The organism is Prochlorococcus sp. G4PB17 (assembly GCF_059772445.1).
The window spans coordinates 57,672-284,388 of record NZ_CM186288.1; the positions used below are offsets into that span (position 1 = coordinate 57,672).

Below are 226,717 nucleotides of genomic sequence, written 5' to 3' on the forward strand. Positions count from 1 at the left end.
AAATGCCTAGCCTTAAACATCGAAAAACAGAGCTTTTTATTTGATGTTTAAGGTTCAAACTTTAAAATCAAAGTTGGCATTATTTGCCGGATTATGTTTTTGTTCTAATCTCTTTATTTCTTTACCTATAAAATCAGCCAGTGCACTTGCGGCTTGGGCCTTAACTAGTAACGGAAGTATAAAATTACGCACTTCTTCTGGAGCTAAATTAAATGCATTTTATCAATCATCAACTGCTGATAAAGGTGAAAGGGTTTGGATTGATTTCCCTGGAGAATTAAGCCGACCCAGAACTATTAAAGGTAATGGTTTAGTAAAGGAAATTAGATTAGGTAAACCTTCAATAGGTAAAACAAGACTTGTTATTGAGTTTTTACCTTCAGTTGAGTTAGAATCTTCAAAATTAAAATTAATTGGTGTTTCTCCTAACACATGGGAGTTAAAATTTATTGGTTTAGAAAGTAATTCTTTTCGTTCATTTGGAGAAGGTAATATATTAAGAAATTCAGTAAAAAGAACTTTTGAAAAAATAAGTGTTCAAGATTTAGATATTACTTCTTTACCAAATTTACCTTTTGGAAAGTATAAAGTTGTGATAGATCCAGGCCATGGTGGTTCAGACCCCGGAGCTGTTGGAATAAGTGGATTAAGAGAGACTGATATCGTATTGGAGGTGTCTAAGAGTGTTGCAGAATTTCTAACAAAGAAAGGAGTAAAAACTATACTTACTCGGAAGTATGAGAGAACATTAGACTTACAACCAAGAGTTACTAAAGCTAATAATTCAAAGGCACATGCTTTTGTAAGTATTCATGCAAATGCAACAAGAGGCAAGAGAAAAGATGTGAATGGATTAGAGACTTATTATTACTCTGGTTACAAAGGCTATTCTTTAGCGAAAAATATTCAAAAACAAATTTTAATTACTTCTCCTCAAAGCCCTGATAGGGGTGTTCGTAGATCTCGATTTTATGTAATTAGAAAAACTTCCATGCCTGCAGCTTTAGTGGAAATTGGATTTGTAACTGGAATGTATGATGCAGCTTTATTACGTCAAAAAGCATACAGAGATAAAATGTCTTTTGCCATTGCAAAGGGAATAATTAATTATCTCAAAATTTCTAATTAAATATGCGCCTTGGATTGTTTGATAGTGGTATTGGTGGTTTTACGGTTTTTAAAAAGGTCGTTGAATTATTTCCCCATGCTTCATTTGTCTATTTGGCTGATACTGCAAGACTTCCTTATGGGGTAAAGACAGCCAATGAGATCATGGAAATTGCTGAAGAAATATCATATTGGTTTAGTTTTCAGAATATTGATGGTTTTTTGGTTGCATGTAATACAACAAATGCTATCGCCTTGGATGTAATTAAAAAAAAATTAGATGTTCCTGTTTTTGACTTAATTGAGTCTGCTTCTTCAACTATTAAAGAATCAAGGGTTGGTGTGCTTGCTACTCCCTCTACGGTTAAAACAAAAGCATATACAAATGCGATTTTAAATTTTAAACCAAAAACTTTTGTTATTGAACAACCATGTCCTGAATTTGTTCCAATGATTGAAATGGATAATTTTAATTTAGATTTGATTCATGATATTGCGATAGATTATTTACAGCCCCTTTTAAAGCAAAATATTGAGTCCTTAATTCTTGGCTGCAGTCACTATCCTCTTATAACTACTTTGTTTAATCAAATATTACCCTCCAGTATCAAATTAATTGACCCTGCTGAAGCTCTTTCTTTGAAGTTAAAGGTATTCATGGATTCAAATGCAATTAATCTTGCAAAGAAAAAATATTTACTTGATTCAAAGTTTTGTGTAACATCTGATCCTAAAAACTTTTCTTTAAAGGCTAAGCATTGGTTAAACGTTTTTCCTGAAGTTAATCTCGTTTCACTGCAGAAGAAGGGTTGCGTCTCTTAATATCAAAAAGTAGAGCGGTTTTATGACCACAGCCACTGAAATCCTTCAACCTGTAGAACTTGATCTAGAAGCATTGCTTTCAGATCTTCGCAGCCTTATTGGTGCAGGACACCCTATTTTGCAGGCGGCTGCAGAACACCTATTTAGTGCAGGGGGGAAAAGTTTAAGACCTGGAATTGTTCTATTAATCTCAAGGGCATTAACAAATGAGAAGTGTCTTCCTTTAAAGCATCGAAAGCTTGCCCAAATTACTGAAATGATTCACACTGCATCTCTTGTTCATGATGATGTTGTTGATGAAGCAGATACTAGAAGAGGTGTTGAAACTGTTCACAGTCGCTTTGATCCCAGAATCGCAGTCCTGGCAGGTGACTTTCTATTTGCACAAGCGAGTTGGCATTTAGCAAATCTTGAGAATTTAGATGTTGTTAAATTGTTAAGTAGAGTAATTATGGACTTGGCTGAAGGTGAAATAAAGCAGGGCCTTAATAGATTTGATTCGAGTCAATCTTTTGAGAGCTATTTAGAAAAAAGTTACTGTAAAACAGCTTCTCTTATTGCTAATAGTTCAAAGGCTATCGGAGTTTTATCTGATGTGGATCCACAGAGCTTAAATTCACTTTATTTTTTTGGCAGACAATTAGGATTGGCCTTCCAAGTTGTTGATGATATTCTCGATTTTACTGGTAATGATGAACAATTAGGTAAACCAGCTGCTAGTGATCTTCAAAGTGGGTATCTTACGGCTCCTGTTTTCTACGCTTTGGAAGAGAATCCAACCTTAGCTGAACTTATAAATTGTAAATTCTCAAACAAAGATGATCTTGAAAAAGCTTTATCTCTTGTGAGAGATTCAAATGCGATAAAGAAATCAAGAGAATTAGCTGAAAAATTTGCATCTGAGTCAAAAGATTCAATTTCTTGGTTGCCAGATTCACCATCGAAAAAAGCATTACTTGAATTGCCTGAATTCGTTATCAGTAGGCTTTATTAATTTGAAATTCATTTAACATTTGTTCAATTTCTTTTAAATGGTTGATTTTTTTTAAATTTTTATTTTTTTCAATAAATTCTTTTTCTATTTGTTCATTATTGTTCTCTTTAAAAAATAAAACAAAACATCCTGCCTTTAGAGCTGAAGAAACTCCAGAAATTGAATCTTCAACAGCCCAGCAAGCTTGGGGGGCAATATTTAATTTTTCAGCAGCTAAAAGATATGGATCTGGAGCAGGCTTACCTTTTGTTAGTAATTTGTCATCTCCTAAAATCCTTATAGAAAATAAATGCATCCATTTATGATGTGCAATTTTTATTTGGATTGATTCAGAACTGCTACTGGTTACTAATGCCATTGGAATATTCTTTTCATGACATCTTTTAACCAAACGCTCACTACCAGGCATTGCTTCTGCTTTCGAAATTAGTCGTCTTGAAATTGGTTTGTGTACGGTTAGCAAGTCTTCAGGCTTAACTTTTTTGGGAATCAATTCAACAAGTTTATTTGCACAATCAATTCTTCTTCTGCCTCTTAAGAGTTTTAATTGGTTATCAGTTAGATTTAGATCAAAAAGCGCAGCTGTTTCTTTCCATGCTTGTCCATGTAATGGTTCTGAATCAATTAAAACCCCATCAAGATCGAATAATAATGCGTCAGGAAAATTCCAATTTTTTTTCATTATGTATTTGTTTTAAATAAGAGTTTCACTATTGAAGCCTTTTGGTCAGAAATAGCTTGAATGCAGTAAATGAAAAGTTGTTTTTATCTTTCATGAATTCAGACAATTCTAACTCTATTGAGTCTGTTCTTCAGGAACAGAGAGTTTTCCCTCCCTCAGATGACTTCTCTAGTAAAAGTAGAATCTCATCTTTTTCAAAATATTTAGAAATGTTTGAGATGGCTAAATCTGATCCCAATAAGTTTTGGGGTGATGCCGCTAGAGAAGAATTATATTGGTTTAAGTCTTTTGAAAAAGTACTTGATTGGTCTAACCCTCCATTCGCTAAGTGGTTTGATGGTGGTAAAACCAATATTTCATTTAACTGTTTAGATCGTCATTTAAATAGTCCAACAGCTGAAAAAATCGCATTAATATGGGAAGGCGAACCAGGTGATCAAAAGAAATATACCTATAAACAATTACATAAAGAGGTCTGCAAAGCAGCTAATGCACTTAAATCCATGGGTATTGGTAGAGGTGATCTAGTCGCTTTGTATATGCCTATGATACCTGAGGCGGCAATTGCAATGCTTGCTTGTGCAAGGATTGGTGCACCTCATTCAGTTGTCTTTGGAGGATTTTCCTCTGAGGCTCTCAGAGATAGATTGATTAATGGAGAAGCAAAAGCAATAATTACTGCTGATGGTGGTTTTAGAAAAGATAAAGTAATTCCTCTTAAAGATGCTGTCGACTCAGCATTAGAAGGTGGTGCTTGTTCAAAGGTCGAATCAGTTTTAGTTGTTCAAAGGACTAGAAAATCTATTGCTATGAATGTTGGTAGAGATTTTTGGTGGCATGAAATTGTAGATAGCCAACCAGAGGAATGTCCCGCAGAACAAATGGATAGTGAGGATTGTCTATTCGTTTTGTATACCTCTGGTTCTACAGGTAAACCTAAAGGAGTAGTACATACAACTGCTGGTTACAATCTTTGGTCTCATTTAACTTTTAAATGGATCTTTGACATTCGAGAAGATGATGTTTATTGGTGCACTGCTGATGTGGGTTGGATAACTGGACATAGTTATATCGTTTATGGTCCTCTTTCTAACGGAGCAACCACTGTTATGTATGAAGGAGTTCCTAGACCATCAAATCCAGGGGCTTTTTGGGATGTGATTCAGAAGCATAAAATTTCAATTTTTTACACTGCTCCAACTGCTATAAGAGCTTTTATGAAAGCGGGGAAAAATATTCCTAATCAATACGATTTATCTAGTTTGAGACTTTTGGGAACTGTTGGAGAACCAATTAATCCAGAAGCTTGGATATGGTATAGAGATGTCATAGGGAAAGGGAAATGTCCGATTGTGGATACTTGGTGGCAAACAGAAACTGGGGGAGTAATGATTAGTCCACTTCCTGGTGCCACTCCAACTAAGCCAGGATCGGCAACTTTTCCTTTGCCCGGTATTGATGCAGATGTGGTTGATTCAATGGGAGAGTCTGTCGCTAGTAACGAAGGTGGCTATTTGGTAGTTAAAAGACCATGGCCAGGAATGATGAGAAATGTTTATGGTGATGAAAAAAGGTTTAGAGAAAGTTACTGGGAGTATTTAAAACCTTCAGATAATAATTATTTATATTTTGCTGGAGATGGCGCGCGACGAGATGAAGAAGGTTATTTTTGGGTTATGGGTAGAGTTGATGATGTAATAAATGTCTCAGGTCATAGGCTTGGAACAATGGAAGTAGAGTCAGCTTTAGTTAGTCATGAATTTGTATCGGAGGCCGCAGTTGTGGGTAAACCTGATGAGTTAAAAGGGGAATCAATAGTTGCCTTTGTTACATTGAAAACTGGAGCAGAAGTAAATGAAAATATTGACGCTCAATTAAAAAAACATGTTGTTAATGAAATAGGCCCCATTGCTAAACCGGATGAAATTAAATTTACTGATGCTCTTCCCAAAACAAGAAGTGGAAAAATAATGAGAAGAATTTTGAGGGCATTGGCTTCAGGAGATGAAATAAGCGGAGATACCAGCACTCTGGAGGATAGATCAGTTTTAGATAAATTAAGAAGTTGATATTAAATCTCCCAATTACTTATTTGATCGACTATTGAATCAATTTTTTTGTACTTTAAAGGACTTTGAAGCTCCGAATTTAGTAACTTTTCTCTCAGGCCAAGGCTTACTGGTGTTAGATGATTACCATCAAGTTGAAGAATTTTAGATTTATCAAAATCTCTTTCTTTTAATGATTTGAGTAATAAATTATTTTGATCCAGACTATCATTTTTAAATCTTATTAATAGATTATTGATTTGCTCATAATGCTCTTTTATAAGATTTAACGTTTCGACAGGACCAGGACTAAACTCAGATTGAAAGTTTAGCCTCTTAGAAATCTTCTTTAACATAGGTATAGATTTATCTGCCTTGAAATTATTAAAACTAATAGCTACAAGGCCGTTGCAATTTCTGCCTCCATCAGGGGCTAGTAAATGTAATTTACATCCAAGGCTATGACCCAATCTAATTGACTTTGGGATTAATCCAACTCTTTTTTCAAGAATTTTCCTAGTTGTACGAAATTGTTTCCACGATTGATTTGCTTGAATTTGATGATCAAAGTTAGGAACATAGCTCCAGGAATGTACTGCAAAATTTCTTTGCAAAAGACCAGAAATGAGTCTTTTGTACGAAATTTCTGGTCTTATTGAAATATAGCTACCTCCAATTATCTCTATAAGACCAATTGGTCTTGAAGGCCATTGGCAAAAAATATCATTTATCCGTCTAGCCGTGTTCATTGCTGAATAATTACTCTTAAAGAGAAATAGAAAATGATTTTTAATATAAGTGTCTTTAGTTTTAATGTTTTAATATGTTTTTATTCAACTCTCTTTCTTTGATGATAATAGACTAATGATTGATGTATTTTGATGTGAAAGAAGACCAAAATTATCAGGAAGGAAGTGAGCAACTTAACTTTCTAAATGGAACAATTAAAGAGATTGCCAATGTGAAAGAGAGTCATCTAGGAGTAAAAGGTTCTTCCGAAACAAATGACGAATCTCTTGAATCTTTAAAAATGCAGAATGCACCGATGAATGTCCTGATTTTGGATACTGAAACTACAGGTCTTGATAATAATATTGATGAATGCCTTGAAGTCGGTTCGATACTTTTTAATGTCAAATGTAGATCGGTTTTAGCGCAGCAATCTTTTCTTTTACCAGTTGAAAGTAATCATGCAGAAAAGATAAACAATATCCCTGCTGAAATAACTAGGTTGCCTCAACCTCTATTTGAGGCAATTAAATACTTTGAATCTTTGGTTCAAGTATCAGATGTAATTGTCGCTCACAATGCTGAATTTGATAGGAAATGGTTCGGTTTAAATAAATTGCCTCAGATTGAAAAACAATGGATTTGTTCTATGGACGATATGTCTTGGCCGTCTGAAAAACAATTGAAGCCTCGTCCCTCAGTAAGAGACCTTGCCTTGGCTTATGGGGTTCCAGTCTGGAACGCGCATAGAGCTTTAACTGATTGCATATACTTGGCAGAGGTTTTTAAAAGATGTGGTGAACTGGAGCAGATTTTAATTAGAGCGCAAGAACCAAAAGTTTTAGTGCGTGCTGAGATCTCCTATGAAAAAAGGCACTTAGCTAAAAACGCAGGGTTTCGGTGGAATGATGCAATTAAGGGGGCTTGGTCTAGAAAAATGAGTCGTCGTGATATGGATAATTTAGAGTTTCCTGTACATGAAATTGATTTTCATGAATGAGGTGGATTATTCATAAAGTACTCATTTCAAATCTTGGCTATATGTTTAAAGTATTAGGTAATGAGTTTCTCTAAAGCTTCCTACATGAAAAATTTATGAGAAAATTTTTCCCTAAGAAAAATATAGTCGTTCAGGATGCTCTCTTTAAAAGCAAGACGGATGGTAATGAATTGAAAAAACGTCTCAGACAATGGCAGCACTCTAGAAGTTGGGCTCGTTTGATTTGTGAAGCTGAAAAAATGTGGAGTCTCGAATCCAGAGAACTAAAAAGGCTTGGAGCCATGGAGTTAATTCAACTCCAAAATGAAATGCCTTTTAATGTTAGAAGAAGAGTGAATTTTTGGCTGGTTAGATATTCAGGTGCTACTCGATTAGAAGATTGAGCTTAAATCCTTTTCTAGATTTAACTTCACCAATGTATTTTGCTAAAACTCATAGTTAAATATCGATTTGCCCGTTTGCGTAAGCAATTACTATTAAATAAACAAAAATAATTTTGCTTAAGCTACTTTGACCAATCTCAAGAATTTAAGAGGAATGGTGGATCTTTTACCAGCTCAGAGTGAAGGCTGGCAGAAGGTTGAAGCAATTGCGCTTGACCACTTTGGTCGAGCTGGACTTCAAGAAATTAGAACCCCAATAATTGAAAAAACTGAATTATTTTTAAGAGGCATTGGCGAAAATACCGATGTTGTGGGCAAGGAAATGTATAGTTTTGAAGATAGAGGGGGGCGTTCTTGCACTTTGAGACCTGAGGGTACAGCCTCTGTTGCAAGATCAATTGTCCAACATGGATTATTAAATAAAGGTCCTCAAAGACTTTGGTACAGAGGACCAATGTTTCGCTACGAGCGACCCCAAGCAGGAAGGCAAAGGCAGTTTCATCAGATTGGAGTTGAATTCGTTGGATTAGCTTCTGTTATTAGTGACGCTGAGGTTATTTCTATCGCTTGGGATTTCCTCAAGGATGTTGGACTTAGGGATTTGACTTTAGAAATTAATAGTCTTGGAAGTAATGAAGACAGAAATGTATTCAAGGAAGAGTTGAAAGTTTGGCTTAATCAGAGGTTTGAGTTGTTAGATCAAGATTCTCAGAAAAGAATTGATATTAATCCATTGAGAATTTTAGATACTAAGAATAAAACGACAAAAGAACTTTTATGTGAAGCCCCCACTTTAACTGATTTTTTATCTAAGGAGAGTAAAACTAGATTTGATTATTTACTTGAGTTACTCGATAATATAAATATTCCATACAAAATAAATAATAATTTGGTACGTGGACTTGATTATTACTCTCATACAGCTTTTGAGATAACAAGTGATCATCTTGGATCTCAAGCAACAGTTTGCGGAGGAGGACGTTACGACGGTTTGATAAGTGAATTGGGAGGACCTGAAACACCTTCAATTGGATGGGGTATTGGAATGGAAAGATTAATAATTCTTGCTGGAGATGAAATTTTAAATTCAAAATATCCAGATGTTTATGTAATTCATAGAGGTGAAAAAGCAGAACAACTTGCTTTGAACATCACTTGTCAGTTACGATCAGCGAACTTAACTATTGAATTAGACTATTCGGGCTCGTCGTTTTCTAAACAATTTAAACGGGCAGATAAAAGTAATGCTAGATGGGCAATAGTTATAGGAGAGGAAGAAGTTTTAAAAGATCAATTATTAATTAAGAAATTAAGAGATAATGAAAATGATGATAGTAATGAAGAATATTTTTTTCTAAAAGAAGATCTAACTCAGTTAATTAAAAAGTTAGTTGATTAATAAAATGAACTCTATTAAAATCAAAAAAATTTGTTGCATTGGTGCTGGGTATGTTGGTGGCCCAACCATGACTGTTATTGCCGATAAATGTCCTAATATAGAAGTTAATGTTGTTGATATAAATAAAGAAAGAATTGCTGCATGGAATGAAGCCGATCTAAATAAATTGCCAATATTTGAACCTGGATTAGATAACGTAGTTTTAAGAACAAGAGGTCGAAATCTTTTCTTTAGTACAGAAATGGAAAAGTCAATAGCTGAAGCAGATATGATTTTTATATCAGTTAATACTCCAACAAAAACAAAAGGTCTTGGAGCAGGCCAAGCAAGTGATCTTAGTTGGGTAGAGGCTAGTGCAAGGCAAGTGGCTAAATATGCAATAGGGCACACTATTGTAGTAGAAAAAAGCACTCTTCCAGTTCGAACTGCTCAAGCGATAAAAGAAATACTCAATGCTACAAATAAAGAAAGTCAAAAAAATGAATTTTCTAAAACTTTTTCTGTTTTATCTAATCCTGAATTCCTGGCAGAAGGTACTGCAATAAATGATTTGGAAAACCCCGACAGAGTTTTAATTGGTGGAGAAGATTCAGAAGCTATAAAATCTTTGGTAAATATTTATTTGAATTGGGTCCCTATTGAACAGATAATTTGTACGAATTTATGGAGTAGCGAACTTTCAAAATTAGCTGCCAATGCTTTTTTGGCCCAACGGATTAGTTCCATAAATTCTATTTCAGCCTTTTGTGAAGCAACTGGCGCTGATATCAAAGAGGTTGCTAAGGCGATCGGAACAGATAAAAGGATAGGGAATCAATTTCTTAGTGCTGGTCCTGGCTTTGGAGGTAGTTGCTTTAAGAAGGATATTTTGAATTTAGTTTATTTAAGTGGTTATTTTGGTTTGCCTGAGGTTGCCAATTACTGGAATCAAGTAGTGGCAATGAATACTTGGCAACAAGATAGAATTTATAAAATAGTTCTTGAGAAGCTTTTTGGTACAGTTAATGGAAAAAATATAGCAATACTTGGGTTTTCCTTTAAGGCAAATACAAACGATACTCGTGAATCTCCTGCTATTAGAATCGCTAGCGACTTGCTTGAAGAGGGAGCTTTACTCTCCATTTATGACCCTAAAGTTTCAATTAAGAGAATAGAGGAGGATTTTGAAAAATTTTCATTTAATAATCAAGGTATATGGAAAATGGCCAATTCAATACCAGATGCCTTGAAAAATGTTGATGCAGTATTAATTCTTACTGCATGGGATGAATTCTTCGGACTTGATTGGAATTATTTAGCTTCTTTAATGAGATCACCCGCTTGGGTTTTCGATACAAGATCAGTTGTCAATCGTAATGAAATAGAAAATACTGGCCTGAATTTGTGGAAGTTAGGGGAAGGAAGCTAAAGTATCTTCATGAAAACTATACGGTTATGATTAAAATGTTAAAGTGAAAAAATTATTTTTTATTTTTACTTATATTTTTCAAAAAGGTAATGCTCTTTCAATCTATTTTCAAAAGAAAGAAAAAAAACTTACATAAAGAATTTAAGTTTAATATGAATAATTGGATGAACTTAACAAAGGAAGAGAGACTTAAAATTGATTCACAGGAAAAGGATAAGGCAATGAAAAAGAAAAAAGCATTATTAAAATCGATTAGAGATGAATATATAAAAATAAAAAAGAAAAAGTAGTTCGTTTTGTGTGATTAGACTCTAAATAAAAAATGATTTATCTAATTATTAAATTCAATAAATTACTTTCTTAATTTCTATGATTTGGCCTCCATTAAAAGCATGGACTAGTACTTTAAATATTTCTGGGCAAGTCCATTTTGTTGCAATAAATTATGGTGGCGATCTAATTGATAGATGGGTTATGTTAATGTCCGTGGTTGATTCAAGTGTTGTAGTAAAAGTTTCTTGGTCAGAATTAATAGATGTATCTAATTGGAAACCTGGATGGGATGATAAAAATTCTTCGAAGTTATCTGAATCAATAAATAAAAAATTAAAAATAATAACTACTAATATCGTTTATCCTTCTATTGACTCTGGCTTGACTATTCCCATAACTAAAAACATCATTAGACCTTGGTTCAAGAATAGTTAATTACCTTATATATAAGAAAGTTAAGTTAGTATAATAATAAATTTGAACTTGAAATTATATTACGTTAAAAAATTTCACTCACTCACTTTCTTTCTTTCTTTATTAGGCTTTATACGTTAAAAAAAAGATACAGACTTGTATAAGTATGAAAGAACATTCTTTATGGTTGTCAGAGAGGGAAGCTAGCGAACTATTAAGCGTTGATATACAAACTTTAGTTTTATTGAGAGAAGGGGGACTTTTAAAGCCAGGATCTCATTGGAGAAGCTCAACTGATCCAGAACAATTACCCTGGAAGCCAAAAGTTTTTTATCATCTAATAGAATGTAAAGAAGTTATTGAATATTGGCAGGATACTGATGTCTCATTTGGTCAAATACCAGCTTGAAAAACTAAAAGACCTTATGTAATAAGATTTTTTTAGAACAAATTTCTATGCTACAAGATTTTCATTTTTACAGTCTTTGATTGACGTCTCAAGTATTGGATAAAGAGAAATCATTTTCCCGTATTCAGGAGATGTTCTGTAGAAATTAGCTTTCTTTCTATAGTGGTCTTCCGTCTCCATTTCTAGACTATTAAGTCGTTGGAAGTCCATTTTTTTTTCCAAAAGCATTTAATTATTTAATAGTTGTAAATAAGGAGTCCAAATTAATCTTTTATATTAATTACATATTTGGATGTATTTATATTGATTTTGAGACTTGAATCGTTTCGAATGCCTGATATAAATTCTTTTTATGTATCGATTAATTCTTTAATTAGAAAGTCTTAGATAGGGAATGTGCTTTATTTTATTGTTATTTCTCCTTTCTTTCTGTTTTATTTTGTTTAAAACCTGTTCTTTTTGATATTTTTTTATTTGCATTGGATTTAAATAATAAAAAAAATTTACAGATTCTTTCTCTTGCATGAGTATTCGATGAAATTGAAGTATTCTCTGTTCGGTTTTGAAAAATAGCACTTCTAATGCAGACCTATGGAAATTCAGCCGTCACCTATGGGTGGTGGGCTGGTAACTCAGGGGTCACCAACCGTTCAGGCAAATTTATTGCTGCTCATGCCGCTCATACCGGCTTGATTGCTTTCTGGGCTGGTGCCTTCACGTTATTTGAATTGGCTCGTTTTGACCCCTCCGTACCAATGGGGCATCAGCCTTTAATTGCGCTTCCTCATTTAGCAGCTTTGGGTATAGGTTTCGATGAAACTGGTGCCTTTATTGGTGGAAGTGCGGTTGTTGCGGTTGCGGTGTGTCATCTAGTTGGATCCATGGCTTATGGGGCAGGTGGATTAATGCACTCTCTTCTTTTTTCTAGCGACATGCAGGAATCTTCTGTGCCACAGGCCAGAAAATTCAAGCTTGAATGGGACAACCCAGATAACCAGACTTTCATCCTTGGACATCATTTGATTTTCTTTGGTGTTGCATGTATTTGGTTTGTTGAATGGGCGCGAATTCATGGAATCTACGATCCTGCAATTGGTGCTATTCGTCAGGTTGAATACGACCTAAACTTGAGTCATATCTGGGATCATCAGTTTGACTTCCTAACTATTGATAGTTTGGAAGATGTTATGGGAGGTCATGCTTTCTTGGCTTTCTTAGAAATTACTGGTGGTGCTTTCCATATCGCTACTAAGCAAGTTGGAGAATACACGAAGTTCAAAGGAGCTGGGCTTCTTTCTGCAGAAGCTATTCTTTCTTGGTCACTAGCGGGTATTGGCTGGATGGCAGTTGTCGCAGCATTCTGGAGTGCAACTAATACCACTGTTTACCCTGTTGAATGGTTTGGAGAACCATTAGCACTTAAATTTGGAATTTCTCCTTATTGGGTAGATACTGTGGATCTTCCAAATGGTGCTCATACTTCTCGCGCTTGGCTAGCTAATGTTCATTACTACTTTGGATTCTTCTTTATTCAAGGTCACCTATGGCATGCTCTTAGGGCAATGGGATTCGATTTCAAACGAGTAACTAGTGCATTGAGTAATCTTGATACTGCTTCTGTATCATTAAAATAGTTAAATAAATTTAACTAAATAAAAAAGCCCCAAATTTTTGGGGCTTTTTTATTGGGTCCATTTTTCAATAATTAAGTCATACTAATGAGAATTAATAAAACTTCTTATTAGTTTAATATTTGAAAATTTTTTTTTAATCGATTCCTATTTTTAAATTGATCTCATGTTTACTAATAATTAGAGCTAAATAAATGATTTGATTGAGATATGATAAGAATCAAAATTACTTTTGATGTTAAATATTCATATGAGATATTATTTTTTATGAGTTTTCATTTACTTCCGCAAGCTTGTTAATAGATGAGTCTGTTGTTTTTAGGTTTGGAAGACCTATATAAAATTAATGCAATCCCAACGTTAGTCCTTTCCTTGGGTTTGCTTGGAATTATAGGAATTCTTCTAACACTTGGTAGAAGATTGGATTCTGCAATGAAGTTGGAAAGATTTGGTATCCCCATAGCCCTTTTAGTGGGAGCATTGGGTTTTTTAATTGGTCCTTATGGGCCTTTTTCTTTATTACCAGAAAGGGTTCTGAATACTTGGATGAAATTACCAACTCCATTGCTTACTTTGGTATTTGCGACCTTAATGCTTGGAAGACCTATTCCAAGTATAAATACTTTATGGAAACCAGTTGCTTCGCAGGCATTGCTAGGACTTTTACTGGGTTTTGGTCAGTATGTTGTTGGTGGGATAATTGTGTTGTCATTTCTGCTTCCCTATTTAGGAGTAGATCCATTGATGGGATGCATTATTGAAGTTGGTTTTGAAGGAGGACATGGAGCTGCGGCAATAATGGGAGATAGTTTTATGAAGTTAGGCTTCCCTGAAGGATTAGATCTGGGATTTGCAATGGCAACTGTAGGTTTACTTGCTTCTACTTTGCTAGGGAGCGGTTTAGTTGTTCTGGGGAGGTTCTTTGGATGGCTTGTACCTGTTGAACAAGAGCTCACAAATGATTTAAATGATATTGAATTGGAATTTAATCCAATTGAACAATTTAAGTTGCTTTTATATAATTTTGCTTTAGTAGGATTAGCGGTATTGATTGGAATCTTTTTACTCTATTGTTTAAAGCTTTCTTCTACTTATTTGAGTGATATAAGTAAGCAGGTGATATTAGCTTTCCCAGTATTTCCATTGGCTTTGATGGGTTCCTTTTTAGTAAGATTTTCATTAGAAAAAACTGGAAAGACCAAATTAGTCTCATCACTTTTCCAACGTGAGATTGGCATACTTTCAACAGATTTACTAATAATTACAGCTATGGCCGGATTGAATTTACCTTTATTAGTTAACTATTGGGTTCCCATAACTATTTTAGCTATTGGTGGATTGATTTGGAATCTTGTAGGGATGTTGATTTTTTCTAGATTATTTTTTAGAGAAGAATGGTTTGAAAGAGCAATAGCAGAGTTTGGAAATTCAACGGGAGTTGCAGCTAGTGGACTATTACTTTTGAGATTGGCTGATCCTAGAAATTCTACTAATACGTTACCTGTGTTTTCTATTAAGCAATTATTTTTACAGCCACTTCTTTCTGGAGGGCTAATTACTGTAATAGCTCCTTTGTTTATTAGTAATTTTGGGCTTAAAGGATGGACAGAATTTTGTGGATTAATTTCATTGTCTTTGTGCGTTGTAGCTATATCTTTACAGTCAAAATATACAAAAGCCTCAGCATGACAATTGATATACTTAATTAAAGTTATAATTTACAGGAATATTAGTTTTAATAAACCATTCCCCTTCTTTATATGAACCGACAAATTTACAAAGATATTCCTCCTCAAGAACTGAAAGAAAAATGGTTTAAAAGTCACTTACTTGGAAAAGAGGTTGAATTAAGAGAACTCTATGAGTTGCCTCAGGATCAGTTGGATTTAGTCATGGCAGAGACTGCAGAGTTTAGGAGCGATATAGGAAATAGAGATAGAAATCTAGGTAAATTTTGTACAGCTGGTTATTTTTTAGAGTTATCAAGAATCATTGACAAAAGGAGGGCTTCAGAATAATTTTCTACTTTATTGTCCAAAAAATATAGGTTCATTTTGCTTACTCCATGGCTCATTCTTTTTCATAACTATTGGATATTTTTCATGAGTAAAAAAATAATTTAACCAACTTCGTAAATATTTGATTTGATTGTCTTGATCAAACTTTTTTAAATCCGCTATTCTAAATTGCCTTACAAATGGCCAGATAGCCCAATCAGCTAAGGTTTCTTTTGCATCAACAAGAAACAACGGTTTTCCTTCTATACAAAATTTTTTTAATCTGTTATTTAAAGATAAAAGGATTTTCATAGCGGCAGCACGATGAGTTTCTGATTCTTCAAAATTAAATCTAGATGCATATTTAAACCGATCCAAATGATATTTAAATTCTTTATCATTTGTTTCTATAAGGCTAAATATTTCTTTTGACTTTTCATTATTATTACAAAATAATTCAAGCATATTTGATCTTTTAATACTCCAGATCATTATTTCCAGACTCTCATCAATTACTTTATTCAAATTAGTCTTTAATACAGGTACAGTTGCTTTTTTAGAAATTTGTATTAATTCAATAGGCTTGTTTTTTAGTTCGATCTCTCTTAACTCCACTACCTGATTTGTATTTAACAAAGCCCATCTAGCTCTAATTGCGTAGGGACATCGTCTAAAGCTATAAAGAATATTGTGCTTCATAATTTTCCTGTTAAAATCATCTTGTTACCTATGACTAGATATGATTAGTCATTCCAATAAATCTTAATTAGAATATGCTTTACAAGTATATCCTTTATGATTTTTTTTTGGAATTATATTTTACTATAAAAATATAACCCAATATTTTTATATTCCAAACGCTTCATTTCTCAAGAAAGTAAAATTATGTCAGGATTTGTTTATTTAATGAAGAATGGTGATTTATATAAACTCGGAAGTACTACTAATTTGAAAAGTGAGGCTAGTAAAATGAATCCAGGCGAAATAATTTCTTCTTTCAAAACTAATGATCCCAAATCTTTTGAAGTAAGATTGTTAAAGCTTTATAAGAAAAAAAGAATTCCGGATACGAACTATTTCCGTTTATCTGAAGCAGAAGTTAATAATTGTATAAAACATTTAGAAGGAAAAAGTAATTTTCCAAAAAGCTTAAATGATGAGTTAAGAATCGGATTGAATGGATCGTTTTTGTTCGCAGTTATAACTTTTCTTATTTCATTCCTTATTAATAAGATGTTTATATTTAGTTTTTTTATTTCAATATTATTTGCCTCTCTCCCTATGTGGTCACTTGTGATCCTTGGTAGTTTTGGAGGCTATGATACTGATGACCTTACACTTTTTTCGACGGTTTCTAACAGATTAAAAGGTTTTCTGATAGCTATCTCTATGGTTTCAGTTGCATATGTTTTATATACTTTTTCTAGTTTTTCAATTGCCTTTTAATCTAGACAACTCTTTTTTATTTTCATACATATATTTTATAACTTCTTGCTTAATTATCAACTTATAGCTATAAATATATTTAATAGGTCATGACCTTTAGAGAGTATGAACATTTCTGATTATCTTCAATTCTTAGAACCAATACAAGAACAGCTTAATAAGGTTTACTCAATTGCTTCTTTGGCGCTTACAATTTTAATTTGTTTATGGCTATTTAACTTTATAGTTGGTCTCATACAAAGGACGTATTCAGTGGGTAAAGCTATAGGAAGTTTTTATAGAAATTATTTTCATAAGTATCTCCGTAAGGCAATTTTGGGAGTGTTGAATTCATTTAAGAAAACTATTAACCCTATTTAAAAAATAAGAATTTTCTTCTAAATATTTGTTTCAAGTTGACAATTTAGTGCGATTTCAAAAGGAATAGAACTGTTTGGTAAATCCAGTAAATTGGAACAAATACTTGCAATATCATTTGTCTGTATCATATCTTTTTTGGGAAAATGATTTACTTCTTTTGCCATTTCTGTATTTACCCATCCTGGGCAAATAGCTGTAACTCTAATACCTTTTTCCCATCCTTCGTTTCTCATGGTTTGGCATAAGCTCATTAAAGCGAATTTACTCATTGAATAGCTAGCCAAGTTACCCTTTGATCGTTTTCCACTCATAGATACCAATACAATAATCCTTGCTGAATTACTTAGGGATAAATACTTCCAAGCATTTTTTGTTAATATCCATGGTCCCATTACATTTACTTTCCACAGATCATCAATATCTTTCATCTCATCATCATTAAATAATAAATTTGTTTTTTTGAATATCCCAGCGCAATGAATAATAGTATCAATATTTTTAAAAGTTTTGACTGTTTTTTCTACCCATTCCTTCGATGATTTTTGATCAGTTGCATCATATTTATGTACCAAAACTTTATCTTGAGGGTTTAATTTTGGATCTAAGGGTGTCTTATTTAATTTTTCTTTTTGTCTCACTCCTAAGCTTAATGAATGCCCCTCTTTACGTAATTTTAATGCTATCGCTTTACCAATACCTCTACTTGCTCCGCTTATAAGAATTTTTCTCATTTATTATTAACTATTAATGCTTTTAATAATAAATTTAATTCTCTACCATGCATATTCATCAAGCCTTGTTTTATAGTCCAGGGTGATTTCCTAAACATTTTCCACATTGCGGATATTAGTTCGTTAAGGCTAAGCGTATTTGTGAGGAATCCATACCATTGTTTATTAGGTAAACTAAAAAATTCCACAAAAAATCCTCTTAGTAACTTCTCTTCGAATCGCATTAATTTTTCTAATCCAAATTTATAAATAGCTTGCTTTCTTCTAAGTTCAGAGGGCCATAAGACTTGCCAACCCTTCTTTGCTAATGAGGCTGAGGATGCTTTATCGTCTTTCATTGCTAATGAAAGGGCTTTGGCAACTTTAGGAGCTCTTCTTAAAAGGCTGCCAACCATATATCCCGAAGCGGGATGTACCATTCCAGCAGAACCACCGAAACCAAGTACCGGTTGTGTTAAGTCAGGAATAGGCATATTCATTGGTAGATATGAACCATGCTCTTCATGTACAAGACTTTTTATTACCAACCCCCGAGTTTCTAATCTTTTTTCCAATCTTCTTTTTAATTCATCAAGTGAGACTGGAGGAAATAGACCCAAGGATGTTTCTTCTAGGAAAAATTTTCCATCTCCCATATCCATAGCGTATAAAAATGTTGGAGCTTCTTTTCTCTCCTCAGGATTCAAGTGGTCGCAGCGATAATCCATGAGAACAAATTGATCTTTATCGACAGGTGGTGCGTTGAACTCTCCTACGATTCCATAACAAGTTTGAACAGCTACTGGACCTTGGTTAGGAGATTTAATAAAAACGGGTTTGTAACCAGTTGCGTCAATTACTAGCCGAGCATGAAGTTCTTTACCATTAGAAGTTTTAACTGTGCTTGTTAAGTTATTAGTTTCTAAGTTGATTGCTGAACCTTTATGCCATTCTATTTCAGCCTTATTGCATTGCTCTAACCAATAAGCTTGTAATTTGTTTTTATCAAAAAGACCATAATCTCTATTATGTTTCGTTACTTCATTTTTCTTGGAATTTGGATCCTTGTCTCCCTCGCCAAAATAACTAATGGTGTTTATCCATCTATGTTCAAGTAAGTGACTCAGTCCAAGCTCATCAACCTCCTCACCCCATATGCCATAAGTGAAGGGCCAAGGTTCTTCTGGGGATTGCTCCGATAAGAGTTCAACATTTAAGCTTTCATTTGCTAATGCTGCCGCTATTGATAAAGCTCCTGGTCCGGAACCAAGTACTAGAGCATCTGATAATGCACTAGTACTCATGGCTCCTCTTGAGGAAAATGGCTATATCCTTTTACTAGCCGGCCTAAAATAGGATTTAATTTCTTAGAATAAAAAATAGTTATTTGATTGTCTCCCTGGATTGCCACTTTAAACACCTATGCCTATAGAATCAACAATAGCTCGTGATGGCATTAACAATGAATTGTATTAATGTTTTTTATCAACTTAATGGTTTTATTTTGTTTTTAAGTATGTATGAAGAGTTTTTGATTAAAAATTGAAATAATAAACAATTTAATTTAATTCCATAATCATTTAGCATTGAAAATAAAAATTTATGAAAGAAAAATCAAATATTTCAAAAAAGGATAAACCTTTAACTATTTTTATAACAGGTGGTTCATCAGGTATTGGTTATCAAGCAGTTTTAAAATTAATTTCCCTTGGTCATAACATAATTTTACCATGTAAAAATATATCTAGAGCGAATGAAGTATCTACTAATATATTTAATCAATATCCAGTTGAATTATCTAAGAAAGGTAAGATTTATACTCCCATAATGGATCTTTCTGATTTAAAAAGTATTGATTCTTTGTGTTCTGAACTTAAAATTAAACGTGTGAAAATTGATGTTTTAATTTTGAATGCTGGTCTTCAATATACAGGATCAAAAACACCTAGGATGTCAACTCAAGGAGTTGAATTAACTTTTGCAGTCAATCATCTATCACATTTTTATCTTACACAAAAGATTTTACCTTTAATAGATAAGAACAATAATCCGAAAATAATTATTACCTCTTCAGAAGTTCATAACCCTAATAGTGGTGGAGGCAAAGTAGGATCTAAAGCAAGCTTAGGAAACTTAAAAGGATTAGAATCTGGACCAGGTTTTGAGATGATTGATGGAAATAAATTTAATGCTGATAAAGCTTATAAAGATAGTAAATTATGTAATATTCTTTTTGCAAGAAAGTTAAGTAATAATTTGATGAGAAAGAAATTGTTAATTCCTGTTATTGCATGGGCTCCAGGCTTGGTTATCTCTAGAGATAACCAAGGATTTTTTAGGTATAGCAGAAAATATAATCAATTAGGACAAATAATATTTGCTTTTTTAGCTAGAGATATTTTAAGAATAACTACATCCAATAAAAATGCAGGTTTAATTTTAAGCAATCTAACTTGTTTATGTAAATATAGAAAACCTGGTTTTAATTATTATAGTAATAAAATTATTTCATCAGGTAAATTTATTTTTGAAGATGCTGATATCAGTAATGATGCCCAAAGAGGAGACTTGTCAGATAATTTGTGGGAGTTATCGCAATCTCTAATAGATAAGATAAATAGATAAATATCTCTTATTTATTTACATGAATTGTTTGAGTTGGATATGCGAAGTTAATATTTTCATTTTGGAACTTCTTCATTATTTCTAGATTAATCTCTTGCTGAGCTGACATTGCTTGAAGATAATCACTTGTAGGAATGTAATAGACAAGTTCAAAATCAAGACTGCTATTTGCAAATTCGATAAAATGACATCGGTCGAAGATTGCATTTTCCGTTTTATCAACGATATTTTTTATCATCATAGGTATGTTCTTTGTTTGTTCATATGTAGTTTCGTAGACCACGCCTAATTTATGAACCAGTCTTCTTTTCTTCATCTCAGCATAATTTGATATTACTCCATTTGTGAGTCTGCTATTGCTCATTACTATGGCTTCTCCGTTGATACTTCTTAATCGTGTGGATCTGACACCTACGCTCTCAACTTTTGCCCAGATCCCATCAATATGAATAAATTGGCCACTTTGAAATGGTTTATCTAGGAGAATCGTTATATATTCAAAGAATTCTTGAACTGGTTCCTTTAAGGCGAGTCCAGCTCCTATACCTCCTGCACTTAAAAGAGCCCAAATGGCTGCCATTTGAACACCCATATTTTGAAGATAAAAAATAACCCCTAGACTCCAAACAGATGCCCCGACCATTGGACTAAGTGAACGAATCATTTCGCTGATAGATTGATCGTTAATCTTGCTTGCCCATCTTTGTATTATTTTCAAAAATACTCTATTAACAAATCTGACAATATAAATAAGACATAGAAACTTACTAATACCAATTAAGGTCTTATCTACTATTCCACCAATTAGTAAGACTTTCCATGCAACTATGAAACTTAAGATAAATCCTAAAGGTTTAATAGTCTCAATTAAAAGAGTAGCTATGTAGTCATCTGTTTTGCTTTGTGTTGCAGAGGTTATTCTCCTTAAAATCTTCTTTAGGATCTTTGGACTAACCAGGGAAATAATGCAACCTATACTAAAAGTAAGTAATGAAATAATAATGTTTTTATAAAAATCATCCATGATGTCAGATTACTTTTCTTCAGACTGCCTGAAAAAAATGATTTGTCTAGATTTTTTCTAATTATTTAATTTGAAAATGATTTTTTCATAATTTTACTAACCTCCCTAAATTCTTTTCTATCAGAGGTTTTACATAATTCACATATTAGACTTTCAGTCGTGGAAGCAACTGCACCAGATAATATAACCCTTAAAAATGCAGTATCATTATCTATTTTATTTCTACTTCCAATAGCATCTCGTGGGATTAGTATGTTTAACCCTTTTTGTAAAAGATCAATTGATGTCTGAAGAATACATATATGACTCTCAATTCCACAAACTATTATATTTTTAAAATTATATTCATTTATATAATTTATAAAGTTCTTATTCTTACTACAACTAAATTCCATTTTTTCAAATTTAGGATATTTATTATTGTTTGAAATTGACTCTATAGTCTGCCCAAGCTTCAATGGATTTTGTTCCGTAATAGCTATGCGAACATTAAGCAAATTGCAGGTATCGATAAGCTTTTTAATATTAAAAATTAATAGTTGATTATCTTTAATATTGTTTATAAGCTTTTGTTGCATATCTATTATAAGTAATAATGTTTCATCCTCTACTATTATTTTGTTATTATTATTATTATTTACATTGATTGTGGATAAATCTTTTTTTAAAGATTGATTCATTTTAGAGTTTTTCTGTTTATTTAAATATAAATGATCTGATAAACATATACATCATTTCTTTCAAAACCACTCTGAGTAAGTCTTCACTTGGTTGCACGCTGTTCTCATTACGCTAGACTATTGAGAAAATAAAGCTGATATTGATTTCTCCTCCTTCCTTTCGAACCCATCCTTCTCCTCTTGAATCTGGTCTTCGATCAGATGGCAAAAGAATGACCCCTCAAAGGAAAAAGGTTCTTTCTTTATTTGAAGAGATTGGCTCTGGAATTCATCTCAGTGCGGAGGAAGTACATTCCAAATTGACTATATCTGGGGAGAAGATTTCTCTTGCGACTATTTACAGAACCTTAAGACTCTTGGTCAAGATGACTTTCCTTAATGAACTTGATTTAAGTGAGGGAGGCAATAGGTTCGAATTGCTTAGTCATGATCATCCAGATCATCATCATTTGATTTGTATTCGTTGTGGTAGAACAGAAGAGTTTGAAAATAATGATGTTATTAATGCTGGTAAAGCAGCAGCTGAAAAATTCGGATTTAAATTATTGGAGTCATCGTTAAACGTAAGGGCATTATGTCCAATTTGTCTTAATAAATAAACTTTTTTTAACTTAATTCTCCACCACAACTCGAACCAGCTCCAGCGGTGCAGCCATAACAATGATTCCCTACTGAAATAGGATTATTCTTTAAAGAGACAAGTGGAATCAATAGATCATTCAAGTGATTAATCCTACCATTTTTCTTTATTCCTAATTGTTGGTTAAAATCACAATCATATAGATAACCTTTCCAGTCAACACTCAGAGTTGTTCTACACATTACTGAGTTAAGATTTCCTGGATTATGACTATCTTTAAGTAATTTATTATATTCTTCTAGTTTTCCAATTATATTTAAATAGTTTTCATATCTATTAATTGGCATATTAGCTAAAACAAATAAATTCGAGAAAAAAATACCATACCTTTCTTTTAGTTCTAGTCTATAATTATCTTCTAATTCTTTTTGAGATGGTGGAAGTTGTGGACCACTTGGATTATAAACTAGATTCAAAAGTAGACCTTGATCTTTTATGCCGTAACCAAAATTGTTAAGCTGTTTAAGAGCTAATATACTTTTTTCAAAAACACCTTTTCCTCGTTGTTTGTCTACATTATCCTCGAGATAACAGGGCAGTGACGCAGTTATTTGTACCTTATTTGATGCTAAAAAACTTGCTAAATTTTCATAACCTGGCTCTGTAAGTATTGTTAAATTACACCTGTCCATTACTTCAACATCAAGACTACGTACTTCTCTTACTAAATGTTTAAATTTAGGGTGAAGTTCAGGCGCTCCTCCTGTAATATCTAATAGCTTAATATTATTAACCTTTATAACTTTAGGTATAAGATTTATAATATCGTCGCTCATCATTTCTGTTCTGCTTGGACTAGAATTAACGTGACAATGACTACAGGCTTGATTACATTTATAACCAATATTTATTTGCAAAGTATTAAGATAGTCTCTCTTGATTTTTGGAAATTTTGCTTTAGTCATCTCCATAGAGATCTATATGTATCTAGCATTAAAACTCATTATAATTAAAATATTTATTAAAACGGGAATATTTTATAATTTTTTTTACTAATAAGTTAAAAGTTACTAGCTAATTGTTTAAACCATTCTATATATTCTTTTGGACCATCATTGATAATCATATTGAATTTTAAATCATCATTAGGATCGCTAATGCCTGTCATATCAGTTCCATTAATTCTTGGCCTTAATACCTGATTGTTGCAGCTGTTAACAAATACAACTTGATTATCTTTCTTATATGACTCTCCCAACCTTTGGATCAATGTTAAAAAACCTCTATCGCTCCCACCTCTTAACCAAGAATTATCTTTATTACTTTTGACAGAGGTTACTGTATCGCCAATACCTATTAGTAGTGGCATTTGATCATTAGGAATTTTATCTCTGCAAAGTTCTATTAATTTATTATGTGTCTTTGGGGCATTCCTGACGTTAAAGTTTTCACCGAAAGGATAAATGCCGGTTTTATTTTCTATGTATTTATTTAATAGTAATAAAAGACCTGCTTCTTTTATTGCACCTTTTATAATGAACTGAATGTCTGTTGTTCCGAATTCTTTTTGAGTTGAATATTTCATTATCTCTTTGCCATCTCTTATCCCTAGATTTGGCATCAAATGCAGATAAAAAGAGTTATCTAAACCATTATTTTTAGACTCTTCTAGTAAATTATTCATTATTTTCTCCATAATCAATTGCAAATCTTTAACTTTTTCAAAATCATTTTTAACATTGTTAAAAATTTCATTAAAGTTTAGAGTGGGAGTAAATCGTGTATCACATACAGCTACATCAATTAATTTATTTCTAAAATCATTTGAAAGATTTGGTAAGAATTTTTTTAATTCATAAGTTAACATTGATCGCATCATTTTTGGAACTTCTGATAAAAAGTTAATTTCATTATCTTTGAGCCCTGGATGAGATAAGTTACTAAATCTATCTTGCAATTCAACTCCACACGCCGCAAGGCCAGGTAAGTAAAAGCCATTTTCTTTTGCTAAAGTTTTTGAATTAAGTGCCTTCTCTACTAAACGATTAACGCCTCTTCTGCCTTCATGCTCCCCGCAGGTTAGGACTGCAAACTTCTCTTTTAATCTGGAAACGTCCTTCACATATTCTTTATTGATCTCTCTTTTGAGTGGGTCTTGAACTAGTGGGATACAAACGCCGTCAAGATCCTGAACTATTAGGATGTTTTGTTCATTTATTATAATGTCAATAACTTCTTCTTTTGTCTTGAACATTTTCATAAAAGAAGCCTTTAAATATTATCTTACTCAGGCTTTAATTAATATACACTTTCTTGTCAGTTCTTATTCTTAAATAAGTATATAGATATATATTCAGTCTAATAAAAACTATTTTATAATTTCCTTATTATTGTATATAATGTAATTGAATGCAAATAAACAGTGTTTGATAAGAATTTAAGTAATAGCTTCTTTGCCGAGCCTTATTCAAGTGAGTCTGTAACTATAAGAATCAGAGAGGTTTTGAATGGAAAAGTAGGATTTTATAGTGTCGGTCTTTACCCTGCCTCTCTTGCCTATAACTGTGCCTTGCAAAATGAAGGATATAATATTCTTTTAGCCCCTAGGGACGGGAGAGAAATTTTAGGAGCTTTTTCTCATATTGATCTCTCTGAAATGGATGACAGTGTTAAAAATAAAATTGAATCAATGGCCATTTCAAATGATAATAAATCAGTAAGATATAATACTCTTAAGGATTTAATAGTTAACTGTGAATTAGTTGTTTTAAGTTCAAATAGTAAACATATAATAAATGATGTTAATTTAGCATTTAAACTTAAAAAAGAGCTTAATCGAGATAATGTTGTACTTGCATGCTTGGTTGGTTCATTTTGCCATGATTATAACTTGAATGAATCTTTTGTTTTGTGCGAGAAATTAAACAACCTGGCTTTCTTTTCAGGGTTTCATCGACATGGAGCTCTTCGAAATCCATTAGATAGTTTTACTGCTAATTTTTGCCATCCAGATGCGATGAATGCAATATTAGGTGCAAAACTATTAAATAAAATTTCACCAAATATTCAGGTTTCTGCAGGCATACATAACGTTGAGGGGCAATATATAAAAGCTGCCAAAAATATATCTTCTATTTTAGCGGGTTTTGGTCATACTTTTCATAAGAATAATCCTGGATTACTTCCAACTTTATTGACCCTATTATTAGATCAATGTTTAGATCAGGCAGCCTATGTTTCTATGAGTCGATCAGACAGGGAGAACTTATATACAAAACAACCCTTTCCTATTACTGAACTTGGATATAGTGTCCAACGTATAGAGGCGTCCCTCCTTAAGGATGGTGATTTTACTCAGGTAAGAGATCATACTTTTACTCAATTGACAGCCATGGTCGCCGACGTGAGAGGGAGTATGATGCTTCCTGTAAGTGGTAAACCAACTAGGAATTTTCAAGCTGGTGAAGTCCTCGCAGAGAAGATGATTCAGTATAAAAGATGCCCAAAAGGGATAGAGGAGTTTATAGAATGGTGCGAAGACGCTGGTCTTAAAAGGGGAGCTTTAGAAGGAATAAATTCTTTAAATTATTGGCCATATATCTTGAGAAAATATTCAATACCTATTAATAATGCATCAATGATAAATCTTCTATTCATGTGCATAATGGCTCCTGAAGAGATTAAACCTGATATTTATAATGTTTTAATTAGTAGTCGTGAATTAGCTAATTATTGTCAAGAATCTGTTAAATCATGTCAGAGCAAAAAAATATCTAATTCTCTAAATAATTTTCATTTACAATCTTCCATTGATTTTGTAGTAAAGTTATTAACCGATAAAGATCGATCAGTTTTTGAATTAACTGAGATTGATTTTGATAATCCTCTAGAATCTTCAGATAAGAAAACTTATAAAAAGGTTATTGATTATATAGAAACTTATTTAATGGAATATAATTTATAAAATAAATTATATGGATTTTAAAAAAATAAATTTCATTTCAAAGAAATTTTTTAATAATAGTACAGTTTTAAAGATAGATTTGCTAGATTCTGGTCTTATAAATAAAACGTATATTGTTGAACATTTAAGTTATGGTAAAAAGTCTAAATATATTTTACAGTGTCTTAGTAATATATTTGAATCACCTGAAATAGTTAATATTAATCATAAATTAATAACAGATCATATTAAGAAAAAAATAAATAAAAATGATCTTAACTTTTACTCTCAAAGGTGGGAGGTCCCAAGTTTAATAAGGTGTACTTCTAATAACCTTTTTCTATATCCTTTTGATGGTGACTTTTGGCGAGCAATGGTTTATATAGAAGATACTTTTAGTTTTGACATATTAGATGATAAATTAATGGCTTATCAAACTGGTCTTGGCCTTGCTAAGTTTCATTTATCATGTTCCGACTTTGATTTTAAAAATTTAAAAAGTAGTATTAATTATTTCCACAATACGAAGTACTTTATTGATCAGTTTTATATAAGCCTAAATGATTATGAATTTTTTAAACTAGATGAGCATGTTAATAAAAGGCTTCAAGAATTAATACTTAGTTTATCTAAGCACATTGTATATGTTGAATATATATTAGGACTTTTAAAGAAAAAATCAATAGATTATAATGTCATACATGGTGATCCTAAGCTAAGTAACTTTCTGTTTGACATTCAATATAAATATGTTGCTTCTTTGATTGATCTAGATACTGTCTCCTCTGGCTATTTACTTACGGATCTGGCTGATTGTATTCGTTCAATTTGTAATAAGGCTGGTGAGGATCCAGATAGTATTGATAATGTCTGCTTTGATATTAATTGTTGTATGTATTTTCTTAAAGGTTATTTCTCACTACCAATTAAAAGTGGTAATTATTGTTTTGAACTCCTTCCTGAATTCATTTATTTGATAATGATTGAATTAACTATTAGATTTCTGACTGACTTTTTACGATCAAATATATATTTTAAAATTAAATATCCAACACAGAATCTATATAGAGCAGAAGTTCAACATCGATTGCTTGCCAGTTTCGTTACTCAAATTCCTATTTTGTCAAATTCACTTTACGAAATAGGGATTTCTTCAAAATCAACTTTTTACTCAGATGTACAAAAAATTGTTTAGGGTTTCAGATATGCCAACTTGTCACTAAAGTGAATTTGTTATTTATTTTTTCTTGTGGCAAAGGAATTAACCCATAGGGCCGATGAGCTTAAACAATTAGGTTGGAATCAGGAAGATTTGTACAAATATATTGAATTATGGGATTACAGACAAAGATGGGGTTCCATAAATTTAGAGAGAGAAGATAGGTTGTTTCTTCGAAAAGCAGAATCTTTATTACCTGAAATTTCCAAAAATAAAGTATCAGTAAAAAAACCGCTCAAAGAAAAATCATATTATTGCTGGATTCAGTTCTTCCTAAATGAGATGAATAGTTTTGAGTCAAATGAAAATTTAGAAGAGGGTATGCGAGGGGTTTGGCCTATTTTCCTAGAGGAAGAACTTAGAGTAATTGATTATTTTGAGCCAGTCTTAGGCTTGCCGGATACTATTAAAGCTAAATTAATTGGTCCTATTAGGGAGGATTTGGTCAAAATAGCTTTAGAAATCTATAAAGAATCAATTATTACAAAGCAATTTGATTTCCAAGGGGCGCTGGATAATGCCAAATCGAGTGGCGAAAACTCTAGTTGGAGATCTCTTAGAGATAATGATTATGAAAGTAATCAAGACTATCAAATTATTAATAAATCATCCGTTTTGGAATTTCGTAAAAAAGTAAATGAAAAGCTTTTATCTTTTATAAAAGATAATTTGCCATCATTAGCAGAGTCAGATAAATCTTTACCTCCTAATGATTGGATAAGTTAAGTAGCCATTTCACAACTTATGTGGCTAAAAAGAAATAAGAGATAATTAATTCTTTGACTTCCCAACGTTTTGAAACTCTTCAGTTGCACGCAGGCCAAGTACCAGATCCTGTTACCAATTCTAGAGCGGTTCCTATTTATCAGACAAGTTCATATGTTTTTAACGATGTAGATCATGGAGCGAACTTATTTGGATTGAAGGAATTTGGAAATATCTATACTCGCTTGATGAATCCTACAACGGATGTTTTTGAAAAAAGAATTGCAGCGCTTGAAGGAGGGGTAGCAGCTTTAGCTACAGCATCAGGACAGTCTGCACAATTCATTGCGATTTCCAATTTCCTTACCGCAGGAGATAGCTTTGTTTCAACATCGTTTTTGTATGGAGGAAGCTACAACCAATTTAAAGTTCAATTTCCGCGTTTAGGGATTAATGTCAAGTTTGCTGATGGCGATGATGCAGAAAGCTTTGAAAAACAAATTGACTCATCTACAAAAGCAATTTATGTAGAGTCTATGGGGAATCCTAGGTTTAATATTCCTGATTTTGACGGTCTATCGCAATTAGCTAAATCGAAAAATATTCCTTTAATTGTTGATAACACTTTAGGTGCTGCTGGAGCTTTAATTCGCCCTATTGAACATGGGGCAGATGTAGTTGTTCAAAGTGCTACAAAATGGATAGGAGGTCATGGTACTAGTCTTGGAGGAGTAATTGTTGATGCAGGAACTTTTGACTGGGGAAATGGAAAATATCCTTTAATGAGTCAACCAAGTGCGGCTTATCATGGTTTAGTTCATTGGGATGCTTTTGGATTTGGGAGTGATATTTGTGGAATGCTTGGAGTTCCTTCAGATCGAAATATTGCGTTTGCTCTAAGAGCTAGGTTAGAGGGGTTGCGAGATTGGGGCCCTGCAATTAGTCCGTTTAATTCATTTTTATTACTTCAAGGATTAGAAACATTAAGTTTAAGAATAGAAAGACATTGCTCTAATGCTCTTTCATTGGCTAAGTGGTTAGATGATCATTCAAAAGTTGATAACGTTAGTTATCCAGGCTTGCCAACGGATAAATATCATTCAAGAGCCTCTTCTTATATGACTAATAGAGGAAAAGGTTCGATGTTGATTTTCTCTCTGAAAGGGGGCTTTGATGATGCTGTAACTTTTATAAACTCTTTGAAACTTTCTAGTCATCTAGCAAACGTAGGAGATGCAAAAACATTAGTAATTCATCCTGCTTCAACAACTCATCAACAATTATCACCCGAAGAACAGTTGTCCGCTGGTGTTACTCCGACTATGGTAAGAGTGTCTGTTGGCATAGAACATATTGATGATATTTTAGAGGATTTTGAGCAGGCTCTAAATTTAATTTGATTTTCCCAGGAGGTATATAGATATGGCTTTAATACTTCCTCGTAGTTATCATAAAATTTCTTCAATTGAAAAAAATCATATTTCATGGATTGAGCCTGAATTAGCAGAAAGACAAGATATTAGACCTCTTAGGATTGGGATATTGAATATTATGCCTTTGGGAAAGCAATATGAATTTAATTTATTGCACCCGTTAGGCCTTTCTCCTCTTCAAATAGAACCTATTTGGATAAGATTAAAATCTCACTCATATAGAACTTGGGATTTAGAACATCTAAAAAATTTATATGTTCATTGGGAGGAGGCAATGACTCCAACACCTTTAGATGGGTTGATTATTACTGGAGCACCTGTGGAACACCTGCCTTTTGAAGAAGTCAATTACTGGAAAGAATTAGTAAATCTAATTGAAGAAGCGAAATTGAAATGTGCAAGTACTTTAGGTTTGTGTTGGGCTGGTTTTGCAATGGCCTATTTAGCTGGAGTAGAGAAAAAGAATTTTAATAAAAAACTTTTTGGTGTATATCCTTTGAGGAGCCTTGTCCCTGGTCATTCTTTAATGGGAACGCAAGATGACGAATTTTTCTGTCCCCAGAGTAGGCATGCTGGCTTATTAGACTTTGAAATGGAGAAAGCAGAAAAAGAAGGTAGGTTAAGACTATTGGCTCATGGAGAGAAAGTAGGATATACAATTTTTGAAACTCCAGATCAAAAGCAATTGATTCACTTAGGACATCCTGAATATAACGTTGACCGATTAAAATCTGAGATGGAAAGAGATAGAAAAAGAGGTGACGTGCCTCCGCCAGAAAATTTTGATTTGGACAAATCAAAAACTTCGTGGCGATCCCATCGTAACTTATTATTCCAACAATGGTTGTGGTTCTGTTACCAACATGTGAGCTTAAGTGTCTAATTTTTTTTGCTTTATTGGTGTATAGATTATTGGGTTACTGATTAATATAAAGATAACTATTTCAAAGGTGGCATTACATTATTTGGATCATAAATAGCTTTGATTTCTTGTAATTTAGGGAGCCAATCTTTGAATGCTGATGACAGTTCTCTTTGATGCCATTGCAAATGAGGGTGTATCTGTGCAAGGTGTACTCCTGGACATATAAATTCTAGATTATCCCAAGACTCTTCCATCCATTTCAGTGTCCTATTTCTCTCTGATTCATCATAGGATTTCCAAGCACCATTAATCCAAGGTTTCCAGATTGCATCACGATGAATAAACGAGGTATCTATGTCTTTTAAATGTGTTAAACCTCCTAATTGTTGAGAGGCAATATAACAACTTTTGTTAGGCCTTTTATCTATTAAATCCTTAATTATTTTTAGTACCCTGGTATTTTTTTCTTCCCAAGCAGGACCAAGTAAACCAATTACCTCAGAATGGTTTGAGCTATTATTTATATTATTTCCTGCGCTTAAAGTTGGTAAAGAATTCAAGCTTGTAAATTTACTAATAATTCGATTACACATGAACGGCAATCTTTCTAACAAGTTAGTTAATTGAGCTTCATGATCTGTATTTTTCACCTCACCAATTGCATGTGCAAAAATATTTTCTCCATAAACCCATTGGAAGCTTAGTGAGTTAGGCCAGTTCTCTGCTTGATTAAGACATTCTGATAACTGTGATAATGAAAGATTTGCTGTCCAACTTAATACTGGTCTTAATGGTTGAGTTTTTAATTTTACTTTTGTGATAATGCCAAGAAATATAGCGGCTCCGCAAAGGGCTTTCCATTCAAGATTTATTTCTTTGGATTCCATTGGTCTAAATAAATGAAACTCTTCTCCATTACCCCAAAAACCTTTAATTTCTATAATTTGATCAATTGCTAATCCTCTACTTCTACTAAGGGGACTTATTCCACCAGTTAAGATATACCCCATTCCCGTTTTCCCAGATAAACCAATTGGAAAACTTCTTTTATGATTAATTAAAAAATCAGATAAAGCTCCCATTTTTACTCCAGCTTCAATTTCTACAAACTTTTGATCAAAATCAAAAAATATGTTTTGGTAGTTTTTTCTTAGGTCTACAATCCAGTGTTTATCTGCTGCTGCTCTACTTGTGGTTCCCCCACTGGATACTAAAAAGGGAACTGAAGTTTTTTGGGATGATTGCAGTGATTGGAACAATTCCGAATTGACTTTCTCCACAACTCCAAGGACATCACTATCCCTAGAATTTTGATTTTGCAGTGATATTAAATTTTTAATAATTTGCTCCTTTTTCTATAATGAATTTCTTAAGTTGATATTTTATAAAATTATATTCAACTAAAGTAAATTATTGTCTAAAAAGCGTTTTGATTTATTCGGCTTCAATCACTTATAAATATCCAACGAATATTGGTATAGTTTTATGCGGTCATGGGAGTAGAGACCCTAAAGCCATAGAAGAGTTTATTAATGTAGTCGAAAAAATAAAATTGAGAATACCTAATATTCCAGTTGTATTTGGATTCCTAGAATTTAATCGACCAATAATCAGCGAGGCCTTAGATCAACTTAGAAATATTGGAGTTGAGAGAGTCATTGCTTTACCAGCGATGCTATTCGCAGCGGGACATACTAAAAATGATATTCCTGCAGTTTTGAATAAGTACTCTGCTGAAAAAGGACTTACTATTCAATATGGCAGGGAGCTTGGACTGAATTCTTTGATGATTGGGGCGGCTGGAGCAAGAGTCAAGGAAATAATTGACAGTAATCCAATATTCCCTTTATCAGAAACATTACTTGTTGTAGCTGGGAGGGGTTCCTCAGATCCTGATGCAAATTCAAATGTTTGTAAAATCACAAGGATGCTTGTTGAAGGATTTGGCTTTGGATGGGGAGAAACCGTTTTTTCAGGAGTAACTTTTCCACTAGTTGAACCTGGTTTGAGACATGCCATAAAACTAGGGTTTAAAAGAGTAATTCTTTTACCTTATTTTCTTTTTTCTGGAGTTTTGGTAAGTCGTGTAAAAGATCATTCTTTGAGAGTCTCAAGAGAAAACCCTGATATTAATTTCTTAAATGCAAGATATTTGTCTGATCAAGATTTAGTTATTGATACTTTTTTAGAGAGATTTCATGAGGTGTTAAATGGAGAGAATTTTATGAATTGTGCTTTATGTAAATATCGCTCTAATTTATTAGGTTTTGAAAGTGAGGTTGGACATGAGCAGGTCAGTCACCATGATCATGTTGAGGGGTGTCTAGATATCTCCCCAGAAAATAAAGAACATACACACTCGCATGAACATTTTCCTTATCCGCATGCTCAGCATCCTTTTGGACCTGTCACGCTTCGCTCTTTAAATAAAGGCCAAATCTAAAAAAAATAGGTTTAAATTAAAGAATCATTTGTCTCTTTCTTGCATGCGACGCAAGGGACTCGTTAATTATACATTTTTTTAATGTTTAGTTCCGGCTCTTTTCCCCAAGTGATTTCCACAACAAGTGAAGAGTTTTCCACTATGAAAAACTAAAAACCCTGTTTTCGTGAAGAGCTTGTGGGATTCAATGGATATTTTAATAGTAATTTACACTTAGCAATCTTAGGCGAATAAACCTAGTTCATTTGAGATGCTTCCTCGAGAACCCCTGACATGAGATGAGTCTATTGCTGTCTTGGATTTTTGGTAAAGCTTTTCTTTATCGTTGACGTTTTATTCAAAATTTAAGATCCTTATCTCATGAATTTCGAACTTTTAAAAAAGGAAATGGAGTTTAATCAAATTGAAACTAGTATTGACTCGATAAAAAGTGATGAGCTCTGTTGTTGTGAAAATGACTTGGACCTTATGTCCATAAGTCTTGAAGCTGAGGTACCTGAAGCTCTATATGTAGGCATGAAGGATTTTATAAGTGGAAACCAGAATTGGGATCAATCCAAACTTATTAGCTCAGCTATCGCAAATTTTCTTTTTCAAAATGGTTCTGATGACAGGGCTGTTACTGAGAAGTATTTGAATGATATTTTTAATCTTTAAAGTCGATAATTGCCTTTTCGCAAGCTCTTTTAGTTATTGCCATCATTGTTAAGGTTGGGCTTTGCCAAGATGAAGTTGGCCAGCAAGCTCCATCAACTACCAATACATTGCTGCATTCCCATAGCCGATTCCAATTGTCTAAAACGCTCTTTTCTTTGTCATTTCCCATTGGTGCTCCTCCTACTTCATGTATGTAATAACCAGGGGGTGGAGCTTCTTTTTTAGTAGCAACAGATTTACTTAGAATTTGTTTGGTAAATGGAATATTTAGGATTTCATTCGCAGGAATAATTTTACCTTTTCCAGCATTGATAATAAGTTCAATCATTTTGTTCATTTCTTGGACCATTCTTTTCTCATTTTCACGCCAAACTATTGATATATGTGGGATGGAAATATCATATCTATCTTTGCTCTTTGAGAGAGAAACAGTGTTTTTAAGATTAGGGAGTACTTCTCCATGACCAATAAGGAATCCTGTTTTTGTATTTTTATATTTTTTTAAAATATCTGGAGGCTCAAATCTATCGATTCCTCCCCATATTCCATATCCTCCGACAAAGTTGTTTTGAGTTGATCTGTCTCTCCCGATGGGGATAAAGAAGCTACCTGCGCCTGTTAAAAGATGATTATTATTTTTGTCTGAATAGTTAGTCAAATTCTTTTCAATTGGGACATTAAAAAACCTGCAGGTTGATATATGATCCATTAAGTTCTTACCCAATGAATTGGAGGGGTCAATTAGACCATTTGAATTATTACTTTCTTCGGAACTTAATAGAATTCTAATTGTTTGTATTGTTGATGAACATAAGATGATTAATTTACTTTCTAACTCACTTCTCTCTCCATTTTTTTGATTTACTATAATAAGACTTTTCGCAGCTTTTCTATTCTTATTTAAGACTATTTTTTCTACAATATGATTTGTAAGTAGTTCAACCTTCCCTAACCTAGCCGCTTCTTTTAAAGTGCTACCTAAACTGCTAAATCTGGGCCATTTTGTTTTATCTGTATTCGCCCCAAATCCTCTGGAATGAATGAAGGGAAGATTTAATTTTTCTTTTATGTTGGAGGCGAATCTTGCTTCGCTTTCTGTGAATGGAAGTTTGCCAATATATTCACCATTAGGTAGTTGCTTGAGGTCATCTTTGTTGCCATATACTTTTAAAAACCTCTCTATTTCTGAATAATGTGACTCAAGATCTTCATAATTAATAGGCCATTCAAGGTTGTATTCTTTATCTTTTGAGGCTTTAAAATCTTCGTCGGCTAATCTTAAGGTTATTCCTCCCCAAGTAAGGCTTCTTCCACCAACTTGATTTCCTTGCGTCCACATGAATGGAGATTTTGCTGGGTGAGTGTAAGGATTTGTTTTTTTGTTTGCATATAGTAAGGGATTTGATTTCCAGAAACCTGGATGTTGAGGTTGATTTTGATAAATTCCAGTTGATACTCCTATCAGTCTCCTAATGAGATTGCAAGGCTCAGTTCCATTTGCCTGCTTGATTTCTAGTTCAGGACCTCTTTCAATTACTAATACTCTTACGCCTGCCTTCGCCATTGTTAACGCAGCCATCCCTCCCGTTGCGCCGGAGCCGACAATTATAACTTCATACGGCTTGTCAATCATTTCTAGGAACTTGTATATTTAAAATTTGGTAGATTTTAAATTATTTTTTGATACATAAAATATATATTAAATCATAGGGTTAGTTTTTAGGTAGTTAGAAAATTTGATTAACTTATATCGTTTTTATTTTTTTTAATAAAACTTTAGCATGCAATATTTTCTATTTGATGGCTGTTAAATTATTAAGATCATTATATTGATCTTAATAATTTTCAGGTAAATAAATAATTTATTTACTTTGGTTTAGTTTTTATGATTTAGGAGAGATTATAGTAGTAGTTTTTTAGCTTTAATATATATTAAATTCAATATTTAACTGTTAGCCCCTTTTGAATTAAAATATAATCATTGTTAGGAATTAGAGAATTATGTTTAAAGGTCTTCTTTTTTTTGTAGGCTCGGTTCTATTTTTTATGTTTACTCTGCCAGCTTATGCATCGCTGGACTATGGAAAGCAAACCTTGATAGGCGCTGATTTCTCTAACACCGATTTGAAAGGCGCGACTTTCTACTTAAGTGACCTCCAAAATGCTGATTTTTCAGGTAGTGATCTTCAAGGAGCTAGCTTTTTTGATGCAAAACTTGAAAACGCTAATCTAAGTAATACAAATATGAGAGATGTAACAATGGATGCCGCCATCCTTAACGGCGCAAACCTCTCAAATAGCATATTAGAAGGTGCTTTTGCTTATAATGCTAAATTTGAAAATGTTATTATTAAAGGAGCCGATTTTACTGATGTATTAATTGCAAATGATGTTAAAAACAAGCTATGTATTATCGCAGATGGGATAAATAGTGTCACTAATAAAAAGACTAGTGAGACATTAGATTGTTAATAAATAGGATGCTTTTGAAGAAAAATACTAATCACTCTAAATATATTTTTTGGGTTTCAGTTTTACTTATATGGACTATATCCACCCTGGCTGATCGGATTTGGTGGAATTTTTATAGCAATACTCCTTCATGGGATCAGGCTGATTATCTCAATAGTGCCCTAGACCATGCGCGTGCACTCTCTTTTTTGGATGGAGATAGGGCGTCAGACTTTAGTTCTTTTCTCGATAAGTCTCCAAAGATTCCTCCTTTGGCCTCAATAATCAATGGAGCCATAATTGCCTTTGCTGGTGATGCCCCTCATAAAGCTGCCTGGTCCTTAAGTCTTTGGAATGGATTTTTTATCTTTAATATTGCTTCGTGGGGACTTTATTTGAGAGGAAAAAAATTTGCACTTTTTTGTGTACTAATTAGCGCATTCTCTCCTTTCTTATTTGAACTAAGGACTGATTATGTTTTGGAGTTGCCTTTAATCTCTGCTATTACATTTTATTTGTTTCATCTAGGAAGGTGGAGTGATAAATCTATCGGAGGCAAATGGATTCAATTGATAATCTCCTCTTTTGCATGCGCTTCCTCTTTATTGATTAAGCAGAGTTCATTATTAATTATAATACCTTCTCTATTATTTATTTTTATTCTTTCTTTTAAAAGAGATAAAAAATTTAAATTACAATTTTTATGCTTTTTTCTTATCAATCTTTTAGCAATATTACCTTGGTTTTATCACAATTGGATAATGATATTAAGTGGAACTTACAGAGCTGTATTTGAGTCGGCATCGATAGAAGGTGATCCATCTATTTTGGGTTTAAAAAGTATTTTCTGGTATTTCCCATATTTAGATAATCAATTTGGAAGTATGGTTTTTTTTACTGGATTTTCGGGTATACTATTTATCTTTTTAAGCTACATAAGATCTTTAAGAGTATCAGAAAAATCAGTTGACTGTTTTGATTGTAATTTTTATAAATGGACATGGATCTTATATAATTTAGTTACATGTTGGACTTTTACAACTTTTATTCCTAACAAGGATGAAAGATATATTGCATGTACTATCCCGTTAATTATTTTACTGTTAGCCCTTGGATTCGCTAAGTGGAATGATTGGCTAGGTACTTATTTTAAATTCAAATATTATGGCTTATTACTGATTCCTCCAATAAGCTTTCTCTTTTCCAATTCTGTTAATAAGTTTAATACTTTAGAAACTATTTCAAATAAATATTATCCTGTTAAAAATATTATCTCGATCGTTAAATCAGATCAAGCTTTCGATACCAAAGAAACAGTTATTGTTGTTCCTAGTACTCCAGATATTAATCAGCACAATGTAAGTTATTTTGGGAGAATGAAAGGTGGAAATATCTTAGGCAGACAACTTGGTCAATCTCTTTTGCATATAGAACCTGTTCTTAAACATTCTAATTGGATTATTTTGGCTGAGGGAGATCAAGGCTCAGTTTCAAGTAATTCAATAGTTTTAGATAAAGCGATTAGAGATAGTTCTCTTTTTATTAAAGTTCGAGAATTTCCTAGAGAAAAAGAAGGAAGCTATTCTTTATGGAAGCGAAGTTCAAGTTCACTTAGGAAAACTGAATTTCATAATAGATTTATTGAACTAGCAAATGGAATGGGAAAAGGTCCATTAGGCATTAAATTGATTTTTGATGAAATAGAAATAGAACATATGCTTGATGGGCATTTTAAATATCAAAATATAGTTAGAGATAAGGCGTTATCCAAAATAAGTTCAGACCCCGAAAATGTTGAATATTTGTGGTCTTTATCTCTTCTTAAGATATTATCTAATAGGCCGTCTGAAGCTGATATTTATCTAAGAAATTTAGAGATTGTGTTGCCGAATAATCCCTGGCCAAGTGCTTACAGAACTATTGTTAATCTAGCCTCTTGGAATCCTTGGAAGGCTTCTTCAATAGCAGATAAAGCTCATAAGAGAAATCCTAATTACTTCCTAAAAAGTTTGGGTGATGTTAGTGCAGTCTTTCGAGGAGCCTTTTGGCGCTTAAAATCTGCTTCAAAAAGTGTACCGAATGCAGTAACAAGTATTGATCAAGCTTTAAAACCAATGGAAAAATAGAAGTTTGAGATAAATTCTCAATTTCTAGCTGGAGGATTCAGAGTTGGTCTCTTTCAAATGTTTTTGTTATTTCTTTTAGAAAATCAACTATTTGGGGATTTGTATAACCAAGTTCAGTTCTAAGCCCTTTGCATGAAGATGTAATCTCTTTCCAAATGTCAGCCCTTACAATTGCTTCTCTGTCTTTTAAGTAACGCTCTTCTTTCATTTTTGGATTAATTATGTAAGGTATGGGTTCCTCAGCTTTTTAAGGTGAGCAATCTAATAAATCTTTGAGATTTACTGGGTTGCTTCGATAGATATCTGATCAGTAACTTAAAAATCTAAAAAACCAATTTTTCAAAATTACCTTAACGAAAAAATAAAAGAATCATGAGAATTATGGCGTTCTTGTAGGCATTAAATATTTGTTTTGCTTATATTAGTAGCAACTAAAATAAATCATTTTTAAGTTTCGTTGATTAATTTACCTAATGTTTAGACTTATGTATCAAATTAAAGGGACAAGCATTTAATTAAATACTTCCAAACTCTCCAATAAGGAACGGAGAGTGGGGGATTCGAACCCCCGATGGAGTTGCCCCCATGCTAGTTTTCAAGACTAGAGCCATAAACCACTCGACCAACTCTCCACTTAAAATTTTACCTTATTAGCATCTTAAATCTTAAAAAAAATTGCTCAAACAAGAATTTCATTCCTCTTTGCTACTAACTCAGTTTCAAAGAAGATTATTTTAGACCTTTAAAAATTTCAGAACCTATAGATTCTCAGTATGCATAAATGTCAATGAGGTTATTTGTGCAATAATTTCAGACATTGGTAAATCACATTCATGGCCAGCAACAAGAGCCCACAATCTCGTTTCCTTGGAGACCTTCCTATGGAGGGTGGTATTAGTCAAAAAGAGAAATATCGTTATGTAGCTCATTTGATGTTTTTTATTGGATGTGCACTTTTTTCCTTTGGGATTTGGGCTCTTTCGGGCTTTACTGCTTCAAGCGGGGCATCAGGACCTTTTCCTTTCTAAATTGAGAGGAACATACAGTTGATTTTGGACTGTTAGACCTAAATAAGAACTTATTTTACCGACAACTTATTTATAGTTTTTTCTCTATCTTCAATAAGTGTTAGGAGCCATTTTGACCCTAATGCTCTAGAAATACTTCTATTTTTCAGTAGTTGACAAATTCTTTTGTAAAGTTTGTCAGATTCAATATTCGAATTGAACCACTTTTCGAACTTCAGTATTTCATCAGGGCTTTTACAAGCCCTGAGTTGATCGATAAGTGCATCATTAGTACTTGTGCCATTTATATTTAATGGTTTATCAGTCGTAGTCATTTAAATTTAAGGAGCACAATACCTATTTAATAGTTAGCTAATTTTTCTCATTTGGACAATTATCTTTAAAACTTTTTTGAAAATTAAACTTGTTTTATTAGATCAGTAACTTTTTTAGGTTAATAAAAAATGTACCATTAAAGATTTAATGACTGATCTTAAGATGGTTTAGCAAGTGGAAGTAAGCATTTATCAGAATCGCATCCCGCTGGCCCGGCTTCCGTAAGTTCCCCTTGATCATATCGACTAAGAGCAACAAAGAAATCGCAATTGTCTCGTCTTTTTATGACCTCCGCTTGCAGTTTTGTGTAACATTGTTCGTCAATAGGTTCAAAAGGAAGTCTTGGGAAGGTTGCATTTGCATCAAACCTTGCCAGCAATGCAGCTGAAATATAACCTTTATTTTCGTTTATTGAGCTATGAAGGGCTTTCGCTAAACCCTCTATCTCATTTTCTCTGAATTCAATTGTGGCAGAGGTGTTGTGGTCTGTGTAGTTTTTTTGAACTTGCATATAAAAATCAAATTGAGCAAGAGCTGAGAAGTTATTAATATCAATTTCATCAGCGCCAGGTATGTTTGCCCAACTTACCTCAGTCGGTATTTCAACTAGCCACTCAGTACACTTTGGATCAAATGGATTGTCTAGTAACTTGCCATTTTCATCCTTATCTGATTGAGAAGGAACGATTGTGTATCCATAATCCATGCATGCTAATGCAACTGGATCGTTCTTCCTAAAAGTAATTCTTCTAATAAAACGCTGAGCTTTTGGAGGATGCCAACCTGGTGAAGCCCCTGTCAGAAGACTTTTTGTACCCGCAGGTTGAACTGTTGTACAACGACTGGGACGGCGGATATTATGTCTATCACAATAATCAAATACTGTATCGTTGACAATTTTTCTCCATCGACTCAGAAAAGTAGCTTCTTTAAGTTTAAAATCCTTTCCTTCTTTTGTTTCAGGTCGTCCAGATTCCCACCATTTCAACCATGGAGTCCCAAAGGCATGAACAAAAAAGTCAAAAAGTCCTGTGAAACTGACCCCAACAATGGGATCCCATTCACGACTTTGTCTGTAGCGCTCTACTTCGAATCGATGATTAAGGAGGCAGGCAACTGATAAAGCTGCTGCTTTGAAAGCATCTTCTTGTTGATTTATGTCTAATGGATCAATTTGATTAAGATGGATTTCTGCAAGATTGCAGTGAAAATCAGAACCTAGAATTTCTCCGCAAGGATTAAGACCATATCTACTGAGTCTGTGAAAAAGTTCTTTGTCATCAAATGGACCGTAATTTGATTGAATCCATTTGGAGGCTTCTTCTTTCCCTTGGTCACAATAGATATCTATAAATTCATTCCTGAGTTCTACTGTTGAAAGTATGTCTGCATTTGATCGAGCAATTGCTTCTGGTGCAAATTGAATGGCTCCCTCACCTGAATGGAATTGCTTAATAACGGCATCGACAATAACTTCTAATTCAGGTTTGGTGTGGTAAACACGAGTATGGTTAGCCATCCTTAAGGCATCCTTCTCTGGGTCAATACTCCAATTGCCATCAGAGTCTTGCTTCCATAAATTTTCTTTAGCACCAGCCGCTTCTAAATCTTGAGATGAAAATTGGCGCATGCCCGCACTTCTTCTGATATTACCAGCAACGATTGTCACAGCTGCTTCGTCGATTAGTAGACAACATTCAATTGAAGTTAGTTTTCTTCCTACTGCTTTGTTTAAAAGATTTGCTACGCGAGGGTATAAATCTTTGAGTTTTACAGGATTCGCCATGCCTCCGAAACCTTTGAGTGATTCACCCGCCGGCCTTACATCTTTTAAATCAATAGATACATTAATAACTTTAGAATTGAAACTACAGTCACTGCTTAGTTCAAGGATTTTTTGATAGCTATCAACCCAACCACGTCTACTATCACCAACTTTTATTAATACATTATTATCTTGAATAGAGAATGTAGTTTTTTCATTTCTTTCTTCAGAAGGGGTTAACCCAATATCTGAAACATTTTTAATATTAATTGTATTTGTAACCTCAGGCAGTTGATCAATTAAGTGAGGTTCTATTATTGCACCCGTTCCACAACCCATCATGGCTAAATCCATCATTAGTCCGAAGGCTTGCCAATCAATAAGATTTGTTGAGGTGCAATTGTAGGCTCCAGAAAAATTCTTCTCTTTCTCAATCCATTCTGTTCCCCCTATCCAAAGCCATCTACCGGAGGGAAGAGCTTTTTTCTCCTGTTGCATTCTTTGCATTAAATTTATTTCTGCTTCGTTTAATCCTCCAAGCTTCTTTAGGCCATCGAGGTTTCGTGTGTTTACTTGCTCCCAGCTTTCACGACCTGCTGGAAGTTTCCTGCTATAAGTTCTGTAAAAGACTGGATTAGCTGCAGGTGCAGTTATTGGAAAATCAGTTGTAACATTTTTTTTACCCGATGCTGAATTATTTGTTTCGGGCTGGCTTGTTGCGATTGTCAAAATCTTTGTATCCCTTTGGTAAGTACTACAGTAACGCCATGTATAGCGTTAGCAAGTTTTTTTAACACCATCTACAGGGCTCCAAAGGAAAAACAAATTTTTTCTTTTAGTAATGAATAGAACACCGGAACCAGAACTTATGCAAATCCCTTCGCAGGTAAGGGCTTATGCGGATGCAGATTTTTCCAGGAGTGAATCTATGGTTGTTAAATCTCTTGATAAATTTTTAAAAAAAGCAGGTAGAACTCTTAATAAAAATGATTTAATTCTTGATATTGCATGTGGACCAGGAAATATTGCAGAGAGAATTGCCAAGAATTGGCCTTTTGTAAAAGTTGTAGGAATTGATGGCTCAGAGGAAATGTTGAATGAAGCAGAAAACAGACTTTCGGAAAATCTTACGAAGAATATCTCTTATGAATTGATTGACATTAATTCGATAGCGTCAGATGACATACATTTTCCTTTTAAAGCTGATGTCCTGGTCAGTAATAGTGCCTTGCATCATCTGCATGATCCTTATTGTTTTTGGGGTGCATTAAAAAAACTTGGTAAAACAAATTCTATCCATATTCATCGAGATTTAATAAGACCTGATTCTATTGAAAAAGCATTTGAGTTAGAAGAAAAACATCTTTCAAATTCTCCAGAAATTCTAAAAAAGGATTTTCATGCATCTCTCAAGGCATCATTTACAGTTGAGGAAGTATCTCAACAGCTAGTTGATGCAGGGTTATCTCAATTAGAGGTTTTTCAAGTTGATGAGCTTTATTTTGAGATTATTGGGTGTATTTAATCTTTTCCCTGAACAATTGAACAACCAAAAAAAATAATGAAATCAACTCCCAAAGACAAAACTAATTTAGAACCAAATTTAGAAGAAGAACTAACTATATCTTTAAGTAAGGAAGTTGGTAAAAGAAGAAATTTTGCGATTATTTCCCACCCTGATGCAGGGAAAACCACTTTGACAGAAAAACTTTTACTTTATGGCGGAGCTATTCAACAAGCAGGAGCAGTAAAAGCAAGAGGAGAGCAGAGAAAAGTTACTTCTGACTGGATGGAGCTTGAGAAACAAAGAGGCATATCAATCACATCAACTGTGTTGCAATTTGCTTATAAAGATAAGACCATTAATTTATTAGATACCCCTGGTCACCAGGATTTTTCGGAAGATACCTATAGGACACTTGCCGCTGCTGATAATGCTGTGATGCTTGAGGATGCAGCGAAAGGACTTGAACCGCAAACAAGAAAGCTTTTTGAGGTTTGCAGAATGCGTCAAATACCAATTTTTACGTTCATCAATAAGATGGATAGGCCAGGTCAAGAACCTCTGGAATTATTAGATGAGATTGAGTCTGAATTAGGATTATCAACCTTTGCAGTCAATTGGCCAATAGGAAGTGGTGAGCTTTTTAGAGGTGTTGTTGAGCGTGCCACTAAAGAAGTTGTTTTATTTTCTCGAGCGGAAAGAGGAAAGCAATCTAGTGAAATAAGGCTGAAAATTAATGATCCGGAAGTTAAAAATTTAGTAGAAGAAGAACTATTAAAAAAAGCACTTGAAGAGATTGAGATCCTTGATGAAGCTGGTTGTGATTTAAATCAAGAATTAATACTATCCGGTGAATTAACTCCTGTGTTTTTTGGGTCTGCAATGACCAACTTCGGGGTTAGACCATTTTTAGATAATTTTCTTGAGCTATCTCAGGGACCTGTTGCTCGAAATAGCTTTGATGGACCAATAGCTCCTACAAGAAAATCATTTAGTGGATTTGTATTTAAATTACAAGCAAATATGGATCCAAAACATAGAGATAGAGTGGCTTTCGTGCGTGTATGTAGTGGGAGGTTTAAAAAAGATATGACAGTTCAACATGCTAGGACGGGTAAACAAATCAGGCTTTCAAGGCCTCAAAAGATTTTTGGTCAAGATAGGGCCGTTGTAGATGATGCTTACCCTGGGGATGTTATTGGTTTGAATAATCCAGGGATGTTTTCGATTGGAGATACATTATTTATTGGACAAAGAGTTGAATTTGAGGGGATTCCATGTTTTAGCCCTGAGATATTTAGCTGGTTAAGAAATCCAAATCCTTCAGCTTTTAAGAATTTTAGAAAAGGTGTCAATGAATTAAGAGAGGAGGGAGCTGTCCAAATTCTTTACGATAAAGATCCAAGCAAAAGAGATCCAATTTTGGCCGCAGTTGGTCAGCTTCAGCTTGAGGTAGTACAACATCGACTTGCTAGTGAATATGGAGTGGAAACTAGGCTTGAACCAATGGGTTTTCAAGTAGCTAGATGGGTAAATGGGGGATGGCCGGCTTTGGAGAAGGTTGGGAGGATTTTTAATTGCAAAACTGTCCAGGATGCTTGGCTTAGACCAGTGCTGCTTTTTAAAAATGAATGGAATCTAAATCAGTTAAAGGAAGAACATCCTGAAATGGAATTAAACTCAGTTGCTCCGGTTGTCAGCGGTGTTGATCCTGTTTCCCTTTAAAGTAGATTAATATTTAATTGATAAACAGAGTTCATAAATCTTTTTTTGAAAATCTATGGATCCTGGAACTAATTCACAATCAAATTCAAACTCACAAGATCCATATTTGATACTGGGAATAAATTCGGGTGCAAGTTTTGATGCTATTCAACAAGCAAGAGACAAAAAGTTAATTGAGGCAGGAGAAGACCAAATCACTAAAGCAAAAATAGAAGCTGCTTATGACTCGCTGCTAATGGTAAGTCTTAAGTCAAGACAACTTGGGAATGCAAGTAACGAGGCAATAAACGCATCAAAGAAAGAAAATGAAGCAAAGAAAGTTGGTGACATAGGACCTGGTTCTCTTCTCACTAGGTTGAAAAATTTAAATCTTTCTAAATACGAGGCATCAAAATCTAACTTTTTACCAAGCTTAGAGTTGCCCTCTGGACAAGAACTAAATATAAGAATTTCTCTTGGAATATTGGCTTTTTTACTTGTTTTAATTGTGCCTTCTGAAAGTGTTGAATTAATACTTTCATTCTCAACAATAGGCTTATTCATTAGTCAGTCTCGTAGAGGCAGGCCTTTCTTTTCCTCTATACTCTGGTGCATCCTTCTCCTTAGTATTGGACTTTTATCCGGTGCATTACTTTTAGGCGGTGCTCAATCATTTATTGATAACGCTGGATCATTGTCTTCAGACAAATTTGAGGCGATACCCGCAGTATTTTTACTTTGGTTAGGAGTGATTTTCCTTGATTAATCCTTTAATCGATTAAAGATATCAATTCGTCCTCGTTAACAAGATAAACATTTTTGCAGAATTGACATGTGAGTTCTGCTTTCCCATCCTCCTTTATCATTTCCTGAAGCTCTTTTTTCCCCAATATCTTCAATGCTGATAGGCTTCTTTCTCTTGAACATCTACATTTGAAACGAACTTCTTGAGATGTTCTAATAATATCTGAATGCGATTGATCAAGATCAGGAAAAATTTCTTCAATTAGAGAAATAAGGTTAGTCCCTTTTTTGCTTAGTAATTCACTAAAAGATTTAATTTCTTTACATCGATCTTCAAGTAGGGCTATCAATGAATAATCTCGTTCTGCTTTGGGTAGTATTTGTGCTAACAGTCCTCCGCTACAAACTATTCCATTCTGATTAATTCTTTCTCCAACAAATACAGCTGATGGTGTTTGTTCAGAATGTAATAAATAGGAAGCTATGTCTTCACCTATACCTCCACTAATTAATTCAACTGTGCTGTTGTGGGGCTCACCCCTACCATCGTCTCTAATAACATGAAGATAGCCAATACCTGTAGCTTTTCTAAAATCAAATGTATAGTGATTGCTTTTATTTTTAATTAGGTCTAATTCAAGACTTGGATCGCCAACATAACCTCTCACACTTCCATCTCTACCCGCATCAATAGTTAATCCTTTTAGTGGTCCATTTGAGCTTACCCTTAAAGTCACCCTTCCATGATTTACCTTCATTGAGCTTGCAAGCAAGAGGCTTGCACTCATGGCCCTACCTACAATTGCAGAAGTTAAATATGAAAGAGAATGTCTTTCTTTTGCTTCTTTTGTTGATTCAGTTGTTGATACGGCGACTAGCCTGATCCCTCCTTTCGCAGCCGTAGCTCTTACTAGTGAATCTGTCATTGATTAGTTGAATTGTTTCTCAGGGATAAGTTGACCATTGTGCAACTCATAATTGTCGGTATTCAAATTTTTAAAAAGTTCCGGTTCATGTGTAACTATTAAAATGGTTTGCTTGTCTTTAAGCTTTACAAGTAATTCTATAATTCCGTTTCTCACTGACCAATCTAAACCCGCTGTTGGCTCGTCCAATAAAAGTACTTTTGGACTCCTTAATAGTTGAACAGCAATGGCTAGTCGTCGTTGTTGTCCTCCACTAAGAGATTCTGGCGGCTTCTTTAAATCTAAGTTGATCAACCCCACCTTTGTGAGAGCTGAAATTTGTTCTTCAGTCGTTAACCTCTTATGTCCAAGACGTAATTCTTGAGCTACCGATAATCCAAGGAAATATCTTTCTGGAAATTGAAAAACTAATCCACATAACCACCTGCGCTGACGTGCATTTAGAGTTTTGTTGAACCATGTTATCTCTCCTTTTTGATATCCTGATAGACCGCTAATGATTTCTACCAATGTAGTTTTTCCACTTCCACTGGGTCCACTTACTATTGTGATTTTTCCATTATTTGATTTTAAACACAAATCTCTAAGGATTGGTTTCTCTGCTGTTGAGGGATGGTAATAAATATTTTGTAAACTAAGCATTCTTTTTATTGAGGCTTTGATCAATCAAATAAAGATTTTTCAATTTTCTTTAATCAACTTACATTAGATTATGTTTGATATCTTTTAGTTTTTCTTTTTTAAGATCTATTGTTTATGGAAGTTCGATTTCGTGAAGTTGATCCTTTCAATTGTTGGATATGGCTTAGATATTCTGAGGTCCCAAGTAAGGGAGAAAAAGAATACATCGATGGTATTTTTGATTCTTGGTATGTGCTAGGCAGACTTGGGGGGTTTAATTCTGAAAATTTGCAAACGCATGAAATGGGTTCTGATGTCAGTTGGATGAGCTATGAAAATGACGATACCTCTTCTAATAATCTTCCATCATTAATGCATAATCTTGGAGAATTTGAATTTAATGAGTGTTGGGCTAGATGTTGGGTCGATTTAGGTACTTCTGACCTCATCGCAATTGACGTTTTGATAAATGTACTTAAACAAATGGATGTTGATGTTGTAAAAATAGAGGAACTAATTATCGGAGGAGTCAATCAAGATTGGCCAGTAGAAGAACATCCTGATGCAATTTTTTCTTCAACAGATTAATTTTCTATGGCTGAGAAAAGAAGATTATTTATTAATCCAAATCGATTAAGTGATGAAATCGATTCAAATGGAGAGTTGATGTTGACCTCTAATGAATCTCATTATTTATCTAGGGTTATGAGGATGAGATCTGAAGACCTTTTTGAGGTTGTTGATGGAAAAGGTCATCTTTGGAACGCAAAAATTGTTGAAAAAAAAACTATAAAATTAACCAATGGTTTTGATAAACCTCTTCAAGTCGTTTTAAGACAGAGACCATTAATAGGAATTGCTGTTGTTATTCCTAAAAAGGGGTTTGAAAACTTTTTGCAAATGAGTTGTGAGATAGGAGTTGACATTATTCAACCATTAATTTCAAAACGATCAGTAGTTAAAGAATGCAATAACGAAAAAATTATTAGATTTCAAAAAATTATTCAGGAAGCCGTTGAGCAATCTGAAAGACTCTGGAGTCCAGAACTAATGCAGGCATTGACATTTTCTAATTGGATAAATGATTTGCCTTCCGAAGCTCAAATCGGATTTGCTACAACACGTATTCAAAACTTGCAAGATTGTGTGAATTGGTTAAAAGAAACACCAAATAAAGTCAATCAAGTTTGGGTGGTAGTTGGTCCAGAGGGAGGCTGGAATAAAGACGAAGAGGTATTAGCTTTTGACTCTGGCTTGTCTGGGGTATCTATGGGAGAAACTATTTTGAGAACATCAACTGCTGCCGTATGTGCCTGTCAGTTAATGACTTCCTGGAGAAGACTTAAATTATCCCTTTAAGATTGAATATTTTTGATCATAAAACCGTCTATTGTTTAGAACAGGAATGCCGATTAGGAACGATGTCTAACTTTTCTTTAATTAGCGGTATTTGGATCAATGCTTTTTTGATTAACTTCTTGTTTATATTTTTAGGACATAGGCTTCCATTTTTAACTAAGGAAGGTTGGATTCATGCTGGAATACTTGGAACACTTTTATTAGGATCTATTGGTTGGAATGGTTGGATATCAGTTTGTGTATATCTCTTGTTGGGAACTTTAGTTACAAAAATTGGATACAAAAACAAGGCTTCCCGAGGGATTGCTGAAGCAAGAGGTGGTCAACGTGGCCCTGAAAATGTGTGGGGGTCTGCAGCAACAGGTTGTTCCCTCGCTTTATTAAGTTGTCTTTGGCCAACTTTTTTAAATTTATTCATGGTTGGCTTTGCTTCTAGTTTCAGTGCAAAGCTTTCCGATACTTTTTCAAGTGAAATTGGCAAAAGATTTGGTAAAGGAACTTTTCTAATTACGACTTTTAAGCCAGTACCACCAGGAACAGAGGGGGCAATAAGCATCGAAGGTTCGATAGCTGGTTTGTTAGGAAGTTTTATCATGACTGTGTTTATGCTTAATTTATCGATCATTTCTGGACTATCTGTTGCTTTTATAGTCTTCTTATCTGGCTATTTAGCAACTTTTCTAGAAAGTTTTATTGGAGCAGTGGTGCAGAATAAGATTGATTGGATGACTAATGAATTAGTTAACTCTATCCAGACATCTATAGCCGCTATAATTTCTATCTTTTTATATTTGAATTTTGTTTGAAATATTTATTTTAAATCAGCCCAATTCTTGAGTGCTGGCCATTCACTAATTTGTTCATAAATCCATTTATGACCCTTAGTATTCAGATGTATTCCATCTGATGAGAGTAATTCTTTAAATGATAATAAGTTGATCATTTTTTCATGGATAGATAAAAATGGAACATTTAATTCTAAGCAAGTTTCTTCAATCTTATTTTCATACTTAGAACAAGCTTGATTTGAATACCAAAGACATTTTGCAAAAGGCATTGAGTCTTCATTAACAGGTGTTAATCCAAGAACCATTATATGTACTTCATTCTTAATTTCTTTTACTAATTGTTTTAAGCCAAATTTAAAAGCATCTTCGGTCAGTTGGGGCCGGCCATCTTTTCTTCCAATTCTAGCGGTATCATTTAATCCAATTGATAGCAAAATGCCTTCAGGAACTTTTCTTCTTAACTCTCCCCTTGTTGCCCACTCATTCTTATATCTTATAGCAACTTTCTCTAATCCATCTCCTCTTACTCCAAGGGAATAAATGATAGGGGCGTCCTGTAAATTTAACCAGCTTTGTCTTAATCTTTCTGACCATCCACCTCCCTCTAGATCTCCCCATCCGTAAACCCCACTATCTCCAATTATGATTAATTTTTTTTGATATTTATTCATAAGTAGATATGTTGAATAAAATAACTAACTAATGAAATTTCTGGTTGAATTCTTTAACCAATAATTTTGAGTAGTGTTAAATAAAAATTCTCCTGATATTGTTAATAAAGAGAAAGTAGCAGTTATTATCATGACTTGAGCCCAATCGAATGAGCTTAGTGATTCCTGTAATTGCCACCCTAATCCTACTCCTCCGACTGCACCTATAAGTGCTGTTTCCTTTAGGATAACGTCACTTCTGTATGCTCCATAAGCTAAGTAACTATTACTTTGGGGGGCTAATATTCCATAAAGTGTTGCTGATTGTTTGCTTGAACCATTGCTTTTAATTACTCGATAAATACTTTTTTCTTGATTTAGTATGTTATCTGTAAGTAATCTTCCCATAACACCCATATGTGTAATTCCTAGTGATAATGCGGCTACAGATATATTAGGATTAGTAAAAAAAAGAATAAGTATAGTGGTCAATGGAGGAGGTATCAATCTAAAGAAGATCCAAATAAGATTTTGAACTTTTAGAAGGAATTTACCTGGGAATAAAACTAGTAAAAGTGGAGGTGTCCCTATTGCAATCCCAGACGCGAAAAAAGTTATTAAAATTGTTGTAATGATTAGTTTAAATAGAGGTAAGGTATTAAATCCATTTCTTATCTCTACGAGTGAAGGTAAATTTAAATATGAAAAGCTTAAGGGAGTAAATATCTCAAAATTTAAATTATTAAGCCAACTAATACCTAACGATAGCGATAGTGAAAATATTGAGACTGAAATTAAGAAAGAATTTTTCAAACTAATCTTTTCAGATAAATAATTTCTTAAAAATCTTATAAATTTCTCTAATAAAATCATTACCAACCAAAGCATCCACAAACAAGTCCACATTTCATTGAACTCAAAGGATTTTAAAGTTAAATATAGTTCTGTTCCTATCCCTCCTAATCCAAATATTCCAAGTAATGTTACACCTCTAATAGCACATTCAAATCTGTAACTTCCATATGTAGATACGATAGGTATCAACTTTGGTAGTAAAATAGTTATAAATGAGCTCATAATATTAGATCCAGTTTGCTTAATTGCGATTAGAGGTTGTGTGTCAAAACTATCTAGTTGTGCTGAAATTACTCTTGCTGTTAAGGCTGAATAGGGAATGACTATAGATATAATTGCCACCCAAATATTCAAACCTAAAATTTGTATAAATAGCAAGCCCCAAACTACTTCATGTATTGATCTTGGAATTGCTAATGAGTATTTTATGAATTTACCTAAATAATAAAATTTAGGAATATTTTTCCAAAATAAATCTGTAGATAGTACACCTAAAAGAATTCCAATAAGCATACTTATAGCCCAGCTAGTTAAAGCAGTCGCAATTGTTATTTGAAGCCCTTCCCATGCGCTTTTAACTACTTCTTGATTGAACGATGGTTTTATTGCTGAACTTATGAATAGAAATATAATATTTAGACCCCCAATATGAATCCCTTTGATGATTTCTATTAGAATGGGAATGAAGGCTATTGATGGGATTAATGTTAATAAAGTTGATACTGGTTTTATTAATTTCATTATCAATTAAATAGCCAATCAAACTCCGATTGAGTAATATTATGAATTTCTTTATCTATTATAATCTCTCCATCTTTTAACCCAATAACTCTATTAAAATTATTTATTAAATTTATTTGGTGAAGACTTACTAGTATGGTCTCAGGTATTTTAATTCTAAGATAATTTTTTTGATTAATAAATAAATTTAAGATATTTTCTGATAATAGAGGGTCTAAATTTGAGAAAGGTTCGTCTCCAAGAACAATCTCTGGTTCTTGTCTTAAAAGACGTGCAATTGCTACTCTTTTTTTTTGCCCACCAGAAAGTTTATTTATATGGGAATAAATAGTTTTTTTTGGGAGAAAGACTGCTGCTAGGCATTCTTGGCATAAACCTTTATCTAAGACTCCAAGGAGATTTTTTAAAGCCCATATGAAATTGTGTTTACCTAATGCTCCGCAGTTTATATTCTGAGCGACATTTAGCTCTTCTATCAAAGATAAATCCTGCCATATAGTTCCTATTTTTGATGACTCAATATTTGAGATATTGTTAATGTGAGAACCTTTCCATATTACATCCCCTTCGTTTGGGATTAGTGATCCATTCGCGATCGAGATTAATGTACTTTTGCCAGAGCCACTTTTGCCAATAAGCGCTATCTTTTCACCTTGATGTATTGATAAATTAATATCTTTTACTCTGATATTCTCCTGACTATAAAGGCTTACATTCTTTAATTCTAGTAACTTAGTCACTTAATCTTTCCAATTTCTCTACCTATCTTTTCTATTTTATTGTAATTATCGTTTTTTGATATTATAAATTTCTTTGCGCTAAATAATTCGAGAATTTTTTTTTGTTTTTTTGACTCTTCATTGAAACTTAAAAATACATTTGTGAGGTCTTTCGTAAAACCATTTTTGAACTTTTTATCTAGGTCTCCTTGAGCAAGCCAATGATAATTATGATAAAAAGGAGTATTCCAAATCACAAAGACTTTTGAGGGGTCCACGCGTCCTCTCTCAAGATTTCTCTCCCATACTTCTTTGCTAAGAGCACCTGCCTCATATGAACCACTTTGCACAAGCATTAATGTTGCATCGTGGCTACCACTAAAGCCTGGGCTTGCACCTTTGAAATCTTTAAGTTGTATACCTGATTTGCTTAAAAAATATTGTGGCATTAATCTTCCTGATGTTGAACTTTCAGAGCCAAAAGTAAAACGCTTGTCTTTTAGTGTTTTCATGTCATTTAGGTTATTTATTTTTTGGATTGAACTTTTCTTGTTTGCAATAAAAACACTTTGGAATTTCTCATCAATATCTCTTTGGGCTATTACCTTGGATCCTTTGGTTTGAAGTCTTGCTTGTACTCCCGTGAGAGCACCGAACCATACTAAATCTAAATTCCCGGTCCTAAAAGCTGTTACAGCTGCAGCATAATTATTAACTGGTAAATAACGGACTTGAACATTGAGCTGCTCGCTTAATTCAGAGGATAAAACCTTATATAAACGATTCAGGTGCTCTGGGTTTTGATCTGGTATTGCCCCAATACGAAGGATTTCTTCTGCTTTTAATGAGCCAATAGTAGATAAATTAAATATTGATAGAAGAGCAATAGTTATTTTTCTGAGCTTTAGCATGGATATTTTTTGAATAATTATTTTATAAAAGATTTAATAAGTTTTCTAGTCGATCAATTCCATCATTGATCATTTCATTTGAAGCTGCGTAGGAGATTCGTATGCATTTATCATCTCCGAAGGCAATTCCTGGAACTATTGCTAGACCAACCTTTTCGAGCGCCAACTTGCAGAAACTTATTGAATCAATCTCCTCCAATTTTATTTCGGGGAAAACATAGAAAGCTCCATTAGGAGGGACAAAAGAAATATTTTTTATTTTTTTTAGTCTTTCTATGATTAGTAACCTCCTCTTGTTATAAATTTCCGCCATTTCATGAACACAATCTTTTGATCCTTGAAGTGCTGCAATAGCTCCTTTTTGAGCAAAACTACATACATTGCTTGTGCTTTGACTTTGTAAAGCGATAGCTTTTTTTATTACCTCGGTATTTCCTGTTAGGTATCCAATCCTCCAGCCAGTCATTGCCCAAGCCTTTGCGAATCCGTTGACTGTGAAAATTCTATTTTTTAAATCTGGTGCTATTTTTGCAAAACTGTGATGAACATGATTTGGAGAAATAAGAAATTCATAAATTTCATCACTCATTAAAAAAATTCTTGGATGTCTTCTTAAAAACTCAGAAATATTATGCATTTCTTGCTCGGTTAAAACGCAGCCTGTTGGATTACTTGGAGAGTTAATAATTAATAACCTTGTTTTTTCAGTTACGCTTTCTTCCAGAGAATTGATATCTATTTTGAAATTATCTTTAGTTGAAGATTTTATTTTAATTGGCTTTGCACCAGCCAAAAGAGTTATTTCAGGATAACTAAGCCAATAAGGTGAAGGTATGAGAACTTCATCTCCTGGATTTAAAACTACTTGAAATAAATTGTATATAGCTTGTTTGCCTCCATTGGTTACCAAAACATTGTCTGTGTTTGTAGGAACTTTATTAATAGTTGATTGTTTTTGCGCAATAGCCTCTCTTAATTCAGGATCTCCTGCGGCTGGCCCATAACGAGTTTTTCCATCTTTTAATGCTTTTAAAGTTGCATCGATAATAAATTCAGGGGTATCGAAATCAGGTTCCCCTGCGCTTAAACTACAAATATTTTTCCCTTCAGCTTTCAAAGCCTTAGCTTTTGCGCTGATCTCAAGAGTTAGAGAAGGTTTTATTGAGAGAGCTCTTATCGATATCTGTGATTTTTCAGTCATCTTCGAAGCATAACTTCAAAATGTATTTCTTAGATTCACTTTTAAAGTGAATTCATCTAATTACAAACTTACTACTTAATCAGATACTTGCATGCCTTTGATGAACATAAACTTTGTAATTGCTTCTAAAAACCCTAAAGAATTGTCAGGATTTTATGCCAAGATCAACTCTGACAAGGTGATTAAAGGTTTTGATGCAACTCATTATTTTATTTCATTAAGTAATCGATCCAAAATACATTTTTATAGACCTAATAAAAATCACGAATGGCAAAGGAAAGGAAACTCAACCTCATTGTGTTTTCAAAGGGAACCTTGTGCGGATCCATCAAAAATCTTAAAGGACTGGACATCTGAGATATTGAAAATAGGAGGTAGTGTAATGGGAATTCCAAAGTTGGCAAACTTCGGGTCTGAGCAATGGATGCTTGACCCAGAAGGTAATCAATTTTTAATTTTGGTGCCCTATCTTTTAAAAGGATCAGATAAGGAAGCTTTGATTTGACCAAAAACAATCCCTCTAATAAAGATGATTCTAAAGTTTCTTATTTAAGCAACACTATTAACAAAATTGTTGTATCAAGGGGTAACCCTTTTGCAAAGTTAATGATTATTGGAGAAGCTCCAGGTGCAAAGGAAGAGGAGTTAGGAAAGCCATTTGTTGGAAGATCTGGAAAATTACTTGATCAATTGCTTCAAAATGCGGGGATTGATATCAGCCTAGATGTTTATTTTTGCAACGTGGTCAAATGTAGACCTCCAAAAAATAGACGCCCAACAAAGACTGAAATAGAGGAAAATCTTCCGTGGTTGTATCAACAAATCAAACTTGTAAATCCAAAAATTATAGTTCTTGTTGGTGCTACAGCATTAGAAGCAATTTTAAAAAATAAGTCCCCCATAAGCATTCTCAGGGGTAAATGGATTGATTGGGATGGAAGGCTCGTCATGCCTATTTTTCATCCTGCTTATTTACTTAGAAATCAATCAAAAGAGGAAGGAACTCCAATGAGTTTAACTAAATCTGATTTTTTAAAAATGAAAGAAAAAATTGATGCTTTAAAATAGCCCTCAAATATGTCATTCTTGATTATTAAAGAGGCTCAATTGTTAACTCATGATTGCGACCCTGGAAAAAGATAAGAATGAAAATAATGTTTCACAGCGTTATAGCACCAGAATTATTCGTAGAGATACTAGACCTGTAATGGTTGGAGATATTGGCATCGGAGGGGATAATCCAGTTCGTGTTCAGTCAATGATTAATGAAGATACGATGGATATTGAGGGTTCAACCGCTGCAATAAGAAGACTGCATGAAATAGGATGTGAGATTGTTAGATTAACGGTTCCCACTCTTGCAAGCGCAAAAGCAGTTGGGGAGATAAAGAAACTTTTAGCTACGACTTATCAACCAGTTCCATTAGTAGCGGATGTTCACCACAATGGAATGAAAATAGCTCTAGAGGTTGCAAAGCATGTAGACAAAGTTCGGATCAACCCTGGATTATTTGTTTTTGAAAGACCTGATCCTAATAGAACTGAATTTACTGACGATGAAATAAAAGCAATTAAAGAGAAGATTATCCAAAAATTTGAACCAATTGTTAATACTTTAAAAGAGCAAAATAAGGCACTTAGAATAGGAGTTAATCATGGATCTTTAGCAGAAAGAATGTTATTTGCATATGGAGATACACCTTTTGGAATGGTTGAATCAGCTATGGAATTTATTCGAATTTGTGATTCATTAGACTTTCACAATATTGTAGTTTCAATGAAGGCTTCTCGACCTCCTGTGATGCTCGCTGCTTATAGAATGATGGCTGACACAATGGATAAAGAGGGATTTAATTATCCTTTGCATTTGGGTGTAACTGAAGCTGGTGATGGAGATTATGGAAGAATAAAAAGTACTGCTGGTATTGGAACATTATTATCAGAGGGCATTGGTGACACAATAAGAGTTTCTCTTACTGAGGCGCCTGAAAAGGAAATACCGGTTGCATATTCAATTTTGCAAGCAGTCGGCCTGAGAAAAACTATGGTCGAATATATTAGCTGTCCTAGCTGCGGTAGAACATTATTTAACTTAGAAGAAGTTGTGGCAAAAGTTAGAGCAGCTACCGTTCATTTGACTGGACTAGATATAGCAGTTATGGGTTGTATCGTTAATGGACCTGGAGAGATGGCAGATGCTGACTATGGTTATGTAGGGAAAGGTGTTGGAACCATTGCTCTTTATAGAAATAGAGATGAAATTAAAAGGGTACCTGAGGATGAGGGTGTTCAGGCCTTAGTTGATTTAATTAAAGAAGACGGTAAATGGGTAGACCCTTAAAAAAGAATATATATTTTAATTGTTTTAATATTTAGAAAAATTATTTGATAATTATGTTTAAGAGATTTTTAAAAATATTTTTATTAATAGCTTTTTTCCCCTCGCCATCTTCTTCTTTTCAGGCAAATTCTTCTACTTTAATTACTAATAATCCAAAGGAGATAATTGATCAAGTATGGCAAATAATATATCGGGATTTTTTGGATTATTCAGGAAAATATAAAGTAGATGATTGGATTAAATTAAGAAAGGAAATATTATCAACTAAATATCTTTCTAATGATGATGCATACATTGTTATAAAAGATATGCTAACAAAACTAGATGATCCATATACGAGGTTTTTAAATCCTAAAGAATTCAATGAAATGAGAATAGATACAACAGGAGAATTAATGGGGGTAGGTATTCAAATTTCCCTAGATGAAGTTACTAAGGAAATTGTCGTTGTTTCTCCAATAGAGGGTACTCCAGCCTTTTTTGCGGGGATTAAACCCGAGGATGTCATAATCTCTATTGATGGTAAGCCCATAGAGGGATTGAGTATAGATAGTACAGTTAAACTTATTCGTGGTAAGAAAGGAACAAAAGTTGAACTAGGTATAATGAGAAAAGATGAGTTCTTAAAGGTCTCATTAATAAGAGATAGAATAGAAATCAATGTAGTTGATAGTCGAATAAATAATACAATTATAGGAGCAAAAATTGGTTATCTAAGATTAAAACAATTCAATGCAAAATCTCCAAAAGAAATGAGTTTATCTATTAAAAAATTAGAAAAGCAAAAACCTTTTGGTTATGTATTAGATCTTAGAAGTAATCCTGGAGGCTTGCTAGAGGCAAGCATTGAAATTGCTAGACAATGGATAAATACTGGAATTATTGTTAGTACAAAAACAAAAGATGGAATTACTGATGTTAGGAAAGCAAAAAGCAGGGCATTAACTAATAAACCAGTTGTTGTTTTAATCGATGAAGGATCTGCTAGTGCTAGTGAGATACTCTCAGGAGCTATTAAAGATAATAATAGAGGAATATTGGTTGGTAAAAAGACTTTTGGAAAAGGACTTGTTCAGTCTGTAAGATCTCTTTCTGATGGCTCAGGACTAACAGTTACTGTTGCTAAATATTTAACACCTAGTGGAAAAGATATTAATAAAAATGGAATAGAGCCAGATATTAAAGCAGATTTTTTGTTGAATAAAAAAGATAAATTCACCAATTCAGATCTTGGAACTTTAAAAGATAGTCAGTACATAGTAGCTGAGAATATATTACTTAAAAAGTACAGAAGCGAAAATAATAAAAACTCTTATAATCCCACTAAATCAAATTTAAGATATGCACTAAGGAAATAGTTAGAATTTATCAATTCTCATATATCCGTACCAATCAGGAATAAGTTTCTGGCTCCTTCCTTCAGAGTCTTTGATTAAGTTTATTTCCCAGCTTTTTATTTTCTTAATAGAATGTAAATCATCAACTTGCTCAAAGTTCTTAATGCCTGAATAGTCATCATTATGTTTGTTCTTTAGATTTGATTCCCATTCTTTTTTTGCTTTTTTCTTTGCATCTACTGCTTTTTTTGCAACAATTAAAGTGAATTCATGACCTTCATACATTTTCTTTGGATCGTAGCCCCCTAAATTAACAAACCAAAGAGATAAATCTTCTTTTTTACAATTAATTAAATTATCTTCATTAGAATTAGATATTACTATTTCGTATCCATCAATATATTTTATACACTTATAACTATCAATATGAAGTCCGCTTTTCTTCCCTAACCATTGTTCTCTAAGTTCAGGAAAAGTGTCCTCAATTGACTCGCCTAATACCCATCTTACATCGTGTATTTCTATATTACTTTTTAAACTTCTACCCCCTAATACAACAATAAATAGGGATAAAGTCATTTTTTTTTAATTAATTAATTACTCATATCAAGCATCTTTTTAATTGGTATATAGGCCATTGACCTAATTTGTTCATCCATTTTTAATTCTGGATTCATTTCTTTTAGACACTTATATACTTTCTCTAAGGTATTCATTCTCATATATGGGCATTCATTGCAGCTGCACCCATCTATTCCAGGAACTTCAAGATATATCTTTAAAGGGTCTTTTAATCGCATTTGATGAATTATTCCTGGTTCAGTGAGGACAATGAATCTATCATTTTTACTTTTCTGAGAGTAATTGAGTAATTTGCTCGTTGAACCTATGAAATCAGCTAAATCTAATAGGCTCTCTTGACACTCTGGGTGCGCAAGCACTTCAGCAGTTGGGTTCTGGATTTTTAACTTTATTAGAGATTCTTCATTAAAAGTCTCATGTACGAGACATCTCCCAGGCCACAAGGTTAATTTTCTACCACTTTGACGTTCAACCCATCTACCAAGATTTCTATCTGGGGAAAATAAAATTGGTAGATCTTTTGGCAATTTTTTTACAAGATCAACAGCATTACTACTTGTACAAATTAGATCACTTTTGGCCTTCACAGCTGCGCTGCAATTTATATAACTGATGGCAAAATGACCGGGATGTTTATCCAAGAATGCCTGGAATTCATCGGGTTGGCAGTCGTCTGCGAGTGTGCATCCAGCATCAAAATCAGGAAGAAGAACAGTTTTATTTGGGCATAAGATCTTTGCTGTCTCAGCCATAAAATGAACGCCACAAAAAACAATTACGTCGGCATTTGTTTCAGAGGCTTTTCTAGATAATTCGAGTGAGTCCCCAATAAAATCTGCAATATCTTGTATTGCAGGCTCTTGGTAGTAATGAGCAAGAATTATTGCATTTCTTTTTTTCCGCAAAAAATTGATCTCATCAGTGAGATTTTTACCTTTATATGAGACTGATGTATCAGTCTTGTAATAGGAAACAGTGGTAATTAGTTTCCAAGTGAACTTGTTGGGGCAGTATAGAGGTTAATTTACTAAAAAAAAAACTGTCAGATATCCGAATTGCTATTGCTGGTGATTTACATGGGTCCTGGAGTCAGGATGATCTGGATTTGCTGTTGGAATTGAAACCTGATGGAGTTCTATTTGTTGGTGATTTATCAGATGGGGATTTAAGAATCGCAAGGGCAATAAGTAAAATCTCTATTCCAACTTCAGTAATACTTGGAAATCACGATAGGGGGCAGGATAGATCTGGAGATATTTTAAGAGCTCAACTCGATTTACTTGGTGAAAAGAATTGTTCTTGGAATTTATCTAAATGGAAGTTAAATGAACTCTCTGTAGTGGGAGCCAGACCTTGCAGTGCCGGTGGCGGATTTTACTTGGCTCCAGAAGTTAAGGAGGTATTTGGGGAGGTTACCCTTGATGAATCTGTATTCAGGATCGTATCAGCAGCAAAGTCAGCACCTTTAGATTTTCCGATGTTAATTCTTGCTCATTCAGGACCAGTTGGTCTTGGATCAGAGTCTTCTAGCCCTTGTGGCAGGGATTGGAAATTGCCATCAATGGATTGGGGGGATAAGGATCTTGGTATAGCAGTTGATCAAATTCGTAAATTTAGGATTCCAGAATTAGTTGTTTTTGGTCATACTCATCATCAATTAAGAATTGGAGGGAATCGAACTAGAAAAACTTTTGCTCAAGATCTTTGGGGCACTTCATATTTAAATGCAGCTTGTGTTCCTAGAAGAGGTATTGATTCTGCAGGAGAGAATTTGTGCCATTTCTCTTGGGTAGAGTTTTCAAAGGGTAAACTGATTCATGCGTCGCATAGGTGGTTTCGAGATGATGCATCAATTGCTTATAAGGAAAATTTATTAAATATATAATTCATCTTTTAAGAATGTTTAATCATCTTAAATTAGTAAATCTAATTTTGTTTATCTAAATCAGGGGCCTTGAATTTTTTTTCTGCAATTAAATAAGCACCAATTGCAGAGCCTATAAATCCCAAAATATTCCTCATTAGAGGCAATATATCAGTAGTTCTTGTTACTACAGGAGCAATGCCAAAAATCCCAAAGAGCATTATCCATAAAGGTGAGAGTAGTAATAGCCATCCTATTGAAAATGATTCATTAGCTTTTCTCGGTGAGGCGGCAAAACCTGCAATGATTCCTCCCAGCAATGAGGTTAATAATGTCCATTGCCATTGTTCCTGGGGTAATCCAGGAACTACTTCGCAACCTCCACGATCTAGACAAGTTTCTACAGCATTTATTGAAGCTAAAATTGCTCCATCTTCTCCGTTGTCTCTTACATAAAATTGATTCCCAAATCTTGTTTGCAACTCCACCCAAAATATTCTTGGCATTAATGCAAAATATGCATCTCCAACATTGAAACTTAGTAAATTCCCTCCCCTTGGGTCTGCGATGATGAGTAAGCTAGTTTCATCAAGTTTCCAATAATCTTTTACTGCTAGACCAGGAGTTTTTTCGTATTGAGATAACACCCTTATTTTCCAACCTGTTTCTTCTTCATAAGAATTTAGTGAGGTTTCCAATTCTAATCTTTGCTTCTCACTTAGAGCTTTTGCAAGATCAATTATGGGTGTTTGTTCTTTTGGTAATAGTTCAGGATTATCGTAAGCAAAAGTGGCTCCTTCCATTGAGAGCATTATTGCTAGTCCAAGAAAAAAAATTATGGCTTTCTTAAATGATTTCTTGAGCATGGACTTGTTTTTTTCTTAACTTATTCTCCATGATGATTGACCCGACTGCGAGATGTCCGAAATGGCTTATTGATCGAATCAGAATTGCTGGCGGTTCAATTAGCTTTTATGAATATATGGATCTAGTTTTAAACGATCATGAAAATGGATTTTATTCAACAGGAAGGTTGAGAATTGGAACTGATGGTGATTTTTGCACTTCTCCATCTTTAGGTAATGATTTTGCACGTTTATTGGCTATTCAAATTGTTGATTGGCTTCTTGATATGGAAAAAGCAGGAGTTGATTCAGATTTATTTTCTATTGTTGAGATTGGTCCAGGCGAAGGAACTCTATCAAGAGATTTGATTGAGGCTATTTATGAAATCGCACCTACTTTAACTAGCAAAATTGAATTCGTCTTAGTTGAACTTAATATTGGGATGAGAAGACGACAAGAAAAAGTAGTTAATAAGCTTGATAAGGTTACTTGCCGCTGGAGTGATTTTGACGAACTCGTCTTAAATCCAGTAACAGGAGTAGTCATAGCGAATGAGGTTTTGGATGCTTTCCCTGTAGAGAGATTAGTTTTTAGAGATAATAATACTTTTAGGCAAGGAGTCTCTATGAGAAAAATAGATGATGAATATTTTTTGGAGTTTGTTGATCTAGAGCTTACGTCAGAGATAAAGGAATTTTTAAATGACTCTAGAAGTCTTTTGAATATTGAGTTTCCACCAAAGGATATTTGCAATGGATGGGTTACAGAATGGCATTGTGATTTACCAATTTGGTTTAGAAGATTATCTAAGATTTTAATAAACGGCTCTTTATTGGTTGTCGACTATGCTTTGGAGTCAAAGCGTTATTATAATGCGATGAGGAATGACGGAACTCTCATATCTTATAGAAATCAAGAAGCAAATCCCAATATTTTAAAAGATGCTGGCTTTTGTGATTTGACCGCACATTTATGTATTGAAACAACCGTTAACTATGCTTTAAGTAATGGATGGAAGTTTATGGGTGAGACCAGGCAGGGACAAGCTTTATTGGCATTAGGACTTTCGAAACTTCTTTATTCTCTTCAAAATGCAACAAGTAATGATATTACTAGTTTATTAGCTCGAAGAGAGTCATTATTGAGACTTGTAGATCCTATGGGACTAGGAGACTTTAGGTGGTTGGCTTTTTTGAAGTGTGATAATAAAGATCTGATTTTAAGAAACCGTTTTCTTGAGGAGCCTATTAACTAAGTTTTTGTAAGCATTCATTTATTTCTTTGTTCGAAATATCATTGAAAATCTTTACAGCGCCAATTTTCATAGGCATGACGAAACTTACTTTTCCGTCTTTGACTTTTTTATCACCTTGAAGCGAGCTTAAAACATTTTCTAGATCAAGTCCTGGCCACTTGGTGGGTAAATCTGCTTTTTTTATTAGTTGTTTCTGCCTTTTTGCATCAATTTCATTCCACAAGCCCCTTTGAATAGCTAGTTGACCGACTGCAATCATACCCATTGCGACAGCCTCGCCATGTAGCCATTTCCCGTATCCACAAAGATTCTCTATTACATGGCCAAATGTATGTCCATAATTTAAAAATGCTCTTACTCCGCTTTCCTTTTCATCTTTTACAACAATTTCTGCTTTGGATTTAGCAGAACGCTCAATTATTTTCAATAGCAGGTTCTCTTCTAAACTTGATAAATCAGAAATTTTTTCTTGTTTCTCAAGAAGTTCGAATAGATCCAGATCTGATATGACACCATATTTTATTATTTCAGCCATTCCAGCTTTGAACTCTCTTCCAGGGAGAGTACCTAATGTTTTAGGATCTATTAAAACTAATTTGGGTTGATGAAATGCACCTATTAGATTTTTACCTTTTGAATGATTTATACCTGTTTTACCCCCGATAGAAGCATCAACCATGGCGAGTAAGGTCGTTGGAATTTGAACCACATGAATGCCACGTAGCCACGTAGCAGCGGCAAAACCAGTCATGTCTCCTATTACGCCACCTCCAAGGGCAATCATTAAAGATCCTCTTTCTAACCTGGAGTTATAGGCCTCATCGTGAATTAAATCTATAGATGATTGATTTTTTTGTTCTTCTCCGGCCTTTAAAATCAAAAGGTTTGGATTGAATTTACTTTTTATTAGACTTTTAATTACACAATCACCATAATGATCCGCGACTTCCTGGTTTGAGACGACTAATATTTTTAGTCCTTCCTTAAAACCAATTTTAATTAGTTCAGTTCCTATACATTCAAGGCTATTTCCTCCAATAACTATTTCGTACGGATTGCTTGTTAATGAAACTTTGATATGGAGGTTGTCTTTATTCACAGGTGTGTGGGTATAAGATTTTTGTTGATGTACAAGATTAAATTATCAAAATAGGAATGTGATTACGTAGGAGAATAAAATATTTCATAATTCAATGTTATATGTTCGGATACTTTCTGAATTTATTCTCGGATCAAAATAATCACATAGTGGCATATTTTTTTTGTTGTGAATGAAGAATGTTTTTATTAAAATTACATTTCATACATTCTTTGAAAATTGTTTGTACGATTTTTTTTATTATTTACCTGCTAGTGAGAAAAGCTCTAAAAATGAGGTCTTGAACAAATGATTGGGGTTGTAGGAGGAGGACAGCTTGCAATGCTACTTGTTGAGGCTGGAAAGAAAAGAGATATTGAGGTCGTTGTTCAGACGGCAGTCAAGACTGATCCTGCTGCTAAAAAGACTAAACAGGTCGTTCTGCATGACCCTACAAATGCTGAGGGTACAAAACTACTTGCGGAACGATCGAGCTCAATAACTTTTGAAAATGAGTGGGTTGATATACCAACTTTGCTTCCTCTACAAAATAATGGAGTTTCGTTTTTGCCTAGACTTCAATCCTTGAGTCCTTTAATTAATAAGATAAATCAAAGAGAGTTGTTAAATAGTCTTGATATCCCCTGCCCTGATTGGCTGCCTATACCTTTAGAAAAATCATTAAAAATACAGCTTCCAATTGATTGGACATTCCCCTTGATGGCAAAAGCTTCCAAAGGTGGATATGACGGCAAAGGAACAAAAATTATAAGAAATTTAAAACAACTTCAAGATTTGATTGAAGTTGAGCCAAAGGAACAGTGGATGTTAGAGAAATGGGTCTCGTTCGATAAAGAATTATCTATTGTTTCAAGCAGGGATTCAAAAGGGGTAATTCGTAGTTTGCCAATTGTAGAAACTCACCAATCCAAGCAAGTATGTGACTGGGTTTTTGCTCCCGCCGACATTAATCATGATGTAGAACTTATGGTGAAAAACATCGTATCTTCTTTGTTGGTTGAATTGGATTATGTTGGAGTTATTGCGATTGAATTTTTTTATGGATCTGAAGGCTTACTTGTTAATGAAATAGCTCCAAGAACTCATAATTCAGGTCATTTTTCTATAGATGCATGTAATAGTAGTCAGTTTGATCAACAAATTTGTATTACTTCAGGTATTGATGCCCCCATGCCTGAAATGATTGCTGAAGGGGCTTTAATGGCAAACTTGCTTGGCCTTCAAAGTGATTACCCAATTTCACTTTCGAAGAGGTTAGATGATTTAAGAGCTATAACAGGATTGAATGTTCATTGGTATGAAAAAGAAGAAGAAAAAAAAGGTAGGAAACTTGGCCACGTTACTTATCTTTTGAATAACAAAGATGTTTTATCTAGAAAAAAAGAAGCATTAGATGTCTTAAAGAATATAAGGTCAATTTGGCCGACCTCTTAATGATATTTTGTTTAGATTGTGTTAGTACTGCTTTGTTGGTATTGGCCTTCTCAAGTGCTCTGATCTGACTCTCTTTCGATATGGGGAAGCTGTCGTGAAAGTAACGTATACCAGCATGTTCTGGAAACGAAGCTTCACTTTGAATCCCCTTCTGGTTATTCCAGGTCGATGCTTCTTGGGTCTTACGGCAAAGCGGTACTACCTCCTTAACTCATTGCTATAACTGGGTTATTTGATAAATAATAATCTCTTGTTTACCGGTGGTGGTGCCAATAGGCCTTTTTAAATTTTTATCAATTAGTTTAGACCTTTAGCTCTGCGGACCTTCCTTAATAGTTCATGATCTTCTCTTGCTCTTTTATCAAGAATTGCTATATCTTTTCTGGCCTTTTTATCGACTTTTTGTAAATCCTCTCTTGCTCTTTGATCTATGAGCGCAACATCTTTCCGGGCCCTTTGATCAAGGTTCTCAAGATCAGCTCTAGCGCGTTGATCAACGTTTTCAATATCTGTTTTAGCTCTCTCTATCATGCTCGTCATTGAGTCGATCATTAATGATAATGCTGCGGGAACTTGGTCCCCTGAAGTAGAAAGCGAGGCCTGCTTATTCAGATTAATACTAGGGTTTGCTTGATTCGAAGCCATAGGTTTAATTAAAACAGGCTTGCCTTAATTACAAGCCATTTTTTTTCTATCTTCTATTATCTCTTTTTATTGACCCAAAAAATAAAAACCATCCGAAGGAAAACGAGATGTAATAGTAAGTCTTCTTCGTTGCCTTGAAAACTCATTCCCCGATATTTTAGTGGTTCAAATCATATTTGATAGACTCCTAATACAATTTTAAAAATATCTATTTCAAATCCCCGTAAAATAGGATAGATCAATAAATATTGCTTGATATTTATCGATATAATTTTTTTGATATAAACCGTTTTATAAACATTTATAAAATAAAAAATCAGTAATTAATAAATTTCAAGAATTAAGTTTAATTTTCTTTGGGATATAGTCTTGCTATTCTCTCCTTCTGCTTCTTTTCTTCTAGTCTTTTTCTTTGTCTATCTTTATATGAATCATCCTCCTCATTGAGTCTGAAAAAGACAAAATAAAACATAAAGCCTGTAAAAAGCAATCCAATAAAAAGTACCCAAAAACCTATCAAACCAGTTGGAGATAGGTATTGAAGCTTAAAAAAAACATCACTCATATTTTATATAGGTAAAATTTGTTCTATTATATTATCTATATATAATAAAAAATGTAAGAAAATATATGGTTTAAAAATTTACGTTTGAAGATGTTTTAGTATATGTCTTTTGGAATAAGAATTTTTACGCATTAACACATAATATAAATTAATTAGAATAAAAAAGTCTTTTTGATTTGATATGGAAGAAACGCATAACTATGCCATGAATCTTGTTGTCCCATTGATGGGGATAGCACCTTTGCTAATGGTTTTTATCTTGAAAGGCGAGAAAAAGGGAAAACGTGCCAAAACTTGGACTAGATCAGCTAATTAGAACTATATCTAAATCCATATATATATTATTTATTAATTTAATATAGAAAAAATTTTTGATTGGCTTTATGGTTATCTTTAATTATCAATTTCTTTCTTATCGTTATTACTGAAATTACATCCCTTTTAAAAAAAGAAAAATTAAATTGCTTTTTTATAAAGATAGCTTGTTCGGTTTTCACTCACGTTATTCGTATGCATTAGCTATAGTAATTAATATTTGTTCTAAAAATAGAGCGAATAAAAATTCTTTAGTTGATAGATCAGTTCACTATGCAAAATAACAAAACACAGCAATTTGCTAAATTCTTCATAAAAGACATTAAAAATAAGCCATCAAAGAACCAAGACAACAAATCAACTTTTGATAGCCTAAATTTTTCATCTGCGAGTTAGTTGCCTTTTACAAATTTAGTCACAAATTTCTAATAGATTAATATAGTTTCTTGTTTATAGGTGAAAATTTAAAAATTAATTACTTTATAAGAATATACTCAATCTAACTATAAATTGACTTAATCAATTTAGTATTCTTTATATAGAATTTTTAAGTATTTGATTAATCAAATGATTTTTATATAAGTATACGAAATAGCTAGATAGTTAAAGAAGAAAATCAATAGGTAATATTCCTCATTATATTTTTAAGGTTATTTGTAATTTATACCTAAGAATTTCATAGAAAATAAAAAAAATCTAAATAATAAATAAGTAATAACTAAATCTATGCTAATTGTACACAAGTTTTATGGGAGGGACATGAACAAACCCATTCAAAGAAAAACTACTTTAAAATGGAGTTCTGATGGAGAGCTGTCTTCCGTTGATATGGCAAGGATACTAGATCTTCTTGCTAATAAGGAATTAACACAGTGTGTATTAGCTTGTGATGCAAATAAAAAATCTTCAGAGATACTATTCCATTTAAAAGACCGTTAATAAGTGCATTTACCTAAAAAAGTTTTGTTAATTTATCAAGAAAAACAAACGTTAAATAGTATGTTTAGTTACTACTAATTCTACAAAATATGAAAACAGCTCAGGACAGATATTTCGAATGTTTAGAAGTTTGTATAGAAGATGAGCAGGGAATGTCTTGTCGTCAAGTATGTGCTCCTATTCTAAATGATGATCCGTCTGACCATCCTACGGTACCAATTCTGAAAAATAATTAGATATATGATTTTGAGAAATAGAATTGTTTTTTTATAAGTTTGATATTGTGCTAAATAAGTATTATTAATTGTTGAACCTTTGTTCTCCCCTATTAATATGATTAATTAGGTCACTTTTTCTACTGGATGTTTTGTAATTAAATTTAATTAGCTATAATACATTAATTAAATTAAAAATTATGGATACTCCTCTTTCACATGTAAACCTATTTAATGCTGCTTTAGCTGTTTATGTAATTGGCTATCAAATCGCAATTTGTGCAGATTGGAGTTGGATCCCAATGAACAAAGAAGACTATCAGCTTCCATACCAAGACAAATGGAGTAAAATTAATTAATTTTACGAAATGTTTTTCGCACAGGCCTCATGTAAATTGGTTGATTAAGACAATTCAAATCAATTTATTATATGGAACTTTTAATATTGATTAAGGAGTATTTTTTACTTAAATTATATTTTTTATTTTCTTCAGATACTTTGAACTACATGAAATAAACCAAAGGAATATCCTCCGATAAGTATCCATCCTAGTATTGCAGAGATGATTGTGGATCTTCTGTTGTGTCTTCTTATAGCGTTCTCAATCATTTCGTTGACCACCTCTCTATCTATCAAGTTTTTTGATTTTGGATTGGTAGAAGTCATTGGATGTATGTAAATTTGATGTTTTGAGATACTTGGAGGCTTTCCTCGTTGAGTTGAGTGAGGAGTGAGAGACTTACTTTCTCGAGACAATTTTGATGTCATTAAGAGAGGAAGGAAGAAAACAAACAGGTTCGTTTGTTAACATTTGTTAAACTATAATAGATTTTTCTCTTTTTTGTGTAGGTAAAATCACTTTATTCTTATTTGATCTGGTCGGAAGTGGCCACTATCAACTTTTGCGGTCGTTTTAACTAGGTCTTTTGTTTTTTACTCGATAACGTAAGTTCAATCTTCGACTTTCAGTATGAAACTAAGATTTTTGGAAATATTGATTTTATTTATTCCCTAGCTTCATATCTATAATTAAGTCATTAATCAATTAATTTTCTAAATCTCATGCTAATAAGGAAAGATCCCACAGTTACCTAATATTAATGTAATAATAATATAAAATTTACAGTGATGCATTCGACATTAGACAATGATCATCAGCTTGAGAAATTAGAGTTTGCTTTAGCCGTTTCCCAGGCAGTTGGAGATAACATTAGATCTACCGAGATAAAAAATAAAATAGAAGAAATTGGGATCAAATTATTAGAACCTGGAACCTGAATATATTTTTTATCCCTTAACGCTTCTTATTTCTTTAACAAAGATTTGAATATATATAATTTCTATTTAAAAGTTTTCGTTGCTATCTGTTTCATTCTTTTCTAGTTGCTTTTTTGTTAAAAAGGAATAAGAGGCCTGATGTTTTTCTTTCCATTCTTTATGCTCTTTTATCTGTTTTTTTAATTTTTTAAGACTTTCCTTTTCATCTGGATAAACTCTTTCTAAGTATTCAGGACTTAAATTTATGTTACCTTCAAATTCATATACCATTTCTTCGAAGGATTCGCATATTCCAAGTATGTCAGCCATGAAATCCTCGAATTCATCAATATTTAGTTCTTGAAGAACTTTCCTTAATTTACTTTGACTTGATTCTTCAGGTTCCCACTCTTTTTTTAATACATGAAGTAGATTTAATTGCCCAATTCTATCTAAAAGGTCCCACTTAGAAGCATCATCGGCTGTATAAAAATAGGAGCCATCTCCTGATTGATAAAATTTAGCTCTTTCCATATCCATTTATAATAAAAGTAGTATGTATCAAGGTTTTTATATTGGGTTTATTAGTGCAAATAGTTGATATGCTTTATTTATCACTAGATTGTTTTCTAGTACTTCATAGAAACATTCTACTTAAGCTAAATTAGAATAGCATTTTTCTATTATATTAGCATTCTTTATGATTTTTAGATTATGCATGAGGTTATTGAAAGTAACGAATGACATTATGAATAGTGAATAATATTTTTAATTAAAAAAATCTAATGGAAAAGGTCCAATCGTTTTTGATAATAATGAATTATCAAAATTATGCATAGTAATTAGTATACCTTCTCCTAATCCATATTCTAATCTGGCATGTATTTCACCTGTTTTTTGATTGCCCTTTAAAAAAATCGGCCCCTTTGAGGATGGTAACGTCATACATTTCATCTTATTATATTTAAACTTTTCTTCTATTTTTCTAATTGCATTGAGTCCTTTATCCAATGTGGGAGACATTACTCCTATGGTTAACCAATCTGCTTTATAAATCATATTTTTAAATTGTGTTAATAGTAATTTATATTGTTTTTCGTTTAGATATGGAGCAGATCTTAATCGATCAAGTTCCTCTATCTTTGATATATCAATATCGTTGTGAGACATATAGGTAAATTCTTTTCATTAATTCTATCATTCTACATCTTCTTATGATATGAGTTATATAATATTTTATATGCTAGTTTGCTTTAAAGATATCTATTTTACCAATATTTATATCTTAAGTAAGTAAAGCATCAACTCATGAATTATTTATTAAAAACAAAAAGTATTTGATTAGAGGGCTTTCTTACTTATCGTTCAATAAAAGAATAAAGTAAAAATTATAGGCTAATTAATATCATTTGATTCTTTTATTCTTCTAGATTCATGCAGTTTTTCTAATTCATTATATACGTCGCGCAATGTTTGTTGAATATGATCCAGATTTTTTATGGATCCTAGTGAGTTCATTGCCTTGATGAGGCTTTCTTTTGCCTCGATCAAGCCTCTACATTCCGTACTGCCAGCTTCATAGGACATTTTATGTTGTTGTTGGTGGTATTAAAATATTATAACTATTATTTTGAAATAGTTATCTTCTTTCTGCTTTTTTAAATAATTATTTTTTTAAAGTTCTTATTTTTACAATAGTTTAATCTATTATTTACTAAATATTTATATAAATATGTTTATTTAAAGGTAGTTAATTATTTTTGTTAATTAATATGTAAACTAAAATATTTTTAGTTGTTATGTAAGCAACTTATTTAAGTAGCCTTTGAGTTTTTAAATAATATTTTAGTAAGCTGTACAGTCTTTTATTTTTCAGTATTTCTATATGGACTCACCTTTGTCATCTGATATAACTATTTCTTTAACTTCGCTTTAGATTCTTGGACTTGACGAATGGTGTTTTTTTAATTAAAAACAAAATTAAGACTTTATATTTTGATGACAAAAGTAGACAGCATAGATGCCCCTACTGGTTGGCTTATAGATCCTCATAATAAATGGGCTATTCATTTTGACTATAAGCAGTTATCTCAAGATCAAATCGCCTCAGATTTTACTATTGATATGTGGGCTGTTAAAGCCAACGGCAAACCGATGGAGTTCAAAAGCAGAAGAAAAGCCACAAGGAAAGACTCACTAAAGTCCTGGAAGCAATTGATTGAGTCGAATTGGGTAGAATTTAAGTTAGAACAAATCCAGACTGCTTAAACACCGTCTTTTACTTTATAAGTTTATTGATTCCGCTTTTATGATCTTTTTAATGTGCATTATCGGCTGAATAAGTTAATATAAGTCTGTTATTTATTATTTTATAAATTGTTCACTACTTTTCATAAATTCTTTAAATTGATTGTGATATTTTCATCATTAGTAGGTGGTTGGACTATAACTATCTTGATTTTTAATACACCTTTTAAAATTGAGATTAAAGAAGTGATTAATAAAATGTATTTAAATCAAAAAAATTTTATTGTTAATGTAAAAGATTTATCTCTTTTATTAGTGAAAGATGCTCATGAACGTTTTTCTGAAGATCAACAAGATATTATAAATTTAAATAGTATAAAAAATTAGTTTCAAACCGAATTAAGTCTATATTAATAAAAATTGTTTAGCTTATTATCATAAGCTTTTATATATCTATATTCGATCAATTACAATGTTAAAAAGAACTATTTATCTGGCCTCTCCTTATGGTTTTTCTAAACAGTGGAGAGACAAGCTTCTTCCTGAATTTATTGCCAAGCTTGAGAGTATGGGCACGAGAGTTATTGAACCTTTCGCCCGCAATAGCGATATAAATTTTTCCTTGCCTGGTTGGGCTAATAAGATTGCAATATCGAACTTTAATGATTTGCGTAATTGTGATGCTTTGTTTGCAATAGTTAATGGCACTCCTCCTGACGAGGGTGTGATGGTTGAACTTGGAGCAGCTATTGCTTTAGGTAAGCCTACATTTTTGTTTAGAGATGATTTTCGAAAATGTTCAGACTCTGATGAATATCCCCTAAACTTAATGATTTTTACTGGCGTACCATATGATTCATGGAATGATTATTATTATCGTTCTCTAGATGAGATAGAGAGTGAAAGTAAAGCGATATGCAAGTGGTTGAGAAATTCAATTTAATCTATTTCTATATAATTATTCCTTTATTAATGTTTTATTCATTCTACTTAATATGTTAGTATATTATTTTAATTAAAAATATTTTAAATGTGAAAATGAATAATAGCCTATTTGATTTATCTACAATTAGATTTGAGATATCGTTTAAAACTTATCAAGAACTTCGAAATATTCTTTACTTTTATCAGAGAAATAATATTACTAAAATCAATATTCCTTGCAAAAATAGTTTAAAAAAGGATTTCTTGTTAAACGCAATTAAGCTATCAAGAGATGAATTTAGAAATATTGATATTATTCCTCATTTTAGTATTCTTCACGAATTTAGAAGGAATTGGCTTGATACTCAGAATGCATTTTATGAGTTTCTTCTGCTTATAAAGAAGTATGGATGCACAGAGGTTCTACTTATTTCTGGTTCTCAAAAAAGAACAACACTAGATTCAGTAAAGGCTTTATTTTTGGCAAGGAATAATGCTTTATTTTCTTATAGTGATTTTTCGTTAGGAGTAGCCTTTAATCCATATCTTCCAAGTCATTTATTTAAAGAGGAAAGAATCAGATTAGATCAAAAACTTAAGTCCGGCCTTGTTAGCTCTGTTTGGATTCAATTTGGCACTGACCTTAGTCTTTTAAAAAGGAGAATGGAAGTCTTGAACAATTTAATAGAATCAGCGCTAAAAAGTAATTCTAAATTACACAAAATCAATTTGTATGGAAGCATTCTTCTCCCATCAAAACAATTTCTTGCTAGATTTAAGTTTAGGCCATGGAAAGGGGTCTATTGCTCTATGGAATTTTTAGAATCAGAAGACTATGCTAATAAGATCGTTAATGAATTATTTAAAACATATAATGACTACAATATTTGCCCAATAATTGAAAATAATATAGCAACAGACCATCAGTTGGAGCAAATAAAAAATTTATTTAAAATCTAAAATCTTATATATTTTTAGAAATGTGTCTGGTTTTATTTATTGAATTAATTTATTCGTAGAAGTTCAAATTCAAGTATTTAAATTACAGCATATTTTATAATTAAAAATATTTTTAAATTTTTATGTTGTAGCTTTAACTGAGAGTACTTTCAAATAGAGTTTGCTTAATGAAGTCTGTCTCGCATACAACCCATTATAAAATTGAATTAAGGGCTTAAAAGGGTTAATTTCCATAGTGTTATTTGCAAAAATTTTGGTTTTATTTGAAAATTTTGCTGAGATGTATTCTTTGCATTATGGAAAGAACTCAATCGTATCCATATTAAGTATTGTAACGCTACTGTAAACTATTGTAAAGCGCTTCCTCTCTCGTCCTTTCTGGTGATCGATGAGCTGCTGATGTTTGTGTTTTCTGTAAGATTTTCGTCCTTTTATTTGCTGATTACTGATTATTTACTTCTTCTTTTCTCCTTCCGGATCTCCCCTCACTGTACTCCTTATTCCAATACCTTTAATTAATTCGGTGTTACTCCTTTACTGAAGTTGTGTTTTTCTAGAAAAATCTAATGCTTTTGAATTTTTCGCGGTCGATGAGAATTTCGTTTAATTTAAAGTCATTTGATCATTAAAGATGTTTTCCTCAAGAAAAAAAAATCTTCAAAAAGTCATCCCCCAAACAAATTCTTTTGCCGCTGAAACTTTTTTGTTGAGAAGAGGATCTGAGGCTACGAGATATAAGCTTGCAGCTCTGATGATGTTTGTTGCTGGTTTTGGTCTACTTACTTTGGGAACCTGGGTTCTAAATGATTTTAATTTTCTTACCTTTACCAACTAAAAAAGACTTTATAAATTTCTAGTTAATTTCTCTATAGATGTTACAACTAAGAGCATTCCAATTTGTATAATGTTTTTACTATTGTATGACATTTTTTTAATTTAGCTTTTTTTTAAATTAAATTTAAATTGTTGCATATAACGTATGTCTAATTCTTGGGATAAATACTTCTCTCACTATTCAGATTGGGATGATGCACATTGTTTTAATGTAAGATTGGAACTTAAATTTGAAGAGAAAATCAAAAGATTAGGATACGTAGAAAATGTTACTAAAGATGATATGTTTCAACCTGATAATAATTTACTTACTAAAACCTTCCCCAATAAAAAAACTTACCACAAGAGTAAAAATGAAATCTTATTGACTTTTGAAGTTCCTTATGATTGGTCTATTGATACAGATTGGGAGGACAAAGCTCTTGTTCTTCTTGGATTAAGTGATGAGTGGGTAATAGATTCATCGGTAGAAGACAGTTAATAGCTTTTTAAATATTTTTATCTGAATTAAATTTTATTGATTTTTAATTCTTAATTTATATTTAAGAGTAAAAAATTAAAGCTAAACCTTTTTGAGTTAGATAAAACTCCTTTTCTTCTCGACTTAAATCCATTGATAATTCCTCTCCCTCTTTAATTGCTTGCTCATAAGGTGGTTTTGAGGGAGAAATTCCTTTGTAAATTGCGGCAATACCAAGCGGAGTTGCGTTCCAGGCGAAATTAGCTGTTTCACCAATCGGTGGTTGATTTAAAGCTTCTTCAAGTAGGCTCGATGAGTTTGTTTTTGGGCGTGTTGTTGTTGATGTCATGTTTTATATTTAAAATTTCTTATAAAAAAAACTTGTTGGGTAATCCTTAGAAGAACGAATATGAATACTTTCTAGTGCAAATACTTGATTGATGCGTGGTTTTTGTTGATCTCTACATTCTTTTCGAATGACTAACTCATTTATTCTTATCAAACGGTTAAAGATTCTGTTAAATCTATTTAAACAAAATATTTATTACTTTTCTTCTTCTTTTTCTTCTTCTTTCATCTTTTGGAAAAGGATAAATTGTTTGAATTCCTCAAATAATTCTCGATTGTAAGCTATATGATGTTCTGAAAAAAAAATATCTGATTTGTGTTTGTATTTTTCTTTGTTGTAAGTAATACCTTTATCTGAGATCAATTCATCCAGATCATTGTATGTAAAAGATGTATTATTCAAACTATTTTGTTTGCCATACCTGCTCTTATTAATTAAGTAATTTTTTTCTTTAGTGTCAAATTCACCTCTTGCCATCAATGCTTCTTCTACCAATATTCCTACTACTTTAGATTGACTTAGTTTTTCTTTCTTTGCGAGTTTGCTTATTATCTTTTGACTAATCGTTGAAGGAAGATAGCCAATCCTTTTTCTGAGGGAGGGCATACCTGATTATGTAAAAATTTAATTTACTTTATCTCTTGGTTGAATTCAAAAATTTGTTTATTTCTTGACGAATAAATTGATCATCTAAAAAATCCATTCTGTAAGAATTAATTGAGCCTTTTCATATTCATTATTAGCTTTAAGCTCGTTTATTTTTTTTATTGCAGAGTAAGCCATTTCTCCTTTTTCCCAAAATCTAATGTGATTTATCGGGTTTAGAAGATTTGATTCATCGCCAGAAATTATAAGTTTATTAGGCATTGGTTTCATTTATGAAAAAGCTATTTTTTGAGTTTGATTGGTGAGTGATTTTTAACACAATAGACTATTGTCGATCTCTTCTAAGAAAAACCAAAAATACAGTTAAATAATTCTTATGAACTTGAGCTTTAGCAAAAGATTTAAAAAAAATGTCTAATTCAATAGAAGTTTTTTAAAATTTCTTTTTGTCTTCTGGAAATTCTGGTTTCTCTTTCTTTTTTCTTCTACCATCAGAAAGCTCTAGTAATGTTGAAAGTTGCTCATATACTGATCTTAATGAAGATAATTCTGGCAATAAACCGTCATTTCTGAGATCCTCGTCCATGTATCTAAGCTCTTGTCTGACATAGGAGAGAATCGATTTGGCTTCATCTCTTTTTGGTCCAGCCATATTTTTTTTTAATATGTGGAAAAGATACAGCAAAAAAGAACTAAATTAAAATTTGAACTGGGTATCAAGACAATATGTTTCTATATAAAATCTTTTTCTCTTTTTTTTAACTAAATATCATTCTTATATAAGCTTTATAATTTATCTTTACCTCAATAGATAAAAGTAAAAAAATTAAATATTAATATATTATTACATTAAAATAGAATTCATTTGAAGTTGATTATTTGATGATTTCAGATCTTGTCGTTATTGGTGGAGGAGCCTCAGGATTTATGAGTGCAATTACAGCTATAAGTGATGGAGTTCGATCTGTTGCGATTTTAGAAGGCACTACAAAAGTACTTGAGAAAGTTAGAATTAGTGGTGGTGGCAGATGTAATTTAACTAACTCATGTTGGGATATTTCTAATTTAGTAACTAATTATCCAAGAGGAGAAAAGCAATTAATAGGCTTATTTAATAGATTCTCTACAAGAGAAGCTTTTGATTGGTTTCAAAAACGGGGACTTAGCCTAAAAGTAGAGAATGATGGAAGGATTTTTCCTAGCTCTGACTCTTCAGAAGATGTAATCAAATGTTTAACAGATCTTGCAATGAAATCTGGTGTAAAAGTATTTACCAATTCTCATGTAAAACAAATAAGCAAAAAAAATGAATACTTTGATGTATTAATCAAAGGAGGTAATTATTTAAAAGCAAAAAATATTTTAATTTGTACCGGTGGGCATCCTAGTGGACGTAGATTAGCAAAGGGTTTAGGGCATACAATAATTCAACCTGTTCCATCACTTTTTTCTTTTTCTACTTCTGAGAATCCATTAAAATCATGTGCAGGTATAACTTTAAATGTTCAAGCAAAACTTACTGTTGGTAAAAATAAACATGTTGAAAGAGGATCCATATTAATAACTCATAAAGGTTTCAGTGGTCCTGTTATTTTGCGTCTCTCTGCTTTTAGTGCAAGAAATTTATATGTTAATAATTACAATGGTGATTTAAGAATAAACTGGCTTCATATGAGTGAGAATGAGGTTCGTTCAATAATTGATTTATTTAAATTAGAAAATGGTAAGAAGTTTATATTAAACAGCAAACCTTTTAATCAGTTGCCTAGAAGCTTATGGAAAGCACTTATTTTGAGCTTGAATTTTGATAGTCAATTAAGATGGGCTGATTTATCTAAATATGAAAAGGGGGCTTTAGTCCAATGTTTAGTAAGAACAAATTGTAAAGTTGTTAGTCGCGGTCCTTTTGGCGAAGAGTTTGTCACTGCAGGTGGAGTTTCACTTAAAGAAATCAATTTCAAAACTATGGAAAGTAAAATATGTAAGGGTTTGTTTTTTGCTGGTGAGGTATTAGATATTGATGGTATTACAGGTGGGTTTAATTTTCAGCATTGTTGGACTAGTGGCTGGATAGCAGGAAATTCTATAGCTTAATAATAGTTTTTTGTTTAATTAACTTTTTATTAATTTGTAAATTAATAATCAAAAAAAATGTATTTCTAGCCAAGAGAGGCAATCAATGCTGGAATGGCCACAGCTATTAAACCTACGGCAGCAGTTGCAGTAAGTAGAGATGTGCTCACATTTCATTAGCGTATTTAATTATATTACTAAATTGATCTTGATCCTTTTGTGAGTATTAATACTTTTCACTGCATTATTTTTTATTTTTTTATGCTTAAAAGATTAAAACACTTAAATGAAGTTTTTTATTTAAATGGGATGCGGGATATTAATTCCAAAGTCCATTGTGATTAATTTACTGCAAAGAGCAGACACAAGAGACATTCTAAGTGAGTATTAATGCTCATATAGAATGTCTCTGTCTTTTCTATCCACGCTTTATGCTCTGCTACAACTAAAGTCCATGTAATTACTTAAGTCAAATTGCTTAATTCGATTTTTTATAAATCAAAATTTAATGATTTAGCTTTTCTGGTATTGAGAGTTTTTACAGGCTCTTTGCTTATCCATCATGGATTTGAAAAATTAAATGATATAAATAACTTTGCAGATGCTTTTGTTCGACCTCTTCATTTGCCCTTCCCAGTAACCCTCTCATACTTGGCGGCCTGGTCTGAAATTGTAGGTAGTTGGTTGCTAATTCTTGGCCTAGGAACCAGGCTTGGCGCTACAGCCATACTTGGTACTATGAGCGTTGCTATTTATCACGCTATAGTTACCTCTGGTTTTAATATTTACCTATTAGAACTTTTAGCACTTTATTTTGCAGCTGCATTTTCAATAATTTTGCTTGGCCCAGGTATGTTTTCAGCCGATTACTTAATTAAAGAGATATTAAATTCAAAACCTTCTTTCATTACTTTCCTTAATAATCAGAAAATGGTGAATGATTCTCCCTCTTCTATGAAAAAAGAAGATCTAAAATCTATCAAACGTAGTCAAACATTTGTATTTCCTTTCTCTAGTTTCTTATCTTCCCAGTAATGTTTAAATCACTTGCTGTTAACTTCTTTTTTTTTCATTGACAAGTAGAACCACATCCAAGTGGGTAAAGTAATGAAAAAACCAATTAAAATTATATAACTTTTAGTAGTATCCCAGGCTGCCTCATCACATTTTTCTTTGATTTTGTTTGAAGGAGTTGCATTACTGCTTAGATTTCTACATATATTTAGCCCATGGATACTAAGAGTGCCATAAGTTATGGCTGTGGGGACAGTAGCAAGGAATATGGCTAGTATTAGATTTCCTAGCCTCATGTTGAGGTCTTTTCTTGTTTGTTTATCCATATATATATATTTGCCCATATCTTTGAAATGGTATAGCTTATTTTTTATTTTTTTACAAAGCAGTAGTCTTTTTTTATGTGCTCTTGAATTATTTGGGCTTTAATTTTGAGTGTGAGGATCTCTTTTATTATTTTTGTAAATAATAACTTATAAAAATTTTAGTAATTAATTTGCTTGGTATTTTGGTTGCAACTTCAGGGTTTATAAATTTTGTGAATTTGTATAGGCTTTATATACTTATCTTGGGTTAAAGTTAATGCTTAGTAGCAATCAATCTATTTTATAATGTCCACCAGCAAGAGAGAGGAAGTTAGTTCTCATTTGCGTTATATCAGGCAAGAACTTCGTGATTTGGATCAGATGCTTGGCCAGTATGGCTTGTTGCCTGAGTTATCTGAGCTTAAAGAGGTCTACAATTCTTTAGATGCTCTACATCAATTACTTTCAGGTAAAGTTAAAAAGAAGCCTAAACCAGAGTTTGATGATTGATAGCGCTCAAAATTTTTTGATAAAAGATAGTATTAATTATTTTTATATTAATTTTTTTATTTAGAGTTATTGATACACATTTGCAAATAAAATAAACTACAAGCAAAATGTAGATATTTAATCAATTGAGCAGATGAGTGAAGAAAATTGGAAAATTGAGTACAAAAAATGGAGAGATTTCAACCCTATCAAATCAAATTGATCGATGATGGACCTAAAAGTTAATACCAGGCTTTTTTGCTTAATTCAATGTGGTGTGAATGGATTGATTTGAAAAAAGTAAATTTGCCTGAAACTACCAATGAACATATTCCTTCGACTGATCCTTGGGAATCCTGATAGATGATTCTTCCATCTTTTCTTGGTTTTAATTTGAGAAATAATTTTTATCTAATATGTCATTAATAATTATTTCTTTAACGAAAACCTGAATTACGACTGCCATGGGAATAGCTAATAAAAGGCCCACTGGTCCAAATACTATAGTGAATATAAACTGAGCAGTAATTGTTAAACCTGGGAGTAATTTGACTTGTTTTTGCATTATTGAGGGAGTTATTACATAGCTTTCAATATTCTGTATTACTATGTATAACCCAAGAACAGCAAGAGATTTCCATGGAGTATCTAGTAAAGCAACAGACATGGGAAAAATAGTACTTATTGTTGGACCTACATTTGGTATTACATTTAAAACACCTGCAATTAAAGCATTTGCAATTACTAGTTTTATTCCTAATAAATAAAGTCCAATAGAAGCTAGTATTGCTACACATATTGAACTCAGTACAACACCAGCCATCCAACTGCTTAGTGCATTTCCACATTTTAATAAGATAGTTCTTGCACGTCTTCTGTAAAATGATGGTATTAATAAGATGGCTAACTCTCTGTATGAATTTGGCTGTATAGCTATCATTAAGCTAACAGAGATTATGAAAAGCAATTGAATAATCCCTACCCCAACATTACTTGCCAAGCTTATAAGCTTTGTGATGCTATCTGTTACTCCAGTTGCCAGATTTGTACCGTCAGGAATAATACTAAGCTTAGTCGCTAATATAGATCTATCAGCTAAATTTGGAATATTATCTTTATATAAAAACTCTGTTATATTGAAAAATGTATTTATTAAGATTTCCCATAACTTACTTGCTGCTGATGGTATCTGATTAATTAACTCTTGGAATTCACTTGTAAATTGTGGTATTATTAGTACTATTGAAATGCTTGAAATTAGGATTATAGATATTAAAGTTATGACAAAGGCTGACCATCTAGGGATATTAACAAAATCTCTAATTTTTCCTGTCATGCTACATATAGCCATCGCTATAATTATCGATGCAAAAAATAGTATCAGTATTTCTTTTAAGCTCCAAAATATTAATATGGAAATAATGAATGCTGAAATTGATAGTAAGGTAGTTGGTTTCAAATTAAATATTTAATTTTTATCGAGAGAATTTGCGTATCTCTCTGCAAAACGCATAAATCTTTTAAATTCTTTTTCTGATTTCCAGTTATAAATTGACTTAACTTCTTTAATTTCATTTCCACAAATAGATAGATCTAGTTTTCTTGTTGATAGTTCACCTTCTTCGTCAATCAGATACATTTTGTGTATTGATTTAAAATTTTCTATTGTTATTGTTGAAGGATTTGAAAATTTATATATTGCCTTCCCTTTTTTGCCATCAAGGTCTCTAAATAAAGATATTTCTGGATAATCCTTTTCATCAGTTCCTTTTATAAATTGAATTGCTACATTCTCATTTAAATTTCTCATTTTAACTAATTACTTAATTAAAAAATTATCCTTGCATAAAACTATAATGGATAGAGGCTCTCATTGAAAATTTTATTTAAAGAAGATTGCAAGCTTAAGCCACTCAAGTCAACTGAGTTTATATTTTTTGTTTTTTCAAGCTCATATTCATAGCATTTATCATAATAATCTAGCATAGCTCTACAAGCATTTGACCACTCTTTTTTATCAATTGCCACTAGTGCCTCTTTTGTTCTTTGCGGTCCTAACCTTTTGCATATTCTGTCTACAGCATCTTTAAGTTCAGATTGAGAATTTTGACTATAAACATTGACTAAATTATCTACGCGTTCATCATCCGTCCTAATTATCTCAAGGATTGGTGCTTTTTTCATTTGTTTATACAAGCCATTTGGTATTCGACATTTTCCTAGATTCGAACTTTCGGCCTCTAACCAGATCTCATTAGAATTACTTTCCTGAAACTTATTTATAGACTCTGCGAGAATATTTTCAAATTGCTGAGTTGATGGTTGATTTCCCAGGCCTAATGCACCAAAAGTACTTCCTCTATGATTAGCAATCCCCTCCAAATTGATTACATGAATAGCTTCAGATTTAATGCAATTGAGTAGATCTGTTTTTCCTGTTCCAGTTTTGCCACCTAAAAGTCTTATTGGTAAATCAGCTTCAAATTGATTTAGAACCCATTTTCTATAGCTTTTGTAACCACCCTCTAACACATAAGTTCTAAAGCCTATTGTTCTTGCTAGCCAAGCAAATGATCTAGATCTAAGGCCTCCTCGCCAGCAATATATTCTCAAAGTTATGGTTACATCATTTTGTTTATTAGCTGTTTCTTGGATTACTTCTAAAATCTTTCCTGCCTTTGGCAAGATTACTTTTAAACCATTCATTATTGCCTTTAACCGACTCTCCTTCTTGTAGCTTTTTCCGATTAACTCTCTTTCTTTATCTGAAAATAAAGGAATGTTTATAGCACCTGGCCAATGACCTTGTGAAAATTCTAAAGGACTTCTTACGTCAATAATTGGATTAGTTAAATTCCGAAAATCCGTTAATGGATAACCTGAATTGGTAGGTGTCTCTGACATAGTGTTAATACTCAGGTCATTTTAGGCTGGCAGTAGATCATGGCTGAAGAAAAACAAAACCCTCCTAATAAAGAAAGCATAAAGGAGTTCTTGGAGGGGTTTAAGACTGCTCCAGAAAGGAAACGCCTCAGTTTGTTATCTGTTTTGGAGGAACGCATTGAGGATCTTCTTGGCTTGGGATCATCTTTGATGACATTGTTTGATTCTGATGCTTGCGATTGGGCGGCTGGTTTTATTTTGCAAATAATTCATAAAAACGATGAAAATTTCATAAAAAAATATCTTGGTTGTGATGATCTTGCTTGGTTCAATGCCCCTTCTGAGGTTGGTTTTGATTATTCACCTTTACAGCAATTTTTATTAAATCAAAGTTTTGAGGATGCTGATCGTTTTACTAGCTCAAAGCTCAGAGAGCTCGCTGGAGAAAAAGCAGTAAACAGAGGTTATGTTTATTTTTCTGAGGTTGATTCAATCCCTGGGATTGATTTGTTAACTCTTGATAAATTATGGATTGCTTATTCCAGAGGTAAATTTGGGTTTACAGTCCAAGCAAAAATTTTAGATTCCGTAGGAGGAAGATATGACAAGTTATGGCCTCGCATTGGTTGGAAAAAAGATGGAATATGGACTAGATATCCAAAAGCATTTAATTGGTCAATTGAAGCTCCAAATGGTCATATGCCATTAGTTAACCAGCTCAGAGGAGTTCGTTTGATGGATTCTTTACTAAACCATGAAGCATTAATAGCTAAAAGCTAACAATTTAATGATTAATGTTTAATTTTTTCACGTAAAATACTATTTATGACTTAAATTAATAAATATGTTTTTTATTATTCAACTACTTATTTGGCAAAAAGTTAAGTTACAAAGAATGTTTTAACTAATTGTGGAGACTTCTAAAAATTGGGCTGTATTTATTCATCCCTCTACATTAAAACTAGCATCTTTTATTGAAACGCTTTTAGAGCCTATTATATGTAAAGATACTGCAAAAAGAATTGAATTGGGTCTTCATGAGGCTCTTGTTAATGCTGTAGTTCACGGAAATTTATCTAATCCTAATAAAGTTATTCGTGTTAGAAGAATTCTTACCCCTAATTGGTTTGTTTGGCAAATTCAAGATCAAGGTATGGGGATAGTTCAAAATAAAAGAGTAACCTCTTTACCTCTTCAAATTGATGCTAATAGTGGGAGAGGAATATATTTAATTCATAAATGTTTTGATGATGTTAGATGGAGTAGAAAAGGGAATAGACTTCAGTTATCGCTAAAGAAATAATTTTTTTAATGACTTTTACATCCAGTATCTTTAATATCTTCTTTTATCCAAAGTATTGCTTGCTTCAGTAGGTCTTCTATTTCTTTTTCATCTCCATCGTTAATTAATTGTGAAATAGCAGAAATAATCAATTCGGCACTTCTTCTTTTTTTATTTGCTCTGAATTGATGCCAATTTGATTCATTAAGACGGATTTCATTATGCAGATCTTTTATAAGTGACCGTGCCTCTTTTGACCAAATATATTTATTCATTTTATCCATAATATTAACCTCTAATGGTGTCTTTATGTTAGTTTAATATTTATATTTGTTTAAATCACATTGGCTTAGTTGCTTTCCATACTTTAGTCATAAAGTGAGATTCAGATGTTATTGATACAAAACCAGTTTCATTTAATCTTAAATTTATGTCATCTATTATATAATCTCTATAATAAGGTTCGTGAAATATTTTGTGAAAATTCTCCATTATTGAAATGAATTTTGGAGAATCTTCTATTTGAATAGAATCAGCAAGCACTAGAGTTCCTCCTGGCTCTAATAATCTGAAGCATTCGTTTAAAACATTTTGTCTTGCTTCTCTAGGTAATTCATGAAAAAGGAAAACACATGTCAATGCTTGAAAACTGCTCGATGAATAGGGCATATTTTCTGCATTTCCTTTAGTCAATTGCACAAGATCTCCATTTCTGGAACTTAAATATTTACTAGCTTGCTTGAGATATGAACCTGATAAATCGAGGCCATAAAGTTCTACTTCCGGTAGTGCGCTTTGTATTTGTTGGAGAGTTCGTCCTGTTCCTGTTGCGATATCTAAAACCTTTACTTTTTTGGAGCTATCAGATAAAGATTTTTTTAGACCTCTCTTTAAAGGAGCTAAAATTCTTCTTCTCATAGTATCTGCTGTTCCATTAAAAAGAATTTCAACTTGTAAGTCATAAATTTCAGCAGAATGCTTACTTAAGTAACCATCAGTTTGGTGATGAAAATTTTGTAAATAGTAAGTTGGGTAATCTTCCTCGTTTACATTCCTTGGGATTTCTCTGGTCTTATTCTTTTTACGTCTTTCCCAGGTTTGGGGCATGTCGAGCCAAACCAAAGGATATTTTTTTGCCCATTCCAACCATGGAGCTTCGAATAATTGAGATTTTGGATAAATACCTTCCTCTGCTTGCTGCCAGTCTAATCTTTCAAGCCTTTCCATTGAATGTCTAACTTCTTTGATGAGATCTTTGTCAATTGGAAATTTTCCTGGAGCTGCTTCAGGTGCAAAAACTTCCATTAACTTTGTACTCAACTCTTTGTGAGCTAAACCAGCAAGAGTTTTACCCTGTTGAAGAGTATGATATGCAATTTTTTTTAGGCTTGGCGCTGCCATGAACCGTTAATTAATTTATTTATTATCTAACAGATTTGATTGATTAGTGACGAGTTAACAAAAAAAAATTAAGGTCTCTGAACAATTTGTAAAAAGACCTTAATTTTTAGTTTAATAATTAATTAAGAAACTTTATGCGTCATAGTACATAGTGAATTCATGAGGATGAGGCCTTTGCCTTAGCTGCTGAACTTCCTCGTATTTAAGGTCTATCCAGTTATCAATAAAATCATTTGTAAATACTCCCCCTTCAGTTAAATAGCTGTTATCGCTTTTTAATGCCTCCAATGCATCATTCAACGAAGAAGGAACAGTGTCTATTTTTGATAATTCTTCAGAAGGAAGCTCAAAAAGGTCAACATCAACTCCATCTCCAGGATCAATTTGATTTTTGATCCCATCAATACCTGCCATCATCATTGCTGAGAAAGCTATATAAGGGTTCGCTAATGCATCACCTGATCTGAATTCAAGTCTTTTCGCTTTTGGGCTTGGTCCAGTCAAAGGAATTCTTACTGCAGCTGATCTATTGCCCTGAGAATAAACCAAATTTACTGGTGCTTCGAAACCTGGTACCAATCTTTTATAGCTATTAGTGGTTGGGTTGGTAAATGCAAGGAATGAAGGTGCATGTTTCAGGATTCCTCCTATATACCATTTAGCTGTTTGGGAAAGATTGGCATAAGTTCCTTCTCCGTAAAACAAAGGCTGACCACTCTTCCACAAGCTTTGGTGAACATGCATTCCTGTCCCATTGTCATTGAATACTGGTTTGGGCATAAAGGTCGCGGTCTTTCCATATTTTTTAGCGACATTTCTTACAACGTATTTGTAAATCATCACATTATCTGCAGCGTTAATTAGTGGTGCAAATTTCATTCCCAATTCATGTTGACCTGCCCCTGCGACTTCATGGTGATGTTTCTCAATAGGAATTCCTAATTCGGCCATTAAAAGAAGCATCTCCGATCTCATGTCTTGAGCTGTGTCATTAGGCGAGACTGGGAAATATCCCTCTTTTAGTTGAATTTTGTATCCAAGGTTGCCTCCTTCCTCGACTCTGCCTGTGTTCCAGGGGGCCTCAATAGTGTCAACGCTGTAAAAACTCCCACCTTCTCCAGAGTTATATCTGACATCATCAAAAATGAAAAATTCTGGTTCAGGTCCGAAAAATGCGGAATCAGCAACACTTGTACTTCCTAGATAATCTAATGCTTTTTGAGCCAATGATCTTGGACATCTTGCATATGGCTCTCCGCTCCTTGGCTCTTGAATTGAACAAATCAGACTAAGTGTTTTGTGATGGTAGAAGGGGTCAATCCAGCTTGTGGCTGGATCAGGAACCATTGCCATATCTGATTCGTTTATAGCTTTCCAACCACGAATGGAAGAGCCATCAAAAGCAAGTCCCTCTGAGAAAGAGCTTTCTTCAATGAGTTCAGAAGCTACTGTTAAATGCTGCCACTTACCATGTAGGTCTGCAAATTTTAAATCTATAAGCTCAATGCCCTCATCTTTAATTTGACGAAGAACATCTTGAGGAGTCTTGCTCATGGTGAATTTGATTTCGACAGAGATATTTAATTATGAACGTAATAAGCGTTTGAATCCTTTTTTGTATCAACCAGTACTTTTTTTAGACTTTTAACAGAAAAATTTGATTATTTTCTGAAATTTTTTCATGTTTAGACTGAATCTAGCTAATTCCTATTGCAATCCCTAAAAAAAACACCCAGACTTTGCCCATAGCTGTTTAGGCTCAGAACTATATGAGCTGATCTGTTTTCTTGGCCACACAAATTCTTCCTTCTGTTGATAATCAACATCGCAAAGATTTTGGTCCAACGGTTTCACCTGAAAGGTTATTGCTTGGGCCAGGTCCATCAAATGCAGATCCTGCAGTGTTAAAAGCTCTTTCTCAAACTCCCATTGGCCATTTGGATCCTTTTTATGTGGAGTTGATGAGTGAAGTTCAAGAGTTGCTTAGATATGCATGGCAAACAAGCAATCGATTAACACTTCCCATGAGTGGTACTGGTAGTGCAGCAATGGAGGCAACATTAGCAAATGTTGTTGAGCCTGGAGATAAGGTTCTTGTTGCCATAAAAGGATATTTTGGACATCGACTAGCAGACATGGCAGGTAGGTATAAGGCTAATGTTGCAACTATTGAAAAAAATTGGGGTAATGCATTTTCTCTTGAAGAAATTGAAGAAGCTCTTAAAAAACATAACCCAGTAGTTTTTGCAATCGTTCATGCCGAGACTTCAACAGGTGTTTGCCAACCCATGGATGGTATTGGTGATTTATGCCGAAAATATAATTGTTTACTTCTGGTCGACACAGTAACTTCTTTGGGAGGTGTTCCACTTTATTTGGACGAGTGGAAAATTGATCTAGCTTATAGTTGTAGTCAAAAAGGATTAAGTTGTCCTCCTGGACTAGGTCCTTTCTCTATGAATAAGAGAGCTGAGGATAAAATGAGCAATAGAAAAGATAAAGTACCTAATTGGTATTTAGATGTTTCTTTATTAAATAAATATTGGGGAAGTGACCGTGTTTATCATCATACGGCACCGGTAAATATGAATTTTGGTATTCGAGAAGCTCTTAGATTGTTAGCAGAAGAAGGTCTGGAAGTTTCATGGGATAGGCATCGAAATAATTCTAAATCACTTTGGAATTCATTAGAAGATATAGGTTTGGAATTACATGTTAAAGAAGAATTGCGTTTGCCTACTCTAACAACCGTAAAAATACCTGAAGGAGTTGACGGCAAAGCTTTCACTAAACATTTATTAAATAATTTTGGTATTGAGATAGGTGGAGGACTTGGTGATTTGGCTGGAAAAGTTTGGAGAATCGGTTTAATGGGATATAATTCAACTTCATCTAATGTAGATAAGATAATAAATATCTTTGAAACGGAATTACCTAAGTTTAGATAATAGAATTTTTCTTAGATAAAACTCTTTTATCTTTAAACCAATTCACGATTAATTTTCTTGATTCTTCTTCCATTACGCCTCTTTCAATTAACATATTGTGATGAGCACTTTTATGTTCGGCTAGATTTATAGTTCCACCAAGTGCTCCTCTTTTCGGATCTTCTGATCCATAGATAATGCTCCCCATTCTTGCCTGTATTAATGCGCCTGCGCACATTGGACAGGGCTCTAAATTTACTATCAGTGTGCAATCGTTAAATCTCCAATCATCATTTATCCAAGAAGCTTGCCGGAGCGCTACTAACTCAGCATGACCTAACGGATCCTTCATTGACTCCCTTCTATTGCCCCCATATCCAATACATCTGCCTTTAGTGTCGAGAATGACTGCAGCAATTGGTACCTCACCTTTTTCACCTACAAGTTTTGCTTTAGATAGCAATCTTGTCATCCAAATGATTTTTTCTTTCTGGCTTAGTGAGATAGGCTTTGACAATTTTTTAGATCTTTGGAGAATTATCAAATAAAATGGTTACTTAGAGATTAATCATTTTTTTTTGGTTTGAACTGGATCATCCAATACCACACATAGAGACTTATCTTCTTTGGAACCTTTTGCCTCTCCTCACAACTTAGATTCACAATTGCATTCTTTTCTTGGAGAAGCTTCTAGTAATCTCTGTGATTGGTTAGCTGATTCAAGCAATCAAAGACCAATCCCTGGTTCGTTTGAGTTACCTGAAGTGGCTCCTTCTAAAAAAGGAGTCACTAATGAGGCTTTGTTAAGTGAGCTTCAAATATTGATGAAAGGAGCCTACAGGCCAGCTCATCCTAGAGCTCTTGCTCATTTAGATCCTCCACCGCTCTCGGCATCAATTGTCGGAGAGCTGATCTGCGCAGGTTTGAATAATAATCTTTTAGCAGAAGAATTATCTCCCAGCTTGTCATCACTAGAAAGAAAACTTTGTAAGTGGTTTTGTGAGAAATTAGGTTTTGGTAATTTGTCTGGAGGTGTAGCGGCCAGCGGGGGAAGTTTAAGCAATTTAATGGCATTAGTGATTGCTAGAAATATTGCTGGTCTCGAAAGTGATCCAAATGCCGTTTTTTTTGCAAGTGATGATTGTCATGTGTCGCTATCAAAAGCTGTTCGGATCATGGGCTTAAAGCAGGACTCTTTACAAAAAGTGCCTATTGATGAAAAAGGTAAATTAAATATTTCGTCTTTGGCTTCTATTTTAAAAAAAATAAAATCTCAAGGCAAAAAATGTTTTGCTGTCGTTGCAACTGCAGGAACTACTGTAAGAGGAGCTATTGACCCACTTGCTGAAATTGCACAATTTTGCCAAAAGGAAAATATTTGGCTTCATGTTGATGGTGCAATTGGTGGAATTTATGGAATCTCAACAATCACCTCAGAGCTTACTAAAGGTATAGGTTCTGCTGACTCCGTAACTGTTAATCCTCAAAAATTATTAGGTATAGTAAAGACCTCTTCTTTGCTTTTAGTAGCTAATAAAAATCATCTTTCTTCGGCTTTCTCTACTGGATTACCTTATGCTGAACCTCTAACTGGGAATGACTCACATGGAGGAGAACTTGGAATTCAAGGCACACGATCCGCTGAGGCATTAAAATTGTGGATTGGGTTAAGACAATTAGGTGAGGAGGGTATTCAAAAAATATTGTTGGATGCAATCAAAAGAAGAAGTTATTTAGAATCAATTATTGATTCTTCAAAATTTAAAATAATTTCAGGTCCACTTCATCTGATGGCTTTTACCCCAAACAATTATAACTCTTCTCAAGCTTGCGATTGGTCTATTAAAACAAGAAACTATTTGTTAGCAAGTAAGTTTATGCTTTCAAGACCAATGTATGGTGAAAAGTATTATTTAAAAGCTGTTTTGGGTAATCCAAATACTCAATTTGAAGATTTAAATCTACTGGCTAACATTGTTAATAATTCAATTAGTTGATTTAAAAATGAAGAATCCATTTTCTAATAATAAAAACATGATAGCTTCAATAACAGCAATCATTTCAATTCTAATCGGACTAGTTTATTTGGGTTTAGTTTTCGCTTTGGATTTTAGAGGACCGATGAATCCTCCCCCCTCGGAGGCCTTGATTTCGGCGGTAACTTTTTAAAGTTTTTAACTACTACGGGATCGATTACCCTTTCATAAGCTCTTTTAATAAAACTTTTGAAATACTCATCTCTTTTGTTTAATTTGTAATGATATTCAACAACTTCTTGAATACCTCCATCTCCCCAATTTTGATCTTGTTGAAAATAAGTTATAAAACTTGCTCCTGCAATTCTAGTAAGCCAAGATACACTTATACCCTGAATTACTTTGCTAACAACTACTGTTGGTAGTGATAAACTTAATGTTGAACTTATTAGAGATACTCCACTTTTTACTAACCCCATAGTGACAAGTATTTTCCCGACAGATAATGCCAAATTCTTTGCTCTTTCCTTTGTGATTTCAACCCCATGGATTTTGGCTATTTCTATTACCATTTGTGCATTTACAGCTGCAGCGGCGATCATATCGATAATCGGTAATGGCGTTAGTAGTAATATTCCGCTACTAATCCATCCATACTTATCAACACATTTTTTAGCTGATTGACTTCTTTGCTTAATTAATAGTTTTTTTCCTTCCTTTCCAAGATTACTGCATTGAAGTAAAATATTATCTGCAATTAATTCTTCACCTTCTTCGTGCAATATATTTGCTAATCTTCTAATAAGATTATTAATTTCTGGATCTGGTTTATATGGCTTCCCTCCCGGTATCGCAATTGTCTGAGGCGAAGCGGATGTACAAATAATATCTTTTGATTCAATAAAACCGTTACATCTAGAATTAAGAATTTCAATTAATCTTCTTTCTTCATTTTCTCCTCTTAAATCTATTTTATTAAGTACAAGCAAAAGTCTTTTCCCAAGCCTGGATAAATTCTTAATTGTTTTAGTCTCCGCAGAACGTAAATCCCCTTCGATAACAACTAACATTAAATCAGCTTTTTGAGCTTGGATTAAGGCACTCTTTTCTCTCTCCCTACCATCTTGGCCGGCTTCTAATATTCCTGGAGTGTCAATAATTCTTATCCCTCTATTAAGTCCCCTAAGTTTAAGTCTAAATGATTCTTTCTTTTTGGTTGAGCCCATTTCGGGACTAACTTCACCAACAATTTTTTGTAGTAAAGCTCTGATTAGCGACGTTTTGCCACTTGAGCCGATTCCAAAAACTACTAAAATAATATCTCCTCTTTCTAACTCTAATGAAACTCTATTCCTTTCATCCTCTAATGCTTTAGCTTGAACTTTGTTATTAATTAAGTTTATTAAATTATCAATACTTTTTAATGATTTTCCTGCAGCTTGCTTCTTACTTATTAATGAAAAATCTGGTAATTTATTTTTATTACTATATTTGATCAATGGTTTGAGTGTGTTTTTAAACCATCCTATTTTTTTGTAATAACTCAAGCCTCCTATTATTAGCAACGTAATTATTATTGATGGTATATTTATTAATCTAATTATGGCTCCAACTAATCCTATAATTATTAAGCTAATTAATATTATTAATATATAAAATATTATTGTTTTTGAAGTATTAATTTTCATGCGATAATTAGTATGATCTAGGTATTTATTTTTTTATTGATTTTTGTAGAATTATCTTCAGTCTTGATTATATCAATTAAAAAACATATTACAGCTATATTTATTGATATATCTGCTACATTAAAAATAGGGAAATTAATGGGTACTATTTCTATGAAATCTAGTACATATCCTCTGAATAGTCTATCTATTCCATTGCCCACTGTTCCACCAAGGAGGTATGCAAGTCCAATTGAATTCCAATATGATTTAGGCGGATAATTTGTCATGATACTGATTATTAATAATGAAGCTAAAGCACTTATAATAGTAAGAAGTGTTGTTGAATTACTAAATAGACTAAACGCAGCACCTTTGTTTTTTACAAGAGTTAAATTTAATAAATTAGGAATTATATTGTAAGATTTTTCAAAACCTAATGCAGTAAATACTAAAAATTTGGTAATTTGATCTATTAAAACAATATAAAAAGAATAAATTATTGTTTTTCTTCTTTTATTCTTTGAGAAGTTCATTTCAGTATTAGTACTCGTTTTAGTAATATTGAGAGTAGACTTATTGCAAAGCATAGCAATAATTGAAGAGGAAAAGGTAAAAAAGTATTTATTAAAATCAGATCTAGTAAATTTTCTGTCCAGTTAGCGAATATTTTACCAAAAATCAAATAAATAATACCTATTACATGTAAAATGCATAATGAAAAGCTGGTATAAAGAGAATAACTTATTAAATTAACTTTTGCACCTTGTTTAGATAAAAAGCCACAAGTCCAAGCCGCAGGAATAAATCCTAATAAGTATCCAAATTCATGAGTTAAAATATATCCTATACTTCCTCCTCCATGAAAAACGGGTAAATAGAATAGACCTATAATAAGATAGCAAACTCCACATATTGTTCCTATTTGTGGCCCACAGAGAAGCGAAGTTAAAAGAATACCTTGTATTTGCCAATTGCTATTTAGAGGGATAATTGAGAGTGATAGGTCTTGTTGAGGTAAAATTATAGATGCTGGTATCATTGCGCATACTATGATTAACATTACGCCTGTTATTACTTTTATTGAACTACTAAATATTTGCAAAGAATTTAATTGTATATCTTATATAGTATTATTTACAAATTGGTTGAGATGTCAATAAAATCATTAAAAACCTATTAATTGTTCTTGAAATTCTTTGAGCATAATGAAATTTTCAATCGGGAATAAGGTCTCCTTGCAAGTTCCTATGCCATATTTGAAAACCGTAGATACCATATCTACGTTAAGGCCACCTGATCTTGTGTCACTGGATGAGGTTGGAATGATAATAGGAATAAGACCAAATGATTTTTTAGAAGTTAAGTTTAGAAGGGGAAATTTCTTAATTCCTTCTGAAAGACTTAAACTAATTGAAAAAGGATAACTGATATTTAAATTATTTATTCCAATCTTTCCTGATTTTCTGAATCACTTCTTTATTGCTGCAAACACTTAATGAAGGGTTCCTCAAATATGTTTTTGCAGCATCATTTATCTGTTTACTACTTACATTTTCTAGTCTTAACAACACTTCTTTATCGTAATCTTTACTAAGTCCTAATCCTAAAAGATGAGCCTTATGCTCTGCTCTTTGATTAATACTTTGCAAAGAGTGAGCGATTTGACTTTTATATTTTATTTTTAAAAGGACCAACTCCTCCTCTGATATTTCTTTATCAATAACTTTCCCCCAACACTCTTTTAGTAGTTTAAGGGTAAGTATTGCTTTCTCTTCTGTAGTAGAGGCATGCATAATAAATGGTGCCTGCTTTTCACGAATAGGATGATATACACCTGCCTCATAAACTACGCCATATTGTTCTCTTAGGACCTTAAATAACAAACTTGACATACCATAACCAAAGTAACATGACAATAATCTAAGAAAAATGTCAGCCTCATTATCATATTTAATCGTTGCTTTCCCTAAAAGAAGAATGACTTGCTGTGTATTTATTGATCGTGTGCAAATTTTGCTTTTTTGTTTAGCTATATTTTCTAATTCATTATTATTAAATCTAACTCTTTGATCTGTAATACTTTTACTATTTTTCTTAAATTCGATTAATCCTTCGATATGACTATCAATATGATTAGGGAAATTTCCACTAATGACTAGATTTTTATTTCTATGAACTAATGAATTAGCTATGTTAACTATATCCTCTCTCTTTATTTGATTTATATGATCGATTAATCCAAGTGGATCATGACCATATGGCCCATCAGCGTATACCATTTCCCTCCATCCATCAAATGCTAATTGGTAGGAACTCTCCTGTTGTCTTTTGATTGCATTTATAGTGAGATTTTTTTCTAATTCTATTTGGTTTAATTCAAGTAAAGGTTTTGTGATCATCCAACCAATTAGTGGAATAAGTTTATGTGCATCAGATTTAATACATTTAAGACTTATTAGAAGACCATCTTGATATGTATCACAATTTAAATTTGCTCCAGCACTTTCTACTATTTCAGCTAATTGATTATTATTGTATGGCCCACACCCTCTGATTATTGTAGAGCTTAAAATTTGATGAATTCCTTTTTTTTCTGGCGGATCAGCTCGACTACCGTCTTCTATCCATAGCTTTGCAACCATTATATTTCTGCTATTACTCTTGTCTAGGATTAGATTCATATTTATTTTTCTGGTTCAGCTATTAATGTAAATGAATTGCCTGGATTAAATAAAGGAAGAATTAACTCATTTATGCGATTATAGGTCCAATAAGATATATCTTTTATTGATTTTGATATAGATTGATGACGTCCCCATAGAGCATGATTTCCTGAATTTGATGCTATTTGATTACTTAACTCTAGGCCAAAGTGAATATTGTTTCTGACTAACTTTTTTGCACGATCTAGATCTTTGTTAGTTAATATATTATTTGTTAATTCTTTAAGAATTACGTTGAGTTCACTTTCAGCCATTTTAAGATTTTCTAATGGACAACATATATCTAAAAGAATCAATCCTCCTTCTTCAAGAATTTGTAAATCCATTTCTATTGATTCGATAATTCTTTTTTCTTCTCTTAATTTTTTAACAACAAGGCTACTTTTGCCTTCGCATAACATAGTTGTAGCAATTTCAGCTCCTAATATTAATAGCTGTTCTCTAGCTGGAGGAAGTTTCCATGCTTTCAATATTCTTCCTCCCTCAAGTCTCGGGATAAATTCTTTTTTATAACCTTTGTTAAAAGTAATTTCCTTATTTTGTTTCTTTTCTTTAGGAGTTTCTTTTAAATCTTTAAGTTTACTATTGTTAATAATCGAATTAATCTCGCTTGGTACCTCTCCAGCTATACAGAGAGTGCAGTTTTTGCCTATATAATAATTCTTGTGAAAAAGCTTCATTTCTTTAGGCATTATATTTTTAACCGTCTTCTTATTACCTAAAATAGATCTTGAATATCTATGAGGTGAGAAGCATTCTTTTAATAATTTAGTATAAATAATTTCATCTGGTTGGTCTGAATTTTGTGCAATTTCCTCTAGAACTACTTCTTTTTCTATTTCAAATGCTTTTGTTTTAATTTCAGGGAATAATACTAATTCTAATAGGAGTTTTAATGCTTCTTCTATATTTTCTGGTGGGACTAGAATGTGATAATGAACATCATCAAGACCAGTTGCAGCATTACTACTTCCGCCAAGTGATTCAATCTTTAAGTCGAACTCACCTTCTTTAAGATTTTTGCTACCTTTAAATATCATATGCTCTAAAAAATGAGCCATTCCTTCCTCCCCTTTTATTTCATAATTGCTTCCTGCTTTGCACCAAAAGTCAATACATGTCAATGTTGAGTCTTCCATCTTGGCCACAACACATGTTGCCCCATTAGCTAATGTCCAGTGAGTGACTTTCATTCCAAGCGTTTTAGGAAGGATAATTTTATGTTATATGAATATAAACTAATTAGATTTGTAATCTCCAAAAAAAGCGATTATTTTCAATTTCCTAAATCTTAAATTGATCAATTCAAGATTTAGGAGAATTTATATATGTAGTCTATATTATATACAAACCAATTCATTAGTAATTTGAATGATTATATATAATTTTTCATCTTAGTTGTATCCTAAACTTAGTACCAAGTTCGTTTCCTTTGCATGAAAATTTCTTTTCAGCCTATTTAATCATATAATATTTCATAGTTATATCTATAAAATAAACAGTTTTATGATTCTTAGTCTAACCATTTTATCTTGAGTTCCTTGTTTTGAAGTCAGTTTTTAGCACTCAAACTAAATTGAACCCTCTTTTGCTTGAGTCTATCGAACTTATCAAAAATAGAATTAATTCCTTAACTGATGTTAAATCTCTAAGCTTTGATCCAAAATTTAATGAGATTTGCAGAAATCTAAATAAGGAGGAGTTATTCATCAAAAACGAGTTTTATCAGGCAAAGGGGTTTAGGAAAATTCATTTGGAAGTTGCAAAGCTTGGAAAGTCATTGCAGATCCTTCATTGTGTGTTTTTCCCTGATCCATGTTATGAACTTCCAATATTTGGGGTCGATTTGGTAATGAGTTCTAATAATATTTCAGCCGCTATTGTTGATTTGTCGCCTGTGGGAAAACAATTGCCAGCTTTTTTGATTTCTCAATTGGAAGCATTACACATACCCCATTTTAAAGAACCTAGGATTCTTCCAGATTGGGGATGTATTTTTTCACCATATGTATGTTTTGTTCGCCCAGTTGACTTCTTAGAAGAAAAGTTATTTTTACAACTTATTGATCATTATTTATCAATTTTATCATCTTTAATTGAAATTGTAAGAAAGGATGAAATCAATTCATCAGATACTATTGATAGATTTGAATATCAAAAGCGATATTGTTCAAATCAAAAACTTAATACAAAAACAAAAGTTATTTTATCTAGATTTTTTGGCTCATCTTGGGCAGTTGAATATATAGATAAAATTCTTTTTGAGTGTTGAATATGTTAGGAAAGTTCTCTTTTAAATCTTTTCTTCTTACCTGCATAACACCTTTGTGTTTGTGTTGTATTAATGGATGTAGTAATAAAGTTTATAAAAATGATAAACTTTCAGATAATAAAGTAATTGCAGAAAAGATTGAGGGTGTAGCAGCTTTAGGTCAATTAAATCCTTTTGGTGAGGTAAGGAAATTAGCAGCGCCCACTAGTGGCAAGGGTGGAACACCAAGATTATCTAAATTATTTATTCAGGAAGGTGATTCGATTGTTAAAAATCAAATTTTAGCTATTTTTGATAATCGACCTAAACTTAAGGCCGATTTGGCAATCGAGAAAGCTAATTTAAATATATTGATGAATGAAATTAGAATACAAAAAAGAGAAATCAACAGATATCAAAACCTTGTCGATAAAGGTGTAGTCGCATTTATTGTTTTAGATAAGATGAAGGATGATCTACTTATTTTAGAAGCGCAAAAGCTAAAGATTAAATCTGCAATTAATTCAATTAACTTTGACTTAGAACAAACTCAATTAAAAAGTCCGATTGATGGAATTGTTCTGCAAATTTTAGCTCGAGAGGGAGAGAGACCCAATTCATCTGGCGTTCTCAATGTTGGCGCTAATCAATTAATGGAAGCACTTATTGAAGTGTATGAATCTGATATTAATAGAGTTGAAATTGGCCAAGTTGTTGATTTGATTAGTGAGAATGGGGGATTTAATGGTTCCTTAAGAGGTCAAGTAATTTTGATTAGCCCACAAGTCAGACAAAGAAGAGTTCTTTCAACTGACCCTACTGGAGATGCTGATTCAAGAGTTGTTGAAGTTAGAGTCAAACTTAATAACTCATCTGCTAAAAAAGTTTCTCATTTGACTGGAATGAAAGTAATTGCTCGTTTTCAGCCATAGTGAGAGTAAAAGATTTTTTTGAAAAAAGAAAAATACCTCTTGCTTGGCTTTTGCTTACAAGACAACCTTTAAGAATATTGGTTGCTATTGCAGGAATATCTTTTGCTGGAATATTGATGTTTATGCAATTGGGTTTTAGAGATGGTTTGTTTGATGCAAGTGTTACTGTTCATAAGTTGTTTGACGCAGATCTTGTTCTAATTAGCCCTCGCTCAAAAAGCTCCATAAGTATGAGTGGGTTCCCTCGCAGAAGATTAGTTCAAGCAATGGCACATGAGGCTGTTATCGGGACAACTGCAGTTAATTGGAATTTTCTTCTTTGGCGAAACCCTGAAAACTTATCGACAAGATCTATTCTTGCTTTGGGCTTTGAGCCAAGTAAACCGCTTTTAGTTGATGGTGATTTTGGAAGAAAAGCCGAAACCCTTAAAAATAAGGGTAGAGTTTTGTTTGATAATCTTTCCAGAGATGAATTTGGCCCTATTTCAGAATGGTTTAATGCTGGGCGTTTGGTAGAGACTGAGGTTGCTGGTAAGAGGGTAAGAGTCTCAGGCATAGTTAGCTTAGGACCCTCTTTTGGAGCAGATGGTAATTTAATAACTAGCAATGAAACATACTTAGGATTATCGCCAGGAAATCCTCAAGGAAGTATTGAAATCGGCTTAGTAAGGTTAAAGAAAGGCACTAATGTTGACAAAGTAGTTAGATCTTTGAATTTAAGTTTGCCCAGTGATGTTAAGGTTATGTCCTTAAAATCTTTCATAGATTTTGAGAAGAATTATTGGAAAAGTAGTACATCTATTGGCTTCATTTTTACATTGGGAGCAGCAATGGGATTTATTGTCGGGTGTGTAATTGTTTATCAGATACTTTATAGCGACGTCAGTGACCATTTGCCAGAATACGCAACCTTAATGGCAATGGGATATAACTTAAGGAGTCTTGTAGGGGTTGTAGCAAGAGAAGGTTTTATTCTATCAATTATGGGATATATTCCTGCTTATATTTCAGGACAAGCTTTGTATGCGTTGGTTAGATCATCAACTAAATTGCCTGTTGAAATGAGCTTTAGTAGAGCGTCTATTATTTTTTTCTTAATATTATTTATGTGTATGGGGTCTGCATTGGCGGCTATGAAAAAACTGGCAGATGCTGATCCTGCTGAAATATTTTGATGAATAAATTTAATATTTAAATTAAGTAATTTATGAATAACTCTAATACAAATGCTTTGAAAATTATTTCTTTGAATCATTGGTATGGTCAAGGAAAAATGAGAAGGCATGTTCTTCAATCTATATCGATGGAAATTTCTCCTGGTGAAGTCGTTTTACTCACAGGGCCATCTGGTTGTGGCAAGACTACGCTTCTTACTTTGATTGGAGCACTTCGTAAAGTTCAAGATGGTGATCTTAAGGTGCTTGGGAAACAGCTTTATGGTGCTAGCAGAAAAACTAGGCAGAATCTTAGAAAGAATATTGGCATGATTTTTCAAGGTCATAATTTATTGAGATGCCTTACCGCTGAACAAAATGTACAAATGGGTGCTGATCTTTTAAAAGGATTTTCGTATAAGGCTCGGAGGGCTCAGTCTAGAGAATGGCTTAGAGCGGTTGGATTAGAAGATCACATATCCAAGCTCCCGCATGATTTATCAGGCGGCCAAAAACAGCGTGTAGCAATTGCTAGAGCTCTTGCTGCAAGACCTAAATTATTATTGGCTGATGAACCAACTTCTGCATTAGATAGTTCAACCGGTAGAGAAATTGTTGATTTATTAAAAAAACTAGCTTTAGAACAATCCTGTTCAGTCTTGATGGTTACTCATGATCCGAGAATATTAGATGTAGCAGATCGTCTCTTAAGAATGGAAGATGGCCAATTATTGCCCTCTGTTTAGTAAATTAGATAGATATTAAAATTTGTACTAATTAAGCATGTCTAAAAGACGAAATCTTAAGAAAGAAAAGCAAGAAAGAAACCGTGCTTATGCAAGGAAGTTCAAGAAGCGCAAACTTCGTAATGATGGAAGAGGAGAGGGGGCTGGTAATGGTGTTACTGGCACCGCAAATAATGGCGGAGCCGCTGATTAAAAATCTTGATTCAATTAAAAAATATTTTTTTAATTCTTTTTATTTTAATGTTTGAACAAAAACTTTTAGTTTATTTTTTAGTTTAGGATGTTAGTTAGTGTTGTTATACCAACTTACAATAGACTTCCAATACTTAAAAAGTGTCTGGAGGCATTAGAAAATCAAATTTTAATAGATTCAATTGATGATTACGAGGTAGTAATAGTTGATGATGGTTCAACAGATGGAACCACTGATTGGTTAAAACATAATTTTAAGACTTTTCCTCATATCAGACTTTTTGAACAATCTCATGGTGGTCCTGCTCAAGCAAGAAATCTTGGCGTTGAGAAGTCTAATGGTGATCTAATTGTTTTTATTGATAGTGATCTAGTTGTTGAAAAGTATTTCTTATTCAACCATGTTATTTCTTTAAAGAAAGCATGGAAAAAACTTGGTAATAAAAAATGTTTTACTTATGGTTCAGTAATTAATACATCTAATTTTAATAATCCAAGCTCAGAGCCCTTTAAACTTCAAGACCTGTCTTGGGCTTATTTCGCTACTGGAAATGTCGCTATTGATAAAAAGGTTTTAGAAAGATCTGGACTTTTTGATATCTCTTTTAGATTATATGGTTGGGAGGATTTGGAATTAGGCGAAAGGCTAAGAAACATGGGAGTTAAACTTATTAAATGTCCAAAGGCTGTTGGATATCATTGGCATCCAGCATTAACTCTTGATCAAATTCCTCGTTTGATTCAAGTTGAAAAAGAGAGAGCAAAGATGGGGTTGGTTTTTTATCGTAAACATCCAACTATTAGAGTCAAATTCATAATCCAATACACTTTTTTTCATCGTTGTCTTTGGGAATTTTTAACTTTTGGTGGCCTAATTAATACAAAAACTCTAAGACCTCTTTTGGCTTTTTTAATGAGAAATGGTCAAAATGGTTTGGCTATGGAATTATTAAGACTTCCTCTTAATTTGATTGGAGTGAGACAAATTTTTAGAGAAGCATCATTAATAGGACCTCCTTGATCCATCATTTGTTAGATTGGTAATGCAAATCAAAACCGCACACCTAACTGTTTCGGGTGATAAATAAATATTGATTTTTTTTATCAATATTTAAGTTATCCCTGTTGGGTGGAGGCGAACCCGGAACCAAACTAAAAACATGGCTGTAGTTTCTCTCTCAGAGATGATGGAAGCTGGTGCTCACTTTGGGCATCAGACAAGAAGATGGAATCCCAAGATGTCCCGTTACATCTATTCCGCACGGAATGGGGTTCATATAATTGATCTAGTTAAAACTGCTGTTTGCATGAACAGCGCTTATAAATGGACTAGAGGAGCAGCACGAAGCGGTAAAAGATTTCTTTTTGTCGGCACTAAAAAACAAGCTTCTGAAGTGGTCGCACAAGAAGCTGTTAGATGTGGCGCTTCCTATGTCAATCAAAGATGGTTAGGAGGAATGCTCACAAACTGGACCACCATGAAAGCAAGAATTGACCGACTCAAAGATCTTGAAAGAATGGAATCCAGTGGTGCCATAGCAATGCGTCCAAAAAAGGAGGGGGCAGTTTTAAGAAGAGAATTAGAAAGATTGCAAAAATATTTGGGTGGTCTTAAAGGCATGAGACGTTTACCTGATGTCGTCGTTTTAGTTGATCAAAGACGAGAGACTAATGCGGTTTTAGAGGCTAGAAAGCTTGATATTCCATTGGTGTCAATGCTTGATACCAATTGTGATCCAGATCTTTGTGAAATTCCTATCCCATGCAATGATGATGCTGTCAGATCAGTTCAGCTTGTTCTAGGCAGGTTAGCTGATGCCATAAATGAAGGTAGACATGGTTCTAATGAGTAAATGACATACTTTTTAAAAAATTCTTATTTACTTTCTCTTTCACTACTTCTTAAATAAATGTCGGAAATAACAGCTAAACTCGTTAAAGAATTGCGAGACAAGACATCTGCAGGCATGATGGACTGCAAAAAAGCCCTAGTTGAAAACAAGGGTGACATGGAAAAGTCTATAGAGTGGTTAAGACAAAAAGGTATTGCAAGTGCTGAAAAGAAATCGGGAAGAGTTGCTGCCGAAGGCGCGGTTGGTAGCTATATCCATACTGGTTCTCGTGTGGGAGTCCTTCTTGAGCTGAATTGTGAGACTGACTTTGTTGCAAGAGGAGATTTGTTCCAAGGTCTTTTGAGAGATCTTTCTATGCAAGTTGCAGCTTGTCCAAATGTTGAATATGTAAGCGTTGATCAAATACCAGATGGGATTGCAAGCAAGGAAAAAGAAATAGAGATGGGAAGAGATGATCTCTCGGGGAAGCCAGAGCAAATAAAAGCTAAAATTGTAGAAGGAAGAATTGGAAAGAGATTAAAAGAAATGGCTCTTCTTGAGCAGCCATTTATCAAAGATAGTTCAATAAATGTCGAAGAACTTGTAAAGCAAGTTGCTGGAAAAATTGGAGAAAATGTAAAGGTTCGCAGATTTACTAGATATACTCTGGGAGAAGGCATTGAGGTTGAAGGACCAGATTTCGCAGAGGAAGTTGCATCTATGACTTCAAGTTGACCTTGTCTGATAATAGGTATTTATTGAACTCTGATTTTGACCCCTTAGAGCAATTAAGGTTGCTTAAAGAAAAATGTAAAAATATATCTTCTCATTTATATAAGGTCAATTCTATTTATCTTGAGGAAGTAAGGAGATTGCTTCCTCAGGTTATAAGGTCCTCAATCTTATCTCTTATAACTGATAGGCTAGGGGATGATTTTGGCTTCTCAACAGTCGCATCTAGAAAGAGATTTCAACTTAAAATTGATAAATTAGTTTCAGATAATATGTCTCTTTTAACAATTGAGCATTTAAATGAACTAGCTAAGAAGATTGATGAAGAAAATATTCGTCAAATAAATAGTGCTAAAAAAGAGATGGCAAATGCTCTTAATATGAGTAATAATTCTCAAAAATTTAAAGCAACTAATGATTCTAATTCAATCAATATAAGTTCTATGCCACCTTTGGATAATTTATCAATTACTGAAGGATGGAATGCAGAAATAAAAGCTCCATATTCAGCTGATAATAAAGAAACTTACATTAAAGGTTCAATACCTGGTGATAATTACGCTAATGAAACTATTCATAAGGAATATGAGTTATTAAAAGATGATGGTGAAAATTCTGATAACTTTGATTTGAAAAGTAATGAGATTCAAATCTTGCAGACTATATTTGCTTTGACTAATGAATCTAGCTTAAGTGATTTAGATTCAAAAAAAGAAGATTCTTCTCATAGCTCTGAATGTCATAACGATCTAAAAAACAATCGTTTGTTGCCACAATCTCCAATAGGTTTGTATGAATGGATGATTTCTATAGACTCGGCGCTAGTCAGGCGATTACGAGACCTTTCACATTCTATTAATACTGAGCTTTTAAAATCAGGCTTAGTCAATACATTGGTTCCGATTAATATTTTAGATGCTGCTTTAGCTGGTCAATTAATTTCCTCTAAATCTACATCCAATATTCTTACATTAAAATTACCAACTAATAGTGGATTAGGCGCTGGAGGATTAGATATTGATTGTTTGCTAATAACACTATCGGATATGGAATTTGATAATCCAAGACTAAGAAAAAATAGGACATACATTAAACATTATCAAAATGTACTTTTAGATATGATAAAACAACATAAATATTGGCAAGGTCGATCAATAGCAGAAGAGGTTAGTAAAGAATGGTGGAAGGATACAACCAAAATATAAACAAAAATGATTTAATAGCGACTCCTGATAGTAAATCAGTAGAGCTAATAACTTGGGTTAGATCTTTGCAACAAGCTTTAACAGTTGAAGTTGATCATGGGTTTAAGAATATTCAAGGTAGAACAAATAAATTTTCTTCATTTGTCGCTGATTATTTATCAAAGTGCCCTTCCCTAGCAGTCCCTGACCATGAACTTTATAAATTAAAGGATTTAGCAAAAAATTATGAAAAATATCCGACAATGTCTACAGATCATAGACGTAGAATAATTGTTCAAACAAGACAGTCACTTCATTATTTATATAAATATGATAAGGGAGTAGATACAAAGGAATCAATAAATTTAAAAATTAGGAAATTAAATAACTCAAATTTATCTAATAAAGGATCTTCGTCAGATTTTTTAAGTTTAGAAAGTCCGATTTTAAATGTTAAAGGTATTGGTTCAAAGCAAGCTGAAATATTATCTAGGCTAGGGCTTATTTTCATTCGTGACCTTATAAATTATTTTCCCCGTGATTATGTCGACTACACTTCTTTGAAGACTATAGATAAAACTCAAGTAGGTCAGAATGTAACGATCGTGGCGAAAGTAAGACGATGCAGTTCATTTAAAAGTCCTAAAAATCCAAATCTTTCTATTCTTGAATTGTTTTTAAAAGATAGGACTGGAGGAATTAAAGTTACAAGATTTTTCGCAGGTAGTCGTGGCAGGAGTATTGCCTATGTTAAATCTCAACAAAGTTTATATGCAGTTGGTGCAACCGTTGCGGTAAGTGGTTTAGTTAAAGAAAGTAGATATGGCAAATCATTAAACGATCCCTTGATAGAAATTATCGATAGTCCTAATAGTTATTTGAAATCTAGAACTATTGGTCAGATATTCCCTGTTTATTCTTTAACAGAAGGTCTTACTGCCGATAAATTTAGAGATCTAATACAATCGATTCTTCATTTGACGTCTGAGATAAATGATCCACTCCCTCAAGTTACATTGAATAGACTAGATTTAACTACTAAGAAGGAAGCTTTTTTTCATATTCATAATCCAGAGGATTCAAAAACTTTGGCTAGAGCAAAAAGAAGAATTGTATTCGATGAATTTCTACTATTGCAACTTAGTCTTCTTTTAAGACGCGACTTACATAAGAAAAGTGATTCCCCTAAATTAAGTATTGAGCCAAGTATTGATAGCCTAGTTGGAAAATTCTTAAGCATTCTTCCTTTCTCTCTGACAGATGCTCAAAAAAGAGTTTTAAAGGAAATTGAATCAGATATAGTCAAAGCTGAACCAATGTCTAGATTATTACAAGGTGATGTTGGTAGCGGAAAAACTGTTATTGCTATTTCAGCACTACTTACTGCAGTTCAATCAGGATGGCAGGGTGCTTTTATGGCCCCAACTGAGGTGCTTGCTACACAACATTATCAAACACTCAGCAAATGGATTCCACAGCTTGAGTTGAATGTAGATCTGTTAACTGGTTCTACACCCAAGTCTCGTCGTAAACAAATTCTAACTGATTTAGCAAATGGCTCTACAAAAATCCTTGTGGGAACTCATGCATTATTTGAAGATCCAGTTGTCTTTGAGCGACTTGGACTTGTAGTTGTAGATGAGCAACATCGTTTTGGGGTTAAGCAGAGGAACAAGCTTTTGAACAAAGGATTACAACCCCACTTGCTAACGATGACTGCTACACCCATACCTAGAACCTTGGCGCTTACTTTGCATGGTGATCTAGATGTTAGTCAATTAGATGAGCTTCCACCTGGCCGAACTCCTATCAATACTCAGCTGATATCTCCAAAAGAGAAAACTTGTGCATATGATTTAATCAGAAGTGAAATTAATAAAGGACATCAAATTTATGTTGTTTTGCCTTTAATTGAAGAATCTGAGAAGCTAGAATTAAGTGCAGCAGTAGAGGTTCATCAGCAATTGTCTACTAAAATTTTTTCAGATTTTACTGTTGAATTACTTCATGGCAAAATGAAGAGTCTTGAAAAGCAAGAAGTTATACAAAATTTTGTAAATGGGGAAAGCGACATACTTGTGTCTACTACTGTTATTGAGGTAGGTGTTGACGTACCAAATGCAAGTGTGATGTTAATTGAGGATTCTGATCGTTTTGGTCTTGCTCAATTGCATCAATTAAGGGGACGAGTGGGAAGGGGAGCCTCCAAGTCTTACTGTCTCCTAAGTCATCAGAATAAAAATAAATTATCTCGACAAAGATTGGAAGTTTTGGTGAATTCTAATGATGGTTTTGAGATTTCTGAAATTGATTTGCGTTTTCGTGGGCCTGGGCAAGTTTTAGGTACAAAACAATCAGGCTTACCTGATTTTGCTCTAGCATCATTAGCTGATGATGCTGACGTACTTGAACTTGCAAGGAATGAGGCTCGAAATATTTTAGATTCCGATCCTATGCTTACAAATAACTCAAAGCTTCGTTTGCTTATAAAAGAACAGTGGGAGAAACTTAAAATTGCTAATAAACTAAATTAATTTTTTATTATTTATCACTATTGAACTCATTTATTTTTTCGGTTAAAATTTAATAAAAATTTTCTGCGTTTGAAATTTCATACTCATTTTTTCTATAAATCATGAAGTTGAAACCTTGGATTAACATAAAAATAAATGAATGTAATGAGCCTTTGATTTCAATTCCAGAGATCATATTTCGATTAACACCACATCCTTATATGTCGTTAGGTGCTCCATATTCTAATGGAGCAGATCCATGGGTTTTACGCAGGGGTGTTTTGAAAAGATTAATGCAAGCGCAGCAATATCTGTCCGAAATTAACCCTCAATTACAGTTGGCTTTGTATGATGCCTGGAGACCAATAGCTGTCCAAAAATTCATGTTTAATCACACTATTGGAGAAACTTGTAGGTCGAAGGGGATTGATATAAATGATGTCTCTGCTAATAGAGACATTACTGATGTTATTGAAGAGGTTAGTCGTTTCTGGGCAAAACCATCATCTAATCCCCTTACACCTCCACCTCACAGTACAGGTTCAGCTATTGATTTGACTCTTGCCGATATGAGTGGTAATCCATTAGATCTTGGTGGAGAAATTGATTTTATTGGCGCTGAATCTACTCCTGATTTTTTTAAGAAAGACTATTCCATGATGCCTTGCTCAAAACATCAAGTTTTTCAAAAAAGAAGATCTCTTTTGTATTCAGTTATGTCACAGGCTGGATTTGTTCAACACCCAAACGAGTGGTGGCATTTTAGTTATGGAGATCAATTATGGTCCTGGTTAAGCAAGCAAAGTAATGCTATCTATGGGGCAGCATTTGAGGTAAGCAAAGACATTACGCTTTCAGTGCCAAGTTTAGTCACATGATCTCCAAGGCTTGATAAAGTCCCAGCGTTTTTCCAGCTAAGGAATAATGGCTCTAATGTTTTCTCCAAATCATTAATAGGCATCTTTTGTAAGTATGGGGTTGCCAGCCTTTTTAAATTAGTACTGCCACCAAGCCATAGTTGGTATTGATTTAAACCACTACCAACAAGAGCTAATTCTGCCATGTATGGGCGAGCACATCCATTTGGACAGCCTGTTACTCTGATTAAGATTGATTTATTGATTTCTAGAGTTTTTAGTTGATTGTTGATTCTCTCCAACAGCTCTGGTAAAAATCTCTCAGCTTCTGTCATTGCAAGTCCACATAATGGAAGAGCTGGACAAGCCATCGCATGCCTAGCTATTGGATCAGGGCTCCCTGGATCTGAAAAACCTATATTAATTAATGCATTCTTTACACTGACTTTTTGATAATTTCCGATGTTGCACAATAAAAGATCTTGGTTAGGAGTTAAGCGTACATCCAAGGCATATTTTTCAACTATATTTCTGAGCTCTTTCTTTATCTCTCCTGTAAGCCTGCCTGATAATAGTGGTATACCAACAAACCATAATTTGTCAGATTGTTGATGCCAGCCTAAGTAATCTTCAAGTATTGTATCCCCTTCGTGCTTAAGGGTGTCAATTCGTTTTGTAAAATATTTAGTTGTTAACTGCTTCTTAAACCAATCAACACCCATGTCATGCAAAACATATTTAAGTCTTGAGTGTCTTCTCGTTTTTCTATCTCCATAATCTCTTTGAAGAGCGAGAATAGATTGAACAAGCTCTAATATGTATTTACCTTCTACAAAACCAATGGGATCTGCGACCCTAGCGAATGTCGTATCTAAGTTGTGTGTTCTACCCATACCTCCTCCTACGTAGACATTACATCCTTCTAGAACTCCTTTTGCATTCGTGAAAGTCACAAGACCTATGTCATGAGTAAGGATATCTACAGAGTTATCTCCTGGTACTGTAGTTGCGCATTTGAATTTTCTTGGCAAGTAGGTTGCACCATACAAAGGTTCATTTGTGTCCCCACTAAAAACACCATGATTTAGTTGCAGCTTTCTGCTTTTTTTTACTGCTGGAGATGGCTTAATAGCATATTTTATCTCGCCATCAACCCATAAATCAATGTATGTTTTCTCTGCTTTTTGGGGTGATAAAACATCGGCAATATCATTAGCTAATTTTCTCGCAGCGGGGTAAGATCCTTTTTCGTAAGGGGCAGCTGGAGCCATTACATTTCTATTGACGTCTCCACAAGCTGCGAGGGTGGATCCCATGGACTTCACTATTGTTCCTATTACTTCTTTAATATTGTCTTTTTTTATTCCATGCATTTGGAAGCATTGACGTGTGGTCGCTCTAAGCGTTTTATTACCTAGTCGATCAGAAAGATCATCTAATGCTATAAAAAGGGGTCCTGGGACTAAACCAGCTGGATTTCTTAGCCTAAGCATCATTTGCCAATCTTTACCTGTGCCGCCTCTTTTTCTATGTTCCCGATCATCTTGTTGATAACTACCATGAAATTTTAGTAGTTGTACAGCGTCGTTTGTAAAGTGATCACTGTCGTTTATCAATTCACTTTGAAGAGGCTCGTTTAAGTAATTACTATCGGCTTTAAATTGTTCAAATTTCGCTCGAGGAGAATTATTAGCGATGCAAGGTGAAGGAACAGTCTCTTCTTTTTCTACAGAATCTTTACTTTCATTTTCTTCAAAATTCATCAAAGCTTCAATAGCTGCATTACTGAATCCAGCATCTTTTAAGTCTTTTTCTATATTTTTAGGAGCTTCTTTTGAATTACTTTTTTTAATCGCCTCGAGTCTTATTCCTTTAGGTAATGATTTATTAATCTGGTTTGCTTCTTCTTCTCTGAGCTTTTCATCGAATTTTTGTTGAATAGCTATTTCTGCTGAGCTTATATTCTTTTCGGCCTCTTCTTTAGTGTTACCTATTTTTTTTACAACATCACATGTTCCAAAAGCATCCCTTAATTTACCTCTTGGTACAGCAACCCTGAGGTAAAAACCAGATCTTCCAGGTATCTTTATGATCTTGGGCAATGGTACCTACACCGGTACCTACACTGTATCATTTTTCTTGTTGGTTGGTGCTTAATTGTTCAAATCAAGCCATGATTAATAAAAGATGCTTTCATTTTATATAAAATTTTTTCTAGGACACAGAATGTAGAAGTAATTCAGATTTAGATCTAATCTTGTTAAGAACATAAGGAAAATTTTTTGTCTACTTACCTTTTAGAAATCGGAACTGAAGAATTACCAGCTGATTTGGCTGAATCTGTTATTTCCCAGCTTGAGATGAATGTAAGTAATGACTTGAAGTCTTCTAAAATAAAATTTACTGAAATAAGAGTTACTACTACCCCCAGAAGAATTGGATTAACGATCGAAGGGCTTGCTCCATTTTCTGATGATAATATTGCGGAACGAAAAGGTCCTCCTGTTTCTCAAGCGTTTCATGATGGAAAACCTACAAAAGCAGCAATTGGTTTTGCTAGAAGATATGACGTTTCTCCTGAAAAATTAGAGATTCGAGAAACGCCTAAGGGTTCATTTGTTTTCGCTAAATTAATTGAGAAAGGCAAGCCAATTGAGGGTTTGTTATCTGAATATTTACCTGGGTGGATCACGAAAATTCAAGGAAGAAGATTTATGAGATGGGGTAAAGGTGATTTTCGCTTTTCGAGACCTATCCGTTGGATTGTTTCTTTGATTGACTCAGAAGTTTTACCCTTTAGTATTTCAGGTTGTGATCCAGAAATTCAAATTGGCAATATCTCAAGAGCACATAGGTTGCATGGATCAGAATTAGAAATTAAAAATGCGAAAACTTACTTTGATCAATTGCAGGATGCTGGAGTAACAGTTGACAGGAATAGTCGCCTTTTACATATCAAAGATTTAGTTCTTAATCACGAAAAACTCAAAAAAGTTAAGCCAGATCTGACTGAATCCCTTTTAAATGAGCTGACAGATTTAGTTGAGTCTACTTTGCTTGTGACTGGAAGTTTTGATGAATCTTTCCTTGATTTACCCCCTGAGGTTTTGTCCACAGTGATGAAGAATCATCAACGATACATACCCATATACAAAGAAAATGTTGTGCTTGACCCCTTGTCACTTGACTCTAGAAATATATTACTTCCTAGCTTTTTGTGTATTAGTAATGGATTATCTTCAGCCAAAGAAAATATTATTTTAGGAAATGAAAAAGTATTAAAAGCTAGGTTTTCTGATGCTTCATTTTTTATAAAATCAGATTTATTAATCAATAGCTCTTCACGTATTAATAAATTAAAAGATGTAACCTTTGCTGAAGGATTAGGTTCTCTATATGACCGTGTAGATCGGATTGAATGGCTTACTAAATTATTAACATCAAAACTTAAATTTGACCAAGAGGATATTGAAAAATCTGTGAAAGTTGCACATTTCTCTAAACATGATTTAGTTAGCAACATGGTTGATGAATTTCCAGAGTTGCAGGGAATTATTGGATCTAAATATTTACTTCATGAGGGTGAGTCCAGAGATGTATGCCTTGGCGTTTTAGAACATTACAAACCTAAAGGAACAGCTGACTCTCTACCATCAAATAACCTTGGTAAGGCTGTTTCATTAGCTGAACGCTTTGAATTGCTTTTAAGTATTTTTGCCAAGGGTGAAAGACCTTCTGGCTCATCTGATCCATATGCCTTGAGAAGGGCTGCTAATGGAATATTGTTGATTTTATGGAGTAAAGATTGGCAATTAAATATCAATGAAACATTAAATGATTCACTTATTTATTGGGAGAAACTTTTCCCTAATCTCTCTCTTGATATTAGTAGTCTTACAATCGAATTAAAGGAATTCTTTCGTCAAAGAATCATTAGTTTATTAGAAGAGAAAGATATCGACTTTGATATTATTCAGGCTGTTTCGGGAGACACAAGCTTAATTTCAAAATTATTAGATGATCCAACAGATGTTGATTTTCGTGCTTTATTATTAATGGATATGAGGAAAAATAATACACTTAATTTATTACAAACTGTTGTTAGTAGAGCCTCTAAGTTAGCCGTTAAAAGTTCTATCGCTAAAGACGTAATAGATCCCTCTGGTTTTGTACACAAGTCGCTATTTGAAAAAGAGTGCGAATGCGAAATGTTTAATGTTTTGGAGAAATTAAAGCCTCTAGCTATAAACTGTGATCATATTAAATATAAGTTGTTGGCTGATGGTTTAGTTGCAAGTGCAGAAACTTTAGCCAACTTTTTTGATGGAGAAGGGAGTGTAATGGTTATGACGGATGATATTAATCTAAGAAATAATAGGCTTAATTTATTGACGATATTTAGAAACCAGTCCTTGATACTTGCTGATTTCAGCAAGCTTAGTTAATTAATTTTGCTATTATTTCTTACTGGTTTTTATACCACCTTTAATTGAACTTACTGCTAACATTTTATTAACTTCTTTATCATCTCTAACTGCACTTGGCACTGGTTTGTATGTGCTTGGAGCTAATGCTTTCCCTCTGAGAACAGACCCAATTGTTAATAAGGTAAGTTTTAATTGTTGTAGCGGCTTCATCGCAACTACTGTTTTGTATAGGTAACTATCAAATGTAAGTCTCTGTACATCCATGTCACCACACATCTCTACAAAGGCTTCTCTGGCTCCGTCACTTGTGTAGAAGATTCTTTGGAGAATATCTAAAACTGTATAAGTTGTTCCATATTTTTTATCCCATTTCTTTAAATATTTTTTGAGGTCATTTTCTGTAGGTATTAATTTCCCATTTTGACTCGATTCGACAATCTGCTCCGCACACATCCTTCCACTTTTTGCAGCAAAATATATACCCTCTCCTGAACTTTTGGTTACATAACCCGCCGCATCACCTACTAAAGCCATTCTTCCAACAACTCTTCTTGGCCTTGGATGCTCAGGAATCGGATGAGCCTCTACTTTGATTACTTCTCCATTGACAAGCCTTTTCTTTGCTCTCTCTCTGACTCCAATCTGGAGGCTTTTTATCAAACCACCATTTTGTTTCATTGTTCCAGTGCCAGCGGCAACATGGTCGTATTTTGGGAAAACCCAGCCATAGAAATCTGGAGAAACATCAGTTCCTACATACATTTCTGCTCTATCTTCGTAATACTTCATCTCCTCTTTAGGAAGCTTTATCCTCTCTTGAATTGCTACGGCATAGTTGTAATCACCAGCATCCATTGCCTTTGCAACTCTGCTTGTTGCACCATCTGCTCCAACAATTAAATCAACTTCTAGTTGCTTACCTTTTTCTTCAGATTGGTCATTAAGTATCTGAGTGTAATGAAGTGTGTATGGACCTTGCTTATTAGGACCAGTTTCTATTTTTGATACCAATCCATTTACTAATGTTGCGCCTAGTTCTGCAGCGCGATTTCTCATAAATGAATCCATTACTTCGCGCCTTAGCATACCGATGTATTCTTTATCGCTGCCTGGATAGATGTCATCCAAAATGATATCTACTTCTCTATTTGATGGGGATATCATTTTCATGTTTCTTACTTTTCTATCAATTATTGATTCAGGAAGATCAAATTCAGAAACCATACATAATGGAATCGCCCCTCCGCATGGTTTGGCGTTATCAAGCTTTCTTTCGAAAATCCAAGTTTTAATTCCCGCTTTAGCTAAAATTTCTGCAGCGCATGACCCACTTGGACCACCACCAATAACAGCAACTCTTAACATCTTTGGATGAAAAATTTAGTTCTTAACATATAAAACTTACATCCTTATCTCATAGAAAGTATAAAGATTGGAGATACTCGTTACTATCGAAACATCATTTTTGCGAATTCCAATTGTTTTGACCATAAGTAGATCGTATGAATTATCAAGATGACATCCCCCTCGCCAAAAGGATTAAATCCATCAAAACTATTAATACCAAGTCTTTTTTGCGGATAGGACTGCTATTTGTTGGGATTGGTATATCGTTAACTTTGCTAGTTAATAAATCAATTTTTCGAGAGACACTAACTTCAGATAATTCGATTAAGTCCGCTGAGAGATCTCAAAATAAAAGTTTGTTGGGTCACCTTCCATATCCTGAGGCTTCAAAAGAAGAATTAGTTCTTTTTTCGCCAGGCATTTACGTCCATAAAGATATCTACGAGAGTTTTAAGGAAATGCAATTTATGGCTGCTCAAAAAGGCATTTCTCTTAAGTTATTAAGTGGATATAGATCAATTAATTTGCAAAGAGAAATATTTTATGAAAATAAATCCATAAGGAATCAAACTGCTGTTGAAAGATCTAGAGTCTCAGCTCCTCCTGGTTATTCTGAGCACAGCACGGGATATGCAATAGACGTTGGCGATGGAAATTATCCAAATACTAATTTTGAGGTTGAATTTGAACAAACACCTGCTTTCCAATGGATGAAAAGGTTTGCCCCTAAATATCACTTCGTTCTCTCTTTCCCACCAAATAATAAACAAGGAGTAACTTATGAGCCTTGGCACTGGAGATATGAAGGAACTGTGAATGCTTTGAGAAAATTCGAAGAAGCTAATAAAATTACAAAATTCAAATAAGTTTGACTTTATAATTTTTAACTACACTTTTATATTCGATATCCTTATTGGCATTTAAATACTGCTAAGTGAAGTCATGGTGAGATATTCTTGATGTTTCTATTAGCCAAAAGAATCTTAAATTTTTTAAATCATGAGTTTTGATATACAAGCCATAAGGAATATCGCAATTATTGCTCACGTTGATCATGGAAAAACAACTTTAGTTGATGCTCTTTTGAATCAATCTGGCACTTTTCGCGATAATGAGGAAGTCCCAACTTGTGTAATGGATTCAAATGATTTGGAACGTGAAAGAGGGATAACGATTCTTTCGAAAAATACAGCTGTTACATATAACGAAACTCGAATAAATATTGTTGATACTCCAGGTCATGCTGATTTTGGAGGAGAAGTGGAGAGAGTCTTGGGAATGGTAGATGGCTGTCTTCTCGTCGTAGATGCAAACGAGGGGCCAATGCCACAAACTCGTTTTGTTCTTAAAAAAGCTTTAGAACAAGGTCTAAGGCCTATTGTATTTGTGAATAAAATAGATCGGGCAAGGGTAGAGCCTGAAACTGCTGTAGATAAGGTGCTTGATCTATTCTTAGAATTAGGTGCTGATGATGATCAATGTGATTTCCCTTATTTATTTGGTAGCGGATTAGGTGGTTTTGCAAAGACTGAAGTAAAAAGTGAAAGTGATAATATGAAACCTTTATTTGATGCAATTATTAGGCAAGTACCGCCTCCAGTTGGTGATCAGAACAAGCCTTTACAATTGCAAGTCACTACACTTGATTACTCTGATTTTTTAGGAACCATTATTATTGGAAGAGTTCATAATGGTGTTATTAAAAATGGCCAAAAGGCTAGTTTGATAAAAGAAGATGGGAGTTTAAAGAAAGGAAGGGTAAATAAATTATTAGGATTTAAGGGACTAAAACGAATTGAAATAGATGAAGCTAATGCTGGAGATATAGTTGCATTGGCTGGATTTGAAGATGTTTCTATTGGTGAAACTGTAGCCTGCCCTGATGAACCAAAGCCTTTACCTCTGATTAAGGTTGATGAGCCAACATTACAGATGACTTTTGTTGTAAACGATTCTCCATTCGCAGGGAAAGAAGGCAAGTTTGTAACTAGTCGACAGTTGAAGGATCGTTTAAATAAGGAGCTTCTTACAAATGTTGCATTAAGGGTTGAAGATACTGATTCTCCTGACAGGTTTTCTGTTAGTGGAAGAGGCGAGTTACATCTTGGAATACTTATTGAGACAATGAGAAGAGAGGGATATGAATTTCAAGTATCTCAACCTCAAGTTATTTTTCGGACTATTGATGGAATCATATGTGAGCCTGTTGAGACACTCGTTCTTGATGTCCCTGAAGCTTCTGTTGGAGCATGTATTGAGAGCTTAGGAGTAAGAAAAGGTGAAATGCAAAATATGGAAACAGGTGGTGATCGTCGGACTCAACTTGAATTTCTTATTCCATCAAGAGGCTTAATTGGATTTAGAGGTGAATTTATTCGTGCCACAAGAGGTGAAGGTATTATGAGCCATTCCTTTTTTGAATACAGACCATCTGTTGGAGATTTTGAGCAAAGAAGAAATGGTGTCCTTATTTCCTTTGAAGAGGGAGTAGCTACTTTCTATTCTTTAAAAAATGCAGAAGACCGCGGACAATTTTTTATTACTCCTGGAGCTAAAGTTTATAAAGGAATGATTATTGGAGAGAATAATCGCCCACAAGATCTTGAATTAAATATTTGTAAGGCTAAACAACTTACCAACATGCGATCAGCTGGTGCAGATGAGTTAGATCAATTGCAATCCCCAATTGAAATGACATTAGAAAGAGCTCTTGAATACATTGGACCAGGGGAAATGTTGGAAGTTACTCCTGAATCTATAAGGCTGAGAAAAATTAACTCAAAGAAAAATATGAAAAAATAATGACTTTTATAGATAAACAAGATGATTTATTTTTGAATGATTCTCGTTTTGAAATAGGAATGAAATTATTTAATTCTTGTGAGTGGTACAAATCTCATGATGTTTTCGAAGAGATATGGCATGAGACTGGAGGGCCTGAAAGGCAGTTGATCCAGGGCATATTGCAAGTGGCTGTGGCACAAGTTCATCTAGAAAATAGCAATTCAAATGGGGCGACGATACTCTACGGAGAAGCATTGGGTAGATTAAAAAAATTTCACTTAGCTAATTTTGGATTAGATATTGAAGGACTTTCTAACTGCGTTTCAAAGAGATTGGAATTTCTACAAATTGGTAAAGATCTATCTGGTTGCAGCTTGCCCGTTCTAAGTTTCCTTTAAAAACCTTGTTAAGTCTCTTACAGTTTTGCTATTCAAAGAGCGATGATTTCATATTATTTTTCTTGCTATGCTTTTTTATTTGTTTCGATTTTGATTAATCCAAATTATATAGATCGACATTCCGCATAAATCAAAATGGAATTTAAAAGAGTCAATCAAATACAATTACCTGATCAGCGTTTTTATGAGATATTTTTACCTATTTTATTTATAATTATTGGTTTATTTGGTGTTTTTAATCATGCGCTTTGGCGAGATGAGATGCAAGGATGGCTGGTGGCTTGGCAAAGTGATAACTTAATAGATTTATGGAAAAATAATGCACCATCTGGTCATCCTATCCTCTGGTCATTATTAATTTATTTTTCAAAAAATATTACTGGTTCACCTATAAGCATGCAACTGATGCATTGGTTTTTAGGTAGTTCTGCAATTTTAATCTTTTGGAGATTTAGTCCTTTTAATGTAACCACTAAAGCTTTATTTACGTTTGGATATTTTCCTTTTTGGGAATATTTTTTTGTTTGTCGTCATTATGTTATTGCAGAATTAATAATATTTACTTTTTGCTCTATTTACCATTTAAAAGAGAAAACCTATATACCATTTTCTTTGTGTATTGGACTTTTGGCTAATACACAGGCATTGTCATGGTCATTAGCATTTGCTATTGGAATGACTCTAGTCTTGGATTGGTTTTTAAATCCTAATCAAAGAAAAAATTATAAAATAAATAAAAATTGGATTCTTGATTTAACTAGTAGTATTGCGATTTCTTCCTTGTTATTGAGCTTTGGAGCTTTTAGCCTTCTGCAAGTAAGAGATTCAGTTAAGTTACTTACTTCTTTTATAGATATACGACACTTTCTTAGAGTAATAGGACAGATTTTTGGAGGATATATGCTTATTATTCCTAATTCCAGTAGGTTCTTTGATTTAGTCTTATGTGCTTTAATTACTTTAATTTTGCTTGTCAGTACAATCACATTTATTAAATTTTATCGTCCTGCATTAATTTACTTTCTCAGCGGTATTACATTTTTATTTCTTTTTAACTATTTTTTATTTTTGGGAGATGGATCAAGACATTATGGATATTATTTTCTATTGATTATCTCCTCATTATGGTTAGCACTATCTAATCAGGATCAGCAATTTTCGCTTTCTAATAACCAAAATTTATTCACTAAAGGTAGTTTATTTTATTTCCCTAGATTACTTACCATTTGTTTGACTATACATTTGGTTGTTGGGATTCATATGGTCATCAATGATTTTCGGGTACCTTATTCTAGTGGAAAGGAAACTGCTCAATATATTCAGACAAAAGGATGGGAGGATTTTCCAATATTTGCGACTAGAGATGTTGAAGTAGCGACAGTATCTGGATACCTTGATAGAGAATTCTACTTGCCTGAATTGAATGGATTTGGAAGTTATGCTCAGTGGTCTAATCGGCTTATATTAGACAGAAGTAAAACACTTGATGAAGTCCAAGTTTATTTAGATAAATTTCCTAAAGTAAATAAATTATTACTTCTTTTAAGTAATCGTTCATCTATTAAGAATTTGGAACCAGGTGAATCTCTTTACCTTGAAAAATTCAGAGTAATTGCTGATTCAAAATTTGAGAACTCCTTTCATGATTCGGAGATTTTCTATTTATATTGGGTTGAGAGGATTGTTGATTAAGCTTATATGTGGAAGGTATAGTTTATTATCCGATAATTCTTATGTATAAGCTTTCTCCTGGTAGGTTCTATTAAAATGACTCTACTTATTGAGAGTTTGGAATTAACCTTATCCAATAAAACTATTGTTAAAAACGTAAATTTAAATGTTGAACCTGGGGAGGTTGTTGGTCTCTTGGGACCAAATGGTGCAGGTAAAACTAGTACTTTTAATATGATCGTGGGCTTGATTAGGCCAAATAAAGGCAATATCTACTTGGAGGGAAAAAGTATAAAAAATTTTTCGATGACAAAAAGAGTTCAATTAGGAATAGGTTACCTTCCTCAAGAACCAAGTGTTTTTAGAAATCTAAAAGTTATTGAGAATTTGGATATTGCTCTTTCTCAAGCTAACTTATCAATTTCTTTGTTTAGGAAAAAACGTGAAGAATTGATTGAGGAATTTAATTTGGTACCTTTCCTTGATCGTCTTGGTCATCAACTTTCCGGTGGGGAAAGACGCAGGTGTGAAGTAGCCAGAGCTTTAGCTGTAGGTCGTTTGGGTCCGAAATTTTTACTTTTAGATGAGCCTTTTGCAGGAGTTGACCCTATAGCTATTAATGATCTACAGAATTTAATTAGGAAATTAAAGAATAAGAATATAGGTATATTAATTACTGATCACAATGTTAGAGCTACATTAGCTATTACTGAACGCTCTTATATCCTTAATCAAGGTGAAATCCTAGCCAATGGATCTTCAGATCAACTAACAAGAAATGAAGTTGTTAAACAAAGTTATCTTGGTAATTCATTTGATTAATTAGCTATGTTTAATAACCTATTCTTATTATCTAGATTTCGAAATTTACTAGAAAGGATATGGAAAATAATTCCGTTATTAGATAGATGGATACTTCTTGAATTATTGCCACCTTTATTTTTTTCAATAGCCGCTTTTACCGTTGTTTCTCTTTCAGTAGGAGTTATTTTTGATCTGATTAGGAAAATAGTTGAGATTGGACTTCCTTTTTCTATAGCCATTAGGGTCCTACTGTTAAAGCTACCTAGTTTTATTGTTATTTCTTTCCCAATGGCAATGTTACTCTCAACTTTGTTGGCTTATGGAAGTCTTAATGATAATAGTGAAATTAAGGCATTAAAAAGTATTGGTGTATCAATATATAGACTTATTTTACCAGGATTAATCTTGTCAATATTTATGTCTTATATGACCTTCATTTTTAATAATAATATTGTTCCTAGTACAAATAAAAATGCTGAAATTATCTTAGCTAATTCTTTAGGTAAATCTTTTACAAATGAAAGGGGGGAAGATATAATTTTTTCAAAGAAAGGAGAAATTTTAGATCCATATTCAAACAATAAAAAAAGAGGAGTTACTCATCTTTTTTATGCCTGGAAATTTATTGACGGACAGATGTTAGATGTCACAGTAATTGATTTCTCAAGATTAGGTTTTACTCAAATGCTTAAGGCTAAAAAAGGAATTTGGAATAGTGAAAAAAAGAATTGGGAATTCTTTGAAGGAGATATTTTGACACTTAGTCCTGATGGAAGTAATACAAGAACTAAATTCTTGAGCTTTTTATATCCATTAGGTACAGAACTTACTAATATTGCACGACTTCCAAAAGATGCAAATGATATGAATCTCGCTGAAGCGAATACGGCTATGAAGTTATATCAAAGTAGCGGCAATATCAAAGAAGCAAGAAGAATGAAAGTAAGAATTCAAGAAAAATTTACTTTACCAATCGCTTGTTCGGTTTTTGCTTTGATTGGTTGTAGTTTTGGGGTAATGCAGAAAGAAGGAGGAGGTAGAAGTCAAAGTTTTGGATTAAGTATCATTTTGATACTTATCTATTACATCTTGAGTTTTAGTTTTAGCTCTCTTGGAGTCAAAGGAATAATAAATCCTTTCTTTGCTGCTTGGTCTCCTGTTTTTTTGTCTATGTTAGGAGGGGGTTTTTTGTTAAAACAGGCAAGCAAATGATCTGGTCTTTCTAAATAATCTCTAGTTGCTTTTTCAATGGTTGATTTTCAGTTAAATAATTTTTCCTTTGACCCTGTCGTTTCTCTAGGGTTTATAGCCTTTCTTTTCTTATTAATTGCGTTGCCTATTTCATTTTGGTCAGTTGCTGGTAGTAGTGATTCTTCCAAAGCTAGATTTTTAGTCGCAATATCTAATCTTTTTCTAACTAGTCAATTGATCCTGAGATGGTGGCAATCGGGACATTTTCCAATTAGTAATCTCTATGAATCACTTTGCTTTTTGACTTGGGGTTGTACCTTGACTCAACTTTTTGCAGAAAGGGCATGGAGGTCTCCAATCGTTTCTGCAGTTGCGACTCCTATCTCGTTGCTTTCATTAGGTTTCGCTAGCTTTGTTTTACCAGAGAATTTGCAATCGTCTGCTCCTTTAGTTCCAGCACTTCGTTCCAGTTGGTTGGTAATGCATGTGAGTGTAATTATGAGTTCTTACGCTGCATTACTCATAGGCTCAATTTTGTCTTTTGGTGTCTTTCTTGTTGATGGAAACAAGCAATTCAATATGCGTAATAGCTCCCTTGGCTCTGGTTCATTTAGGCAAAGTTCTGAGCTGTGCATAGATGAAAGAACTGGGAATTTAAATTCAATACAACCGGTTGAATTTACAAATGCTGAGCAACTTGATTCTTTAAGTTATCGATCAATAACTGCTGGATTTTTGTTGCTTACAGTTGGTCTTATTAGCGGTGCTGTTTGGGCAAATGAAGCTTGGGGTAGTTGGTGGAGTTGGGATCCTAAAGAAACTTGGGCTTTAATATGTTGGTTAGTTTACGCGGCTTATTTGCACACTAGGCTAACAAGAGGATGGCAAGGTAAAAAGCCTGCATTAGTTGCTATAGCAGGCTTTTTTGTTATTATTATTTGCTATATTGGAGTCAACCTTCTTGGGGTTGGCTTACACAGTTATGGTTGGTTCTTTGATGCTTAATAGTTAATTAACATAGACTATCTCTCTACAATTATTCCATTCTGTGCGTCATTTGCTACTTTTCTTAGTGCATCACAACCTTCTTTAAGTGTTGGGTAAGCAAACATACCACTTCCTGCTATGAAGCAGTTTGCTCCTGCAGCGCAACATTGAGATAATGACCAATCTGCTTTTATTCCTCCATCTACTTCAATATCAACGTTGTATCCATTTTCCAAAATTGTTTTTCTTAATTGAGTAATTTTGTTGAGCATTGTCGGAATATAGGCCTGTCCGCCAAATCCAGGGTTAACTGTCATGACTAGTACGTGATCAACCATATCAAGCACATCTTTCACCATATCCATTGGAGTATGAGGATTTAGGGCTACTGAGGGAGACCCTCCTAGTTGGCGAATCCTGCCAAGAATTCGATGAAGGTGAACATTAGCTTCAGCATGTGCAATTACAACTCCTGGTTCTCCGTTTGCACCCTTACTTGCTTCTACATATCCCTCAAGCATGGTTTCACAATTGTATTGACTAACCATTAGCTGAGTTTCAAATGGAACTTTGCAATACTTTCGGCATGCGGAAATCATTTCTGGGCCGAAAGTGAGATTTGGTACAAAGTTACCGTCCATCACATCAAATTGAATTCTATCTACACCTGCTAATTCAAGGTCTTTTACGCACTGACCCATATTTGCCCAGTCTGCTGGCAAGACTGAAGGGATTATTTGAACTGGACGGTGCTCAGAAAAAATTGCTGATGAAATGGATTGGATCATTGTTTTTGTCTTTTGGCAGAGATTCTATTAATTCATGGTCGCAAGTTCTAGTGTGACCATGCACTGATACAGTAATTATTGCTTATCAACAGATAATAAGTTTTTTGTGAGTACTTTTTTCTAAGCATTTTTCAATGCCCTCAATTACTTACAATATTGTCTGCCTTAAGGCGTAAAATTCTTTACCTAGCTGCAAAAAGTGGATCGTACTCTCGTCCAAGAAATTCTTGAAGTAGTTGAGCAAGCTGCAATTGCTTCTGCTCAATTGACTGGTTTGGGTCAAAAAGATGAGGCAGATGCCGCTGCCGTAGAGGCAATGCGAAAGAGAATGGGAACGATTCAGATGCAAGGAAGAATCGTTATTGGAGAAGGAGAAAGAGATGAAGCTCCAATGCTTTATATCGGAGAAGAAGTTGGATCAGGGACTGGTCCTGGAGTTGACTTTGCTGTAGATCCATGTGAAGGGACAAATTTATGTGCTAACAGCCAGCGTGGCTCTATGGCCGTTCTGGCGGCCTCAGACAGGGGAGGTTTATTTAATGCTCCGGATTTTTATATGAATAAATTAGCTGCTCCACCAGCAGCTAAGGGCAAAGTTGATATCAGAAAAACACCCACAGAAAATATTAAAATCTTAAGTGATTGTCTGGGTATTGCAATAAGTGATTTGACTATTGTTGTTATGGATAGAGCTAGACATAAAAATTTAGTTTCTGAAATTAGATCTACAGGTGCCAGGATTCAGCCTATTTCAGATGGAGATGTACAAGCTGCCATAGCTTGTGGCTTTGAAGGTACCGGAACCCATTGTTTGATGGGCATTGGAGCTGCTCCTGAAGGTGTTATTTCTGCTGCGGCGATGAGAGCACTTGGTGGTCATTTTCAAGGTCAACTTGTTTATGACCCTGCGATAGCTCAAACATCAGAATGGGCAGACTATACAAAAGAGGGAAACATCAAAAGGTTGAATGAAATGGGTATTACTGATATTGACAAGATATATGAAGCAAATGAACTTGCATCAGGTGAAAATGTTGTTTTTGCCGGTAGCGGAATAACAGATGGTTTGCTTTTTGATGGAGTTAAATTTGAAAAAGATTGCACCAGAACTAGCAGCCTTGTGATTAGTACGCTTGATCAAACAGCAAGATTTACTAACACTGTCCACATCAAAGATGGTGCTAAATGCATCTCTTTGAAGTGAGATCTCATTAAATGAAGTAAGGGGCTATTTATGCATATTGCTGTCGTCGGCCTTAGCCATCGCACGGCCCCGGTTGAAGTGCGGGAAAAGCTAAGTATCCCAGAAGAGCTCATTGAGAAATCTTTTAATAATTTAAAAAAAATTGAACAGATATTAGAAGTCTCAATCTTGAGTACATGTAATAGGCTTGAAATTTATAGCTTAGTTAAGGACCCAAAATTAGGAATCGAGGCAATTAAATCTTTTCTTATTGAATATTCTGGTCTTGATGATGAGATCTTATTCCCACACTTATTTAGCTTCGTTCAAGAAAAAGCAGTTTCTCATGTAATGAGGGTATCTGCAGGTTTGGATAGCTTGGTTTTGGGAGAGGGGCAGATTCTTTCTCAAGTAAAAAAAATGGTACGTCTTGGACAAGACCATCAAAGTTTAGGTCCTATTTTAAATAGATTATTAACTCAAGCAGTCAGTACTGGTAAGCGTGTAAGGAGTGAGACTAATCTTGGTACAGGGGCAGTTTCTATAAGTTCTGCGGCAGTAGAACTTGCTCAACTAAAACTAGGACAAGCACATGGAAGAGATCAATTAATGACATTAGAAACAGAAAAGGTAGCGGTTGTTGGTGCTGGAAGAATGAGTCGTTTGTTACTTCAGCATCTTCAATCAAAAGGATGTTGCTCACTTACCCTTCTAAACAGAACAAAAAAAAGGGCTGAGGACCTATCTGCTTCTTTCCCAGATATTCAAATTGATTGTCGATTAATTGATGAGCTTGATAGCTGCCTCTCACTTAGCACTCTTGTTTTTACAAGTACTGCAGCCAATGAGCCAATTATTGATGCTGAAAAATTGATGAAAATCAATAGAAAACCTTTACTAAGACTTATTGATATTGGAGTTCCACGAAATATCTCTTCCGATGCAAAATCTGTTTCTGGTATTGAATCCCATGATGTTGATGACCTTCAAGAGGTTGTTTCAAGAAATCAAGAAGCACGTCAAAAACTTGCCTTAGAGGCAGAGGCTTTAATCGAAGAGGAGTGTCGCATATTTCTCGAATGGTGGGATAGTTTAGCGGCAGTTCCGACAATTAATTGCCTTAGATCCGGTTTGGAGTCAATAAGGAAAGAAGAACTTCAGAAAGCATTAAGCAGAATGGGACCTGATTTCTCAGCTAGAGAACGAAAAGTTGTTGAGGCATTAAGTAAAGGCATTATTAACAAAATACTTCATACCCCAGTAACAAAATTAAGAGCACCTCAATCCAGGAATGATCGTAGAGATGCTCTTGATGTGATTGAAAAACTTTTTAATCTTGATGTTTCGAGTTCTTTAAACAAGCCCAAAAACAACTGATATTGTTATTTACTTTTGAATTTCTTACCACTTATCACTTTTTTCTGGATTAATGAGCACTCTATCCAGTAGGTTTGCTCCAAATAGCCGATTAATAGTGCCTTCATGAAGAGAGTACTTGCCATAATTCTTGGCGGTGGAAAAGGATCACGCCTATATCCATTAACAAAAATGAGGGCAAAACCTGCTGTTCCGTTAGCCGGTAAATATCGACTAATAGATATTCCCATAAGTAATTGCATAAATTCGGACATCAGTAAAATGTATGTTCTTACGCAATTCAATAGCGCTTCACTAAACAGGCATATTGCGCAAACTTATAATCTCAGCGGACCTTTTGGTCAAGGTTTTGTTGAGGTTTTAGCTGCTCAGCAGACACCAGAAACACCTTCTTGGTTTGAGGGAACTGCTGATGCTGTAAGAAAATATCAATGGCTTTTTCAGGAGTGGGATGTTGATGAATATTTGATTCTCTCTGGAGATCAACTTTATCGAATGGATTACAGCTTATTTGTTGAACAGCATAGAAAAACAGGAGCAGATTTAACAGTTGCAGCTTTGCCAGTGGATTCAGCTCAAGCTGAAGCGTTTGGTTTGATGCGTACTGATGAATCAGGGAATATTAAAGAATTTCGTGAAAAACCAACTGGTGATTCATTGAAAGCAATGGCTGTTGATACTTCAAGATTTGGATTGGAAGCAAGTGAGGCAATTGAAAAACCTTATTTAGCCTCTATGGGAATATATGTGTTTAGTCGAGCCACTCTTTTCGATCTATTAAATAAATTTCCTTCTTATACAGATTTTGGAAAAGAAATTATTCCTGAGGCCCTAGGTAGAGGTGACAAACTTAAAAGTTATGTTTTTAATGATTATTGGGAAGATATTGGAACTATTGGTGCATTCTTTGAATCAAATTTAGCCTTAACTCAGCAACCAACCCCTCCGTTTAGTTTTTATGATGAAAAGTTCCCTATTTATACGAGACCTAGATATTTACCACCTTCAAAAATTGTAGACACACAAATAACTGATTCAATAGTTTCCGAGGGATCAATTCTTAAATCCTGTAGCATCCACCATTGTGTATTGGGAGTTAGGAGTCGGATTGAAAGTGACGTTGTACTAAATGAAACCTTAGTTATGGGATCAGATTTTTATGAGTCATATGAAGAGAGAATAGCCCTAAGAAATGGCGGAGGCATCCCTTTAGGAGTAGGGCAGGGAACGACTGTTAAAAGAGCAATTCTCGATAAGAATGCTCGAATAGGTGACAATGTAACGATAGTCAATAAAGACAATGTTGAGGAGGCTGATCGAGCAGATCAAGGTTTTTATATTCGTAATGGAATAGTTGTCATCGTCAAAAATGCCACAATTCCAGATGGAACAATTATTTGAAGTTAATTTAATTTTCTAGAAGTTTAACAAGCCTAGTCTTTTCGAGATTTTATTATCAAATATTTATTAAAGAATCCTTCATCCCTGACATTGAGCTCTTTAATGCAGCGAAATGATTCCACAGTCGTCACACTAGCTCAAGTAGAAACTTATTAACTTAATGACCAAGGCACATTTTGGATTAGTCGGTCTTGGAGTAATGGGAGAGAACCTTGTTCTTAATGCAGAGCGTAATGGTTTTTCTAGTGTGGTTTATAACCGTACTTATCAAAAAACTGAAGATTTTCTTTTGGGTAGGGGGTTAAATAAATCAATTCAAGGAGCGAAGGATCTTCAAGAATTTGTCTCAAAGTTGGAACGTCCAAGAAGAGTACTGATGATGGTTAAGGCTGGAGCAGCTACTGATGCTGTCATTAATCAGATTTCACCTTTCCTCGAGGAAGGTGACTTGCTCATCGATGGTGGAAATGCCCAATTTATGGATACAGAAAGAAGAGTAAAAGAACTTGAGAGCAAGAGTTTTGGATACATCGGAATGGGTGTATCGGGTGGAGCGAAGGGTGCATTAGAAGGACCTAGCATGATGCCTGGTGGTACAAAGACTTCTTACGACGCCATAGAGAGTTTGTTGAATAAAATGGCAGCGCAGGTTGAAGATGGACCTTGTGTTACTTATATCGGCCCAGGGGGGGCAGGACATTTTGTTAAAACCGTTCACAACGGAATTGAATATGGAATTGAGCAGATTTTGGCTGAGGCCTATGACTTGATGAAGAGAGTTTGTGGAATGACTGGTGATGAGATGGCATCTGTTATGGGCTATTGGAATAAAACTGAAGAACTTTCCTCCTATCTTGTTGAAATTACTGAGGCATGTTTACGAGTTAAGGATCCTGATGATAGTTCCGATCTTGTCGAAAAGATAATGGATAAGGCGGGTCAAAAAGGTACTGGTTTGTGGACAGTTGTCAGCGCGCTTGAACTTGGAGCTTCTGTCCCAACTATCTATGCATCTTTGAATGGAAGGGTTATGAGTTCGATGAAAGACCAAAGAAATTATGCAGAAACAATTTTGAACGGTAATAAGCCTTCGTTTGTTGATTTTGGAAAGCCTTCAGATGGAATGCCCTTGCTTATGGATGCAGTTGTATTGGCTACAATAGCTAGCTATGCCCAAGGTATGGATATTTTGCGACTTGCTTCTGATGAATATAATTACGATCTTGACATGCCCTCCATAGCTCAAATATGGAAAGGTGGTTGCATAATAAGGTCTACTCTTTTGAGTCGTATACAGGAGGCATTTAAGAAAGATCCGAAGTTAAGCAATCTTATTTTAGATAGTTGGTTTGCTGAACAGGTAAATAATCGTCTTTCTGGTCTGACTCAGGTTGTTTCTGCTGCTGCTAATGCTGGAATTCCAGTTCCGTGTATGAGTAGCACTCTTGATTATTTAAATAGCTTTAGAACCTCTAGACTTCCCCAAAACTTGGTTCAGGCAATGAGAGATTGTTTTGGCTCTCATACTTATGAGCGCGTAGACAAAGCTGGATCATTTCACACTGAATGGATTGATTGACACTAATGACTAAATATGAAATTCAAGTTTCAGAAGATAAAAACTCTCTCGCTCAAGCTGCCTCTGATTTGATCGCTCAGATTGTTGAGTCAACTTTAAAAATTAAAAATAAAGCAAAAATTGCCCTTTGCGGTGGTTCGACTCCTAAGGCTGCTTATTCTTTATTGGGTAAAAAAAATATTGATTGGATTAACGTCGATTTGTTCCTTGGAGATGAAAGATGGGTTGAAAATGAATCTCAAGATAGTAATTGCTTTCTATTGAATAATTCATTATTTAAAGAAGGTAACCCTTCTCTAGAGGCATCATTTTTTAGTGTTTCAACCGTTGAATTAGCATCGCCAGAGGATAGTGCTAAAGATTATGAAGAAATTTTGAAAAACAATATGGATGGGGATCCACCAAAATTTGATTTAATTTTATTGGGCTTGGGTGATGATGGGCATACAGCCTCCCTCTTCCCTGGTTCGGATGCATTATTTGAAAGAGATAGCCTAATAACCGTTGGCGAAGGGAAAGGTCATAAAAGAATTACCTTTACCAGCAAATTACTCAGTTCAGCAGACAATGTAGTCTTCCTAATCAGTGGATCTGCTAAACAAACCGCTCTTAAACGTCTACTTGATCAATCAGAGTCATGGGAGCGAACACCCGCTAAATTGGTTTCACCCAACTCTGAAATTATTGTCTTAGCTGATAAAGATGCTTACCCATCTTCCTAGTTAGATTATTGTATTAGTAGAGGATACTTATTAATTGATTCCTGATTCACCACCGACTGAAATTTCAATAACTCCTCTCATACAGGGTTCAGAATTTTCAGATTGGAAATCTTTGAATGACACAATTATGGGCGGATCAAGTCTTGCAAAGTGTCGTTCTTCAGAAAAAGGCTTATTTCTTGAGGGTAACTTAGTAGAAGAAGGCGGCGGCTTTGTTAGTTGTCGCTCTCCAATTTTTGATAAGCCTTTTAATCTTTCCGAATATTCCGGATTAATTCTTGACATTGAAGGAGAAGGGAGAACATTGAAATTTGCGATTGCTTGTGAAAAGAAACCTTTATCTCTATCAAATCTTCTAAAAGGTGATATTCGTTGGGTTGCATCAATACCCACAAAGAAAAATGGAGTTAGTAAAATAAAAATACCTTTCAAAGATTTGGAACCGGCTCGTCGAGCAAAGCCTGTTCGGCTCCCTCTTAGGTTTGACCCCACATGTATCAATAGATTTCAAGTACTACATTCAAAATTTGGTCAGCCAGGCAAAATGAACTCAGGATTTTTTGCTGGTCCTATCAAACTCTTAATTAGGTCAATTAGTGCATACTCCTGATTCGAAAGATAGCTTGATAGCTGAAGTTGCCAAAGCAGCAGACCTTTGTATGAAGCCACATGTTCATTCTGTTTTTTTAGAAAATCAACTAGATGATAATAATGAGCTGGATGACTTGATTTTTAAAATTCAATCTAGAAATATAGACGGAGAAAGAGAAGAATCTATGGATATTGAACTTGAAGTGTATAAAAGTGGGAATGATGTAAATATGACTATATCTTGGAAATCATTAATTGATAGGCCGATATTATGGCAAGGGAAGCATGCTGTTTGGATGGATAGTTCTTCTGGTGTTCAATGCGAAACGCCTTCATATGGAAAACTTTTTGAGTCCCTTGCGAGAAGGCTTAGGACAGTCTTTAAGGCTTCGTTAAACTGATCTATATTTGATCGGTTGTAGCTCCTTGGCTTGATGAACTTACTAGTCTGGAATACTTTCCAAGAATGCCTGTCTTATATCTAGGCTTTGGCTTCTTCCAATTCTCTCTCCTTCTAACTAGTTCTCGGTCTTCAACATTTAACTGAATTAACAATTTATTAGCGTCAACAGTAATACTGTCTCCTTCCTCTACTAACCCAATTGTTCCTCCAACGGCTGCTTCTGGAGCAACATGGCCAACCACTAATCCATATGATCCCCCACTAAATCGGCCGTCTGTAATTAATGCAACTTTCTCTCCCAACCCTTGACCTACAATTGCTGAAGTTGGAGAGAGCATTTCTCTCATTCCTGGTCCTCCTACAGGCCCTTCATATCTAACGACTACCACATCTCCAGCTTTGACTTTATTGTCTAGAATTGCGGATAAGCATTCTTCTTCACTCTCAAAAACCCTTGCAGGCCCTGTTAAAACAGGAGTTTTGACCCCGCTGATTTTTGCGACACTTCCTTCACTAGCTAAATTTCCTTTGAGAATAGCGAGATGTCCTTTCTTATAAATAGGATTTGATATTTCTCTGATAACATCTTGATTTTCTTTGGGCTTTGAGGGGATATCTCTAAGAACTTCTTTAATTGTTTTACCTTCAATAGTTTTGCATTCTCCATGAAGCATTCCTGCATCGAGGAGTAATTTCATTACTTGAGGAATCCCCCCGGCTTGATGTAAGTCTACAGTTACGTATTTACCGCTTGGCTTGAGGTCACAAATTACAGGAACAGTTTGTCTTATACGTTCAAAGTCATCGATTGTTAAATCAACTTCTGCAGTCCTCGCTATTGCTAGTAGGTGAAGGACAGAATTTGTTGAGCCACCAACAGCCATGATGACACTGATCGCATTTTCAAAGGCTTTTTTTGTGAGTAAATCTAATGGTCTGATGTTGTTCTTAACTGCATTGACAAGCACCTGAGCACTTTTGGCAGCGCTCTCTGCTTTTTCATCATCTACAGCTGCCATTGTTGAACTAAATGGCAAACTAAAACCCATGGTTTCAATTGCCGCAGACATGGTATTTGCAGTGAACATGCCACCACAACTACCAGGACCAGGGATAGCATTTTTTTCTACTGCTATTAATCGTTCTTCGTCGATTTTCCCACTTGTTAATTGACCGACAGCTTCAAATGAACTAACTACGGTTAGGTCGCAACCGTCTAATTTTCCAGGCTTAATTGTTCCTCCGTAAACAAAGATTGAAGGTATATTCATTCTTGCCATTGATAACATTGCGCCGGGCATATTTTTGTCGCATCCACCTATTGCTAATACACCATCCATGCTTTGAGCATTGCAAGCTGTCTCAATTGCGTCAGCAATAACTTCTCTTGAAACTAATGAATATTTCATCCCTTCTGTTCCCATAGAGATGCCGTCACTAACAGTTATGGTCCCGAATGTTTGAGGCATTGCACCAGCCTCTTTTAAAGCGGCCTCTGCTCTATTAGCTAGATCCATTAATCCCATATTGCATGGGGTTATTGTGCTGTGACCATTAGCGATTCCAATGATTGGTTTATTAAAGTCATTATCATCAAAGCCAACAGCTCTAAGCATTGCTCTGTTCGGTGACCGTTGAATACCCTGTGTTATCGCATTTGATCTAAGCATTTGATTTTTATTTAATTGTTTAAAAATTAGAGTTAATTAGAAGATCCCAGGTCTTCTAATTGTTTCCGTACGTCTGCTATTGCCGAATTAAGCTGTTCAACACGTTGCTCAAGGTGCTCGTTGCTTTGATTCCCTATAGTATTTGATTCTAATTCAGTTGCCTCAGAGCCATCTTGAATTCTTGGTGCATAAAGCATTGCCTTTTGCTTTCTGGTTTCTTGCCTTTTCTGGGCTTCAGAAAGTAACCACCAAGCTAGACCTGCAGCTCCAAGTACGGCACCACTAATTAATGATGCCAAACTTCCTGAATTTGAATCTCGGTATTGGCTCATAGCTTTGAATAACTTCTTTAAATGCTAGTCCGATGAGGTGACTCTGGTTTTGATACGTAATGATGGATCACCAATTCCGGGTGATAGTTGACTTTCTGATATTAATTCAGGATCTATACAAGCACAATAAATATTCAAATCTTGAATATTTTCACCGATTTCTTTAAGTCCCTGATTAGCGGCTAATGCTGTAATCACTCTTATCCTTCTTGCATCAATTTTTTTATCTTTCAGATGATATAAATCTTTTAAAAGTTGTTTACCGGTTGTTATTTGATCTATATAAAAAATAATTCCTGCATTTTCCTCAATTTCTTTAGGTAGCCCGCCAATACACAAATTTGAATTGGGAATTAAATTTCTAGCACCTCTAAAGAGCTCAAGCCCTGCAGGCAAATAAGGAATTGCCAAAATAGGAATATTTGGATCAATAATTGAACATTCAGTTGTTCCTGCTGAAGTAGTGATCTGTTCTTTTTTACTTGGGATCCAATCTCTCAGAGCTTCATAAGTGAGCCAGGTACCAAGTTGTTCTAGGCCTGTTGCATAGAGAATTTCTGGGGTAGTAGGGTTCCTTAAAATAGTTAACCAATGTGATATGAGTGGGTGCGGAGGAACTATTACTCTTAAGCTCATTGACATGATTCATTCTTGGCCCTATTTGCCATAACGTGAATAATTAAATTACCTGTTAAAAGTCCTTTTAAGCTCCAATGAACAAAAAAACTTCTTTCATCTCTGATTTTAAAGTAATTGTTTTTGCTGCATTACTTATTTTTGTTTTGATCTTTCCTGCTCAAAGTGTTTTCGCTAGAACGCCTGCTGAGATTCGCAATCAAGAAGAACTAACTATTTCCCAGGATATGTCTAGCCAGGATTTAAGTGGAAATGATTTTGTAAAACTAGATCTGAAGGGCATAAATTTCAGTGAATCAAACCTGACAGGAGCTGTGTTCAATAATAGTAAATTGAATGGAGCAGATTTGCATGGTGCGCAGCTAAATGACGCTTTGGCATATGCAACTGATTTCGAAGGAGCTGATTTAAGGGATGCGGACTTTAATGGTGCATTATTGATGGAAAGTACCTTTACGGATGCTCTCATTGAAGGAGCTGACTTTACAGATGCGGTAATAAGTCGAATACAACAAAAAGAACTATGTTCTATGGCTTCTGGAACTAATTCAAAGACCGAGGAGGATACAAGCTATAGTCTTGGTTGCTGACTTGTTGAAAAAAATAAAGATGAGTGATAGTCGTCTACCAGTTACTGTGGTTACAGGGTTTTTGGGCTCTGGCAAAACAACACTCTTGAGACATCTTTTAAGTGAAGCTCATCAACGTCTAGCTGTAGTTGTTAATGAATTTGGAACAGTAGGCTTAGATGGAGACCTTCTTAAAACCTGTGGGTTTTGCCCTGATAATGAAGTAGATGAAAGAATAGTTGAATTGAATAATGGCTGTTTATGTTGCACTGTTCAAGAGGACTTCTTACCTGCAATGGAAGCCTTGCTCCTTAGATCAAATAAACTTGATGGAATCATTATTGAAACCAGTGGTCTTGCTTTGCCAAAGCCTTTACTGCAAGCTCTTAATTGGCCTGCAATAAGAAGTAAGGTTTTCATTAATGGTGTCGTAACTTTGGTTGATGGATATGCTCTCTCAAACGGAAGTCCAGTGGGTGATTTAAAAAGTATTAATGAACAAATAACAAATGATAATAGTATTGATCATTTAACTCCAATAAATGATCTTTTTAGAGATCAATTAATTTCTGCTGATCTCGTTTTGATTAGTAGGTCTGATTTGCTTTCTGCAAAAAGTTTTTCATTGGTTAGGGATGAGGTAAAAAAGCAAGGGAATTCCATTACTAATATTCTGCCAATATCTAATGGCAAAATTGAACCTTCAGTAATTCTCGGCCTTTGCAAAGAACAAAACAATATTTCTCGATCAGATCAAAATGACCATGACCATGACCATGACCATGACCATGACCATGACCATGACCATGACCATGACCATGACCATGTTGATGTAATAAGTGAGCATTTAAGATTTGAATTCCCAATTGATCAAGATTTTTTGAAAAAAATACTTTTAAAACTTGTTCCGGAATATCAAATTCTTCGTATAAAAGGGAGATGCTGGATAGAGGGTAAGGATTTGCCTCTTCAGATCCAAATGGTTGGATCTAGATTTAATTCATGGTTTGAGAGCGCGAATGATGATTCTTGGAAACCTTCCAAGGCTGGGATTGATTTAGTCACTTTGAGTCTAAAAGGCGGAGTTAAAAAAGCTTTTGATTCTTCCTTTTAATTAATCGGTTCAAATTATTATATTTATATTAAAAATAGGTTGTATTTTTATTTTTATCCGCGATTCTTTGTGAGTTAGGAGATAATTCTCTTAAACCAACTTTCTAATAGTTTTTAACCGGACTTTTTGTCGTGAGTCAAGCAGTTTCCAATACCGAGAAAAACGAAGTTCAGAGTGTTACCAATGCTTTGAATCTAAAGACCTGCAATAAATGTGGCGGCAATGGTTATATGAAATCTAGTCCAAATTGTTATCACACTTGTCTGACATGCCTAGGTAAAGGATTAATAATTGAACAATGAGAAAGTATCAATTAGAAATTTATCAAATATTATCTACAATAACTTTGTAACCTTCTCTTGGTTTAACTAAGTGGAGGGTGTAGGAAATCCCATTGATTTTTAAAAGTGTCTTTATTTAAAGCAAGAGTATTTGTTCATTTAAGACCTTCTGTTTTGGATCCCGCGGGAGAGGCTACTAGGTCAGCTACTAAGAGATTAGGAATAGATGGGGTTACTCAACTAAGAATTGGTAAATCTATTGAACTTGAGATCGAAGCGGCAAATAAGGAGGAAGCTCGATCGAAGATTGAGTTAATGAGTGATCGATTGCTCGCAAACCCTGTTATTGAGGACTGGTCTTTGGAATTTAAGGACGAACAGAAAACTCTTACAAACTAAATAAATGAATATCGGAATTATTGTTTTTCCTGGATCGAACTGCGACAGGGACGTAAGGTGGGCTACTGAAGGATGCCTGGGAATTCCTACAAGTTTTCTATGGCATGAAACCACTGACTTAAGTGGTTATGACGCAATTGTCATTCCAGGGGGGTTTAGTTATGGAGATTATTTACGTTGTGGCGCAATAGCAAGATTCGCACCTGTTCTAAACTCCTTAATCTCTTTTGTTGACAAAGGTGGAAAAGTTCTTGGTATTTGTAATGGGTTTCAAATACTTACTGAACTTGGTCTCTTGCATGGAGCTTTGACAAGAAATAAGAATCTACATTTTATTTGTGATAGAGCAAATTTATCTATTGAAAGTACAAAATCATTTTGGATGAAAAATTATAAAAAATATGATTCTATTTCACTACCTATCGCTCATGGAGAAGGTAGATATCAATGTAGCAATGACGTCTTGAAAAAATTGCAGGATGATGATTCGATTGCTCTAAGATACTCTCATAACCCAAATGGATCAATCAATGATATTGCTGGAATTACAAATAAAAAAGGAAATGTTTTGGGTATGATGCCACATCCTGAAAGAGCTTGTGATGATGCTTTAGGTAATATTGATGGCAAGTCAATTCTTAGTACACTTCTTTCTTGAATTTATAAATCAAGGTATTAAAAAAGCTGCTATCAAAATGAGAGATAGCAGCTTTTTGTTAGCTTTCTTAGCTTAGTACTTGTATCCAGCCACAAATAATTGTTCATCAGAAGAAGGCTGAGAACCAGCAACATACAATCCTTTTGATGCCTCAGAGTTTGCTTGAGCTCTAGCTATGAGTGCTTTTTGTCCATCAGAAGTGTTCGAGCCTTTCCATGCTTTTAGACATGAATGTTGTAAAGCACGACCATATGAGAATGAAACATTCCACTTAGCCTTTCTGTCGATCTTATTCATCAGATTTAAATAAACTGATGCAGCTTCCTCGCTTAAGCCACCTGAAAGGAAAGTAATACCAGGGACACTTGCAGGTACACAGCGTTCCATTGTACGGATTGTCATTTCTGCTACTTGCTGAGGATCAGCTTTTGTTGAGCTGTCAGCACCTTGAACCGTCATTGATGGCTTTAGAAGAGTTCCCTCTAGAAGTACTCCGTTTACCTGGCAAGCTAAGTAAACTTCTTTAATTACTTCTTCTTGAACTGCTGCTGTCTTTTCAATTGAATGTGAACCATCCATTAAGATTTCTGGTTCAATAATTGGAACCAAGCCAGATTCTTGTACTGATCTAGCGTATCTTGCTAAACCCCAAGCATTTTCTCTAATAGAAAGTTTAGAAGGACAACCATCTTCTGTTATTTGAAGCACTGCTCTCCACTTAGCAAATCTTGCACCTTGCTCGTAATAATCAGCAGCTCTTTCAACAAGACCGTCTAAGCCTGAACAAAAAGTTTCTACATCGTGTCCACCAGCTAATGGTCTTAGACCTTTATCAACCTTGATTCCTGGAATTATTCCGAGCTTCTCAAGCTTCTTAACCATTGGCTCACCATCTGGATGGTTCTGGAAAAGAGTTTCTTCAAAAAGAATTGCTCCGCTTATGAAGTTTCCAAGACCTTCTGTGGTGAAAAGCATACCTCTATATGCTTTTCTGTTGTCTTCAGTGTTCTCAACACCTATTGAAGCAAGCCTTTTACCTACTGTTTTAGTTGATTCATCAACAGCAAGAATCCCTTTGCCTGGCTGGGCTATGGCACTTGCTGTTTTCTTTAGTTCTTCTGCGTAGTACGAGAGTGCCATTTATGCAACAAAAATTTCATTAAGATTATTCCATATCAAAGGCCCTTTTTGTGGCTTATTACACCTAAAAAATTTTTTTTTTATTTAGTGAATTTCTCTAATTGATTTCAATCTTCATTCCAATCGAATTTGATTCTTTAATCTTGTCACAAACAATTTGGCTTGCTAATCCCTCAGCCAAGCCTGGAATAACTGCTGTACCGTCTTTTATGCTTTGAGCCCACCAGTTTTGTATTCTTGCTACTGGGGCAATTCGTCCATCTGTCCAAATTTTTGAAAAAGAAAGATCTGATTCTGGTTGAATACTTTTAAGAACTTCTTCCTTACTTGAGAACCACAGCCCAAATCCGTGTACATAATCGTTCTGATTGTCACTGCTAAGAATAAGAGTTCCATTGCTACCATAAATTTCTAGACTAAAACCGCTGCTTTGTTTTGTTACGGCAGAGAGATTTACTTGGACTGGAATCAAATTGTTATTAATGCTTTTAATTTGTAGTTGAGAAATGCTTACATCTTCACTTGTCACTTTTTTAATAGTTTTTGATTGGGTACAAAATCTTTGTTTGATTGAAGTTGAATTTATTGCGCTTAATGAATGAGTTGGACCAATTAGCCAATGAATCATGTCAAAAGCATGGGTACCTAACGCGCCCAACACCCCTCCGCCAGAATCTTCGTCTGAATACCAATTCCACGGTCTATCTGGATTAGCTCTGCTACTCATTAGCCAATCTAGTTTTACAAAATATGGTTCATCTAGTTTCTTCTCGTTAATTAATCGCTTTGCTTGCATAAATAGAGGAACCGCTCGATATTCGTAATCGACAGCTATTTTTAAATTTCTTTTTAGGGCATTTCTTTGAAGCTCTTTTACCTCGTCAGAGTTTAAGCAAGTTGGCTTTTCTAATAAAAGATGTTTTCCCGCTTTAATTGCTTCTAGTGCCAGCTCGTATCGTGGTGCTGGCGGAGTAGCTATTATTATTCCATGTATTTTGGAATCATTGACGACATCCTCCCAGGTCTCGTAGGAACAGAGATTGTGCTTATTGCAAGCCTCTTTAAGCCTTTCTGATCGAGGATGCCACAACCCCACAAGCTCAATATTCTTATTAGACAATGATGCAGGAATATGAACACTTTCACCGAAACCTAGTCCTGCAATTACTATGCGGAGCGGTTGCTCTGTATTCATCATTCTTTTGAACAATTAATGTGTTTAAACATTTTCGCAGCTATATGAAATTACATCATCTAATAGTTTATCTCCATTGGGGTCTTCCCATTTTGCAGTTAAATTCTTGTTACCATTAACTGAAATATCTTTGAATTTATTATCTAAACAATTGATTTTCATTGTATAAATATTTTCCTTTATTACCTTTGAAGTATTAGTGTCGATTATTAAAAATTTTGTGGTTAGTTCTATTATTCCTTTACCTTTTATATCAATACTGTCTTTGTCTAAATATTGAATTCCTGCTGGCGTTCTACTAACTTCAAACCAATTAATATCAGCTCCATATACTGCATTTGTCCTGCTAAAAAAAATTATTAATATTAGGACCAATATATTTAAGTGATAAGCAATTTTATTTTCTACCTTTTGAGTTGTTTCAATCATGATTTTGTAACTTTACTTCTTGTGTCTTATGCAATCTAAGTATCTTTGCCAAAGTTTCTTTAAGTTCGGTTCTAGGTACAATGGTGTCTACGAAACCATGATCTTGGAGATATTCTGCTGTTTGGAAATTATCAGGCAGTTTTTCTCTGAGTGTTTGTTCTATTACTCTCCTCCCTGCAAATCCAATAAGTGCTTTGGGCTCTGCAAGTATTAAATCTCCGAGCATGGCAAAACTAGCAGTAACTCCCCCAGTGGTGGGATGTGTAAGCAAAGGCATATAGAGCAATTGAGCATCTCTATGTCGTTCAAGAGCTCCTGAAATTTTTGCCATTTGCATAAGGCTTAACATTCCTTCTTGCATTCGAGCACCACCTGATGCGCAAACAATTAGCAAAGGTAACTTTTCTTTGGTTGAGTGTTCAATAAGCCTTGTGATCTTCTCTCCTACAACAGATCCCATTGAGCCACCCATGAATCTGAAATCCATTACGGCTAATGCCATAGGAATAGAATTGACTTCGCATGTGCCTGTCAACACTCCATCTTTAAGGCCAGTGCTAGCTTGACTTTCTCTGAGCCTATCTGCGTAAGCTCGCCGATCTTTAAAACCCAGAGGGTCAACTGGAATTAAGTGATTATTGATTGACTTGAATGTATTTGGATCAGTAATCATTCTTATTCTCTCCTCGCTATCTATTCGATTGTGATGCCCGCAATTACTACAAACACTGCAATTATCTATTAAATCTTTTCTATAAACTACCTGTCCACATTCTGGACATTTTTCCCACAGTCCATCACTTTCTTCAGATTCCTGAGTGACTTTGCCAACAAATTGGCCTTTCCTTCTATCAGCAAACCAGTCGAATAATGACACAGCTATTTTGTGATTGAATTTAATTTAATACCTTGAGTACCTTTAAGGGGATTAGAAATTTTAGATCTTATCTATAATCCATGAACAAAATATCCCTATTGATAGGAACGGTGCGAATGGATACTGTTGTAATGGTATAAATTTTCTAGTAATTTTTCCATGCAAACTATATATAGCTGATAGTAAAAATGAAACGCATAATGATAAAAAACTCAATTCAATACCAAGCCATATAGCACTATAAGAAGAGAGTTTGATATCACCCAGTCCTAATGAATTTATTCCAAAAATCTTATAACTTATATAACTGATAAAATACATTACTATAAAGATAATAATCATTGAGAAAGAATTAATTGTTATTAAATATATAAAATTTTTGTATTCGTTTGATAATCCTGTGCATATTAAATAAATAAAACCAAAAATAGCAAATGATATTAATTTATTATCACTTATTATCATTGTGTTTATATCTTCTATTGATATAGAATACAAGGAATATAAAAGTATAAAAGTAAAGGTTATAAAGATCTCCATTACTTATTAGGTTTTTCTATTACAAGTATATTTAATTGACTTATCTTGATTGATTTTATTATCCCACAGCTTTTTTCTCTTCTATCATTTTATGAATAATAGGCGTAAGAATAAGTTCCATAGCAAATCCCATTTTCCCACCGTTAACAACAATACTTGTAGGACTGGACATGAATGAATCGTGTATCATTCCTAATAAGTACTGGAAGTCAATACCCCATTTTTCTCTAGAACCTTTTCTGAAATGGATAATTACAAAACTTTCGTCAGGTGTTGGAATGTTTCTGCAAATAAATGGGTTTGAAGTATCAATTGTAGGTACTCTCTGGAAGTTAATATCTGTTCGACTAAATTGTGGACATATGTGATTAATGTAATCAGGCATTCTTCTCAGAATCGTATCAACAATCGTTTCGGCTGAGTAACCTCTCTCTGCGTTATCGCGATGTATTTTTTGTATCCATTCGAGATTGGTAATTGGTACTACGCCAACAAGTAAATCAGCGAATGAAGCTACGTCATAATTTTCTCCTACTACGCCACCGTGTAGTCCCTCATAAAACAAAAGGTCTGTTCCTGTTGGAATATCTTCCCAGGGGGTGAATTGACCTGGATCTAATTTTGTTCCTAGACGAGTGTTGTGTTCCTCAGCTTCTTCTGGGCTATGTAAATAATATCTTTTTTGACCTCCGCCAGTTTTTCCATATTGACTAAATAGGTCTTCTAATTTGTCGAATAAATTTGCCTCTGGCCCAAAATGAGAAAAATTTTCACCTCTTGAAAGTGCCTCAGACATTGCCTTTTTCATTGGCATTCTTTCAAAACGGTGATAACTATCTCCTTCAACAACCGCAGGAACAATTTTTTCACGAGCAAATATATGCTCAAATGCTCTTTTAACTGTGCTTGTTCCTGCTCCGGATGAACCAGTTACGGCTACTACTGGGTGAAGCTTTGACATCGACGCTTATGTATTGAATTACATTTTTACAGGTCGACTGGCCCTCAAAGGGAAACTATTCAAAGAGTTTTTTAATTTGTGAATTAATTATTTTAATTTTTCTGCTAATAGTTTGCCCATTTGAGAGCAACCAACCTGTTTGGTTGTCTCATTGCTCATTAAGTCCGAAGTTCTATAACCATCATTAAGAATTTCGTTAATTGCATTTTCTAAATAATTTCCAGCTTTTGTTTCATTAAAGGCAATTTTTAACATCATTGCAGCAGATAAAAGCATTGCTATTGGATTAGCTATATCTTTTCCTGCTATGTCAGGAGCCGAACCATGAACAGGCTCAAAGACACCGGGACCATCCGATGTTAATGAAGCAGAAGGAAGCATGCCAATTGAACCTGTAAGCATAGCCGCAATATCGCTAAGAATATCTCCAAATAAATTACTAGTAAGGATCACATCAAATTGGCTTGGATTCCTGACAAGTTGCATTGCAGCATTATCTACATATTGATGTGTTAGTTCTATGTCTTTGTAGTTTTTAGAAACTAGTATTGTTTCCTCCCTCCATAATTGACTTACATCTAAAACATTAGCTTTATCAACTGAGCAAACTTTTTGATTTCTTTGTTTGGCCAATTTAAAAGCAATTTCTGCTATTCGATTAACTTCCTCGGAAGTGTAAGTCATGGTATTAAATGCTCTTTCTCCCTTTTTTGTTTTTATTCTTCCTTTTGGTTCTCCAAAGTAAATACCGCTAGTAAGTTCTCTAACTACAACTAAATCAACTTCTCTAACAAACTCTTCTTTCAAGCTACTTGCTTTAGTTAAGGATGGAATTATTTTCACTGGTCTTATATTTGCGAAAAGATCCAACGAAGATCTGAGGTTCAGTAAACCTGTCTCAGGTCTTTTCTCTCTAGGTAATTCGTCATACCTTGGGTCTCCTATGGCCGCTAGCAATACAGCATCAGAGTTCTTACATTCTTCAAGAGTTCTTTCTGGTAAGGGAATACCATCGGAATGTATAGCTGATCCACCAAAAGGCATTTCTTTAAATTTCAGTTCAAAGCCAAATTTTCTTGAGACGAGTGTCAGGATGTTATGGGTGACGTTTGTTATCTCTGGACCAATTCCATCGCCTGGCAATAATGTTATTTTGTAGGACTTCATTTGTTGTTATTAATTGAAGGAAAAACTTACCTAGAGTTACTGCGATCTAATTGACGAATAGCTTTTGCTATCTCAGGTAGTTTTTTGAAATTAGCAGAGCATCTCAACCAAAGCTTATTTGGAATCGCAGGGAAGCCGCTAACTACCTTATCTGGCTCGATATTTGATGTGATTCCTGACTTTGAACTTGCAATAACTCTATCTCCAACTTTTACCTTATTACTTATTCCTACTTGCCCAGCAAGAATGACTGAGTCACCAATCTGTACTCCTCCAGCGACACCTACTTGAGCAGCCATAGCACAACCTTTACCGGTGGTTACTCCATGACCAATTTGAACCAGATTATCTATCTTTGTATCCTCTCCAATTATTGTCTCTCCAACTGAAGGCCTATCAACGGTTGTTCCACTACCAATTTCCACTTTATTTTCTAAAATAACTTTTCCCACTTGGGGCATTTTCTTCCATCCATTTGAAGAGGGTACGAATCCAAAACCTTCACCACCAATAACAGCATTAGCATTAATTACACATTCGTCTCCAAGCCTTGATCCAGGATGAATAACACTATTTGCGTGAATTATATTTTTGGCACCAATAATTACTTTTTTATAGACAACCACTCCTGCATGAATAATAGTTCCAGCCCCAATTTTTGTATCATCTCCGATAAAAACATTAGCTCCGATTGAAACTCCCAGACCAATTTTTACATTCTGACCTATTACGGCACTGTTATGGATACCCTCTTTTTCAACCTCAGATGGATAAAGAAATTCTAGAGTCTCAGCAAAAGCTAGTTTGGGATCTTTAACTATTAAACAATTAATTGATATTTGACTGGCTATGTCAATAATGTTTTTATCATTATAGGGTAATAATAATGCAGAAGCTTTTGAGGTATTGATTAGATTTCTTAGATTTAATGGACTATTAATATCTAAGAAGCTGATATCATTTTCTTTTGCTTTTTCTAAAGATGCTGCAGCTAAAACAATTGAATTGTTTTTTATTTTAAAGTCAACAACCCCAGATTGACCTTTTTTTAGGTGTTCGACAATTTCAGTGAATTGCATAATTTAGATCCAATTGAGAACGTGATAATTACTATGGTTGTCTGAGCTATTCATTGGTGAGGACCAGGACATCTCTATGTATAACAAGTGGAGACCCTACTTTCATTGATTTAGAATTAATTCCTATTTTTATAGCATCACTACTCATTGAGCAAATTCCTTTAGCAATTTCTTCTCCTTTGGAATTAATGACTTTTACAGGTTGATTAGATATGAAATTACCACTAACTTTTTTTACACCTACTAGTAGTAGTGATGCTCCTTTATGTTTAACAGCTTCACTTGCACCGTCGTCTAAATGTAATTCTCCTACTGGCTTAATTGCATGGGACAACCAACTCTTTCTATTCGCTATGGGCTTGGGATGAGGATGGAAAATAGTTCCTATTTTCTCCCCATCAAGTAATTTACCTAAAGTTTTTGGAACTCGACCATCTGCTAATAAAACTTTTATCCCGCTTTCAGTTGCAATTTTTGCTGCATTCAGCTTAGTTTTTATTCCTCCTGTTCCCCAAGTTGTTTGTTGGTTTTCTAATTCTAATTTATTTAATTCAGTTGAATTATTAATATCTTTGATTGGTGTTGCTTTACTGTCGGTCTTTGGATCAGCTGAATAAAGATGATCAATATCAGTAAGTAAAATTAGTTGATCAGCAGTTATAGCAGTTGCAACCAATGCAGACAAAGTATCATTATCTCCATACTTTAACTCTTCATCTGAGGTTATATCATTTTCATTCACGATAGGAATAACATCCCATTCAATCAATCTTTTTAATGTTTGGGAAGCAGAATTATAACTATTTCTTGAACCTAATTCTGACCTGGTTAATAATATTTGTGCAACGTTATATCCATATTTACTCATTGCCTTTTCATATAAAGCCATTAAATGAAGTTGACCTATTGCTGCTGATGCTTGTAAAGAAATAATTTCTTTAGGTCTTATCTTGAAATTCATCTTGTGACATCCAAGCCCAACCGCACCACTAGAAACTAATATAACTTTATCTCCTTTTCTTTGTGCTTTTGATATGTATGAACAATAGTTGTTTATTATATCAAATGTTGTATATTTATTGTTTCCTCTTAATAGGCTAGTTCCAATTTTGATAACCCATGTTGTCATAAGAAATCTCCAGTTATAATCTTTGCAATATATCTTTCAAGTGATTGAAAGTTATTTCTTTCAAGTCTTTTTCCATTATAATCCACTGAATCTACTAATATTGTATACATTCCTAATCTATTTCCTACGAGAACATCTGTAAAAATTCTATCCCCAATTATTGCTATCTTACTAGATGCATAAGGAATTCTTTCGACGACCTTATTTAATTTTCCTTTACGTGGTTTACCTCCTGATGATGTGAATTCCAAACCAACTTCCTCGGCAATTAGTTTGATTCTTTTTTTTGACGGGTTGTTACTGAAGAGGTGGATATAAAAATATGTTTTTGAGCTTTGAATCCATTTTTTTATGTCGTTAGACAGGACTGGATTTTTTCCAGAAACTAATGTTCCATCTACGTCAAGTACGAGAGCTTTTATATCTCTTGATAATAAATCATTTATTAATATCTTTGAGATTTTATCTTTTAATCTCCAATGGGGATTAAGTAATTCTTTAATATTTAGTCTGATAATCCTCTCTCCTCAAGTTCAGCTTCAATTCCTGATTGTATCTTGTCAAACTCTTCTCCTTCAACAAGTTTTACTTCCCCATTCTCTAATTTTCCTACTATAAAGAATGGATCAAGAGGAATGTATAGTCCGTATTCATTATCATCAACTCTAAAATTTACAAGAAGTTCGTAAGTTTCCGACTCGTCATCAATATCTTCCTCTTCAATTTCTTCTGGTTCTGGTTCGTCTAATTCTCCTGATACTGTAAGGGTAATTGCTGAACGGACAAGTTTAAGATCATGTTCTTGAAGAACTACATCAGCTACTTCAAGTATTGGCTCATTCTTTTCAATTGTATCTATTAGCTTGGGATCTTGATCATCAATTAATTGAAACAGAGAAACAGGAGTATCTACAGGTGTTAAAAGGGCATATTCATTACCTTCTAGAGGCACTACTTGTTCAAGAAAACATAAGAGGTCTGAACCTTGAGAATCTTTAACTAAAAGAGTAGGTACTTCGTCGTTTTTATTTGTTGATGACATAGTTGAGTTTTTATTAGTCAGTATCTGGATTTATTTGATTATGTTTTTACATCATATTCAAAATTTTATTTGAGTCATCCAGATCAGGTCCCTCGATAAGCCATTGTTGTAAAAGTATAGCTGCAGCTGCACTATCTATTTTTCCAGTCTTGTCACTTTTTAAAGAGAATTTTTCTTTAGCCTCGACGGTTGAACAATGTTCATTGATAAAAGCTAATGGAAGCTTTAAACATTTCGCTAATTTAAAACCATATTTTTTACATCGAAAAGATTGATTAGTCTCATTGCCGAACATATCAAGAGGATTTCCAACGATGAGCCCTTCAACTTTTCGTTTAAAACATATTTTCCCGAATTCTTTTAGATCTTGTTCAAAGCTACTTCTAAAAATGGCTGGGAGATGCGTTATCGATATCCCAAGTGGATCACAACCTGCTAAACCAATTCTTTTATTTCCAATATCAAGACATAAAACTGAACAGGGTTTTGGCTGAATCATTTGTTTTTTCCAATTTCAATAGTTGAAGGTAATTCCGGTTGTTGTTGTAAATTTCCTACAAGATTATTCAATAGTTCAGTTTCGATAGATTTTAATTTATATCCATTTTGCCTTTTCCAAACACTTCTTCCTAGAAGAACTCTTTCTTCTGTTATTTCCCAGTTACTTTTATATAAAATGTCATTTAACTTCTTGTCTTCGCTTGTCGTCTCTATGTAACACTTGTTTTTACCATTCTTCAAATTATTAATTCTATATGGAATGGATTTATTTAGCCTATCATCCCATGCTAATCCTCTTATGAGCTCTGATGAATACTTATATTGGGAATAAATAGATGGAATTAAACCAGCGATAATATTATTTTCCTTTGATTTGATAACACCAGTCAGTATGTTTCTTTTTTCATAAATATCTTGCCATTGCCTATCAAAAATCGATCTAAAGTTAATTGACTCCCTAGCTTGTTCAAGTCTCCATATCTGTTGGCTATTTTCTTCATTTAGTTTTTCCCAGATAAAATTATCTTTATATTCTTTCTTTCTATGTTTAATACCCTCTTTCTTATTCCAATACTTTATTATTCTTAGCGGTTGAAAACCAGACTGTCTTATTACAGATAAGTTTTGATTATCATTTGTATTTATTGAAATTAAAAAACTTTGGGTATTAATATTGCTTTCATAAAGAACTTTTCTTATTAAATTCTGCAGTAAGTTATAACGACTAAACGATATTGATTCTTCTATAAAGTATGGTTCTGAGATCGACCAACAAGTACCTCTTCGATTAATTGGAGTCGCTAAAATATATGCAATTATATTACCTCTTTCTGTTGCTACTAAACATGTTGAGTTCCTAGTCGGAATTAAATTAGTAAAACTGGACTCTAAGGAAGAAAACCATTTTTTGCATAATAGAATTTGAAATATTCCTAGGTATTTAGAATTATTGTTAGTTCTAAGCATGTATAAATGCTTGAGCTTAAGTGGCTCAATTATTAAATCTGAAGGTAATGCTTCATCATTTTTCATTTGATTATTTTATTATATTTTTAACTATCATGCGATTTCTAACGTACTTCATTTGGTCTGATGAGTACTAATGGTGTTTGCTGGTTACCATTACCTGCTGGATTTGATGTTAAAGCTCTTTTAATGATTTCAGCATTATTAATATCATTTGTGGATAGAATTTTAACTCTTCCTAGATCATTTACATCGACAACAGCCACGTTAATGTTTAATTTGTTTGCTGCTTTAATACAAAAATCTTGAGCATCTATAGGTCCTAAAACTATACTCTTATCATAGGGTGACGTTGTACCTGTAATGTCATCAATTAATCTTGCTTGTTCTCCTGCTAAACGATAAAACATACCTCTAATTCCAAAGAATTTAAATATTCCTCCAATAAACCATGAAAGTATTACGCGTGTTGGCCCAGAAATATTTATTAGGGTTTGCATTCCTGAAGCAGTGGCTAAACTACTAGTAGGGTGAAATCCTTTGCAAATTATCCTTGAAATTATATTTGGACTAATGTTTCTATAATCAATATATCTTCCTTGCATTACTGCTAAGGGTGACTCTCCTATTGTAAGAATATCTGTTGGTAAGCAATTTAATGGCATGTAGGTTTTTAATATTCCAATAGGATCATCTAAACTACCAAGAATATGCGTTTTAATTGGATCTACTAAATTAGTATTAGAGGAATTTACTTCTGATATATCTAAAAAGTTAGGTAATACAAAACCATTGAACTTTTTTAAACAACCGAATGGTCCATAGTTGCACCATTCTATATCAAGCCACAAACATTTAATCTTATCTATAACTTTATTTTTAATCTCATATTCAATTTCAATTTGGACAAATGTCGACTTTTTAGCCTTTAAGATATAAGCAGTCCAATGGTCATTTGTTTGTTCTTCTTCTGCATCTGGGTGAAGTGGTTTGATTTTTGTTTGAATATTTATTATCTCGTTTTTAGATATACCTATTAACTGTGGATTAACATTAAATGAAGGAATCATGACTTCCATGTTTTCCTGTAAATTTTTAATTTCAACCAAAGCAATATATTTATGCTTATGATCTAATGTAATTTTTTTAAATTCTTTAGCTTTAATAATTAAAGGCGAATCTTGTCTGAAATAATGATTTATTTCTATTAAAAAAAATGTGATTAATATGAGAAAAAGGGAGTTCAATAACATTTTTTAATAGAAATATTTGATAATTTAATTAAAATTTTAGTTTTATTTTATCTGCCTCTAGGTTTAGTATAACCATCTTTAGAAGGCTCACTATTGTATTCGTTAAAACTTTTTACTGTAAGATCAAAATCAGGTTTCTTTAGCCCTGTCCCCTTGGTTATTGCATTATTTATTTGATCGAACGATACCTGACCTTCTTCGTCTAGAAGAACATTACCTTTTCCGTCAAGAATGACTGTCTGAGGTACCTTCCCATGCCAGTAATAACCAGGGTCCTTAAAAGTTTTTTGGTCATCGTTGTCTAGTTCATCAATTGATAAAGGAATTAAATCAATAGATGAGCTCCACAATAATTTGATACCTGAAACTACTGGTGCAAATTGTTTACTAGTAGAACTATCATCTAGATAGAAAACTAAAACACTTGTTCTTTCGTTTTTTAACGAGTCTGATAAGGTGCTTTGTGGTGGAACTAATGATCCGTTACCAGCATAGATTGGATATATATTTCCATCATAACTATCAGTATCTCTAGCAGAATATACCGGATTAACTAATAGAAAAAAAAGTATAAGTAGTGAGGAGAATATTCTTAACAAAATAAATGTAAAATAATAATTTTTCAAATTCTAAAGTCTTAAAGCTAATATAGCTATATTTTTTAATAAATAAATTATCCTTTTGATAGGTTTCTCCCCATACCTTGAGCGATACCTCTACCAATTAAACCAATAGATCTTCCAACTACTTTTGTGAGAATTAAAACTATTAAATCTCCTAAGTATTGTATTATTCTCTGAACTTGTGGGGCTAAAGCATCTCTTAATTCTACTGTAAATGCTATTTGTCTTTGAGCCCAGTCTAATTTCTTTAATTCATCATCTCTTGGTTCAAGGAAGATGATTTTTTCAATTTTATTATTTTTGACCGTATAATATAATCTTTTACTTTCGTACAACCTAACTGGCTTTTTGAATAGATTTTGTAGTTGATTATTTGTATTGATATGATTTCTTTTACGTTCTAGTTCCCTTGTTGATACTAATTCTTTATTTAGAAAGTATTTACGTAATTCTGGCCATTCAGAGCATGAAGATATAATTTCTTCACACACTGTTTCCGCTGTCCTGAATATCCAATTTAGAATAAATGTTTCTAATTGAATAATAGAACGAGGATCTTCTACGGATAAATATTCTCCGTCGATTTGTATCGGTTTATTATTTAATATTGGATCTAGTATTATTGCAATTGAAGGTAGTTCATCATCAATTATTCCTAGCTCTGCATTTTTTACTAAATAGTCTGCAATAAAAACGTCAACGCCATTCTTTTGTAGCCGATCATATGAATCTATAAAATTGCGAATTGTATTAGCGCGTAATTCAGGGGTAATTGATTGTAAAATCTCAGTAAATTCTTTTTCGCGATTATTTTTAAAATCAAGTTTGTCGATAATAATTGAGAATTCTTGCAGAAGAGTTTTTAAGAGATTACTTCGTTTGATTTTATTTAATGAGTAAAGAGCTGTGAGTTCATCTGTAGAATTTGTTAGGTCATCTTTAAGTTTTTCCTTTACCCTTTTGTAAATCGCTTTCCATAACTCGTTAGTTGAGCTGTTTTTTATTGTAATGTCAGTACTGTATTTGTTAATTAGATTGATTTTTTGATTGCTATTATTGTTAATTGGAGATTCTATCAATACTTCTAGAGGCCCCCATAACCAGATGATTAATCTCCTTGCTGTTAATAGTTCTCTTCTTCTACCAAGTAATATGAAAAGATAAAATGTATTTATTGAATTCTTACCTATTATGCGATCTATTGTGTGTAGATCTTTATTTATTTGTGATAAACCACTAGTTAACAACCAATGTCCTAATCCATATGAATTAGGAATAGAGTCGGAATTATAACTTGTTTCATTATTAATTTTAAATACCCTGCCGCCCCCAAGCAAAATATTTATTGTATCTCTTAAAAGTTCAACAGTAGGATCTTGAATAACCCCTTCACTACCAAAAGTCATCAAATCGGAAGAAGATAATTTAATGCTTTTTGGTATTACGATTAAAATAGGAGTTTGATCCCATCTTTCTTTTAACTTAATAATTTCAAGTTTGATTGAGTTTGTGAGTTCAATTTCTTCAAGGCAGAATAGAATAAGTTTAGGTAACCCATTTATATCTTTTTTGTCTAGGATTATTTCTAAATTTTTATCCTTAGATGTAAGCTGTAAAGCCAATGACTCCGCCAACAGTGAGGGCGCTATCATTAAAATTTGTTTTGGTCTTTCTTCGATCAAGTTGAATTCTTGAACTTATCCTTTTTAAGATAACTTGATTTAAAAATACTTCCAGTCCTCTTCCATAAATTCAAAGGACTAATAATATTTTTTATATGTTAGACAAGGAATTTATCTTTGCCATTAAATGAATCTTTGATAAGAAGATTTTTTAGAGTTAATATCGCTTCTTTTAAATCTATTGAGCCGTCATATAGGGCTCTGCCTACGATTATTCCTTCAATACCTTCATGCTCAAAATCTGTCAGGGAAATTAAATCAGCTATTGAACCTATTCCTCCTGAGGCAATTACTGGGTTAATACTAATCTCAGCGATCTCTCTCAAGGCTTGAACATTAGGTCCTTTTAGAGTGCCGTCAGTTGCGATATCAGTTGATATGATTGCGGCTAATTCAAGATCGTTAAGTTGTTTGGCCAAGTCTAGAGAAGATATTTCGCTTTGTTTTAACCAACCACGAGTGGCTACTATTCCCTCTTTGGCATCAATTCCTACTGCAACTTTTTTTGGATATTCTTCAGATAGATCTTTAACTAATTTCGGTTTTTCTATCGCAATTGTCCCTAAAATAATTCTGTCAATTCCTATGCCGAATAATTCTTTTGCACGGTCAATGCTCCTTATTCCACCACCAAGTTGGATGGGTATAGTAATTGATTTTTTTATCTCTTTTATTGTTTGATCATTTATAGGTTCACCAGTCTTAGCACCATCAAGATCTACAAGATGTAGGCGTTTTGCTCCATGGCTTTCCCATATCTGAGCTTGTTTTACAGGATCACTATTGAACTTGGTAACTTCATTGTAATTTCCTTGATTTAGTCGAACACATTTACCATTCAGTAGATCTATTGCTGGTATGAGTTCCATCAAGAAAAAAATTATTACTATTCATCTAACATCATTTATGTATCTCTGGGAGATTATCTATAGGCTTTAATATAATTTTTTTTAATAAAGGGTCTTGAAAGTTCTTTTTTACGGTGGAACAAGGTTTGTAGGAAAAGCTTTAGTATCGAGCTTACTTTCAAAAGGATATGAAATATTTGTTTTTACACGTGGAAATTTAGCAGTACCAAAAAATATAACTCACCTCAAGGGAGACAGGACAAATGATGAAGATCTAAAAAAACTATCTGATCAATCATTTGATCTTATTGTTGATAGCTCTGGACGTAAATTGGAAGATACGCAAAGACTTCTTAAATTTTCAGGTCTCCCTCGTTTTAGATTTATCTACATAAGTTCTGCAGGAGTTTATGAAAACACACAATTCTTTCCAGTTAGTGAAGATAGTCCAATAGATCATGAAAGCCGTCATGTAGGGAAAGCACAAACAGAGTCTTGGCTTCAGGCCGAGGGTATTCCTTTTACGAGTTTTCGTCCGACATATATTTATGGTCCAGGTAACTACAACCCTATTGAAAAATGGTTTTTTGACCGTATAACTAATGGCCGTCCCATTCCTGTTCCTCTTGATGGTCAAACCATCACGCAATTAGGACATGTCTCTGATTTGGCAGAGGCTATTTCTAAATCTATAGAAACAGATAAAGCGATTAATCAAATTTATAATTGTTCAGGTAGCAAAGCAGTAACTTTTAAAGGTTTAATTGAAACAGCAATTATAGCTACTGGAAATAAAGTCACTGATTTTAATTTACGTTCTTTTGACCCTGCAAAACTTGATCCTAAGGCAAGAAAACTGTTCCCTTTAAGGTTAACTAATTTCTTTACGGACACTTCTAAATTAGAAAAAGATTTATCTTGGGAGCCAAAATTCGATTTATTAAATGGACTGATTGATAGCTATAAGAATGATTATTTACTAGCTAATCATGAACAAGTTGATTTTAGCTCTGATGATATTCTTTTTGATTGAATACATATTTTATAGCAGAACTTAAAGTCAGAAATAATGCTATCCAGAATAAGACATAACCAATTTTATTAATAATATCAATGCTTTGTAATGTACCCCAATTCTTTGGCCATAATAAGAAAATTGTACTGGTAAATTGAAATGTGGTTTTATATTTACCCTGTATTGAGGCCGGACCACCTGAGGCCTTATCAGATCGCCAACTAGTTATTAATAGTTCTCTCGAAATTATTAACCAGATAGCCCACAAAGGGACTAGCTTTTCATGGACTAACCAAATCATTGGACCAATAAGAAGGATCTTATCTGCTAGAGGATCTAACTTAGCGCCAAAAACAGATTTATGATCATATTTACGTGCAAAATAACCGTCAAGAAAATCAGTAAGACCCGCTATCAGGATAAGAAAAATAAAAACATCATTGTTACCATTTCTTAGTGAAATAATTATTGGTAATCCAAGCATGATCCTAGAAATTGTCAGTCCATTTATAAACCTTGGCCATGTAATAAATCTATTTGAATTTAGAAGTTTCTTTTTCATTTTATTTTTGAATGATATGGAGTAAATTTGTTTAAAAATTTTAAGCATAGCCAATATAGTAATTATTATTATATACTAAGAATTAATAGATTAGAGCCATGACTGCATTCCTCATTCTCATGTTTTTCTTATCATTAGGCGCAATGGCATTTATTGTAAGGAAATTAGATCAAGAATAAATTAAAAGGTTTAATCATTATTATTGAAAATTTTTTTATAATTTTCTTTAAGAATAGATATATATAATTCATTAATTGATTTATATACAAATCATAAATCTACATCATTTTTAATAAGTGATTTTTTTGCTCTTTCTATAGTTTCGATCAAATAAACTATAGATGATAAAGCAATTATTTAAGAAAAATAATAGATAATAAATTTAAGTGGTTACATAATATTAACCGAGTCTCATATTCATATTAGTAGCTTTGATCCAAATTGCAGTATATTTTGTTGTCATCTTCTTCCAGATTGTCCCTTGTCAAAAAGATCTCTAAAACTCCTTGATTCATGTCAATTCAAATGTAATTCTTTTATTATTTAATGATGCAGAATTTAAAAAAAAAAACTTACTAACAAAACTTCTATTTCTACTTTTCTATAAATATTTATAAATAAATAATTTTTGGTAGTTATAATGAGCTTATCAGTTTATCTTTTTAAGCTTATTTTATTAACTTATTTATTAATTATTGGTTTTTAATTATTTAGCCTCGATATATTTTATATAATATAAAAAAATTCCTTCTCAAATCTCGTTTAAATATTCGAATAAAGTAGCAAAGAATTTTTTTTTATTAATATATTTTATCTATATGTTCTTATTATATGTTTTTTTTTGCTCATATTTATGGATTTATTCTTTATTTTTATTAGATTAATTATTTATAGAAAAATATAACTTATGGATGATCTTTTATCTATTAAACCTCTATGTGATACCGATATCGACTTTGTTACTGAAATATCTAGAAAAGAAGGTTTTGCACCAGGAGTTGGTGACTTAGGTATATATCAAAATACTGATAAACAAGGACTTTGGGTGGGTTGGTTGAACAGCATTCCTATCGGCTGTATAGCGGGTGTTAGATATAATCAACATTACGGATTTATTGGTTTGTTTTTAGTGATTGAGGAGTATAGAGGTAGAGGTTTTGGTCTTCAGCTTTGGAAAAAGGCTTTAAGTCATTTAAGTGATTTGCCATGTGTTGGTTTAGAGGCAGCTCCAGAGAGAATTATTGATTACTCAAAATGGGGCTTTACGATTTCCTCTAAAACAACTAGATGGCAATGGTTGGGCAATGGGAAATTACTTGATGAAAACTCTATGAATGATGATTTAGATAATTTCAGCTTCGTTGAAGGTTCCTCAATACCACAAAATGCCGTAGAAGAATTTGATGAAAAAAGAGAAACAACACCTAGACCTCATTTTTTATCGAATTGGTTGAACCATCCTTCTGGAAAGGTAATAGCAGTTATTGATAAAGAAAACCGTTGTCATGGTTTTGGTCGAATAAGACCTTGTCTTTTACAAAACGGAGATGGATGGAGAATTGGCCCGTTAATGGCTGATAGTCCTAAGCTTTTAAAAATTTTATTGAAGAAATTAATTAAGAGCCATCCTGGATTGATAATTATCGACGCTCCTGGCCTCAACAAGTCAGCTTCTGAGGTCTTTAATAAACTAGGTTTCAAATCCGAATCTGAAACTTTTAGGATGTATAGGGGGTCTCAACCTCCAGTTTCTATGAATGATGTATATGGTTTGGCTTGCTTGGAGTTAGGTTAAACTTTCTTTTTCATCCATTGGAATTTAATTTTCCTCTGTGAATTTGTTTCTCTTCATTAAGTTGATTTTCTAATTGATCAATAAGTGTCGTAACTAATGATTGAAATTCTGGTTGGCATCCTCTGAAAGCAGCTTTATGTCTTATTGATTCGTTCCTTGTTCTAAGATCTGTGAGCATTAGCTGCAACGCGTCAATTTTAGCGTTGGTGTTCATAGCGAATTAAAGTTTTTATAGTCAAATACTAAACGTCTTTATTGCCTTACTCATATTTGTTTTGGGATTATCTTTGCTACTAGTAATCTCGATGATTTTATTGATCGAATCTTTTGTTTTTAAAGCCTCTAAGCAGGCTCTTGCTACAAGCCTCCTGGGAATTGAGCCTTCTTGTTGAGTTTTTTCACCAGAAAACAATATGTTCTGAGTTTTCAAATTAGTTTCATTCTCATTCAAACCTCCAGGACGTATGACAGTCCAATCAAGACCACTTTTTTGCAGAGATCTCTCACCTAATCTTTTCCATATGAGTATCAGACCAAATAAATTTAGAGGGTGTATCAATTTTCCTGCGCAAAGTGAACTAACAAGAACGACCCTTTTTAACTTTTGTCTCTTGCAGCTTTCAACTTGTTTCTTGATATTTAAATAATCTATTTTTGCAGGGCCTGTCAAATCGATAGATGGCCTAGCACCTGTTGCTATAACTAGACTCTCACAACCTTTTAAAGCATAGTCAAGTGTAGTTCCATTGGTATTTGACAAAACGTATCTTTCACAGCCTTTTATAGATTCCGGAATCTCCGATTGGGTTCTAACTATCAGTCTTACCTCATATCCCGATGATATTGCTTCTTCTGCTACTCGAAAACCTGTTTTTCCCGAAGCTCCTGTTATGGCTAATTTCATTGTTGTTAAATTACTTTGATATGTTTTCTAGCAAGAAATACCCATTTTTGTTGAGATAATAAAATTAATAGATTATTCTTAAGCCTTTGAACAGATAATTGGTTTCTTTCTATTTGGATAAAGTTCGTTGCACAACTTGCATATTGTCCCATTACATCCTCTTGCTGAGCAATACTCTCTACCGTAAAAAATAATCTGTAGATGTAACTTATTCCAAAGATTCTTTGGAAACAACCTTTTTAGATCCTTTTCGGTTTGGATAACATTTTTCCCTGTAGTTAGTCCCCATCTCTGAGATAATCTATGTATATGTGTATCTACAGGAAATGATGGTACACCAAATACCTGAGACATAACAACACTTGCTGTTTTATGACCCACACCAGGAAGTGACTCAAGTTCCTGAAATGTATTTGGAACAATATTATTGAATTTTTGAAGTATAATCTTTGATAAGTTATAAGTGTTTTTTGCTTTAGTTTTTGCAAGTCCAAGTTGTTTTATATAATTATAAATTTTCTTCTCACCTAATTTATACATTTTCTCAGGAGAGGGAGCAACCTTGAATAGTTCTTTGGTTAATTCATTTACTTTCTTGTCCGTTGATTGTGCACTTAAAACAACCGCTACAAGCAGTGTAAATCCGTTTTGATGGTCTAAGGGTATAGGTGTCTCAGGATATATTTCTTCAAGTCTCTTAATTATTATTTTTACCCTTTCTTCCTTTTTCATTGTAGTAATAATATTTTTGTTTTAAAATACTTAATTAAACCCTCTGACATTAAACCAGATACTCAGCAGAAAATAATTCGTATCATTTTATACATAAGTCAGTGATTTTTGTCTGCTCGCTTTTCCTTTTTTGATTTGTTTGTTTTTAATGGATTTTTAGAGAATAGAATAAGCAAAAATAGTTTTGTTGAATACTGAGCTAGAAATCCATAATTTATGGCATGAGTTTAAGCCTTATAAAAATAATAATTGGGTTTTAAAAGATATCGACTTTTCTCTAAGATCTGGAGAATTAGTGGGGTTACTCGGCCCTTCGGGTTGTGGGAAAACTACCCTTCTAAGACTAATAGCAGGTTTTGAAAAGCCTAAACGTGGATTAATAAAGAGAAATGGGCAAATAATTTCAAAAAGTAACTATCTTCTCTCTCCTGAGAGAAGGCAAATTGGGATGGTTTTTCAAGACTATGCACTTTTTCCTCATCTAAATGTTTGGGATAATGTTTGCTTTGGCATTAATAAGAATGAACAATCGATAAAAAGAGCAAACTGGTTATTAAATTTGTTGGATATTTATGAGTTTAAAAATAGATTTCCTCATGAACTTTCAGGAGGACAGAGTCAAAGAGTTGCATTAGCACGTGCTCTGGCCCCTGGAACTTCCTTGGTTTTGCTTGATGAACCTTTTTGTTCCTTAGATGTTGAAGTGAGATCTAGATTGAGATCAGAGTTATCTTCTGTTTTAAAATCTTGTTCGGCATCTGCACTTTTAGTTACTCACGATCCTAATGAAGCATTAGCTATCTGTGATCGTGTGGTTGTTTTGAAAAGTGGCGAAATTCAGCAATGCTCAACTCCTTTTGAAATGGTTTCAAACCCATCAAATGATTTTGTAGGCCAATTTGTCTTGCAAATGAATATTTTGCCTATTCAATATACTAATGGTTCATATTCTACATCCATTGGTAAATTGAATGTTCCTAAAGATAAATCTATCTCGTCAAAATCTGTTTGTATGTTTGATAAAAATGCTATTCGGATCCAACCGTGTCAAAATGATATCTTCACAGTCATATCAAAAGAATATCGTATAAATCATTATGTCTATACTGTTATTAGTGATAGATTAAGGTTAAGATCAGAGATGAGCTTGGATACACATTTATCTATCGGAGATAAATGCAAGGTTGAAACAATCGATGAGAAAAATTTTTTAATTCTACCAGAAAAAATTAAATCTAAATTCTAATTAGCTTCAATTCTTAGATCAATTGGATTTAAACTTTTTTCGCAATTGAGATTCATTATCAAATAAATAAATTTTAAATCATTGGTTTCTATCGACAATATGATACAAAAAGAGTTATCATTTGAGAGAGAAAAAATTATTTTTTTAGTTCTCTGGCGCATTTTTTGTTATGCAATCAGCGACATTCAATTCAATAGATCTCAACGTGGGTCCCTCAGGTCGTGCTATTGCACAGCCGATGGATGTCGATCTGCTCGAGGCTCTTTGCCAGCATACATCTCTTGAAAGGGTCTCAAGTGCACAATATCTAGCTATGTCCCTATGGTTTCTTGAAAGAGAACTAAGAGGATTTTCTTCATTTTTCAAAAAAGAGTCTTTATCTGAACAGGAGCATGGATTTAATTTCGCGAAATATATTATTGCTCGTGGTCAAACTGTTGAACTTGATGAAGTAACTAAACCAATACAAGATTGGCAGACAGTAAAGGAGTTAGTTACTTTGTCTTTCCAAATGGAGGCAGACGTGACAACTTCAGTTCAACAACTTTACTCATTAGCTGAACGATCAAATGATACTCGTACAACGGTGTTCCTTGATCCAGTCATAGACGAACAAATTAAATCAGAAGATGAAATGGCTTATCTACTTGGTAAAGTTAAATTTGCCAACAATGATCCCTCAGCATTGTTCATTATTGACAATGAATTAAATATAAATTAAATAAATTTTCCGTAGAAATTACAATTATATTTGTTGAAAAGAATTAGACCTTTTGCTTATTTCTAATAGTAACTCAAACGATAAATCTTGTGAATTTCTTCTGAACATGTTTTCAGAAATTTCTAATATTTTTAATCTATTTTTATTTAGTTTATCAAGTTCATTAGTCAATCTTTTTATTAGATTTTTGTTATGGCAGGTTTTTAACGAAATATTGATATTCTTTGATCTAGTTTTTATATATTCTATTTCTTTGCAGAGTGATAGAACAATAGATTCTGAATAGGATAAAAGATATTGATTCATTATTTATTATGCTGTTAATGGTGATGATTCAATGAACTCAGGAGAAAGACTTAGAGTTGGATCACCTGATGGAGCTTTTAATAATTCTGCTGTTCTAAGTCTTGAAATTAAACGAGTTGATGTAACCCTTGTCGATCCAATTAACTCTCCAATTCTTTCATGTGTAAGTCTGAATGGTAATTGGCACCAATCACCGCATCTTCTTCCAAGTCGGTTAACTAATAAAGCAAATAAAGCTTGTAGCCTTTGTTCAGCATTACCTAAATGTCTAATTCTTAGAAGCTGAAGAGTCCACTCATTGACTGCGTCATAACCGCCAGCCTCAACTGATGTTTCAGCATCACTTACAAAGCAAAGAGGAGTTAAAGCTTCTACGCAGACACCTTCACTGCAAAGCCTGTCTGTTCTTAATTGATCGCCAGACTGCAAGAAAGCTAATGTCATTCCTTCTGTCTCTTCACAGGGGCAATAAACACGAGCAATACCATCCAAAACTTCTAAGCAAGTATCTCCTCTTCTAGATGAAGGATCTATTAGAACTGATTGACCCGTTGCCATTCGAACGGCTGAAGAGGGCGTTTCTGCGTAACTTCGAAAGCTCATTAAAACAAAAATGGAGCTTAATGGACCTCTAACTTACACAATATTTAGAGCTTTTTGCAACCGATTCTCAATAGCAACAAGCTCTTGAGACTTTTCATTGTCCTAGGTATAAAAAAGCACATCAACTGGCAAATTTTTATCCATTTTTTCTTCTAGAGTTAGTTAATTGTGACATTAGTGTGATCAGGTTTGTATTTATTTCTACTAAAAAAGTCGCATTAAAAAAAGGCCCGCAAGCGGGCCTTTTTTTAGTTCACTAATGAAATTGATAATTAACCGTTAGTGATTTTTGCGTTTTCCATATTGTCAAACGCTTTACCTACACGTCTAAAGTCAAATCCCATAGCTCTTAATGCATGCCAGAGATGTCCCTGAATGAAGAAGAAGCCAAGATAGAAGTGAACATTTGCTAACCAAGCTCTTGCTGTATGAGCGCCAGTCGCAAGTGATGCGTCGGTATCAACAAAATAAGGAGCGAAATCAAACTTGAGTTGAAGTACATCTCCAAAGAATTCTGGTGAATAAACAGTTGTGTTTGTTGAACTCCAGAAAGCTGCAACAAGTGCACAGTAGCCAACACCAGCTAGTGAGTATGAAAGAACAGCTTCTGCTGAAAGAAGTCCTTTGCCTTTGAATTCTGTGTACTCACCGAATTGCTTGGTGATGATATGGAATGCACCACCAATTATTTGGAAAAATGCTAGAAAAGCGTGACCGCCCATAACATCTTCCAAGCTTGTGATTTGAAGGAAATCAGCTTGGTGATTCCAAATCATTCCTAAATCTAGGTTGTAAGAAACTGTACGAGTAGCTCCTAAAGCAGTATCCCAAATTCCGTGATATTGAGCCCATTCAACAAATTGAATATTGGCTAAACCAAGGAAAATAAGGTGGTGTCCAAGGATAAAAGTTAGTTTGTCTGGATCATCCCACTCGAAGTCAAACTTTTTAGGACGACTTCCTTCAGGATAATTTCCAAGATCTCCGTCATATCTTGTTGAGTGGAGTATTCCTCCAGCACCAAGCACACCAGAGAAAATCAGATGAAGTACTGCAATAACAGTGCAGCCATAAGGCTCAGTAATTACACCGTTTTCGATTCCACCTATTCCAAGTTGAGCAAGGTGAGGCAAGCAGATCAAGTTTTGATTACCCATCGCAACGGATGAGTCGTAACGAGCTAGCTCAAATAAAGTGAACGCACCTGCCCAGAACATCATCAAACCAGCATGGGCAGCATGCGCAGCGATGAATTTTCCGGAGCGATTGGCCGTCCCTGAATTACCCGCGTACCAGTCATAGGTTACGTTGGGGTTCCCGTAGGTCTGCACGAGAAATAAACATAGAACAGTAAGAGGATATATTTAGAGCTCTATAAGTTCCATATCCCTTCACATTGCTTATTGAAATTGTAGGTTTTGTACATATTTGATGATCATCTGCTACTGAATAAGATCTTCGTGTTATGGGTTGGTAGATTTGTTAAATTCCTTTGCTTGACTATCTTTTCAAGTTTTTATCTTCTGTAATTATCATATCTCGCTATTAATTTTGTTATTTTGAGAACAAAAGTTGGTTGTTTGTATGAATTACATAAACACTCTTATAGAGTTTTTTGGAGACGAAAAGATTTTTCTTTCAAAAAGAAAACGTTTAATAGTCTTCCTAGGTTCTTTTGCTGATTTTGATAGTTTTGAATATTGTCAACAATTGTCTACCCAATTAAAGCTTCTAGATAAATTTTCAGTCGATTTAATTGTTGTAGGGATTGGTAGCGAAAAATCTAAGGAATTGTTTTGTAATTTTAATAAAATTAATGTAAAAAATGTTTTTTCATTAAATAATTCTCTACTTCATGAACAACTTAATTTAAATCGTGGACTCGATTTACCCATTCCTGCAATTATGAATTTATTGATTATGTGTACTGGAATTAATTCAAGAGGCACAATTAAGGAGGTTTTACGTGGTTATTTGGGCGATAACAAAGGATTCCGAATATTTGGACCTGAGGAGATTGTGAAAATAGGACCTATTTCTTTATTTAAAGGAAAAATGTTTGATATTTTTTCTAAAAAAGATGTTTTACGACCCTTAGAATTAGCCACAAGACGTCTTATTAATATGATTGAAATTTTATCTAATTGGAATACTTATGTACCAGATTCGTCTTATCTAACGCAAAGAGGGGCAACAATTTTAATTAACGAAAAGGGCCATATTTTGTATGAATTCATTTCTGAGAGTCTTTTAGGATACGCAAGAAATATGAGAGCTCCATTATCTTTCTTAGATGATTTTTTAAATTGATTTGATTAAATGAATAAAAATAGATGTTTAGTTTGTGGTAGCCTTGAGTTTAGAGCTGATCGTGCACTATCTGGTAGATTAGTTTGTACTTCATGTGGCAAACCTTATGGAGTTAGGAAAGTTAGTGGAAATAAATATATTAATAATGTATCTTTTTTTAATAATAAAAAATTATTTTTTATAGGGCTTGTAATTCTCGTGTTTTTAATTGTAATTATTTAGTTATCCGAGGGGATTCCTCTCAAATATTTACCTTGCTTAATTACTTTGATAGATATATTGAAAAGTTCACTTAATATATTTGAAGTTATTGTCTTATCTGGTTTACCATCTTTTAATATTTTGCCATTCTTTATCAAAACTACTCTATTAGTTTTAGGAAGGATTGACTCCAAACTATGAGTGACATAGATTATATTAACTGATTTATCAATTAAATTAATTAAAGTCTTAGTGAGAATGAAATTTGATTTAATATCTAAGTTACAAAAAGGTTCGTCAAGTACTAATATTTTAGGTTGATAAACTAGAGCTCTGGCAAGCATACCTCTTCTTTTTTGTCCATCTGATAATGAAGAAAATTCATGATTAATTATATCCTTTAAATCTAATTCAATTATTAATCTATTAATTTTATCTTTATCTTCCTTTGTTAGTAAATTAGAGTATCTTGAATTATATATACCAGTAAAGCCTGAAATTATCAAATCCATTAATGTAACTCCTTTATTGACTCTTTTCTCCATATCTGTAAATAGAAACCCAATATTTTTTCGTAAATCCCAAATATTAATATCTTCTTTATTAAATAGTTTTAATGAACTATCTCTTGAGACAATTGGGTATATCGATCTGTTAAATAATTTCAGAAAAGTAGATTTCCCAGATCCATTCGGACCAAGTATCACTAGATTATCACCAAAGTTAATCTTAATATTTATATTTGAAAGTATTTTTTTTTGTTGAATTTCAACATTTAAATTTTTAAATTCAGCCCATGTTGTTAATTCGTTTTTATTTCTATTAACCATTTAAATAACTTTGATTTAAATTAGGAAATTATATTAATAATAAAATAAAGCTAATTGGGAATAATAATCTGGTTAATAATTTAACTAGTATAGTTCTGTTATTTTTAATGGCCATATTAGGATTCTCCGGTGGATATAGCATTCCTCTATCTTCGTGAACTGAGTTCGTTAATGAATTAGTTGGATGTAATTCCCAGGGTTTTTCCTTATTTAATGCATTTTGTAGCCAATCCCAATAATATTGAACCATTTTATCTTCACCTAATAATTTAACATTGTCTTTTTGTATATAACCCATTTGATCGTTAAAGGTTTGAGTCTTTAAAACCAAATAATCTTCGGAGAAAATTTTATAAAATGTTCTTCTTTGTAGATGACTAAATAATACCAATTTAGTAAATAATTTGTTTTTTAAGAATTTTCTATAATGTCTAACAATTACTCTTGCCTTATTATTTCCAAGTGGAATGTGATCCAAAACTTGAATATATCTTGTGCTCTCAGGTGAACCTTTATAAATGAATATTCTGCCAGGTGGGACAAACTTTATTCTAATGAATTCTTCTTGACCGTTAGTTTTATAAGAATAAATACTTTCAATTTGTCTATTATCGCGTTTGATATTCTGATTGAAACTTGTGATTGTTTCTCTGTTTACATTCTTATCTGGGATGGTTTTTCCATGCATCCAAAACACATGTAATATGTCCAAGTGATTTTCAATTATCCTTGCCCAATCTGCCTTGAAATCTACATATACCTCTTCATATTCATATTCTAAGGAAGGGAATCCATATGAATCAGGTAGGAGGTCATTTACTGAGGACTTTATTTCAAAGTCTTCAATATTTGCAACAGGTTTACCTGTATAATAAATATATATATAGTCTTCTTTCTCTACACATGGGTATTGAAAAAGTTTTATGCTTTTTGCATAATTATCGTAATTAGAATCTATAATGTGTTGACAGGTTATTCTGTCTAAATTGGTGCAACTGCCTTGAGATGAGAATCTAGCACCATGATAAGGACAAACTAGTTGTCCGTTTATTAGTTCACCCCCTAAAAATGATGCACCCCTGTGAGGGCATACATCTTTCACACATCTAACAATACCTTCCCTATCACGATATAGAACTAGAGGTTCATTATAAATTGTGAAATGATTTAATGTCCCTTCCTTTATTGACTCGCTACTGGATACAGAATACCAACCCAATAGTCCATTCTCTAACTGATTAGAGGGCTTTGGAGGTGTATTTTCTATTTCTTTAATATTATTTTTTTCATTAAAATTAGAACTTATGAGATTTTTGGTCTCATATTCAAAAGACTTATTTTCTTTGTCTTTTTCTTCGTTCATAGTTGAGCAGATCTTTTAGTGAGATGAAAATTCACTCATTAAAAGAGTATTCTCCTGATATTCTTTAAGACTCAAAAAAAATAGCACCTAAAGCCTTCTAGTTTCGATTATATTTACATAAAAAAACCTCAAATTTTAATAGCTCAACAAATCAAATAGTTAAACCGTTTATTTTCTTCTAAAAATCTTGTAATCAAAGGGTTTTGGGGGAAAGTTCAATGCTTGATACAAATTCGGACGCTTCCTGAATATCATTACAAAACTTACAGGTCCCAAGGTAGCAACCAAGGTATCTCATGAAGGAGGTTTTGCCTCCTGTAAGTTGATATTTATGAATAGTCCCTCCCTGTGGGGTTGCTTTTACAAGTTGTGGTAAAGAGGCCATTTACAAATCTTTTTTTTTAATTTGCTTTTAATATCTTTTTATCGCAATAGGTAAATTTACTAAAAAACGGTGAGATATGAATTTCTTCAGTTTTTTTTTATTTTTTTATTTTTATCAATTAAGAGTATTGAGTTCATTAATCTGCATATCCATCATCATCATCATCTAAATTGCTTATATGTGGACTATTCTTTATATGTTCATCCCATGGGTGAACATAAGAATCTTTGTCAGAGTAAACCTCACTTTTTAGTTCTTCTATTAATATTTCGAACTGTTTGATGATTCTTTTTAGATTGTCTTTTTTCATTTATATAATTTGAGTTTTAAAAAACATTATATTTTATTATAATCAATATTTTTCAATTTTAATGTTTTCAGCTTTAATAATTCCTTTGCCTAACAAAAAAATTATCAACATTAATTTTTATAGTTTGCCAACTTTGAAAAATTTACTTCAGTAATCGATGAATAAACATAGAATTCATCCAATTTCACTTGAATTAACCATAACCATAATCTTTCTCAAAAGTGATTATGTGATTTCAATTATTCTTAACAAGGTGGTAATCTGTCATTTATAATTACCAGGGGATAGATTTCTACCACTTAGAGCTTATGATCAAATGGTATTTATAGTATTAAAAATATTTGCTTTCATATTATGAGAATACTTTTGACTGGTGGAGCTGGTTTTATAGGTTCTCACATAGCACTGTTATTACTTCAGAAAGGTTATGATGTATTGATTATTGACTCTTTTGTGAATAGTTCAGTTAATGTAATTAAAGCAATAAAATCTTTTTTAAATAGTAAATCCTTTAATTATCAATTAGAGACGATTAATGGTGATATTAGAGACAAGCAAATGTTGGATACTATTTTTAGTAAATCTATTAAAGAAGGTAAGCCCATAGATGCTGTTATACATTTAGCTGGCTTGAAATCCGTTACTGAATCTGTTAGTGATCCTTTACTTTATTGGGATGTAAATGTATCAGGTACTCATAACCTTTTGTCTACCATGAGAGATAATGATTGCTATTCAATAGTTTTTAGTAGTAGTGCAACTATTTATGGTTTAACAAGCTCTATTCCAATTAGAGAAGATTATAAGATATCTCCAATAAATCCCTATGGCAAAACTAAAGTAGCTATTGAATTTATGTTCGATGATTTATTCCAGTCTAAAAAAAACTGTTGGAAAATATGTTCTTTACGTTATTTTAATCCCGTAGGCGCTCATCCATCTGGTTTGATTGGTGAAGATCCAATTGGAATTCCAAATAATTTATTTCCTTATATATCTCAAGTTGCAGTAGGAAGAAGAAGTTTTTTAAATGTTTTTGGGGATGATTGGGATACCAAGGATGGTTCAGGTGTCAGAGATTATATTCATATTATGGATTTATCAGAAGGCCATATAGATGCTATTAATTATTTAATGTCTAATGAATCATGTTATGAAGTTATTAATTTAGGCTCAGGCAAAGGATACTCAGTCTTTCAGATCATAAAGCAATTTGAGCTTTCTACAGGGTCTAAAATTCCATACAAGATAAAGGGAAGGAGAGTAGGAGATACTGCTATAAGTTTGGCAGACATATCCAAGGCTGAGAATTTGTTGGGTTGGTCACCAAAAAGAACACTCAATGATATTTGCGTGGATGGATGGAATTGGCAGAAAAATAATCCATTTGGTTACACATAGCAAATCAATAATTTAAGTTTTAGTTACATTACATTAGGTTTTATGTTAGATATTTCAAGATCGATTTAAAAGTTATAGGGATAATTTTATAAGTCTAGGTTGAACTATTATTTTCAACTTTTGTTGATTTAGTATATATATATTAAAGACCAGACCTGTAAGGCTATTAATTAGTTTTATTAGGATATTAATTCTTAATTAGTAGTAACATCTTTAAGTTGATAAATAGGTGCAATTTATTTTAAGAAATTGAGAAATGAATTTCTTATGTATAAATTCTTTTTAATTAGGTTTGTAAGCCAATCATAAATATAGTTAGGAAAATTCTGTTTCCTTTCTATATTTTTCCTTTCTAGAAAATTTGCTTAGCAATTAATTTCCCCTTTTTGTATCCCCGCAGGGGGCTTGGAAATTCGTTGATAACGACCAAGATCTGCAAACATAAAAGACCTCATTTGCCCTTGAGATCCATTTATAGCATTAAAAAAGCCCAGTCATAGACTGAGCTTTCTAATTGGTGGCGGGGGGAAGATTTGAACTTCCGACCTTCGGGTTATGAGCCCGACGAGCTACCAGACTGCTCTACCCCGCGTAGCTTATAAATCATACCTCCTTATGTGATGTTATACACGAGTTTGTTTGAATTAAGGTACCTTTAATTGTCCTTCAACTTCTAGGTAGATACCTGGCTTTTTCTGGAGGATGATTTCATCCAGTTCTTCCAGCGCAGATGGAGTGATCCATTCAAGTTGTCTAAGTAGATGAATAGCAGCAGCATGTTTTGCTCTTTTTGATCCATCCTCAACTTTTATTGAAAGTCCAATTCCCTCTCCTAGAAGACCAATACATTGAATACCTTCACTTCCCCCTTTGCTAATTATTTGATTGTGACCTCTTTTTATTAATTCTGAATCAAAACATCCTTCGCCAGCAATAAGCTCTGGGTGATTGGTCATTGCACGAGTGATTTTTTCAAATTCTGGTTGGTCTGACCTTGATAAATGTGCATATAAAATAGCCATCTGAGATAAACGCAAAAGTAAAGTGGGCGCACCGCAATCATCTCTTTCAGCAATTAACTCTTCGACAGGTATTTTTAATAATTCTGAAACTCTTCTAAAAATTTCTTTTTGAAGTGGATGATGTCCCATTAAATAGCTTTCTAAATCCCAGTTCATTTTTTTGCAGGTTGCGAGAAATGCTGAATGCTTACCTGAACAATTATGCTGAAGTTTACTTGCTCTATTTTCTGGGATTGGGCATTTGAGTTCTTTTATATCTATGTCTGCATTCCATAGAAGTTTGAATGCCGTTCTAGCTTGATTAGCATTGCCACGATGAGAACCGCATGCAAGAGCTAAGGCCTTATTGTCTAAATTATATTTTTCTGTTGTACCACTTGTTATGAATGGCAAAGCCTGAAAAGGCTTCAATGCTGATCTGATAAATGTTTCATAGTCACTTGAACCTGCTTTCATTAGAACCCTACCTTTTGTATCACATATTGAAGCGTGAGCTCTATGAATTGATTCAACACTTGACCCCCTTTTAACAAGAACCTTCAATGAACTTAAGTTATTTTTTAATAGTTCGCTTTGTAGGTTCATCTATTAATTTATTTTTAAAATTATAAACAGTAATAATGAAAAGCTTACTGTTGTAATAAAAACTATGATTATTTCAATGTGATTTAAAATGGGTTTAATCTGATGTTGAGCTATTAGTAATTCTTTGGCTCTCCAATCAATAGGTTTTTCCCAAACTTGTCCATCATACCAACCAGACTCTTCATATTCAATATTTTCAGAATTAAGACGTTTGTATATATATATCCAACTTAGCCATTGCCTAAATAATAATAATAATGGAAATAATAGAGATGCCGTTATACTTATCAAAAAGAGGTCAAAGATATTATTCTTTAGGTAATCGCTTCCATAAGCTATTATCAGACTTAATGGAATGAAAGTAATCCAACTATAAATTAATTTCTTGTAAAAAATACTTTTTTCTTGAAATGGCCATGAGATTATCCATGAATTTCTAATATTATTGTATTCATTTAATGGTCTTTGATTTTGTGGAACAGGGCATAAAATTTTATTCATTATTTGAAGCTTTTAATTGATTATTCGTAAAGCTATGAATAATTCCATTGCTCCAAAATGACTCTAAATCATAAAATTTTCTCTCATTAGGTTGAAATACATTAATTATCAGATCTCCATAATCTAATAATGCCCATTTTGCTTCATTAATTCCTTCCTTACGAAGAGGTAAAAGGTCTGCTTCTTCTTTTAATGTTTTTTCTACATTAGTCACTATTGCCCTTACTTGAACATCTGAAAGCCCCTCAGTAATAAGTATCCAATCGGCAATGCTCGAGACTTCGTCAATTTTTAAAAGTTTTATATCACTAGCCTTTATATCATCACAAGCATTTGCAGCTAATTCAATTAGCAAATTACTATCCATAAACATTTTCACTCGTTACTGATTGGTTAGAGCCTTCTTGAGAAGCCATTTCTGCGCGTGCTCTTTCTGCACTTTTTCTTAGGGCTTCTAATCTGTCTTCATAAAATGTGCGCTTTTTTTTCTTTCTAGATTTTTCTACTAACTCTTTTAAAGCACCCCCAAGACTTTTGTAAGCGTTTGGAACGCTATATCCAAACCTGCATGCTAGATCAATAGCTCTTTCATCAGCTGAGATTGCATCTTGCAATCGTTTTTCTGAGTTATTCTTTAAGTAAAGTCTATACCCTGCAAAACCTGACAATCCCAGTGCCATTAAAAGTAGTAATCCATCTTGAACCCATAATTCTCCTATCGCTCCACCTAAACCAATAGCAAGAGCGGCCATTTCCCAGCCGTCTCTTGGAATAGTATCATTTTGAATTCGGCCCACCTCATGCCAAAACAACAAGTTCCTATGATCTTGAGCTAAATAGTCCCATTGCTCAAGATCTACTTGAATCTCTACTTCATCTCGCCCTATTTCTTCAAGCGTGATTAAAGGAGGATCTATTGCTGCTGCGGCTTCAATAAAGACCCAGCTTTGGTTTTCAGGTGGCAGCAGCCCTTTAAGGCGCTGAAGTTCGCTCATGCTCTTTGGGTTCTTAGTCGGAAAGTTAGTTAAACTTTAATGGTAGTTTGCCGATCTAGACAGTAGATGATAAACAGATACCTAGAATGCGTGACATAAATGAAGTTTACAAGAAATTCAGATGCCACGGCGTAAAGATATACGTAGGATTTTGATACTTGGGTCTGGACCAATAGTTATTGGTCAGGCTTGTGAGTTCGATTATTCCGGTACTCAAGCATGCAAAGCTCTTAGGAAAGAAGGTTATGAAGTCGTTTTAGTAAACTCAAATCCTGCTTCAATAATGACGGATCCTGAGACTGCGAATAGGACTTACGTTGAACCTCTTACTGCTGCAGTTGTTAAACAAATTATTGAAATAGAAAAACCTAATGCTCTTCTACCCACTATGGGTGGGCAAACAGCTTTGAATATATCAGTAGAATTAGCAGAAACTGGGATTTTAGATAAACATAATATTGAATTAATTGGCGCAGATCTTAGAGCAATAAAAAAGGCTGAGGATAGAAATTTATTTAAAATAGCAATGAAAAATATTGGGGTCGAAGTATGTCCATCTGGCATAGCCTCTAATCTTCAGGAAGCAGAATTAGTGGGAAATGAAATTCCATCGTTCCCAAAGATTATTCGACCTGCTTTTACTTTGGGTGGAAGCGGAGGAGGTATTGCTTACAACCAAGATGAATTTTTAGAATTATGTAAAACAGGTTTAGATGCAAGTCCTGTTTCTCAAATACTTATTGAAAAATCTCTTTTAGGTTGGAAAGAGTTTGAGTTGGAGGTTATGAGAGATTTATCAGACAACGTAGTAATTATATGCAGTATTGAAAATGTTGATCCTATGGGCGTACATACTGGTGATTCTATTACGGTAGCTCCTGCGCAAACTTTAACTGATAGAGAATATCAACGATTAAGAGATTATTCAATTTCTATAATTAGAGAGATTGGTGTAGCAACAGGTGGAAGTAATATTCAATTTGCAATTAATCCAATTAATGGTGAAATAATTGTAATTGAGATGAATCCTCGTGTTAGCAGATCATCTGCTTTAGCTAGTAAGGCTACTGGTTTCCCGATAGCTAAGATTGCAGCTCTTTTGGCAGTTGGTTATACGTTAGATGAAATTATTAATGATATTACTGGCAAGACGCCTGCTTGTTTTGAACCTTCAATTGATTATGTAGTTACTAAAATTCCTCGTTTTGCTTTTGAGAAGTTTTCAGGAAGTTCTCCGATTCTTACAACTTCAATGAAGTCAGTCGGAGAGGCAATGGCTATAGGAAGATGTTTTGAAGAATCTTTTCAAAAGGCAATAAGATCTTTAGAAACAGGGCTTAGCGGTTGGGGTTGCGATCGAGATGATGAAGAGGTTTCTCCTGTCGAATTAGAAAGACTATTAAGAACGCCCTCTCCAGAGAGAATAATGCATGTTCGATTAGCAATGAAGAATGGACGTAGTGATAATGAGATATTTTCTTTTTCTAAAATTGACCCTTGGTTCATATCCAAACTTAGGAACATAGTAAATTTAGAGGATCAATTACTTAAGTATGAAAATATTACTCAATTAGAGTCTGATTTTTTCTTCAAACTAAAACAATTTGGATTCTCTGATCGTCAGATTGCCTTTGCACTAAAAACTGATGAATTAACAATTAGATCGAGAAGAATTGCACTGAAAATATTACCTGTCTATAAAACAGTTGATACTTGTGCGTCTGAATTTTCATCAAATACACCGTATCACTATTCTACATATGAAAGACCAGCCTATATGATTGATAACGATGGAAATATAATCAAGAATATTAATCCTAATGAAATTAAAAATGATAATAAAAATAAAATTTTAATTTTGGGTGGAGGTCCAAATCGTATAGGGCAAGGTATAGAATTTGATTATTGTTGTTGTCATGCTTCTTATCAAGCTCAAGAAGAAGACTTTACAACAATAATGATAAATAGTAACCCCGAAACGGTCTCTACTGATTATGACACGAGCGATATACTTTACTTTGAACCTTTAACTCTAGAAGATGTCTTAAATATTATTGAATTTGAGGAACCCTATGGAATAGTAGTTCAATTTGGAGGGCAAACTCCCTTAAAACTTTCTTTGCCAATAGTCAATTGGTTAGAGAAATCTGAAAACTCAAAGTTACGAACAAAAGTTTTAGGTACATCCCCTAAGTCAATTGATTTGGCTGAAGATCGAGAACAATTTGATAAGGTTTTGAGGAGATTGGATATTAGGCAACCAAAAAATGGTCTTGCTAGAACTTTTGAAGAATCATTGGCTGTAGCTAATAAAGTTGGTTATCCATTGGTTGTTAGGCCTTCGTATGTTCTTGGCGGTAGAGCTATGGAAATTGTTTATGAGCAAGATGAATTGGAAAGATACATAGAGGAAGCTGTTAGCGTTGAACCAGATCATCCAATCCTTATAGATCAATATTTAGAGAACGCAATTGAGGTTGATGTTGATGCCTTATGTGATGAAAGCAAAAATGTTTTGATTGGAGGATTGATGGAGCATATAGAGCCGGCTGGTATTCATTCTGGTGATTCAGCCTGTTGTCTTCCTTCCATAACGCTATCTGCAGAATCAATTAAAACAATTAAGGATTGGACAAAATCATTAGCTGCTGAATTAGATGTGGTTGGTCTAATTAATCTTCAATTTGCTGTCAAGAGAGATGATGAGGGCAAGGAGATTGTTTATATTATTGAGGCAAATCCAAGGGCTTCAAGAACAGTTCCTTTTGTTTCTAAAGCCACTGGAGTCCCTCTTGCGAAAATTGCAACACAGTTACTTTTAGGTAAAACACTAAAAGATATTGGATTAAATCAAGAACCCATTCCGCCGCTGCAAGCAATAAAAGAGGCTGTTATGCCTTTTAGACGTTTCCCTGGTTCAGACAGTGTTTTAGGACCTGAGATGCGTTCAACTGGTGAGGTCATGGGATCTGCAACAACATTTGGAATGGCCTATGCAAAATCCGAACTCGCAGCCGGTGAGGGATTGCCTATTTCGGGTTCCGTTTTCTTATCTACTCATGATCGAGATAAACCTGCATTGATTCCCGTAGCAAAGAAATTAATTGAACTAGGTTTTTCTGTTCTAGCAACATCTGGCACTTCAAAGTATCTAGAGAAATTTGATTTAAATGTAGAAAGGGTTCTCAAGGTTCACGAAGGAAGACCAAATATTGAGGATATGATTCGATCTGGAAAGGTTCAGTTGGTAATAAATACTCCAATTGGGCGCCAAGCAATTTATGATGATAAATATCTTAGAAAGGCAGCTCTTGATTACTCTGTACCAACTTTGACAACCTTAAAGGGTGCTAGTGCTGCTGTAAAAGGAATAGAGGCATTACAGAATCAAGTTCTTTCAGTTACAGCTTTGCAAGATATTCATTCCTAAACCATTTTTTTCCCTAATTATTCAATTTAATTTTTTTATCGTCTATTCTAACTATTAATAATTTTGTGATTTTTTTACTCTAAATTGTTAAAAACTAATTTTATATACATTTTTTTAGCTCCTTTTTTGATGTTTTAGGCAATGCTCTATTACTAGCTGATTAAAAATTCACCTTTTTTTCAAATTAAGACATACAATTATGTTCTTGATTGATAATTGGAATGACCGCAACAGCTTCTTCTTCCCCAAAGCTAAGAGTTGATACACGCGGAACTAATGAGTTGCCGCCACATCTAGATGAAAACCTATTAACACCTCGTTTTTATGTAACCGAATTCAAGAAAGCGGCTAAGACAGAATTAACTGATGCGCGTGAAGAGTTTGAAGCAATGCTCTCAGAAATGAAAGCAGATTATAACTGTACCCATTTTGATAGGAAGGCAAGTCTAGATAGATTGCAAGAATTGCCTCAGAAGGCTAAAGAAACTTATGAGAGTTACTTAGTTAGATCAGTTATCTCAGAGTTTTCTGGATTCTTACTCTTCAAGGAGATTTCAAATCGTTTAAAGAAAGAGGGTAATAGGGATCTTGGCAAACTATTTCAGTTTTTAGCTAGAGACGAAGCTAGACACGCAGGTTTTCTTAGCAGAGCATTAGTTGCAGAGGGCATTGAAGTTGATCTCCCTCATTTAGGAGGTAAAAGAGCAGCCACTTGGTTCCCAATTAGTTGGGTTATATATTCTGTTTATCTTTCAGAAAAAATCGGATATTGGAGATATATTTTGATGGATAGGCACCTTAAGGCTAATCCAGATCAGGCTTTTGCGCCTCTTTTTGACTTCTTTGAACCATGGTGTCAAGACGAGAACAGACATGGTGATTGTTTTACAGTAATGATGAGATGTTGGCCAGGAATTACCAAAGGATTTAGAGGAAAGCTTTTAAGTCGTTTCTTCTTGTGGAGTGTTTTCCTTACTCATACTTTGACAGTTTGTGAAAGAGGTGAGTTCTATGAATTGCTTGGTATTGATCCAAAGGAATTTGATGAGGAAGTGATAAAAAGAACAAACCACACATCTAAAAATGCCTTCCCTTGGGTTTTTAACCTTGAGGACAATAAGTTTTGGGATTTAAGGAACAAAATTATTGAATCTTTCAGAGCTTTTGTAGGTGCTAAAGGTTTAACAAAACCAGTTAAATTTGTGAAATTCGTTACTTTGATATTTAAGCAATTTGCGCTCCCAATGGAGAAGACAAATGCATTGAGATATGATAAGGATGTTAATTTTACAGGTCAAGATATTTTGAATTTTTGGACAGACAAATAAGACTATTTAGAAAAATCAAATATCAAATGGATTACCAGCTTGGGTGTCCAATCCTTTGAAATATTTTCCGAATTGAGCGTTATAGACTTCGTCTTCATCTTGAGTCTCACATTCTAATGGTCCAATGGCTTTTGAAACACATAACAATCCGTATCCCTTATCCCTAAGCTCTTTAGATAGACCAATACAAGCTTGTTGATCGATTTTTCCTGAAATTATCTTAACTGCGCACTCCGAACAACATCCGTTTCTGCAAGAGAATGGCAATGTATCTCCAATAATTTGTCCATTTTCATCTTTTGATTCAAAATTTCTCAATATATACTCACCTTCAGGGACATCAAAGGTATATGTTTTCCCCTCCTGTTTATGATGAATAGTTATCTGGTGTATTGGTTTCATTGAAAATCTATTTCGGCGGTGTTATATCTCTTCTTTCTGGAGGTTGAGGGGGCTGACTTGCATGTTGCCAAAGCTCTTCAATATCTAATGTTTTAGTTAACCTTTCTCCACCAAATCGAAGTTTTAACCAAGCAATCGTTGTCGAATCTTCCGCAATAACTGCTTCATAACCTATTTCTTCAGTGATTTTGAATTTGTTTACTAATGATGAATTTAAGAACCACATAGGATATTCCGCACCTTTGCGACTCCTTCTCTCATGAAAGGATTCTCTTAGTTGTCCATTACCCTGTAATTGACCTTCTGGCGCTAGAAGAACATTTAGGGTTTTGGTCTCCGCCATTATTAAGAATCAAAAATGGTATTGATCTTAGGCATGATATTTCCTAAGACCTTAATCACATAACTTTAGTAAAAGGAATTACTTAGACGTGAATAGTTTGATAGATCTTCACAAGTCTTTCTTATTATCTGTAAGTAATATTCCTAATTATTTAAAAAGTCTATATACATATAAGGTTTTTCTTAATTGATAATTAATTAAGCTTCTTTTTTCGGAGCCTCAGCCTTTGCTTTCAGAGCCTCCGCTTCTGCTGCTTTCTTAGCTTCTTCAAAATCAATTCTGTTTTGTAATTGCCCTGAAGCTCTCATCCAATCGTTAACACTGGCTTCCTTGCCAACGGCTTCGCATTCCTCTTGATACTTCAAGAATGGATACCAATGATGAGTTGCATTCTTGGAATCAGTAAAATTAGTCAATTTCTTAAGTATTCAATGAATTAATTATCGCATCATATTTTCATCTTTTGGCAGCATATTAATTTTTTATAGTAATAGTTCAAAGCTTTTTTGTATTTATTACTCTTAATTAGTTTTGAATGAAAATGCGATTTTGATGAAACTTGCTTTTATTGGTCTTGGCGCTATTGGGAAGCCCATGTCGGAGCGACTCATTGATAATGGCTATGAATTGAATTTATATACGAGAAATAAACAAAAAAAGGAAGACAATAGAAAATATTTTACTGACCCTATAGAGGCTGTAACTGACTGCGATGGCCTCTTGATTTGTGTTACTGATGATAATGCCGTTGAATCTGTTCTATTTGGTGATAACGGGGTAGCAGAAAAACTAAAGCCTAACTCTTTTGTGATTGATTTCTCTACAATAAGTCCTAATAAATCTATTTCTATACATAAAGAATTAGGGAAAAAAAATATTTTTTATGTTGATTGTCCAGTCTCTGGGGGAACAGAGGGAGCGCAAAATGGCTCATTATCTTTGTTTGTTGGCGCAAGAAAAAAAGAGTGTTTATCTTTTGAACATGTTTTTGAAGTCTTAGGTAAATCAATTAATTTCTTTGATGGAGTAGGCAAAGGTCAACAAGTTAAAGCTCTTAATCAGATATTAGTTGCAGGAACATATGCAGCTGTTGCTGAGGCAATGGAATTAGGAAAGTCACTTGAGTTGCCCATGGATGATGTCGTTACTGCTTTAAAAGTTGGTGCAGCTAATTCATGGCCATTAGAAAATAGATCAAAAGCAATGTTGATTGATGAACATCCCTTGGGATTCAAATTAGAGTTGCATCATAAGGATTTATCTATTGCCATTGATCTTGCTAAATCTATAAATATTGATTTACCAATAGCTTCTAGAGTAAAAGAGATTGAGCAAATATTAATGCAAGCTGGTTTAGGTGAACTAGATGTTTCTGTGCTTCATAGGTACATCTCAAATAAAAGAATAGATTGCTAGAATTATTGTAAGTATTGACTTTTGATAACTTATCTTATTTACATAATTAAAGAAGTATGTTAGGCTTAAGTTTGTTATTTAATTCTTAAATCTGTTTTATGAAATTGGAGAAGCAGCATGCGAAACTTATAAAGTTGCAAACTAAAGCTGAGTCTTGCATGTCTCGCGATGAGGCTCGGAAGATTATTCGTAAGGCTGAAAAAGCTCAATCTAAGATTTCAGGATAGTTTCTTATTTATTAAGTCAAAAAACATAATTCCTTCATGTTTTTTGTATTGAACACTCCAAAGATTGGAACATTTTGATTTTAATTTATCTATTAAAGTATCTGTATCTCCAGTATTAATCCAATTTGATTTAATAACTGGAATGTTTTTATGCATACTTTCAAAACTTATTTCTGCTAGTAATAATCCAGTTTCTTCGTTTGATATTTTAAGACTACCTTCATTAGTCCTTTGAAATAACCTTAGTAATAAATCAAGTATTATCTTTTCGACTTCTTTTTTAGACGATTGACTTAAAGTATCAACTCCAGAAAAAGTTTTTCCTCCAATAGGCATTAATCTTTTATTATTTTGCTCTGCAAGAGCGATAGCTATTACATATTTCTGATCTTCCATTTAGTTTTAATAACCAATAGATTTTTCTTTACTTTTATTTTATCTGCTATGTAAGCAAAAATGTTTTATCTTAATGTTGAAGCATCTGAAAATTAATTGCACAATAATCCTAGTAACTTGATCGTTGTAGATCAGCTGAGTAAATATTATCGAGTTGCAAACAAACAACCTGGGTTTAAGGGTACACTTAAGCATTTTTTTGATCGAAAGACTTATGATGTCCCTGCTGTAACTGACATAAGTTTTAAAATCTCACCTGGAGAAGTAGTTGGATTTCTAGGGGCTAATGGAGCTGGTAAGACCACATTATTAAAAATGATGTGTGGTCTTATTCATCCATCGACAGGATTAGTTGATGTTGGTGGTTTCTCTCCTCAAAGGAGGCAAACGGCTTTTCTAAAGGAGATAACTTTGGTTATGGGGCAAAAGCAGCAATTGATTTGGGACCTTCCTCCCATGGACTCTTTGTATGTCAATGCAGCTGTATATGGTTTGTCTGATCACGAAGCAAAAGTAAGAATTAATGAATTAGCAGAAATGCTTGAACTGGGAGAGGAGCTTACAAGACCTGTAAGAAAGTTGTCTTTAGGACAAAGAATGAAATCTGAAATTCTTGCTTCCTTATTGCATAAACCATCTGTCCTTTTTCTAGATGAACCTACTCTTGGTCTAGATGTAAATGCTCAAGCTCGAGTTCGTAGCTTTTTATCCGAATACAACAAAAGAACTGGTGCGACAATTTTACTAACTAGTCATTACATGGCTGACATCACAGCCTTATGTCCAAGAGTTATTTGTATTCATAAAGGAAAGCTTTTTTATGATGGTGACCTTGATTCACTTGCTAATTCATTATCACCATCGAGAGAGGTAAAAGTTGAATTGAAAAATCGATGTGCAAGTGAACAATTTGAAAAATATGGTGAGATTCAAGATTTAAATGATCGTTTTGTCTGTTTGTTAGTTCCAAGGGATAAATTGACGGATGCAGTAAGTAATCTATTAACCGATTTCGATATTATCGATTTAGAGATTAGTGATCCTCCTATTGATCAATTAATTGGCGAATTATTTATAAAGGGAGAAGTCAATTGAGAATATTTGGATTGTCTTTCAAGGTTATTAAGACCTTACTTACAACTCAATATGCCTACATGTTGGAATATCGCATCGAAATAGCCTTGTGGGCTTTATCTGGAGTACTACCATTTATTATGTTTTCTCTTTGGAGTCAAAATGATGTTGGTAATTCATTTGGTCTAAATGATATTGGTTTGGCTAGATATTTTTTAAGTGCCTTTCTAGTTAGGCAATTTTCAGTTGTTTGGGTTGTCTTTTCGTTCGAAGAAGATTCTCTTTCTGGGCGATTATCACCATATTTGCTACAGCCTTTGCACCCTCTATTAAGATATGTAGCTTCTCACTTGGCAGAGCAGGCAACAAGACTTCCTTTCGCAATAGCCATAGCTATTACTTTTTTTATATTAAATCCATCATCCTTTTGGCTTCCCTCACTACCTCAATTATTCCTGGCGTACTTATCAACTCACTTTGCTTTTACTATCGCTTTCCTTCTTCAAAGTTTAGTCGCTGCACTTTGTTTTTGGACTGAAAAATCTAGTGCTCTTGAGAGATTAATATTTGTTCCTTATCTTTTTCTTTCTGGTTTATTAGTACCTTTATCAGCCTTTCCTTCTAACGTTCTAAAAGTTGCAATTTTAACCCCTTTTCCCTATCTAATTAATTTTCCAGCAAAGATTCTATCGGGTATGCAAGTTGATATTTTTAATGGCTTTTTAGCTCAGATTTTGTGGATCTCAATACTGGTACCTTCTGTAAATATTCTCTGGAAACTTGGTGTAAAAAGATATACAGCGATGGGAGCCTAATATGCAGCGATACTTTAAAACCATTAGATTATTTTGGTCTACAGCATTTGCTTCTCAACTTGAATATCAATTAAATTTTTTGATTGAGTTGTTAGCCATGTTGGGAACTCTTTTGGGAAGTGTATTTATATTATCCCTTTTCTTTACTGGAGGAAGGCAATTAGGAGATTGGACTTGGGAATCTGCTTTAGTTATTCAGGGCGTTTATACATTTCTTGATGGTTTAACAAATGCTCTTTTACGGCCAAATTTAACCGAAATAGTTAATTATGTTAGAGAGGGTACTCTTGATTATGTTTTATTAAAACCAATTGATAGTCAATTTTGGTTATCTGTTAAAAAGTTTTCTTTTGCAGGATTGCCTGAAATAATTTTAGGATTTTCAATTGTTTTTTGGGCGGCCATTCAAGCAGGTGCGTCTTTTTCAATTTACTCATTATTTGAATTCATTATTTCCTTATTCATTGGTTTTGTAATTCTTTATTCCGTTTGGTTCTTGATTGCTGCGTCAAGTATTTGGTTTGTGAAGACATGGAATGCTACAGAAGTTCTTAGAGCTTTATTGGCTGCCGGTAGATATCCTGTTTCAGCTTATCCTGTTATTTTGAGATACATATTTACATTGGTTTTACCCGTAGCATTTTTAACAACTTTTCCAGCTGAGGCGATTCTGGGAGAACTTAAATTTAATATTTTATTTTTTGGTTTGATATTAAGTAGTTTATTCTTTATTTTTAGTAGATTCTTCTGGAAATTTGCTCTTAAACATTATACTTCTGCTTCAAGTTAATTATTTAATTAATTAAATTAAGTCTTATTTAATTTTAACAACATTAAATTTTTGTTTATTGTCCGATACCAAAGAACGAATTGAATATGAATAATAAACTAAAGATTGAGAGGAATGAAATACCAAACCAGCAAAGTGTTTTTAGAGCAATTCCATAACGAAATTGACTTTTTACTAATGAGCTATTCATTGTATCCATAGCCATCCAAGCAAACAAAGGAGCTGTTAGGAAACTTCCGGTCATGGCGCCGAAGACATAGTCTTTAACTCCAATTCCTCCAGATTTAGCAATAATAAGTGCACATAGTGATGCCAAAACATGAAATATGATCCATTTTTTTAGACGTTTCTTTTCAGTCAAAGTTGAGCTGTTTCCCTTGTCTGTGCGAGCTATCAAACCATGAGCTGAAGAGATGCTCCTAGGATATGCATCTAGACATGTAAGCGTAGTGCTAAACATTGCAGCAAAAGCTGCAGGTACAATGATCCACTTTGCCCATCCACCAATGGATTCTGTATACAAGCGGATTAAATTCTGAGCAAAACTAACTCCAGATCCAGTAAGCATTTCATCTCCAGTCCCATACATCGTGTAGGCACCAAGAATTACAAAGAAAATTGCAGTAAGTACTGTAATGAAATAACCAATATTGAAATCAAATTCTGCTTCTTTTAATGTAGCGGTATGTTTTGTTTCTCTGGCTCTAGAGAACATCCATAGCGATGGCCATATGCAAAGTTCTACTGGACCTGGCATCCAACCCATAAGTGGTATTAAAAAACCTAAATTTGAGAGGGTCCAGGGAGAGGGACTGCTATTAAAAAATGAAATATTGATATCACCAGCAGGTCCTTTTATTAGTAAAGATATAACAGCAAAAAAAGTTAACAATGTAAGCAAAAATACTAGAATCTTAGATATCCTATCAAGAGCTTTATATTGCCCAATAAATAATATTAATGAACATACTATTAATATACCTATTGCTAAATCTAATGCAGGAAAGGAAGAAAAAATTACAATATTTTTTAAAAGAAGACCCGTAACAAAGCTTACGGCTGAAATAGTAAACGTACCTGTTATTAATCCAACAATCAAATATATAGGCAAATAATATTGATTACGTTTTTGAAATCCCTCTAAAAGTGATAGTCCTGTAACTGCTGTAAATCTTGTTCCGACAAGTAAAAAAGGATATTTAACAAGATTTGTTAATAAAATAAGGCCAAGAAGAGAAAATCCAAATTTTGCTCCTGCTGTGGTAGATGACATTAGGTGAGAACCGCCTATGCATGCTGCTGCTAACAGAATTCCAGGGCCAAGGCTTTTTCGATAACCCATGGATTTACTTGAGACTACTTTTTCCATTTATTTGGGAAGTTATGTTTATTTTTACAATAAAAATAATTTTTTCAAATTAATTACATAAAGATTATTATTTTATAGTTAGATATCTTTTTATTAAATTGGCTTTTTCTAAGTCCAATTTATTGCATAACGTCTATAGAATTTAATTAATGACTAAATCTGTTAATCTATATTTGGCATCAGGAGTAAATGATGATAAAAGCTTTTGGGTTGTTAACTTTACTGAGGAGGATGATATTTTGAATTCTTTAGGTATCGAATTGCTTGAGTGCTATAGAAAGGAATTATTTGGTATTGAAGCTGCAAGTGAAGTTAAAGATGCGATTAACAGCACATTAGATATTCTGGCTTTTGATTCGAAATTTGATCGATATAAATTAGATAATTCTATTACAGTTTATTCTTCCGATATTCCCATTAATATAATTGAGGATATTTTCGATCTATGGGCATATAATTATAATAATGAAAATAACTGGAAAAAATTTATCGGTTTATTGAAATTTAGGAAAAAAATAAAAACAAATAACGATTATATTATTTTAGGCTTAAAAGGCGATACTTATAAGTTTGCTGTGAAATTAAATGAATTGTTGAGTTTAAGGTCAGTTGATTTATCATCTAGCCTAGATAATAACAATGAATTAATGTGGTAAATAAATTAATTTCTAGATTTATAGTATAATTCTCTATCTTTATTAGCTTCATTTATATTCTCCCAAGGGAAAATAATCCATTCATTATCTTTGATATATTTATAGGAATTCCACCATGTTGGTTGTTTTTTGCTAACCCATACATGAGTTTCTGAACCTTTTATATGTTTTATTTTTTCAAGCGTATGTCCTGTATCATAAATATCATCAACTATGAGTGAATTATTTTTTGGAACATCTAATAATGGTAGTCCAAGTGAATGACTTAATGCAACAGCAAGACAAAGACCTCCCCTAGGGAATCCATAAACTCCTTCAAACTTTTTATTTTTGCATTGCTTATATATAGAATAGATGCATTCATCAAACTCTCTCCAGCTTAACTTATTCATTTATTGGTTATAAATATTTTCTTAACTATTAAGTTATAACTTTTAAAATTTTCTAGATAAACTGTAGTATCCCATAAAACCACCAATAGTAAGTATGCCAGCTATTGGTGCCGATAGATTTAATGGAGTAGCCCAATCATGAACCATCAATGAAGCTAACATAAGTAACGATTAATAGATAACTCTCAAAATACTACATCTAATATAGGTTTGTTATTTGAGTTCGCAATAATTCACAACTATATAGAATTATTCGTTAATTCAAAGAAAAAATGGTTTCAAACTTTTTTCTAGATATAAATTTATTTGATATATGTTTATCTATGAATCATTTTTATTATTGTTCTCAAATAAATTAGCTACTTTTTCATATAATTTTCCAAATAGCCATGAAATAGCAATAAGACCAAAAATTCCTATGATTATTGTTATTGCTGATATTCCTGCATCATTGGGACCATAATTTATCGCTGGGTCAAATCCTTGCACGATGTTTAATTCATTTTATCCATATTAATATTTTTTTGATTCAAATTCAAAATTTTAACTTTTTTGAAATCAGAATATATCAAAATCCCTTACAGTTTAATTATGTATAGTTAATATAACTTTAAATTATATTTATGAAGTGGGAATATCATGTAGTGCATCTCAACGTAGACGATTCGTCAAATAAAAATGATGAATCAAGCAATCCTGAGGCTGCAAGCGAAAAACTTAAAGGTTCGCTCAGTCCAGATTTCCTCAAAGATCAATTTCCCGAACAATATCAGGAAAATGAAGGTTCTGAGCACCCTGCTATGCAACTAAGTAAATTTTTAAATAAAAAGGGACTTGACAGATGGGAACTTTCAGAAACAATTAAAATTGGGAATTTATTATTTCTTATCTTGAAACGAGAAGTTGATTAGTAGTTAAAAAATATCTTTCAGTGTAAATATTAACCAGTTAATTAGATTTATTGGATTTGCTACAGTTTTAATATCTCTATTACCGTTAATCTTGTAACCAACTTTATATTTCCCTAAGATTAGATCATTTTCTTTAGCTGTATATTTACTTGTACATTCAATCTTATATTCTCTTTTTGTTTGTTCATTTATTTCGGTTTTGAAAATCCATATTTTTAGATTTTTTTCAGTCATTAATACATATCCAATATCCATACCATCTGTCATCTTGTAATCTATAATTTCTCCATTTATTATTTGAGGTAGGTCATCCAAAAGTTTGCTTGGCAGTAAATTTTTTATTTTCGACTTATCTACTTTTATCTTTGCCCCAATTGGGATCAGTTGATTTACTTCCATTATGAATAACTTTAGATTTTACTAAATTAACATATTTTACGTACCAATGAATAATTATGCATTTGCTATCAATTTATTTATGTGTCTTAGGCCTACCATCTGTTTTTGTTTATTTAAGGCCTTTAAAAACCTCCATTTTTTATTTTATTTTTCCTTTTATTTTTGTCATCTCTCTCTTCTGTTAAATAATTAACCTTTACATAGTTAATACCAATTATCGTTATTCTTACAAAGACAAAAGCCGTAGCAATAAAACCAATTAAGATAAAAGTTGATAAAAGTGCAGATCCTAGATCTATTTCAGATAATTTTGCCATGTGAATAAACTCTACCAATTTATTTAATCTTTTATAAATCGAATTTTAATAAAAAATCAAATTCTAAATAAATTTTAATTTATATTGGTTACAAGACATCCGTAGAAAAAAAATTCAAATGGATGCATAACTGAAATAGGAATATAAATTGAAAATGAATCAAACTCAATTTAAAATCCCACTTTCAAGCTTAAGGCCCTACACAGTTCATTATAGGAACTGTGATAATCAACGTCTTGAGAATTGTTTTTATGCATGTGATGCATATGAAGCAAGATTACTTGCAATGGAATTTAATAGATATATTAATGAGCATCCAAATTGTATTGATTTAATTAGAAGAGAAATGATTAAGAATATTTAGATCAATAGATATAATCAATTCTTTTAATATATATTGTTTAGATTTATATGTTAAACATTGATATTTGGTCTCAAATCTTTTTGGGATTTGTATCACTCTTTTCTAATTTCATTTCTGCTTTATCTGGTGGAGGTGCAGGTTTAATACAACTTCCAGCTCTTTTGTTTTTGGGTTTACCTTTCTCAAAAGCTTTGGCAACTCATAAGGTTGCAAGTGTTGCACTTGGTTTTGGTGCTTCAGTTCCACATTTTAAGAAAAATAATTTACAAGTAAAGTATGCTTTTTTGATATTATTTTCTGGAATTCCTGGTGTATTATTAGGGGCCTATATGTCATCAATTTTACCTAATAACTTTTCAACTACATTATTGGGTTTTTTGACTTTATTTCTTAGCTTTTACTCAATAAAACAGAAAAAATTTGGCGATTCAAATCAAAAAACCTCACTTAATAAGTTAAGGATACTGATTGGCTCATTTGGTCTTTTTTTTATTGGTTTTCTTAATGGTTATCTTTCTTCTGGTACTGGACTATTTGTTACGGTTTGGATGATAACAATATTTGGGTTGTCTTTTTCTTTGGCGGTTGCTTATACCTTGATTTTTGTAGGCATTTTTTGGAATGGTATTGGAGCACTTTCTTTAGGCTTATCGGGAAATATTATTTGGAGCTATATACCTGTTTTGATTGTGGGTTCACTTCTAGGTGGCTATTTCGGAGCTTATTTTTCAATAATTAAGGGGTCCAAATTTATTAAAGTTATTTTTGAATTAGTGTCTTTTTTAGTTGGAATTTCATTGTTAATTAAAGCATTTTTATGAGTTTTTATTGGTTATAAGTTTTTTATACGCATCCAGCTTTTTCTAATTCATCTTGCAATTTACTTTCACAGTCTAAAACTCTTGCCCAGCATGGCAATTGTTGCTTTACCGGTGATTCAAGGAATTTGTTTATTGCTGGTCTTAATAGTTTTCCAAAAGTATGAACTGCTAGTTCCTCTTTATGTCGACTATAGGGCAATTGATTAACTGAGGAATCTAAACTAAATTGTTTTACTCTGTCTTCTCCTGCTCTTCTATATAAAACCTCTAAATTTGCTAATTGGGAACTTGTAAGTGTTCTTGCTTCGTGTTCCATTAAACCTCTTAAAACACTGGAAAGAATTTCTGTAGACATTTTTTGTAGTCCCTCACTAGCTTGTGATCCTATCTCTTTGTGTTTATGGTCGAAGATACCCAGATCCACTTGTGCGATTCTTGATATCCTTACGTTTTTATAAACTTCTGAGAGAAGCCCTATCTCTAACCCCCAATCGCAAGGGATTCTTAAATTCATTGCTAAATCTGTAGTAAAAGCAAACTCTCCAGCTAATGGATATCTAAAAGACTGTAAATATTGGAGGAACGGCGTATTCCCCATCAATTGTTCCAAACTTGATAGAAGTGGACCTACAAATAATCTCGTAGCTCTCCCTTGAAGTGCATTAGTCTCAAGAGACAGACGGCTGTAAAAAGCTTTTACATATGAAATTCCATTTGATTTTTCTAGTAAAGGTCCCAACATTCTTGCTGGATAATTGGAGTTGAATGTTCTGATATCAGCATCGAAAAGTGCAACCACTTCAGAACTTTTCGTAGCAACACCAACTCCTTGCCAGACTGCCCATCCTTTTCCTGGAACACCTAATAGATCCAGTCCATTTTTTTCTTGATCTTTGAGTAGTTCTATAACTGTTGGACTATTAGTCCATTGGACGTGAACTGGATATGGCATTTCTTTAAAGAAATCTCTGGCCTTAGCTACCTCTTCGCGGTTAGTAGCAGATAGGGCTATTACTAGCTGATTTAAATTTTTTAATTCTTTTAAGGTGGTTCTTATAAGTTTTAAAGCAGGCCTACTGAACTCATCAAATAGGCATGGAATAAGTATGGATGTTGGTCGTTTAAGGAGGTCTTTATTTAATTGAGATACTGGATCTTTTGCTAGTCCGTACTCATGAATAGTTGTGATTAAACCCTGCTGAAAGTCCATTCAAGAAAAAAGTTTTACAGATTCAAGGTGAGAGCTACGATGAGGTAGAGAAGATTGTTTTCCTTTAAAGAGTGTCTGAGTTGGATAGTGAATTAGATGAGCTGAGAGTGTCTCTCAGAGAAATTTATCCTGAGCACTCTGAACAAGAAATCAATTCAGTGTGGTCACAATTGTTGCAGATTCTCGATTCATTTCGTGTTAATGATGAATTAGAAAACGAATCATTGTGGGATTCTTCTAGTGTTGTTTTGATTGCTTATCCAGATTCAATTTATAGGAAAGATGAATCGACTTTAAAAACATTAACTGAATTCGTAAAAAATAGATTAAGTGGCCTTTCTTCAGTCATACATGTTTTACCATTTCTTCCTTCTACAAGTGATGGAGGATTTGCTGTCTCTAACCATAAAAAAATTGAAGATGCCTTTGGAAATTGGAATGATTTAAAGGATTTATCTTGTAACCATAAAATAATGGCAGATCTTGTTTTAAATCATGTCTCTTCTTCCCATCCCTGGGTCCATCAATTTATAAAGTCAGAGGATCCAGGTTCGTCCTATATTTTTTCTCCTTCTGATACTCATATTTGGGAGAAAGTTATAAGACCCAGAAATTCATCGCTTTTTACTAAAATCAATACTAATCACGGGTTTAAGAACGCTTGGACAACATTTGGGCCAGATCAGATTGACGTTGATTGGAAGAATCCACATATATTTTTAGAGTTTTTGAAATTATTGGTTACATATGTAAATAATGGCGCAGAATGGATTCGACTTGACGCAATTGCATTTATTTGGAAAGAACCGCATACGACTTGTTTGCATTTAGACCCTGTACATTTAATAGTTAAGTTATTAAATAAATGCTTGAAGATTCTTAAACCTACGGCTGTACTAATCACTGAGACTAATGTTCCGGAGCAAGAAAATCTTTCTTATTTGATTGATGGGGATGAAGCAAATCTTGCTTATAACTTTACTCTTCCTCCTTTATTACTAGAAGCTATTTATACAGGTAAAACAGATTTATTGAATGATTGGTTATCTAATTGGAATGAGTTGCCAAAGTGTACATCTCTACTTAATTTCACCTCTTCACACGATGGTATTGGATTAAGAGCATTGGAGGGAATTATGGATGATCAGAGAGTTCATAATCTCTTGGTCGAATCAGAAAAGCGCGGAGGATTAGTTAGTCATCGTCGTCTTTCAACTGGGGAAGATCAACCATATGAATTAAACATAAGTTGGTGGAGCGCAATGGCTCATGATGGATCTGATTTTACTTTATTTCAATTTGATAGGTTTTTGCTCAGTCAAGTGTTCACTTTATCTTTAAAGGGCGTTCCAGCTTTTTATCTTCCATCAATATTAGCTTCTCCTAATGATCTTGATTCTTTTAGAAAAACAGGGCAAAGAAGAGATTTAAATCGAGAGAAATTTGAAGCTAGTAAATTACTCGAGGTTCTTAAGAACTTTGATTCTCCAGCTAGTAAAAATATTTCATATCTCACTCACATAGTTAAAGTCAGGTCAAGACTTAAGGCTTTTCACCCTGAGGCGAGCATGAAATGTATCGCTACTAATATTGATAATTGTATAATTATTCAGAGAGGTATAGGCGAAGAAAGTGTTTATGTTATTTGTAACATGTCTAATAAATGTTTAAATATTTCTCCATTAAATGAACTTGATTTATATGAATCATTTTCGAATAAACGTTTGTTGGATAATATTACAGGTACACATTTTAATACTGATATATTTAAACTTAATCCTTATCAAGTAGTGTGGTTCTCCCTAACTGATTAGTCTTATGAAGAATAATTCTAAATATTGGATAATTACAGATCTTGATGGAACATTGATGGATGAAAACTACGATATTTCCCCTGCAAAGAAAACGTTAAATATGTTGTCAGAAATGTCTATTCCTGTCATACCCTGTACAAGTAAAACAGCCTCAGAGGTTAGATATTTTAGAAATGAGAATGGATTATCAGATCCTTTTATTGTTGAGAATGGAGCGGCTATTTATGGGACTTGTTTAAATAAGACTTCTGAATGGGAATTGATCTTAGGTAAAAGTTATAAAGAATTGAGATTTATATTAATGAATATATCTAAAAAAGTTAACTACCATTTAATTCCTCTAAATGATTTAAGTGATAAACAAATTTTTGAACTTACTGGTTTATCTGAGCAAGGTATTCATAGAGCTTTAGATAGGCAGTGGAGTGTTCCATTCTTAAATCCTCCTGATGATGTTTTTGAAAAAGTTAGGCTTATTTGTGATTCTTATAATGTTCATGTTTTCAAGGGTAACCGTATGAGTCACTTGCTTTCTAGTGAAAGTCATAAAGGACAAGCCGTTAATAAATTAAAAGGTCATCTACAGAACCATGACGTCAAGATTATCGCACTAGGTGATTCTCAAAATGATCTTCCTTTACTTGAATACGCTGATATTTCTATTGTTGTTCCTGGTAAGAACGGCCCAAATAAGTATTTACAGAATGGAATTAATAATGGTTCTTTTAGATTAGCTAATGCTCCTCATGCAGAGGGATGGTCGAATAGTGTTGAAGATGTTATTAATAGTTTTAAGGATCTATGATTGACAAAGAGATTAATTATAAATTTAATGATATTTTTCCTAAGGATATAAGGGAAGATTTCCTTTTCCCTCTTGATACATATTTTTCATTCCTTGAAGGTTTGTCGATTGATCCATTACTTTTCCTAGATAAATGGTCTGATACTAATACCCAAACCATTATTGATAAGTATTGGAAACAAAATACAAATACAGATTGGAAATGGTCATTATCATTTCCATTTTTCAGCCTTTTAGAAAATTATGTTTTATCTATAAGTAACCCCATAATAATAGGCTTTTCCGGTCTCCCTGGATCTGGGAAATCTACTTTAGGATTTTGGATAGATAGTGTCGCGAGAGAACTATCTGTAGATATTAAAGTCATATCTTTAGATGATTTTTATTTGCCCGGGCAAGAAATGGATATTGCAATGAAGGGTAATCCATGGAATGTCCCTAGAGGTTTTCCAGGTAGTCATTCATTAGATTTATTAAATCAATCAATAGACACATTTTTGAAAACGGGGTTGTTAAACAGTCCTACTTTTGATAAGTCTTTAAGAGATGGAAAAGGAGATAGAGCAGGGTGGGTTAAAATTAGAACTAAAGTTTTAATTTTAGAAGGATGGTTTGTAGGGTGCGAACCCGTTTCAAATTTATCTAAAATAGATGATTTGACTGAGGGAGAATTTAATATTTCATTGAGTCAGACTGAGAAAGATTATCGAAATTTGATTCAAAAATCTCTTATAGAATATAGTAAAATTTGGAATAAATTTCATAAAATTTGGCATCTTAAATCTTCTAATTTTGATAATACAATTTTGTGGAAAACTCAACAAGAAAATGAAATGATTAAATTAAAAGGGTCAGGATTGGAAGGCAACAATTTATCTGATTTCATACGTATGATTCAAGCATCTATTCCACAACAATCCTTATCTTTTATTAAATCAGATACTACGGTACAAATAAATCAAAATCGTCGCATTGAAAAACTTAAGACAACTAAATACCTTCTTTAATATAAACAAATTTTTTAAATACTATATATTATAAGTTTTATATATTTTATCTTTTGTAAAACTTTTATCTTTTACTCTATATACACCCTATGATCATAAAATATACATCTTACACACGCCAATAAAATGGCTTCATATGTTTATTTGATTCAAAACGGCGACTTATTCAATATTGGTGTTACTAATAACCTTGAACGAACAAGAATTGATTTAAGACCTGGGGAATTGGTTGCTTTTTTAATTACTGATAAACCTGAACCTCTTATTAAAAATCTTAAGAAAACATATTTTGATAATAGATTACCAGGTTCTGATTATTATCGACTTGCCAATTCACAGGTAAATGAATGCAGAACTCTTCTTGAGGGAGATGGCTCTAATGATTATTTTCAACCTTTTCTTAAGGGACCAAGGTTATTTATATTCTTTGTGCTTGTTTGGTGCACGCTAACGTATCTCATTATAGAGTTTGCTGTAAATCCCATACTTAGTAGGTTTAGCTAATACTTATTTTTGTGTTTTAATAGATTAATGATTTATAAAGATTGTTAAATTCATAAAATTGATTTCCTTGTTAGATTGTATGTATATGAATAGATTAAATTAAATTGATTTTATCTAATTTTTTAATTTTTGCAGCAGTTCCTTTTGTTATCTCTGCCGTTTTTTTTGGCACTAAGAACGGTTATTACAACAGTGATGACTATGAAGGTGATGGATGTGCTCATGATGTACAGAGATGATGATCCTTCTATCCAATCTTTCCCTAACCTTCTGATTTCCTTTAATTACTTGAATTTTTGATACATGTCCATTTGCTATCAAATTGCCAGACAGGCTTGTAGATATCATTCTCAATTTTTTTTCCAGCTTCAATACACATCCTTTCAGTACCAATTGGTAACGCGAATAATGATGGACTTGTAATCCCACTTACTTGTGGTTTCCCTCCAGGACCTTGTCTATAGCTACCAATTACTAACCAGTAATCTGCTTTAACCTTTCCTTGTAATCCGGCTAATGACGTCAGAATAAGAATTAATGAGAATATAATTTTTTTACCCATGATTTATTATTGAAATAATATCTATACTAATTGAAAATTCAAAAAATTTCCGAGCCGGTGTTTTTATTGTTTTCAACTAATGCCTGAAGAAATTAGTTCTTATGTATTTATTTACCTTAAATCATTTTTCTTAGGCATCATTCAAGGTTTTACTGAGTTTCTTCCAATTAGTAGTACAGCTCATTTAAAAGTTGTACCTTATTTTTTGGGTTGGAATGATCCTGGTGCCGCCGTTTCCGCTTCTATACAATTAGGAAGTGCAGCTGCTCTTATTTATTATTTTCGAAAACAGATTAGTTTGATTATTGATTCCTTTTTGTCGATTTTTAAGCATCGTAAATTTTTCATAGATGATGATACAAGACTTGCTACTTATATCTTTGTTGCCAGCATTCCAATTTGCTTTTTTGGTTTTTTAATTAAATTGTTTTGGCCTAATTATTCCGATTCGAATTTTAGAGGTTTGTTTTCAATCGCTATTACTTCTATTCTTATGGCAATATTGCTAGCTCTTTCAGAATTTTATGGTAAGAGAAAAAAGCTATTTAGTGACATTAATTTAAATGATGTTATATTGTTAGGCCTTGCTCAATCTCTAGCTATATTTCCTGGGGTTTCTAGATCTGGTATTACTCTTACCTCAGCATTGTTTTCTGGAATAGAAAGAAAAACCGCAGCTAGACTTTCTTTCCTGATTGGCATCCCGGCTATTTCTATTTCAGGACTTGTTGAATTATTTACTTTGTTTAAAACATTATCTGTAATAGATATTCTACCTATTATCATTGCGATTATTTCATCCTTCTTTTCTTCACTAGTTGCTATTCATTTGCTACTTAAGTTTTTAACAAAAAATGATACTTTTATTTTTGTGTATTATCGTCTAGCTTTTGGTATTTTTATCTTGTCAGGTTTATAAATTTTAGCTTTCTATATTCGTTGGTTTAGAATTGTTTTACGATATTTTCGTTTTAATGAAATTTTTAACTAATTTATTCATTGTTTCTTTTGGGGAGATTGATATACCACCTTTTCTATTTGCATTTATTATTTTTTTAACACTCTTCGTTTTTTTAGCAGTTCTGATTAGTACAACGAAATTAATCCAATCTTTAGTCAAAGATTCTGATTAGCCATTGATTTGATTTATCGGAACGGCGGGATTTGAACCCACGACCCCCACTACCCCAAAGTGGTGCGCTACCAAACTGCGCTACGTCCCGTATAAGTAAATTATCATAACTACTTCCAAAGATTTAACCATTTAATGATTTCCATTTAATTCTTCTATTTGAATACCTCTTTATTCGTTTAATTAGTTGGTTCCTATTATCGCAAGAATATCCGTTAATTCGGAGATTTTTAGCCAATATTCTTAGCTCATAAATGTTTAATTTTGAAAGTTTTAATTCTATATTAGTTTTCCAAGCATCTCCCTCATTTGGTAAAATCCCATTATGGTGTGATACTTCAATCGAATAAAGTAACTCTGCAAAAAATTCAGGAATAACTACTATTAAAATTGCAAGAATATTATATATATTTATTCTGGCCGAATCTATTTTTTTTTGTATATCATTTTTATCCATATTGTGTCAAATTAATATTCATGAAATTAAATCATCTTTGATTCGCTGAGGTGAAACATATTCAGAGTTTATTGAGCTATCCATCCACTGAATGTTGTTTTCTTGTTCAATTTTCTGAGATTTAAAACTAAATGCCAATAGAAATACTAACAATAATGTCGACAAAATTATTAGTAAAACTGTTCTATCAGATAATTGATCATTCATTATGAATTTCTTTTAATAGGTGTATTCTCCCCTCTAAGAATACAATGATTAATATCCCAATTGTAATTAGACCAAATTTTCTTATTAAGTTTAAAGTTTGCACCATTAAAACTTTTAAATTCGACTTTTGTTGGCATGGCCGAGCAATATGGTCGGCTTCCAGGCTTTGTTAAATATTGTTGATGATATTCCTCTGCAAAATAGAACTTAATATCATTTGCTATTTCTGTTGTAATTTCCCCTAATCCATTCTTATGAAGTTCTTTCTGATAACTTTTTTTGCTCTCAATTGCCTTAACTAATTGTTCTTTATTAGTCGTATAAATCACAGATCTATATTGACTACCAGTATCATTCCCTTGACGATTGCCCTGAGTTGGGTCATGACATTCCCAAAATAGTTTTAATAAGTCACTCAGATCGATTTCTCTATTATTCCAAACAACTCTTACAACCTCTGCATGACCAGTTAGACCCGTGCATATTTCTCTATAACTTGGGGCCTCTTTCTCTCCACCTGCGTATCCAACAGCTGTAGAAATTATTCCTGGTAATCTCCAAAAACCTTTTTCTGCTCCCCAAAAGCAACCGCACCCAAAAAATACTTCTTGTTCGTTGTCTTTTAATTTTGCTTTAAGATTATTTTTTAATACTGTATGTAGCACTTGCTTATCCTTTTTTATTGAACCTTTGTTTGAATATAGCTGATTAATTATGTTTAATAAATATTCGCTTAATTTTTTAATCATAACTTTAATTTGTAGTTTCTATTCTTATATGATTTATTAGTGTAGTAACAAATGCAAATAATAAGAAAGGCAAGCTTAGCACTAGAATTAAGCCTACACCTAAAAGAGCAAAAATTGGCCTTGATGATCCCATTAATGCAAGTCCTGCTGCCAGACTTACAAATATCACACCCATCCATGCAAGAATTTGAATGTAGATATCCCCAAATTCAAGGTCGCAAATAAGTTTATAATTTGTGATTGAGCTCATAATTTCGTATTTAACTTATTGAACATAATTGTTTTTATAGCTTTTATCTAATTAAAATTGAATTGATTAAAAAATTTTAATAAGTAATTATTAATTCTCTGATTGAATTTGCTCTTTTGCTTTTTCTCTTAACCACATCCTTTTATACAAACCATCTATGTTAATTAATTGTTGATGTGTTCCTTCTTGTACGATTTTCCCTTCATTCATCACTAATATACGATCGCAAGCTGCCGCTGCAGATAATTGATGACTTATCATTAATACAGTCTTGTTAAATTGATTTTTTATAGTTTGAAGTATTGATGCAGCAGTTTTGTTGTCAACGCTAGCCAATGCATCATCTAGGACAATTATTTTTGAATCTACCAATAGTGCTCTGCTTAAGGCTGTTCGCTGTCTTTGACCACCGCTAAGTGTTATTCCTCTTTCTCCAACGAGCGTTTTAAAACCATCTGGGAATCCTTTAATGTCATCTGACATCCTTGCTTCATAAGCTGATTCTTCAACTCTTTTTATTGATGCTTTTGGGTTGCCGTATCTGATATTTTCTGTGAGAGTTTCTGTAAAAAGATAACCTTCTTGAGGGACTAAAGCAATATTGCTTCTTAAATCTTTTAGCTTTAATTGAGTTACATCATATTCGTCTAAAAATAAGCTATTTCCTTCAATACTTATCATTCTCCCTAATGCTCTTGCTAATGTAGTTTTCCCGCACCCCACAGGACCAACTAAGGCAACTATTTCGCCTGGATTAATTGTAAAAGATATTTCATTAAGTATTTTCCTTGAAGAATCTTCATATTTTATTGAGAGTTCTTTAGCCTCTAATTTACCTAATATCGGCTTAGATAATTTGACAGTATTATCGCTATTTTTTATTGTTGGCTCGTGATTTAATAACTCTTCTACTCTCTCTAAACTTACCTGACCTAATTGAAAAGTATTTAACGTAAAGCCTAATAATGCTGTTGGAAATACAAGTCTCTCAACATAAAGAATTAATGCAACTAAACCCCCCACCGTAAGAGTTCCACTACTTAATTGCCCACTCCCTATAGCTATAAGTAATAGTAAAGAGATGGAGGATAAACCTTGAAGTAATGGGAATAATGTACTTGCGGTTCTTGCAAGGTTAATGGCAGCATCTCTGTATCTAATATTTAATTTCTTGAAAGCTTCTTGTTCAGCTTGTTCTTGACCATAAATTTTTATCGCGCTTATGCCGGATAGATCTTCTTGTATTAATTCACTCAATTCTGATAATGCTTGTTGTTGCCTTTTTCTTTGTTTTACCATCCTGCCCCCAAACAATCCAACGGTGCCAAGTAAAACTGGATAAACCGAAATTGCAAAAAATGTTAAAAGTGGGTCGATTGACAGCATCGCTGGCAATGTGAAGGTGTAAGCCAATAATGTGTTTGTAAGACTTAGGACCGTAAAACCAAGCAATCTTCGAATGTTTTCTAAATCGCTAGTAGCTCTTGTTATGACTTCTCCAGTCCCTATGGTTTGAACCCATCCGGGATCTTGTTCCAGCATCCGATCAAATAATTTTTGTCTTAAGGAAACTTCGACTTGTCTACCAACTCCAAATACAAGTTGTCGTGATATTAATCTTGCTCCACCCATAACTGTTGCCAAGAGTATTAACCATGTCGACTTATTTAAGACGTAAGTAAATGTAAATCCTTCCTTTAGATCATCAACTATACTTCTAACCTCCATTGGAATTGCAACACTTAAAATATTTACAAAAATCAGACAGAAAGCGCCTATTATTAAGTCCCTCTTGTGTGGTCTCAAATAGTTTTTTATTAGATCTAGTCTTAATCCAGCCATTCTTTTATTAATATGCACACTAACCTAGGCAATATAAGCCTATGGATGCGAGCAAAATCCAATTTAACTAATTTATGAACGAGGCTCAAAATCACCCGCTGTATTCAACCGACAGAGAAAATCTTGATCTTTTATGTGCCATAGATACACCAACTTCTAACAATTTTGTTGAATTAGCTAGATTAATAATTCGCTATCAAGATTTTAAAGGTGCAGAAGATCTTAATTCTGACATGGAAAAATTATTAAAAAAATGGAGCATCAATCGTAACGATTTAGAGTTGATAACAAGAAAACTTTGGTCAGAGGGATTTCGTCCTACAAGTCATTCAAGTCCTGATAACGTTGGTTCTGGATTTGATACGTCAGATTCCTCCCAAGCTTAATGTTAGGAAATTATTGTTTTATTTAAACAACTTATATAGTTGATATATTAATGATTAAGTTATAAAAAATATTCTGCTGGGAATGCACAGCATTCAGGCACTTTCTGATAAATGAACCCATTAAATCCTATATCTTTTTCAGTAATCCTTGAATCACTTCTTTTAGCGAATGATTTAACTGAAGAGCAATCTAATTATTTAATGAATTCATGGCTTGAAAATAAAATTGAACCAGTCCAAACGGGGGCTATCTTAGCTGCATTTAGAGCAAAGGGAGTTTCTGGCTATGAACTTTCGGCAATGGCAAAAATACTTCAGGATGCCTCCATAACACCATCTGATCTGCCAACCTTTGATTTGGTTGATACATGTGGAACGGGTGGAGATGGAGCTAACACATTTAATATTTCTACAGCAGTTGCTTTTGTCTCAGCTGCTTTAGGAGTTAAAATTGCCAAACATGGAAATCGAAGTGCAAGTGGCAAGGTTGGATCAGCTGACGTATTAGAAAACTTAGGATTACCTTTAAATGTTTCTTCCGAAAAAATTGTTGAAGCTTTAAAGATTTTGGGCATTACATTTCTTTTTGCTCCTTCGTGGCATCCTTCATTGGTAAATCTTGCTCCATTAAGAAAAAGCTTAGGAGTTAGAACCATTTTTAATTTGTTGGGCCCATTAGTTAACCCACTTAGACCTAAGTCCCAAGTATTAGGAGTAGCCAAAGCTGATTTACTTGATCCAATATCCCTAGCTTTAAAAGAAATTGGGCTTAAAAGAGCTGTAGTCGTTCATGGTGCAGGTGGTCTTGATGAGGCATCACTAGCTGGACCTAATCAATTTCGTTTTTTAGATAAGAATGTTATTAGATCTGAAATTATCACTCCTAGTGATCTTGGCCTTGCTGAAATCTCTAATGAAAGTTTGAAAGGTGATGATTTGAAAACCAATTCTCAAATTCTAATGTCTTTACTTAAAGGAGAAGGAAATAAATATCACAAGGAAGTCGTAGCATTAAACACTGCTCTTGTTTTATGGGTGTCCGGAGCTGAGGATGATTTATCTTTAGGTGTCAAAAGATCATTAGATTGTTTGAATACAGATAAATCATGGCTCCTTTTTAATGATTTAAGTGATTTTTTGGCTACCTAATTCTTTAAACTGATAAACCGTATTTCTTATGTTTTTTGATACAGATAGCTCTGCAATATTGTTATTAGAGGATGGGACCTATTTTGAAGGATTATCTTTTGGTGCGGAAGGTACTATTACTGGAGAAGTTGTATTCAATACTGGTATGACAGGTTATCAGGAGGTCATAACTGATCCAAGTTATTATGGTCAGCTTATTACTTTTACCTACCCAGAGATTGGAAATACTGGAGTCAATTCTGAGGACAATGAATCATCCCATCCTTCTGTTAGAGGCGTGATTGCTCGTCAAGTCTCAAAAATTTCCAGTAATTGGAGACATGAAATTTCTTTTGAACAATGGCTAAAGGATGAAAATGTTGTTGGAATTCATGGAATAGATACAAGAGCGCTTGTTAGACATTTAAGAGAGTCTGGCTCCTTGAATGGAATTATCTCATCAGTATCAAACTCCTCAATACCTGAATTATTTTCTGTTTTACAAAAATCTCCTTCAATGAGTGGTCTTAATCTTGTCGATAAAGTTACAACTAAAAGCTCTTTTAAAGTTAATTCTAGTTGTGCAGTTTCATTTGATAAGAGAATCAAAAATATTCAACCAATTCCATACAAAGTTATCGCTATAGATTTTGGGATAAAGCAGTCTATATTAGATCGATTAGTTGCTCATGGTTGCGAAGTAACAGTCTTACCCGCAAATGCAGAAATATCCGAAGTTTTAGCTTTATCCCCTGAGGGTGTTTTCCTTTCCAATGGCCCTGGGGATCCATCCACAGTTCATAGTGGAATTAAGCTAGCTAAAAATTTAATTGAATATAAAAAAATACCTGTATTTGGAATCTGCTTGGGACATCAGATCCTTGGATTGGCATTAGGTGGAAAAACTTTTAAACTTTCTTATGGGCATAGAGGATTAAATCATCCATGTGGATTGAATGGAAAAGTTGAAATTACTAGTCAAAATCATGGTTTTGCTTTGAATTCGGAATCTCTTGATTCCGAGAACATCAAAATCACACGAGTAAATTTAAATGATCAAACAGTGGCCGCTATTTCAGTAATAGATAAACCCATATTTGGTGTTCAATATCACCCCGAGGCAAGCCCAGGACCTCACGACGCTGATCATCATTTTAATCATTTCGTAACCTTAATAGAAGAACGACGAAGAATCGTGGATTAATTTGGTTTCTATCACTACACTTCCATCATGAAGTGATAGGGGACTAATCCCATAACTGAATTACAACGAATTACTGTCTCTCTTAGAGGTGGTTTTAGCCAGCAAAATGGTTGTTTGGTGATTAATTTCACTGGTCAACTAGATGCATATTCAGAGAAACAATTCACAACATATATCAATGAAGTTTTAGCTTCTAATCAACTATCAGTAGTAATTGATTTATCGAATATCGATTTCATTGATTCTTGTGGTCTAGGTGCCATGGTCCAAGCAGCTAAAAAATGTACTCAGTCAAAAAGATCATTTAACGTTGTTGGAAATCCCAGAGTCATTCAAACAATTAAACTTGTTCGATTAGAGGAATTCCTTCATTTGGCTCCAGATCTAAATACTGCAATTAGCAAATTATCAGCTTGACTGATTGGATTCGCTCTTATAAATCAACCATTTCTCCTGATGGCTTGGGCCCTCTTCAATTGGCTTGGTTGGGAGACGCTGTGTGGGAAATGCATCACAGGTTGCGATATTGCAATAGCCCAATGCGCTCTAAGGATCTGCACAATGCCGTTGTCAATGAGGTGAATGCATCTAGTCAAGCTAAAGCAATCAGTAAAATCGAACCTTTTTTAACTGATATTGAAAAGGATTTCCTCAGAAAAGGTAGAAACAAAGCAGGAAGGGGTCCTAAAAATGTAGATGCAGCCACATATGCCATTGCTACCGGATTTGAGACTATTGTTGGATGGTTGTTTTTGAAAAATCCAAATCGGCTTGCTGATTTATTCGATCTTCTTGATCGACCAATTAACTAGAAAATAGTTCTTATAAAATGAGTTATCGCTTCAATAAAGACAATACAAATTCAAGAAACTCTTCATCTGATAAACGAAGTAGTAATTATTTTCGTCAAGATAATGATTCTAAAAAGTCTAATTTTAATGATCGAAGAAGAGGAAGTAATAAAATTAACCGTCTTTCATCTGATCAAGTAAATCAATACTCAGTAGATAAAGAATCATCTAATCGATCAAGAAGTAGTAACTACTCAAATTCAAACAACAGAGGATCCAATCGATTCGAAAGGCTATCGAAAAACTCATCATATAGAAACCAAAATTTTCAGGAAACTAACAATTACAGAAGGACAGAGAAAAAAGAACCTATTTCATATTCGGAAAGTTTTACCAAAACATTAAGTGATGATTTGATTTGGGGACGTCATTCAACTGAGTCAGCCCTTTTGGGTGGCAGAGCAATTCATAGAATTTGGTGTACCTCTGAATTAAGAAGTTCGCCAAAGTTTTATCAACTTCTCAAAGATTCAAAATCGTCAGGAGTCTTGGTTGAAGAAGTTTCTTGGTCAAGGCTTGGTCAGCTCACCAATGGCGCAGTTCATCAAGGAATAGTTTTACAAATTGCAGCATCAAAAACACATGACTTGAAGAATTTAATTGAGGCTTGCAAAGCTTTTGGTGATTCATCATTGCTCTTGGCTTTAGATGGCTTAACTGATCCTCAGAATCTTGGCGCTATAATTCGTTCTGCAGAAGCCCTTGGTGCTCAAGGCTTAATTCTTCCACAAAGACGCAGCGCAGGGTTAACAGGATCTGTAGCAAAAGTTGCTGCTGGGGCTCTAGAACATTTGCCGGTGGCAAGAGTCGTTAATTTAAATAGATCCTTGGAGAAATTAAAAGATGAAGGTTATACCGTTGTCGGCCTTGCTGAGGAAGGACCTTCCACTTTGTCTGAAATCAAATTCCAAGGTCCTTTAGTAGTAGTTGTTGGGTCTGAAGATAAAGGAATTTCTCTCATAACCAGAAGGTTGTGTGATCAGTTAGTAAGGATTCCACTCAAGGGAGTCACTACTAGCCTTAATGCATCAGTCGCTACGTCCATTTTCTTATATGAAGTGGCTAGATCTAGATGGATGCGCTCAATTTCTGGACAAGACCCTTCTCCTAGATTGTTGAAACCTCAGATTTCAACTGAAAATAATAACTAATCTCTTTAAATACAAATCAAAAAGAAGCGTATATTTTTTATAGTTTTATTAGGATCTTTAAAACTTCATAATCAAATTACATTATTAATTACATCACTCAAAGGTTTTATACTCAACATTCTATTTCTTCAAATATTTGTTTAATCATCAAGTGAACATAATATTCCTTTTTTATTTGATAAACATCTGCTCAAGAAACTATAATGAACAAAATGCAGTTTACTTATGGGTCCCATTAGGGCTCTTCGAAGCTTAGGTAATAGTTTTGGCTTGGCCTGGTGGGCTAAGGTTGAGACAATTCAACCTGAGGTAACTTATTGGTTTGGTCCATTTCTTACTCGTCGTAGTTTGAAAGTAAGATTGAATGGATTTGTAGACGATCTTTCGGCAGAGTCACCTCAGAAAATTAATCATAGTTTAATTAGGTGTCGCCGTAATGAGCCTCTTACGTCATAAGCTTAAAAATATTTTTTTATTATTTAAGAATGACATTTGCAGACTTACGCCAGAAATTGAAAAGTGGTGAAGTCTCTTCCAAAGAGCTTGTTCAAGAAAAAATTAACCGAATTAAAGATTTAGATCCAACCCTCAATTCCTTCGTAACTGTTAATACTGATCTTGCCCTAAGAAAAGCTGAACATATTGATAATCAAATTGCTATTGGCGAAAGTGTTCCGCTTTTTTCAGGAATTCCATTAGCTATTAAAGACAACCTGTGCACTAAAGGAATTAAGACAACTTGTGCAAGCAAGATTTTGGGTGACTTTGTTCCCCCATATGAGTCAACCGTCACAAAAAAGCTTTTAAAAGCAGGAGCAATATTGATTGGTAAGACAAATATGGATGAATTTGCGATGGGTAGCTCTACTGAAACTTCTGCATTTGGTCCTACTTTAAATCCATGGAACATTACAAAAGTTCCTGGAGGAAGTTCAGGAGGCAGTGCAGCTTCTGTTGCTGCCGAATTATGTTATGGCTCACTTGGATCTGATACGGGTGGTTCAATCCGACAACCAGCCTCTTTTTGTGGAGTTGTAGGGATGAAACCAACTTATGGTCGCGTAAGTCGATGGGGGTTGATAGCTTTTGCTAGTTCTTTAGATCAGGTAGGTCCATTTGCGAACAGTGTTTCTGATGCAGCTGAAATCTTACAAGTCATATCGGGCAAAGATGAGTTAGATTCTACTACCGTTGATATTCCTGTTCCCAATTATTTAGAGACCCTTTCGAATTCAATTAAGGGAATGAAAATAGGTTTGATTGACAACTGTTTTGAGCATGAAGGTTTAGCCACTGATGTTAAAGAATCTGTTCTTGGATCTGCCTCGCTTCTAGAAAATTTAGGAGCTGAGATTATTAATGTTTCTTGTCCTCGCTTTAATGATGGAATCGCAACTTATTATGTTATTGCTCCATCTGAGGCTTCTGCGAATTTAGCTAGGTACGACGGAGTCAAATATGGATTCCGCTCTGAAGATGAACAATCTCTCATAGAAATGACCACAAAAAGTCGATCAATTGGTTTTGGGAGTGAAGTTAAACGAAGAATTCTTATAGGAACCTATGCCCTATCCGCTGGCTATTTTGACGCTTACTACAAGAAGGCCCAGCAAGTTCGAACGTTGATTCGTAGAGATTTTGATGAAGCCTTCAAAAAAGTTGATGTTTTGTTGGCTCCTACAGCTCCTTCTACTGCTTTCGGTTCTGGAGATAACATTGATAACCCTATGGCGATGTACTTATCGGATTTATTAACGATTCCAGCAAATTTAGCTGGCTTGCCTGCTATTAGCCTGCCATGTGGTTTTGACAAGTTTGGATTGCCTATAGGGTTACAGCTGATAGGTAATATTTTTGAAGAAGGGAAACTTCTTCAAGTAGCTAATCAATTTGAGAAAGCTGCTGAGGTTTATAAAAATAGACCTAAAACAGATTTCACGTTATAAAGGTTAAACCACTTCATGTGGAGAACATAATTATCGCTACACTATATACAGTGTAGCTTCGTGCGATATTAATGGCTTTTGTTCCTATTCATAATCATAGTGACTACAGCCTTCTCGATGGAGCTAGTCAACTCCCATTGATGGTTCAAAGAGCAAAGGAATTAGGGATGCCAGCTCTAGCCCTCACTGATCATGGAGTAATGTATGGCGCGATTGAATTATTGAAGTTATGTAAGGCCGCAAATATAAAGCCAATTATTGGAAATGAGATGTACGTTATCAATGGTTCAATTGATGATCCTCAGCCTAAAAAAGAAAAAAGATATCATCTTGTTGTTCTTGCAAAAAACCAAATTGGTTATGAAAATCTTGTAAAATTAACCACACTAAGTCATTTAAACGGTGTTAGAGGAAGAGGGATTTTTTCAAGACCATGTATAGATAAGTCTTTATTCAAGAAATATAGTGAAGGATTAATTTGTTCAACAGCTTGCTTAGGTGGAGAGATCCCACAAGCCATATTAAAGGGAAGAAATGATGTCGCTAGAGAAGTAGCAGCTTGGTATAAAGAAATTTTGGGGGATGATTTTTATCTTGAAATTCAAGACCATGGATCAATTGAGGATAGAATTGTTAATAGTGAAATAGTTAGAATATCTGAAGAACTTGATATCCAAATTGTAGCTACCAATGATGCTCATTATGTGTCAAAGAATGATATTGAAGCACATGATGCATTGATTTGCGTTTTGACTGGTAAATTAATTAGTGATCACAAAAGATTAAGATATACAGGTACTGAATATATAAAATCTGAGGAGGAAATGAAAAGTTTATTTACTGATCATTTAGACAAGAATGTCATAAATAGTGCAATAGAAAATACTATTAAATTATCAAACAAGGTTGAAGAGTATACTATATTAGGGACTTATAAGATGCCTAATTTTCCCATACCTTATGGATATAAACCAATCGAGTATCTTAAAGAGATTACTCTTAATGGTTTAAAAAAAATATTAGATATTGATAAAGTTGAAAATTTTCCATGTGCTTATAAAGAAAGACTTGATTATGAGTTAGATGTAATAGAACAAATGGGGTTTCCTACTTATTTTCTTGTTGTATGGGACTATATAAGATTTGCAAGAGAGAAAAATATTCCTGTAGGTCCAGGTAGGGGATCGGCAGCAGGTTCTTTAGTCGCTTTCTCTCTTCAAATAACTAATATTGACCCAGTAGAAAATGGTTTATTATTTGAAAGATTTCTCAATCCTGAGAGAAAGTCAATGCCTGATATTGATACTGATTTTTGTATTGAAAGACGTGGAGAAGTTATAGATTATGTTACTAAAAAGTACGGTGAAGATAAAGTTGCACAGATAATTACATTTAACAGAATGACATCTAAGGCTGTTTTGAAAGATGTTGCTCGTGTACTTGATATTCCGTATGGAGATGCAGATCGTTTAGCGAAATTAATTCCAGTAGTAAGAGGTAAACCTGCAAAATTGTCATCTATGATTTCAAAAGAATCTCCAAATAAGGATTTCTATGAAAAATATCATAATGATTCAAGAGTAAAGAAATGGGTTGATATGGCAATGAGGATAGAAGGTACAAATAAGACTTTTGGTGTGCATGCAGCAGGTGTAGTTATTGCCGCTAATTCACTTGATAATTTAGTTCCTCTTCAAAGAAATAATGATGGACAAATAATCACTCAATACTTTATGGAAGATATTGAATCACTTGGCCTTTTGAAGATGGACTTTTTAGGACTTCGAAATCTTACAATGATAGATAAGACCATCGATTTAGTTGAGAAATCAATTGGTAAGAGATTAGATCCTGATTCTTTGCCTTTCACAGATGAAAAAACATTCGAATTACTTTCTAGGGGTGATTTAGAAGGAATTTTTCAACTTGAATCTAGTGGAATGAGACAAATAGTAAGAGATTTAAAACCCTCATCTCTTGAAGATATTTCTTCAATTCTTGCTCTTTATCGTCCTGGTCCTCTTGATGCAGGATTAATTCCTAAATTTATAAATAGAAAGCATGGTAAGGAGAGTATTGATTTTCAACATCAGTCACTTGAGCCTATTTTAGGTGAGACTTATGGAATCATGGTTTATCAAGAGCAGATCATGAAGATCGCTCAGGATTTAGCAGGATATTCGCTTGGTCAGGCAGATTTATTAAGAAGGGCAATGGGTAAGAAAAAAGTATCCGAAATGCAGCGTCATAGAACACTCTTTGTTGATGGAGCGGTTAATAATGGCGTTTCAACCATTGTTGCTGAACAGTTATTTGATCAAATGGTTTTGTTTGCTGAATATTGCTTTAACAAAAGTCATTCAACTGCTTATGGCGCGGTTACTTATCAGACTGCTTATTTAAAAGCACATTATCCTGTCGCTTATATGGCGGCATTACTTACAGTTAACGCTGGCTCGACTGACAAGGTTCAAAGGTACATTTCTAACTGTAATTCAATGGGCATAAAAGTAATGCCTCCAAATATCAATACCTCAGGTGTTGACTTCACTCCAATAGATAATTCAATTCTTTTTGGTTTTTCAGCTGTCAAAAATTTAGGTGATGGTGCAATTAGACAAATTATTACTTCTAGAGATGAAGATGGCAAATTTACTTCGTTAGCACAATTCTGTGATCGAATTTCACTTAGTGCTGTTAATAGAAGAGGACTTGAGGCCTTGATACATAGTGGAGCACTTGATTGTCTTGAAGAAAATTCAAATCGAGCTCAGCTTATTGCTGATTTGGATTTAACTATTGAATGGGCTTCTTCTAGAGCAAAAGATAGATCTAGCGGCCAAGGTAATCTCTTCGATCTTTCTATTTCCACAAACAATGAAGTATCACCGAATGATGATTATTCTTCAGCTCCAAAGGCCAAACAAGTCAACGAGTACCCTCCTTCAGACAAACTTAAATTAGAAAAAGAGCATGTTGGCTTCTATCTATCTGATCATCCTTTGAAGCAACTTTCAGAACCTGCGAAATTGATTGCTCCTATTAGTATTGGCTCTTTAGAAGAGCAGAAGGATAAGTCAAAGGTCAGTGTTATTGCAATGATTCCAGAGATGAGAGAAGTCACAACTAGAAAAGGTGACAGGATGGCGATTATTCAACTAGAGGATTTGACTGGTTCTTGTGAAGCGGTTGTCTTCCCAAAAAGTTATGAAAGATTATCTGAGCATTTGATGGTTGAAACGAGGTTATTGATATGGGGCAGCGTGGATAGAAGAGATGAAACTGTTCAATTGCTTGTTGATGATTGCCGTGAAATTGACGATTTAAGATTTCTCTTGATTGATCTGTGTCCCGATCAAGCTACAGATATCAATATTCAGCATAAATTAAGAGAATGCCTTTCTAAAAACAGACCTGCCAGAAATGAATTAGGTGTACGAATACCAGTAGTAGCATGTCTAAAGGACAATAGTAATACTAGGTATGTACGATTGGGGGATCAATTTTGCGTAAAGGATACAGACTTAGCATTGGAGTTATTGTCTAAGAATTCCTTCATCGCAAGATCGAGTAAAAGTCTTGTAATTTAATTTTATTTTTAACTAGAAATATCTTTTTGACTTGTTTTGAATGCATCTTTCATCCTTTTTATGTTTGGCTTTATGTTTTCAAAACCAAAAAAACTACCAGGATTGAAATCCCAACTTGCAGAAAGTATTCCATAACTTAATCCAAGTAAACCTACAAGGAAACACATCGCTGAACTTACCAGCGTGACTGTAGGGGAGATTTCTGCAATACCTTTGCTTATTAAAAAATAACTTCCAATAAAGACCCCCATGCCACTAAGAGTTGGGATTCCTGTTGTAAAAGCTATTCTTCTAGCCATTCTGTTGGCAACATATTTTGGAATACCAGTATTGTTATTAGTTGTTTTTGAAGAGATATTTTTTTCAATTTTTGGGATAGTACTACCACTTGAAAAACCTATTTTTATTTCTTTAGAATTTGTTTTTTTAGTTTTTTTCTCTCCTTTCATTAGCTTTTTATAATGTGATATCAGTAATTATCCTCTAATAGCTAGTTTTTCTATTAGTTCGGTATATCTTTTTTCACTTTTATTACGAACATAACTTAAAAGTCTTTTGCGCTGACCAATCATTTTAAGCAATCCTTGTCTTGATGAAAAATCATGAATATTGCCTTGGAGATGTTTGCTTAATTTTGAAATCCTTGTAGTAAGCATGGCTACTTGAACTTCTACTGAACCAGTATCAGTTGGATGGATTTGATGAGAGTTGATTAGGACTTGTTTCTCTTCTGTGCCAAGTGACATTTTGTTTTTGTTTCTCTTATTTATTTAAGTCTAATTTAGTCCCTAGCCTTCTATCAAGTGCTTTTTTGACTCAATCTTATAAGAATCTCTTTAAGATGCTGATCAAACAACTTTGATTTGGCTTCTGCTGATAGAGAATTTATTTCTAAACTAATTGTTTTTTCATTCATTGTTATAGATTTAATTGATTCTTTTATTTCATTATCCATATAGCCAAGTGAGTTGAGAGTTGAAACAAGTTCTTCGACATATTGTTTAAAGTTATTAGATTGCTTTGAGTGTTTACAACTTTTATAAAGTTCACTAATATCTTTGAATTCCTTGAGTTTATTTTTGAGATCAACAACTAATCTTTCTGCAATACGCTTCCCTATTCCTTGAGATTGAGTTAATAACTTTAAATCATTTTCTTCAATGGCCTCTACCAAGTCATTAACCTTATTATCCTCTAGCAATGCCATTCCAATTTGTGGCCCTATTCCATTAACACTAATTATTTTTCTAAATAAATCTCTTTGACTAATTTCTTGAAAACCATATAAATTTGTATATTCTTCACGATTTATTTGGTGAATCCATAGTGCAATCTCATTAGGAATTTCAATTATATTTAATTGGTTTGATAATATTTGTACTTCATAACCAATACCTCCTACATTAAGAACAATGCCTTTCTTGGAAGATTGTTGCCATTTATGTAATACATGACCTTTTAGCCAACTAATCATTATCAAACAATTAATTTAAATTCAATTGATAAAGAAAGATTTTTTAGCCGCCATCAATCTGACATCCAACCATTGATCCACCCACAAGTCCTGCTGGAATTGCCCACCAACGATCTTTTCCTCTGGAAATTGCAGTAGCCAAGCCAGCCCCTAATATCCCGCCAGCAATTTTGCCTTCTGAGCAATCATTATTATCAAATTTATTTGTATCAGTTGTTGAATTAAAACCTGGGCAAGGAACTTCTACAGTTTCTTCCCATTTTTTTACATATCCAGGATCATCTCTTGTTCCTGGGATGTATTCCTCTCTATATTCATTCCTTGTGCAGGTTCTACTTGATGAGAATCCACGTTGATATTCGTTTGCAAGAATCGAAGTTGATCCAGTACAAATAATAATGAGTAATAAAAATCCAGTTTTTAAGTTCATATGTAAATTCACGCTGGTGAGCTTTTTGATGCACTTATACTAATAATAGTGGATATGAGAACGCAAAAACCACCAAAAAAAACTGTACTTGATATTGGCTCTTTAAAAATTAATAATCCCCATATGCACGAAAATATTACTTGAGAATAATTTAGTGAAGTAGCTTGGCCCGCAGGAATAAGCCTGAGACCCTCGGTTATACAGATTTGCCCAATTTGTGTAAAAAAACCGATTCCTAATATCCAAATCCAATCAAAACCATTTGGCAAAACAAAATTATTAATTAAAAATGGTAAAGATAATGGAATTGATACTAAAGGGAAATAGTAAATAATAACAAGAGGATGCTCTTTGGCTGATAATTTCCTTACGCATATATAAGCAAGCGATGTCATGAGGGCCCCTATTAATGCAACTGCAATAGCTGATGCTATTTCTATTTTATTGTTATTTGAAATCCATTCTGGCTGACTAACTAATAATATCCCTAACCATCCTAAAATTATGGAATAAATTATTCTTTTAAATATATATTCTTTTAAAAGAATATATGCACATATCACTGTAAATGTAGGATAAATATATTGTATTACCGTTGCCGTTGCAATCGGTAAAACTGTCAAGGCTTTAAAGATAGAAAAAAGAGCTATTGTTCCTAGTAAACCTCTTATAAGCAATAGTTTTCTTTGATATCCCCAAGGATTAATATTGTTTTTAAATAACAATAATCTTGTAATTATTAAGCTAATTGTGGCTCTGGCGAATACTAATTCTGAAACAGGGATCCTATCCCCAAGGGCTTTCACGCATACACTCATTAGACTAAATGCTAATCCACTACCTATTAAAAAGTTTATCCCTCTAATTTTTTTGTCCCTAATGAATTTATCTAGAATTTGCTTTTCTCTCAATTTCTAAAACTCTTAACTAAATATTTCAGGATCAATTAAAATTATCATATGACATCAGTTCGATTACATCCTAGGACAATAGAAGCTGTAAAAGAACGTGTCGACATTGTTGATGTTGTTGGTGAACACGTTGTCTTAAAGAAAAAAGGTAAAGAATTTGTTGGGATATGCCCTTTTCATGATGATAGTAAGCCTTCTATGTCAGTAATTCCTGGCAAGCAATTTTATTATTGTTTTTCATGCGGGGCTGGGGGAAATGCGATTAAATTTTTAATGGAGTTTCAAAGACAAAGTTTTAGTGATGTTGTTCTTGATTTAGCAAAAAAATATCAGGTACCGATTGATACAGTTGATGGCCCACAGCAGGAAAGACTTAAGCAACAGTTTTCACGTCGCGAAAATTTATATCATGTTTTGAAACTTGCCGCGGGTTGGTTTCGAAATCAATTGAATTCTACATGTGGAGAACAGGCTCTTAATTACCTTAAAAATGTTCGTCATTTAAGTGATGGAACTTTGATAAATTTTGAACTTGGTTATGCACCAGATAATTGGGATTCATTACTTCGATATTTTGTTGATGTTGAAAATATCAGTATTGAAATACTTGAGTCTGCTGGATTGATTGTTCCTAGAAAGGGCGGTAATGGTTTCTATGACAGATTTCGTAATCGAATTATTGTTCCTATCCACGATAGACAAAAAAGAGTAATTGGGTTTGGAGGAAGAAGTCTTGATGGCTCTGACCCTAAATATTTGAACTCTCCAGAGACTGAAATTTTTGAAAAGGGAAAAAACCTTTTTGCTTTAGATAAATCATCACCTTCAATACGGAAAAAGGACTACGCAGTTGTGGTCGAAGGTTATTTTGATGTTATGGCGCTGCATGATTCTGGTATTAAAAATGTTGTCGCCTCCTTGGGAACAGCACTAAGTCGAAATCAAATAACGCTCCTCTCTCGTTCGACTGAAAGTAAAAAGATTCTTTTAAATTTTGACTCTGATAATGCTGGAATACGAGCTGCCAATCGTGCTATTAGTGAAGTAGAGAATCTTTCTATTCAAGGCCAATTAGACTTACGAGTTCTTCAATTACCTTCTGGTAAAGATCCAGATGAGTTTCTTCAGGATAATTCTCCTTCTGAATATGAAGCATTAGCGGCCAAAGCACCTTTATGGATGGATTGGCAAATAGATCAATCATTAATTGATTTGGATTTAAGTAAGTCTGATGAATTTCAGATTGCTGTTAGTAATTTAGTAAGTCTTCTTGGAAAACTGCCACAAACGGCAATAAGAACTCATTATCTTCAAAAGGTTGCCCAGCGTCTTAGTGGAGGTCAAGCTAGATTCGCACTACAGCTTGAGGAGGATTTACGTAATCAAATTAAAGGTCAAAGATGGCATGGTCGCTCTAGGAAATATGAGAAACAACAAGAAGTTAGTCATAGAGAAAAAAGTGAGTCAGATATATTGTTCATATATATACATTGTCCTAAGGCTAGATCTTTTATACGCAATGAGCTTAGGTTAAGAGATCTAGATGATTTTGCTATTAATCATCATCGATCAATATGGTCGGAAATTAGTTATATAGAAGAAAAACAATTCGGGGCTGAAAAGGTTGAGAATATAAATCGTGGTGTTGATAATACTAATGTTTTAGCAGATGTCGATTTAATTAAAAATTTGTTAGATAATTTTCTGGCTAATAATAATGAATATCTATCTAAACTGACTCCTTTGCTTGAGGTTAATGAGCTTAGACAAACAACTTTAAGTGAACCTGATTCCCAAATTCGTGGTGCTTTAGCCGTGCTTGAAAAACAAAAATCCTTAAAACGTTGTAGACATCTAATTGAAGCATGGAGTTCACAGCGATTACAAACCCTTGAGAATTGTATAGCTTCACTAATTGTTCAAGAACATTCCACGCCTAGTAATTCAGCAGATATGGAAGAACTGGTAATTAAAATGTTTGAAGAATTAAATAATGATGCTATAAATTTTCAGGAACTTTATTATGCAGAAAGACAAAATATTTTACATTTAGATCAACAGCGATGTTATAAATAATTTTATCTATCTATAAATTTAAATGAAAAATTCTTCCTTTCTAGATTTTGAAAAATGTTTTCTATCTAATGAACTTTGGCCTGACTTTATCAATAAAATTGGTATTGCTAAAGCAAAAATAGCAGTTCGCCAAGCTCTCGATATGCAAATTATGCAGGGATCTACATCTACTTTGCCTGTCCTTATTCTTGATACATGTGGAACAGCCCTTATTAATTCTAAAATTATAAAAACTCATATTGGACTTAGTTGTGTTGAACCAGGAATGCTTTTGATTTATAGTAATAAACTAAATGCTTTTCAATTACTGAGAGATAATTAATAGTTAATATTCCTAAATTATTATAGACAATATTTTCGTAATTCTTTTTTTAATAATTTTGGTTTATCTTCTAGCATGTATGCTTGTATTTCTTTTTTAGTCTCCCCAGATATCTTTAAAGATCCTTTTAATGCTTTCATCTTTGCCGGATTTAGAGATAATTTTTTATTTATATCTAACAATTTTCCCCCATTACATTCTTGTGCGACATGAACAGCTTCATGTCTTAGTGCTTTTTTTATATGTATTGCTGTCCTTTCATATTTATCTGTATTTCTTTTTTTTAATAGTGTATAACCCTCTTTCATCTTTGCATTATCTGTACAAATTATAATTGATTTTTGTTTCTTTCTAAAAAATCCAGCGTAATTTTCACTGATTAAGCATAGACCTGTATTTTCTCTTGTTGAATATCCAGCTTGTTCAATTATCTTTATTATTTCTATCTCTTCTCGATCTAAAAACTCAATAAATTCCATTATTAATCTTATTTCCTAATGATTATATTTTTCTAATTTAGCAAATCAATATTATTTTTAAGTCTTTAAGGTTTCAATTTTTTCATATCTTAATTTAATATCAATTTCTAAATAGCGAGTATAGTCGGAATATTCTCTATTGTTGTGGTTTTTGATGAAGATAGATTTTCTCGACGTGGACTCCACTCTTCTTTAATTATAGACACCCCCCAGCCTAATATTTTTCTTCCATTTCTTTTGTTAATATTATCTATTAGAATATTTAGTCTTTCCATATAAAATTCTTCTTGAATAGCAGGTTTATTAAAAAGTAGATTTTGTTTATATTGATTGTTTTGTAGTTTACTCAATATCACGCCAGCTTTAATTAGTTTTTTATAAGGTTTAAATATTCTTTTTGTTAATTCTAAACTTTTTCTAAGAATAACTCTAGAGTCGCAAGTTGCTATATCTAATTTATCTATTGCTTCACTTTTAAAAAAATCATTTGAATGCCTATTTGTCGTTGTAAAGACTGTAATAGAAGACGATAATTGGTTGTTTTCTCTAAGTTTAGCAATTGCAATTAGAACATACTTACTTATTGCTTGATTCAATTCTTCTAAGCTATCTATTGGATATCCAAAACTTCTACTTACACAGATTTCTTTTCGATCTGGTGATATCTCTTTGATAGGTATACATAGGTTACCTTTTAGCTCATTTTGTATGCGTAGACCAACTACACCATATTTATGTTTAAGTTGCTCGCTTGACATATCTCTAAGCTCTCTGGCATTAGTTACGTTTCTATCTTTTAGCCATGTCGACATCCTTTTCCCAACACCCCAAACTTTTTCTATTTTGATTTGATTTAGATAATGATCTTTATTTTTAATAATACCTATATCAAATATTCCTGAATTCTTTCTTATTTTCTTTGCAATATGATTGGAAATTTTTGATAGAACTTTTGTTTCACCAATACCGATTGATATTGGAATTCCTATATTTTGATAAACTAAAGCTCTTAAATCTTTTCCCCATTGATATAGGCACTGATCCTTTGGACGTTTTATTGTTCCAAATGCTTCATCTATTGAGTAGATTTCTAGCTCGTCACAATTTTTTCTTAGTAGTTGCATTAAGCGATTACTTATATCTCCATATAGCTCATAATTTGAACTTCTCACAGTTACATTTAATAGATTTAGTTTAGTTTTTAATTTGAAATAAGGCTGTCCCATCGGGATACCCATTTTTCTAGCTTCTGAACTACGAGCTATTATGCATCCATCATTATTAGAAAGTACAACTAATCCCTTTCCTCTTGCTGAAGGATCTATCATTTGTTCACATGAGGCATAGAAATTGTTCCCATCAATTTGTATTATTGCTTTAGACATGATTATGATTTGATTTTTGCAGTTCGTGTATTGAATAAATTGCCACCCCCCATATTTGTATATCTATATATTCATATAAACTAATTGCCGGATAGTTTTCTTTATCTGCTTTTAGGTAATAATTATCTTTCTCTTTTATAAGTCTTTTTAAAGTGAATTCCCCATCCAAGAGGGCAGCTACAATATGTCCAGGATGTGGATTTATACTGCGATCTATTATTAATAAGTCATTGTTGTAAATTCCTGCATTATTCATTGAATTACCACTTACGCGTAGGAAAAATGTACTTATTGGGTTTTTGATTAAGTATTCATTTAGATCGATTCCTAGTTCTATATAGTCTTCTGCAGGTGAAGGGAAGCCTGCGGAAATAGTTTCATTTGCTAAAGGGATTAATCTTTTCGAGTAAGTTTCTTTTGATGAATAATACGAGCTCTTTAAATGCATGAATCAACCCCATTACAGTCTAAACTAGTTCAAGTGTACTATAATTGGGCTGTAGTGGTATGGCCTCTATTCTTTGTGGTAGGGCCAGCCCTGGGTAATCGTTTTTGCTCGGTAGAGCTGCTCTACCAGAAGAAGTCGAGCTAATTCATGTGGATAAGTTAAAGGAGAAAGGCTGAGTTGCCAGGCTGCAGACGAGTCTAGTGACGTGCTAAGACCCGTAGCGCCTCCAATAGCAAAAGTAATATTTTGAGTAGGAGAATCAAGAAGTTTTTTCGCTAATTGATTTGATGTAAATGATTGACCCTTCTCATTAAGGGTTACGAGAATATCATTATTTTTAATTAATTCTTTGATTGAATATTCTTCCTTTGTTTGAGTACTATTTTTTATTTCTATAATTTGGAGACCGGGTAATCTTTTTAAGTACATTTCTATACCTTTTTGAGTCCATAATTTTTTTATTTTCCCAATTGCAACGATTTTGTAGTGTGAAATACTAAGCATAAAAAAAAGATATTTGTCTAATCGATCTCATCTTCAAGGAGAAATTGTTGAAATTGAGTATATAAGTTTAGTGTGTCTTCAATTGAGGGATCTTTAGAATTTTCATTAATATTTGGATGTGCTTTGGAAGAAATTTTCACATTGTTTTTTTCAAGTTTTTTCAGTCTTTCTAATAAATGAGGTGGCACGTTCCCATCTGGACTTATTTTCATTAATTCTCGAAAAAGTTGTTCAGGGTTGGTTTCGATTTCAACTGGGTGCAACTTGTGTTTTTTTGTTTCTTTTTGATTTTTTAATTCAGTTGATTGAGGTTTTGCGATCTCTTTTGGAAGCGTTCGTCCTAATTCTTTTAGGCGTTCAAGGCTATGGCTATCAAGAGTCATTTGAGAAAATGTATATTGATTGAAGATCATCTTGTGAGTATATTTTAAATAATTTATTTTTATTTGAGTGAAATATGTGATCGTTTCTAATGTGGTTTGGAGATTGTACGTGTGGGTGAAAGCACTTTGAATGATTTTAGGCATATTCCAAGAAAACGCTTTGGACAGCATTGGTTGAAAGATCAAGGTGTTTTGGATCAAATAGTTATGGCTGCCGAATTGAATTCTGAAGATTGCGTATTAGAAGTTGGTCCAGGTAAAGGTGCTTTAACTCAGAAATTAATTGAATCCAAAGCAAAATTCATCCAAGCAATTGAGTTAGATAGAGATTTAGTTTTTGGTTTGAAAAAACGCTTTAGTCATCAAAATAAATTTAGTTTGAGAGAGGGGGATGTTCTATCTGCTCCACTGGAAGCTGAAAATGGACTGACCATAAACAAAGTTGTAGCTAATATTCCATACAACATCACGGGACCACTATTAAAAAGATTGATTGGTGAATTAAGAAAAGAACCCGAAAATAGTTTTGAAACATTAGTTTTATTGATGCAAAAAGAAGTGGCACAAAGACTTGTGGCACTACCTGGAACTAGTAATTTTAGTGCTTTAAGTGTACGGATTCAGCTGCTAGCAAGATGCCAGGAAGTATGCGATGTGCCTTCTAAATGTTTTCAACCGGCACCAAAGGTGGATTCCAAAGTCGTTATGATTAAGCCTTTCATATCTTTTGAGCCAAATTTTTATGAGATAGGACATTTCTTAGAACTACTTTTGAAACATGCTTTTGCTGGTAGAAGAAAGAAATTACGAAACACGATTGGAAGTTTTGTTACTTCCAACGATCAGATAAATGAATTTTTCGCTTACAGAGGTATTAGTCTTGATCAAAGACCGCAGGAAATTTCACCTTCCAATTGGTTCGCCTTGGCTAAAGCTTTAAAAGAAACTTGTGTTATTGAAAATGTACCCTTCCAAAGCAAATGAAGATTTTCTTATTGCTGAAGCATATGCAAAAATTAATTTACATTTAGAGATTTTAGGTATTAGGACCGATGGCTTTCATGAATTAGCAATGGTCATGCAAAGTATTAACTTAAGTGATAAGTTGAAAATGATAAAAAGTGCAGATAATAATATTACTCTTAAATCTAATAATAACGAGATTGGAAATGGTGAAGATAATTTAATAATAAAAGCTGCAACCCTATTGAAAAGAACAGTAGGAAATACACAATTAGGAGTTAATATTGAACTTGAAAAAAATATCCCTATTGGAGCAGGATTGGCAGGTGGATCTACAGATGCAGCTGCAACATTGGTTGGATTAAATAAACTCTGGAAGTTAAATCTTAAGACTGAAGAATTAGAAAGCTTATCAAAAGAAATAGGTTCAGATATCCCTTTTTGCATATCGGGTGGTAGGCAGATATGTTTTGGTAGAGGTGAAATTTTAGAAAAATTAAAATTTGATCATTTTCAGTTAGGTCTTATTTTGGTTAAAGATCCTTCAATACAAGTTTCTACACCAGTTGCATATAAATCATATAAACAAAAGTATGGTGGTAGCTATCTTGTAAATGATAGCGATTTTGAAATCAAGAGAAACATTATTAGATCTATTAACTGGTCGGATCAGTCTCTTTTAGACAATCGCAAAGAAATACAAAATGATTTACAAAGAATCGTTCGTCCTATGACACCAGAGGTCGAAAAGTCTTTAAATATATTATCTCGTTTACCTGATTCCCGTCTCGTTTCTATGAGTGGTTCTGGTCCAAGTTGTTTTGCCTTGTTTGAAAATTATAACCAAGCAAATAAAATACTAAAAGAACATGTTAATGAATTTGAAAGAGCTGGTTTATCCGCTTGGGCATGTTCAATGAAGTCTAATGGAGTTCAATTAAGAAATGAATTCACCTAGTAATGGGTTTAAAAATGAATCTGATGAATCAGTTAATTCATCCGAAACTCCTATAGTTGCTGATAGTTCTCAACCAAAGAAAGGTCCATTAAGCTTTCTTTCAGGTTCGATTACCAGTTTGTCTTTTAGTTTGTTAAGCCTTTTTATTAGTAAAAAAATAGTTTTATATTTTTCGATTCATACTCCTAATTATTCTTCACCAATTGCTCAGAGTATTGCTTCTGGTTTTAAAACACTAATTATTGGAATTAGTTTTCTTGCAACTTTTACCTTTGGTTTTATTGGCCTTGGTTTGTTTTTAGTATTTATTCGAAGTTTGATAGAAGGCAACAAGGACAAAACTGACTAGCATTTAACTATTAAATTGTCATATTTAGATCTTTCTATGACTCTTCACGATTTAGGACTTCTCGTTTTATTACTCTCTCCTGGAATGTTGCTTTCCATATTGCTGTTATCGACTTTTGCAGCAGGTGGGTAATTAGGCACTGTTTGAGATAGTTTGGAATAACAAACCGGTAATCCGGACGATCTGTTAATTCTGTGAAAGGGACTCTTTTATTTAATGCTCTTCGTGAAGCAATTGATGAAGAAATGGACAGAGATCCTCTGGTATGTGTAATGGGTGAGGATGTTGGACAATATGGCGGGTCTTATAAAGTTACGAAAGATTTGTATGAAAAATATGGAGAGTTCAGAGTCTTAGATACACCAATTGCTGAAAATAGTTTTACTGGTATGGCTGTTGGTGCTGCTATGACTGGTTTAAGACCAATTGTGGAAGGAATGAATATGGGGTTTTTGTTACTTGCCTTTAATCAAATATCCAACAATATGGGAATGCTGAGATATACGAGTGGCGGAAATTTTACTATTCCAACAGTTGTGAGAGGTCCTGGTGGCGTTGGAAGGCAATTAGGCGCTGAACACAGTCAAAGACTTGAAGCCTATTTTCATGCAGTTCCTGGTATCAAAATTGTCGCTTGTAGTACTCCCACGAATGCTAAAGGTCTAATGAAAGCTGCTATTAGAGACAATAATCCTGTTCTTTTCTTTGAACATGTTCTTCTATATAACCTCACTGAAGAGCTGCCTGAGGGTGATTATGTCTGTGCCTTAGATCAAGCCGATCTTGTAAAAACCGGAAGTGACATTACGATTTTGACTTATTCGAGAATGCGTCACCACTGTTTGAAAGCAGTTGAGCTTCTTGAAGGGAAAGGAATTGATGTTGAATTGATTGATTTAATAAGTCTTAAGCCATTTGATATGGAAACTATATCTAAATCTATAAGAAAAACTCATAGAGTAATTATTGTTGAAGAATGTATGAAAACAGGCGGTATTGCAGCTGAGTTAATGTCCTTGATTACTGAGAACTGCTTCGATGATTTAGATTCTCCTCCTGTTCGTTTGAGCAGTCAGGATATTCCTACGCCTTATAATGGAAACTTGGAAAACTTAACTATTATTCAACCTCATCAGATAGTAGAAGCTGCAGAAAAAATTATTAATAATGGTGGAGTAGATTAATAATGGGCAGAAAGAACTATTGGTTTCTTGTCGTCATCATTTTCGCAGTATTAAGTATTTTTATATGCACCAATATACCTTTCCAATTGGGATTAGATCTACGCGGAGGTAGTCAATTAACTCTGGAGGTTCAGCCTACTAAGGAAATAACAAAAATTACCTCCAAAGAAATCGAAGGAGTTAAGGCTGTTCTTGATAAGAGGGTAAACGGATTAGGAGTTTCAGATTCGCAACTTCAAACTATAGGAACAAATCAATTGTTACTAGAACTTCCAGGGGAACAAGATCCTTCAGGGGCAGCAAAAGTATTAGGAGAAACTGCTCTATTAGAATTCAGAATTCAGAAAAATGGTACTGCGGCGCAATTAAGAGATTTACAAACTCAACGAAATAGCGTGGAATCTATTATTAAATTATTAGAAGAGAATAATAATTCAGCTCAATTAATAAAGGAAATCAATATTAATAATGAAATTAATCAATTATTCGAAAAATATAACATTCAATCCGACCAGATATTAGATGTAGATCAATTCAATCTTTTAAGGAATAAGATTAGTACTGACATTGCAGGTCTTTTTGAAACAACATCATTAACTGGACAATATTTGACAAATGCAGGTAGGAGACAAGATCAGAATACTAATAATTGGGAAGTCACTTTAAGCTTCAATAATGAGGGAGGTGAATTATTTGCAGACCTCACAAAATCTATCGCTGGCACCTCTCGATTGCTTGGAATTGTTATTGATGGTATTTCATATAGCGAAGCAAGTGTGGGTAAGCAATTTGAAACTGCTGGTATTACTGGTGGATCCGCCACAATAAGCGGAAATTTTACTGCTGATGATGCTAGAAATTTAGAAGTTCAATTAAGGGGAGGTGCTTTACCTTTACCTATTGATATTATCCAAATAAGAACTATAGGTCCTTCTCTAGGTACTCAAAATATTCGTCTAAGTCTTTTCGCTGCTCTAACAGGCTTGCTATTTGTAGGCATTTTTATGATCTTCATTTATAAACTAGCCGGATTTGTAGCTGTCCTGGCATTGTCTTTCTATTCGCTATTCACTCTCTCTATTTATGCACTACTCCCAGTGACTCTTACTCTTCCAGGTATTGCTGGATTTATATTAAGTATAGGAATGGCTGTTGATGCAAATGTTCTTATTTTTGAAAGATTAAAGGAAGAATTACGCACTGGAAATACCCTGATTCGTTCAATAGATGCAAGTTTTAAAAATGCTTTTTCTTCAATAATTGATGGTCATTTAACTACTTTGATAAGCTGCATTACGTTATTTTATTTGGGTACTGGATTTGTAAAAGGTTTTGCAGCTACATTGGGCATTGGGGTGGTGTTGAGCTTATTTACGGCATTAACATGTACAAAAGCAATATTGAAGTTCTTAATGAGTTATCAAGGCCTTCGAAAAATTTCTAACTTTATCAATCCTAATCAGATTCCATCACCATCCATCAAAGTTCAATAGAAACTAATCAAATCATTTAAATTATGAAACCTAATTTTAATGTTCAACTCTATAAAAACAGAAAAAAAGTTTGGCTAGTCTCATTCTCATTATGTTTACTATCAATAATTGGTATGTTAATTTGCCTTAAAAGTACTTCTATTAAGGCCCCTTTAAACCTTGGTTTAGATTATACCGGAGGAACTCAAATAACTTTAGAGAGGAGTTGTGCTGATAGTTGTATTACCTTAAATACAAGTGAAATATCCAATAATATAATCTCTTTAAAAAAACTGGATAAAAATTTTAGTTCAAATACATCTCCTAATTTATCTAGATCACAAATACAATTACTCGATAATTCACAATTAATATCCATTAGGCTTCCATTTTTATCAGCAGCTCAATCTGAATCTGTCGTTGCTGAGGTTATTAAATCTTTTGGCCCATTTAATACTAATAATACTTCAATTGAAATAATTGGACCTAGCCTTGGGAAGCAATTACTTAAAAGTAGTTTAGTATCTTTATTTTTTGCTTTTCTTGGAATAGCTTTATATATAAATTTTAGATATGATCGAAGATATTCTTTTCTGGCTTTGTTAGCCCTTTTTCATGACATTCTTATTGTTTGTGGTGTATTTTCTTGGTTAGGCTATTTTAATAATGTTGAGGTAGATTCATTATTTGCTGTTTCACTTTTAACCATTGCCGGTTATTCAGTAAATAATACTGTTGTAGTTTTTGATCGAATTAGAGAAAAAAGCATATCGGATAGTCAAATAAGTTTTAAATATCAGATTGATAAGGCAGTTTCCGCTACTTTGACAAGAACGCTTTACACAAGTTTTACAACATTACTCCCATTAATTTGTATATTGATTTGGGGTGGATCTACATTATATTGGTTTGCTTTTTCTTTAGTTATTGGAGTTATCGCTGGTTCTTGGTCCAGTATTTCTCTGGCTCCTTCACTGTTATCCATAACTAGGAAGAAAGAATTAATTGAGAAGTAATGATAGATATTTATATATATAGATTTTCTAATTTCTTAAAATATAATTGGATACAAATTATTTTAATTATACTTTCAATTTATGATCTAAGAATTGATTTGCAAATTCTAATTGATTTCTTTACTTTCTCTACACTTTTCTACACTATTAGTGAAAACCCATTACCAATAACTGTTTTATTAACTATCCCAACCTTATTTTATTCTTCGAGAAAAATAAAAAAATAATTTATATTTTAAATCAATACATTTTATCATTAAGTTTCAGTATTATTTAGTTAGCTTATTTTTTTGATTTTCTTGATGTCTTTGGCTCAATTACTAGAAGTAGTTCCTCCATTTGAGTCATTAATTTTTTTACTTCTGTGGGCTCTGGAAGAGATAGTTCTTCTGTTACGCCTAAATGCATTTTTCTTAGCTCAGCTCTTAAAATCTTTAGGGAGGCTTTTACCTCTTCCTTCTTTTCCTTAGCGGTTGCCATCTTTTATGATTTTAAAATATTTATTATTATACATTATGTTATTAATACATTCTCCTTTAGATTCCCAAATCAAATTACTATGGATATAGTTTTATTTGAAAGACCCGTTCATTTAATCAAATTATTATATTTTCTAATCATATTTGATTATGCAAAATAATCCAACCAAGCTTATTAACTATAAGAATTATAAGAAAGGAATTTTAAACTTTTTCTCTAAGAATAGAAGAACAGTCAATTATTGCCTTTTTATTTTTCTGTTTGTATTATTTTATTTTCTGATTGATTTCTCTTCCCAAAGTCTAGTTGCTCATGATGAAGGACTTTATGCGAGAAGATCACGATTAATTGAAGAATCATATAACTGGCTATCATCTCCATTTCCTGGTCCTCATCACAAGACACTTGGTAGCTACTGGTTTATAGCATTATCTATAAGGTTATTTGGAAAAAACGAACTAGCTCTGAGACTTCCAAGTATTTTAGGCTCCTTCCTTTGCTTATTCATTTCCTATTTAATTGCATTAAAAGTCTCAAATAAGAAGTCTGCATTTTTATCTATTTTATCTCTATCCTCAATGCCCTTATGGATTCAATATTCAAGATATGCTAGTCCAGATATTCCATTTGTTGCTTGTATTCTTCTGGTTATACTTAACTTTTTGAATTTTTTAGATTCCCAAAAAAATATTAATAAGTCTTTTTATATCTTTATATCCGGAGCTTTTATTTCTACTGCTTTTTTTATTAGAAGTTATATGGTAGTAGTCCCGATTATTGGACTATCCCCTTTTCTTGGTTTTCATTTGCTTAGAACTAAAAATACATTTAAAACTATTTTTACAGCTGGAATACTTTTTGGATTTATCCCAACATTAATTAGCCTTTCTTATTCATATGAAAAGTTTGGAATAGATGGTTTATTATCACTTTTTGATTTTGCTAAGAAACAAGCAATTGGTTCAGTAGATTTAAATAATTTCCTATTAATTCCTTTAAATTTCCTGTATCTTACTTTTCCTATTGGCATTTTATTTATTATTCTTATTTTTTTTAGTAAGTCCTTTTCATATAGTTCTATTAAATACCCATTGTTATCCTATTGCTATCCTACTGTATCGCTATTAATTCTACTAAGTATGTCAACTTCTTATCCACATTACTATCTATTTTTACTACCCTCTTTATCAAATTTATTCGCGATTAAATTACAATCTAATACATTAAAAATTTCTGTTTCGACTTTTAATATTAAAAATTTATTATCCTTTCTTCTTTTTTTAATTAGCATTGTGCTAATTGTTTTATTATTCTATTATCAAGAGTTTATAAATATTGTTTCTTCTAACCAAAAATATGTCTTGTATCTAGTTTCTTCTATATTAATTTTATCATATATATTATCAATTAGACCTTTTTTTACAAATATAAGTCATCATGCTGCACTATCTAAATTCTTTTATAGAATAATTATTCCTCAATATGTATCTTTATCTTTGTTATTTAACTTTGGTGTTCTTGGTAATCCTAACTTTAAAACAAAGGCTTTTTTAACTGATTCAATGGTGTCAAAGATTATTAACACTAATACTATTTATTTATTGAATGTGGAAAGTAAGATTCAGACTTTATTTTCATACTACTTACCTTCTTCTATTATTCTTAAATCATTTGATAATATTTTAAAGTATGATTATGTAATTACTTCTGATGTCAATACTTTAGAGACCTTAAAAGGAGACAAATCTTTCAAAATAATAAAAAAATTCGATAACCACGTGCTACTAGTTAATATTGATAAATGAATATATCTTTTTAGATTATTCAGTTTGTTTGATATGGAAGAAAATTTCCAATGCTCAAAAATGCTTATAAAACTTTCTGGGTTCCTGTTATGGGAAGGCTTATTACGAATTTAATTCCTCTGATTGAAGGAAGGAAGCCCAATCGAATTCCCAGTTATGATATTGACGGAGACAGAAAAAAAAATTATAATTGATCATTTTGGTAGGGTACCACCATGGCAATAACCTACTGCTAAAGAGTTTATATCCATTGCATTCTGGGATTTATTTATATTATTTGCTTTTAAATATTTTGTCGTTTTATCTATGCATGAAGAACTTGAAGATGTATACTTTACTATTGGATATATATATAATATCCCTGCAATTAATAAGGAAATATAAGCTATATACTTTTTATTTTCATCAATAAATGTTATTGTTTCTTTTTTTCTTTTTAGGTATATCGAAAGCCACGAATCAGGTAAACCAATTTGAACAAACAATAGTTCAACCCACCATGGAAGCTTTGCTTGATTTTTATCTGAATTACTTTTCATAGTGATAGTTTGATCTGATTGCCCTGGATAAACAAGTTTTGGGCTTTTATCACATAATTATTATACCAATTAAAATATATCCTATATTTATAAAAATGGAACTCTCTTATGTTAGTTTTATGAGTATTTACTCTTATTCTTCGGCTTTTTTCAGACCTTTCCTTCTTTGATTGATTTTTAGATTAGAAATAGTGTATTATTTTTTTTGGATGCAGTCTATTAAATGGCAAAAAGAAGGCGGAAGCTAAGTCCTGAACTAGAGAAGAATATTTCATTAGCTAAAAAACAAATTGAATTGATTACTGCCATAATTCATGACATTGATGATGATGATATTCAAGAAGAATATAAATCTGCTTTCCTACCCGTTATGAGTTCATATATGTCATTAGAGCAAATGTATAAGGAAGTTGGTTTTAATGATAATACAGAAAATCTCTATAAATTGTATTTGACTAATCTAGATAAATTTCAGGGGGAATATGAGTTGTAGATTTAATTTTTTTATTTTTACCTTTATTAATTAGTGTAAGTTATCATTAATTATTTTTTGTAATAATTCTCTACTTATTATAAATCTGTTTTTTTTATTAATTATTAAAGATTTTGTTTTTTTACGTTTAAAATATTTAAAATTTGTTATTCATGACAGAAAATCTTTTTGAAATTGATTCAGCTATGAATATGATTAAAGAGGACATCATAAGAGAATTGTCTGAGTCTGTTTCTAGACAAAATAATGAGTCATATCCTGAAAATTCTGAAACTAGGAGACTCTCTTTCTCCGAGACAAAAATGGATTAGTATTTTTGATTATATCTTTGATTTTTTCCTCTTCCAAATTGGTTACCATAAATACTTCTTGTACAAGTGTCCCTTTCCTAGCTAGAAGTTTGTAACCTTCCTTTGTTTTTATTGTCACTTTTAGTAATAGTTTCTCTCCGCGACCACTCGTTTTAAATATTGACGCTGGTGTTACGGTTTTAATATCTTGGCTTTTCGCTATTTCTTTCAACCATTTTATTAGTCCCTCTATATGAGTACTGTGGTTTTGAACTAGTCTTCCCATTTTCGTTTTTCTATTAGGCTGAGTTTTTTAAATTTCTATTAGTTCTCTGATGATGTTCATAATTTATACCATTTTAATAAGTTATAATTTAACAAAATAATTCATGTAATGATTTTTACTTTAGGTTGGGCTTCTTTGGCAGCTATTTTCACCTTTTCAATAGCAATGGTTGTTTGGGGAAGAAATGGTGATGGTTCTATCGATATTTAAATTTAGTTATGTCTATAGACTTCAGCCTCTATAGCTTTTTGTCTTTTTTTTCTATAAGCCTTTTGTCTTTCATTACGATTGGCGTAATTTACATAAGCTATATTGATTGGAAAGATAAGCGAAGAAAATAAAAAGTATTTATTATTTTTTAGGTGATGTATTTAGTGCAATTATTTCTAAAGCTTGTTTCATCTTTTCAATATTAGACTTATACATGCTTATATCCTTTTCAACTCTTGAATACTGGTAACCTAATATCTCAGAAATTTCTAATATTTCTTCATTTAGTTCTTCCAATTTGATGTCCTGACAATAGGGCAATTCTGTTGCCAATTTGTAAATCCCAATGGCATTGATGCGACTGTAATAATTGTTGTCTTTAATTTGTTCTTTGATTTGATTTAAGAATTTATTTAGATCTTCTTTGTTACATGAATTTGACTTATTAAGTAATTCTTCGTTTAGGGTTTTTATTTCAACTGGATTAAACCCGTTGCAGTTGCAAATGGCATTAAAAAGTTTATCAATATGTTCATTAGGTTTATACCCACCGGTGAATTTATTGAATAACTCTTTTAAACCAGTCGAGAAAATAGAATTATTTTTAAAGTTTTTTTGATGACTTAATAAATGTAATTCTACTAGGAGTTCATCTGCAAGTTTTCTATAAATTGGTGGAATGACATAAGGAAATTCCTTGTGGAAATCAGATTTGCTGTCTGAAATTGTTGCTCTAACGCTCAATGCCAAACCTAGATAATTCTTAAGAGACCCTAGCTTACCCCGTGACTTGGCTAGGATCATGAAAACCGACCATCACCATCGTTTAATGATTCCAATAGTTATTGAAGAATCTGGAAGAGGAGAAAAAGCCTTTGATATCTATTCCAGGCTTTTAAGAGAAAGAATTGTTTTTTTGGGGGAACCTGTAACTAGTGATTCTGCAAATAGGATCGTTGCTCAGCTGCTTTTTTTAGAAGCTGACGATCCAGAAAAAGATATTTTCCTTTATATAAATTCGCCTGGTGGATCTGTTTATGACGGCCTCGGGATTTTTGACACAATGCAACATGTTAAGCCTGACATTCATACCGTTTGTGTCGGCCTTGCTGCAAGTATGGGCGCATTTTTACTTTGTGCTGGTGCAAAAGGAAAAAGAAGTAGTTTACTTCATTCAAGAATAATGATTCACCAACCCCTTGGAGGTGCAAGGGGGCAAGCAAGCGATATAAGAATTCAGGCTGACGAAATACTTTTCATTAAGGATAAATTAAATCAAGAGTTATCTCTTAGAACTGGTCAGCCTATAGAAAGGATTAGAGAGGATACTGATAGAGATTTTTATATGTCACCTGCCGAAGCTGTTGATTATGGAATTATTGATAATGTATTTAATAAAAGACCAATAAATTCAGTTTGATATCTTCAATCTATTTCGGATCTTGTAGTACAGGTATAAATCTTTCTTTCTCAGGAACAGTTGTAAACTCAGATAATATTTTGCAAAACTCTTCTCCATCCATAGTCTCTTTTTCAATTAAAATTTCAACTAATTTATCCATAGCGGATCTATTCTTAGAGACTAATTCAAGCGTTTCTTCATAACATTGTTTGACAATATCTCTTACTTGTTCATCAATTTGTTTTGAAATTTCATCGGAAATGTCAGATGTATTCATTAGGCTTCTTCCCACAAAAACTTCTTGGCTATCACCCTCTAAAGAGACTGGGCCTAGGCTACTCATTCCAAATCTAGTGACCATTTGCCTTGCCATTGAAGCAACTTGCTGAACGTCACCTCCTGCTCCAGTTGTTACTTCTTCTCTTCCAAATATGACATCTTCAGCAGCCCTACCTCCTAATGCCCCCATTATTCTTGCTTTTAATTGTGCTCGACTAATTAAAGCTTGATCGTCATCTGGTGAAAACCAAGTCAAACCTTTTGCCTGACCTCTTGGAATCACAGTTACTTTCTGGACCGGGTCGTGATCTTTGACTAGGGATCCAATTAATGCATGGCCTACTTCGTGATAAGCAATAAGGCGCTTACTTCTACCGTCAACAAGAGGTTGACCCTCCATTCCCGCGATGATGCGATCTACTGCATCATCAATTTCTGATAGCCCTATGTGATTTTTTCTTCTTCTAGCAGTAAGAATAGCTGCTTCATTTAATAAATTAGCTAGGTCTGCTCCTGTAAATCCAGGGGTCCTTCTCGCAATGCTCTCTAGTGTTAGATCTTTTTCTAATTTTTTATTTCTAGAATGGACTTTGAGTATGGATAATCTCCCTGTTATGTCTGGTGCGTCAACGGTAACCTGTCGGTCAAATCTACCTGGTCTCATCAAAGCAGAATCAAGAACATCAGGTCTGTTTGTTGCTGCAATGATAATAATTCCACTATTGCCTTCAAAACCGTCCATCTCAGTTAGAAGTTGATTGAGAGTTTGCTCTCTTTCATCATTACCTCCTCCTATTCCAGCACCCCTTTGTCTTCCAACTGCATCTATTTCATCGATAAAGATCAAGCAAGGACTATTTTCTTTAGCTCTTTTAAACAAATCTCTGACTCTACTTGCACCAACCCCTACAAACATTTCTACAAATTCTGATCCAGAAAGTGAGAAGAATGGAACACCAGCTTCCCCAGCAATTGCTTTAGCTAAAAGCGTCTTCCCAGTACCAGGAGGACCTACAAGCAAAACACCTCTGGGAATTTGAGCTCCTACAGATGTAAATCTTTCGGGTTGTTTAAGGAAAGTGACAACTTCTTCTAAATCCTGTTTCGCTTCATTGACTCCTGCCACATCATCAAATTTAACCCCTGTTTCTGCTTCCATTGCAAATCTTGCTTTTGTTTTTCCAAACTGCATTGCTTGGCCTGGCCCACCAGGCATAGAATTTGATCTTCGTGATAGTAAAATCAATCCTCCAATAAGAATTAGTGGGAAAAGAAGATTTCCAAGTATTCCAATCCCTGCTGGTGCTGATTTAGGAGGATGAATATCAAAACTTATGCCTTCATCTTTTAAGGAAGAAACTAATTCAGGAGCAAGACCTGGAAGATCAACTCTTAATCTCTGAACTCTATTATCTATTTCAGGATCAACCGATTCAACAATTGCATTGCGACCTCCTTCGTAAATGTCGACAGAGGTAACTCTCCCTGCTTTTAAATAATCGAGGAATCTTCCATAGCTTATTTTTGCTACCGGGGTACTTCTTGAAGCATTAGTGGTGCTGGTTTGGTTTACTTGAGTATTGGTTGCGGAACCAAGTATTTGCCATGTAATTAAGACTACTATTGTTATTGGAAGAACCCAAAGAGTTATTATTTTCCATTTTTTATCCATGAATCAATAAAACTTTTCAAACGATTCTAATGGGGTAACGCCCCTTTCTGTTGAAGGACTTGAATGGTTTCTCAAAAATTAGTCTAAAAATATCCAATAATTTAAAAAATTATCAATATTATCTATAAGCTTCTCAATGCTGTAATTGGATCAAGTCTTGCTGCTCTTTTTGCTGGTAATACTCCAAACGTTAAGCCTATAGTCCCAGATATCACGACAGTTACGAATACTGTTCCTAAACCAATAGTTGCCGGTAAAGGTGTTAACAAAGCTACAATCTTTACTGTTGTAAGTCCTAAACCTGTCCCAGCCAATCCACCTAAGCTAGAAAGGATTAATGATTCAATCAGAAATTGAGTTGAAATATCAAGTCTCCTTGCCCCTAAAGCTTTTCTAAGGCCTATTTCTTCTGTTCTTTCGCTTACAGATACAAGCATAATATTCATAATACCTATTCCACCTACTAGTAATGATATCCCTCCTATTGCCGCTAACATTAATGTTAGACCACCTGTTATGTTTGAAACTATTTGTAAGGCATCTTTTTGAGATCTAACAGCGAAGTCATCATCTCTAATTATTTTATGTCGTTGACGCAATAAATTTGTTATTTGGAATTTCGCGGCTTTTGTAGATTTTTCATTTATTGCTTCAACACTTATGAAACTCAGGCTAATACCATATGTTGGATCTTTACCAGTGATTCGACTGACCATAGTTGATAAAGGGATGTATGCATTTTCGTCTTGATTGTTTCCAAATACAGCACCCTTTGGTTTCATTACACCAATTATTTCAAAAGATTGATCTTTTATTCTTATTTTCTCTCCTAAACCTTCTCTCTCATTAAAGAGCTTTTCTTCAAGATCAGGTCCAATTACTACAACATTTTTGGCTCCTTTTGAATCTTGATCATTAATAAAACGACCTTTAGCAATTTCGAAGCTTCTAACAATAAGAAAATCACTAGTTACTCCTGAAATTGAACTACTTGTACTTTTAGATCCTGCTTGAATAACTTGATTTGATGAGATTTGTGGAGCTACTCGTTTAGCCGTGGGAACTTGCTTTGCTATTGCAATGGCATCTTTAAGAACTAGGTTCTTTGGAAAAGCTACTCCTCTTCTTCGAGTGTCATTATTTCCTGGAACAACAAATAGTACATTTGCACCGAGATTGCTTAATTGATTTTCTGCAAGATTTTGTGCTCCTCTCCCAACCCCTACCAGCGTTATTACTGAAGCATTGCCGATAACAATTCCTAGCATTGTTAAAAGGCTTCTGAATTTATTTGATTTAAGATTTTTAACTGCCATTCGCGAGGTTTCAGCTAATGGGAGTTTCCTTTTCATATCTTTTTAATAATTTTAAATAAAAGGTGTTTTAGGCTCTTCTTCTGAAGTAACTATTCCAACCTTTACTAAATCAGTTGAGCCACTCACTCCAGATAATGTTCCTGCAGTTTCAACGACCAGATCTCCTTGTTTGAGTATTTTCATTTTTTTTGCCATGTTCATTGCATCGTC

The 226,717-nt window shown here is 33.5% G+C and carries 253 protein-coding genes, 3 tRNA genes and 1 other RNA gene (2 of these 257 only partly in view); 134 read left to right on the top strand and 123 right to left on the bottom strand.

The genetic code is table 11. The features are described from left to right. The 4 genes in view from AC6EJB_RS00265 to sds are tightly spaced (at most 22 nt apart) and all read left to right on the top strand, a layout consistent with a single transcriptional unit that may run on beyond the window. On the top strand, positions 1–44 hold the final stretch of the coding sequence (locus AC6EJB_RS00265; protein WP_498491636.1) for a carbon-nitrogen hydrolase family protein. It extends 781 nt beyond the left edge of the window; only the last 44 of its 825 coding nucleotides appear in the window; its start codon lies off the left edge, out of view; it ends in the stop codon at positions 42–44. Then, positions 44–1,129 carry an N-acetylmuramoyl-L-alanine amidase gene (locus tag AC6EJB_RS00270; protein WP_498491637.1) on the top strand — a complete coding sequence of 362 codons (1,086 nt, stop codon included), beginning with the start codon at positions 44–46 and terminating at the stop codon, positions 1,127–1,129. The genes AC6EJB_RS00265 and AC6EJB_RS00270 overlap by 1 nt, the downstream gene beginning before the upstream one ends. A gap of 2 nt (positions 1,130–1,131) precedes the next feature. Then, positions 1,132–1,929: a glutamate racemase gene (murI, locus tag AC6EJB_RS00275; protein WP_498491639.1), complete on the top strand. Its 798-nt coding sequence runs from the start codon at positions 1,132–1,134 to the stop codon at positions 1,927–1,929. A 22-nt stretch (positions 1,930–1,951) separates the two neighbouring features. Next, positions 1,952–2,923, top strand: a complete 972-nt coding sequence (gene sds, locus AC6EJB_RS00280; protein ID WP_498491640.1) for a solanesyl diphosphate synthase — start codon at positions 1,952–1,954, stop codon at positions 2,921–2,923. Here sds and AC6EJB_RS00285 read toward each other — a convergent pair. Further along, entirely contained in the window at positions 2,907–3,605 is a 699-nt protein-coding gene (locus tag AC6EJB_RS00285; RefSeq protein ID WP_498491641.1) for an HAD family hydrolase, read from the bottom strand. The genes sds and AC6EJB_RS00285 overlap by 17 nt on opposite strands. 92 nt (positions 3,606–3,697) lie before the next feature. Here AC6EJB_RS00285 and acs point away from each other — a divergent pair, with 92 nt between their 5' ends. Beyond that, positions 3,698–5,674, top strand: coding sequence for an acetate--CoA ligase (acs, locus tag AC6EJB_RS00290; protein WP_498491642.1), 1,977 nt, complete (start codon positions 3,698–3,700; stop codon positions 5,672–5,674). Positions 5,675–5,676: 2 nt separating this feature from the next. Here acs and AC6EJB_RS00295 read toward each other — a convergent pair whose 3' ends face one another. After that, on the bottom strand, positions 5,677–6,402 hold the full coding sequence (locus tag AC6EJB_RS00295; protein ID WP_498491643.1) for a DUF1350 family protein: 726 nt from the start codon (positions 6,400–6,402) through the stop codon (positions 5,677–5,679). A 134-nt stretch (positions 6,403–6,536) separates the two neighbouring features. Here AC6EJB_RS00295 and AC6EJB_RS00300 point away from each other — a divergent pair, with 134 nt between their 5' ends. From AC6EJB_RS00300 to AC6EJB_RS00330, 7 genes are all read left to right on the top strand, one after another. Continuing rightward, positions 6,537–7,382, top strand: a complete 846-nt coding sequence (locus tag AC6EJB_RS00300) for a 3'-5' exonuclease (protein ID WP_498491645.1) — start codon at positions 6,537–6,539, stop codon at positions 7,380–7,382. Between the two features lie 95 nt (positions 7,383–7,477). Continuing rightward, positions 7,478–7,765 carry a hypothetical protein gene (locus AC6EJB_RS00305; RefSeq protein ID WP_498491646.1) on the top strand — a complete coding sequence of 96 codons (288 nt, stop codon included), beginning with the start codon at positions 7,478–7,480 and terminating at the stop codon, positions 7,763–7,765. A gap of 127 nt (positions 7,766–7,892) precedes the next feature. Beyond that, a complete protein-coding gene (hisS, locus tag AC6EJB_RS00310) occupies positions 7,893–9,164 on the top strand; it encodes a histidine--tRNA ligase (protein ID WP_498491647.1) in 1,272 nt (423 codons plus the stop codon). 4 nt (positions 9,165–9,168) lie between these two features. Then, the gene (locus AC6EJB_RS00315; RefSeq protein ID WP_498491649.1) at positions 9,169–10,572 is read left to right on the top strand and encodes a nucleotide sugar dehydrogenase; all 1,404 of its coding nucleotides are present in this window, start codon (positions 9,169–9,171) and stop codon (positions 10,570–10,572) included. Between the two features lie 164 nt (positions 10,573–10,736). Then, entirely contained in the window at positions 10,737–10,862 is a 126-nt protein-coding gene (locus tag AC6EJB_RS00320) for a hypothetical protein (protein ID WP_498491650.1), read from the top strand. A 79-nt stretch (positions 10,863–10,941) separates the two neighbouring features. Continuing rightward, positions 10,942–11,280 carry a TIGR02450 family Trp-rich protein gene (locus tag AC6EJB_RS00325; protein WP_498491652.1) on the top strand — a complete coding sequence of 113 codons (339 nt, stop codon included), beginning with the start codon at positions 10,942–10,944 and terminating at the stop codon, positions 11,278–11,280. Between the two features lie 145 nt (positions 11,281–11,425). Continuing rightward, positions 11,426–11,668: a hypothetical protein gene (locus tag AC6EJB_RS00330; RefSeq protein WP_498491654.1), complete on the top strand. Its 243-nt coding sequence runs from the start codon at positions 11,426–11,428 to the stop codon at positions 11,666–11,668. Positions 11,669–11,713: 45 nt separating this feature from the next. On the opposite strand, the gene AC6EJB_RS00335 is transcribed toward AC6EJB_RS00330, so the two are convergent. Next, a complete protein-coding gene (locus AC6EJB_RS00335) occupies positions 11,714–11,848 on the bottom strand; it encodes a hypothetical protein (protein ID WP_498491656.1) in 135 nt (44 codons plus the stop codon). 401 nt (positions 11,849–12,249) lie between these two features. Here AC6EJB_RS00335 and AC6EJB_RS00340 point away from each other — a divergent pair, with 401 nt between their 5' ends. From AC6EJB_RS00340 to AC6EJB_RS00350, 3 genes are all read left to right on the top strand, one after another. Beyond that, positions 12,250–13,302: a chlorophyll a/b binding light-harvesting protein gene (locus AC6EJB_RS00340; protein WP_498491658.1), complete on the top strand. Its 1,053-nt coding sequence runs from the start codon at positions 12,250–12,252 to the stop codon at positions 13,300–13,302. 300 nt (positions 13,303–13,602) lie between these two features. Beyond that, the gene (locus tag AC6EJB_RS00345; RefSeq protein ID WP_498491660.1) at positions 13,603–14,988 is read left to right on the top strand and encodes a sodium/glutamate symporter; all 1,386 of its coding nucleotides are present in this window, start codon (positions 13,603–13,605) and stop codon (positions 14,986–14,988) included. Positions 14,989–15,059: 71 nt separating this feature from the next. Beyond that, positions 15,060–15,317, top strand: a complete 258-nt coding sequence (locus AC6EJB_RS00350; protein ID WP_413390142.1) for a hypothetical protein — start codon at positions 15,060–15,062, stop codon at positions 15,315–15,317. Between the two features lie 9 nt (positions 15,318–15,326). Here the strand turns inward: AC6EJB_RS00350 and AC6EJB_RS00355 are convergent, their stop codons facing one another. Continuing rightward, on the bottom strand, positions 15,327–15,995 hold the full coding sequence (locus AC6EJB_RS00355) for a glutathione S-transferase (protein ID WP_498491662.1): 669 nt from the start codon (positions 15,993–15,995) through the stop codon (positions 15,327–15,329). A 186-nt stretch (positions 15,996–16,181) separates the two neighbouring features. Between AC6EJB_RS00355 and AC6EJB_RS00360 the strand changes: the two genes are divergently transcribed. Next, positions 16,182–16,742, top strand: a complete 561-nt coding sequence (locus tag AC6EJB_RS00360) for a GIY-YIG nuclease family protein (RefSeq protein WP_498491664.1) — start codon at positions 16,182–16,184, stop codon at positions 16,740–16,742. A gap of 377 nt (positions 16,743–17,119) precedes the next feature. Here AC6EJB_RS00360 and AC6EJB_RS00365 read toward each other — a convergent pair whose 3' ends face one another. Continuing rightward, positions 17,120–17,833, bottom strand: coding sequence for an SDR family NAD(P)-dependent oxidoreductase (locus AC6EJB_RS00365; protein WP_498491666.1), 714 nt, complete (start codon positions 17,831–17,833; stop codon positions 17,120–17,122). Further along, positions 17,830–19,116: a lycopene beta cyclase gene (gene crtL, locus AC6EJB_RS00370; protein ID WP_498491668.1), complete on the bottom strand. Its 1,287-nt coding sequence runs from the start codon at positions 19,114–19,116 to the stop codon at positions 17,830–17,832. The genes AC6EJB_RS00365 and crtL overlap by 4 nt, the downstream gene beginning before the upstream one ends. A 298-nt stretch (positions 19,117–19,414) precedes the next feature. Between crtL and AC6EJB_RS00375 the strand changes: the two genes are divergently transcribed. Beyond that, positions 19,415–20,437: an SDR family NAD(P)-dependent oxidoreductase gene (locus AC6EJB_RS00375; RefSeq protein WP_498491669.1), complete on the top strand. Its 1,023-nt coding sequence runs from the start codon at positions 19,415–19,417 to the stop codon at positions 20,435–20,437. Positions 20,438–20,444: 7 nt separating this feature from the next. Here AC6EJB_RS00375 and AC6EJB_RS00380 read toward each other — a convergent pair whose 3' ends face one another. Together AC6EJB_RS00380 and AC6EJB_RS00385 are read right to left on the bottom strand one after the other, a co-directional pair. After that, positions 20,445–21,461 (bottom strand): mechanosensitive ion channel family protein, encoded by a 1,017-nt coding sequence (locus AC6EJB_RS00380; protein WP_498491671.1) that lies wholly within the window; start codon positions 21,459–21,461, stop codon positions 20,445–20,447. A gap of 65 nt (positions 21,462–21,526) precedes the next feature. Continuing rightward, on the bottom strand, positions 21,527–22,141 hold the full coding sequence (locus AC6EJB_RS00385; RefSeq protein ID WP_498491672.1) for an isochorismatase family protein: 615 nt from the start codon (positions 22,139–22,141) through the stop codon (positions 21,527–21,529). Between the two features lie 134 nt (positions 22,142–22,275). Here AC6EJB_RS00385 and AC6EJB_RS00390 point away from each other — a divergent pair, with 134 nt between their 5' ends. Then, positions 22,276–22,740: a Fur family transcriptional regulator gene (locus AC6EJB_RS00390; RefSeq protein ID WP_498493054.1), complete on the top strand. Its 465-nt coding sequence runs from the start codon at positions 22,276–22,278 to the stop codon at positions 22,738–22,740. A gap of 7 nt (positions 22,741–22,747) precedes the next feature. On the opposite strand, the gene arsS is transcribed toward AC6EJB_RS00390, so the two are convergent. Further along, positions 22,748–23,692: an arsenosugar biosynthesis radical SAM (seleno)protein ArsS gene (arsS, locus tag AC6EJB_RS00395; RefSeq protein WP_498491674.1), complete on the bottom strand. Its 945-nt coding sequence runs from the start codon at positions 23,690–23,692 to the stop codon at positions 22,748–22,750. 89 nt (positions 23,693–23,781) lie between these two features. Further along, the gene (stpA, locus tag AC6EJB_RS00400) at positions 23,782–24,975 is read right to left on the bottom strand and encodes a glucosylglycerol 3-phosphatase (RefSeq protein ID WP_498491675.1); all 1,194 of its coding nucleotides are present in this window, start codon (positions 24,973–24,975) and stop codon (positions 23,782–23,784) included. Positions 24,976–25,143: 168 nt separating this feature from the next. Between stpA and AC6EJB_RS00405 the strand changes: the two genes are divergently transcribed. Genes AC6EJB_RS00405 through AC6EJB_RS00425 form a run of 5 tightly spaced genes read left to right on the top strand, consistent with a single transcriptional unit; the run spans position 25,144 to position 30,904 of the window. After that, a complete protein-coding gene (locus AC6EJB_RS00405) occupies positions 25,144–26,685 on the top strand; it encodes a DUF8648 domain-containing protein (protein WP_498491676.1) in 1,542 nt (513 codons plus the stop codon). Positions 26,686–26,695: 10 nt separating this feature from the next. Then, entirely contained in the window at positions 26,696–27,859 is a 1,164-nt protein-coding gene (locus tag AC6EJB_RS00410) for a phosphotransferase (protein WP_498491677.1), read from the top strand. 54 nt (positions 27,860–27,913) lie between these two features. After that, positions 27,914–28,609, top strand: coding sequence for a hypothetical protein (locus tag AC6EJB_RS00415; RefSeq protein WP_498491679.1), 696 nt, complete (start codon positions 27,914–27,916; stop codon positions 28,607–28,609). Between the two features lie 53 nt (positions 28,610–28,662). Continuing rightward, positions 28,663–29,988, top strand: a complete 1,326-nt coding sequence (locus AC6EJB_RS00420) for an O-acetylhomoserine aminocarboxypropyltransferase/cysteine synthase family protein (RefSeq protein ID WP_498491680.1) — start codon at positions 28,663–28,665, stop codon at positions 29,986–29,988. Between the two features lie 22 nt (positions 29,989–30,010). Continuing rightward, on the top strand, positions 30,011–30,904 hold the full coding sequence (locus AC6EJB_RS00425) for a homoserine O-succinyltransferase (RefSeq protein ID WP_498491681.1): 894 nt from the start codon (positions 30,011–30,013) through the stop codon (positions 30,902–30,904). 56 nt (positions 30,905–30,960) lie between these two features. Here AC6EJB_RS00425 and AC6EJB_RS00430 read toward each other — a convergent pair whose 3' ends face one another. Beyond that, on the bottom strand, positions 30,961–32,166 hold the full coding sequence (locus tag AC6EJB_RS00430; protein WP_498491682.1) for an FAD-binding protein: 1,206 nt from the start codon (positions 32,164–32,166) through the stop codon (positions 30,961–30,963). 149 nt (positions 32,167–32,315) lie between these two features. Between AC6EJB_RS00430 and AC6EJB_RS00435 the strand changes: the two genes are divergently transcribed. Both AC6EJB_RS00435 and AC6EJB_RS00440 read left to right on the top strand, forming a co-directional pair. After that, positions 32,316–33,329, top strand: a complete 1,014-nt coding sequence (locus AC6EJB_RS00435; protein ID WP_498491683.1) for a sirohydrochlorin chelatase — start codon at positions 32,316–32,318, stop codon at positions 33,327–33,329. Positions 33,330–33,716: 387 nt separating this feature from the next. Next, positions 33,717–33,986, top strand: coding sequence for a DUF2811 domain-containing protein (locus AC6EJB_RS00440; protein WP_498493056.1), 270 nt, complete (start codon positions 33,717–33,719; stop codon positions 33,984–33,986). On the opposite strand, the gene AC6EJB_RS00445 is transcribed toward AC6EJB_RS00440, so the two are convergent. Continuing rightward, complete coding sequence (locus AC6EJB_RS00445) at positions 33,976–35,619, bottom strand: GMC oxidoreductase (RefSeq protein ID WP_498491684.1); 1,644 nt, start codon at positions 35,617–35,619, stop codon at positions 33,976–33,978. The genes AC6EJB_RS00440 and AC6EJB_RS00445 overlap by 11 nt on opposite strands. A 368-nt stretch (positions 35,620–35,987) precedes the next feature. Here AC6EJB_RS00445 and AC6EJB_RS00450 point away from each other — a divergent pair, with 368 nt between their 5' ends. Both AC6EJB_RS00450 and AC6EJB_RS00455 read left to right on the top strand, forming a co-directional pair. Next, complete coding sequence (locus tag AC6EJB_RS00450; RefSeq protein WP_498491685.1) at positions 35,988–36,458, top strand: pentapeptide repeat-containing protein; 471 nt, start codon at positions 35,988–35,990, stop codon at positions 36,456–36,458. Positions 36,459–36,466: 8 nt separating this feature from the next. Continuing rightward, a complete protein-coding gene (locus tag AC6EJB_RS00455) occupies positions 36,467–38,563 on the top strand; it encodes an ArnT family glycosyltransferase (protein ID WP_498491687.1) in 2,097 nt (698 codons plus the stop codon). A 37-nt stretch (positions 38,564–38,600) separates the two neighbouring features. Here the strand turns inward: AC6EJB_RS00455 and AC6EJB_RS00460 are convergent, their stop codons facing one another. Further along, a complete protein-coding gene (locus tag AC6EJB_RS00460) occupies positions 38,601–38,771 on the bottom strand; it encodes a hypothetical protein (RefSeq protein WP_498491688.1) in 171 nt (56 codons plus the stop codon). Positions 38,772–39,108: 337 nt separating this feature from the next. Continuing rightward, positions 39,109–39,195 (bottom strand) — tRNA-Ser (locus tag AC6EJB_RS00465). A gap of 201 nt (positions 39,196–39,396) precedes the next feature. Here AC6EJB_RS00465 and AC6EJB_RS00470 point away from each other — a divergent pair. Further along, the gene (locus tag AC6EJB_RS00470) at positions 39,397–39,591 is read left to right on the top strand and encodes a hypothetical protein (RefSeq protein ID WP_011293625.1); all 195 of its coding nucleotides are present in this window, start codon (positions 39,397–39,399) and stop codon (positions 39,589–39,591) included. A 50-nt stretch (positions 39,592–39,641) separates the two neighbouring features. Here the strand turns inward: AC6EJB_RS00470 and AC6EJB_RS00475 are convergent, their stop codons facing one another. Together AC6EJB_RS00475 and nrdJ are read right to left on the bottom strand one after the other, a co-directional pair. Further along, a complete protein-coding gene (locus tag AC6EJB_RS00475; protein ID WP_498491689.1) occupies positions 39,642–39,905 on the bottom strand; it encodes an RNA recognition motif-containing protein in 264 nt (87 codons plus the stop codon). Positions 39,906–40,063: 158 nt separating this feature from the next. Next, on the bottom strand, positions 40,064–42,400 hold the full coding sequence (nrdJ, locus tag AC6EJB_RS00480; protein WP_498491690.1) for a ribonucleoside-triphosphate reductase, adenosylcobalamin-dependent: 2,337 nt from the start codon (positions 42,398–42,400) through the stop codon (positions 40,064–40,066). A 112-nt stretch (positions 42,401–42,512) separates the two neighbouring features. On the opposite strand from nrdJ, the gene AC6EJB_RS00485 reads away from it, so the two are divergent. Genes AC6EJB_RS00485 through AC6EJB_RS00495 form a run of 3 tightly spaced genes read left to right on the top strand, consistent with a single transcriptional unit; the run spans position 42,513 to position 45,645 of the window. Beyond that, positions 42,513–43,196, top strand: a complete 684-nt coding sequence (locus AC6EJB_RS00485) for a class I SAM-dependent methyltransferase (RefSeq protein ID WP_498491691.1) — start codon at positions 42,513–42,515, stop codon at positions 43,194–43,196. Between the two features lie 36 nt (positions 43,197–43,232). Further along, positions 43,233–44,900: a peptide chain release factor 3 gene (locus AC6EJB_RS00490; RefSeq protein WP_498491693.1), complete on the top strand. Its 1,668-nt coding sequence runs from the start codon at positions 43,233–43,235 to the stop codon at positions 44,898–44,900. Positions 44,901–44,955: 55 nt separating this feature from the next. Further along, positions 44,956–45,645, top strand: a complete 690-nt coding sequence (locus tag AC6EJB_RS00495) for a CPP1-like family protein (RefSeq protein WP_498491695.1) — start codon at positions 44,956–44,958, stop codon at positions 45,643–45,645. Positions 45,646–45,649: 4 nt separating this feature from the next. Here AC6EJB_RS00495 and hslO read toward each other — a convergent pair whose 3' ends face one another. Together hslO and AC6EJB_RS00505 are read right to left on the bottom strand one after the other, a co-directional pair. Beyond that, entirely contained in the window at positions 45,650–46,549 is a 900-nt protein-coding gene (hslO, locus tag AC6EJB_RS00500; RefSeq protein ID WP_498491696.1) for an Hsp33 family molecular chaperone HslO, read from the bottom strand. Between the two features lie 3 nt (positions 46,550–46,552). After that, a complete protein-coding gene (locus AC6EJB_RS00505) occupies positions 46,553–47,191 on the bottom strand; it encodes an ABC transporter ATP-binding protein (protein WP_498491698.1) in 639 nt (212 codons plus the stop codon). A 114-nt stretch (positions 47,192–47,305) separates the two neighbouring features. Here AC6EJB_RS00505 and AC6EJB_RS00510 point away from each other — a divergent pair, with 114 nt between their 5' ends. The 3 genes from AC6EJB_RS00510 to AC6EJB_RS00520 all read left to right on the top strand — a co-directional run bounded on the left by AC6EJB_RS00510 (position 47,306) and on the right by AC6EJB_RS00520 (position 49,335). Continuing rightward, on the top strand, positions 47,306–47,758 hold the full coding sequence (locus tag AC6EJB_RS00510; protein WP_498491699.1) for a DUF3531 family protein: 453 nt from the start codon (positions 47,306–47,308) through the stop codon (positions 47,756–47,758). 6 nt (positions 47,759–47,764) lie between these two features. Further along, complete coding sequence (locus tag AC6EJB_RS00515) at positions 47,765–48,529, top strand: 16S rRNA (uracil(1498)-N(3))-methyltransferase (protein WP_498491700.1); 765 nt, start codon at positions 47,765–47,767, stop codon at positions 48,527–48,529. 62 nt (positions 48,530–48,591) lie between these two features. After that, a complete protein-coding gene (locus tag AC6EJB_RS00520) occupies positions 48,592–49,335 on the top strand; it encodes a TIGR00297 family protein (RefSeq protein ID WP_498491701.1) in 744 nt (247 codons plus the stop codon). A 5-nt stretch (positions 49,336–49,340) separates the two neighbouring features. Here the strand turns inward: AC6EJB_RS00520 and AC6EJB_RS00525 are convergent, their stop codons facing one another. Genes AC6EJB_RS00525 through AC6EJB_RS00545 form a run of 5 tightly spaced genes read right to left on the bottom strand, consistent with a single transcriptional unit; the run spans position 49,341 to position 54,394 of the window. Further along, positions 49,341–49,988, bottom strand: coding sequence for a GDSL-type esterase/lipase family protein (locus tag AC6EJB_RS00525; RefSeq protein WP_498491702.1), 648 nt, complete (start codon positions 49,986–49,988; stop codon positions 49,341–49,343). 24 nt (positions 49,989–50,012) lie between these two features. After that, entirely contained in the window at positions 50,013–51,563 is a 1,551-nt protein-coding gene (locus AC6EJB_RS00530; protein WP_498491703.1) for a PhnE/PtxC family ABC transporter permease, read from the bottom strand. Between the two features lie 2 nt (positions 51,564–51,565). Then, positions 51,566–52,303: an ATP-binding cassette domain-containing protein gene (locus tag AC6EJB_RS00535; RefSeq protein WP_498491704.1), complete on the bottom strand. Its 738-nt coding sequence runs from the start codon at positions 52,301–52,303 to the stop codon at positions 51,566–51,568. Further along, a complete protein-coding gene (locus AC6EJB_RS00540) occupies positions 52,300–53,193 on the bottom strand; it encodes a putative selenate ABC transporter substrate-binding protein (protein ID WP_498491705.1) in 894 nt (297 codons plus the stop codon). Before AC6EJB_RS00540 ends, AC6EJB_RS00535 begins: the two co-directional genes overlap by 4 nt. Before the next feature lie 22 nt (positions 53,194–53,215). Further along, entirely contained in the window at positions 53,216–54,394 is a 1,179-nt protein-coding gene (locus tag AC6EJB_RS00545) for a pyridoxal phosphate-dependent aminotransferase (protein ID WP_498491706.1), read from the bottom strand. A gap of 100 nt (positions 54,395–54,494) precedes the next feature. Between AC6EJB_RS00545 and AC6EJB_RS00550 the strand changes: the two genes are divergently transcribed. The 4 genes from AC6EJB_RS00550 to AC6EJB_RS00565 are packed head-to-tail and all read left to right on the top strand — an operon-like array spanning position 54,495 to position 58,093. Continuing rightward, the gene (locus AC6EJB_RS00550) at positions 54,495–54,899 is read left to right on the top strand and encodes a lactoylglutathione lyase (RefSeq protein WP_498491708.1); all 405 of its coding nucleotides are present in this window, start codon (positions 54,495–54,497) and stop codon (positions 54,897–54,899) included. Further along, the gene (locus AC6EJB_RS00555) at positions 54,896–55,462 is read left to right on the top strand and encodes a uracil-DNA glycosylase (RefSeq protein WP_498491709.1); all 567 of its coding nucleotides are present in this window, start codon (positions 54,896–54,898) and stop codon (positions 55,460–55,462) included. The genes AC6EJB_RS00550 and AC6EJB_RS00555 overlap by 4 nt, the downstream gene beginning before the upstream one ends. Positions 55,463–55,511: 49 nt before the next feature. After that, positions 55,512–56,735: a (E)-4-hydroxy-3-methylbut-2-enyl-diphosphate synthase gene (gene ispG / locus AC6EJB_RS00560; RefSeq protein WP_498491710.1), complete on the top strand. Its 1,224-nt coding sequence runs from the start codon at positions 55,512–55,514 to the stop codon at positions 56,733–56,735. A gap of 53 nt (positions 56,736–56,788) precedes the next feature. Then, on the top strand, positions 56,789–58,093 hold the full coding sequence (locus tag AC6EJB_RS00565) for a S41 family peptidase (protein WP_498491712.1): 1,305 nt from the start codon (positions 56,789–56,791) through the stop codon (positions 58,091–58,093). Here the strand turns inward: AC6EJB_RS00565 and AC6EJB_RS00570 are convergent, their stop codons facing one another. Both AC6EJB_RS00570 and nadA read right to left on the bottom strand, forming a co-directional pair. After that, the gene (locus AC6EJB_RS00570; RefSeq protein ID WP_498491713.1) at positions 58,094–58,651 is read right to left on the bottom strand and encodes a DUF1543 domain-containing protein; all 558 of its coding nucleotides are present in this window, start codon (positions 58,649–58,651) and stop codon (positions 58,094–58,096) included. It lies immediately after the preceding gene. A gap of 14 nt (positions 58,652–58,665) precedes the next feature. Next, positions 58,666–59,637 carry a quinolinate synthase NadA gene (gene nadA / locus AC6EJB_RS00575; protein ID WP_498493058.1) on the bottom strand — a complete coding sequence of 324 codons (972 nt, stop codon included), beginning with the start codon at positions 59,635–59,637 and terminating at the stop codon, positions 58,666–58,668. A gap of 65 nt (positions 59,638–59,702) precedes the next feature. Here nadA and AC6EJB_RS00580 point away from each other — a divergent pair, with 65 nt between their 5' ends. Beyond that, positions 59,703–60,539: a TIGR04168 family protein gene (locus AC6EJB_RS00580; protein ID WP_498493060.1), complete on the top strand. Its 837-nt coding sequence runs from the start codon at positions 59,703–59,705 to the stop codon at positions 60,537–60,539. Between the two features lie 41 nt (positions 60,540–60,580). Here the strand turns inward: AC6EJB_RS00580 and AC6EJB_RS00585 are convergent, their stop codons facing one another. After that, positions 60,581–61,330 carry a TPM domain-containing protein gene (locus AC6EJB_RS00585; RefSeq protein ID WP_498493062.1) on the bottom strand — a complete coding sequence of 250 codons (750 nt, stop codon included), beginning with the start codon at positions 61,328–61,330 and terminating at the stop codon, positions 60,581–60,583. Positions 61,331–61,413: 83 nt separating this feature from the next. On the opposite strand from AC6EJB_RS00585, the gene AC6EJB_RS00590 reads away from it, so the two are divergent. Next, positions 61,414–62,619, top strand: a complete 1,206-nt coding sequence (locus AC6EJB_RS00590) for a class I SAM-dependent methyltransferase (RefSeq protein WP_498491714.1) — start codon at positions 61,414–61,416, stop codon at positions 62,617–62,619. Here the strand turns inward: AC6EJB_RS00590 and aroB are convergent. Next, entirely contained in the window at positions 62,612–63,718 is a 1,107-nt protein-coding gene (aroB, locus tag AC6EJB_RS00595) for a 3-dehydroquinate synthase (protein WP_498491715.1), read from the bottom strand. The two genes, AC6EJB_RS00590 and aroB, sit on opposite strands and share 8 nt — an antisense overlap. Positions 63,719–64,006: 288 nt before the next feature. Between aroB and AC6EJB_RS00600 the strand changes: the two genes are divergently transcribed. Both AC6EJB_RS00600 and ssrS read left to right on the top strand, forming a co-directional pair. Further along, on the top strand, positions 64,007–65,152 hold the full coding sequence (locus tag AC6EJB_RS00600; RefSeq protein ID WP_498491716.1) for a 5-(carboxyamino)imidazole ribonucleotide synthase: 1,146 nt from the start codon (positions 64,007–64,009) through the stop codon (positions 65,150–65,152). A gap of 21 nt (positions 65,153–65,173) precedes the next feature. Then, positions 65,174–65,355: non-coding RNA, 6S RNA (gene ssrS, locus AC6EJB_RS00605), on the top strand. 94 nt (positions 65,356–65,449) lie between these two features. Here ssrS and AC6EJB_RS00610 read toward each other — a convergent pair. Both AC6EJB_RS00610 and AC6EJB_RS00615 read right to left on the bottom strand, forming a co-directional pair. Further along, positions 65,450–65,797: a hypothetical protein gene (locus AC6EJB_RS00610; protein ID WP_498491717.1), complete on the bottom strand. Its 348-nt coding sequence runs from the start codon at positions 65,795–65,797 to the stop codon at positions 65,450–65,452. A gap of 346 nt (positions 65,798–66,143) precedes the next feature. After that, on the bottom strand, positions 66,144–66,362 hold the full coding sequence (locus AC6EJB_RS00615; protein WP_498491718.1) for a hypothetical protein: 219 nt from the start codon (positions 66,360–66,362) through the stop codon (positions 66,144–66,146). Between the two features lie 1,074 nt (positions 66,363–67,436). On the opposite strand from AC6EJB_RS00615, the gene AC6EJB_RS00620 reads away from it, so the two are divergent. Beyond that, complete coding sequence (locus AC6EJB_RS00620; protein ID WP_498491719.1) at positions 67,437–67,616, top strand: DUF8633 family putative protein; 180 nt, start codon at positions 67,437–67,439, stop codon at positions 67,614–67,616. A 415-nt stretch (positions 67,617–68,031) separates the two neighbouring features. Further along, positions 68,032–68,190, top strand: coding sequence for a hypothetical protein (locus AC6EJB_RS00625; protein ID WP_498491720.1), 159 nt, complete (start codon positions 68,032–68,034; stop codon positions 68,188–68,190). A 131-nt stretch (positions 68,191–68,321) separates the two neighbouring features. On the opposite strand, the gene AC6EJB_RS00630 is transcribed toward AC6EJB_RS00625, so the two are convergent. After that, a complete protein-coding gene (locus AC6EJB_RS00630) occupies positions 68,322–68,600 on the bottom strand; it encodes a hypothetical protein (RefSeq protein WP_498491721.1) in 279 nt (92 codons plus the stop codon). Between the two features lie 360 nt (positions 68,601–68,960). Between AC6EJB_RS00630 and AC6EJB_RS00635 the strand changes: the two genes are divergently transcribed. After that, on the top strand, positions 68,961–69,110 hold the full coding sequence (locus tag AC6EJB_RS00635) for a DUF8683 family protein (RefSeq protein ID WP_498491722.1): 150 nt from the start codon (positions 68,961–68,963) through the stop codon (positions 69,108–69,110). Positions 69,111–69,176: 66 nt separating this feature from the next. Here the strand turns inward: AC6EJB_RS00635 and AC6EJB_RS00640 are convergent, their stop codons facing one another. The 3 genes from AC6EJB_RS00640 to AC6EJB_RS00650 all read right to left on the bottom strand — a co-directional run bounded on the left by AC6EJB_RS00640 (position 69,177) and on the right by AC6EJB_RS00650 (position 70,676). Beyond that, positions 69,177–69,629: a hypothetical protein gene (locus tag AC6EJB_RS00640; protein WP_498491723.1), complete on the bottom strand. Its 453-nt coding sequence runs from the start codon at positions 69,627–69,629 to the stop codon at positions 69,177–69,179. Positions 69,630–69,857: 228 nt separating this feature from the next. Beyond that, positions 69,858–70,259 (bottom strand): DUF1824 family protein, encoded by a 402-nt coding sequence (locus AC6EJB_RS00645; protein WP_498491724.1) that lies wholly within the window; start codon positions 70,257–70,259, stop codon positions 69,858–69,860. Between the two features lie 225 nt (positions 70,260–70,484). Continuing rightward, the gene (locus AC6EJB_RS00650) at positions 70,485–70,676 is read right to left on the bottom strand and encodes a hypothetical protein (RefSeq protein ID WP_498491726.1); all 192 of its coding nucleotides are present in this window, start codon (positions 70,674–70,676) and stop codon (positions 70,485–70,487) included. A gap of 411 nt (positions 70,677–71,087) precedes the next feature. On the opposite strand from AC6EJB_RS00650, the gene AC6EJB_RS00655 reads away from it, so the two are divergent. From AC6EJB_RS00655 to AC6EJB_RS00680, 6 genes are all read left to right on the top strand, one after another. Further along, positions 71,088–71,357, top strand: a complete 270-nt coding sequence (locus tag AC6EJB_RS00655) for a DUF1651 domain-containing protein (RefSeq protein WP_498491728.1) — start codon at positions 71,088–71,090, stop codon at positions 71,355–71,357. A gap of 144 nt (positions 71,358–71,501) precedes the next feature. Further along, on the top strand, positions 71,502–71,723 hold the full coding sequence (locus AC6EJB_RS00660) for a hypothetical protein (protein ID WP_498491730.1): 222 nt from the start codon (positions 71,502–71,504) through the stop codon (positions 71,721–71,723). Between the two features lie 85 nt (positions 71,724–71,808). Beyond that, positions 71,809–72,279, top strand: a complete 471-nt coding sequence (locus AC6EJB_RS00665) for a nucleoside 2-deoxyribosyltransferase (protein WP_498491732.1) — start codon at positions 71,809–71,811, stop codon at positions 72,277–72,279. Positions 72,280–72,374: 95 nt separating this feature from the next. Beyond that, complete coding sequence (locus tag AC6EJB_RS00670; RefSeq protein WP_498491733.1) at positions 72,375–73,220, top strand: hypothetical protein; 846 nt, start codon at positions 72,375–72,377, stop codon at positions 73,218–73,220. A 631-nt stretch (positions 73,221–73,851) separates the two neighbouring features. Continuing rightward, entirely contained in the window at positions 73,852–74,055 is a 204-nt protein-coding gene (locus tag AC6EJB_RS00675; RefSeq protein WP_498491734.1) for a hypothetical protein, read from the top strand. Between the two features lie 144 nt (positions 74,056–74,199). Continuing rightward, complete coding sequence (locus tag AC6EJB_RS00680) at positions 74,200–74,535, top strand: hypothetical protein (protein WP_498491736.1); 336 nt, start codon at positions 74,200–74,202, stop codon at positions 74,533–74,535. 61 nt (positions 74,536–74,596) lie between these two features. Here the strand turns inward: AC6EJB_RS00680 and AC6EJB_RS00685 are convergent, their stop codons facing one another. From AC6EJB_RS00685 to AC6EJB_RS00700, 4 genes are all read right to left on the bottom strand, one after another. Then, on the bottom strand, positions 74,597–74,863 hold the full coding sequence (locus AC6EJB_RS00685) for a DUF8674 family protein (protein WP_498491738.1): 267 nt from the start codon (positions 74,861–74,863) through the stop codon (positions 74,597–74,599). Between the two features lie 195 nt (positions 74,864–75,058). Then, positions 75,059–75,469 (bottom strand): hypothetical protein, encoded by a 411-nt coding sequence (locus AC6EJB_RS00690; protein ID WP_498491739.1) that lies wholly within the window; start codon positions 75,467–75,469, stop codon positions 75,059–75,061. An 84-nt stretch (positions 75,470–75,553) separates the two neighbouring features. Next, on the bottom strand, positions 75,554–75,730 hold the full coding sequence (locus AC6EJB_RS00695; protein WP_498491741.1) for a hypothetical protein: 177 nt from the start codon (positions 75,728–75,730) through the stop codon (positions 75,554–75,556). 172 nt (positions 75,731–75,902) lie between these two features. Further along, the gene (locus AC6EJB_RS00700) at positions 75,903–76,121 is read right to left on the bottom strand and encodes a DUF8635 family protein (protein WP_498491743.1); all 219 of its coding nucleotides are present in this window, start codon (positions 76,119–76,121) and stop codon (positions 75,903–75,905) included. Positions 76,122–76,351: 230 nt separating this feature from the next. Here AC6EJB_RS00700 and AC6EJB_RS00705 point away from each other — a divergent pair, with 230 nt between their 5' ends. Continuing rightward, positions 76,352–77,563 (top strand): BaiN/RdsA family NAD(P)/FAD-dependent oxidoreductase, encoded by a 1,212-nt coding sequence (locus AC6EJB_RS00705; RefSeq protein WP_498491745.1) that lies wholly within the window; start codon positions 76,352–76,354, stop codon positions 77,561–77,563. Between the two features lie 453 nt (positions 77,564–78,016). Beyond that, positions 78,017–78,577, top strand: coding sequence for a DoxX family protein (locus tag AC6EJB_RS00710; RefSeq protein WP_498491747.1), 561 nt, complete (start codon positions 78,017–78,019; stop codon positions 78,575–78,577). Positions 78,578–78,585: 8 nt separating this feature from the next. On the opposite strand, the gene AC6EJB_RS00715 is transcribed toward AC6EJB_RS00710, so the two are convergent. Beyond that, entirely contained in the window at positions 78,586–78,882 is a 297-nt protein-coding gene (locus AC6EJB_RS00715; protein ID WP_498491748.1) for a hypothetical protein, read from the bottom strand. A 285-nt stretch (positions 78,883–79,167) separates the two neighbouring features. Between AC6EJB_RS00715 and AC6EJB_RS00720 the strand changes: the two genes are divergently transcribed. Next, positions 79,168–79,371 carry a DUF8635 family protein gene (locus AC6EJB_RS00720; protein WP_011293667.1) on the top strand — a complete coding sequence of 68 codons (204 nt, stop codon included), beginning with the start codon at positions 79,168–79,170 and terminating at the stop codon, positions 79,369–79,371. Positions 79,372–79,738: 367 nt separating this feature from the next. Here the strand turns inward: AC6EJB_RS00720 and AC6EJB_RS00725 are convergent, their stop codons facing one another. The 3 genes from AC6EJB_RS00725 to mnmH are packed head-to-tail and all read right to left on the bottom strand — an operon-like array spanning position 79,739 to position 82,254. Further along, positions 79,739–80,809 carry an AI-2E family transporter gene (locus AC6EJB_RS00725; RefSeq protein WP_498491749.1) on the bottom strand — a complete coding sequence of 357 codons (1,071 nt, stop codon included), beginning with the start codon at positions 80,807–80,809 and terminating at the stop codon, positions 79,739–79,741. Between the two features lie 9 nt (positions 80,810–80,818). Then, positions 80,819–81,160: a photosystem II reaction center protein Psb28 gene (gene psb28, locus AC6EJB_RS00730; RefSeq protein WP_498491751.1), complete on the bottom strand. Its 342-nt coding sequence runs from the start codon at positions 81,158–81,160 to the stop codon at positions 80,819–80,821. Positions 81,161–81,201: 41 nt separating this feature from the next. Beyond that, the gene (gene mnmH, locus AC6EJB_RS00735; protein ID WP_498491753.1) at positions 81,202–82,254 is read right to left on the bottom strand and encodes a tRNA 2-selenouridine(34) synthase MnmH; all 1,053 of its coding nucleotides are present in this window, start codon (positions 82,252–82,254) and stop codon (positions 81,202–81,204) included. Between the two features lie 39 nt (positions 82,255–82,293). Between mnmH and AC6EJB_RS00740 the strand changes: the two genes are divergently transcribed. Then, positions 82,294–83,013 (top strand): GUN4 domain-containing protein, encoded by a 720-nt coding sequence (locus AC6EJB_RS00740; RefSeq protein WP_498491754.1) that lies wholly within the window; start codon positions 82,294–82,296, stop codon positions 83,011–83,013. A 130-nt stretch (positions 83,014–83,143) separates the two neighbouring features. After that, the gene (locus AC6EJB_RS00745; RefSeq protein ID WP_498491756.1) at positions 83,144–83,536 is read left to right on the top strand and encodes an ATP-binding protein; all 393 of its coding nucleotides are present in this window, start codon (positions 83,144–83,146) and stop codon (positions 83,534–83,536) included. A 5-nt stretch (positions 83,537–83,541) separates the two neighbouring features. Here the strand turns inward: AC6EJB_RS00745 and AC6EJB_RS00750 are convergent, their stop codons facing one another. From AC6EJB_RS00750 to glnA, 3 genes are all read right to left on the bottom strand, one after another. Further along, positions 83,542–83,799 (bottom strand): DUF6439 family protein, encoded by a 258-nt coding sequence (locus AC6EJB_RS00750; RefSeq protein ID WP_498491758.1) that lies wholly within the window; start codon positions 83,797–83,799, stop codon positions 83,542–83,544. 55 nt (positions 83,800–83,854) lie between these two features. Next, on the bottom strand, positions 83,855–84,916 hold the full coding sequence (locus tag AC6EJB_RS00755; RefSeq protein ID WP_498491759.1) for a class I SAM-dependent methyltransferase: 1,062 nt from the start codon (positions 84,914–84,916) through the stop codon (positions 83,855–83,857). Between the two features lie 132 nt (positions 84,917–85,048). Further along, positions 85,049–86,470 carry a type I glutamate--ammonia ligase gene (gene glnA / locus AC6EJB_RS00760; protein WP_498491761.1) on the bottom strand — a complete coding sequence of 474 codons (1,422 nt, stop codon included), beginning with the start codon at positions 86,468–86,470 and terminating at the stop codon, positions 85,049–85,051. A gap of 233 nt (positions 86,471–86,703) precedes the next feature. On the opposite strand from glnA, the gene AC6EJB_RS00765 reads away from it, so the two are divergent. Next, positions 86,704–87,864: a pyridoxal-phosphate-dependent aminotransferase family protein gene (locus tag AC6EJB_RS00765; protein ID WP_498491762.1), complete on the top strand. Its 1,161-nt coding sequence runs from the start codon at positions 86,704–86,706 to the stop codon at positions 87,862–87,864. Here AC6EJB_RS00765 and AC6EJB_RS00770 read toward each other — a convergent pair. Continuing rightward, positions 87,857–88,315 (bottom strand): nucleoside deaminase, encoded by a 459-nt coding sequence (locus AC6EJB_RS00770; protein WP_498492939.1) that lies wholly within the window; start codon positions 88,313–88,315, stop codon positions 87,857–87,859. The two genes, AC6EJB_RS00765 and AC6EJB_RS00770, sit on opposite strands and share 8 nt — an antisense overlap. Before the next feature lie 154 nt (positions 88,316–88,469). On the opposite strand from AC6EJB_RS00770, the gene AC6EJB_RS00775 reads away from it, so the two are divergent. Then, positions 88,470–89,840 carry a pyridoxal phosphate-dependent decarboxylase family protein gene (locus AC6EJB_RS00775; RefSeq protein WP_498491763.1) on the top strand — a complete coding sequence of 457 codons (1,371 nt, stop codon included), beginning with the start codon at positions 88,470–88,472 and terminating at the stop codon, positions 89,838–89,840. A 113-nt stretch (positions 89,841–89,953) separates the two neighbouring features. Here the strand turns inward: AC6EJB_RS00775 and AC6EJB_RS00780 are convergent, their stop codons facing one another. Genes AC6EJB_RS00780 through AC6EJB_RS00790 form a run of 3 tightly spaced genes read right to left on the bottom strand, consistent with a single transcriptional unit; the run spans position 89,954 to position 92,528 of the window. Beyond that, on the bottom strand, positions 89,954–91,507 hold the full coding sequence (locus tag AC6EJB_RS00780; protein ID WP_498491765.1) for a YcjF family protein: 1,554 nt from the start codon (positions 91,505–91,507) through the stop codon (positions 89,954–89,956). A gap of 17 nt (positions 91,508–91,524) precedes the next feature. Beyond that, positions 91,525–92,022 carry a signal peptidase II gene (gene lspA, locus AC6EJB_RS00785; RefSeq protein WP_498491766.1) on the bottom strand — a complete coding sequence of 166 codons (498 nt, stop codon included), beginning with the start codon at positions 92,020–92,022 and terminating at the stop codon, positions 91,525–91,527. Continuing rightward, on the bottom strand, positions 92,019–92,528 hold the full coding sequence (locus AC6EJB_RS00790; protein WP_498491767.1) for a biotin transporter BioY: 510 nt from the start codon (positions 92,526–92,528) through the stop codon (positions 92,019–92,021). Before AC6EJB_RS00790 ends, lspA begins: the two co-directional genes overlap by 4 nt. 166 nt (positions 92,529–92,694) lie before the next feature. Here AC6EJB_RS00790 and AC6EJB_RS00795 point away from each other — a divergent pair, with 166 nt between their 5' ends. Beyond that, complete coding sequence (locus AC6EJB_RS00795; protein ID WP_498491768.1) at positions 92,695–92,913, top strand: NAD(P)H dehydrogenase assembly family protein; 219 nt, start codon at positions 92,695–92,697, stop codon at positions 92,911–92,913. A gap of 12 nt (positions 92,914–92,925) precedes the next feature. Here AC6EJB_RS00795 and AC6EJB_RS00800 read toward each other — a convergent pair whose 3' ends face one another. Both AC6EJB_RS00800 and AC6EJB_RS00805 read right to left on the bottom strand, forming a co-directional pair. Next, positions 92,926–94,170, bottom strand: coding sequence for a M16 family metallopeptidase (locus tag AC6EJB_RS00800; protein WP_498491769.1), 1,245 nt, complete (start codon positions 94,168–94,170; stop codon positions 92,926–92,928). Positions 94,171–94,172: 2 nt separating this feature from the next. Then, the gene (locus AC6EJB_RS00805) at positions 94,173–95,405 is read right to left on the bottom strand and encodes a M16 family metallopeptidase (RefSeq protein ID WP_498491770.1); all 1,233 of its coding nucleotides are present in this window, start codon (positions 95,403–95,405) and stop codon (positions 94,173–94,175) included. A gap of 353 nt (positions 95,406–95,758) precedes the next feature. On the opposite strand from AC6EJB_RS00805, the gene AC6EJB_RS00810 reads away from it, so the two are divergent. From AC6EJB_RS00810 to AC6EJB_RS00860, 11 genes are all read left to right on the top strand, one after another. Further along, a complete protein-coding gene (locus tag AC6EJB_RS00810; protein WP_498491772.1) occupies positions 95,759–96,484 on the top strand; it encodes a phycocyanobilin:ferredoxin oxidoreductase in 726 nt (241 codons plus the stop codon). 2 nt (positions 96,485–96,486) lie between these two features. Continuing rightward, entirely contained in the window at positions 96,487–97,395 is a 909-nt protein-coding gene (locus AC6EJB_RS00815) for a lipid ABC transporter permease (RefSeq protein ID WP_498491773.1), read from the top strand. Next, entirely contained in the window at positions 97,395–98,570 is a 1,176-nt protein-coding gene (devC, locus tag AC6EJB_RS00820; protein ID WP_498491775.1) for an ABC transporter permease DevC, read from the top strand. The genes AC6EJB_RS00815 and devC overlap by 1 nt, the downstream gene beginning before the upstream one ends. A gap of 32 nt (positions 98,571–98,602) precedes the next feature. Further along, positions 98,603–99,295: a DevA family ABC transporter ATP-binding protein gene (locus AC6EJB_RS00825; protein ID WP_498491777.1), complete on the top strand. Its 693-nt coding sequence runs from the start codon at positions 98,603–98,605 to the stop codon at positions 99,293–99,295. Positions 99,296–99,332: 37 nt separating this feature from the next. After that, complete coding sequence (locus AC6EJB_RS00830; protein WP_011293689.1) at positions 99,333–99,488, top strand: Asl3888 family RNA-binding protein; 156 nt, start codon at positions 99,333–99,335, stop codon at positions 99,486–99,488. A gap of 87 nt (positions 99,489–99,575) precedes the next feature. Beyond that, positions 99,576–100,508: a glycosyltransferase family 2 protein gene (locus AC6EJB_RS00835; protein WP_498491778.1), complete on the top strand. Its 933-nt coding sequence runs from the start codon at positions 99,576–99,578 to the stop codon at positions 100,506–100,508. A gap of 139 nt (positions 100,509–100,647) precedes the next feature. Continuing rightward, positions 100,648–101,340, top strand: a complete 693-nt coding sequence (gene rpsB, locus AC6EJB_RS00840) for a 30S ribosomal protein S2 (RefSeq protein WP_498491780.1) — start codon at positions 100,648–100,650, stop codon at positions 101,338–101,340. Between the two features lie 57 nt (positions 101,341–101,397). After that, the gene (tsf, locus tag AC6EJB_RS00845) at positions 101,398–102,054 is read left to right on the top strand and encodes a translation elongation factor Ts (RefSeq protein ID WP_498491782.1); all 657 of its coding nucleotides are present in this window, start codon (positions 101,398–101,400) and stop codon (positions 102,052–102,054) included. A gap of 23 nt (positions 102,055–102,077) precedes the next feature. Next, a complete protein-coding gene (locus AC6EJB_RS00850; protein ID WP_498491783.1) occupies positions 102,078–103,256 on the top strand; it encodes an adenylate cyclase in 1,179 nt (392 codons plus the stop codon). After that, entirely contained in the window at positions 103,229–105,769 is a 2,541-nt protein-coding gene (gene recG, locus AC6EJB_RS00855; RefSeq protein ID WP_498491784.1) for an ATP-dependent DNA helicase RecG, read from the top strand. The genes AC6EJB_RS00850 and recG overlap by 28 nt, the downstream gene beginning before the upstream one ends. 101 nt (positions 105,770–105,870) lie before the next feature. Next, the gene (locus AC6EJB_RS00860) at positions 105,871–106,626 is read left to right on the top strand and encodes a M15 family metallopeptidase (protein WP_498491785.1); all 756 of its coding nucleotides are present in this window, start codon (positions 105,871–105,873) and stop codon (positions 106,624–106,626) included. Here AC6EJB_RS00860 and AC6EJB_RS00865 read toward each other — a convergent pair. Next, on the bottom strand, positions 106,563–108,368 hold the full coding sequence (locus tag AC6EJB_RS00865; RefSeq protein ID WP_498492940.1) for an NADPH-dependent assimilatory sulfite reductase hemoprotein subunit: 1,806 nt from the start codon (positions 108,366–108,368) through the stop codon (positions 106,563–106,565). The two genes, AC6EJB_RS00860 and AC6EJB_RS00865, sit on opposite strands and share 64 nt — an antisense overlap. 519 nt (positions 108,369–108,887) lie before the next feature. On the opposite strand from AC6EJB_RS00865, the gene glyS reads away from it, so the two are divergent. After that, the gene (glyS, locus tag AC6EJB_RS00870; protein WP_498491786.1) at positions 108,888–111,050 is read left to right on the top strand and encodes a glycine--tRNA ligase subunit beta; all 2,163 of its coding nucleotides are present in this window, start codon (positions 108,888–108,890) and stop codon (positions 111,048–111,050) included. Positions 111,051–111,062: 12 nt separating this feature from the next. Here the strand turns inward: glyS and chlP are convergent, their stop codons facing one another. After that, entirely contained in the window at positions 111,063–112,397 is a 1,335-nt protein-coding gene (gene chlP / locus AC6EJB_RS00875; RefSeq protein ID WP_498491788.1) for a geranylgeranyl reductase, read from the bottom strand. 137 nt (positions 112,398–112,534) lie between these two features. Here chlP and AC6EJB_RS00880 point away from each other — a divergent pair, with 137 nt between their 5' ends. The 7 genes from AC6EJB_RS00880 to ccsB all read left to right on the top strand — a co-directional run bounded on the left by AC6EJB_RS00880 (position 112,535) and on the right by ccsB (position 120,232). Next, a complete protein-coding gene (locus tag AC6EJB_RS00880) occupies positions 112,535–113,245 on the top strand; it encodes a M15 family metallopeptidase (RefSeq protein WP_498491789.1) in 711 nt (236 codons plus the stop codon). Positions 113,246–113,378: 133 nt separating this feature from the next. Next, the gene (gene typA / locus AC6EJB_RS00885) at positions 113,379–115,181 is read left to right on the top strand and encodes a translational GTPase TypA (protein WP_498491790.1); all 1,803 of its coding nucleotides are present in this window, start codon (positions 113,379–113,381) and stop codon (positions 115,179–115,181) included. Next, entirely contained in the window at positions 115,181–115,561 is a 381-nt protein-coding gene (locus AC6EJB_RS00890) for a DUF309 domain-containing protein (protein WP_498491791.1), read from the top strand. Before typA ends, AC6EJB_RS00890 begins: the two co-directional genes overlap by 1 nt. A 135-nt stretch (positions 115,562–115,696) precedes the next feature. Continuing rightward, positions 115,697–117,253, top strand: a complete 1,557-nt coding sequence (locus AC6EJB_RS00895) for a hypothetical protein (protein ID WP_498491792.1) — start codon at positions 115,697–115,699, stop codon at positions 117,251–117,253. Positions 117,254–117,328: 75 nt separating this feature from the next. Further along, positions 117,329–118,054 (top strand): LPS export ABC transporter ATP-binding protein, encoded by a 726-nt coding sequence (gene lptB, locus AC6EJB_RS00900; RefSeq protein WP_498491794.1) that lies wholly within the window; start codon positions 117,329–117,331, stop codon positions 118,052–118,054. A gap of 6 nt (positions 118,055–118,060) precedes the next feature. Next, the gene (locus AC6EJB_RS00905) at positions 118,061–119,248 is read left to right on the top strand and encodes an LptF/LptG family permease (protein ID WP_498491795.1); all 1,188 of its coding nucleotides are present in this window, start codon (positions 118,061–118,063) and stop codon (positions 119,246–119,248) included. Positions 119,249–119,284: 36 nt separating this feature from the next. Next, the gene (gene ccsB, locus AC6EJB_RS00910) at positions 119,285–120,232 is read left to right on the top strand and encodes a c-type cytochrome biogenesis protein CcsB (protein WP_498491797.1); all 948 of its coding nucleotides are present in this window, start codon (positions 119,285–119,287) and stop codon (positions 120,230–120,232) included. 17 nt (positions 120,233–120,249) lie between these two features. Here ccsB and rpe read toward each other — a convergent pair whose 3' ends face one another. Continuing rightward, positions 120,250–121,002, bottom strand: a complete 753-nt coding sequence (gene rpe / locus AC6EJB_RS00915; RefSeq protein ID WP_498491798.1) for a ribulose-phosphate 3-epimerase — start codon at positions 121,000–121,002, stop codon at positions 120,250–120,252. Between the two features lie 199 nt (positions 121,003–121,201). On the opposite strand from rpe, the gene glpX reads away from it, so the two are divergent. The 7 genes from glpX to AC6EJB_RS00950 all read left to right on the top strand — a co-directional run bounded on the left by glpX (position 121,202) and on the right by AC6EJB_RS00950 (position 128,256). Beyond that, positions 121,202–122,206 carry a class II fructose-bisphosphatase gene (glpX, locus tag AC6EJB_RS00920; RefSeq protein ID WP_498491799.1) on the top strand — a complete coding sequence of 335 codons (1,005 nt, stop codon included), beginning with the start codon at positions 121,202–121,204 and terminating at the stop codon, positions 122,204–122,206. A gap of 30 nt (positions 122,207–122,236) precedes the next feature. Continuing rightward, complete coding sequence (locus AC6EJB_RS00925; RefSeq protein WP_498491801.1) at positions 122,237–123,562, top strand: glutamyl-tRNA reductase; 1,326 nt, start codon at positions 122,237–122,239, stop codon at positions 123,560–123,562. Between the two features lie 105 nt (positions 123,563–123,667). Beyond that, a complete protein-coding gene (locus tag AC6EJB_RS00930; protein ID WP_498491803.1) occupies positions 123,668–124,963 on the top strand; it encodes a glucose-1-phosphate adenylyltransferase in 1,296 nt (431 codons plus the stop codon). Positions 124,964–125,123: 160 nt separating this feature from the next. Continuing rightward, positions 125,124–126,542: an NADP-dependent phosphogluconate dehydrogenase gene (gene gnd, locus AC6EJB_RS00935; protein WP_498491805.1), complete on the top strand. Its 1,419-nt coding sequence runs from the start codon at positions 125,124–125,126 to the stop codon at positions 126,540–126,542. A gap of 5 nt (positions 126,543–126,547) precedes the next feature. Continuing rightward, positions 126,548–127,264: a 6-phosphogluconolactonase gene (pgl, locus tag AC6EJB_RS00940; protein ID WP_498491807.1), complete on the top strand. Its 717-nt coding sequence runs from the start codon at positions 126,548–126,550 to the stop codon at positions 127,262–127,264. Between the two features lie 34 nt (positions 127,265–127,298). Then, the gene (locus AC6EJB_RS00945; protein WP_498491809.1) at positions 127,299–127,874 is read left to right on the top strand and encodes a CIA30 family protein; all 576 of its coding nucleotides are present in this window, start codon (positions 127,299–127,301) and stop codon (positions 127,872–127,874) included. Further along, positions 127,861–128,256, top strand: a complete 396-nt coding sequence (locus tag AC6EJB_RS00950) for a DUF8659 family protein (protein ID WP_498491811.1) — start codon at positions 127,861–127,863, stop codon at positions 128,254–128,256. The genes AC6EJB_RS00945 and AC6EJB_RS00950 overlap by 14 nt, the downstream gene beginning before the upstream one ends. Position 128,257: 1 nt before the next feature. On the opposite strand, the gene ilvD is transcribed toward AC6EJB_RS00950, so the two are convergent. From ilvD to AC6EJB_RS00965, 3 genes are read right to left on the bottom strand one after another with little or no spacing between them, the layout of a single operon-like run. Continuing rightward, positions 128,258–129,928 (bottom strand): dihydroxy-acid dehydratase, encoded by a 1,671-nt coding sequence (ilvD, locus tag AC6EJB_RS00955; protein WP_498491813.1) that lies wholly within the window; start codon positions 129,926–129,928, stop codon positions 128,258–128,260. A 32-nt stretch (positions 129,929–129,960) separates the two neighbouring features. Further along, complete coding sequence (locus AC6EJB_RS00960; protein ID WP_498491815.1) at positions 129,961–130,260, bottom strand: hypothetical protein; 300 nt, start codon at positions 130,258–130,260, stop codon at positions 129,961–129,963. Between the two features lie 24 nt (positions 130,261–130,284). Continuing rightward, a complete protein-coding gene (locus tag AC6EJB_RS00965; RefSeq protein ID WP_498491817.1) occupies positions 130,285–130,902 on the bottom strand; it encodes a uracil phosphoribosyltransferase in 618 nt (205 codons plus the stop codon). 71 nt (positions 130,903–130,973) lie between these two features. On the opposite strand from AC6EJB_RS00965, the gene AC6EJB_RS00970 reads away from it, so the two are divergent. The 5 genes from AC6EJB_RS00970 (at position 130,974) to purQ (ending at position 133,917) form a co-directional block, all read left to right on the top strand. Next, a complete protein-coding gene (locus AC6EJB_RS00970; RefSeq protein ID WP_498491819.1) occupies positions 130,974–131,486 on the top strand; it encodes a pentapeptide repeat-containing protein in 513 nt (170 codons plus the stop codon). Between the two features lie 19 nt (positions 131,487–131,505). Next, positions 131,506–132,579, top strand: a complete 1,074-nt coding sequence (gene cobW, locus AC6EJB_RS00975) for a cobalamin biosynthesis protein CobW (protein ID WP_498491821.1) — start codon at positions 131,506–131,508, stop codon at positions 132,577–132,579. Between the two features lie 131 nt (positions 132,580–132,710). Beyond that, positions 132,711–132,881, top strand: a complete 171-nt coding sequence (locus AC6EJB_RS00980) for a hypothetical protein (RefSeq protein ID WP_498491823.1) — start codon at positions 132,711–132,713, stop codon at positions 132,879–132,881. 105 nt (positions 132,882–132,986) lie between these two features. After that, entirely contained in the window at positions 132,987–133,259 is a 273-nt protein-coding gene (purS, locus tag AC6EJB_RS00985) for a phosphoribosylformylglycinamidine synthase subunit PurS (protein WP_011823522.1), read from the top strand. Positions 133,260–133,263: 4 nt separating this feature from the next. Further along, complete coding sequence (gene purQ, locus AC6EJB_RS00990; RefSeq protein ID WP_498491825.1) at positions 133,264–133,917, top strand: phosphoribosylformylglycinamidine synthase subunit PurQ; 654 nt, start codon at positions 133,264–133,266, stop codon at positions 133,915–133,917. 72 nt (positions 133,918–133,989) lie between these two features. On the opposite strand, the gene AC6EJB_RS00995 is transcribed toward purQ, so the two are convergent. The 17 genes from AC6EJB_RS00995 to hisA all read right to left on the bottom strand — a co-directional run bounded on the left by AC6EJB_RS00995 (position 133,990) and on the right by hisA (position 149,370). Continuing rightward, complete coding sequence (locus AC6EJB_RS00995; RefSeq protein ID WP_498491826.1) at positions 133,990–135,057, bottom strand: class I fructose-bisphosphate aldolase; 1,068 nt, start codon at positions 135,055–135,057, stop codon at positions 133,990–133,992. A gap of 97 nt (positions 135,058–135,154) precedes the next feature. After that, a complete protein-coding gene (locus tag AC6EJB_RS01000) occupies positions 135,155–136,255 on the bottom strand; it encodes a Gfo/Idh/MocA family protein (protein WP_498491827.1) in 1,101 nt (366 codons plus the stop codon). 21 nt (positions 136,256–136,276) lie between these two features. Continuing rightward, entirely contained in the window at positions 136,277–136,681 is a 405-nt protein-coding gene (locus AC6EJB_RS01005; RefSeq protein WP_498491829.1) for a hypothetical protein, read from the bottom strand. Beyond that, on the bottom strand, positions 136,674–137,558 hold the full coding sequence (gene accD, locus AC6EJB_RS01010; protein WP_498491831.1) for an acetyl-CoA carboxylase, carboxyltransferase subunit beta: 885 nt from the start codon (positions 137,556–137,558) through the stop codon (positions 136,674–136,676). Before accD ends, AC6EJB_RS01005 begins: the two co-directional genes overlap by 8 nt. 60 nt (positions 137,559–137,618) lie before the next feature. Beyond that, entirely contained in the window at positions 137,619–138,098 is a 480-nt protein-coding gene (locus AC6EJB_RS01015) for a prepilin peptidase (RefSeq protein ID WP_498491832.1), read from the bottom strand. Between the two features lie 58 nt (positions 138,099–138,156). Beyond that, on the bottom strand, positions 138,157–139,059 hold the full coding sequence (locus AC6EJB_RS01020; RefSeq protein WP_498491833.1) for a phosphoribulokinase: 903 nt from the start codon (positions 139,057–139,059) through the stop codon (positions 138,157–138,159). 87 nt (positions 139,060–139,146) lie between these two features. Continuing rightward, positions 139,147–140,226: a 3-isopropylmalate dehydrogenase gene (gene leuB / locus AC6EJB_RS01025; RefSeq protein WP_498491834.1), complete on the bottom strand. Its 1,080-nt coding sequence runs from the start codon at positions 140,224–140,226 to the stop codon at positions 139,147–139,149. 26 nt (positions 140,227–140,252) lie between these two features. Then, the gene (lpxD, locus tag AC6EJB_RS01030) at positions 140,253–141,305 is read right to left on the bottom strand and encodes a UDP-3-O-(3-hydroxymyristoyl)glucosamine N-acyltransferase (protein ID WP_498491835.1); all 1,053 of its coding nucleotides are present in this window, start codon (positions 141,303–141,305) and stop codon (positions 140,253–140,255) included. 46 nt (positions 141,306–141,351) lie between these two features. Beyond that, the gene (proB, locus tag AC6EJB_RS01035; RefSeq protein WP_498491836.1) at positions 141,352–142,434 is read right to left on the bottom strand and encodes a glutamate 5-kinase; all 1,083 of its coding nucleotides are present in this window, start codon (positions 142,432–142,434) and stop codon (positions 141,352–141,354) included. After that, the gene (locus AC6EJB_RS01040) at positions 142,431–142,952 is read right to left on the bottom strand and encodes a YqeG family HAD IIIA-type phosphatase (RefSeq protein WP_498492942.1); all 522 of its coding nucleotides are present in this window, start codon (positions 142,950–142,952) and stop codon (positions 142,431–142,433) included. Before AC6EJB_RS01040 ends, proB begins: the two co-directional genes overlap by 4 nt. Continuing rightward, the gene (locus tag AC6EJB_RS01045; RefSeq protein WP_498491838.1) at positions 142,940–143,476 is read right to left on the bottom strand and encodes a DUF3727 domain-containing protein; all 537 of its coding nucleotides are present in this window, start codon (positions 143,474–143,476) and stop codon (positions 142,940–142,942) included. The genes AC6EJB_RS01040 and AC6EJB_RS01045 overlap by 13 nt, the downstream gene beginning before the upstream one ends. 46 nt (positions 143,477–143,522) lie before the next feature. Then, the gene (gene ruvX, locus AC6EJB_RS01050; protein WP_498491840.1) at positions 143,523–143,975 is read right to left on the bottom strand and encodes a Holliday junction resolvase RuvX; all 453 of its coding nucleotides are present in this window, start codon (positions 143,973–143,975) and stop codon (positions 143,523–143,525) included. Continuing rightward, positions 143,972–145,009, bottom strand: a complete 1,038-nt coding sequence (locus tag AC6EJB_RS01055; protein WP_498491842.1) for a hypothetical protein — start codon at positions 145,007–145,009, stop codon at positions 143,972–143,974. The genes ruvX and AC6EJB_RS01055 overlap by 4 nt, the downstream gene beginning before the upstream one ends. A 38-nt stretch (positions 145,010–145,047) precedes the next feature. Continuing rightward, positions 145,048–146,196 (bottom strand): hypothetical protein, encoded by a 1,149-nt coding sequence (locus tag AC6EJB_RS01060; RefSeq protein ID WP_498491844.1) that lies wholly within the window; start codon positions 146,194–146,196, stop codon positions 145,048–145,050. Positions 146,197–146,243: 47 nt separating this feature from the next. Further along, positions 146,244–146,822, bottom strand: a complete 579-nt coding sequence (locus tag AC6EJB_RS01065) for a thylakoid membrane photosystem I accumulation factor (protein WP_498491845.1) — start codon at positions 146,820–146,822, stop codon at positions 146,244–146,246. Positions 146,823–146,869: 47 nt separating this feature from the next. Continuing rightward, positions 146,870–148,471 carry a DUF3685 domain-containing protein gene (locus AC6EJB_RS01070; RefSeq protein ID WP_498491846.1) on the bottom strand — a complete coding sequence of 534 codons (1,602 nt, stop codon included), beginning with the start codon at positions 148,469–148,471 and terminating at the stop codon, positions 146,870–146,872. 128 nt (positions 148,472–148,599) lie between these two features. Further along, positions 148,600–149,370: a 1-(5-phosphoribosyl)-5-[(5-phosphoribosylamino)methylideneamino]imidazole-4-carboxamide isomerase gene (gene hisA, locus AC6EJB_RS01075; protein ID WP_498491847.1), complete on the bottom strand. Its 771-nt coding sequence runs from the start codon at positions 149,368–149,370 to the stop codon at positions 148,600–148,602. A gap of 94 nt (positions 149,371–149,464) precedes the next feature. Between hisA and AC6EJB_RS01080 the strand changes: the two genes are divergently transcribed. Next, positions 149,465–150,382, top strand: a complete 918-nt coding sequence (locus AC6EJB_RS01080) for an NAD-dependent epimerase/dehydratase family protein (RefSeq protein ID WP_498491849.1) — start codon at positions 149,465–149,467, stop codon at positions 150,380–150,382. Here the strand turns inward: AC6EJB_RS01080 and pgsA are convergent. Beyond that, on the bottom strand, positions 150,354–150,926 hold the full coding sequence (pgsA, locus tag AC6EJB_RS01085; protein WP_498491851.1) for a CDP-diacylglycerol--glycerol-3-phosphate 3-phosphatidyltransferase: 573 nt from the start codon (positions 150,924–150,926) through the stop codon (positions 150,354–150,356). The genes AC6EJB_RS01080 and pgsA overlap by 29 nt on opposite strands. Before the next feature lie 907 nt (positions 150,927–151,833). Between pgsA and AC6EJB_RS01090 the strand changes: the two genes are divergently transcribed. Beyond that, positions 151,834–152,721 carry a GNAT family N-acetyltransferase gene (locus tag AC6EJB_RS01090; RefSeq protein WP_498491853.1) on the top strand — a complete coding sequence of 296 codons (888 nt, stop codon included), beginning with the start codon at positions 151,834–151,836 and terminating at the stop codon, positions 152,719–152,721. Between the two features lie 10 nt (positions 152,722–152,731). On the opposite strand, the gene AC6EJB_RS01095 is transcribed toward AC6EJB_RS01090, so the two are convergent. From AC6EJB_RS01095 to nth, 3 genes are all read right to left on the bottom strand, one after another. Beyond that, positions 152,732–152,935, bottom strand: a complete 204-nt coding sequence (locus AC6EJB_RS01095; protein WP_498491854.1) for a hypothetical protein — start codon at positions 152,933–152,935, stop codon at positions 152,732–152,734. A gap of 21 nt (positions 152,936–152,956) precedes the next feature. Further along, positions 152,957–153,625 (bottom strand): SDR family oxidoreductase, encoded by a 669-nt coding sequence (locus AC6EJB_RS01100; protein WP_498491855.1) that lies wholly within the window; start codon positions 153,623–153,625, stop codon positions 152,957–152,959. Positions 153,626–153,703: 78 nt separating this feature from the next. After that, positions 153,704–154,357 (bottom strand): endonuclease III, encoded by a 654-nt coding sequence (gene nth / locus AC6EJB_RS01105; RefSeq protein ID WP_498491856.1) that lies wholly within the window; start codon positions 154,355–154,357, stop codon positions 153,704–153,706. 187 nt (positions 154,358–154,544) lie between these two features. Between nth and AC6EJB_RS01110 the strand changes: the two genes are divergently transcribed. Together AC6EJB_RS01110 and AC6EJB_RS01115 are read left to right on the top strand one after the other, a co-directional pair. Further along, a complete protein-coding gene (locus tag AC6EJB_RS01110; protein WP_498491857.1) occupies positions 154,545–155,603 on the top strand; it encodes an ABC transporter ATP-binding protein in 1,059 nt (352 codons plus the stop codon). 169 nt (positions 155,604–155,772) lie between these two features. After that, positions 155,773–156,324 (top strand): ferritin, encoded by a 552-nt coding sequence (locus AC6EJB_RS01115; RefSeq protein WP_498491858.1) that lies wholly within the window; start codon positions 155,773–155,775, stop codon positions 156,322–156,324. 24 nt (positions 156,325–156,348) lie between these two features. Here the strand turns inward: AC6EJB_RS01115 and AC6EJB_RS01120 are convergent, their stop codons facing one another. The 3 genes from AC6EJB_RS01120 to AC6EJB_RS01130 form a co-directional block, all read right to left on the bottom strand. Then, complete coding sequence (locus AC6EJB_RS01120) at positions 156,349–156,630, bottom strand: pilus assembly protein (protein WP_498491860.1); 282 nt, start codon at positions 156,628–156,630, stop codon at positions 156,349–156,351. 6 nt (positions 156,631–156,636) lie between these two features. Beyond that, on the bottom strand, positions 156,637–157,233 hold the full coding sequence (locus AC6EJB_RS01125; protein WP_498491861.1) for a Crp/Fnr family transcriptional regulator: 597 nt from the start codon (positions 157,231–157,233) through the stop codon (positions 156,637–156,639). Between the two features lie 272 nt (positions 157,234–157,505). Next, positions 157,506–158,564, bottom strand: coding sequence for a chlorophyll a/b binding light-harvesting protein (locus AC6EJB_RS01130; protein WP_498491862.1), 1,059 nt, complete (start codon positions 158,562–158,564; stop codon positions 157,506–157,508). Between the two features lie 253 nt (positions 158,565–158,817). On the opposite strand from AC6EJB_RS01130, the gene AC6EJB_RS01135 reads away from it, so the two are divergent. Together AC6EJB_RS01135 and AC6EJB_RS01140 are read left to right on the top strand one after the other, a co-directional pair. Next, positions 158,818–159,543, top strand: coding sequence for an AhpC/TSA family protein (locus AC6EJB_RS01135; RefSeq protein ID WP_498491863.1), 726 nt, complete (start codon positions 158,818–158,820; stop codon positions 159,541–159,543). A 9-nt stretch (positions 159,544–159,552) separates the two neighbouring features. Next, on the top strand, positions 159,553–159,765 hold the full coding sequence (locus tag AC6EJB_RS01140) for a transcriptional regulator (protein ID WP_498491864.1): 213 nt from the start codon (positions 159,553–159,555) through the stop codon (positions 159,763–159,765). Here AC6EJB_RS01140 and AC6EJB_RS01145 read toward each other — a convergent pair. The 4 genes from AC6EJB_RS01145 to AC6EJB_RS01160 form a co-directional block, all read right to left on the bottom strand. Beyond that, complete coding sequence (locus AC6EJB_RS01145) at positions 159,762–160,574, bottom strand: ABC transporter ATP-binding protein (protein ID WP_498491866.1); 813 nt, start codon at positions 160,572–160,574, stop codon at positions 159,762–159,764. The two genes, AC6EJB_RS01140 and AC6EJB_RS01145, sit on opposite strands and share 4 nt — an antisense overlap. Before the next feature lie 28 nt (positions 160,575–160,602). After that, entirely contained in the window at positions 160,603–161,937 is a 1,335-nt protein-coding gene (locus AC6EJB_RS01150; protein WP_498491867.1) for a Rieske 2Fe-2S domain-containing protein, read from the bottom strand. Positions 161,938–162,130: 193 nt separating this feature from the next. Further along, complete coding sequence (locus AC6EJB_RS01155) at positions 162,131–162,322, bottom strand: hypothetical protein (protein ID WP_498491869.1); 192 nt, start codon at positions 162,320–162,322, stop codon at positions 162,131–162,133. A gap of 136 nt (positions 162,323–162,458) precedes the next feature. Further along, positions 162,459–162,632, bottom strand: a complete 174-nt coding sequence (locus tag AC6EJB_RS01160; RefSeq protein ID WP_498491870.1) for a hypothetical protein — start codon at positions 162,630–162,632, stop codon at positions 162,459–162,461. A 354-nt stretch (positions 162,633–162,986) separates the two neighbouring features. Between AC6EJB_RS01160 and galE the strand changes: the two genes are divergently transcribed. Further along, the gene (gene galE / locus AC6EJB_RS01165) at positions 162,987–164,033 is read left to right on the top strand and encodes a UDP-glucose 4-epimerase GalE (protein WP_498491871.1); all 1,047 of its coding nucleotides are present in this window, start codon (positions 162,987–162,989) and stop codon (positions 164,031–164,033) included. Between the two features lie 515 nt (positions 164,034–164,548). On the opposite strand, the gene AC6EJB_RS01170 is transcribed toward galE, so the two are convergent. The 5 genes from AC6EJB_RS01170 to AC6EJB_RS01190 form a co-directional block, all read right to left on the bottom strand. After that, positions 164,549–164,625, bottom strand: a tRNA-Met gene (locus tag AC6EJB_RS01170). 52 nt (positions 164,626–164,677) lie between these two features. Then, positions 164,678–165,640, bottom strand: a complete 963-nt coding sequence (locus AC6EJB_RS01175; RefSeq protein WP_498491872.1) for an asparaginase — start codon at positions 165,638–165,640, stop codon at positions 164,678–164,680. Positions 165,641–165,643: 3 nt separating this feature from the next. Then, entirely contained in the window at positions 165,644–166,141 is a 498-nt protein-coding gene (locus AC6EJB_RS01180; protein ID WP_498491874.1) for a CGLD27 family protein, read from the bottom strand. Beyond that, positions 166,134–166,508: a ribosome silencing factor gene (gene rsfS, locus AC6EJB_RS01185; RefSeq protein ID WP_498491876.1), complete on the bottom strand. Its 375-nt coding sequence runs from the start codon at positions 166,506–166,508 to the stop codon at positions 166,134–166,136. Before rsfS ends, AC6EJB_RS01180 begins: the two co-directional genes overlap by 8 nt. Further along, a complete protein-coding gene (locus AC6EJB_RS01190; RefSeq protein WP_498491877.1) occupies positions 166,501–167,136 on the bottom strand; it encodes a DUF3318 domain-containing protein in 636 nt (211 codons plus the stop codon). Before AC6EJB_RS01190 ends, rsfS begins: the two co-directional genes overlap by 8 nt. Positions 167,137–167,257: 121 nt before the next feature. Between AC6EJB_RS01190 and carB the strand changes: the two genes are divergently transcribed. Together carB and acsF are read left to right on the top strand one after the other, a co-directional pair. After that, on the top strand, positions 167,258–170,566 hold the full coding sequence (gene carB, locus AC6EJB_RS01195) for a carbamoyl-phosphate synthase large subunit (RefSeq protein ID WP_498491878.1): 3,309 nt from the start codon (positions 167,258–167,260) through the stop codon (positions 170,564–170,566). 221 nt (positions 170,567–170,787) lie between these two features. Continuing rightward, positions 170,788–171,894 carry a magnesium-protoporphyrin IX monomethyl ester (oxidative) cyclase gene (gene acsF, locus AC6EJB_RS01200; RefSeq protein WP_498491880.1) on the top strand — a complete coding sequence of 369 codons (1,107 nt, stop codon included), beginning with the start codon at positions 170,788–170,790 and terminating at the stop codon, positions 171,892–171,894. Positions 171,895–171,909: 15 nt separating this feature from the next. On the opposite strand, the gene AC6EJB_RS01205 is transcribed toward acsF, so the two are convergent. The 3 genes from AC6EJB_RS01205 to AC6EJB_RS01215 form a co-directional block, all read right to left on the bottom strand. Further along, the gene (locus AC6EJB_RS01205) at positions 171,910–172,296 is read right to left on the bottom strand and encodes a 2Fe-2S iron-sulfur cluster-binding protein (RefSeq protein WP_498491882.1); all 387 of its coding nucleotides are present in this window, start codon (positions 172,294–172,296) and stop codon (positions 171,910–171,912) included. 7 nt (positions 172,297–172,303) lie between these two features. Then, positions 172,304–172,639 (bottom strand): hypothetical protein, encoded by a 336-nt coding sequence (locus AC6EJB_RS01210; protein WP_498491883.1) that lies wholly within the window; start codon positions 172,637–172,639, stop codon positions 172,304–172,306. 197 nt (positions 172,640–172,836) lie between these two features. After that, on the bottom strand, positions 172,837–173,055 hold the full coding sequence (locus AC6EJB_RS01215; protein ID WP_498491885.1) for a hypothetical protein: 219 nt from the start codon (positions 173,053–173,055) through the stop codon (positions 172,837–172,839). Positions 173,056–173,170: 115 nt separating this feature from the next. On the opposite strand from AC6EJB_RS01215, the gene AC6EJB_RS01220 reads away from it, so the two are divergent. Continuing rightward, on the top strand, positions 173,171–174,055 hold the full coding sequence (locus AC6EJB_RS01220; protein ID WP_498491887.1) for an NAD(P)-dependent oxidoreductase: 885 nt from the start codon (positions 173,171–173,173) through the stop codon (positions 174,053–174,055). Positions 174,056–174,273: 218 nt separating this feature from the next. Here the strand turns inward: AC6EJB_RS01220 and AC6EJB_RS01225 are convergent, their stop codons facing one another. Then, positions 174,274–174,678 (bottom strand): DUF8680 family protein, encoded by a 405-nt coding sequence (locus tag AC6EJB_RS01225; RefSeq protein ID WP_498491888.1) that lies wholly within the window; start codon positions 174,676–174,678, stop codon positions 174,274–174,276. A gap of 96 nt (positions 174,679–174,774) precedes the next feature. On the opposite strand from AC6EJB_RS01225, the gene AC6EJB_RS01230 reads away from it, so the two are divergent. From AC6EJB_RS01230 to AC6EJB_RS01240, 3 genes are read left to right on the top strand one after another with little or no spacing between them, the layout of a single operon-like run. Next, on the top strand, positions 174,775–175,773 hold the full coding sequence (locus AC6EJB_RS01230; protein ID WP_498491890.1) for an ABC transporter ATP-binding protein: 999 nt from the start codon (positions 174,775–174,777) through the stop codon (positions 175,771–175,773). Further along, positions 175,770–176,567: an ABC transporter permease gene (locus AC6EJB_RS01235; RefSeq protein ID WP_498491892.1), complete on the top strand. Its 798-nt coding sequence runs from the start codon at positions 175,770–175,772 to the stop codon at positions 176,565–176,567. The genes AC6EJB_RS01230 and AC6EJB_RS01235 overlap by 4 nt, the downstream gene beginning before the upstream one ends. 1 nt (position 176,568) lies before the next feature. Beyond that, the gene (locus AC6EJB_RS01240) at positions 176,569–177,357 is read left to right on the top strand and encodes an ABC transporter permease (protein WP_498491893.1); all 789 of its coding nucleotides are present in this window, start codon (positions 176,569–176,571) and stop codon (positions 177,355–177,357) included. A gap of 55 nt (positions 177,358–177,412) precedes the next feature. Here AC6EJB_RS01240 and AC6EJB_RS01245 read toward each other — a convergent pair whose 3' ends face one another. Beyond that, positions 177,413–178,726 (bottom strand): NRAMP family divalent metal transporter, encoded by a 1,314-nt coding sequence (locus tag AC6EJB_RS01245; RefSeq protein ID WP_498491894.1) that lies wholly within the window; start codon positions 178,724–178,726, stop codon positions 177,413–177,415. Between the two features lie 149 nt (positions 178,727–178,875). On the opposite strand from AC6EJB_RS01245, the gene AC6EJB_RS01250 reads away from it, so the two are divergent. After that, on the top strand, positions 178,876–179,382 hold the full coding sequence (locus AC6EJB_RS01250) for a josephin (RefSeq protein WP_498491896.1): 507 nt from the start codon (positions 178,876–178,878) through the stop codon (positions 179,380–179,382). Between the two features lie 5 nt (positions 179,383–179,387). Here AC6EJB_RS01250 and AC6EJB_RS01255 read toward each other — a convergent pair whose 3' ends face one another. After that, on the bottom strand, positions 179,388–179,774 hold the full coding sequence (locus tag AC6EJB_RS01255) for a phosphoribosyltransferase (protein WP_498491898.1): 387 nt from the start codon (positions 179,772–179,774) through the stop codon (positions 179,388–179,390). 321 nt (positions 179,775–180,095) lie between these two features. Then, positions 180,096–180,263: a hypothetical protein gene (locus tag AC6EJB_RS01260; RefSeq protein ID WP_498491899.1), complete on the bottom strand. Its 168-nt coding sequence runs from the start codon at positions 180,261–180,263 to the stop codon at positions 180,096–180,098. Between the two features lie 134 nt (positions 180,264–180,397). On the opposite strand from AC6EJB_RS01260, the gene AC6EJB_RS01265 reads away from it, so the two are divergent. Then, on the top strand, positions 180,398–180,685 hold the full coding sequence (locus AC6EJB_RS01265; RefSeq protein WP_498491900.1) for a hypothetical protein: 288 nt from the start codon (positions 180,398–180,400) through the stop codon (positions 180,683–180,685). Positions 180,686–180,688: 3 nt separating this feature from the next. On the opposite strand, the gene AC6EJB_RS01270 is transcribed toward AC6EJB_RS01265, so the two are convergent. After that, entirely contained in the window at positions 180,689–181,084 is a 396-nt protein-coding gene (locus AC6EJB_RS01270; protein ID WP_498491901.1) for a DUF2862 domain-containing protein, read from the bottom strand. 122 nt (positions 181,085–181,206) lie between these two features. Beyond that, the gene (locus AC6EJB_RS01275; RefSeq protein ID WP_498491902.1) at positions 181,207–181,401 is read right to left on the bottom strand and encodes a hypothetical protein; all 195 of its coding nucleotides are present in this window, start codon (positions 181,399–181,401) and stop codon (positions 181,207–181,209) included. Between the two features lie 154 nt (positions 181,402–181,555). Here AC6EJB_RS01275 and AC6EJB_RS01280 point away from each other — a divergent pair, with 154 nt between their 5' ends. Further along, positions 181,556–181,765, top strand: coding sequence for a DUF8647 family protein (locus AC6EJB_RS01280; protein ID WP_498491903.1), 210 nt, complete (start codon positions 181,556–181,558; stop codon positions 181,763–181,765). Between the two features lie 47 nt (positions 181,766–181,812). Continuing rightward, on the top strand, positions 181,813–182,586 hold the full coding sequence (locus AC6EJB_RS01285) for a sulfite exporter TauE/SafE family protein (protein ID WP_498491904.1): 774 nt from the start codon (positions 181,813–181,815) through the stop codon (positions 182,584–182,586). A 22-nt stretch (positions 182,587–182,608) separates the two neighbouring features. Here AC6EJB_RS01285 and AC6EJB_RS01290 read toward each other — a convergent pair whose 3' ends face one another. Then, positions 182,609–183,796: a glycosyl transferase gene (locus AC6EJB_RS01290; RefSeq protein WP_498491905.1), complete on the bottom strand. Its 1,188-nt coding sequence runs from the start codon at positions 183,794–183,796 to the stop codon at positions 182,609–182,611. A gap of 71 nt (positions 183,797–183,867) precedes the next feature. Between AC6EJB_RS01290 and AC6EJB_RS01295 the strand changes: the two genes are divergently transcribed. The 5 genes from AC6EJB_RS01295 (at position 183,868) to AC6EJB_RS01315 (ending at position 188,165) form a co-directional block, all read left to right on the top strand. Continuing rightward, positions 183,868–185,610 (top strand): alpha-amylase family glycosyl hydrolase, encoded by a 1,743-nt coding sequence (locus AC6EJB_RS01295; protein WP_498491906.1) that lies wholly within the window; start codon positions 183,868–183,870, stop codon positions 185,608–185,610. Positions 185,611–185,614: 4 nt separating this feature from the next. Next, complete coding sequence (gene yedP, locus AC6EJB_RS01300; RefSeq protein WP_498491907.1) at positions 185,615–186,415, top strand: mannosyl-3-phosphoglycerate phosphatase-related protein YedP; 801 nt, start codon at positions 185,615–185,617, stop codon at positions 186,413–186,415. Next, on the top strand, positions 186,412–187,422 hold the full coding sequence (locus AC6EJB_RS01305; RefSeq protein WP_498491908.1) for a nucleoside/nucleotide kinase family protein: 1,011 nt from the start codon (positions 186,412–186,414) through the stop codon (positions 187,420–187,422). The genes yedP and AC6EJB_RS01305 overlap by 4 nt, the downstream gene beginning before the upstream one ends. Positions 187,423–187,548: 126 nt before the next feature. Further along, positions 187,549–187,926: a GIY-YIG nuclease family protein gene (locus tag AC6EJB_RS01310; RefSeq protein WP_498491909.1), complete on the top strand. Its 378-nt coding sequence runs from the start codon at positions 187,549–187,551 to the stop codon at positions 187,924–187,926. A gap of 104 nt (positions 187,927–188,030) precedes the next feature. Then, positions 188,031–188,165 carry a DUF8629 family protein gene (locus AC6EJB_RS01315; RefSeq protein ID WP_498491911.1) on the top strand — a complete coding sequence of 45 codons (135 nt, stop codon included), beginning with the start codon at positions 188,031–188,033 and terminating at the stop codon, positions 188,163–188,165. Between the two features lie 41 nt (positions 188,166–188,206). Here the strand turns inward: AC6EJB_RS01315 and AC6EJB_RS01320 are convergent, their stop codons facing one another. Continuing rightward, positions 188,207–188,488 carry a hypothetical protein gene (locus AC6EJB_RS01320; RefSeq protein ID WP_498491913.1) on the bottom strand — a complete coding sequence of 94 codons (282 nt, stop codon included), beginning with the start codon at positions 188,486–188,488 and terminating at the stop codon, positions 188,207–188,209. 79 nt (positions 188,489–188,567) lie between these two features. Here AC6EJB_RS01320 and AC6EJB_RS01325 point away from each other — a divergent pair, with 79 nt between their 5' ends. Beyond that, positions 188,568–189,407, top strand: coding sequence for an undecaprenyl-diphosphate phosphatase (locus AC6EJB_RS01325; protein ID WP_498491915.1), 840 nt, complete (start codon positions 188,568–188,570; stop codon positions 189,405–189,407). Positions 189,408–189,637: 230 nt separating this feature from the next. On the opposite strand, the gene AC6EJB_RS01330 is transcribed toward AC6EJB_RS01325, so the two are convergent. The 6 genes from AC6EJB_RS01330 to AC6EJB_RS01355 form a co-directional block, all read right to left on the bottom strand. Next, positions 189,638–189,711: transfer RNA gene (locus tag AC6EJB_RS01330), tRNA-Pro, on the bottom strand. 33 nt (positions 189,712–189,744) lie between these two features. Then, on the bottom strand, positions 189,745–190,077 hold the full coding sequence (locus AC6EJB_RS01335) for a hypothetical protein (RefSeq protein WP_498491917.1): 333 nt from the start codon (positions 190,075–190,077) through the stop codon (positions 189,745–189,747). A gap of 18 nt (positions 190,078–190,095) precedes the next feature. Further along, on the bottom strand, positions 190,096–190,284 hold the full coding sequence (locus tag AC6EJB_RS01340) for a hypothetical protein (RefSeq protein ID WP_498491919.1): 189 nt from the start codon (positions 190,282–190,284) through the stop codon (positions 190,096–190,098). Further along, on the bottom strand, positions 190,284–191,033 hold the full coding sequence (msrA, locus tag AC6EJB_RS01345) for a peptide-methionine (S)-S-oxide reductase MsrA (protein WP_498491920.1): 750 nt from the start codon (positions 191,031–191,033) through the stop codon (positions 190,284–190,286). The genes AC6EJB_RS01340 and msrA overlap by 1 nt, the downstream gene beginning before the upstream one ends. Before the next feature lie 4 nt (positions 191,034–191,037). Further along, the gene (locus AC6EJB_RS01350) at positions 191,038–191,283 is read right to left on the bottom strand and encodes a hypothetical protein (RefSeq protein WP_498491922.1); all 246 of its coding nucleotides are present in this window, start codon (positions 191,281–191,283) and stop codon (positions 191,038–191,040) included. Between the two features lie 90 nt (positions 191,284–191,373). Continuing rightward, positions 191,374–193,125: an ABC transporter ATP-binding protein gene (locus AC6EJB_RS01355; protein ID WP_498491923.1), complete on the bottom strand. Its 1,752-nt coding sequence runs from the start codon at positions 193,123–193,125 to the stop codon at positions 191,374–191,376. Between the two features lie 74 nt (positions 193,126–193,199). Here AC6EJB_RS01355 and AC6EJB_RS01360 point away from each other — a divergent pair, with 74 nt between their 5' ends. The 9 genes from AC6EJB_RS01360 to AC6EJB_RS01400 all read left to right on the top strand — a co-directional run bounded on the left by AC6EJB_RS01360 (position 193,200) and on the right by AC6EJB_RS01400 (position 203,381). Next, a complete protein-coding gene (locus tag AC6EJB_RS01360; protein ID WP_498491925.1) occupies positions 193,200–193,511 on the top strand; it encodes a DUF3288 family protein in 312 nt (103 codons plus the stop codon). 111 nt (positions 193,512–193,622) lie between these two features. Then, positions 193,623–194,660 carry an anthranilate phosphoribosyltransferase gene (trpD, locus tag AC6EJB_RS01365; RefSeq protein ID WP_498491926.1) on the top strand — a complete coding sequence of 346 codons (1,038 nt, stop codon included), beginning with the start codon at positions 193,623–193,625 and terminating at the stop codon, positions 194,658–194,660. 28 nt (positions 194,661–194,688) lie between these two features. Further along, positions 194,689–195,843, top strand: a complete 1,155-nt coding sequence (gene carA, locus AC6EJB_RS01370) for a glutamine-hydrolyzing carbamoyl-phosphate synthase small subunit (protein WP_498491927.1) — start codon at positions 194,689–194,691, stop codon at positions 195,841–195,843. Positions 195,844–195,912: 69 nt separating this feature from the next. Next, a complete protein-coding gene (locus AC6EJB_RS01375) occupies positions 195,913–196,260 on the top strand; it encodes an STAS domain-containing protein (RefSeq protein WP_498492944.1) in 348 nt (115 codons plus the stop codon). Beyond that, positions 196,257–196,655 carry a Mini-ribonuclease 3 gene (locus tag AC6EJB_RS01380; RefSeq protein WP_498491930.1) on the top strand — a complete coding sequence of 133 codons (399 nt, stop codon included), beginning with the start codon at positions 196,257–196,259 and terminating at the stop codon, positions 196,653–196,655. Before AC6EJB_RS01375 ends, AC6EJB_RS01380 begins: the two co-directional genes overlap by 4 nt. Positions 196,656–196,672: 17 nt before the next feature. Next, positions 196,673–197,845: a 23S rRNA (guanosine(2251)-2'-O)-methyltransferase RlmB gene (gene rlmB / locus AC6EJB_RS01385; RefSeq protein WP_498491931.1), complete on the top strand. Its 1,173-nt coding sequence runs from the start codon at positions 196,673–196,675 to the stop codon at positions 197,843–197,845. Between the two features lie 225 nt (positions 197,846–198,070). Then, positions 198,071–198,301, top strand: a complete 231-nt coding sequence (locus AC6EJB_RS01390; RefSeq protein WP_498491933.1) for a DUF1816 domain-containing protein — start codon at positions 198,071–198,073, stop codon at positions 198,299–198,301. Between the two features lie 29 nt (positions 198,302–198,330). Next, positions 198,331–199,791, top strand: a complete 1,461-nt coding sequence (gatA, locus tag AC6EJB_RS01395) for an Asp-tRNA(Asn)/Glu-tRNA(Gln) amidotransferase subunit GatA (protein WP_498491934.1) — start codon at positions 198,331–198,333, stop codon at positions 199,789–199,791. A 71-nt stretch (positions 199,792–199,862) separates the two neighbouring features. Further along, positions 199,863–203,381 carry a DNA polymerase III subunit alpha gene (locus AC6EJB_RS01400; protein ID WP_498491935.1) on the top strand — a complete coding sequence of 1,173 codons (3,519 nt, stop codon included), beginning with the start codon at positions 199,863–199,865 and terminating at the stop codon, positions 203,379–203,381. 8 nt (positions 203,382–203,389) lie between these two features. Here the strand turns inward: AC6EJB_RS01400 and AC6EJB_RS01405 are convergent, their stop codons facing one another. Genes AC6EJB_RS01405 through AC6EJB_RS01425 form a run of 5 tightly spaced genes read right to left on the bottom strand, consistent with a single transcriptional unit; the run spans position 203,390 to position 206,196 of the window. Further along, positions 203,390–203,830 carry a PAM68 family protein gene (locus tag AC6EJB_RS01405; RefSeq protein WP_498491937.1) on the bottom strand — a complete coding sequence of 147 codons (441 nt, stop codon included), beginning with the start codon at positions 203,828–203,830 and terminating at the stop codon, positions 203,390–203,392. A gap of 27 nt (positions 203,831–203,857) precedes the next feature. Then, entirely contained in the window at positions 203,858–204,127 is a 270-nt protein-coding gene (gene rpsO / locus AC6EJB_RS01410; RefSeq protein ID WP_498491939.1) for a 30S ribosomal protein S15, read from the bottom strand. Between the two features lie 53 nt (positions 204,128–204,180). Beyond that, complete coding sequence (gene ruvA, locus AC6EJB_RS01415) at positions 204,181–204,855, bottom strand: Holliday junction branch migration protein RuvA (RefSeq protein ID WP_498491941.1); 675 nt, start codon at positions 204,853–204,855, stop codon at positions 204,181–204,183. A gap of 43 nt (positions 204,856–204,898) precedes the next feature. Continuing rightward, on the bottom strand, positions 204,899–205,285 hold the full coding sequence (locus AC6EJB_RS01420; protein ID WP_498491943.1) for a cAMP phosphodiesterase: 387 nt from the start codon (positions 205,283–205,285) through the stop codon (positions 204,899–204,901). Between the two features lie 8 nt (positions 205,286–205,293). Further along, the gene (locus AC6EJB_RS01425; protein WP_498491944.1) at positions 205,294–206,196 is read right to left on the bottom strand and encodes a DMT family transporter; all 903 of its coding nucleotides are present in this window, start codon (positions 206,194–206,196) and stop codon (positions 205,294–205,296) included. A gap of 48 nt (positions 206,197–206,244) precedes the next feature. On the opposite strand from AC6EJB_RS01425, the gene dnaG reads away from it, so the two are divergent. Both dnaG and AC6EJB_RS01435 read left to right on the top strand, forming a co-directional pair. Continuing rightward, entirely contained in the window at positions 206,245–208,272 is a 2,028-nt protein-coding gene (gene dnaG, locus AC6EJB_RS01430; protein WP_498491945.1) for a DNA primase, read from the top strand. A 22-nt stretch (positions 208,273–208,294) separates the two neighbouring features. After that, entirely contained in the window at positions 208,295–208,594 is a 300-nt protein-coding gene (locus tag AC6EJB_RS01435; protein WP_498491947.1) for a hypothetical protein, read from the top strand. 20 nt (positions 208,595–208,614) lie between these two features. Here the strand turns inward: AC6EJB_RS01435 and AC6EJB_RS01440 are convergent, their stop codons facing one another. The 5 genes from AC6EJB_RS01440 to AC6EJB_RS01460 form a co-directional block, all read right to left on the bottom strand. Next, entirely contained in the window at positions 208,615–209,073 is a 459-nt protein-coding gene (locus tag AC6EJB_RS01440) for a DUF8637 domain-containing protein (protein ID WP_498491949.1), read from the bottom strand. Positions 209,074–209,180: 107 nt separating this feature from the next. After that, positions 209,181–210,458, bottom strand: a complete 1,278-nt coding sequence (locus tag AC6EJB_RS01445) for a Y-family DNA polymerase (protein ID WP_498491951.1) — start codon at positions 210,456–210,458, stop codon at positions 209,181–209,183. After that, entirely contained in the window at positions 210,451–210,906 is a 456-nt protein-coding gene (locus AC6EJB_RS01450; protein WP_498491952.1) for a LexA family protein, read from the bottom strand. Before AC6EJB_RS01450 ends, AC6EJB_RS01445 begins: the two co-directional genes overlap by 8 nt. A gap of 66 nt (positions 210,907–210,972) precedes the next feature. Next, positions 210,973–211,410, bottom strand: coding sequence for a 23S rRNA (pseudouridine(1915)-N(3))-methyltransferase RlmH (locus AC6EJB_RS01455; RefSeq protein ID WP_498491953.1), 438 nt, complete (start codon positions 211,408–211,410; stop codon positions 210,973–210,975). A gap of 17 nt (positions 211,411–211,427) precedes the next feature. Further along, a complete protein-coding gene (locus tag AC6EJB_RS01460) occupies positions 211,428–211,793 on the bottom strand; it encodes a hypothetical protein (RefSeq protein ID WP_498491954.1) in 366 nt (121 codons plus the stop codon). 111 nt (positions 211,794–211,904) lie between these two features. On the opposite strand from AC6EJB_RS01460, the gene rsmA reads away from it, so the two are divergent. The 6 genes from rsmA (at position 211,905) to secF (ending at position 217,735) form a co-directional block, all read left to right on the top strand. Then, positions 211,905–212,777, top strand: a complete 873-nt coding sequence (gene rsmA, locus AC6EJB_RS01465; protein WP_498491956.1) for a 16S rRNA (adenine(1518)-N(6)/adenine(1519)-N(6))-dimethyltransferase RsmA — start codon at positions 211,905–211,907, stop codon at positions 212,775–212,777. Continuing rightward, positions 212,755–213,714, top strand: coding sequence for a 4-(cytidine 5'-diphospho)-2-C-methyl-D-erythritol kinase (gene ispE, locus AC6EJB_RS01470; protein ID WP_498491958.1), 960 nt, complete (start codon positions 212,755–212,757; stop codon positions 213,712–213,714). The genes rsmA and ispE overlap by 23 nt, the downstream gene beginning before the upstream one ends. After that, positions 213,701–214,063, top strand: a complete 363-nt coding sequence (locus AC6EJB_RS01475) for a DUF3082 domain-containing protein (protein ID WP_498491960.1) — start codon at positions 213,701–213,703, stop codon at positions 214,061–214,063. Before ispE ends, AC6EJB_RS01475 begins: the two co-directional genes overlap by 14 nt. Before the next feature lie 194 nt (positions 214,064–214,257). Then, complete coding sequence (locus AC6EJB_RS01480; RefSeq protein WP_498491962.1) at positions 214,258–215,247, top strand: pyruvate dehydrogenase complex E1 component subunit beta; 990 nt, start codon at positions 214,258–214,260, stop codon at positions 215,245–215,247. Positions 215,248–215,249: 2 nt separating this feature from the next. Beyond that, complete coding sequence (gene secD / locus AC6EJB_RS01485) at positions 215,250–216,740, top strand: protein translocase subunit SecD (protein ID WP_498491964.1); 1,491 nt, start codon at positions 215,250–215,252, stop codon at positions 216,738–216,740. Positions 216,741–216,763: 23 nt separating this feature from the next. Continuing rightward, positions 216,764–217,735, top strand: coding sequence for a protein translocase subunit SecF (gene secF, locus AC6EJB_RS01490; protein WP_498491966.1), 972 nt, complete (start codon positions 216,764–216,766; stop codon positions 217,733–217,735). Between the two features lie 282 nt (positions 217,736–218,017). On the opposite strand, the gene AC6EJB_RS01495 is transcribed toward secF, so the two are convergent. Beyond that, positions 218,018–218,215 carry a DUF8635 family protein gene (locus AC6EJB_RS01495; RefSeq protein ID WP_498491967.1) on the bottom strand — a complete coding sequence of 66 codons (198 nt, stop codon included), beginning with the start codon at positions 218,213–218,215 and terminating at the stop codon, positions 218,018–218,020. A gap of 149 nt (positions 218,216–218,364) precedes the next feature. Here AC6EJB_RS01495 and AC6EJB_RS01500 point away from each other — a divergent pair, with 149 nt between their 5' ends. Continuing rightward, positions 218,365–220,020 carry an ArnT family glycosyltransferase gene (locus tag AC6EJB_RS01500; protein ID WP_498491968.1) on the top strand — a complete coding sequence of 552 codons (1,656 nt, stop codon included), beginning with the start codon at positions 218,365–218,367 and terminating at the stop codon, positions 220,018–220,020. Between the two features lie 194 nt (positions 220,021–220,214). Here AC6EJB_RS01500 and AC6EJB_RS01505 read toward each other — a convergent pair whose 3' ends face one another. Next, the gene (locus tag AC6EJB_RS01505; RefSeq protein WP_498491969.1) at positions 220,215–220,559 is read right to left on the bottom strand and encodes a hypothetical protein; all 345 of its coding nucleotides are present in this window, start codon (positions 220,557–220,559) and stop codon (positions 220,215–220,217) included. A 223-nt stretch (positions 220,560–220,782) separates the two neighbouring features. Between AC6EJB_RS01505 and AC6EJB_RS01510 the strand changes: the two genes are divergently transcribed. Next, positions 220,783–221,052, top strand: a complete 270-nt coding sequence (locus tag AC6EJB_RS01510; protein ID WP_498491970.1) for a hypothetical protein — start codon at positions 220,783–220,785, stop codon at positions 221,050–221,052. Between the two features lie 273 nt (positions 221,053–221,325). On the opposite strand, the gene AC6EJB_RS01515 is transcribed toward AC6EJB_RS01510, so the two are convergent. Next, positions 221,326–221,628, bottom strand: a complete 303-nt coding sequence (locus AC6EJB_RS01515) for a DUF2103 domain-containing protein (RefSeq protein WP_498491971.1) — start codon at positions 221,626–221,628, stop codon at positions 221,326–221,328. 108 nt (positions 221,629–221,736) lie between these two features. Between AC6EJB_RS01515 and petN the strand changes: the two genes are divergently transcribed. Further along, positions 221,737–221,838, top strand: coding sequence for a cytochrome b6-f complex subunit PetN (gene petN / locus AC6EJB_RS01520; protein WP_071841048.1), 102 nt, complete (start codon positions 221,737–221,739; stop codon positions 221,836–221,838). 141 nt (positions 221,839–221,979) lie between these two features. On the opposite strand, the gene psb29 is transcribed toward petN, so the two are convergent. Next, complete coding sequence (gene psb29 / locus AC6EJB_RS01525; protein WP_498492945.1) at positions 221,980–222,582, bottom strand: photosystem II biogenesis protein Psp29; 603 nt, start codon at positions 222,580–222,582, stop codon at positions 221,980–221,982. A gap of 58 nt (positions 222,583–222,640) precedes the next feature. On the opposite strand from psb29, the gene clpP reads away from it, so the two are divergent. Further along, complete coding sequence (gene clpP / locus AC6EJB_RS01530) at positions 222,641–223,258, top strand: ATP-dependent Clp endopeptidase proteolytic subunit ClpP (protein WP_498491972.1); 618 nt, start codon at positions 222,641–222,643, stop codon at positions 223,256–223,258. Between the two features lie 10 nt (positions 223,259–223,268). Here the strand turns inward: clpP and ftsH are convergent, their stop codons facing one another. The 3 genes from ftsH to pyk form a co-directional block, all read right to left on the bottom strand. After that, on the bottom strand, positions 223,269–225,191 hold the full coding sequence (ftsH, locus tag AC6EJB_RS01535; RefSeq protein ID WP_498491973.1) for an ATP-dependent zinc metalloprotease FtsH: 1,923 nt from the start codon (positions 225,189–225,191) through the stop codon (positions 223,269–223,271). A 122-nt stretch (positions 225,192–225,313) separates the two neighbouring features. After that, positions 225,314–226,543 carry an ABC transporter permease gene (locus AC6EJB_RS01540; RefSeq protein WP_498491974.1) on the bottom strand — a complete coding sequence of 410 codons (1,230 nt, stop codon included), beginning with the start codon at positions 226,541–226,543 and terminating at the stop codon, positions 225,314–225,316. 15 nt (positions 226,544–226,558) lie between these two features. Further along, positions 226,559–226,717, bottom strand: the end of a protein-coding gene (pyk, locus tag AC6EJB_RS01545) for a pyruvate kinase (RefSeq protein ID WP_498491975.1). It continues 1,299 nt past the right edge of the window; only the last 159 of its 1,458 coding nucleotides appear in the window; its start codon lies beyond the right edge, outside the window — the gene reads right to left on this strand; it ends in the stop codon at positions 226,559–226,561.

Excerpts from the sequence above, each read along its gene's own strand:
- AC6EJB_RS00270 (WP_498491637.1), top strand. The coding sequence starts at position 44 with ATGTTTAAGGTTCAAACTTTAAAATCAAAGTTGGCATTATTTGCCGGA.
- murI (WP_498491639.1), top strand. The coding sequence starts at position 1,132 with ATGCGCCTTGGATTGTTTGATAGTGGTATTGGTGGTTTTACGGTTTTT.
- sds (WP_498491640.1), top strand. The coding sequence starts at position 1,952 with ATGACCACAGCCACTGAAATCCTTCAACCTGTAGAACTTGATCTAGAA.
- AC6EJB_RS00285 (WP_498491641.1), bottom strand. The coding sequence starts at position 3,605 with ATGAAAAAAAATTGGAATTTTCCTGACGCATTATTATTCGATCTTGAT.
- acs (WP_498491642.1), top strand. The coding sequence starts at position 3,698 with ATGAATTCAGACAATTCTAACTCTATTGAGTCTGTTCTTCAGGAACAG.
- AC6EJB_RS00295 (WP_498491643.1), bottom strand. The coding sequence starts at position 6,402 with ATGAACACGGCTAGACGGATAAATGATATTTTTTGCCAATGGCCTTCA.
- AC6EJB_RS00305 (WP_498491646.1), top strand. The coding sequence starts at position 7,478 with ATGAGAAAATTTTTCCCTAAGAAAAATATAGTCGTTCAGGATGCTCTC.
- AC6EJB_RS00315 (WP_498491649.1), top strand. The coding sequence starts at position 9,169 with ATGAACTCTATTAAAATCAAAAAAATTTGTTGCATTGGTGCTGGGTAT.
- AC6EJB_RS00320 (WP_498491650.1), top strand. The coding sequence starts at position 10,737 with ATGAACTTAACAAAGGAAGAGAGACTTAAAATTGATTCACAGGAAAAG.
- AC6EJB_RS00325 (WP_498491652.1), top strand. The coding sequence starts at position 10,942 with ATGATTTGGCCTCCATTAAAAGCATGGACTAGTACTTTAAATATTTCT.
- AC6EJB_RS00330 (WP_498491654.1), top strand. The coding sequence starts at position 11,426 with ATGAAAGAACATTCTTTATGGTTGTCAGAGAGGGAAGCTAGCGAACTA.
- AC6EJB_RS00335 (WP_498491656.1), bottom strand. The coding sequence starts at position 11,848 with ATGGAGACGGAAGACCACTATAGAAAGAAAGCTAATTTCTACAGAACA.
- AC6EJB_RS00340 (WP_498491658.1), top strand. The coding sequence starts at position 12,250 with ATGCAGACCTATGGAAATTCAGCCGTCACCTATGGGTGGTGGGCTGGT.
- AC6EJB_RS00345 (WP_498491660.1), top strand. The coding sequence starts at position 13,603 with ATGAGTCTGTTGTTTTTAGGTTTGGAAGACCTATATAAAATTAATGCA.
- AC6EJB_RS00350 (WP_413390142.1), top strand. The coding sequence starts at position 15,060 with ATGAACCGACAAATTTACAAAGATATTCCTCCTCAAGAACTGAAAGAA.
- AC6EJB_RS00355 (WP_498491662.1), bottom strand. The coding sequence starts at position 15,995 with ATGAAGCACAATATTCTTTATAGCTTTAGACGATGTCCCTACGCAATT.
- AC6EJB_RS00360 (WP_498491664.1), top strand. The coding sequence starts at position 16,182 with ATGTCAGGATTTGTTTATTTAATGAAGAATGGTGATTTATATAAACTC.
- AC6EJB_RS00365 (WP_498491666.1), bottom strand. The coding sequence starts at position 17,833 with ATGAGAAAAATTCTTATAAGCGGAGCAAGTAGAGGTATTGGTAAAGCG.
- crtL (WP_498491668.1), bottom strand. The coding sequence starts at position 19,116 with ATGAGTACTAGTGCATTATCAGATGCTCTAGTACTTGGTTCCGGACCA.
- AC6EJB_RS00375 (WP_498491669.1), top strand. The coding sequence starts at position 19,415 with ATGAAAGAAAAATCAAATATTTCAAAAAAGGATAAACCTTTAACTATT.
- AC6EJB_RS00380 (WP_498491671.1), bottom strand. The coding sequence starts at position 21,461 with ATGGATGATTTTTATAAAAACATTATTATTTCATTACTTACTTTTAGT.
- AC6EJB_RS00385 (WP_498491672.1), bottom strand. The coding sequence starts at position 22,141 with ATGAATCAATCTTTAAAAAAAGATTTATCCACAATCAATGTAAATAAT.
- arsS (WP_498491674.1), bottom strand. The coding sequence starts at position 23,692 with ATGGAGATGACTAAAGCAAAATTTCCAAAAATCAAGAGAGACTATCTT.
- stpA (WP_498491675.1), bottom strand. The coding sequence starts at position 24,975 with ATGTTCAAGACAAAAGAAGAAGTTATTGACATTATAATAAATGAACAA.
- AC6EJB_RS00410 (WP_498491677.1), top strand. The coding sequence starts at position 26,696 with ATGGATTTTAAAAAAATAAATTTCATTTCAAAGAAATTTTTTAATAAT.
- AC6EJB_RS00425 (WP_498491681.1), top strand. The coding sequence starts at position 30,011 with ATGGCTTTAATACTTCCTCGTAGTTATCATAAAATTTCTTCAATTGAA.
- AC6EJB_RS00440 (WP_498493056.1), top strand. The coding sequence starts at position 33,717 with ATGGAGTTTAATCAAATTGAAACTAGTATTGACTCGATAAAAAGTGAT.
- AC6EJB_RS00445 (WP_498491684.1), bottom strand. The coding sequence starts at position 35,619 with ATGATTGACAAGCCGTATGAAGTTATAATTGTCGGCTCCGGCGCAACG.
- AC6EJB_RS00450 (WP_498491685.1), top strand. The coding sequence starts at position 35,988 with ATGTTTAAAGGTCTTCTTTTTTTTGTAGGCTCGGTTCTATTTTTTATG.
- AC6EJB_RS00455 (WP_498491687.1), top strand. The coding sequence starts at position 36,467 with ATGCTTTTGAAGAAAAATACTAATCACTCTAAATATATTTTTTGGGTT.
- AC6EJB_RS00460 (WP_498491688.1), bottom strand. The coding sequence starts at position 38,771 with ATGAAAGAAGAGCGTTACTTAAAAGACAGAGAAGCAATTGTAAGGGCT.
- AC6EJB_RS00470 (WP_011293625.1), top strand. The coding sequence starts at position 39,397 with ATGGCCAGCAACAAGAGCCCACAATCTCGTTTCCTTGGAGACCTTCCT.
- AC6EJB_RS00475 (WP_498491689.1), bottom strand. The coding sequence starts at position 39,905 with ATGACTACGACTGATAAACCATTAAATATAAATGGCACAAGTACTAAT.
- AC6EJB_RS00485 (WP_498491691.1), top strand. The coding sequence starts at position 42,513 with ATGAATAGAACACCGGAACCAGAACTTATGCAAATCCCTTCGCAGGTA.
- AC6EJB_RS00490 (WP_498491693.1), top strand. The coding sequence starts at position 43,233 with ATGAAATCAACTCCCAAAGACAAAACTAATTTAGAACCAAATTTAGAA.
- AC6EJB_RS00495 (WP_498491695.1), top strand. The coding sequence starts at position 44,956 with ATGGATCCTGGAACTAATTCACAATCAAATTCAAACTCACAAGATCCA.
- hslO (WP_498491696.1), bottom strand. The coding sequence starts at position 46,549 with ATGACAGATTCACTAGTAAGAGCTACGGCTGCGAAAGGAGGGATCAGG.
- AC6EJB_RS00505 (WP_498491698.1), bottom strand. The coding sequence starts at position 47,191 with ATGCTTAGTTTACAAAATATTTATTACCATCCCTCAACAGCAGAGAAA.
- AC6EJB_RS00510 (WP_498491699.1), top strand. The coding sequence starts at position 47,306 with ATGGAAGTTCGATTTCGTGAAGTTGATCCTTTCAATTGTTGGATATGG.
- AC6EJB_RS00515 (WP_498491700.1), top strand. The coding sequence starts at position 47,765 with ATGGCTGAGAAAAGAAGATTATTTATTAATCCAAATCGATTAAGTGAT.
- AC6EJB_RS00520 (WP_498491701.1), top strand. The coding sequence starts at position 48,592 with ATGTCTAACTTTTCTTTAATTAGCGGTATTTGGATCAATGCTTTTTTG.
- AC6EJB_RS00525 (WP_498491702.1), bottom strand. The coding sequence starts at position 49,988 with ATGAATAAATATCAAAAAAAATTAATCATAATTGGAGATAGTGGGGTT.
- AC6EJB_RS00530 (WP_498491703.1), bottom strand. The coding sequence starts at position 51,563 with ATGAAATTAATAAAACCAGTATCAACTTTATTAACATTAATCCCATCA.
- AC6EJB_RS00540 (WP_498491705.1), bottom strand. The coding sequence starts at position 53,193 with ATGCTAAAGCTCAGAAAAATAACTATTGCTCTTCTATCAATATTTAAT.
- AC6EJB_RS00545 (WP_498491706.1), bottom strand. The coding sequence starts at position 54,394 with ATGACTGAAAAATCACAGATATCGATAAGAGCTCTCTCAATAAAACCT.
- AC6EJB_RS00550 (WP_498491708.1), top strand. The coding sequence starts at position 54,495 with ATGAACATAAACTTTGTAATTGCTTCTAAAAACCCTAAAGAATTGTCA.
- ispG (WP_498491710.1), top strand. The coding sequence starts at position 55,512 with ATGATTGCGACCCTGGAAAAAGATAAGAATGAAAATAATGTTTCACAG.
- AC6EJB_RS00565 (WP_498491712.1), top strand. The coding sequence starts at position 56,789 with ATGTTTAAGAGATTTTTAAAAATATTTTTATTAATAGCTTTTTTCCCC.
- AC6EJB_RS00570 (WP_498491713.1), bottom strand. The coding sequence starts at position 58,651 with ATGACTTTATCCCTATTTATTGTTGTATTAGGGGGTAGAAGTTTAAAA.
- AC6EJB_RS00585 (WP_498493062.1), bottom strand. The coding sequence starts at position 61,330 with ATGCTCTCAATGGAAGGAGCCACTTTTGCTTACGATAATCCTGAACTA.
- AC6EJB_RS00590 (WP_498491714.1), top strand. The coding sequence starts at position 61,414 with ATGATGATTGACCCGACTGCGAGATGTCCGAAATGGCTTATTGATCGA.
- AC6EJB_RS00600 (WP_498491716.1), top strand. The coding sequence starts at position 64,007 with ATGATTGGGGTTGTAGGAGGAGGACAGCTTGCAATGCTACTTGTTGAG.
- AC6EJB_RS00610 (WP_498491717.1), bottom strand. The coding sequence starts at position 65,797 with ATGGCTTCGAATCAAGCAAACCCTAGTATTAATCTGAATAAGCAGGCC.
- AC6EJB_RS00615 (WP_498491718.1), bottom strand. The coding sequence starts at position 66,362 with ATGAGTGATGTTTTTTTTAAGCTTCAATACCTATCTCCAACTGGTTTG.
- AC6EJB_RS00620 (WP_498491719.1), top strand. The coding sequence starts at position 67,437 with ATGAACAAACCCATTCAAAGAAAAACTACTTTAAAATGGAGTTCTGAT.
- AC6EJB_RS00625 (WP_498491720.1), top strand. The coding sequence starts at position 68,032 with ATGGATACTCCTCTTTCACATGTAAACCTATTTAATGCTGCTTTAGCT.
- AC6EJB_RS00630 (WP_498491721.1), bottom strand. The coding sequence starts at position 68,600 with ATGACATCAAAATTGTCTCGAGAAAGTAAGTCTCTCACTCCTCACTCA.
- AC6EJB_RS00635 (WP_498491722.1), top strand. The coding sequence starts at position 68,961 with ATGCATTCGACATTAGACAATGATCATCAGCTTGAGAAATTAGAGTTT.
- AC6EJB_RS00640 (WP_498491723.1), bottom strand. The coding sequence starts at position 69,629 with ATGGATATGGAAAGAGCTAAATTTTATCAATCAGGAGATGGCTCCTAT.
- AC6EJB_RS00645 (WP_498491724.1), bottom strand. The coding sequence starts at position 70,259 with ATGTCTCACAACGATATTGATATATCAAAGATAGAGGAACTTGATCGA.
- AC6EJB_RS00650 (WP_498491726.1), bottom strand. The coding sequence starts at position 70,676 with ATGTCCTATGAAGCTGGCAGTACGGAATGTAGAGGCTTGATCGAGGCA.
- AC6EJB_RS00655 (WP_498491728.1), top strand. The coding sequence starts at position 71,088 with ATGACAAAAGTAGACAGCATAGATGCCCCTACTGGTTGGCTTATAGAT.
- AC6EJB_RS00665 (WP_498491732.1), top strand. The coding sequence starts at position 71,809 with ATGTTAAAAAGAACTATTTATCTGGCCTCTCCTTATGGTTTTTCTAAA.
- AC6EJB_RS00670 (WP_498491733.1), top strand. The coding sequence starts at position 72,375 with ATGAATAATAGCCTATTTGATTTATCTACAATTAGATTTGAGATATCG.
- AC6EJB_RS00675 (WP_498491734.1), top strand. The coding sequence starts at position 73,852 with ATGTTTTCCTCAAGAAAAAAAAATCTTCAAAAAGTCATCCCCCAAACA.
- AC6EJB_RS00680 (WP_498491736.1), top strand. The coding sequence starts at position 74,200 with ATGTCTAATTCTTGGGATAAATACTTCTCTCACTATTCAGATTGGGAT.
- AC6EJB_RS00685 (WP_498491738.1), bottom strand. The coding sequence starts at position 74,863 with ATGACATCAACAACAACACGCCCAAAAACAAACTCATCGAGCCTACTT.
- AC6EJB_RS00690 (WP_498491739.1), bottom strand. The coding sequence starts at position 75,469 with ATGCCCTCCCTCAGAAAAAGGATTGGCTATCTTCCTTCAACGATTAGT.
- AC6EJB_RS00695 (WP_498491741.1), bottom strand. The coding sequence starts at position 75,730 with ATGCCTAATAAACTTATAATTTCTGGCGATGAATCAAATCTTCTAAAC.
- AC6EJB_RS00700 (WP_498491743.1), bottom strand. The coding sequence starts at position 76,121 with ATGGCTGGACCAAAAAGAGATGAAGCCAAATCGATTCTCTCCTATGTC.
- AC6EJB_RS00705 (WP_498491745.1), top strand. The coding sequence starts at position 76,352 with ATGATTTCAGATCTTGTCGTTATTGGTGGAGGAGCCTCAGGATTTATG.
- AC6EJB_RS00715 (WP_498491748.1), bottom strand. The coding sequence starts at position 78,882 with ATGGATAAACAAACAAGAAAAGACCTCAACATGAGGCTAGGAAATCTA.
- AC6EJB_RS00720 (WP_011293667.1), top strand. The coding sequence starts at position 79,168 with ATGTCCACCAGCAAGAGAGAGGAAGTTAGTTCTCATTTGCGTTATATC.
- psb28 (WP_498491751.1), bottom strand. The coding sequence starts at position 81,160 with ATGAGAAATTTAAATGAGAATGTAGCAATTCAATTTATAAAAGGAACT.
- mnmH (WP_498491753.1), bottom strand. The coding sequence starts at position 82,254 with ATGTCAGAGACACCTACCAATTCAGGTTATCCATTAACGGATTTTCGG.
- AC6EJB_RS00740 (WP_498491754.1), top strand. The coding sequence starts at position 82,294 with ATGGCTGAAGAAAAACAAAACCCTCCTAATAAAGAAAGCATAAAGGAG.
- AC6EJB_RS00750 (WP_498491758.1), bottom strand. The coding sequence starts at position 83,799 with ATGGATAAAATGAATAAATATATTTGGTCAAAAGAGGCACGGTCACTT.
- AC6EJB_RS00755 (WP_498491759.1), bottom strand. The coding sequence starts at position 84,916 with ATGGCAGCGCCAAGCCTAAAAAAAATTGCATATCATACTCTTCAACAG.
- glnA (WP_498491761.1), bottom strand. The coding sequence starts at position 86,470 with ATGAGCAAGACTCCTCAAGATGTTCTTCGTCAAATTAAAGATGAGGGC.
- AC6EJB_RS00770 (WP_498492939.1), bottom strand. The coding sequence starts at position 88,315 with ATGACAAGATTGCTATCTAAAGCAAAACTTGTAGGTGAAAAAGGTGAG.
- AC6EJB_RS00780 (WP_498491765.1), bottom strand. The coding sequence starts at position 91,507 with ATGAAAATTAATACTTCAAAAACAATAATATTTTATATATTAATAATA.
- lspA (WP_498491766.1), bottom strand. The coding sequence starts at position 92,022 with ATGAACTTCTCAAAGAATAAAAGAAGAAAAACAATAATTTATTCTTTT.
- AC6EJB_RS00790 (WP_498491767.1), bottom strand. The coding sequence starts at position 92,528 with ATGATACCAGCATCTATAATTTTACCTCAACAAGACCTATCACTCTCA.
- AC6EJB_RS00795 (WP_498491768.1), top strand. The coding sequence starts at position 92,695 with ATGAAATTTTCAATCGGGAATAAGGTCTCCTTGCAAGTTCCTATGCCA.
- AC6EJB_RS00800 (WP_498491769.1), bottom strand. The coding sequence starts at position 94,170 with ATGAATCTAATCCTAGACAAGAGTAATAGCAGAAATATAATGGTTGCA.
- AC6EJB_RS00805 (WP_498491770.1), bottom strand. The coding sequence starts at position 95,405 with ATGAAAGTCACTCACTGGACATTAGCTAATGGGGCAACATGTGTTGTG.
- AC6EJB_RS00815 (WP_498491773.1), top strand. The coding sequence starts at position 96,487 with ATGTTAGGAAAGTTCTCTTTTAAATCTTTTCTTCTTACCTGCATAACA.
- AC6EJB_RS00825 (WP_498491777.1), top strand. The coding sequence starts at position 98,603 with ATGAATAACTCTAATACAAATGCTTTGAAAATTATTTCTTTGAATCAT.
- AC6EJB_RS00830 (WP_011293689.1), top strand. The coding sequence starts at position 99,333 with ATGTCTAAAAGACGAAATCTTAAGAAAGAAAAGCAAGAAAGAAACCGT.
- AC6EJB_RS00835 (WP_498491778.1), top strand. The coding sequence starts at position 99,576 with ATGTTAGTTAGTGTTGTTATACCAACTTACAATAGACTTCCAATACTT.
- rpsB (WP_498491780.1), top strand. The coding sequence starts at position 100,648 with ATGGCTGTAGTTTCTCTCTCAGAGATGATGGAAGCTGGTGCTCACTTT.
- tsf (WP_498491782.1), top strand. The coding sequence starts at position 101,398 with ATGTCGGAAATAACAGCTAAACTCGTTAAAGAATTGCGAGACAAGACA.
- recG (WP_498491784.1), top strand. The coding sequence starts at position 103,229 with ATGGTGGAAGGATACAACCAAAATATAAACAAAAATGATTTAATAGCG.
- AC6EJB_RS00860 (WP_498491785.1), top strand. The coding sequence starts at position 105,871 with ATGAAGTTGAAACCTTGGATTAACATAAAAATAAATGAATGTAATGAG.
- AC6EJB_RS00865 (WP_498492940.1), bottom strand. The coding sequence starts at position 108,368 with ATGAATTTTGAAGAAAATGAAAGTAAAGATTCTGTAGAAAAAGAAGAG.
- chlP (WP_498491788.1), bottom strand. The coding sequence starts at position 112,397 with ATGTTAAGAGTTGCTGTTATTGGTGGTGGTCCAAGTGGGTCATGCGCT.
- AC6EJB_RS00880 (WP_498491789.1), top strand. The coding sequence starts at position 112,535 with ATGAATTATCAAGATGACATCCCCCTCGCCAAAAGGATTAAATCCATC.
- typA (WP_498491790.1), top strand. The coding sequence starts at position 113,379 with ATGAGTTTTGATATACAAGCCATAAGGAATATCGCAATTATTGCTCAC.
- AC6EJB_RS00890 (WP_498491791.1), top strand. The coding sequence starts at position 115,181 with ATGACTTTTATAGATAAACAAGATGATTTATTTTTGAATGATTCTCGT.
- AC6EJB_RS00895 (WP_498491792.1), top strand. The coding sequence starts at position 115,697 with ATGGAATTTAAAAGAGTCAATCAAATACAATTACCTGATCAGCGTTTT.
- lptB (WP_498491794.1), top strand. The coding sequence starts at position 117,329 with ATGACTCTACTTATTGAGAGTTTGGAATTAACCTTATCCAATAAAACT.
- AC6EJB_RS00905 (WP_498491795.1), top strand. The coding sequence starts at position 118,061 with ATGTTTAATAACCTATTCTTATTATCTAGATTTCGAAATTTACTAGAA.
- ccsB (WP_498491797.1), top strand. The coding sequence starts at position 119,285 with ATGGTTGATTTTCAGTTAAATAATTTTTCCTTTGACCCTGTCGTTTCT.
- rpe (WP_498491798.1), bottom strand. The coding sequence starts at position 121,002 with ATGATCCAATCCATTTCATCAGCAATTTTTTCTGAGCACCGTCCAGTT.
- AC6EJB_RS00925 (WP_498491801.1), top strand. The coding sequence starts at position 122,237 with ATGCATATTGCTGTCGTCGGCCTTAGCCATCGCACGGCCCCGGTTGAA.
- AC6EJB_RS00930 (WP_498491803.1), top strand. The coding sequence starts at position 123,668 with ATGAAGAGAGTACTTGCCATAATTCTTGGCGGTGGAAAAGGATCACGC.
- gnd (WP_498491805.1), top strand. The coding sequence starts at position 125,124 with ATGACCAAGGCACATTTTGGATTAGTCGGTCTTGGAGTAATGGGAGAG.
- pgl (WP_498491807.1), top strand. The coding sequence starts at position 126,548 with ATGACTAAATATGAAATTCAAGTTTCAGAAGATAAAAACTCTCTCGCT.
- ilvD (WP_498491813.1), bottom strand. The coding sequence starts at position 129,928 with ATGCTTAGATCAAATGCGATAACACAGGGTATTCAACGGTCACCGAAC.
- AC6EJB_RS00960 (WP_498491815.1), bottom strand. The coding sequence starts at position 130,260 with ATGAGCCAATACCGAGATTCAAATTCAGGAAGTTTGGCATCATTAATT.
- AC6EJB_RS00965 (WP_498491817.1), bottom strand. The coding sequence starts at position 130,902 with ATGTCAATGAGCTTAAGAGTAATAGTTCCTCCGCACCCACTCATATCA.
- AC6EJB_RS00970 (WP_498491819.1), top strand. The coding sequence starts at position 130,974 with ATGAACAAAAAAACTTCTTTCATCTCTGATTTTAAAGTAATTGTTTTT.
- cobW (WP_498491821.1), top strand. The coding sequence starts at position 131,506 with ATGAGTGATAGTCGTCTACCAGTTACTGTGGTTACAGGGTTTTTGGGC.
- purQ (WP_498491825.1), top strand. The coding sequence starts at position 133,264 with ATGAATATCGGAATTATTGTTTTTCCTGGATCGAACTGCGACAGGGAC.
- AC6EJB_RS00995 (WP_498491826.1), bottom strand. The coding sequence starts at position 135,057 with ATGGCACTCTCGTACTACGCAGAAGAACTAAAGAAAACAGCAAGTGCC.
- AC6EJB_RS01000 (WP_498491827.1), bottom strand. The coding sequence starts at position 136,255 with ATGATGAATACAGAGCAACCGCTCCGCATAGTAATTGCAGGACTAGGT.
- AC6EJB_RS01005 (WP_498491829.1), bottom strand. The coding sequence starts at position 136,681 with ATGATTGAAACAACTCAAAAGGTAGAAAATAAAATTGCTTATCACTTA.
- AC6EJB_RS01015 (WP_498491832.1), bottom strand. The coding sequence starts at position 138,098 with ATGGAGATCTTTATAACCTTTACTTTTATACTTTTATATTCCTTGTAT.
- AC6EJB_RS01020 (WP_498491833.1), bottom strand. The coding sequence starts at position 139,059 with ATGTCAAAGCTTCACCCAGTAGTAGCCGTAACTGGTTCATCCGGAGCA.
- leuB (WP_498491834.1), bottom strand. The coding sequence starts at position 140,226 with ATGAAGTCCTACAAAATAACATTATTGCCAGGCGATGGAATTGGTCCA.
- lpxD (WP_498491835.1), bottom strand. The coding sequence starts at position 141,305 with ATGCAATTCACTGAAATTGTCGAACACCTAAAAAAAGGTCAATCTGGG.
- proB (WP_498491836.1), bottom strand. The coding sequence starts at position 142,434 with ATGACAACATGGGTTATCAAAATTGGAACTAGCCTATTAAGAGGAAAC.
- AC6EJB_RS01045 (WP_498491838.1), bottom strand. The coding sequence starts at position 143,476 with ATGTCATCAACAAATAAAAACGACGAAGTACCTACTCTTTTAGTTAAA.
- ruvX (WP_498491840.1), bottom strand. The coding sequence starts at position 143,975 with ATGATTCAGCCAAAACCCTGTTCAGTTTTATGTCTTGATATTGGAAAT.
- AC6EJB_RS01055 (WP_498491842.1), bottom strand. The coding sequence starts at position 145,009 with ATGAAAAATGATGAAGCATTACCTTCAGATTTAATAATTGAGCCACTT.
- AC6EJB_RS01060 (WP_498491844.1), bottom strand. The coding sequence starts at position 146,196 with ATGTTATTGAACTCCCTTTTTCTCATATTAATCACATTTTTTTTAATA.
- AC6EJB_RS01070 (WP_498491846.1), bottom strand. The coding sequence starts at position 148,471 with ATGATAGCGCCCTCACTGTTGGCGGAGTCATTGGCTTTACAGCTTACA.
- hisA (WP_498491847.1), bottom strand. The coding sequence starts at position 149,370 with ATGGAACTCATACCAGCAATAGATCTACTGAATGGTAAATGTGTTCGA.
- pgsA (WP_498491851.1), bottom strand. The coding sequence starts at position 150,926 with ATGAAAAAGAAACTTCTAAATTCAAATAGATTTATTACATGGCCAAGG.
- AC6EJB_RS01090 (WP_498491853.1), top strand. The coding sequence starts at position 151,834 with ATGGATGATCTTTTATCTATTAAACCTCTATGTGATACCGATATCGAC.
- AC6EJB_RS01095 (WP_498491854.1), bottom strand. The coding sequence starts at position 152,935 with ATGAACACCAACGCTAAAATTGACGCGTTGCAGCTAATGCTCACAGAT.
- AC6EJB_RS01100 (WP_498491855.1), bottom strand. The coding sequence starts at position 153,625 with ATGAAATTAGCCATAACAGGAGCTTCGGGAAAAACAGGTTTTCGAGTA.
- nth (WP_498491856.1), bottom strand. The coding sequence starts at position 154,357 with ATGAAAAAGGAAGAAAGGGTAAAAATAATAATTAAGAGACTTGAAGAA.
- AC6EJB_RS01115 (WP_498491858.1), top strand. The coding sequence starts at position 155,773 with ATGCAATCAGCGACATTCAATTCAATAGATCTCAACGTGGGTCCCTCA.
- AC6EJB_RS01120 (WP_498491860.1), bottom strand. The coding sequence starts at position 156,630 with ATGAATCAATATCTTTTATCCTATTCAGAATCTATTGTTCTATCACTC.
- AC6EJB_RS01125 (WP_498491861.1), bottom strand. The coding sequence starts at position 157,233 with ATGAGCTTTCGAAGTTACGCAGAAACGCCCTCTTCAGCCGTTCGAATG.
- AC6EJB_RS01135 (WP_498491863.1), top strand. The coding sequence starts at position 158,818 with ATGAATTACATAAACACTCTTATAGAGTTTTTTGGAGACGAAAAGATT.
- AC6EJB_RS01140 (WP_498491864.1), top strand. The coding sequence starts at position 159,553 with ATGAATAAAAATAGATGTTTAGTTTGTGGTAGCCTTGAGTTTAGAGCT.
- AC6EJB_RS01145 (WP_498491866.1), bottom strand. The coding sequence starts at position 160,574 with ATGGTTAATAGAAATAAAAACGAATTAACAACATGGGCTGAATTTAAA.
- AC6EJB_RS01150 (WP_498491867.1), bottom strand. The coding sequence starts at position 161,937 with ATGAACGAAGAAAAAGACAAAGAAAATAAGTCTTTTGAATATGAGACC.
- AC6EJB_RS01155 (WP_498491869.1), bottom strand. The coding sequence starts at position 162,322 with ATGGCCTCTTTACCACAACTTGTAAAAGCAACCCCACAGGGAGGGACT.
- AC6EJB_RS01160 (WP_498491870.1), bottom strand. The coding sequence starts at position 162,632 with ATGAAAAAAGACAATCTAAAAAGAATCATCAAACAGTTCGAAATATTA.
- galE (WP_498491871.1), top strand. The coding sequence starts at position 162,987 with ATGAGAATACTTTTGACTGGTGGAGCTGGTTTTATAGGTTCTCACATA.
- AC6EJB_RS01175 (WP_498491872.1), bottom strand. The coding sequence starts at position 165,640 with ATGAACCTACAAAGCGAACTATTAAAAAATAACTTAAGTTCATTGAAG.
- AC6EJB_RS01180 (WP_498491874.1), bottom strand. The coding sequence starts at position 166,141 with ATGAATAAAATTTTATGCCCTGTTCCACAAAATCAAAGACCATTAAAT.
- rsfS (WP_498491876.1), bottom strand. The coding sequence starts at position 166,508 with ATGGATAGTAATTTGCTAATTGAATTAGCTGCAAATGCTTGTGATGAT.
- AC6EJB_RS01190 (WP_498491877.1), bottom strand. The coding sequence starts at position 167,136 with ATGAGCGAACTTCAGCGCCTTAAAGGGCTGCTGCCACCTGAAAACCAA.
- carB (WP_498491878.1), top strand. The coding sequence starts at position 167,258 with ATGCCACGGCGTAAAGATATACGTAGGATTTTGATACTTGGGTCTGGA.
- acsF (WP_498491880.1), top strand. The coding sequence starts at position 170,788 with ATGACCGCAACAGCTTCTTCTTCCCCAAAGCTAAGAGTTGATACACGC.
- AC6EJB_RS01205 (WP_498491882.1), bottom strand. The coding sequence starts at position 172,296 with ATGAAACCAATACACCAGATAACTATTCATCATAAACAGGAGGGGAAA.
- AC6EJB_RS01210 (WP_498491883.1), bottom strand. The coding sequence starts at position 172,639 with ATGGCGGAGACCAAAACCCTAAATGTTCTTCTAGCGCCAGAAGGTCAA.
- AC6EJB_RS01225 (WP_498491888.1), bottom strand. The coding sequence starts at position 174,678 with ATGGAAGATCAGAAATATGTAATAGCTATCGCTCTTGCAGAGCAAAAT.
- AC6EJB_RS01240 (WP_498491893.1), top strand. The coding sequence starts at position 176,569 with ATGCAGCGATACTTTAAAACCATTAGATTATTTTGGTCTACAGCATTT.
- AC6EJB_RS01245 (WP_498491894.1), bottom strand. The coding sequence starts at position 178,726 with ATGGAAAAAGTAGTCTCAAGTAAATCCATGGGTTATCGAAAAAGCCTT.
- AC6EJB_RS01250 (WP_498491896.1), top strand. The coding sequence starts at position 178,876 with ATGACTAAATCTGTTAATCTATATTTGGCATCAGGAGTAAATGATGAT.
- AC6EJB_RS01255 (WP_498491898.1), bottom strand. The coding sequence starts at position 179,774 with ATGAATAAGTTAAGCTGGAGAGAGTTTGATGAATGCATCTATTCTATA.
- AC6EJB_RS01265 (WP_498491900.1), top strand. The coding sequence starts at position 180,398 with ATGAAGTGGGAATATCATGTAGTGCATCTCAACGTAGACGATTCGTCA.
- AC6EJB_RS01270 (WP_498491901.1), bottom strand. The coding sequence starts at position 181,084 with ATGGAAGTAAATCAACTGATCCCAATTGGGGCAAAGATAAAAGTAGAT.
- AC6EJB_RS01275 (WP_498491902.1), bottom strand. The coding sequence starts at position 181,401 with ATGGCAAAATTATCTGAAATAGATCTAGGATCTGCACTTTTATCAACT.
- AC6EJB_RS01280 (WP_498491903.1), top strand. The coding sequence starts at position 181,556 with ATGAATCAAACTCAATTTAAAATCCCACTTTCAAGCTTAAGGCCCTAC.
- AC6EJB_RS01285 (WP_498491904.1), top strand. The coding sequence starts at position 181,813 with ATGTTAAACATTGATATTTGGTCTCAAATCTTTTTGGGATTTGTATCA.
- AC6EJB_RS01290 (WP_498491905.1), bottom strand. The coding sequence starts at position 183,796 with ATGGACTTTCAGCAGGGTTTAATCACAACTATTCATGAGTACGGACTA.
- yedP (WP_498491907.1), top strand. The coding sequence starts at position 185,615 with ATGAAGAATAATTCTAAATATTGGATAATTACAGATCTTGATGGAACA.
- AC6EJB_RS01305 (WP_498491908.1), top strand. The coding sequence starts at position 186,412 with ATGATTGACAAAGAGATTAATTATAAATTTAATGATATTTTTCCTAAG.
- AC6EJB_RS01310 (WP_498491909.1), top strand. The coding sequence starts at position 187,549 with ATGGCTTCATATGTTTATTTGATTCAAAACGGCGACTTATTCAATATT.
- AC6EJB_RS01320 (WP_498491913.1), bottom strand. The coding sequence starts at position 188,488 with ATGGGTAAAAAAATTATATTCTCATTAATTCTTATTCTGACGTCATTA.
- AC6EJB_RS01325 (WP_498491915.1), top strand. The coding sequence starts at position 188,568 with ATGCCTGAAGAAATTAGTTCTTATGTATTTATTTACCTTAAATCATTT.
- AC6EJB_RS01335 (WP_498491917.1), bottom strand. The coding sequence starts at position 190,077 with ATGGATAAAAATGATATACAAAAAAAAATAGATTCGGCCAGAATAAAT.
- AC6EJB_RS01340 (WP_498491919.1), bottom strand. The coding sequence starts at position 190,284 with ATGAATGATCAATTATCTGATAGAACAGTTTTACTAATAATTTTGTCG.
- msrA (WP_498491920.1), bottom strand. The coding sequence starts at position 191,033 with ATGATTAAAAAATTAAGCGAATATTTATTAAACATAATTAATCAGCTA.
- AC6EJB_RS01350 (WP_498491922.1), bottom strand. The coding sequence starts at position 191,283 with ATGAGCTCAATCACAAATTATAAACTTATTTGCGACCTTGAATTTGGG.
- AC6EJB_RS01355 (WP_498491923.1), bottom strand. The coding sequence starts at position 193,125 with ATGGCTGGATTAAGACTAGATCTAATAAAAAACTATTTGAGACCACAC.
- AC6EJB_RS01360 (WP_498491925.1), top strand. The coding sequence starts at position 193,200 with ATGAACGAGGCTCAAAATCACCCGCTGTATTCAACCGACAGAGAAAAT.
- trpD (WP_498491926.1), top strand. The coding sequence starts at position 193,623 with ATGAACCCATTAAATCCTATATCTTTTTCAGTAATCCTTGAATCACTT.
- carA (WP_498491927.1), top strand. The coding sequence starts at position 194,689 with ATGTTTTTTGATACAGATAGCTCTGCAATATTGTTATTAGAGGATGGG.
- rlmB (WP_498491931.1), top strand. The coding sequence starts at position 196,673 with ATGAGTTATCGCTTCAATAAAGACAATACAAATTCAAGAAACTCTTCA.
- AC6EJB_RS01390 (WP_498491933.1), top strand. The coding sequence starts at position 198,071 with ATGGGTCCCATTAGGGCTCTTCGAAGCTTAGGTAATAGTTTTGGCTTG.
- gatA (WP_498491934.1), top strand. The coding sequence starts at position 198,331 with ATGACATTTGCAGACTTACGCCAGAAATTGAAAAGTGGTGAAGTCTCT.
- AC6EJB_RS01400 (WP_498491935.1), top strand. The coding sequence starts at position 199,863 with ATGGCTTTTGTTCCTATTCATAATCATAGTGACTACAGCCTTCTCGAT.
- AC6EJB_RS01405 (WP_498491937.1), bottom strand. The coding sequence starts at position 203,830 with ATGAAAGGAGAGAAAAAAACTAAAAAAACAAATTCTAAAGAAATAAAA.
- rpsO (WP_498491939.1), bottom strand. The coding sequence starts at position 204,127 with ATGTCACTTGGCACAGAAGAGAAACAAGTCCTAATCAACTCTCATCAA.
- ruvA (WP_498491941.1), bottom strand. The coding sequence starts at position 204,855 with ATGATTAGTTGGCTAAAAGGTCATGTATTACATAAATGGCAACAATCT.
- AC6EJB_RS01420 (WP_498491943.1), bottom strand. The coding sequence starts at position 205,285 with ATGAACTTAAAAACTGGATTTTTATTACTCATTATTATTTGTACTGGA.
- dnaG (WP_498491945.1), top strand. The coding sequence starts at position 206,245 with ATGACATCAGTTCGATTACATCCTAGGACAATAGAAGCTGTAAAAGAA.
- AC6EJB_RS01435 (WP_498491947.1), top strand. The coding sequence starts at position 208,295 with ATGAAAAATTCTTCCTTTCTAGATTTTGAAAAATGTTTTCTATCTAAT.
- AC6EJB_RS01440 (WP_498491949.1), bottom strand. The coding sequence starts at position 209,073 with ATGGAATTTATTGAGTTTTTAGATCGAGAAGAGATAGAAATAATAAAG.
- AC6EJB_RS01445 (WP_498491951.1), bottom strand. The coding sequence starts at position 210,458 with ATGTCTAAAGCAATAATACAAATTGATGGGAACAATTTCTATGCCTCA.
- AC6EJB_RS01450 (WP_498491952.1), bottom strand. The coding sequence starts at position 210,906 with ATGCATTTAAAGAGCTCGTATTATTCATCAAAAGAAACTTACTCGAAA.
- AC6EJB_RS01455 (WP_498491953.1), bottom strand. The coding sequence starts at position 211,410 with ATGCTTAGTATTTCACACTACAAAATCGTTGCAATTGGGAAAATAAAA.
- AC6EJB_RS01460 (WP_498491954.1), bottom strand. The coding sequence starts at position 211,793 with ATGACTCTTGATAGCCATAGCCTTGAACGCCTAAAAGAATTAGGACGA.
- ispE (WP_498491958.1), top strand. The coding sequence starts at position 212,755 with ATGTACCCTTCCAAAGCAAATGAAGATTTTCTTATTGCTGAAGCATAT.
- AC6EJB_RS01475 (WP_498491960.1), top strand. The coding sequence starts at position 213,701 with ATGAATTCACCTAGTAATGGGTTTAAAAATGAATCTGATGAATCAGTT.
- secD (WP_498491964.1), top strand. The coding sequence starts at position 215,250 with ATGGGCAGAAAGAACTATTGGTTTCTTGTCGTCATCATTTTCGCAGTA.
- secF (WP_498491966.1), top strand. The coding sequence starts at position 216,764 with ATGAAACCTAATTTTAATGTTCAACTCTATAAAAACAGAAAAAAAGTT.
- AC6EJB_RS01495 (WP_498491967.1), bottom strand. The coding sequence starts at position 218,215 with ATGGCAACCGCTAAGGAAAAGAAGGAAGAGGTAAAAGCCTCCCTAAAG.
- AC6EJB_RS01500 (WP_498491968.1), top strand. The coding sequence starts at position 218,365 with ATGCAAAATAATCCAACCAAGCTTATTAACTATAAGAATTATAAGAAA.
- AC6EJB_RS01505 (WP_498491969.1), bottom strand. The coding sequence starts at position 220,559 with ATGAAAAGTAATTCAGATAAAAATCAAGCAAAGCTTCCATGGTGGGTT.
- AC6EJB_RS01510 (WP_498491970.1), top strand. The coding sequence starts at position 220,783 with ATGGCAAAAAGAAGGCGGAAGCTAAGTCCTGAACTAGAGAAGAATATT.
- AC6EJB_RS01515 (WP_498491971.1), bottom strand. The coding sequence starts at position 221,628 with ATGGGAAGACTAGTTCAAAACCACAGTACTCATATAGAGGGACTAATA.
- petN (WP_071841048.1), top strand. The coding sequence starts at position 221,737 with ATGATTTTTACTTTAGGTTGGGCTTCTTTGGCAGCTATTTTCACCTTT.
- clpP (WP_498491972.1), top strand. The coding sequence starts at position 222,641 with ATGAAAACCGACCATCACCATCGTTTAATGATTCCAATAGTTATTGAA.
- ftsH (WP_498491973.1), bottom strand. The coding sequence starts at position 225,191 with ATGGATAAAAAATGGAAAATAATAACTCTTTGGGTTCTTCCAATAACA.
- AC6EJB_RS01540 (WP_498491974.1), bottom strand. The coding sequence starts at position 226,543 with ATGAAAAGGAAACTCCCATTAGCTGAAACCTCGCGAATGGCAGTTAAA.